A 173696-nucleotide genomic window follows, 5' to 3' on the forward strand; every position below is an offset into this window, starting at 1 on the left:
GGCACTCGCCGCGTCAGATGAGAGACTCAGGGAAGAGGGAATAAGAGATGAAGTCTCGATCATAGCCGCGGGTGGCATCAGAAGCAGCGGAGATATACTGAAAGCAATCGCCCTTGGTGCAGATGCTGTCTATATAGGTACGGCAGCACTTGTTGCAATGGGGTGCACCCTCTGCCAAAAATGTAATACCGGGAAATGTCCGTGGGGTATCGCTACTACAAGACCTGAACTGGTAGTAAGATTGAATCCAGAAGAGGCAAGTCAAAGGCTCGTCAATCTCATCAATGCATGGAATGCAGAAATAAAAGAATTGTTGGGTGCAATGGGGATGGATTCAATTGAGAGTCTTCGTGGTAATCGTGAGCAATTAAGAGGTGTTGGTTTACAGGACCATGAACTTAAGATCCTCGGCATAAGAGCCGCAGGAAATTGATAGGTGATTTTGGTGTTCGGAAAGCACAACACAGAAATCGCTTCTGCAGGTAGTGTGCTGAAAATTGATGAAAATTCAGCTAGCATAGACGCAAATGGAATGCATTACAGACAGTTGAATGCTCTTCTTAAAGAACTTGAACGTGGCGGAATTGAAGAAATAAAAATCTACAACGTGTACGGCCAGAGATACATCGGAACAGGACTAAAAGAATCCACTGAGATTAAGATATACGGCATACCAGGGAACGATCTAGGGGCCTTTATGAACGGACCGCGAATACATGTTTACGGCAATGCACAAGACGGAAGTGGAAACACGATGGATAATGGACTGATCATTATACACGGAGATGCTGGGGATGTAACTGGTTATTCCATGAGGGGAGGAAAAATATTCATAGAGGGCAATGCTGGGTTTCGTACTGGCGTTCATTTGAAACAATATGGTAATAAGAATCCCACGATACTCATAGGTGGATGCGCTGGTGACTTTCTCGGAGAGTATATGGCCGGAGGAAGAATCATACTTCTGAATATAGGTAAGAGCAATTTCAATGATGTGAAACACATGGGCATAGGCATGCACGGTGGTGAAATCTTCATCAGAGGTGTCATTAGGCAATCTGGGAATATGGCGGGATGCGTTACTGAAGCTAGTGAATTTGACCTTCGATTGATCGAAGAGCTAGTTAGCGATTATCTGAAATACTTTGACAAAAGAATATCAGTAGATAAAATAATGAGCGATAGATTTACAAAAATAATTCCTTCTTCTTCAAGACCATTTAGAAGATTATATCATTAATTTTGGGCAAATAAATAAAATCGATGATATCCAATAGTACGTAAAAAGCTATCAGCTTGATTATCTTTCGCCACGAAATTCTATTCAATCAGTTCATGCTAATAGTTCATGCAAAAATCGATGAATCACACTGTCTCGATATCGTACTACCAGTCGGAGGAAAACAACTTTGGGAATAAGGGTTAGGATTAACACAAGAATACACTTATCCTAATGCCTCGAACTTTGCATTCATTGTGCAAAAACCTTCAATTTTCAAGAGTTTCATCATGAATCGTCAATATTGTAATCATAATGCGATAAAAGCACTGATCAAACATTTGTGCCACATTCAATCTACGAGATTATGTCCTTTCACGAAAATTTTGTTATCTAAAGCTGCAAGGACTCTCGGATTTTGGCAAAAATACGACTGATAATTTACTCCTACAGATAGAATCCACAAGTTGAGAAAAGCGGTGCCGGGGACGGGGTTCGAACCCGTGACCTTCGGATATCCCTGGTGGTCATCACGAAGTAAAGACCCTATGAGTCCGACGCTCCACCAGGCTGAGCCACCCCGGCTTTGAGTTCTTTTTCATTCGGTGCCGAAGCATTATCTGCAGATTGGGGGGTAACATCCGCTGTAGTTTGCTCTGATCCACCAGTTACAGATACATGTGTTTCCGCGGCAGCTTCAGATAGAGCAGTCTCTGGAATCGGCGTTCCCATTTCAAGAACCTCAGTCCTACGAATCTCCATCCTCTTTATCGGCACTATGATTTTACAAGCTTTGGAGAGCTCTTTCGCCAAATCTCCCGATATTATGGAGCGAACCAGGTCTGAAATCGTCATTTCTCCTACCAGCTTATTGATGGTATCAGTCATTATCGCCCTAATTGCCGTTTCTTGAGACGATTGGATTCTCTTTTCCGTAACGCTCATTGGCTTAATACGCACCAAATAACCGTCTTTCGTTCTCGCATCAACAACATGATCCGTCTTGGTTCTTCGGCGTCTAGTTAATCGGCGCACATAATCACTCGTTAAGTCCTGGCCAACAAATACAGTTTTTGCATCAAAACCATTGATTTCACTTATTCTAAATTTAAGCTTGACATGCATCTTCGAAAAGTCGCCAGTAAGGTCGTGGACAGTTACCTCTGTGGTTCTGCCCATTAGCAAACTGGGATCCGCCGCAGGAGTTTCACCTATTTGCATCTCATTGAACATTTTTGGAGCGTAAATCTTGTACCACTCCTTTGCTTTCCATCGATCCTTAACTTTTCTGGTCGCCGTTTTCGTTTTTTTCGAGACCATTAACATCCTCCGCCTTGGGCAAGTTCCGAAATGAGTCTTTATATTAATAAGTTTGCCAACAGTTTATCCTCTGGTAATTAAGAGAGACAATAAAACTTCTCTACATTAATATCTTTCAAGTTAGCGAGGTGTGGCGAATTTAATAAGAAACTACTTTTGTATGCATCCTGCATAAATAATATAATGAGGTCAAACCGAAATTTTGACAAATTTCAAATGATAAATATTTAACAAATTCAAATAAAGATTGTTATCGCTTAAGATATGTTCATTTCTTATGATCTTTCACTTTGAGTTTCGATATACGGGAGGTCAACGTATAGTATAAGGGCTGAGAAATATGCCATATTTAAATTAATGAAATTTGAATGCTTTCATCATATATTTCCGAAATTAGCTAAGAAAAATTCTAAAACCGAATAATTGCAATTATATTTTTGCGAATAACCGAATTATATGAGGCAATTTTTTTTAGAACGATCAGCTATTTCTCAGCGATCAACTATGAAGATTTCTATACCATACGGCAGGTGCGGTAAACAGGAATTTGAGATACCTGACAACAATTTCATGGGGATAATTTGTCCAAATGAAGTTGACGTCCACGACGAAAGAAAAACGATTAAAGGCGCAATCGACTCTCCTATCAATCTTCCTTGCCTCGAGAAATTCCTATCTGGTGCCAAGAACGTCGTTTTTATCGTGAACGATGCGACAAGACCGACCCCTACGTCTAAGGTACTTGACGTACTGGATGAGATTATGGATCTTGAGGCGGCGAAGTACCTCATCGCAACAGGGAGCCATCGATCACCAACGCCAGAAGAGTACAATTTCATCTTTGGACGGCATTTCGAAAGACTCGCGCAAAAGATACACTCCCATGATTCAAAGAAGGACGAAATGGTCTACATCGGAAGGTCGAAGAATGGAACAGAAATGTGGTTGAATCGCATTGTTATCGACGCAGACCGTTTAATCGTAATTACCAGCGTGGAACCGCATTATTTTGCTGGTTACACGGGCGGGCGAAAGTCTTTTTTTCCGGGTCTTGCCGCTTATGAAACGATTGAACAGAACCATAAGCTCGCCATGCGCCCAGAAGCTAAGATTCTTGCCCTCGAAGGCAACCCCGTCCACGAAGATATGATGGATGCTTTATCCGCATTAGATCTAAAAAAATTTTTTTCAATTCAGCTTGTCCTTGATAGACACCAAAGAGTCTACCGTGCTGCAGCGGGCGACCTCAACATTGCATTTAGACAAGCAGTCGAATGGGCGAACGAGGTATTTGTAGTGCCTATCAAGACCAAGGCTGATGTTATCGTCAGCGTGGCCCCATATCCAATGGATGTCGATTTATATCAATCCCAAAAAGCCCTTGACAATGCCAAATGGGCGCTCAACAAAGGTGGGATAATAATCCTTGTCTCCCAGTGTCGATCCGGTGTGGGACATGATACTTTTTACAAACAGCTCACTCTTTCCGACGACCCCCATAAGATCCTGGAGAATCTATCGAAGGACTACAAGCTCGGCTATCATAAGGCTGCGAAAATCGCTGAGATGCTTCTAGAATCCCAGTTATTTGCGGTGACGGATCTCGATCCTGATCTGCTGAGAAAAGCTAATATAACGCCTTTCAATAGCGTTCAATCTGCCATCGATGCAGCCCTCAACGTGAATAAAGATGCAAAGTTCCTTGTCCTGATGGATGGCAGTGTGACTGTCCCAAAGGTGAGTTAATATGGCTGAAATAATTGAAGCACAACATCTAAGAAGCAAATTGAAGACCCTTTTGACCTGCACATACTGTGGCTTCTGCAAGAGTGTCTGCCCTGTTTTTGAGGGTGTCGGTTGGGATCCCAGCGTGGCAAGGGGGCGAATGATCCTCTCGTACGGTTTGCTGCAAAAGGAGATACCTGCTGATCCGTCGGTTGTTGAGGCGCTCTTCCAATGCACCACTTGCAAAGACTGCGAGAGAAGGTGCCCGTCTAGCATAGAGGTGGTTGAAGTTGTTGAAAATGCCCGAAAGGATCTCGTAGCTAACGGAATCATTTTGCCGTCTCATAAAAAAGTGATCACCAATATTCTGTCCTACGGCAATCCTTATGGTGAGCGGGATTCGGTAGCTCAACGGATTGGTATAAAACCGAGAAACGCGGAAGTGGGGTATTTCATTGGCTGCACCTCAGCGTACAGAAATAGAAAAAGCGCTGATGCGACAGTTTCCTTATTGCATAAACTAGGTGTAAATTTCACATTGCTCGATGAGGTGTGTTGCGGGAGCGTTATGCAGAGAATAGGATGGAATGAAGATGACCTCATATCACTCATGGAGAGAAACCTGAAGGCAATAGAAGCAAGTGGCGCTGATGAAGTGATTTTCTCGTGTGCTGGTTGCTATCGTATGTTTAAGGAAGAATATCCAAAATTTCTAAAAATCAATTTCAAAGTCAAGCACGTTTCTGAATTCCTGTCTGAAAGAGATTTGAAGTTACTTCCCTTGAGCGCTACAGCCACTTATCACGATCCATGTCATCTTGGAAGACACTGCGGCGTTTTCGATCCGCCGAGAAAAGTCCTATCTATGATACCACAACTCATTTACAAGGAGATGCCAAGGAGTAAGGACACTGCGAGATGCTGCGGTGGTGGAGGCGGAGTGAGATCTGCCTTTCCTGACTTGTCCGCAAAGATAGCAGCACGAAGAGTTGCGGAAGCTAGTTTCGCAGAATACCTCATTACATCATGCCCATTTTGCGTTAATAATCTCAGCATGGGAAAAGAATTGACTCAAGCAACTGTAAAGGTTATAGATCTCGTGGAATTTGTAGATTTGTTGTTAAAAGGTAGAACATGATCGCTCGCATAAGGTCTTATGCATCCCTTTGCGAAGCTCAAGATGAATTATCCCGGCTTGGCTTTGAAAATTGTATAAAAGATGTTGAGGATGTAGATGGCCTAATATTCTGTTTTGTAGAGGACGAGAGAGAGCTACCAAGCTCTAGTGAATTCGAGAAAATCGCAAGAACGCATAGTTGTGTGGTTGGAAAAAGCAGATCTAGAAAATTTTTCAGGTATCTTATGATTGGCTCCCCGAGCGCCTATCGTGAAATGCTTGATCATCACGCTGATAATGAAGTGATTGCACATATCAACATTGCCCTGAAGAATTTCAAATCGTCTAAAGTGGCACCAGTCCCACTTATGAGACATCAGCTATCGTTTGAAAGAACACTTGTAATGGGTATCCTTAATGTGACTCCTGATTCTTTTTTTGATGGCGGAACGTATATCGATAAAGAAAAAGCCGTTAGAAGGGTCTTTGAAATGGTTGATGAAGGCGCTGACATCATAGATATCGGCGGCGAGTCTACACGACCATTCTCAACCCCAGTTCCTGAAAACATCGAACTTCAAAGAGTCATGCCAGTTCTTCAGGAGATCGTTCCGTGCATATCGATCCCAGTTTCGATAGATACGCGGAAACCTCGTGTTGCGGAGAAAGCTATTGAACTCGGTGCGGAAATCATAAACGACGTATCAGGGCTCCGAGATCCCCAAATGCTTGAGGTTATTAGCGAAATGGGGGTGCCTGTCATAGTCATGCATATGCTTGGAGATCCTCAAACAATGCAATTGAATATCCATTATGAAGACGTAATCGGAGAAATTGCATATTTCCTTGCAAAGAGTATGAAAGAGGCAGAAAAGAGAGACGTTGATACTCGAAAAATCATCATCGATCCTGGAATAGGCTTTGGTAAGGAAACAGAGCATAATCTTGAGATCCTTAGGCGGCTCAAAGAACTTCGTTGTCTAGGTCGTCCAATCCTCGTTGGAGCTTCGAGAAAGACATTCATCGGAAAAATCCTCGATTTGCCAAAGGAGGAGCGGCTCGAGGGCTCTCTAGCTTCTGCGGCTATCTCAGTAATGAATGGAGCAGATATCCTGAGAGTGCATGACGTAAAGGAAACTGTGAGAGTCTGCAGACTCGTTGATGCTGTGTTCAAGTCAAGCTGTTCGAAATAGAATTTTGTAGCCTCTTAGGATTCCCTTTCGATTTTTTCTCACGCCATAAGGTAACTAATCACACCAACAATTACTACAACTAAAATAGCAACAACATAAAGGATTATGAGATGCTTTCTTTCTTTTTTTATTTTCCCTTCATACGCCACCTTGCACTCATCGGAGCAGTATTTCATATCATCAGGTATGGGCGAATTACAGTTTTGACAATGGGTATGTGGAGGGAGAGGAATTGACACGGCAATCACCTCGATTTGCAGCGTTTTACTTAAGTCTATCGGAGACATTTAAACGCCTGGTAATTCGATCCGATGCAAAAAACATCTCAACAGCCCTTTCGAGGATGTCTGCACACTTCAAGACGCTATCGATTTCCACAAACTCCCCAGCTTCATGACCCTTGCAACCGCTAGGGCCGAAAACAACAGAAGGTATTCCAGAGAGATTTAAGACCCCGGCTTCAGGCCATGGCGCCATACCGCTCACCTGAGGGGTAATGCCCAAATCTGTGAAGGCTTCGATTAGGGCTTGAACTATTCTTTCATTGCGAGAAATCTCGGTGGCAGGTCTGAAAAATTTTTTCTCAGTATCGATGACGATTCCCTCACTTTCCAATTTTCTTACAATAGCATCAAACTCCATTTCAATCGATTGCTCCGTTTCGTCTGGGAGTGTGCGTCGCTCAACTTTTAGGATGCATTTGGAAGGATATGTTGACCATCCCTCTCCTCCATGTATCTCTGATGCGTGCAGGGATGCAGCACCGAGAAGTGGATGACATTTCCGCATAAGCGTTTCATTGAGTTTAACGATCTCATTGATCAGTCTAGATGCATTGAAAATCGCATCAATTCCTCCGATAAAGTCACTTCCATGTGCTGCCCTTCCCTTTACAATGAACTCCTGCCACAGAAATCCCTTATGCGCGATGATGATTTTGAGATCAACAGGTTCCATAACTATAGCTGCGTCAGCCTTGATATCAGCAACAAGTTTTTCTATTCCCTTTGCTTCAAATTCTTCATCAACCGTCGCCGCAAAAATCAATTCTCCTTTGAAGTGGCGCTTTTTTGACAACCGAGTAAGAACCTCGAGTGCGATAGCTACTCCACTCTTGTCATCGGCAGACCCGCGGCCATAAAGTCTATTGCCCTCAATTGTTGGTTCAAAAGGTGGAATGATCATCGAATCTACGCCAACGGTGTCCATATGAGCAACTATTAGTAACTTGCCTTTATCCTCCTCGCCTTGCAGGACGCCGATGACATTACTCCTCGCATCAATTACCTTCTGCATCTTAACATTAGCACCTATCGAGCTGAGATAATCACCAATGAAAGTTGCAATTTCTTCTTCTCCTTTACCGGATGGTGCTAGACTTGGATTGACGCTTTCTATTGAGACGAGTTTCTTCAACAAGTCGATTAAATTGTCAGAGCCCTCATTCATCATTTCCACATCCCTTGAAAAGATCTGTGGAGAAGTATCGCATTCCGGTATCTGGAATAACAGTAATGACCTTCTTCCCCTTCCCTAAGTCTTTTGCAACTCTAATCGCTGCGACAACGTTTGCACCAGCAGAAATTCCACAGATGATCCCTTCTTCTCTTGCCAATCTCCTCGCCATGAGGATTGCCTCTTCGTCGCTCACAAGTTCAACCCTCGTTATTAGTTCCGTGTCAACGATTTTGGGTATGAAACCATCGCCAATTCCCTCAATTCTGTGCGGTCCCTTCTTTCCCTTTCTAATTACTGAGCACTCCTCAGGCTCAACCGCTACAATCTCCGCATTTATACCTATTTTTTTAAAGTATCTTGCAACACCCATCAAGGTGCCCCCAGAGCCTATACCTGCAACGAAGGCATCAATGTCTTGACCAACTTGTTTGATACACTCAGGACCTGTTGTCATTTCATGGGCGATTACGTTATCCATCGAGGTGAACTGCCCTGGAACCCATACCTTAGGATCTGACTCTCGTATCCGCTCGACGATTTCTACGCATTTATCAACATCGATCTCCGAGCCGGGAGCATAGATAATTTCTGCACCAAGAGCCCTTAGTATTTTCTTCCGCTCATCGCTCATGCCCTTTGGCATAACAATTGTCACAGAATAACCCTTGACAGCACCAGCTAGCGCGAATGCAATCCCTGTGTTCCCGGTGGTTGCCTCTACTATGCGGTATCCTGGTTTAAGCTCTCCTCGTTTCTCTGCCTGCTCGATCATGAAGGCGGCAATTCTATCTTTGACGCTTCCCGAGGGGCTAAAATATTCTAGCTTTGCAAAAATTCCAGCAGACCCTTCTGGTGCAACTTTGTTCAGCTTTACCATGGGCGTATTGCCTCGTAATTCCAATACATTGTTGACAGCTTCCATTTAAATCACGGACCTGCAGATAGATCTCAATTAGCATTTCCATGAAGACATTTTTCTAAATATTTCTATTGATGACATTATTGATGTTAAATGCGAATATCTTCCAATTATGGACAGGGTAAGCATCTTTTCTTGTTTCAATTGAGTACGATTCTCGATATGTTATCGCAAATTTCGTAAAGATTGCCCGAGCACTTTCGCGAAAGAATTAAAGATAACAACATTAATTAACCTCAGCCAATTCCGAACTCAGCATGAAACTCTTGTCTTGCGAAGGGAGGTAGCTTAGGTTGAAAAAAAGGGTTGTAGTGAAATTCGATAAGTGCATTGGCTGCAGATCCTGTGAAGTTGCGTGCGCACGCGAGCATTCTCAGAAATTAAGAACTGAAGAAAGAATTACCGCGGATACTAATAAACCGGTTTCCCGCATCGCAATTAAACCCACTTTTTCTGATCCGACAGAGTGTGAAGAATTAAAACCAATAAAGGGTCAATCAAGGAATGATATTAAGACAGGAAAAGCTTATCCAATACGATGTCGACATTGTGACGATCCAAAATGCGTCGAAGCATGCATGTCGGGGGCTCTTATGAAAAACGATGAAGGCGTTGTTGTACATAATCCAGATAAATGTGTCGGCTGTTGGATGTGCATCATGGCTTGCCCATTTGGCGCGATAAAGCGGGATGTAAAGAACAAGATTATAGTGAAATGCGATTTATGTCCCCATAGAGAAACGCCCGCATGCGTGGAGGCGTGTAAGACTGGTGCTATTATTTTTTTAAGAGAAGAGGAGATTCCTGAATGGGGTGAATAGATGCCTTTGGATTTTCAATTCAAATACGTAATAATCGGAAATAGCGCCGCAGGAATAGGATGCGTCGAGGGCATAAGGAGAATCGACAAGAGGGGGACCATAGCCATTATTTCGGAAGAAAAAATGCACACTTATTCTCGCTGTCTCACATCATATTACATCGCTGGCCATGTCGACGATGAAAAAATATTGTTTAGACCCAGGGATTACTATGAAAGAAAGAATGTCACCCCAATTCTCGGAAAAAAAGCCGTGAAGATCTTTCCGAACGAGAATTATATTGTGCTCAATGATGGAACTAAGATAGGATATTCATCGTTGATGATCGGAACCGGCGCATCGCCTGTAGTTTACGATATCCCAGGAAACAATAAACCAGGGGTTTTTGTGCTGAGAACATACGAAGATGCACGCAAAATATCCGAAGCAGCCTCTGCTGGAAAAAGAGCTGTGATCATGGGTGGCGGACTGGTTGGCCTCAAGGCAGCTGATGCACTTCATGCTCGAGGCATGGAAGTATGGGTAATAGTCACCTCTCCTCAAATAATGTCACAGACAATGGATAAAGAAGGGGCAGAGATCCTGAGAAAACAACTCGAAGAGAACGGAATTAGAATTCTTACAGAAACAAATGTTGAGGAGATTTGTGGCGATAATAAAGTAGAAGCTGTGAGATTATCAACAGGCCAGAAGCTATCCTGTGATATTGTTATCTTCGCAAAGGGTGTACGGCCAAATATCGGTCTTGCCAAGGAAGCTGGCATCCAGACAGATTATGGCATTCTGGTAGACGCTCATATGAGAACAAATGTACAAAATATCTACGCGGCAGGAGATGTTGCAGAAGCCAAGGATTTCATCACGGGCGAGAGATATGTTCATGCTATTTGGCCAAATGCAGTAGAACAAGGCCAAATTGCTGGCCAAAACATGGCAGGAGCCGATGTCGAATACAATGGTGGCATAGCGATGAATTCTGTGGACCTATTCGGTCTCGCTTCAATTGCAGTCGGCCTCACCAGACCTAGGGCAAAGGACGGTGGATACGAGATTATAAGCAGATCGGTTCCGGATAAGAAATTTTACAGAAAATTGGTATTGAAGGACGGAATAATTGTTGGCGCAATTTCAATAGGTGCAGTTGAAGCAGCTGGAATTTTAACAGGTCTGATCAAGAATAGGGCAAATGTCTCGAAATTCAAGGAATTGCTGCTTAGTGAGGATCTCGATTATGCAAAAGTGGTGGGATTAGGTATAGCGAGTGATGCAACCAAGATGGCAACCGCCTGACAAACCAACAACGACTAATACAGGATGTTCGCGCGGAATATTTTATTTATCGTAAGAATATTTTGGCTTCAGCATGTGGAAAATATTCGGCGTTGAAACTCCAATTGTTAGATGCGGGGACATATGGAAAGAAAGACTAATAGAGCTCTCAAAGAGAAAAAAAGATCGTGAAAAATTCGTCAAATTACTAGCCACTGCCGAAATTGACTATTGGTTTGATTCTTCGAGAGAAATTCATGCATTTTACGTAAAGTTTCCTGAAAATACTGATTCCAAAGATCTTCAATTTTTCAAAGATTTCATCGATAAAATCCGCAAAAGTGCAAAGTTCCCAATGGTTGAGATGGATGGAAAACCACAGGAATACAGAATCGTACTGACGTCTAGCGAGGAAGAAGATGTGTACAAAGAAAAGAGAAATTCTATAGCAGAAGACTGTTGAAAGGAAAAAATCTGATTTTGAAAGTTTTGTTCACCAATCTCTTTTCTGTCGATTATTTAAATGAGCATTCAAGAAGTTATATTATCACAGGTACGACAATTCTTTACAAAGAAAATTCATTATCAATCGAAGCCAGCAACTGATGATCAAAATGAGCATACCATATATAAACTCGTATAGTTGCTCCCAACAGTTGTTCGACACTTGTCGTATTAGTTAAATACTGTTAATTCTATATTAGGTATGTTGCGAATTAGAAAAGCTTTCAGTCATAATCTTTGACGCTCTTGGAGATGTTGGAGGGAAACGAAATGAATCAAACGAAGTTTATCGAGAAGGTTATGGAGGAAAAGAGACGCTTTCCTCCACCGCCGGAATTTGCCCTTAATGCATATATTGGGAGCATTGAGCAATACCAGCAAATGTATGATGAATCGATTTCGGATCCAAACGGATTCTGGGAAAAATGGGCAAAGGAACTCGATTGGTTCAAAAGATGGGATGAAGTTTTAAGTTGGGATCCAGAAAATTTGAAAATAGAGTGGTTCAAAGGGGCGAAATTAAACGCTTCATATAATTGCCTTGACCGGCACACAAGAACGTGGCGGAAGAACAAAGCTGCGATTATATGGCAAGGCGAGCAAGAAAATGATGTAAAGGTGTATACCTATCATCAGCTTCTGACAGAAGTATGCAAGTTCGCAAATGTTTTGAAGAAAATGGGAGTCAGGAAGGGCGATAGAGTCGCAATATACCTGCCTATGATTCCTGAGTTACCTATTGCTATGCTTGCCTGTGCGAGAATAGGTGCCATACATAGCGTCATCTTCGGAGGATTTAGTTCAGAATCTCTTAAGGATCGCATCAGAGATAGTCATAGTAAAATTCTGATAACAGCAGATGGCTCGTTCAGAGGTGGAAAACTCATAGCACTTAAGAGCAATGGGGACGTGGCCATATCAAAGGAAGAATACGTTGAGAAAATGATTGTCGTGCGGCGGACTGGGATACCCGTGGAAATGAAGGAGGGACGAGATCTATGGTGGCATGAGTTGATGGAAGAATCTGAGTGTGAATGTCCTGCCGAGCCAATGGACGCAGAAGATCCGCTTTTCATTCTGTATACGAGTGGATCGACTGGGAAACCTAAAGGTGTTTTGCATACGACTGCAGGTTATCTTCTATACGTTCTTTTGACTTTCAAATGGATTTTCGATTATCACGAAGAAGACACGTATTGGTGTACTGCAGACATTGGATGGATAACTGGTCATAGTTACATTGTTTATGGTCCTCTAGCCGCAGGCGCGACCGTGGTTATGTTCGAGGGCATTCCAACATATCCATCTCCAGATAGATATTGGCGGATAATTGAAAAATTCAAAGTAACAATCTTTTACACAGCGCCAACCGCGATTCGCTCATTAATGCGCGAGGGAGATCATTGGCCTCGTTCAAGAGATTTATCAAGCTTGCGACTGTTGGGATCTGTCGGTGAAGCAATTAACCCAGAAGCTTGGATATGGTATTATAACGTGATCGGAGGTGGCCGATGTCCTATTGTAGATACTTGGTGGCAAACTGAAACGGGCGGAGTTTTGATTACACCGTTACCTGGTGCAATTACCCTCAAGCCAGGATGTGCAACAAAACCTTTCTTTGGTATTGAACCAGCCATATTAAGAGAAGACGGATCGGAGGCTGATACGAATGAGGGTGGCTATCTTGTTATAAAGAAACCCTGGCCTGGAATTATGCGTACCGTCTATGGCCAACACGAACGGTTCAGAGAGATCTACTGGTCAAAATTCCCAGGGTTCTATCTAACTGGAGATGGGGCAAGAAAGGATGAAGATGGGGATATTTGGATTATGGGACGGGTGGATGATGTCATAAAAGTATCAGGTCATAGAATAGGCGCAGCAGAGGTTGAAAGCGCGCTAGTAAGCCACAAGGATGTTGCAGAGGCTGCAGTTGTTCCGATCCCACACCCAATAAAGGGCGAAGCGATTTTCGCATTCGTTACATTGAAGACGGGTGTGAAAGAAAGTGAAGAGCTGAAACGAGAACTCGTGGGGCATGTGAGACAACAGGTAGGTCCAATAGCAGCGCCTGAAATAATCCAATTTGCGGGTGCCCTCCCAAAAACTCGTAGTGGAAAGATCATGAGACGCATTTTGAGAAAAATTGCATCGGGTTCGGTGGAAGACTTGGGTGATACGACAACGCTTGCTGATCCTTCGGTTGTTGAAAAGTTAATTGCATCCAGGAGGGAGCTGATAAAATGATTGCATTAATAAGATTATACCCAGGAAATAAGGAAGATGCCCAGGAAATTTGGAAGTACATTGAAGAACGCGTAGGGAATGCTCCGAGAAAGGGTATCAAATCTCTTTTCATATCTATGCAGTCTAAAGCAACATTCGTCTCGCTCTTTGTTCAAGCTGAAGACGTCGAGAGTGTAGGAGATTTGCTGGTAAATGAAATCGGGGGTTGCAAGCACATTGTAGACACAAGAACATTCCCTCTTCTTAAATTCGCTTTCTTGCCAACACCGAAGAAAAAGGTCGAGAAGGCGAAAAGATATAGCATTATGATCAAAACAAAACCATCGGAATATTATAGAGTTTACAAAGAAGTTCTGGATATTCGTCCAAGCCAAGACGCATTTATCGGATTTGTTGGCTTCCTACTTGGGGATTACGATGTTCTTGTTTCTCTTGTTTCGAATTCCCAGAAGAGAGCAGAAGAGTTCGCAAGGGACAGGTTATCGCAAATAAAAGGCGTAGAAGACATCAGGATCTTTCCCATCAAGAAATCGCAACTTTTGATCTCTCTCGATGAATGGAGAATGTTCCAACGGGCTCTCCTGTTCGTGCCTTCATGGATCACAGATGAAATCAAAGATGAATTCGCTTTTGGATCCTACATGACGGATGAGGATATTCACCTTAGTGGTGCAATGAAAGATGAAGCTTGATCAAGTATGGGACATTTAATGAGATCTTCGATGGAGCGTGCTGAGCTGTTATCTACTCGGCAAGAGCATCACAATGCAACCAAATTCCTTAATTAATCTTTCAGCCGGCAGTAGATATCTGTTTTGCTCTTATTAGAGGATACTTCATCGAAATTAGTGATAAAAAAATCAGAGATGGATAAAAAAATTATGGGTGAGAGCTCTAATCCTCTTCTTCGTTCTCTTCATCCCCCTCGCCTTCTTCATAGTCCTCTTCTTCGATTTCCTCATAGCCTAGAAACTCTTCCAGTGCGTCCCTTGCTTCAGCGAGAATACTGAGTGCTCTCTTGCTTCGTCCCTCCTCAATAAGATCCATAGCCTTCTCGATGTTCTCCAGGATCTCATCAAGATCATCACTCATCTCATCAAAATAATCGCCAAGACTTCTCACCGCTATCACCCATCAGCGATTTCAATATTGTAGCAATAGGTATAAATGGTCTTCCTCAAGTGAATTCTGACTTGGATGCATTTGTACGTCAGCGAGCTCTCGATTGGACACGAGGCTCGATGAGCGTCCAGAGCCAATCAGCAAATTCCCTCGGGTTCTTTGTCTGTATCAAGACTTCGCCAGGGCCCCTGATCCGCGTGACCAAGCCCTCACCGCTCAGAACAGTCTCCTTGATGCCGCCAAATTTTTCAACTCTGTAAGAGCATGAATCACTGAATGCAACGATATGGAAATTATCAACAACTAGTTCCTCTTCAGGTCTTAAAACATGCCTGTCGATTGCTCCAAACGTATTAATGAAGAGCTCCCCTGTACCTGTTGCCCTTATCATGAACAATCCTTGACCAAAGAGCCCTTTTGTAAACCCTTCCCATTTGATATCGAGATCGACCGTGGGTGAAGACGCTACGTATGATTCTTTTCGAATGATCCAGCCACTCATACCCTCAAGTCTGATATGTTCTATATCCCCTATAGGTGCAGAAACGAAAGCAACCTCACCAGGACCACCTCTTGCAATAAAATCAGTAACCCAGAACGACTGACCACCTAAGACTTTCAATGCCAGTGATCCTAGGACACCTGATCTAGCTCTTGTTCTCACTTCAATATTGGGTGTCATGTAAGTCATTGCGCCAGATTCACCAACAACGGATTCTCCATCCCTTAATCTCAAAACAACCATAGAATATGAAGGCTTATATTTGATTTCATAATCCATGGTATATCAAGAAGAATAACGGATATAAATAACTCTGGGCAGATTGAGCTGGCTCCAACTACCATAGTAATGTGACAGTTGTCAAGATATTTTCTATGATTCAAACTTGAAAATTCCATGAGTACATCATATCCATTTGACTGCTCAAAAAGCCCTGACATTGAATTGGGCAATCAAATTGGATAACTATACAATTAGATGGGTCCGTCCAGATTTGAACTGGAGTCACCAGCACCCCAAGCTGGGAGGATTCCAAGCTACCCCACGGACCCATCGATAAGATGAAGAATTAACCGAGCGGAATAATCTCATCGATCAATTCTGCGTGAGAAATGATCATTCGCCGGCAGCAGTAACGCTTCACACCGAGATCATCGAGGACCTGTTTTGGGTCTTCGCCAAGCTGTACTCTGCGGATGAATGTCTGATATATACTTCCTATGACCTTTCCACAGGTAAAACATCTTACCGGTATTATCATGTCTGCATCACCTGTAAGATTTTTGTCTCTTCTTCCTCGCACCGCGTCCGAGCGGTTTCTTCGGCAACTTTCTTCGCGGGTCGCTGATCAATAACGAGCGGTCATATTGTTTGAACATCTTTGCTAGATCTTCATCTCCAAAAAACTGAACAAGAGCCTTCGCTATAGCCGTTCGAGACGCTTCCGCCTGCCCCATCACACCTCCACCTTGAACATTTACCTCGATGTCAACTGTTGATGCTTTCTCTCCCACAAGGATTAGGGGTTCCATGATTTTCAGTCTTGCCATTTCGGGTGAATAAATATTGAGCGGTATGCTATTGATTCTGACAATCCCAGAACCCTTTCTGATCACAGCTCTAGCGATCGCAGTTTTTCTCTTACCAGTAGTATTTATAATGTCAACCATCGGGTCACCTCACATTAGAACCAAGATAGCCTGAAACTTCTGATAAAGTTACAAACTTACCAGTGATCTGCTTGACAGCTTCGTCGATTTTCTCCATCGGAACTGATGCGAATTCCTCTGGAATGCCCACGTATACCTTAAGCCGACGATATGCCTCTTTACCACTAGGCTTATTGTAAGGAATCATGCCACGAACAACCCTCTTCAAGATCAAATCTGATCTTCTTGGGTAGTATGGACCGCGAAGATTCTTGCCTCTTTCTCTCTTCTGCTTATATTGTGCAAAAACCATTTCTTTTTTCCCCACAATCACAGCTTTTTCAGCATTAACGACGACAATTTCTTCACCATTCAGTAGTCTCTCTGCTATGTTGCTACAAAGTCTTCCAAGCACATGTCCCTCAGCGTTGATGACTGCCATTTTCTCACCCCATTATGACAACATCGCTACCATCAGGATGTTCGCTGATCAGTTGCTCTATAGTCATGCTCTTTCCACCTGCTTCGCGAATCTTCTTTTCTGCTGATGAAGAGAATCTATAAGCAGCCACTGTCACTTTCTTGGTTATGTTGCCAGCACCGAGTACCTTGCCCGGAACAACGACTACAGATCCTTCCTCGGAGTACCGTTCGAGCTTGCTGAGATTGACTTCTGCCCAGTTTCTTCTTGGCTTCTCAAGCCTCTCGGCAATGTCTCGCCAGATTTCCACATCCCTCTCCCTTGAGTGCTTTTTCAGCGATTCTATGAGGAGAACGAGATTTGGATCGGTTTTCTTAATTTTCTTCATCATTCTGACTCTCCCGACATTGGTAAAAGGCTTTAATGGGGACTCCTTTTATAAAGTTTTGCTCACACGTATTTGGTGGAAATCGTTCCAGGCGATCGGTCACGGCGTTTTGTTCTTTCGAGTACATTCTGTAGGCTTGAATTTTAGTCTGAAAACCAAAGTTTGAACTGACTTTGATTGCAATTAAAAAAGGAGGACCTATCAGCACCGACAGTTCATAAGTTGGATTATCCTTAATATATCACTAATCAAAGTGACGGATAAAATTTATTCTATCTTGATACAATTAAATACGACTTATTTCATAATCTTGCGATACCCGGAGGCGCATAATGATTCGGTTTGGTCCGGCTGGGATTCCTCTTTCTTGCAAAGGTAGAACCTTAAAGGACGGTATTGAAGACGTGCATACACTAGGTCTCAATGCAATGGAAATCCAAATGGTAAGAGTTAACGTCATTGATCGTCCACCAGAAGAAGAAGAAATAGGATCGACGCCAATGAAGCTCGAAAATGATCTAGTAGTCGGCATAATGAGAAAAAAGGGCAAAAAGGAAATTATGATAGTAGATCCTTTCGAAAAGATCAAACCAGATGATGATTTGGTTGTACTTGCATCGGGTCTTGCACAGAATTTCGAAGAACTATCAATTCTGGGCAAAATGGGTAAAGAACTTGACGTTCAACTATCAATGCATACGCCGTATTACATGGACCTCATAAGCAATAATGAGATGACAGAGAAAAGCATCAATAGCATGAAATGGGCCGCTACGATGACGAATGTGTTAGAGGGACAGATGGTCGTAAGCCATATTGGACTTTATGGAGAAATGGGTAAGAAAAAGGCGCGTGAAAATGTCTTGGCGAATCTCTACAAACTGCTTGAATGGTGGAAAGATATGGAAATTAGACCGTCCCTCGGGCTTGAAACTAGCGGGAGACAAGAAGTATTCGGAAGTTTGGAAGAGATTTTGGATATTTGCGATGAACTTAAAGAGATCGTTCCCGTCGTGAATTTTGCACACCTCCATGCACGTGAGAATGGAATACTGAGAGAGCCTCAAGACTTCGCAGAGGTTTTTGATTCGACGAGCGGTTACGTCAATGGGCATCACTATGTTCATTTTGCCGGCGTAGAACATGAAGGAGGAAATGAAAAAAGAGTAACTCCTATCAAAAAGGGCGATTTGAGATTTGAACCGCTCGCAGACTATTTGGCAGAATGTATGCCCAATGTCACCATAATCTCGAGTTCGCCCCTACTCGAGCATGATGCAATGTACATGAAAGTCATCTTTGAAAGGGCTCTCATGAAGAAACTGATGAAATCCAGTAAGGCGAAAAAGACCGAGTGCGAGGAGTAAGATAGCCGTGGAATTAACCGATGTAATTTCATATATCACTAAAGAAGTTCACGAGACGCTCGAGAAGATTGATCCACAAACTGTAGAAGAAGTTATTAATTCGATCATCAACGCGGAGAAGGTATTCATCTATGGAGTAGGGCGATCTGGTCTTGTTGGTCAAGGGTTTGCAGTAAGACTTGTCCAAATGGGACTTGACGTTCATTTCATAGGTGAGATGACGACACCAATCGTTGAAGAGCGGGACGTTGTCATAATCGTATCGAATACGGGCGAAACAATGTCTGCAATTCAAACAGCAAACATCGTGAGAAGAGTCGGCGCAAAGGTTATTGCTGTAACCTCCAACATCCATTCAAAATTGGGTCAGGCAGCAAACCTTATTGTGGAAATTTCGCCAAAAAAGGATGAACAGCGCAAGAAACTCGCACCCCTTGGGACGCTATTTGAAGATGCTGCATTTATATTCTTTGACTGCATAGTGCCTCTTTTGATGTCAAAACTGGATCAGAATGAGACATCACTCCGTCGGCGACACGCGATTTGGGTTTGACTTAATTACTTTTTTTCTTACGCAAGTTCCGTAATATGGATTTTCGTATTCATCCCAATAAATTGCAAAAATTCTATTTTTTATTCGTTTCCCTTCAAGGTAAAATGCCTTGATTTCCATATTCATGGGGTCGATAACAATTGCTGAATGGGCACGATCACCAAAATACGTCCTTTGGGTATAGAGATCCGTACTGGACATGAAACAGCCATGTCCTGGATGCGAGTGGTACCAACCCGTAACAATGTAATTGAACCCTGCATCTTCGAGCGCTTGGAATAATTTTTCGAAAGCCCCTCTGTCAAATCGCACGTTCACAAACGTTGACTCGAGATCAGTCGTAACGATATCCTTTACGAGACTATAGATTCTGCCATTCTCTTTGTATACCCATCCAAGAAGAAGCCCCATCGCCTCCTTTTGTTCACCAGCATATCTTATTGAATGATTCCTCATTTTCTCCTCGGCAATTCTCGAAACGTACAATTCAAATCCATTCCTTTCCTGCGTAGAGTACTCTCTCAAGTCTTCCTCGCTTAACCATTTGTGTGGCTTTATTCGCTCGAGGGGTGGTGCTGCTCTCTCCTCTATCTCGATGCTTTCCGCATTCAAAATACGCGGAGTTTTCAATCAGATTTCACCACTTTGGGTAAAGGCGAATAGACAATCGGTGGTATCCTTATCTTCGAATGATTGAAATACGCCGCAGCTGCGGTGCAACTCTCAGTTCCAAATGGACTTGAAGGATTTGGCGAAATCAAAAGGGCTTCGATACCTTTGATGAATGATAACAGTGTTGAATTGAAGCTCCATTCATCCAGCAATTTTGTGCAGAGATGACCCCCGTCATCTGGCATCATGATATTAGGATGAAAAATCGGCGTCTTCCACCTTACCATAGGTTTCTCAAAAGGATAATTTCTCCCGATCAGAATGTTGAAACGGTGCTCATACCGCGTCTCTATTCCGTCATCTGTAAATACAAGTCCAGGAACCCCTTTAAGTTCAATTTCAATTTCAATAGGAAAAGAGCGGAGATCACCGTCAGGCAGCGCGATAGGGCGTCTCAAATAACGAGCACAAACACTGAGCTCGTTTAGTAATCTTGCCTTCAAGATGTCAGGTGGGAGGGACATTTATCCGCCCTCTGGATCTGGTATCAGTTCAAGTTCATCATTGTTCAGAAGACCTGCTTCGGCCACGGTTTGCTGTCCCCGCAGTAGCCTTTTGCCTCTTCTCAAAACATACGCTCCTGCATCTTTTTCCCAATAGCCAGCGGCTCCCTCTATGATATCGTCAATCGTGTTTTCGCTTTCTAGTTCCATCTCAACAGTTGCACCCGACTCCGCATTTCGCACTTTGACCCTCAACGACATTATATCACAGACAGTTGGAAGTTCTAAAGTCACCATTAAAACTTTTCATCACAGTTAATTATTCGATTCTCACAGATGAGAATATCCAATTTCCACAAGTAAATAACAATAATGCGCTGTCTAAATGTGAACAGGGCAAGAGGGGTCACGGGAAACCTCAAGCATCTCATACCTGTTTCGCAGTCCGTCATAGTAAAAAACGTTTGTGATGCAATCTTTGGTTTTGCCGCTGAGGATCTTGAGCCCTTCTCTCACCTGGATAGCTCCAATAATACTTGTTGTTGTTATTTCTGCAGCCGTCTTTGGAATATAGACGGAAACTTCCGATCCCGTGCAACTATACCTCACATTCAATGCTCTTGAATGCGAAAGGTTCATTGTGCACTGCAAACAAGGAGTGTGTGGAGAGATAACAACCTGGACCTTTCCGAGTGTTCCATCCATTCCTCCGTCTATATATGGTACTCCTTCCCTATATGCATAGGCGTTAAGATGCAATCGAGCTGATATATTGTCAAGGCACCCAAATACTACAGCGAAATTATCTAGAAACTCTAGATTCATATCCTCCAGCTTCATAACAATAGGATCAATTACCACATAAGGATTAAGTTCTCTTGCTCGCTCTGCTATGACAATCGCCTTTGCTCTTTTGACCGTTGCGTCATCATCTCTGAAAAATATGCACCTATTCAAATTTGACCGCACGACGAAATCCATATCGACCACGGTGATTGATTGGACGCCTGATAGAACAAGATTTTTTACGACTTCATTACCAAGAGCGCCAGCTCCTACGACTAAGCAGTTCGATGCTTTCACTCTATCGAGATTTATCCATCCTATTCGTTTTGCTCTGTCAAATCGATCATCATCAGTTCTCCCTGGTTTAATCACTGCCGTCATCGGAGAACCTAATTCTAGCCAAATTAATAAAGAAAATTCTTCCATTTCGAAATATGATAATAAGACGCCCCTGCGTCATCACGAAAAGAAAACGGTTTTCGATGAAAACGCACCTAGACTGGATGATTGCTAAAATAGAACATGCTGTCATGCTGTCGATTTAAGCCATTCTATCTGCCAACAGAGAATAGGATTACAAACTTTCCGCCGTGGCGTGTCGTTAAGGTGCCACTAAGAAATGAGATTTGCAACACTATCAACCCTCAGCGAACGGAATAAGTGCTAGTAGTTGGAAAAATTCATTACACATTAAGCGGTTCGTCGAAAATCGGTGCCCACATGAACAATAATTTCACGGTGACTCCTTGGGAGGTCTCAGGAGAGATCGATTACGACTTACTGCTTGAAAAATTTGGCACAAAGAGAATCGACGAGGAAATGTTGACAAGATTATCAAGATATGGAAACCTACATCCAATGCTTCGTAGAGGCATTGCATATTCCCATCGGGACCTTGACTGGATTCTTGATAGATACGATAATGGGGAGAAATTTATTTTATATACCGGTAGAGGACCTTCTGGAAGTACACATATCGGTCACCTTGTCACGTGGATGTTTACAAAACATCTCCAAGATATTTTCGGCGCAAAGCTCTATTTCCAAATGACTGATGATGAGAAGTTCCTCTTCAATGAGAATCTCACGCTTGATGATACCAAAAAAAACGCATACGAGAACGCCTTAGACGTGATCGCTCTTGGTTTTGATGCCAAACATACTAAAATATTCCTTGATACAGAATTTATTAGGACAATATATCCAATCGCACTCAAGGTTGCGAAAAGAGTGACTTTTTCGACCGTCAAAGCCGTTTTTGGATTCGACAATAGTTGTAATATCGGTTCGATTTTCTACACTAGTATTCAAGCAGCTCCTGCCTTTCTCGAATCGGAATTGCAGGGAAGAAATATCCCTTGCTTGATACCATGTGGTATCGACCAAGATGCTCACTTCAGGGTTGCAAGGGATGTAGCACCGATCCTTGGATACTACAAGCCAGCTCTAATCCACAACAAGATGTTTCCAAGCCTTATGGGCGGGGATAAGATGTCATCTTCGCAACCTGAAACAACAATTTTCACCACCGATAACGCTCAAACTGTGAAAAGAAAGATTGCCAATGCATTTACTGGCGGTGCTGTATCTGCTGCAGAGCAAAGAAAAACAGGTGGAAAGCCAGATATATGTTCAGTTTTCAAATATGAATATTTCCTATTTGAGCCCGACGATAAAAAGCTGGAGGATCTCATACATGAATGCAGGTTGGGAAAGATCCTTTGCGGTGAATGTAAGAAGAAATTAGCGGACAAAATCGTCAAGTTTTTGGAATTACATCAAAAGAAAAGGGAGGAGGCACGGCAGAAACTCGAGGATTTCATGCTAAGGGATTTCGATGGAAATTAAACCGATTGGATATGTAAAGAACGCTGCGGAAGATGATACAGATTTCGATGAACTGATATCAGAAGTCATCATATTACCAGAATATGCAGACGGGCTATATAGGATCGAAGAATGCGATGAGCTGGAAATAATATTTTATTTTCACAAATCCGAATCATACAAGCTGAGAGTTCATCCCCATCATGATCCGACCTTACCTGAAGTGGGTGTTTTTTCATCGAGGAGTCCAAAAAGACCAAATTTCCTTGGACTCACGCGTGTGAAATTAATCGATCGCAAAGGAAATGTCATCGTAGTCAAAGGGCTCGATGCTTTTAACGGCACGCCTGTAATTGACATAAAGCCAGCGGCGAGGAGAGACCAACGTTAAAGTTCGAAAAATTATGAACTCTTTCAGTAAACCAAACTATACTAGTTGGACGAAATAATTGAGTGGAGCAGCATCATGAATAAATGAAACAATGTACTCAATTTTCCGCCACGCAAATGAAATTGTCTACTGGCAGAGTAACTTTCCTTAAAGAGATTGAAAAAGACGCATGCAAAAACGAAAAATAGTACTCTAGTTTTTATCCCATCTGCATGACAATCCGAGACATACTGGAAAGTCTTAGTCCTAATGAGAAACGCGTCTTGACAATTCTCAGGAACACCAATGCTCCATTGACGCCAGAGGAAATCTTAGGTAAGGGTAACTTCAAACAGCTTGTAGAGGTTATGAATGCGGTTTCATGGCTACAATCAAAAAACCTCGTAGTGGTGAATGAGAGTGTTACGAAGATTTACTCGATTAAAGACAAAGAAATTGTAATGAAAAGGCTACCGGAACGAAGAGCTCTGGAGATAATTGTTGCCTCTGGTGGCAGACTTGATACGAACGAACTTCAAAAGGCAATGAGCAGAGATGAACTACCGATTGCCATAGGATGGCTTAGAAGAAAGGGACTTGCTACGATTGAAAAGCAAGACAATAAAACGATAATCTCGCTTACGACACAGGGCTACGAAGTACAAAATTCTAAGATGCGTGACGAGGAAATTCTTGAGATTCTCTCAGAAAGAGATCTAAAGGAAAATGAGATCGACAAGAAACTCGTCCAGGAACTAAAATCGCGACAAGACCTCATCACGGAAAGGCTTGCAATAAGCAGGAATATAGCACTCACGCAGTTGGGCGCTGAAGTTGCACAATTGATCGAAGAGGTCAAGGAAGAAATTGGACAACTCACGCCAGAAATTTTGCAGACGGGCAAATGGAGAAATGTCTATCTTCGAAAATATGACATTAGAGCGTTCGCACCATCAGTCTATCCAGGTAAGAAACATCCGATTACGAGGATGGCAGCAGAAGTTCGAAGGATCTTCGTCCAGATGGGATTTAATGAAATTGATGATGAATATATTCAGGCAGCTTTTTGGAATATGGATGCGTTATTCACACCGCAGGACCATCCTGCGAGGGATCTCCAGGACACTTTCTACCTCAAGAAACCAATGAAGATTCCGCTCGAAGATGAAGAAACGATAAAAAAAGTTAAAGCGATGCACGAAAATGGAGGATGGACTGGTTCAACAGGTTGGCGGTACTCTTGGAGAAAAGAAGAGGCTGAGAAGGCTCTTTTGCGAACCCATACCACAGTGGCAACGATTCGGTATCTAGCCAAACATCCAGATCCTCCAATTAAAGTCTTTTCCATTAGTCGAATTTTCCGCAATGAATCGATTGATGCAACGCATTTGCCAGAGTTCATGCAGATAGAGGGGATCGTCGTTGAGGAAAGTGCGAATTTTGACATGCTCTGTGGTATCCTTAAAGAGTTCTATCGTCGGATGGGATTTGAGAAACTCCGCTTCCGACCTGGATACTTTCCGTACACTGAACCATCGCTCGAAGTTGAGGTGTTTTATAACGGGAAATGGATGGAGCTGGGAGGTGCGGGAATCTTTCGGCCTGAGGTGACCGCACCATTTGGAGTTAAGTGCAATGTGCTTGCATGGGGATTAGGGTTTGAGCGCCTTGCTATGCTTCGTTGGAATCTGTTAGATATCAGGGATCTTTATATCAGCGACATTGACCTATTGAGGGGCAGCCCTTTTTTCTGATCAATTGTAATTTGTCGACGATCTCAGCAGATTTCTCATTCATCCCGAGTATTTTGTATGCCTCCGAAAGTGCCTCCAGAATGTCAGCGGATTGAGCGCTACCTGCAAGACCCATGCTTTTGCTCAGATATCTAATAGCATCTTGTCCATTACCCATTTTTAAGTAAGCCACCCCGAGCTGGTAAAGGGCGCGATCGAGCAATTCGGGATCTTGCTTTTTTGTTTTGAGAGATATCACCTTCATTAGTACTTCTCTTGCCTCATTGAGTTTGCCTAGGCCAATTAATGCGTCGGCGATATCACAGTCAAGTTCTGCGTTCTGATCATTTTCACCAAACCGCTGCCTAGCTTCTCGCAGTAATTCTAGCGCACCGTTTAGATCTCCCTTTGATAATAATATTCGACCTTGTATGATCTTTCCCAGGATTACATCCTGTAGATTGCCTTGCAATGCGAGCATGTTGAGTGCTTTCTCCGCGTATTCAAGATGTCCAGTTTTCCTTGCAACTTCCGCAATAAATAACCAAATCTGCCCCGCATATTTCTTGGAAGGATCCGCAATCCCGTTGAGAATTGATAGAAGGTCCTCGTCTGCGTTTGCAAGCAGATCTTTGCTCCTGCTTGTGATTAGCATTTCCACTTCCCGTTTACGTCCAGCGTTGATCAAATGATATAAGCGTTCTTTATAGTCTCCTTCTTTTAACCAATAGTCTGCTGCAAAACTATGGTAACGTTTAAGGTCAGAAGGATCTACAATTTTCTGAATATACTGTCTAATATTTTGGGGGATCTCGACCAAACCCTTTTCATCCATGGGAAGAATAGGAACGGTGGTATCTGGTAGAGCGCTCCGTCTGAATGGCTTTCTGAATACGCATGCCTGGGCAAGTATTGGTCTGAGTTCGGCGTCTGTGGCGTTCCATAGCTCTTCGCCCTTGCATTTGCGAAGATCAAGCAATGGGCCAATTGCGATACCTTCTTTTTCTGCAAATTCCCTTATCTTTTGTGCGCGCTCCTCTCCACGGGAGGTGAGAAAGTAAACTTTTCGTTTTGTTTTCCCCCTTTTGATGTGTGAAAGTTTTTCGATAACTTCGCCACTTTCTTTTAGTTTCTTGAGCTCGATTGCAGCATGAGCTCTCGAAATCCTTATCGCAAGGGCTATACCGTCTTGACTCACATCAGATGGAACATCATATTCATTTTGATATTTGGAGTACTGAGATAGATGCAGTATGATCCTTTCGGACACCGTGAGATATGGAGTCATCAAGCCAGATTTAGAATACATCTATATAGATGTGCGCTGGTGATTATTATGCATGATAATCAGCAATGAATTCACACCTATATCGACGAATCTGACCTTTCTTGCTTCGATTGAGCATGAAGATCGTCCTCCGTGTCAATATGGCCATAAATGTGAAACGATAGTGTCACAATCGGGTACTCAATCGGTTCCCTCCTCGCAAATTTCAATAGCAGTTAAGGGATGAAGGAATTCTGTCATTGAATGATGATCCCATGAAACTGATTGTCTGTAGCTTGCAGGACAAAGCGAGCATCAATATTAGAAATTCTATTTTTTCAAGCTATAGATGGTCATATGAAGGCGAGTTTGACGATAATGAGGTCTATTCGAATGGAGAAAACCTTTTAGTTAGCATAAATGAACTCCACCTTAATGCCGATAACATTGAAAAGGATATTAGTGAAAAGATGGGTTATGAGGTTGAAGAGATCATTTTTCTTTCCAGACATAAAGCAGCATCGGGGATCCATACTCTAACTGTGCACCCGATCGGAAATTATCTTACAGCAGAATATGGAGGTCTAGATCGGACACTTGTTCCGGCCATGCCTCGAAGAATGACTCAAATGCTCAGAGAAATGAAGCGGTTGGCATCTAATTTAGACTTCGAAGTGAGCTTCGAGGTAACCCATCATGGCCCCTACGCAACAAGACCCACGTGTTTTATTGAAATAGGAAGCGACCAATCTATGTGGGATAATTTAGAGGCTGCGGGAGTAATAGCGAAAAGCGTAATGATAGCAGAAGTTTCTGATGATCCGGTCGCTATCGGTATAGGCGGTGGGCATTATGCACCTCGATTTTCAGAAGTTGCACTCACAAAGAAGATTTCCTTTGGCCATATGATACCAAGCTACGTACTCGAAAAACTTGACGACGAAGGAATCGAAAGAACTCTTAGAATGGCAGCTGAAAATACACCCAATGTAAGATATGCGTACATTCACAGAAAGGCGATGAAACGATCTGACGTCACAAAAATGCTAAGTCTGCTCGCTAAAATCGGTCTAGAAATCGTCGATAGTCAATCGCTCCCCTAACCTCACTCTACTTCAGGCGAAAGCCGCAGATGGGACAAACAATCCAACCCTCTTCAATAGGAGATCCACAGTTAGTGCATTTCAGTTCATCCTTTTTCTTTTTCAAATTTCTATCAACCCCGGCTCCAGAGATCTGGTTGTACCTAGGCCTGATTTCTTGCCGAGCAGGAGACCAAGCCGTCACCGAGCGATGTAGATTCAAATGGTTGAATAGTAGTAATAAAGACCCAGAGAAAATGAGTACCGAGGCAAATGCTGCCAGGAATATTGCTGAGCCATACTTCATTCCCGCAATAATGCCGACTGAGTAGTCCTCTGTTATCCAGAGAACTGTCATCGTAATAAGAATAATACAAACCATCGCAAATAGGAACGACAGCAGGGACCACACACCGATATTAAATTTGATTTCCCTTCTAGCAAGAGCAACTTCTCCAAGTGCCACTAAAAGTAATGCTACGGAAACCGCGATGATTGCAAAAATAATCCAATAACGATCTGAGAAATCTAATAAGTCGTTTACAATGATCGCCTCCGTTGCACCTGGACTTCGATATACCTCAAGCCAAGGGAGAAATGCTGTTGAGATAATCATCAGCGATCCAACGATACAAAAGATCGCTCCGATTATTTGCAGAATAGTTGTCTTTCCCTTCGCAACTCGTATTGGTTGAGGTTTTAGAGTCTGTTTATTCATACAAACATCCCTTCTTTCGAGGCAAATTTCTCAACAAGGAACATAATTGTATCCAATGCTATTTAATCTGATTCTGGCAGTTCTATGCGAATTTCATCCTTACCATGGTAAACTGTTCGGCACGTTCACCACGGCGATTTCAGCCCGTTTGAGCTCAATATCGATTTTAATCCGTTGAAATTAGTAACTGCCGTCGGAAATCCACCTCGATCAGTCTGAAACTATTGTACCTTTGATCTTATTGCCTCTAACTGCGCTTTCCAAATCTCCGAGATCCCGCCCATTCACAATATAAACTGGGATATTTGACTCCATGGCGATTTGAGCCCCTAATTTATCAAATACATCTGATGGTCCAGCTTGATGATCCCCCTTATCTACGAGTTTGATTAGCTCCTCAAATGTAAGTTTTTGATATCTTATTGCATTGCGCACCTTTTTTGGATCGGCAGAATAAGCCGCATCGACGGAAGTAGCGTTCACGATTCTAGCAGAGGAAGACTCTCTCGCTACCATTGCTGCAACAGCATCGGTTGTATGACCTGGTACAGTACCTCCCATTACCACCACAGGATAACTAGACATCAAAACAGATGCTTCTCTTGATGTCGTTGGGATACTCGGTGGTACAATATCTTTAAGAAGGGTTTGCAGAAGCTTAGCATTGAGACGTGTCACTACAATCCCAAGCTCATCTTGTTCCTCTCTGCTCATACCTAGGCTCCTAGCAACCGATATGTAATACCGTGCAATCTTTCCCCCTCCACAAACTATACACAATCTATATTCTTTCGAAAGGGCTCGAATCAAATTCACCAATTTTCTGATGAATTCCGCATCCTCGTCGCCTGGAACCAAAATCGAGCCTCCGATCGAAATCACGACAGATTCCATATGGACACCAACAGATTTAGATAGTGTAATTTCTTTTGGCCTACAAAAAAGAATGGGTTGCTTGAAAAGATGGAATCGACAGCTGCGGTCGATAGACTAACGGATAAGCAAAAATACGATTTTAAGAGGGCACTAGAGGAGCTCAAGCAGCTGCACGGTCGCGGGACCGAACTCATCTCACTTTACATTCCGCCAGAGAAGCAAATTTATGATGTTGCTGCATATCTTAGGAATGAATATTCGCAGTCCTCTAACATTAAATCCCAGAGTACACGTAAAAATGTCCAGGGAGCAATACAATCGATCTTATCACGGTTAAAGGTTTATAAAAAACCGCCTCAGAACGGTCTTGCAATCTTCGTTGGTGAAGTGGCTGTAGGAGGCGATCAAACAAGAATGACGCAGTTTGTGCTTGAGCCGCCGGAGCCTATCACGACATTTCTCTATAGATGCGATTCAGAATTCTATCTAGAGCCGCTCTTAGAAATGTTATCGGAAAAGAAAGCTTATGGATTGATAGTCATTGATCGAAGTGAGGCAACTATTGGGATTTTAAGAGGGAAAAGGGTTCAAGCGATCAAGAATATCCAATCGCTAGTGCCAAGTAAACACCGTATGGGTGGACAGTCAGCGTTAAGATTCGAACGTCTTATTGAAATTGCAGCCCACGAGTTCTTTACAAAAGTTGGCGAGACAGCAAATGAGATTTTTCTCAACATGAAAGACCTTCACGGAATCCTTATTGGAGGACCTGGTCCTACGAAGGATTATTTTTATGAATCTGGATACCTTCATCACGAAATCCAGAAGAAGGTCATTGGCACATTTGACACCGGATATACAGATGAGTATGGCCTGAAAGAGCTGATGGAAAAGGCAAAAGAAAAGCTTGAAGACCTCGATCTAATGAGGGAGAAGAGATTGATGCAACGACTTTTCGAAGAAATTCGAAAAACTGACGGCGGACTAGCGGCATATGGTGAGGAAGAGGTAAGAAGAAACCTCATGATCGGAGCTGTCGACACGCTTCTGGTTTCAGAGGGATTGAGAAAACGTAGAATCACTATTAGTTGTCCCTCATGCGGTTATAGTGAAACGATCACCGCAGATAGTGAGCCACAAAATCTTCAATGTCCTAAGTGCAAAGGACAGGCATTAATTTCGGCGAATGTTGATTTTATCGACGAACTATACGAACTTGCAAGTAACGTGGGAACTAAGGTTGAACTCATTTCTGAGGACTCGGAAGAAGGAGAAATGCTGCTCAAGGCATTTGGTGGCATTGCTGCGATACTCCGATTTAGAACTGGAGGATGAAAACGATGGATCCCCTAGAACCATTCATAAGGGAAATAGAGACCTCGATTCTCCACATATTGAGGGAGACTGGTATTGATGGAGCTTTTACATTAGAGGTTCCTCCAAATGAGATAGCAGATTTCGCGCTTCCATGTTTTCATTTCGCAAGAACGATGAAAAAAGCGCCAACCATAGTAGCTGAGGAAATCCGATCTAAATTACCAGATATGGATTTGATTTCAAAGATCTGGGTGGCAGGGGGATATGTTAATTTTCAATTAAAATATGATACACTTGCTAGACTTACCCTCCAGACTATTATTAGCGAAAGAGATAATTATGGATCCTTTCCAAGAAAGAATTTTAGGATTCTGCTCGAACATACATCAGTGAATCCAACTGGACCGATTCATGTGGGGAGGGCAAGGAATCCATTGATTGGAGATACTTTGGCCAGATGTCTGCGGATGGGAGGATATGACGTCCAAACAGAATACTATGTAAATGATGTTGGTAAACAAGTCATCCTGCTTGTATGGGGCGTTGAAAACATCCCAGAGGAAGATATTAATAAAGGCGATCGTGAAAAGGCTGATCATCGCCTGGTCGCATTTTATCAGAAGGCCAATGAACTCATGGAAAACGATCCAAGAATAAGTGCTGAGATCTCGGAAATGCTGCGCCGATTTGAGATGGGAGACGAAGCGATTGTGAGAAGAGTGCGTGAAATCACCCAACAGATTCTCGATGGAATTAGTCAAAGTTTGAAGGAAGTTAATGTTGAAATTGACAATTTTGTCTGGGAATCACAATTTATTCTCGACGGGAGCGCGAAGCAAATCGTCAAGAAATTGAAAGAAACAAAGTTTGCAAGGGAAGAGGAGGGAGCCTACTATCTTGACCTTGAGGAATACGGAATCGAAGGGCGGGATTCCAAGTTCTTTTTCACAAGAAGTGACGGTACGACTCTTTATACAACCAGAGATCTCGCATATCACCTTGATAAGTTCAAGAGGGCAGACCACGTGATCAATATCCTCGGCGAAGATCAAAAGCTTGGTATGGCACATTTAGAAGCTGCCCTGAGGATTTTGGGGATCAATGAAGCGCCGGAGAACGTATTTTACTCATTTGTATCTCTTCCTGAGGGGCGCATGTCTACGAGAAAGGGGAGAGTAGTCACTCTAGATGATCTGATCGATGAGGCTGAAGAAAGAGCTCTTGAAGAAGTGAAAAAAAGAAGAACAGACCTATCAGAAAGTAAAATGGTTGAAATCGCACGGGAAATCGGGCTAGGTGCAATTCGATATAATATCATAAGAATCCAGGCTGAGAAGCCCATTGTCTTTAAGTGGCATGAAGCTCTCAATTTTGAGGGCAATAGCGCACCATTCGTCCAGTACGCACATGCAAGGGCGTGTAGCATATTGAAAAAAGCAGGTCACTATGATCACGTTATTGATCCGTTATTGCTCTCAGATCAATATGAAATAAGACTAATCAAAGTACTCGCAAGATTTCCTAGCGTCATAAGAGAAGCAGGAGAGAAAAGAAGAATTCACCTTCTGCCAGCGTATGGACACGAACTTGCTTCGGCGTTTAATCAATTTTATACTTATGTTCCTGTTTTGAAAGGGGGAGAAAGAATCAACGCTAGGCTAACACTCGTAGAGAGTACTATGTGGACATTGAGAAATTGCCTAAATGTCATGGGGATCGGATCGCCGGAGGAGATGTAATGTTTAGAATCGAGTCTTTGAAGGAGGAAGATAGAGGTGCCGTGAGAGCGCTCGAACTGTTTTGTTTAAGAGAGACTTTGGAGAATTCACTGACGAAAAAATGGAGTGAACTTTCACAGGAGCTTATCGACCAGCTTGGAGCTTCATCGAAAACTTCCTTCGAACACTATTTGCGACAGGGGTTGAGTTATGTGGCAAAAGAGGATTCGATGATTGTTGGGTTCATCTTTGCTCAGATGATTCCGCACATACTCAGTCTTCCCAGCGTTATATGGATCGAGAATCTTGGAGTTCATCCCGAGTTCAGAAGGAAGGGTATAGCATACAAGTTGTTGAAGACTGTTGCTAGCGAGGGTAAGAAGCTCGGTGCTAAAGCTATTTATAGTACGATCATGCCTGACAACATCAGATCGATCATGCTTCATAAAAAGCTGGGATTCTTCGTCGACAGTAGAAAGATCGCCCTCTTAGACCTCGATCGTTTTGAGTGATCATCAAAGGAGTTTGTACTCTGCTCGTCCATATTTATCTGCGATCAGCGCGGAAATCATTCTTTCCTCGAAGTAAGTCAGTACACCTTTGACCATTTCCACTTGAAATTCTTCGGCAAAAGCCCGCACGAGCGCTCTCTTGACCTCATCAATTGATGGCATTCGCCTGAGTTCTCTGGTGAGGGATGTCATATCCTCTGATGATCTAATCCTCTTTCTCCGAGTCTTCAGAATTCGAAACATCATGTCAAAGTCAGCGTCTATAATCAATGTACCATGCTGTAGGACTACGTCCCATTTTCTTATCTGAAAGCTTCTGGATATTCTTCTTCCTTTAACAACGATATCGTTGATGGGTTTAAATTCAGCCTTTATGCCCATATAACCGAGCGCTTTGACAATTGCCTCACATATCACTTCATATGTTTCCTCAGGCTTTTCTGGGATAGTGTCTGTACTTACCACTGTAGAGTATAGAATTTGATCCTGATTTACAAAAAATGCTCCCCCACCACTCGCCCGTCTAACAATGGCAACGTCATTCTCCTTGGCAACTTCAAGATTGATATCTTCATCGATATTTTCTGAGCAACCCAAAGTTACCGTTGGACGATCCAGACGATACAAGTGAAGTGTGTTAGGCACCATATTCTTGTGTCGAGCTATCATCATTGCCTCGTCGGCAGCGACAGTGAACTCGGGAGATGCTAGATCAGTATCGATCAGGCGCCAAAGCATATAGGTTCGAAAATAATTCGGTACAATAAATAGATTTAGATAAAAAATTAAGGAAAGGAGCTTATTTTTTGTCTTTCGCTCCTTTTTCTGGTTTTGTTTCTGGCTTTGTCTCACCCTTTGTCTTTCTGCTAATCCTCGGCAGACGCTTCCTCATATAAATGAGGACGATTACCACAATGATGACGGCGAATATGCCTCCATAAATCGCTATGGCCTTCCATCCAGCTTCCTTGACGCTGAGCGTCGTAGTGAGACTGTTATCTTTCTTATTAATTTCATCACTTGAGACGACCTCTACATAGATCGTGTAATTTCCCTTGATGTCTGGTTTCCACTGGAATGTGATGATCCCCCAATTCCCAGGCAGCAGAGATCCTCCGACCGTTCCATTTAGCGTACTCGACGTACCGAGTGCAATTTTCTGACCTGTTATTGTAACTTTATAGAAAGTCGCTATGATGTTTGTAGCATTTGCATTCCCTACGTTGGTGACGTTCAGTTTCATCGTACCTAATTCTCCCTCTGTAAAGATGCTCGGTTCAAACACAACCGATGTAACACGTAGGTCGGGTCTCGGAGAAGAAGTTATTACAATCTGTTTTGTCAAATTCGCTGAGTTTCCGGACTTGTCTGTCACAGTCAATTTTACACTGAAGGTCCTTATTGCTGAAAATTGGTGAGTAACGTTCATACCGGTAGCATTAGTTCCGTCACCGAAGTCCCATCTAAATGTAAGATTTTGCAGACTGTCGACGTTATCTCTAGTGGAACTCGCATCGAAGATCAGTGTCTCGTTTTCTGTTGCAGTCATCACAGGGTTGTATTTTGAATTTAAAATGTTGAAGGATATGATTGGTGCACTAGTGTCCTTTACGACAACCGTTAACTGCGTAATAGCGTAATGACCTACAACATCAGTTACGTTGAGTTTTACAATATAACTGCCTGCCATTGGATATGCATGCGAAACATTCTGATTTTCTCCCCTTAGTACTGTAGTTTGATTTCCGTCACCGAAATCCCATTTCCAGGAGCGAATTACCCCTTTTTCAGCATCCTGTGAGGAATTCGTATAGTCATACGAGGCCCCTCCATTGAATTTCAACGCCTCTGACTGATTTGCATAGACCTTGTTGTTCTGCAGCTGCTTACCGTACACATTTATGATTGGTGTGGGGTTAACAGAATCAATGCGCACCTTGAAGTTTGCTGAATCCTGCAAACCTGCGACATCTACCACCGTCAGAGTCACGATGAGCTCATAAATCTTCACCGAATACGCATGTTTAGTTGTCGTCGTGATCACTTCTGTTGTGTTGCCGTCTCCAAAATCCCATTTGTATTTCAAGGGATTCCCGTTAGGATCGTAAGATCCACTTGCACTAAACGTGATTTCTTTATCCTTTGACACAATGTAGTAAAGTAGCGTAGAATTTGCGTCCCTCACATCATATACATGATCGCCTGTAATCAACGATGCAATAGCCTTGGGTGAAACTGATTTTTGGAACGTTGTTGTGACTTGCCCGAATGAACTCAATGCATACATTTCTGGTTCCAACGTTATGTTGATGTAACCATAGACTTTCACATATGATGTACTGGTCGCGTTAGCGGTCAATTCATAATTGGTCGGCAATTTGATATTATAAGTATAGTTAACTGCAGCAGTGTCGTAAGCCACGTAAAACTTCCCAGCATAGGATGCTCCTCCAAGGGGTATTTCGACAACCGAATCATAGCGAGTCTTAAAAACTGCTGAGTACTGGTCCGTGACATTTACGAATCCTAAAAGACCTGCATATTCAACTGATGAAAAACCTTCTGCCTGAGCGATATACTTTGTTTCATTGATTTTTACCAGCCATTCACTCGTAACGTTCTGCGGGCCAAAAGACCAAATTTTTGAAATAAATGCCTGATACTCCGTTTCATCCACATAACCATCAGCATTACCAAGCGCAAAATCGATCTGCATTCTGATATTTCTTAGATAACTTAGAGGGAGACATGCTATGGTTGCATCGTAATCCATTATTACAGTAGTGGTGAGATTAAAATGATTCCAATCTTCCTCGTAATATTCTATTGAGTAACTAATCGTCTGGGCTGATTGAGAAGTCAAGTTCACCATGACTGTTTTAGTAGCAGTAATAACAATCCGAGTTATGTTTGCCTTTGCGTTCGAGGCATCAACGATCAAGAAAAATTCACCAGGATACGCGTCGAATTCAAAGTAATTCGTTCCCAAAATTTTGGGCTTGACGATTCTTTTTTCGAGATCGAGCAAGGGTGAAGCTGATACGAGGATGGCAGTAAGACCCTTTGAAACAGGTATCCCATTCAGATAAACATAGCCTCGCAGCACTGTTGATCTATCCATGTATATTGTCATTGTTTTGTTTGCATCCATCACAACAGTGGTGACGTTTGTAGCATATCCTGCGCAGGAGACAACGAGTTTGAACGTAGATGAATACGTAGAAATTACAAAGGAACCATTTGGTGAAGTCGAATTATAAACTTCTTGTAAATTATTTTCGATGTCAATGACCCTGAGTCTTACACCGAGTACAGGGCTGCTCGTCCCATTTTCTAGAACATCTACACTCAGTGTATAGTTCGCCACAGGCATCTCACTAAGCACGATAAGATTGAGCGCAAGGGAAGCCATTCCCTCAAATCGGATTATCTGGGGATAAACGCTATCAAAATACCCCGACTTAGTCAACCTCAATTCATAATATCCAGGCAACGGAGTGAAAGTAACAAGACCGCTTGAATCACTCGAGTTCGTATAGCGCTCAAGAGTGTGAACTTCTGTCAGCGTTGCTCGGACTCCAGTCACAGGTTTTCCTTCTTCATCTACAACATTAAATGCTATCTGGCTGGATGAACTGGTCGCGACAGCGGCAGGTACTGGCAAGAATGCCAGTGACGAGACCAGAATCGAAATAACCAGCAATCCTGTTATAATCTTTGCTCCATTAATCTTGTTCACCATTTTCCCTCCTCATGACCAAAGCACAAAAACGTGCCCTGAGACTAGGGTATTGGTGCGGAATATATTAGGGCTTTATAAAGGTTGTCTTAATGGATTCAATAACTGGCATTCCGAAAACTAAGCGCTACACTTTGGGAAAACGAAAGATAATTAACGAGCATTCTGTAAGAATTAGATTCTAGAATCTCTAAATCTCAAATATAATCAAGTCACGATTTCTTTTAATTTCCCTTCTTCGATCGCTCGCCTTACCTCAAGCGCAAGCCTTCGACCAGTACTCATATTCTTCCTCCATAATGTGTTACCATAAGGATGACCGAGTGACATGTGAATATTCGTTCCTCCGCCAACACGAGGTGCAACATCATAAATAATGAAGTTAAGATCCTTATCTACACAGGTCTGAAGGCAGAAAGGTCCGATAATACCTGGAGAGAAATATTCCTGAGTTGCTTTCACATATTTCTCAGCGAGCCTAAATGCTTCCTCAAGAAGAGATTCTCGCAATGTCGCGGCATTATGTCCGCAAACCGTGTATTCTGGCAAAATGCCTGCCCTGTCGAGTGAAAGCTGCTGGGCGGCGGGCAGTCTCACATATCCGTCGAGAGAGCTCTCAAAGCGCCAATCGATTCCGAGTAGCTCGATCCTTTCCCCCTCGACTTCAAGAGGAGAATAGAAGAAGTCAAGATTGAACACGGGTCCAATAATATATTCTTCCATTCTCGCTTTGGAAAGATCGTCCGCATCGATAACACCTTGTTCGATTAACTGTCGTGCTTTTTCTCTGTATTCGCTCGGCGAGGAGGCCGTGAAGAATCCTCTCTCAAGTTTCTTTTTTGCATGATGCATTTTTATTATTGTCAGCGAATTTATATCATTGGGCGTCTCGACCTTTCGTGGAAACGGTAATTTAGCTTTTTCCAGAAGCCAGTAATAATCGCGTTCCATCCCCCTTTCTTCTGTACGCAATAAATTCCTGCTACCGACTAAGGGTACTCTAAACTCGCTCTCAATAGCATCAACGCCGCAGTAACTCGTGAGCGAACGATTTGGCACAAATAAAACGCTTTCATCGATCAATTTGTTCTGAATGGACGGATTTAAAATATCCCTAAATTTCTTAAGGGGTAAGATTTCATCAACGACACCACGTCGAATATCACCGACGTCGTTTCGAATAGCCTTCATATATTTCGAGTATGTTAAATCTCTACCCTCCTGGCAAACAACAAAAGTCCTGAATCCTTCCTCAACCGCACCGTCGCATATGTCAAGCGCTGAGTGAGAGCCCAGAGTGCCTATTTTAATCTCGTGTTTCTTATAAGATTCCATGATTTCGAAGATAATTTCCCTGCTGATCATCGATTTCCTCCTTAAGAGGTGAATTGAGATATAGATAGATATTAACTTCATTCAAAAGAGGCAAAATTAAGATGGAAAATCAAGCAACTCCAAACAGTATCATGACCTCCATAAGAAAAAAAGCGCCGACGAAGTCGATTGAGGATGATGTCAACGGAATGCTATGGTTATCTGGATCCAGTGAAAAACGATAGGTGATGACAGCGATGTAGTAAGAAATGACCATGAGCACGATTATTGTTAGGAAGCCAGCAACGAGGGATATCAATATCATCAGCGAAAGGCCAGGCGAACTTAGATTTAGGAGCATGGAAACAAAGTGCGCAGAGATTCCAACAAGCGTGAAAACCCAAAGCGCTAATATACCTATTATAATGAAATTCTCGATTTCAATCTTCCCGGGCAATTTCCGCGATCTAATTATACCAACGTGTAACATCGAGGAGAGCCTCGATGTGAGTATTCCACCGAGCGCATTTGCATCTTCAAGAAAGGGAGGTATCAATACCAAAAGTGCAGGGAATGCAACAAGTTCCTCAAGTTTATGTTCTATTGATATTCCAGCACCTATATCTAAAATGATGCACAGCGTCAAAACCGGTATACTTTCCTTCATTATTCTTTTCTCGATTTCTCCCCTCTTTCTCAAAGCTATCGAAAGCGCTACAGCAGTGATAATGATAAAGATGATACTGAAAACATGAATCAATAGTTCTGGAGCATTGATGACGATGATTGCAGATAAGAATAGCATTGGTAGAGTGACTATATCCCCCGCTGCTGTTATTATAGGGGCAGAAAAATTATCGATGTCCCATCCTCTCTTGAATCCCACATAAGCAACCAGTATATTGACGCACATAAGTACGAGCCCGGCAAGAACTCCACCCAGAATTGAAATGAAAACAAACATAGAAACGGAGATGCTCTGGAAGCCGAGCAGTTCTGTTATTAACTTCGCTAGTATTCCCATCAACAGAGAAATCGCAAGGGTTAGAAATATCGAGGCTTCGAGATTTTGTCTGAGGACGCTTCCCCTTTTCAAAGTCATTTCGAAGGTACCTAGGTGCATTGCTGTTCCAAGCCTACTCCCGAGAGCGCCATATATATTTCCGCGCATCCCAATTGCTGGTGGTATCAAGACCATTAGACCTGGCAAAATGGAAAGAGTGTCGGTCATGAAACCGAGGGTCGCTCCAGCCAAGAGATCTCCTAAAGATGAGATAATGTTTGCAATCATACCATGAGCGAAAACCACCCTATTTCTCGATATGAATGCCCGGATGATGCGTATGCCCCCGAGATTTAATTACGAGGATACGAGATTGAAAATATAAAATATCTATCGCTCTGGAAGTACTAGAGTAGCCATTTTAACTTAAAATACTATTTGATTTTTTGGTATCTTTGATGAAATGAGAAGAGAGGTCTTTTAGTGTCAATGACTTCTACCAGGTTATTTCTAGAAGTCTAGAAAAAATTGAAAGTTTGATATTGCTATAATACAATAATTAGAGAGGATAAGAATGGAAAATTGCAATAAAAACAATAAGGACGTCACAAGTACGTTTTATAGAGGGACGCTCCGCAGGAATTTGAGTAATAATCGAGTCTAATAGGGCAGGGATACAAATTGAAGGAACATTCTCCTGAAAAAATCGAGGGGGTCTCTGGAACCGTTAGAGAGTTGCTCACGAAAATGAAGGACACTTCAGAGGTCATCGTTGATCTTGCCTATGCAGCGTTGATGTTTGATAGCAAGGAAATCGCCGAAGAGGTAAGCAAGCTGGAGGAGGAAATGGATACACTGCGTTATGAAATAAGAATCAGGACGATGCTTGCCGCTAGAACGAAACGAGATGCTATTCAGCTGTCTGGCCTTCTACAGATTGCATCTGCCGCCGCGACAATTTCTCACGCCGCTGCCGATATGGTTAGATTGCTGGATCTAGATATAGAGAAACGCCCCTTCCTTTCTTTTGTTTTGCGGGAAGCTGAGGAAAAAATCAGAATGGTCAATCTCTTAGAACGCTCTGATATGGTCAACAGAACAATAGAGGATTTGGGTGTGGACTACAAGACGGGAATGAGAATCATAGCCATTAAGAGGGGCAAAAGATGGATTTATGATCCAGAAGATAACGTAAGGTTGAAAGCAGGCGATATTCTAATTGTTAGGGGCACAGAAGATGGATATGAGAAATTGAATAAATATGCAAGTGGCGAGATGCCATGGCCCGATGACCTACAATATGAGGGAGGGTAATAACTTGGAAGAGCTCGAAAAGATGTTCTTGGAAGCTAAAGATACCTCAGAACTAATGATAGACCTTGCGTATTCCTCCCTCTTGTACAATAACAAGGAAATAGCCGAAGAGGTCTTCGTCATGGAGGAGATGGTTGATGAGCTCACCAGCCGTCTTCAGGAGGAAGCTATCAAACGGGCGATAGATGACAAGAATGTGCATAAAGCCCTTGCAGTGATTAGACTTGCAACTTCGATCGAAGAGATCTCAGATGCTGCGATGCAGATAGCGGACATCGTTTTGAGAGAATTGCAACTACACCCAGTAGTTCACCTCAGTCTTAAGGAATCAGACGTGATCATAACCACGGCAAAGGTCAGTGAAAAATCAGAACTTGTGAACAAGACTTTAGAAGAAATCAAATTGCCATCAAGAAGTGGGATGTGGCTTGTAGCCATTAAGAGAGGAAAGAAATATATTTACGGCCCTGACAAACACGCCGTAATTCAGCCTGATGATATTCTGATCGCACGAGGGCCTCCAGAAGGCGAAGGGTATTTCAAGTGTCTAGCGGCCGGCGATCAAAACGAGCAATTCAGTTAATAGCGGAAACCTCTGAAGCTTTTTTTGAAAAAAAAATGATTTAGAGCCACCTAGATAGAAATCTTTTTAAAGTAGCCCCGGGCAGATTCGAACTGCCGTCGCAGGATCCAGAGTCCCGCATGATTGACCGCTACACCACGGGGCTATAAACAGTTGCGAAAAAATCTGCTTGAATTTAATTCTTTTGCATCGAATCCGGAATTTTCCGTAATCGTACGCAGCACCTAATACTGAATGGAAATAATTTTCTTAGATCCATAAATAAGAGTTATAATGCGATTTTGCTGTCTCGCGCTCCTTCATAAGTTCCTTTCATAAGTTCAACAGATGTCGTTATTCACTGAATGCCTGAAACGGCGTTTCGAATTCTTTCAAAAACTTCTTCGATTGATCCTTCTCCATCAATATCAATTAAAAGACCCTTTTTTTGATAGTAATCAATCAATGGCATTGTCGCATTCCTATAAGTTTCGAGACGCTCTCTTATAACCTCTTCTGAATCGTCTGATCGTTGAAAGAGCTCGCCACCACATTTATCACATCGACATGTAGTGGAAGGTGGATTTGTTTCTAAATTGTAGACTGCGCCACATTGCTTGCATGTCCGCCTTTTTGTAAGTCTGCTCAGTATTACTTTTTCGCTGATATTGAGATTTATAACTCCCTTTACTACGACGATTTCATCAAGCAATTTTGCCTGTGCCAAATTCCTTGGGAACCCGTCAAAAAGAAGTGTACCATTGGATTTTGATGCTTTGTCCCGTATCAACTCTATAACAACTTCATCAGGCACCAGCTTTCCAGAATCTACAAAAGACTTCGCCTTCAAGCCTAGGGGCGTCCCTTGCTTTATCGCTTCTCGAAGCATATCTCCTGTCGAAATATGTACTAGACCCATTACCCTAGCTAATTGCATCGCTTGCGTTCCCTTTCCAGAACCAGGAGGTCCAAGTAATACGAGTGCAGGTTTCACGATTCCCATGGTATAATTTCATCCCTATAGATTTTTTCCTAACCTCCCAGATAAAGATGTCTAAAAGAAACTTTTTTCCTTAATTTGAGTTGCAGTATGCATAAATATTTTTTATCGGTGCCATCATTTCCCAATTGGTGTCGACTTGGAAACGCAACTACTGGATAAAATAAAAGATATTGTGGGAGATGAGAACTGTTCAACCCGCATAGCTGACCTATACACCTACGGCTTTGATGCATCAATACATCATAAGACCCCAGATCTAGTGGTTCAACCTCGAACAACGGAAGAAGTGTCACAAATACTGAAGCTGGCGAATGATAGCAAAATACCAGTGCTTGCAAGAGGTGGAGGTACCGGGCTGTGCGGGAGTGCGGTTCCTGTATGGGGCGGTATTGTATTAGATATGACTAGGATGAACAAAATTAAAGAGATTAGAGTAGAAGACCTCTATTGTGTTGTAGAACCTGGTGTAGTTTATGACAAATTGAACGAATCTCTAGCGCCATACGGCTTCTTCTTTCCACCGACACCAGGAAGCGGGGAAGCATGCACGATCGGCGGGATGGTAGCCACAAACGCATCAGGAATGCGTGCTATAAAGTATGGCGCAACGCGAGATTATGTGCTTGGCCTTGAAGTAGTTCTAGCTAATGGGGATATAATAAGAACGGGCACGCGGACTATGAAAAATTCATCAGGATATCAGTTGGAGCGGCTGTTCGTCGGCAGTGAGGGGACACTTGGAGTTATAACAGAAGTCATACTCAGGATTGCACCGAAGCCAAGAAAGTCAGCTATGGCCGTTGCAGCGTTTGATTCGCTTGAGAAAGCTGGTAGATGTGTCTCTGCAATCATCGCGAAACCTTTAATTCCATCAGCTATTGAACTCATGGATAAGATTTGTATCAAAGCCGTCAATAAGACCATGAATGTCGGTTTTCCAGATTGTGAGGCGCTTTGTTTAATAGAGGTTGATGGTGATCCGAAAGTTGTTGAGGATGAGGTTAGAATTGTTCATACAATCTGCAAGGAAACAGGCGCTTTGAGCGTGGAATTTTCAACAGATGCTAAGCAGATGGCGAAATGGACTGCTGGAAGAAAGGCAGTCCTTCCCGCACTCAGCAGATATGGTGATGAATACGTTTCTGTCTCATTGGCTGACGATATGGCCGTTCCGATATCAAAAATTCCAGAAACCGTTGTGGCTTTTCAGAAAATAGCAGAACGAAATCATGTGATTATTGGTACATACGGTCACGCGGCCGATGGAAACCTTCACACAAAGATGCTGTTAAATCCGCTATCTGAAGAATCGTGGAAAAATGGGGAAAAGGCAGTGGCAGAGATCTTTGATGCGGTTATTGCTGTCGGGGGAACGGTTACCGGCGAACACGGTGTCGGAATTTCAAAGGCCCCGTATATGCAAAAAGAAAGAAGGGATACGTTGGCATTAATGAAAACCATCAAACAGGCACTCGATCCAAACAATATCCTAAATCCTGGAAAGTTGATGGAGTGGAACGGGAGTATCATAAAATATCTCCGATATCCTGCCAACCCTTAGTAACTGAGAAATTATGTGATCTCTTTCAAGATCATTGAAAAATAGATCGTTAATGTCTTCGAGGCGAATGCACTTGCTTTTGTCCGTGGTAAGAACATGATCACCAGAAAATTCTAGACTTTGAGGCGTCCTCGGCAAGACCAGACCGCGTAAGCGATTGATTTTGCATGAAATTGCATGCTAGCGAGTCTTCAAATTATTGGATTCAGCGATTGGGTCTGATACACTTGCCCCAGATAGAAAGTCTGAGAGCATGCTCAGAAAACGAACTTTCAACAAAGTTCTAGAAAACCAGACCCAAGGAAAACACCAGCAATACTATCGTTATCGCGAAGACAACTACAAAAATAGGCACATTCCACCTTACAATCTTCGAGCCATCAAGAGGCGGAAGCGGAATCATGTTGAAAACTGCCAGGAATAGATTTATCACACTTACCCACCTAAATACAAATGCGGCAATGGATAAAGGGGGCGAAACAAACCACAGCCCGTAGAAAACTGCTCCGAGCGCAAGATTTGTTGAGGGACCTGAAAGACTGATGATGCCATTTTGTCTGCGGGTCATGTTGCCTTGAATGTAAACTGCACCTGGTGCAGCGAACACAAATCCAAAGAATGCAAACGCCAAAGCAAGTATCAATCCGAATGGATAAATCCTAAACTCAGCCCATGCGCCCCTTTTTTGAGCTGTGAATTTGTGAGCTAATTCGTGCAGAAGAAATCCAGTAAGAACGACGAGAAATGAAATTCCGAGAGAATATCCGAAAGCTTCCGTAATAGATACCTTCAGCTGGTAAGCCGTCGAATCCACGAGAACAATGCCAAATGCCAAAGTAAGTACAGCGACGGCAATCAGGATATGGATGATTTCCGTTCTCCCAAATCTTGTTCGCCGATATCCGTATGGCAAATAAATCGAATATTCATCAAACATCTAAATCACGAATCTAAATCCCGAGCTCCAAACATTTATTTCTAGCTTATGCATCGTGGCTTGTAGATATCTCAGTCCGAATTACCTGGAATATTACAAATTAAGACCCATGATAGATTGTCATATCGAACCTAAATCCATTCCTACATCCTTTGATCCTTTATGTTTCGCCAATTACTTTAAATAAAACATTATATAAAAACAGTTGGGAGGCTAACAAGCATTGACGAACAGTGTGAATAAAAAGAAAGCAGCTCGGAAGGCATTCAAACATGGTAAAATTACCTTCAAGTGGTGTAGAAACTGCGCGACACTGATTTTAGGGGAGAAATGCAGTGTGTGCGGAAATACGGGCAGAACGTTCAGCGTCACCATGCCTGGGGATCTAAGACCATGCCTTGATGAGGGCAATTTAATTATCAAAAGACTCTTCGAAAAGCACTTTGATATACCGAATCCCTTTAACGGTCTCCAGATCCTTCTTAACAAGATTCCTGGAATAGACAGAGCTGATGAAATTATTGTCGATGGTTGGCTAATTGGCACGATTAGCTTTGATCCAATTATAGACGACTTTAGACTGGAATTAAAGGTCGATGGCGCCCGCGCACTTGTCGACGTAGCCAAAAGTGGGATCATTGAGATTAGACCACCTGGCGGACACATGAAAGGAAAGACAATCTCCGGGAAATTCGTTGAGCGTGTTCACGGTAAATTCGATGTCAATGATCCTGTTATCGTCGTTGCTGGTGACTATATTTGCGCAGGAATAGCTAGGGCGTCAAGCAATAGGATTTTTGACGCTGAAAAGGGTGTAGGTATCAGAGATGTTGGAAAAGGGCGTGTCGTATTTTCAAAAAAGAAAACCTGTTGGTCAAAATTCATTCAAGCAAACATCGATCACTTCAAGTATCTAGAAAGTAAAGCGGTCAGTGATGTCAAATCGTATCTTCGGAACAATAGTAATATCCCAGTAACTCTTTCATTTAGCGGAGGAAAGGATTCTCTTGCTTGCTACGAGATTATGAGAAGAACATCTATTGATTTCTCACTGCTTTTTGTAAATACTGGTCTGGAATTTCCTGAAACCGTGAAATACGTACGATGCTTTGCAGAAAAGTGCGGTTTGAAATTACTCGTTGCAGATGCGAAAGACGAGTTTTGGAAAAATGTCGATTTTTTCGGTCCACCAGCAAAAGATTTTAGGTGGTGCTGCAAGGTCTGCAAGCTTGCGCCCTTAACATCCCTCATTGAGAGTCATTTTCCAAACGGAACAATCACGATAGAGGGCAACAGGATTTTTGAATCCTTTGCAAGAGCAAGAATTGCTTTTGTTGACGCGAATCCATTTGTCCCAAATCAAATCATCCTAAATCCAATTAGAGAATGGAGGGCGATTGAAGTCTGGGGATATATATGGTGGAGGCATCTTGATTACAATCCGCTTTACGAAAAAGATTATGAAAGGATAGGCTGCTATCTGTGCCCTGCTTGCCTCGCAAGCGAGTGGAAAATAACCAGAGAATTGCATCCTGATCTTACGAGATCATGGGAAAAGTATCTAATGCACTGGGCGTCGAGATTTGGGTTGCCCATGGAATTCGTGAGGTATGGATTCTGGCGATGGAAAATACTACCCAGTAAGATGAAGAAATTTGCAGCAGTTGTGAATCTTCCCGTCTCCCATACCAGATCCGATGGTATTCAAATGAAAATGGCGCCTGGTGCATCCCCGTGTATTAGCGGAGGATATACCATAGAAGGCGTACTCAACATCCCCCGACGGAGGAATTTTTCGAAAATTGCCGAGCTCTTAAAGACGATCGGTTCAGTAAGATACTCAGACGAATACCAGATAGTTATGGTAAGAAATAAAATTGGAAATGCAAAAGTCTTTGGAGGGGGACAAATCGTTTCCACTGCTAGTTGCCCAACAGATGCTAAGAGGTTATTTGAAGCGACGACAAAGGCGCTACTGCGTTCTCAACTCTGCACAGAATGCGGTGTTTGTGTAAGAAGCTGCGGTATGAAGGCAATCACACTTGATGATGGTCCGTTGATTTCTGATGAGAAATGCACTCGGTGCGGAAAATGCTCAGACGTATGTGTTGTTGCGCATTACTACGATAAACTCGTTTCTTGATAATTCGTGATAGTAATTATGATGAATCGCTTTTTATAGCGATGTGGTAAAGCGTGGCAATTCCTCATTTTTAAATACTTAAATCAATTCCATCATCATATGAATACGAATGCCCTCATAGCAGGGTTTCTTGGTTTTGCCACCTCAATGGTCATGATGTTTTGGACTTTAAGAAACTATACCTATCCGAAGGTCGAGAAACCACTATTTGACGATAGAAAAGCTTTTGGCCTATTTACAATAGGACTTGTCATCGGTATCGTGGTATTCAGCGCCCAGAGCTACTTCGACCTAGCATTTGTCTTGGCAGCGCTACTCTTCGCGCTAGGTGAGGAGGCTGTTAAATTGATCATACTCAATCTGCCAAGATTCCGAAATAGAATTGATACATGTTTTTACGGTCTTGCCCTTGGACTGGGTATAGGAAGTACCATAGCATTTGCATCTGCGTACTACGCCATGGCATTCATTGAGACAATAAAGCCCTTCACAATGATCACAATAATTATTCTCACATTTCAATTAGTGTTACTTCATGGTTCAACGGGAGCGACGATTGGCATTGGCGTTGCGAGGGGGTCTCCAGGAAGCATGTTCGCCCAGGCAGCCCTTGTACATATCAGTTACAGTCTTGTTCTCATACCCTTTTATTCTCTTGAACTTGGATATGGCATATTTTTCTTTATACTTGCCTTTCTAGGTCTCCTTCTTTACTATTTATATGTTCATTACCGCCTAATTCCATCATTCGTTTCCGACGCCATCATGAAATTTGAAACTAAAGAATCTCGTAACCCCACCAATAAAGGTCGATTATAGACGAATTATGAGCATTCCAAAAAGAATGATCAGAAGAATTATGGACGGTGGAAGCAACTAGATCTCATCTTCCCTTTCAAAATACCGTGAAGACATGGGTGACAGGCCGCAGAAAATGTCAGACTTTTTTATAATACCCAGGTCTCGGTTCGTAGAGAATCCCTTCTGATAGAAGCTTTTCGATCAGAACCTCAGTTATGTGCACATTCCCGATTAATTTACTAAGGTCATCTATTGTGAATTCACCCTTCTCTCTGCACAGGTCATCGATCATTTTTACTATCGAAGATTCATCCCGAGGCGTCTTCGCCGGAGCGGTCTTGGAAAGTAGATATTCATTTTCACCAAGGGATTTATCAATCGAACTTTTGCGATCCGCAACTAGTTGGTAACTAAGCTTCTGCACCGCCACGACGAGTTCCCTCTCAGATTCGGTTTTAAAATATATGTTGAGTTTCTTGGGATTGATTCTCTTCCCACAAGACGGGCACGTACACTTTTCAGAAAGTAACTTAATACCAATCGGCTTATGGCAATGGGGGCATACAACAACGCAAAACATCAATACTCAACAAATACTAGTGCCGCTATGCAAGCACCATAGTGATCCATTGGTACAGATAGTTCTTCAATCTTGTAGCGTATAGACTTAAACTCTACGCCCCTCAGCTTCGCCATTTCGTGCATTTTCCATTCGAGTACTTCTCTAAGCGCCTTCTTTGTCCCATGCATATGCCCTTCTGCTACGTATCCTCCTTTTCCATCCTTTCGAAAGCCATACGCAATGCCCGCGGAAATCATTTCCCCTTCTCCGCCTCTCATTTGCGCGAGAACGCAGTGCGTAATTGCACCCATTGGCAAAGCCCTCTGTGGGACCTGCTTCGCCCCAATCGGGAGAATGGAAGAGACAGACACGATGTTCAATTCGCCTATCTTCGCCTTTAAAAGTGCTTCATCGAACGCATTGAGATCTGAAACTTTGCTCACTGCCGAGCCTGAAGTTACAAAGAATTTCTTAGGAATTATCTGCATTAGGCGTCGTATTGATATCGGTAGAATTTAAGCATTTCTATTGTGTTTTCTTATTTCACTAATTGGCAGAACTCGCAATTCCCTTTCCAGCAACTTCAAATCTCGAGGATTGAGCGTCTGAGGACTGATAGGTATCAGTAGAATAGAATTTGTGACAGCTACGTTTTCATTTAAAAGTTGCACAAATTTTAGAACTTTGATAAAATTGCTCTGGCTCACCATGTATTCAATGCCGGAAACCAGCACGACTCCGCTCTTCACGCTATCAAAAAAATTCTTGATCTCGCTGTAGATCAACGGGATATTTGTTGGTTCTCGAGCATACTTGATATCTCTCTCATATGATAGCCATAGCACCGGTGACTTGCCTATGTCGTACTTGAGGCGCAACTTTTCTGGATATTCCCGAACGACGCACATTCCAGGTCTTCCATGTCTTATCTGATCGACGAAAATCTCAAATGCATAAGAAGAATCATCAGATTCAATCAAATACGAATAACCTTCCTCAAGATCGTACTTTATCGGCTCGTCAGCAATTTTTCTCTCTTGTCGATCTATGAGTTCGTTTGCGGGTTTTAAAACATGCACACAGCAGTTGCTTCCGGAAGAAATGCATTCTTTCTCTTCCGCATTGTAACGAGTTTTTAGCAACCCACTAACAATTCCGGCAAGATATCCTCGAGTGAAGTCGCATCGGCGACCATGGGTAGCTTCAATCGATTCTTCGAATGTGATCGTGATCTCTTCATCGGTAATCTCTTCCATGATCATCCTGCTTAACCCGGTTTCTGACCATAACTGAGGGAGTATGTCTGAGAAATCTTCGTAGTCTTTGGCCTCGATACCTAACTCTCTAACAAGGTTCATCCCCGCTCTAAACCCAAATCGCTCAAGCGTCCCCGATGCCGCATCACCTTCGATCAGTTCAAGTTCTTCTCTCAGATCCAAGAGGGCTGAACCTGGTAACACATAAAAGGGTTTCAATCGCACACCTCCAGCATAGCCCTGCCGAGTTTGGAAAAAGCATTTTGTACTCCTTCGCCTGTTTTGGCACTCGTCCTTACAAACTTATGGCCTATTATGCTTTCTATTTCGCGCAGCAATGATTCTTTTACTTTGCATTCGAGATCACTTTTGTTTGCTATTGGCAATATTGGAACGTCACCAACCACCTCGATAAAATCATTTCGCCATCCGACGAGATTTTTCACGGTTTCCTCCCGCGTGAGATCGCACACGAGAAGTGCACCGTTGGCACCCTTATAGTACGCATGATGCAGTGCCTGGTGAGTCTTTTGGCCAAGGATGTCCCATATCATTAATGTCAGCTCAGCTTCATCGAAATCGATGACTTTCTTCGTCACCTTTGTACCGAAGCTCGTGAGATACTCATCTCCGAAAAAGTCATAAACAAAGCGTCTTACCAGACTTGTCTTTCCGACGCCTCCGTCACCAAGCAAGCAGATCTTCCTAATGAATTTCCTTTTTGCTTTTTCCATAATAATTAGACTATCATAACTATGGGCTTCTATTTAACCATAATTGTTCGAGCAGTATCCAGATGATCAGACCATGATGAGAAATCGGATTTGTCGATCCAACTCAATTATCCGTAGAGAAGCGATTCATCGCCGATCCGCCGAGATTGTTTCATACCTTCAAGCGCGGCTTTCATCTGCTGTTCAATCTGCTCAGCTTCTTTATACAATGGATCTGGGTCAAGTCTCAATTCAGGAAGCATCTTTGCAACGATCTCCAAAAGCCTTGCAGCGCCTCGTGCGTCCGGGTAATCCAATCGTGCTGGACCAAGCAAGCAGACTACGTCAATATTTAAACGTTCGCCTTCATACAGGAGGACGCCGGATAATCCCGAAACCATTCCCTCTTTCATTTCCTTGATTCCATATTTGTCCAACATCTGTCGCGTTCGCGGGGTGCTAGCAACTCCATAGATGGGAAGTTCTCCTGTTGCATCGCCTACGTTGATGCCTTCGAGTGTAAGAATGATCTCTATTTCCTTTTCTTTGCACCACTGCAAGATGAGATCAGCAACCGGTTTCATTAAATCAGGTCTTGGAATGAATTCTGACATGATAACGACGAGCTGCTCGCATCGAATTCCGTTACTGCATGTTCTTTCCCCAGCATATATTCTAACTGGGGAAGATGGTATTCCGTCGTGAATGATCGTATACGGTGGAAAATCCTTTGAAACCATTGTCGCAACGCGCTCAAGCTTCATCGTCCTAGAAATGAAATTGGCGGCAATACTGCCGACAAGCCCTACGCTTGGGAATCCCACCACGGCTACCGCGTTTGGATACTTTTCGTTCTTATATTCATTAATAAAGGGATCGGTATGCATACTGAGCATCTCTATTTTTTATAAGATTTCGTTCATACTTAATTTTTCTTCTTTTTGACAAGAGAGAAAAAGAAGTGATCTGTTTTCCATTGCTGTCAACGTCGGATGTAAATGCGACGAGTCGACGTAAAAATGCTTCTGATTAATGGAGATTTAGTGATTAGTTCGAAAATTGAGAACTTCTGAAATGAATAATGCTTGCCAATACGGTAGAGTTGTTATAGTTCCACAGAAAGTACCATTTATGATAAACATATGAAGCGAATGAGGATCTCCATTTTCACGAAAAATCTAAACAGGTCTTGTTACACTTACATGTTCGTGCTTGAAAAGAAAGTATCGATAAGTTACACATCTGGAAGGATACCCATTGTAATTGAAGAGAGACCTTACGCTAGAACCTCCGCATTGGCGGTTTTCATTACCGTGGGATCAAGAGATGAGCCCACTGGTAGCCAAGGAATAGCGCATCTGCTTGAGCACACCATTTTCAAAGGGACGGAGAACATGAGCTCTCGACAGACATCTGAACTCATTGAAGCTGCGGGGGGTGAGTTCAATGGCTACACGGGTAAGGAAATGACGTGCTATTATACCATAACCCTGTCAGAGACTGTGGACGTAGCTCAAAGAATCCTGGCAGATGCACTTCTAAATGCACGTCTCGAAAGGGAGTCTATCGAAATAGAGAAGGGAGTGGTTTCCGATGAAATAAGATTGATTAAAGATGAGCCTGATGATTACATTCACCATCTTCTGTCACGCGCCATGTGGAATGGACACCCCATGGCTTCATCAGAAGCTGGCGAAATCGAATCGGTTGAAAATATCACTGAGAGTCAGCTCAAGGAATTTTACAAATCATATTACCAACCAGCTAATTTCGTGATCGCGGCTTGTGGGGATGTGAAAAAAGAGAATGTCGTGCGGTGGGCCGAAGAATCTTTCGACGATCTTATTAGTGGTAAGTCTACGAGAAACCGCATTCCACCAACACCGAGATCGCATGTGGAGATCCTCCCACGCGACGGAGAGCAGGTCTATGTTGGCATAGGCTTTCCAGGGTATCGTGCTAGCCACCCCGATAGATTTGCACAGACACTGATGAGCGCTATTTTAGGCGGTGGAACAAGCTCAAGGTTTTATCAAGAGATTAGAGAGGAAAAAGGTCTTGTCTATTCCATTTATACATCATCCCAACCTTATAGTGATTGCGGAATTTTCGGAATCTTCTTTTCAGCTAAATCCTCAAAAGCTGAGTTAGTATGCAAAGCGATTGCTGATGAGTTGAGAAAAATCAAAGATTGTGGATTAAAGAAGGGGGAGCTGGTAAGGGCAAAACGCTACATTAAAGGATTGCTGGTAAGGAAGATAGAACCTACTGAGTCGAGACTGTTTCATCTCGGAGAGTTTTATGTTATGACAGAAAAATTACCCACCGAAGCAGAAATTATTTCTCAACTTGAAAAAGTGACCGAAGAAGATGTTAAGAAGACCATAGAGAAGATTATTGTTCGAGATAAGATGAGTGTTGCAATATATGGCACTACTGAAAAGCAAGATTCAACGATTGAGTCCATCGAATGCCTGGAGTTCTAGATCTTGAAAAATCCGTAATCAGTAATGAGTAATCGAAGATCAATAATTCGCATCGCACCTCGTTTTGTAAATAAGATCCAATACTGCTTCGACAGCCTTGGGTATTGAAGCTTCTACCTCTGGAGTGAGGTTTTCACCAACAGTCTTCGTATTCACAACTTCGATCGCTACAAAGAAAATTTTCTTTGGCATTCTCTCGGGTTCTATCATTCTTCCCAGTCTTATTGCCGTTGCGATATTCACATCATGAGGGTTTGCACCGCGCACGGTGGTAGAGAAATTTTGCTCGTCGAAGACGAAAACTGAGCCAGGATTGCTAATTCCAGTTATAATTCCATCAACGACTATTACGTAATCGAAATCCAACATCAATTCAATAAGATCGAGTCCGCTAGTGCTAGCATCGCGGATTTCCACATTATCAAATCTATGTGACCGAATTTCATCTGCTATACGTAATCCAATGGAATCGTCTGAGATTATGGGGCTCCCGAGACCGAGCACGAGAATTCTTTGTCTTCCTTTTTCTGTTGTCATCTGATTCATCTGGGAGGCTTTCCTATAATTTCTAATTTATGGAGGATGAAAGACAGAATTGTTTCTGGAGGTCATAATTATACGGATTTTTTTTACATCCCATTATTCTTGAGATGTGCTCTGATGCGATCCTAGGCCAGCAAAACTACGTCAACAATACGAAAAGATGTCTTATTCGATAGAGGAACATTGAATTGAAACGAGAGTTCGTCGTAGTGATTCCCCTAACTATTTTCTTGATAAAGTCAATGAGTGTATGTATGTATATTGAGCCGAAAGTGTCCTTAGTCATTAACGGTAAACAGATAAGTTCAAAGGTTATGGAGGCGTTGATAGCAGTTTTACAAGAGGGGAGCCAGAAGCGAGCTGCGAATAAACTCTATATTTCAGTGCCCGTTCTGCACCGCTATATAAAAAAAATCGAGGATGCCGCTGGTTTTCCCGTGTTCGAAGCAGATCGATCAGGTACCAGATTGACGAATGGGGGTAAACAAATCGTCGAGGAATATATTGCACTTAAGTCCCGAATGAGAAAGCCCCACAGTATCACGGTGGGTGGTACGATTATTACAGAAGAGCTTCTTTTATCCGCCACAACTCGCTATGATAAAGATATCAGATTCGATATCGTCATTTCAGATGACGAAAGCAATGTTGAAAATTTCAAAGCTGGGCTGATCAATTTGGTTATCCTTGACGATCCCTTTTACATTTACGAATTAGATGGCATTGAGTGGGATGAAATAGGCGAGGACAGACTTGTACATGTTGACAGAGGTCCAAGATACCTGAGATTTCGGTTCGGTCCCCAAAGAATTGGTTTCAAACACTTAGAAACTACTGGAGCCAAATATGAAGTTGTCGGCGAAACAGGACACCTTCAAACACTCGTGCACTCACCATTTAGTTTCTTTGCAAATGAGAGTTTGCTTGAAAGAAGGGGATTCAGTATAAAAAGCGCAACTTCGGCCGATCTTCTTTCACATAAGATCGTTGCGATGTATAGGTGTAAAGATGAGGGTGTTGCAAACATTGTTACCATGCTTAAATCAAAAAAAATGTCTCTGCCTAGATTTACCAAAAAAGGTAATAAAATCGCACTTTAGCCCTTTCATTTTAAATATCAATAGTCAATTTTCAATAAGGTGAGAAAATGGTTACGGTAAAAGAACCAAACCCCTCATTTGCTGAGAGTATCATTAAAGCCGGAGGGACAACGCTTAATCTTTGTTACCAATGTGGAACATGCACGGCGAGCTGTCCGTCGGGAAGACAAACAGCATTTAGGACAAGAAAGCTCATTCGAAAGGCACAGTTGGGCCTAAAAGAAGATATTCTACCATCTGACGATTTGTGGATGTGTACCACATGCTATACCTGTGTTGAACGCTGTCCCCGTCAAGTAGATATAACGGACATCATCATGATTCTGAGAAATTTTGCTGTTAAGGAAGGATATATGGCAGACACGCATAGACGAACTGCATCATCAATGATGAACACTGGCCACACAATCCCCCTTACCGACGATTATAAAGAAATGAGGAAGCGATTAGGGCTTTCAGAAATGCCCCCAACTGTTATAGGAAATCCAGATGCTTTGGAAGCTTGGAAAAAAATCATGCAGATAACAGGTTTTGACAAACTCATCGGAGGGAAATAAATGGGAGAAAAATATGCACTCTTTCTTGGTTGCATCGCGCCACTTAGGTATCCTGGCATCGAGAAGACAACAAGAGAAGTCTTTAAGGCGCTTGACGTAGACTTAGTTGATCTGGAAGGGGCTGGCTGCTGCCCAGCGCCAGGAGTCATCAGGTCATTTGATCAGGCAACTTGGCTCGCATTGGCAGCAAGAAATCTCGCCTTGGCTGAGCAGAAAGGACTTGATATCATTACAATTTGTAACGGATGCTTCGGCTCGCTTTTCGATGCCGCACACTTCCTGCACGAAAATAAGGAAAAAATAAAAGAAGTCAATAAAATACTCAAGCAAGTTGGCCTCGAATACAGTGGTGAGAAAATAAAGGTACGCCACTTTGCTGACGTCCTTCATAAAGATATTGGCATTGAGAAAATCAAATCAAAAGTGATTAATCCCCTGAACTTTAAAGTTGCAGTGCATTACGGTTGCCACTTTGCAAAGCCCAGCAAAATCAAACAACTTGATGATCCTGAAAGACCAAGCTTGCTTGATGAGCTTGTTGAAGCAGTGGGCCCAAAGAGTATATACTATCGTGACAAGATGATGTGCTGCGGAGCTGGCGGGGGTCTCAGGACAAGAGCAAATGAGATCGCCATGAAAATGACTGTTGAGAAGCTGGCAAATGTGAAAAAGGCTGGAGGACAGTTCATAGTTGATGTCTGTCCGTTTTGTCACCTGCAATTCGACAGAACTCAGAAGGACTTTCCAGATTACAACATTCCAGTGGTGCATCTTTCACAGCTATATGGCGTAGCCTTTGGACTTCCAAAAGAATCGATGGGTTTCGAATCACATGTTGTGCCGGTGAATCTCTGAGGTGCGCATTTGTACAAGGCGCATCTCGTTACAATCACTGATATTGGCTCTGTACCTGAGGGGCTAAGGGGATTTGTCAGTTTTCAGGCTGCATACGAAGGACATCGAGTCCATGAGCACGAGAAGATAGCTCTCCTTGTCGTTGAAGGTACCGCTTCATACATAGTAATCTTCCTCGAAAAAGTGAAAAGAATAGAAGAAATTGAAGTCAGGCTTATGAAACAACAGACGGAGATGACTCAAGATACCAGAGCGGCAATCGAGAATGCACTAAATTCATGAAAAATTCTTCCACTCTATTTAAGAAAACAGATTAACAACCTCCTGATAAAATTTGTCATATTTTAACATTCAAACTACAAAGCTTTATTTTAGATATCATTGTAGCAGCATAACTTGCTAAAGAGAAAGGCCTGATAATATTTGACGAGGTTACTCAAATTCCCTTAGAATTTAAGTTAATCATCGCAACCTCATTCAAACAAAAACAAAATCATTAATCTTGATAAGTAAATCTCTTGAAATGCGATGAATACGCTTGGAAGTCTGGGGGAAAGAGAAATAGTAAGACATATATTAGAGATAATCAACACAATACCTCCTAAGGGCCCAGGCGATGATGCTTCTGCGATTGATCTGGGTGAATTTTACCTCGTCTTGAGTACTGATATGGTCTCTCGAAAAACACACGCACCAAAAGGTATGACCTTCTGGCAATTGGGATGGTTCTTAGCTGCCATTAATTATAGTGATATTGCAGCTATGGGGGCGAAACCGATTGGATTGCTCACATCTCTTGGTTTTCCGCGAGAGACTGAACTTGTAGACATGTTGGAAGTTATTAAAGGTGCTAAAGCGTGTTCAGAATATGTTGGCGGCGAGATTCTTGGAGGAGATACTAAAGAGACCTCAGATATTACGCTTGCCGGAACTGCTGTTGGCATAGTAGGAAAAAAAGAAATCTTGCTGAGAAAAGGTGCCAAAGTCGGTGATATACTAGCAGTCACAGGTACTTTAGGCCTCCCTGCTGCTGGTCTGCATGCAATTAAAAATAACCTAACGTGCGAAAAATGTAAGAAAGCACTTTTCGAACCCATGCCCAGGGTAAGAGAAGGGTTAACTCTCTCTTCATCAGGATTCGTGACATCATGTATCGATATTTCAGATGGTCTTGCAATTTCACTCAGGCATTTATCGGAAGCAAGCGGCGTATCGTTTGAGGTGGTATGGAACAAAATTCCAGTCGATCCAGCAGTGAAGCGCATAGCGAGATTGGCAAAACTTGACGAGAAGGAGTTGGTGCTTTACGTTGGGGGCGACTATCAATTACTTTTCACGGTGACTCCTAAGGGATGGTATCATTTGAAAAAACGGCTCGGCTCGGCTATTTCGCAAATTGGAGCGGTTGTCGATCGTGAGAAAAATACATTAGTTATCAATGGTAAGAGATTTGAAATCGAGGATCGAGGATATGAACATTTCAAGTGATTCTTTGAAGGAGGCAAGATTTTGGAGGACAATGGGCGGCAAAATCCAATGCGAATTGTGTCCACATTCGTGTTTAATTGCGCCGAATAAGCGAGGCATCTGTGGCGTTCGAAGAAATGTCGATGGGAAGCTCGTATCTCTCATTTACGGCAGAGCCTCTTCCATCCATGTTGACCCTATTGAAAAAAAGCCTTTCTTCCATTTCAAACCTGGTGATAGGGTACTTTCCCTTGGATCTGTTGGATGCACTTTTAGATGTCTTCATTGTCAAAACTTCACGATATCCCAGGCAGAAGTCGATAAATTTCCGCTTGAATACATAAATCCGCAAGATGTCACCACAATGTGTCAAAACACGGAAGCTAAAGGAATTTCGTGGACTTACAACGAGCCCATTATTTGGCATGAATTCGCGTGCGATGCCTCGAAGATTGCAAAAGAAAACGGATACTATTCTCTGTATGTCACGAATGGATATATCCAGGAAGAACCTCTCAGAGAGATTTCTAAGTATATCGATGGAATGAATATCGACATAAAAGGATTTACCGAAGAATTCTATAGAAAAATCTGCAAGGCACGTCTAGAACCAGTGCTCGAAGCAACGCAAATCGCAGTTGGACTGGGGATGCATGTCGAGCTTACATATCTCATCATTCCAAACAGGAATGACACAGAAGAAGAGATTCGAAGATTCGTTATATGGGTTCGTGATTCACTAGGTGAAAGCATACCCGTACACTTCACGAGATTCCATCCAGATTACATGATGACGGATGTACCATCAACTCCATTAAAAACCTTAGAGATGGCTCTGAAAATCGGCAAGGAGGAGGGGTTGAGATTCGTGTATGTTGGCAATGTCCCGCATCATGAAGGCGAAAATACATACTGCCCCAAGTGTGGCAATCTTGCAATAGAACGTGTTGGGTTCGAGGTCGTGCACATTGATGTCAAAGAGGGAAAGTGCCGGAAATGCGGCGAGTCGCTCAATATCATTATGTAAAGCTAAATCCTCGAAATTGTTGCCTGTTTGATAGTCTCAAAACTTATTATTTTGAAATGAAATGCACAAGAACGTGGATATCCAAACAGTTTATGCCAAACTAATTACTATTTTTGAGGTTGATGGATGGTGGCCTGCTGAGTCCCCTTTTGAGATAATGATAGGCGCAATTCTCACTCAGCAAACCATGTGGGAGAACGTGGAAAAGACGATAAAAGAATTGAAAAATAGGGGACTGCTTTCGGTCGATTCGCTTGTTAATATTGACCAAAAAGAGCTCGAAAACATCATAAGACCAGTTGGATTCTATAGGCTAAAGGCCAAACGAATAAAGGCGCTTGCTTTACACCTTCGCAACTATTATGATTCAAATCCGATGGGTGTCCTTCAGAAGGCACTTCCGGAGGCGAGGGGAGAATTGATGAGCATTGACGGTATAGGGAAAGAGACGGCCGATGCGATTTTGCTGTTTGCTGGTCGTAAACCTACTTTTGTTGCCGCCAAGTATTGTGCAAGGGTATTCATGAGGTTAGGACTTGTCGAAAAAGATGACTATGATTACGTGAAACAGTTCGTAGAGGAAAGAATGCCTAAAAACCCGAGAGTCTATGCAGAACTCTACTCACTGCTCGTACAACTTTCTAAGACGTATTGCAGGAAAAATCCATCTTGCAATAGTTGCCCTCTTTCTGATGAGTGTGCCTTTAGCTTGTCAGGAGGAATATCGGGTTACCTATCACAGAAGAAACGACTAGAGAGACCGTTATAGGTATCAAGAAAGGTATCTTTGGCGTAACCCAGATTTTCTCAACTCCCATTCTTCTGAATACCTCAACATCAAATTCCGATGAATCGCTTGCTTTTGGAAAGAGCGATAGTCTTCTCTTATTTTCCTCGATGAATTCAAGTGGCCATACAAATTTGAATCGAACATTTTCAACTTTCTCTTTATAACCGAAAAACATTACCGGAAACTTTCTGTCCCCTTTGGCTAGATTATATATGAAGAGACCTATTGGCACAGAAATTGTAAGGAGCGCAGCGTTGAAGAGTATGAGAAGAGAGAACGGAAAGATAATCTCATTTATCTGGTTGGGAATTTCAATTATTGGCAACGTGTGAACGGTTGGATACATTGGAAACATTATTGACAATGCAAGAAGAGCTTTGGCATCGGCACCGCCCTTGATGATGTCCAGCTGATAAAAAAGAATGATTATTCCGAACATAAGAACAACTGTCATTAGATGCCACATGAAGGAATCATACCAGAATTCAATTAGAAGGTAAATCACAATCAAAAAGCTTAGGATATACAGAAAAAGCGGAACGACATTGATGCCATCTTCGAAAATCCCCCTTCTTTCCCAAAAAAGGTCATAGAAAATAACTGCAAGAGGTATCAGATATATTGAATAGAGTATGTCCAAGCCTGATATAAGTATTTCACAAAAGAGAGCTATAAGAGCTGTACTTCCGAGAAAAATCCAGTAAGAATCAGAAACTGTACGCGTCTTCCAATCTGAAATCGATGCGATTGCCAAGATGAAAAAAGAAACAGTGATCCTGATAAGGTCCAAGGCTTCCATTTAACGGCTAGATTTGAATCATTGAATTAAACCTTTCCTCAGATCGGATTCGAATTTAAAGATACCAAACAAATAACCTTGGAGAACAGAGGAACAAAATTTTATAGTAGGATGCAATGAAGCCATTTACGCCCGGGGAAGAACATGATGATTGCAGATGGCATCTTCAAACTCATTGGCAGACTGTTGCCATTCTTTGCAATTGCAATTTTCCTCTTCCAAGGCGTTGCTCAGGTCTCTGCCTCGCAAATGGTAAACGTCTTTCCAATAGACCCATTTGAACAGCAAATAGACGCGGGCGAAACGGCTCATTTCAGATGGGTCATATTTAACAATGCCTCATCATCATATCTCGTAAAAGTTACGATCGAACCAGAATTTGGTAAAGATTGGACTGCTCACTTCAATAATGACATACTGACTCTGGACGCCAATGAACACGGTACAGTGATTCTAAATATTACAACATCGAAAACAATGGCATCAAGGGATGTCGAGTTCCGGATCATTTTCAATGCTACAGAGATGAGTTCACCATTGAATTCATACAAGATCGTTGAAAATATCCATCTCCGGGTTATTTCGCTATTTGGGACAAGAGCTGGAGAGAATAAGATTTTTGGCGTCTGGGATAATTTCTTGCCACCCCCACTTGATACGAATTATGGTGCATTTGCAGTGACATTAATCGGCTGGATTGCCATAGCTCTTTTTATAGCGTTTGTAATAGATCCCATTGTGCATCAATTTACAAAGAAAACAAAAACTGAACTGGACGATCGTATTTTGAAGATTATTCACGGACCGTTATTCGCAATAATAGTTCTCTATGGGATGGTCAATTCACTTGAGATTCTGAATATACCGATCGAGATCGTGGCGACAATCGAATTGGTTTACACAATTTCAATGGTGATCGTCATAGCTTGGATTGCTTACAAGATATATCACAATATACTTATTTACTACGCCCAAAGTTTTGCGAAAAAAACTGAGATCGAGATTGATGATGTGCTAGTCCCAGTATTTGAGAAAATTGGAATGATTATAATACCATTGGTGGCATTCACTGTCATCCTTCACATACTTGGATTTGATGTGACGCTAATTGTAGCAGGAATGGGGGTTCTGGGTCTAGTCATAGGTCTTGCTGCCCAGTCGACGCTTTCCAATCTATTTGCCGGTATCCAACTTCTTGCCGATCGCCCATTTAAGGTAGGCGACCTACTGATGATGGAAGATGGCGAAGTCTGTGAAGTTCGAAAAATCGGTTTAAGGAGCGTTACACTTTATGATATTTTCAAGCACTCAAATATTGTAATTCCAAACAATGAAATCGCAAATAAGAAGATCATTAACATCATGAGGCCAGATCGCAGATACAAGAAAAGCGTCACCGTAGGAGTTGCGTATGGTTCTGATATTAATAAGGTCGAGTCGCTGATGATGCAGGCCGCACTTGAACATCAAAATGTATTGAAGGATGAAGAGCATGCCCCGATTGTTAGGTTCGAAAATTTCGGCGACTCGGCGCTTGTATTTACGATCTACTTTTGGGTCGACGACGTTCGCAATCAATGGAAGGCCACATCGGATATAAGGAAAAGGATCGATCAATTGTTCCGAGAGGCTGGCATAGAAATTCCGTTCCCGCAGAGAACTATATGGATTCGTCATTCTGACGGTGATGATCAAATGAGCCGAAGACCCAATTCCGAAGCGAAGGAATAAGCTTCTTCGAATTCGGAGTATTTGAGAGGTCTGTTAATATCGGAATGCTCGAACGCTCTGTGCAAAGGTCTGTACTGATCCATAACATTGACAACAGCCTTAGGGATATTGTCCGCAATCCATCTCAGTACAGGTTTTGTGCAGCACTCTACATGATTTGGAAGCACAAGATGCCTGACGATAATTTCACATTGCCTGGCAGCAATGATATGATTTCGTGTGATCACTTCGATGTAATTGTTAATACAGGATAAGCGTTTGGCGCATGAATTATTACCATATTTGAAATCTGTCAGATATATATCAATTAGTCCGTCCAGCAATGCTATCGATCTTTGTGTCAAATACATATTTGAATTCCACACTTGTGGTGCATTTATCGACGTATGACGGAGAACGTCGATAATATAATGCAGATTGGGCGTTGGATCTCCTCCCACCCAGTTCACATTCAATGCACGCATAAGACTCATATCTCTGGGCGAAGACGCCACAACCGTACCGCCTCGCCCCCCGAACCTCTGGGAGATCTTTTCTGCCATTACAGGTGGCGGAATGCATAATCCCAACTGGGGATTGGTGCTAATATCATGATTTTGACAATACGCACATCTAAAATTGCACCCGCTAAAGAATACAGTGTAAGATGGAACAAGTGGCGGTTCTTCGCCGTAATGAAGAAATTCGCTGGCGATTTTTGCATCCAGCACACCACAGATCCCTTTGTTTCCCTCAAGCCTATTTACGTGGCATCGGCGCTCGCAGATCTCGCAACTACTCATCATTCTCCGTGAAAGCTCCAATTTCAGATCGAGCAGAGATCTGTTGTTCCTACTTGTGCCAGTTTCACCCGACAATCTCATGGAGCTTGAATGTGATATGAAAGATCGAAACTCTTCCATTGCTCGCCTATGAATGTCCCATAGCTCCTCATCACTTTGCGAAGAAGAAAAATCCACGGGTATTTGTTTGGCCAATAGGAAATATGCCTTTTCTTTGCCCGCCAGAATCGAATAGTATCTATCTAGTCCGTTAGACATCAAATCATACTCTGCGAATCTTTCGTTTAAGTGTTTCTCTTCAAATTGTATCCCAACTATACTATGAAACAAAAATACACTAAGATCATCCAAAATTAGAAACGAGCGCTAGAGCGATGGGACTAAGTTCTGATCCATAAGCCATTATTCTTCGATAAATATCAGATTTCCTAGATTTGTGAAATAGATAAATGATTAAGAATTCCCCCGGCCCACCAATCAGATAAGGTTAAATTAGAAATCATACATCTTTAATACTGCATATTGGCTTTTAATCTTGCAGATGTATTAAACAAGGATGTTTGGGGGTATTGTCTTGGGAGTGATGGAGGTAATTAGAAGCAGAAGGAGCATTAGAAAATATAAGAAAAAAGAGATTCCAGAGAACACTCTTAAAGAGATTTTGGAAGCTGCAAGACTTGCACCCTCCGGTGCTAACAGGCAATTCTGGAAATTCATAGTGGTGAGAGACGAGGAGAAAAAAAGAGGACTAGTACCGCTCTGTCGCGACCAGAAATTCATTGAAGAATGTTCAGCTTTTATCGCGGCTGTGGATGATCCGACCCAGAAATGGTATAGAGTTGACGTTGCCATAGCACTTGATCACTTGTCCTTGGCAGCTGCAGAAAAAGGTCTTGGAACCTGCTGGATAGGAGCGTTTGATCAAGAGAAGGTTGCCGAGTATCTCGGGGTTCCGAAAGGTCTTGTGGTAACAGTTTGCATGACGTTAGGATATCCAGCAGAATCGCCAGAAGCCAGACCAAGGAAGCCGCTTGAAGATCTTGTATACTGGGAAAAATACGGGGAGAAAAAATGAAAATCGTGAATGCCCAAAAAATGGGAAAAACAATATCCGAAGGGGATCGAGGCGTGGTCGTCATCTCCGATGTCGTGAATGAGCAAAATATCGTAATTGGGTTAAGAGAGATCGATCCAAAATCGAGAGTACCAAAGCGGCCGCATGCTCACGCTCTAAGGCAGGTCATGTTTGTCGTCGAAGGGCATGGGGTTGTTAGCAACGGGCGAGAATCTCGCCAATTTAAGCCTGGCGATTTTCTGATATTCGAAGCGAATGAAGAACACTATTTTGAAAGCGATGATAGATTAGTTAAGATGGTAGAAGTGCGATTTCTGTAGATGTTATCAACAATAGATCATCGGCCTGTTCAATGACATGCCATTCAACACTCCTGCAAATACAACTGCGACATCTTAGCTTTGTATCTTAGGTTAATTGTCAACTGTCAATATATTGGACCCGTATTGACCCTCAGAGGCTATCATCCCACAAATGACAAGTCATGGTTAATTCAACAGCGCTAATACTCTCTCTTATTGTTTGAATTATTCTCGACTATTGATAGAGTTTTTCGATTTTTTTAGGGAGAAAAGATATTACATTGATAATATGTTTAACAATAGTGAATAATATGCAAGCTAGATTTGATAGTATAATTAATAGGTTCCTTAAACCAGAATTTATAATGGGTGCTTTGCGTATCGCTCTCGGATGGATTTTGTTCTGGGCCTTTCTGGACAAATTATTTGGATTTGGGTTTAGCACCGCCCCAGAAAATTCATGGTTGAATGGCGTTTCACCGACTACAGGATTCCTTAAATTTGGAGTTTCGGGAATCTTTGCCGAAGTCTTCAATGAATTGGCTGGAAACATTCTCGTAGACATCTTATTCATGGCTGCATTATTATTAGTTGGAGGATCGCTTATACTTGGCATTGGAACGAAGATTGCTGGTTATACGGGTGCGATTCTAATGTTTATCCTTTATCTTACCAATGTCCCTCCACTGCACAATCCGGTGATCGATGAGCACATAATATATTTGATTTGTCTAGTTGGAATAGCCAATTTCAAGTCTGGTCATGTGCTAGGTCTCGGCAAATGGTGGTCCGAAACCAGAATCGTAAAGCGATTCCCCATACTTGAATGAGAAACGAAGATGGCGGTATCAAATCGCCATCCCCTCTGTTTCCACAGGCACCATGAACACAAACTTTTCTTATGAAAAATCATGATGTCTAGTCGTTACGCGTAGCGGGAAGGCTAATCAATGTAAGTAAATGATAGTTTTTTTATTATGCAAGCGAAGAATTCACCACTGCGATTTTGTGCCCCGATCTTTTTAAAAAAAAGAGTCCCGTTAGAAGCGCAGGTGTTTCCGAGCCGTTTATGCGCGAATTTTCACATCCTCAATTTTGGATCATCACCCGATACATGGTTTTATACCTTCCGCCATATGGTTCATACATCTGATTTTCATGCAGAATTTTTTAGAACTGTGGAAGAATTCTACAATGATCATGTGAGCCCCCACATTGAATAAAGTATTATTAAAACAACAGTTATCCGAATGTGCTCAGAAAGAAGCTTTGAGCATGAAATCAATGCTCTCCTTGATGAGAGTAGGAGCGGTAGGCGATTTACATGGTGCTAGATTTCTTGAATTTCTTTCAGAGAGGGACGAATATCGAAATCTCGATCTTCTACTTCTTGCAGGCGATCTCACCGAAAAGAACAACCTTGATGAATTTGATCTCGCCATCAAAAAGTTGAGAAGATTGACAAGTGCCAAAATGATTGCGGTTTTTGGAAATGAAGAATACGACGAATCCCATGTGGAGTACAAGAAAAGAAGCGAGATCATATTCCTCGAAGATGAGAAAATAATACTGAATATTCAGAATAAGATCGTCAAGATTATCGGTACCACAGGTTCACTTGATCGTCCCACATGGTGGCAGAGAACTCATATGCCTGAAATATGGAGAAGATATCAAGAACGTGTCGCTAAGATCTATGAACTGTTGGAACGAGATGATTCTGATTTTCTGATTCTTCTAATGCATTATGGACCGACGTACAAAACCCTTGTTGGCGAAAAACCAGATAAATATCAAGAAATGGCCTCGATAAAATATGAACAGGTCATTCTAGATAAACGCCCGGATGTGGTTTTTCATGCTCATGCCCACAGGGGAACCAGATACGCTGAATTGGTTCGTTTGCAGAAGAGACTTGATCAGCTTAAAGGAGACAGTAAACCAATCCCGGTCTTCAATGTGTCACTGCCACTTAATAAAGCGATTACTATTGTGGAATTAGGAGGCTAGACCACTGATGTACTGCGATAAAATACCGTCACACTCCATTGACATCCTGCGGGAAATCGTGCTAGATATGCTTAAGCAGATACCCGCTGGGATGGTAACGACCTATGGTGATATTGCATCAGCCTTAGGAGACATTCGTGCCTCGAGAGCCATCGGCAAAGTTGTTTCCGAAAATCCGTTCCCAGTAATCGTGCCGTGTCACCGAGTGGTATATTCTAATGGAGAAATAGGATGGTATGGTGGGTACGGCAAAGGAACGGAGGAGAAGAAGGAACTGCTTATGAAGGAAGGTGTCCAAATTGAAAACAATAAAGTAAAGGATTTCGAGCGCATTCGATTTCGCGCCTTCACAGCGCCACCGATTTTGAAATTGCTTTTGGAAAAACAGCTAAAGATGAAATCGTTAGTTATTGAAAATGATGTTTTTGAATCGGCCAGGTATGTCGCTGGGATTGATGTTTCATACGAGGGAAATAAAGGTTATGCAGCAATCGCTGTATTAGACATGGATGCAGGGGAATTCGTCGAAGAGCGGGTGGTTGTGAAGGATGCTCGATTCCCATATATACCTTCTTACTTAGGTTTCAGAGAGATCCCTGTTATCGCGGATCTGATTACATTTAAACCGCACACAATATACCTAATTGATGGTCACGGCGTTCTCCATCCCCGCGGCTTCGGTATCGCTTCTCACATTGGTGTGGAATTTGATGTGCCAACAATTGGCATTGCGAAGGAGCTTTTAGTTGGCACTATCCAGGATAAGAATTCGGAAATCTCTGCGGTAATACTCGATAATAAAATAAGAGGATATAGGGTGCAAATTGAGAAATGGGGCACAAGGATCATTTCTGCTGGTCATAAGATTTCACTAGAATCAGCTCTTGATATATACATAAAATGTCTGAGACAACATTCAACAGATCCTTTAAGAAAAGCACACCGCATTGCGAATAATGCAAGAAAGAGTTCCGAGCATCAAAGAAGGGATGCACTTTGAAAATTACCGTCTTCGGTGCGGGTGCCATTGGCAGTTTCTTTGGAGGCTTGCTTTCGGAAGTCCATGATGTTGTCCTTATCGGAAGAACGGCACACGTTGATGCGATTCTACAGAATGGTTTGAAAATCTCAGGGCTAGTAGACAAATTTGTTTATCCCGATGCTCAGACAACCGTCTCGGGATTAGCAGAACAAGACATGGTAATTGTAACCGTTAAGGCTTATGATACAGAAAAGGCAGCGAATGAAATCGAATCAATAGTTGGCGAAAGAACTAATGTGCTTTCCATTCAAAATGGCCTTGAGAATATTTTCATTCTTCGTGCAAAATACGGAAATAAAGTGTATGCATGCGTGACCTCGATTGGGGTTACATTCCTGGAACCTGGTCACATTCGTTTTGCAGGCGCTGGTGACGCAATAGTCGGAAGCATTGACGGATCTATACATCTTGCGCGAGAGATTGCCGATATTTTCACACGTTGTGGGATTACAAGCCGTGTCACCGACAACATCCTAGGAGAAATATGGCTAAAGGCTATTGTAAATACCACGATCAATCCGATCACCGCGATCATGAGCAGATCAAATAGTTGCATATTAGCAGATCAAGATCTAACCGAATTAGCGAAGATGGTTTGCCAAGAGGCGTTGTCGGTTGCGGCAGCAGAGAATATTGCTCTGCCTACAGATGATCCTTTTGCGCAGGCATTAAACGTCGCTCGAGCAACCGGGGAAAATATCTCTAGCATGTTACAAGACATTAGAAAAGGTAAGAAGACTGAAATCGATGAGATTACAGGGAAGATTGTTTCAAAAGCTAGAGAACATGGTTTTTCCGTACCAGCTAATGAGACTTTGTGGAGATTGATTAGGGCCTTGACAAAAAAAGGACTTTAATCGATCGAAATATATCCAGAGTATGCGGGCTAGAAAGATTAATATCGCCGCACCATGATTTTCCTGCGTGATCACATATGGTCGATGTCAGAGAGCTTGCTGAGAGGGCAATGGCATATAAAGAGAAGGGGCTCAGTGAAAGAGAGATCGCCGATGAATTGCACCTTTCAATTGACACAGTTAAATATCTACTCGAGGAGGGCAGTGCAGGGCTACTTCCACCATCTGACGTTAAAATCGGATGGAGGAGTATTGGCGTTTTCGGAAATCGTATCAGTATGATGAGCGAGATCCTCGCTGATATAATTATAGAAGAACTTGATAAAAGAGAAGTTTCAGCGGACGTTGTGCTTGGCATCGCAATTAATGGAGTGTCTTTTGCAACGATTATATCCGATATGCTCGGTATGGAATTGGCAGTTTATAAGCCACCAGCTGAAAGAGGAAAAAAAGGTGGAGCTTTCAGTTCAAACTTTGCGTCCGTCGAGGGAAAGAACGTTATAATCGTCGACGACGTTATTTCAACAGGGGCAACTTTGCAAGAAGCCATCAAAGACATTCGAGAAACTGGTGGCAAGCCGATACTTGCAGTTGTCATTGTTAACAAGAGCAGCCTGAATGAAATAGACGGTGTTCCACTCAGGGGAATTATCAGGGCCCGTTCAATGGGTGGTACGATTTTGGGGGGCGGTCCACTACACTCATTTCCGTATGGCTAAATTTGAACCTAAGACCGCGCGGAGAATGTAATAAAAGCCAATTAGGAACTGCTATATTATTTTAGATATTGACTCAGGAATGTAATTCATACGCCGAGCGTCGAGATGAAATTATAAATACACTTTCGTCTTCAGATATCCCTTCGATTCATCGAAAAACTTTTTCCGCTACGCCTCAATCTGACTGTCTGTTAACATCCTTGGGATATCGCCAGCATTGTATAAATTCTGGCTCAAAAAGATTTACTCGCAAATGGAGAGCTTAACCTGCTGAAAGAGCCATCAATTCTCAGCATCACACATAGTAAATCTAAATTATGCATAATCCATGAAGCTATAAAGATAATCATATCATCGAAAAATTTTGGGGATTAATAGGCACTAGTATACTAACAAAATATTGCGATCGTGGTTGTGGGTCGTATTGCTAAGATCCTTGAGACTTTGAAATTCAAATTCAATTCATTTTTGTGAGAAATTGCATGTTTTCATAGCTATTCTCAAGAATTCGGAAGAATTAAATAATTTCTTTCTATTCTTAGAATTCAGCGTTACGAAAAACGAAACTGTGGAAGGGATACCATGTTGGATCATTTGGATGAGAAAATTATTGAAATTCTCAAGAAGGACTCAAGAAGACCTTTTGTTGATATTGCGAATCAACTAAAGGTTTCAGAGGGTACCGTACGCAGCAGGGTCAGACGGTTAGTTGATGATGGCATTATAAGAAGCTTTACAATAAAGACCAGCAACAAGAATGTGAAAGCAATCATAGAGATAAAAATCAACGTGAATGTCAACACATCAGTTGTTGCCAGCGAAATATCAAAATTTGAAGGAGTTTCAGAGGTCTTTGAAGTGACAGGAGATGAAGATATTGTTGCAATCGTTGATGTGAATTCTTCACCCCAGCTCAACGACATCATCGAAAAGATTAGACGATTCGAGAACGTTCAATCAACAAGAACGAGGCTGATCTTGAAAGATTATTTTGGAGGATCTTAGATGTTCTATGGTTGTGCAACCGCTATCATCACACCATTTAGGCAGGATGGAAGTATAGATGAAGAAGGGTTGCGCGAGCTTATAAATTTCCAAGAGGAACAAGGTATAGATGCTATAGTGCCGTGTGGTACAACTGGGGAATCGGCGACACTTTCTCATGAAGAGCACATTAGGGTTATAGAAATTGTTGTGGATCAGGCCAGAAAAGCTAAGGTAATTGCGGGGGCTGGAAGCAACTCTACTCAAGAAGCGATTTTTCTTAGCAAGGCAGCAAAGGATTTAGGAGCAGATGCAATACTTTCCATATCGCCTTATTACAACAAACCCACTCAGAGAGGAATTTATGAACATTATGAGAAAATTGCAAGATCAGTTGATATCCCCATTATCATCTACAATGTACCCAGCAGAACTAGTTCTAATATCGAAGTGGCTACTGTAGCTAAACTTGCTGAAATTTCGAACATAGTTGGAATAAAAGAAGCGAGTGGAAACATAGTTCAGGTGATGAGTATAATCGCACAAACCCCAAAGAGTTTCACTGTCTTCTCAGGAGACGATATCCTCACATTTTCAATGATGACACTGGGTGCAAAAGGCGTCATTTCGGTTGCATCAAATGTTGCTCCTTTAATGGTTAAAAAGATGGTCGATTGTCTACTTTCTGGCAAATGGGAAGATGCTCGCCACTTGCATTACAAATTAATGCCCTTATTCAGGACATTATTCATCGAAACAAATCCTATCCCAGTCAAAACTGCCTTAAGACTTATGGGAAAGCCAGCTGGGGTATTTAGATTGCCTCTGTGCGACATGAGTGGAGCCAATCTCGAAATTTTGAAAAACACACTACGTGAGCTGGGCATAAGTATTGGAGATCAGTGAGACTTAAGAGATTGTGTGGTGAAAACATTGATTCGAGTCGTCGTAGCTGGTGCGACTGGAAAAATGGGTACCCTCATTTGTGATCTTATCTCACAACAACAAGACATGGAGCTTTATGGAGCGATTGTTTCGTCATTTGGAAAAAACGTTGGGAAGAAAATCCAAAGTGACGTAATCGCTGTTGGCGATGACAAATTAGATGTAGCCCTACAAGGCGCTGATGTATACGTAGATTTCACAACTTCAGATGCGGCTAAAAGGAATTTGATGAAGGTACCACCAGCTGGCGTGAATATGGTGATAGGGACAACTGGTATTCCCCCAGAGTTTATTGCAAAGCTTTCAACTTCTATACGGAGGCATCAAGTCTCAGCAGTGATTTCTCCGAATTTTTCGATTGGCGTTAACGTATTTTGGAATACTTGCGAAGTAATGGCTAGAACTTTGAAGGATTATGATGTAGAGATCATTGAATTTCATCATAATCAGAAGAAAGATGCACCTTCTGGAACGGCCAAAAAAGCGGCCGAAATTATTAGCAATATTACAGGCATAAGCAAACTCGTAACAGGTAGGGAAGGAATCACTGGACCAAGGGGTAAAGAAATTGGCCTTCATGCGCTCAGGGGTGGCGATGTTATTGGTGAACACACTGTTATATTCGCTGGAAAAAGAGAAAGACTAGAACTTACTCATCGGGCACATTCAAGAGAGGCTTTTGCTGAGGGCGTGATTCATGCTATCCGATGGGTATGGCAAAGAAATGACGGTAAAATCCATTCAATGAGTGAGGTGTTAGAGCTTTGATGAAAGTTATGAAGTTTGGAGGAACGAGTGTTGGCTCTAAAGATGCTATTGAGCGTGTATTGAACATTATCGCGCATGAAAATGCCAAGAAGGCAATCGTTGTCTCGGCGCAATCAGGGGTGACCAATGCATTATTTGCATGGATGAAAGACGATGATCAGAGTCCGGAGTCGCTCCTCGCATTTCTAGAATCGAAATACATCGATCAAGTAGCACCAAAAATGAGTGACGCTGGATCCAGTACCTACTCAACACAGATAAAGGAATCGCTTTCGAAATTGGGACCATATCTGGAACATTATAAGACTACAAAGGATCCGGCTACAGGGGATACCATTGCAAGCTGGGGCGAGCGGTTATCGGTCATCATGATTTCATCTCTACTAAAGGCACGCGGAATCGATGCGATACCGCTGACTGCTGAAGAGGCTGGTATAGTGGCCTTGGGCGTCCACGGAAATGGTTTTGCAGATCTGAATTCAACTGCAGCGAATTTCAAGAAGACAATACTTCCATTGATGAATTCTGGTAAAGTTCCAGTCATTACGGGCTATTACGGACGTGGAAAGAACGGAAAACCAGTTACATTCGGTCGTGGTGGCTCAGATTACTCAGCAGCCGTAGTTGCATATGGGATTGGAGCAGACTACTTGGAAATCTGGACCGATGTCGATGGATTCATGACAGCAGATCCACGAATTGTTCCTTCGGCAAGGACGATAAGGGAAATGGATTATGGAGAAGCTGGCGAACTTGCATATTTTGGTGCAAAAGTGCTTCATCCGAGAACAATTGAACCAGTTCGCCGGAAGAAAATCAAATTGATTGTAAAAAATACCTTCAATCCCGAAGCTAGCGGGACGCTCATTCATAATCTCCGTTCCCCAGCAACGAGTCTTCTGAGGAGTGTTGCGATCAAATCAGATCTCTCGATCGTTAAGATCTATTCATCAGAAATCGCCTATCAGGCTGGAATTGTATCAGATCTTCTCAATGCCATCGGCGAAGATGGCATTACAACCTATGCAATTTCAACATCCCTTTCAACCCTTGCAATAGTGATTCCGACATCAGATGTTCCGCAAGCTCTGAAGAAAATCAATGACCTTGGTGAGTCGAGAATGGAAAAACTGATGGTAAAGAACAATATGTCTCTGATTTGCGCAGTAGGTGATAACATGATCGATACAATGGGTGTGGCAGCTAAAATATTCCAAGTCGTTGAAGAAGCACAGGCAAATGTCGAGCTGATCTCTGAAGGTGCCTCGGACATAGCCTTGAATTTTGTTGTTCCGAGTGAGAGAGCTCATGAGGTAGTCAAACTTCTTCACGATCGATACATAGGTGGTTGAATTGAGAGAATTCGAGTGCATTAATGGTGAAATGTTAATTGGTGGTATCCCGGTAACAAAGTTGGCCGAAAGGTATGGAACCCCCGTTTATGTTACTGATGAGCTCGCGCTTAGGGAGAATTTTAGGCGGATCAACAAGGTCTTCTCTCGCTATATTCGAACGCGCATTCACTATGCTTGCAAAGCTAATACAAATTTAGCAATTCTTAGGATATTAAGGCAGGAAGGAAGCTATATTGATGCCGTTTCAATAGGCGAAGTTGAAACGTGCCTGAGGGCTGGTTTCTCCCCAGATAGAATCATGTATACTGGGGTGAGTGTTTCGACTAAAGAGCTAGAGGCTGTCGCTTCAAAGGGAGTATTGATCAACATTGATTCATTTTCAGAAATGCGCAGGCTTGCGAAAATCAAGAAGGAAATTCCAATATCGATACGAGTCAACCCTGATGTTGGCGCAGGTCATCACGATCACGTTGTCACAGGAAGTAGGAAATCTAAATTTGGAATTCCCAAGGAGGAAATAGTCAGGGCATATACTGAGGCCGTAGATCTTGATCTTATCCCGGTAGGTTTGCATGCACATATTGGTGCAGGCGTTCAAGATGTCGAGCCGTTCGTGAAGGTGACGGAAGTTCTGACATCCATTGCAAGAGAACTTGAAGATAAGCTGAAAATAAATCTCGAATTTATTGATATCGGTGGCGGAATCGGTATACCCTATAAGCCCGAGGAAAAACCGATGGATTTGGAACTTCTGGCTAAGGAAGTTGTTTCGAAGATCGAAGAGGGTTGCTCGGTCAAAACTCTAGCTGTTGAGCCAGGCCGATACATCGTGGCTGACACTACAGTCTTGTTAACCAGGATTGTCGATATTAAAGAAACTTCTGAAAAGAAATTTGCATGTGTAGATGCTGGCTTCAATGTGCTCATACGACCCGCATTCTACGGCTCTTACCACCACGTAGTTGTGGCAAACAAACTCAATGCCCCAGGAGAGGTGATTTATGACGTCGTTGGCCCCATCTGTGAGTCTGGAGACTTCCTTGCAAAAGAAAGACTTCTCCCACGATTAGAAGAGGGGGATCTCCTCGTGGTCTATGACGCAGGTGCATATGGATTTGCCATGAGCTCCCAGTATAATTCTCGGCCTAGATGCCGTGAAATTCTAGTCTGCAATGGAGTTGCAAATGTCATACGCGAGGCTGAGACTCTAGACGATTTACTGAGACTTCAGAAGATACCGTCGAGGCTGATGGTTTGAAATTCTGGAAATATCACGGCATCGGAAACGATTTTATCCTCATTTATGATCAAACGGGAAGATTGACACCCACCGCTTCAGGAGCGGCAAGAATGTGCGATAGACATTATGGAATAGGCGGAGATGGAATCCTAATTCTTTCGCCAACGAGCGATGCAGATGCAAGAATGAGGATTTTTAATGCTGATGGCAGTGAGGCTGAAATGTGTGGAAATGGGATAAGGTGCGCCGCAAAACACCTCTATGATCATTCAATAATAAAAAGCAAAAAAATGCGTATATCAACGCTGGCTGGAATAAAGCATGTCGAATGCCTTGTCAATGAAGGTGCTGTTTCGGAAGTTATCGTCGACATGGGCCAGGCTGTTTTGGACTGCAAGAAAATCCCAGTAAAATTCGACGGGGAGTTTATCGACAGAATAATTGAAATCGATGGGAGAAAAGTCAAAGGCACCGCGGTCTCTATAGGAAATCCACACTTCGTCACTTTTGATGATTTTACGACAGAAGAAAAGAAGACAATTGGTCCGTTATTAGAAAAGCATTCAATGTTCCCAAAAAGAACTAATGTTGAGTTTGCCACAGTGGAAAGAGATGAGATCAAAGTGGAAGTTTTTGAGAGGGGAGCTGGATGGACTTTAGGCTGCGGAACTGGTGCATGCGCTACTACTGTAGCAGCTGCAATTACGGGACGTGTAGAATTTGATAAAGAAATCAAAGTCAAACTACCCGGCGGCTCTCTTGTTATCGTAGTTCCGAAGACGCTCACTTCAATTCTAATGCGTGGTCCCGCGGTTTGTGTGTATGAAGGTAATTTCAACTGGAGTGATTTCGATGACGCATGAAATTGCAGAAAGATTGAAGAAAATTCCCCCATATCTATTCGCAGAGATTGAAGCAAAAACAAGCGCCCTGAGAGCAAAGGGCATTGATATCATTGACTTCGGAATCGGCGACCCTGATATTCCGACGCCAAGCGAAATCGTTGAAACGCTTATTAAGGAAGTAAAAGATCCCGCGAACCATCAATACCCTACGAGTGCTGGCGAGGCAGAAACGAGGAGAGCGGTTGCCGATTGGTATTTCAAGCGCTTCGGCGTGGATCTTGATCCCGAAAAGGAAGTCGTTATAACAATGGGAAGCAAAGAGGGATTAGTCAATATTTGCAGAGCATTCATAAACCCAGGCGATAAAGTTCTTGTGCCAAGTCCTTCGTACCCTGTATATGCTCAGGGAGGCACTCTACTATCTGATGGAGTTCCTTTGAGGTTTCCGTTACTAATTGATAATAATTTTCTTGTCGACTTAGATAAACTTCCAGAAGATGCGAAAATGCTCTTTGTTAATTACCCAAACAACCCCACCGGTGCTGTTGCAACCGACGCATTCTTAAAACAACTGGCTAAATGGGGCCGTGAGACGGGGACGATCGTCTGCTATGATAATGCGTATTCGGAGATCACCTTTGATGGTTACGTTGCGCCCAGCATATTGAAATATGGGAGAGAATTCATCGAATTCGGTTCTTTGTCAAAGACTTTCAACATGACTGGATATAGGATTGGATATGCCGTAGGCAACGAAAGCCTGATTTCAGGCTTAAAAAAGGTCAAATCCCAGGTCGATTCTGGTGTTCCAAAATTCATTCAGAAAGCCGCTATATGTGCACTAAATCAATATGTCGATTCTAAGAAGCCGTTGAGCGTCGAAAGAAATTGCCAGATATATCTCAAAAGGCGAGATGTGTTTGTCAGAGGAATGAAAAGCCTTGGCTTCGATGTTAAGCCGCCAAAAGGAACCTTCTATCTATGGATTCCGGTCGAAGAGAACTCGATGGACTTTTCCAAGAGACTGCTAGCTACCGGGGTTGTTGTTACGCCGGGAGTTGGATTCGGAGAATATGGTGAAGGTTATGTCCGAATAGCTCTAACCCAACCTGTGGAGAGGATTGAAGAGGCTATTGAAAGAATGCGGGAGATCTTATGAGCTTCTCCTCACAGCTAATTTGAGGGCTTCAACCGCAGGAAGCGGCTTGCCCATCATGTAAGTCTCTAGTGCTCCTCCGCCAGTACTTACATATGTAAGGCGGTCAGAAATCTTCAACGACTCTGCAACACTGACTGTATGGCCACCTCCAATAACTGTATATGCATGCGAGCTGGCCATTGCCTTGAGTAATTCTCTTGTACCGAGCGTGAATTCCCTTTTCTCAATCATCCCAGCAGGCCCTGACATGAAAACTGTCTTCGCATTCTGAATAATCTTAATGAATTTCTCGATTGATGCTCTGCCTATATCCAGGATTGGATATTCCGAAGGAAGATCGCCTACGAGAATCTCTCGCCGTTTACCATCAACCTCGATTGCGACATCGTGAGGAAGTATTATGTATTCGCCTTTCTCCTCCAGAAGTTTCTTTGCCGAGACCAGACTGTCCTCGCTCAACTCGCTTTCGAGGATTTCCTCATTACATGCCCCGAGATTAACTCCTCTTGCCTTGAGAAATGCATGTCCAGATAATCCAACAAGAATGACACGAGTGGCAATTTTCTTAGAGATCAAACGGCTTACTACCGCAACAATGTCGGCTAATTTCGAGCCGCCGAGAACGAATACAGACGGCTTTGTTGGATTTTCAAAAAGCTTCTTTAACATGTTCAGTTCTTTTTCCATTAACCGACCAGCAGCCGATGGTACCACAAGAGGAAAGCCCACCAACGAACAGTGAGCCCTATGAGCTGCGGCAAATGCATCATTGACATATAAATCTACATGCGGGGCAAGCACGCTAACGAGTTCAGACTTTGCGTGCTCTTCCGGTGATTTCTTATCCTGTTCATAGGGCAATTCGCGTACGTTCTTCAGGAGAATAGCTTCACCTGGATTGAGAGATCTTATTGCCTCGACCGCTTGTTGCCCTACGAGATCATCTACGTACCGTACTTCCTTTCCTAGAAAATTGCTCAAAATAGAGGCGTGCTCGTTCAGTGGTATGAAATCCCAGTCACCTGGTCTTCCTTGATGGGCAAGAATGATAACTTTGGCCTGCTTATCGAGCAATTCTTTCAGTGTTGGGATTACTTGCCGTATTCGATTGGCATCCTCAATTTCTAGCGTGTCCTTCTTCAATGGGCAGTTTATATCTACCCTCAAGAGAACGGTCTTTTTTCTTACATCGAAATCGTCCAGAGTATTGAATTCCCTCATAACAACACCTCAAAGGATGTATGAAAGGAAGTCGATCAATCGATTTGAATATCCCCATTCATTATCGTACCAGCATAGCACCTTGACTAAATTACCTTTTTCCTTTGAAACCATGGTACTTTGCGCATCGATGATGGAGGATCGTGGGTCGCCCACTATATCAACTGACACTATTGGATCTTCCGAATAACCAAGCAAACCCCTCATAGAACCTTCCGCTGCTTTTTTGAGAACTTCGTTTACTTCAGTCTTTTCAACATTCTCCATAAGCCAAACAGTTAAATCAGAAATTGATCCGTTTGGAACAGGAACTCGGAGGGCTAAACCATCGAGCCTACCTTCGAGTTCTGGAAGAACTTCAGATACCGCTCTTGCCGCACCAGTCGTTGTTGGAATAATAGACATAGGGGCAGACCTGGCCCTCCTCAGATCAGTATGAGGGAAGTCCAGTAGTCTTTGATCAGTGGTATATGCATGAACCGTTGTCATGAGACCGCAAATTATGCCAAAATTGTCATTGAGGACTTTTGCAGGCAACGCTACGCTGTTCGTCGTACACGAAGCCATTGAGATAATATTGTGCTTCACCTTATCATATTTCTCCAGATTCACACCCAAAACTACAGTGATGTCAGGATTGACAGCCGGTGCTGTTATTAGAACTTTCTTCGCTCCAGCCTCGAGATGATGCTTACTTGCTCTTCTATCAACAAAAAATCCAGTTGCTTCAATAACGACGTCGACCTCTTCTTTTTGCCAAGGCAGACGAGAAGGGTCCTTTTCAGATAGAAATTTAACCGTTCTATCGTTGACTTTCAAAAGGCTTCCTTCCAATTCTATTTTTGCATGAAGTTTTCCGTGCACACTATCATATTTCAACAGATGAGAAAGTATTCGAGGAGCTGCAAGATCATTGATTGCCACAATTTCAAAATCATCCACATAGTTTGGTCTTTCAATAGCGCACCTGAAAAAGGAGCGGCCAATCCTGCCAAATCCGTTTATAGCTACTCTTAGGGGCATAGTATTAATTAATACTACTGAACATGCAAAAAGTATTCTATTGAGAAAGGTTGCTCATTTACCGATGCCAAGAGATCTATCTGTTTTCTTTATCGACTTGAGTGGATCCCTTTCAAGCTTCATCATTGCCCTAATGCAATCGATATTCTCTGGTATCACATCACTTTCCTGGTGAACGGCCTGATAGTAGTAAAGCGTACTATTCACGACCTTTATTCCATCTTCCCAAACAATAATCTCCATGAAATCTCCCCGAGGCCTGTTGAGATCTCGAGCGAGTTCCATGATCTGCGCAGAGGACTTAATGCCGTGTTTGCCGCTCACAAATTTTATTCTAGGAACTTTATCCCAAACTGACAAAATATCCTCGTCCTTTGCCTTCTTCTTCAGATCAACGGCTAAACAGTGAATATGCATTTGAGTCGTAGGGGTCACCACTGCCATTGTTTCGATGTTCAACCAAGGCATAATCGTCTGAACATCTGGACCGTGATGCGTCGGAAGCTTAAGACTTGGTTCAATCGCGTTAAGTGCGGCACCCTTCCGATCTGCGGGATCTGCACCCCTCCTGATCAAGGCAGCAAAAACTCGTTCTATTCCAAATACTTTATCGATTGGATAAAGAGTCCTTATCAGACCTGTGGTATTGCAACTCACCACACGCACAAACCTTGCACCCCAAGCTTCATGATAATTAGCAAATGAATTGAATGATATTCCCGCAACACCGTGTTTCTCACCGCCCTGGAATATTGCTTTCACGCCTGCTTTTTCGTAAATTGGTTTGTAAAGAGCGCCAACATCTCCAGGTGTTGCGTCCACCATGATATCAACCCTTGAAAGAAGGTCCTCAAGCGTCCCTTCAACCTTAATACCATCCTTTTCGAATGCTTCGATGTGTTCATGTTTCGCCGCATACAGAGAAATGCCTTCCTTAATTGCCAGCCGCGCTTCATAACTTGGTTTCGTTTTGGTAACACCAACAACTTCCATGTCGTCCTGTTTCGCAATTGCAAATGCTATTCTCTTCCCGATCGTACCATAGCCGTTGATACCAACTCTAACCTTCATCTTTCTCGTCCTCGCGTATTGGTGCATCCTCAGGATGCTAACAGGCTATTGAGTGTTTTCTTCCGAATCTAAGTAGCGATATATGAACCTGAGCGGCAAAAAATCAAAGATCCCAATACTTTCTCTGCACGTTGACCACATTATCTACAAACCTTTTGCCAACAATCTCTAAATCTGTCATTTGTTCGTGCCTAAGGGGGATTTTCTTTACCTGGAATTGTGCAACTAATGCAGAAAGAACATCGGCGGTTGCTTCAAGATCGTAGCCACCTTCAAGCATGAACGCTATTCTAGAATCGGGGGAAATTTGAATTAATCGCCGGCATAATTCTACATACCCATAGGATGACAATTTCATCGAGGCAAGGGGGTCTTTATGATGCGCGTCGATTCCCAAACTCACCAGAAGAGCTTCCGGCTGAAATTGTAACATCAACGGCTGAACTATCTTTTCGAAGGCATAGAAATAGGTTCCGTCGCCCGATCCACTTCCCAAGGGAATATTGATGTTGAAGCCTTCTCCTTCTCCGACACCAACATCCTCAGCGGCGCCACTGCATGGGTATATTCCATATTGATGCAACGATATGAAAAGCACACTCCTATCTGCATAGAAAACGTTCTCTGTGCCATTGCCGTGGTGAACGTCGAGGTCAACAATCGCCAGCCGGTTCAAAGAAAGTCTTTTTGCAGCGATCGCCACATTGTTAAAATAGCAAAAGCCGCCACAAAAGTTCTTTCCAGCATGATGTCCTGGCGGTCTCAATAGTGCTAAAACAGGTTTTCTATGAAAGAAAGCATAATTAGCAGCTGCGATCGCTCCCCCCGCAGCAAGAAGTGCAATCTCAAAAGTTTCATTTCTGATGTATGTATCAGGATCGAGAAAACCCTCGTCAGCGTTCCTTATGGTTTCCACGTGATCCTTCGTATGAACGAGCAGTAAATCACTTTCGGTCGCGGCTTCAGGTTTTAATACGTCCTTCCATAAATCTAAATCGATCATTTTTCTAACAACAGTCATCAATCTCTCTGGACGCTCGGGATGGCCTCTATATTGCATGTGATCAAGGTACCTCTCGTGAAAAACTATCGTCATCAAAGCATACACTGCGCACGATTCAAATAAAAGCATTCCCACCAAAAGGATCTCAGCATGGAAACAGATAACTTATTAGATTGTCAACGCCACAAAGGTTAGCGGATTCAGCTGTTTGCATTTAACTTCTCTGTCATATCTAGCAAATATTAAATAGTGATCTCGAGATAAAGGACGAACGTGCTAGATATGACCACGCGCTCTAGTTTCCGGACTATTTCTTGTATTAGCGCAGTGGTGATCATAATTAGTTAGAGGCATCCTGTGTGGGATGTCCTCACCCATTGTCGAATTATGGAGGGTAGCTTTTGAAGGGTTCAAAAGCAGTTGTAGAATTACTCGAGCGACATGGCGTCGATGTGATCTTTGGTTTGCCAGGAGGAACGACAATCCCCCTTTACGACGACCTACTGGATTCCAAAATACGTCATGTGCTCGTTCGCCATGAACAATGTGCTGCACATATGGCTGATGGATATGCACGAGCAACCGGCAGACCGGGCGTGTGTACCTCAACATCTGGTCCAGGGGTGACAAATCTTGTGACTGGCGTTGCAACTGCCTACATCGATTCCTCTCCCATGCTCGTGATAACTGGACAAGTAGCTACCCACCTAATAGGTAATGATGCCTTCCAAGAAGCTGATTCTTTCAGCCTTATGATGCCCATAACGAAGCATAACTTCAGAGTTTTGGACCCCAAGGATATCCCAGAAGCAGTCAAGAGGGGATTTAAGATTGCAACAACGGGACGGTTCGGTCCTGTACATATTGACCTTCCTGTGGATATCATGCGAACAGATCTTCCAGATGAACTGCTTGAAAAGGAATTTTCAGTAGTAAGACCGGCTGAAGACTTATCTGAACTTTCCTGCGCGATCAAGATGATCTTAGAGGCGGAGAGACCTCTACTACTCGTTGGGGGCGGAGTGATTTGGTCAAATGCGAGCATGGAGGTTCTTCAATTGGCTGAAGCCCTGATGGCTCCAGTTGTAACTACGATCATGGGAAAGGGTGCTGTTCCGGAGGATCATCCATTATGTCTCGGCGTCATTGGCATGCATGGCCGAGAAGTTGCGAGACGGGCTTTTATGGAATGTGATGTGCTCCTTGCAGTTGGTACTCGATTTTCCGACAGAAGCGCCGGCAATCAGAGCGTCTTATCTGGAAATGTCAAGATAATCCATATCGATATCGACGCGGGCGAGGTCAGTAAAAGTCCTAGAACCCAGGTAAGATTGATTGGAGATGCCAAGAAAATACTGCGGCTGATCCTTTCGGGCATAAATGGATCGAGAAAAGACACAGCGTGGTCTCAGAGGATGAGGACAATGCGAGAGGAATGCGACTGTTGCATTGATATAGGAGGCAATCCAATCAAGCCTCAGAAGGTCATTCATGAGCTCAACACAATAATGCCAGATAATGCAATTGTGACGACTGAAGTGGGACAGAACCAGATGTGGGCAGCTCATTTTCTCAAGGTTCGTCATCCCAGGCAATTCATAACTTCTGGAGGTTTCGGAACAATGGGATTTGGATTTCCTGCAGCCCTTGGTGCAAAAATTGCATTTCCTGAGAAACCAGTTATTGATATTGCTGGTGATGGGAGTTTGCAGATGGTATTTCAAGAATTCGCAACCGCAGTGTCAGAGAATCTTCCCGTACTCGTATGCCTTATGAATAACGGTTGGCTAGGAATGGTGAAACAATGGCAGAAGTTATTCTGGCAAAAAAGATATTCCGGAACTGAATTAAAGAATAACCCCGATTTTATCAAACTTGCACAGGCTTTTGGGGCCGATGGCGTAATTGTCGAAAGACCTTCAGAGTTAAGAGAGGCTCTGGAAAAGGGATTAAAGTCAGATGTCCCGTTCATTGTGGATGTTCGTGTAGATCCTGAAGAAGATGTGTTGCCGATGATTCCACCAGGAGGTGGAAAAGAATTAGTATGGGGGCGATGTAAGTGGAAGTCTTGAGAATCACCGGAAAAAACACACAAAGCATTTTTCCCAGGGTAATTTCGGAACTCGTAAGGCGGAAGGTTGAACTACATAGAGTATTTTTCCATGGAGATGACGCTCATGTTGAAATGATTATTGAGGTCAGGAATTCGTCCTTGAATGGTAAGCTTTTACATGCTTTGCGTGCCATACAGGATGTAACCTCCGCTGACTACGTTGAAAATGGTCTCGGATGTCCTTGGGAACTTGATCCAAGAAATGAACTTGCTACGACGTTCACAAATTCAATGAGCAGTAATCGTCAAAAGAGTCATGTTTGAAACGAATCTTGTTTATATATCCCCATGCTTTATGGTGCAAAGCAAACATCAGGTGAAAAATATGGCAAAGATTTATCATGATAAAGATGCGGATCTGAATATTCTGACGGGAAAGAGAATTGCCGTTCTTGGTTATGGAAGTCAAGGAAGAGCCCAGGCCCTCTGCCTTAAAGACAGTGGCCTCAACGTTGTCGTTGGGCTAAGAAAGAATGGAAACTCCTGGGAACTTGCAAGGAAAGATGGCATGACTGTCATGGAAATGCCTGATGCCGTCAAGAATGCTGACATCGTAATGATGCTGCTTCCAGACGAAGTTCAAGGAGAAATCTACGAGAAATATGTCCTCCCAAATTTGAAGCCTGGATGTGCTCTAGACTTTGCCCATGGCTTTACTATTGTCTATAAACAGGTCATCCCCCCAAAGAATGTTGATGTTATCATGGTAGCCCCAAAGTCGCCAGGAAAACGTGAGCGTGAGCTCTACCTCGAAGGGTTTGGCGTACCCGCACTCATTGCCGTTGAACAGAACTATACAGGCCACGCGAAGGAAATCGTGCTAGCCTTAGCGAAAGGGATCGGCTCAACAAGGGCAGGCGTGATTGAAACAACCTTCCATGAAGAAACGACATCCGATCTCTTCGGAGAACAAGCCGTACTATGCGGTGGCGTCACTGGTCTGATCATCGCAGGCTTTGAAACGCTTGTGAAGAGAGGATATCAGCCGGAGCTCGCCTACTTTGAATGTCTCCATGAACTCAAGCTCATCGTAGATCTCATTCAGGCAGGGGGGCTTATACACATGTGGAAAAACGTCAGTAACACCGCTGAATTCGGTGGACTTACTCAGAGAGATTACATAATCACAGACGAAACGAGAAAGGCGATGGATAGAATGCTTGATAAAATTCTTTCTGGCGAATTCTCCAAAGAATGGATTGCCGATTGGAAGAACGGATTGAAAAAGATGAAAGAGCTTGAGAAACAGGAATCTGAAAGGCTAATAGAAGTCGTGGGCAAAGAAATACGATCCCTATTTGAAGTAAAGAAACCTGCTCAATAAGCATTCTCTCCCTTCTTTACTTTTTTGATCTCCGATCACAGCAAAGATTTTCTTCAAAAAAGTTGTTCTAAATGACACACACAGATTGCAGTTTGCTGCGATCTCCATTCAAGAGGAGGTTTGGTGAGTCTTGACAAAAAAAATCAAAATGATTACCCCAAATGATGAATATCTCATTGAACTCAATGACACAAAGACTGCAATGGAGATCTGGGATGCACTTCCCTTTGAAGCTTACACAAATGTGTGGGGCGCTGAGATTTACTTTGAAATTCCAATAGCTGCAGAATTAGAAAGAGGCAAAACGTTAATGGAAGTTGGCGAGGTTGCATTCTGGCCCGATGGTAATGCGCTTTGCCTATTCTATGGACCAACACCGGTGAGCCGCAGCAATAAGCCTGAAGCTATATCCAAGGTCACTCCAGTCGGCAGAATCCTCGGTGATCCGGGAAGACTAAAGAATGTCGGTGATAGGATGAGAGTAATCCTCGAGCGCGCATGAGTCAAAGTGTGTGATCTCAGTGTCTGCCTATGCACCTTTCAGTTCTTTCGCTTCAAAACATGCTGTCGGAACAATACTTGCTCCAACAACGGTAGGATCATTAGCCATTTCCCGTCACATTTGCGAGTACTTCAAAAATATTTCCGAGAAGCAGCGCATACTTTACGATCTTTCTAACAATTTTGCCCATTTCAATGATGGAGTTACGAGAGCCCGGAGTACCCTCATTGTCAAACGATATCGAGCCATAAGCACCAGGTATCGTTACGTCGTCGACTATTGTAACTCCATCGCTTGCAATCATTTTGCCTAAGATACCAGTCAAAAAAATTCGTCTCTTAACGACTTCATCGGCTTCTGCTGCATGATAGATAATTTCATGAACCATAAGACCTGATGCCTGGGGTCCATAATGCAGTCTAAATGGCCATTGGAAGGTTTTTCACTGAGAGCATATTTACTACCTCGATATCGGATTTTCTCCCCAAAAACTCAAGATCGTTCTCTTTAACAATCTCAAACCTACAAATGCCATCGAATCCTTCATAGTATGATTCCCTACGATTGCCGTTGTGTGCGATAGCACAAGCAATCTCTTTAGCACGCACTTCATCCCAGTTAACCTTCCTTCCAAAAGAATTTAAAAGCAAATTCTTTCGCACCTCGTCAAATATATAGCATTTGTATTCACAACTTTGCATTCAACGCGTTCAGACAAGATACTTGACTTCTTCGATTTTCTCTTCTATTGAAACTTCGAGTCGAGGAAGCTTAGCGTCTTATCTTACTTTAGATTTAATTGCTATCCTCACTAAGTTTTCGTATCAACCAGCATTTCCAAAACGAGCAACTTTAATCGCGTCCTCACACATTGGCCCAGTTGAATCACTCCTCGAAGTGGTTGATGATGCATATCCCCATTTTACTGCGATTCTCGCTCTCAAACATATGCCAGCAATCCTATCCACGCATGGAGAGTTGAGATTATCATCGACAATTCTGAACCTGCTAGATACAATTAATTAATATTTCACGTGACAGAAATTCCCTCTGTCTGCCACCAGCTAGTCAACCGCAAATTCCAATAAATCCTATACTCAAATCACCAACAACTCCCTTCGGGCCGTTGTCAGTATCTCACAGCCATCCTTTGTGACCCTGACGTTATCTTCGATTCTTATTCCACCCTTGCCAGATACATATATGCCCGGTTCTATCGTAAAAACCATATTCTCTTCTAGGACAAGATCGTTATCTTGGGATATCCTACCGCCGTCATGAACTGCGAGACCTATTGAATGACCCAATGAATGTACAAATTTGCCCTTATAACAAGTGGAATCAATGATCTTTCTTGCACGTGCATCAACATCCCTCGCCATGATTCCTGCTCGCATCATATCAATTGCAGATTGCTGCGCCTCGAGCACGATTTCGTACATTTCTTCGAATTCGAACAAAGGTCTCCCGAAGAAGTAAGTCCGTGTGATGTCTGAGCAATAACGCTTATATTTGGCTCCAAAATCGAACAAAGTACAGTGACCGATTGAAAGTTTGTTGTCGGAAGACAAATGATGAGGCTCTGCTGAATTCGAGCCAAATGAAATGATCGGATCGAAAGAGGGCGAAGTAGCACCCATTTTTTGCATCCTGTAGGAAATTTCCGCGGCTGCTTCGTATTCTGTTATGCCTTCGGTCAGAAAATTCGGTATTTCATCTGCCACCGCAGAAACAATCCTACAGGCTTTTCTTATTTTCTCTATCTCATCCAACTCCTTTACAAGACGGGTCTTTTCTATGGCGGATGAAACATCCACCTTCTCTGCCTCATCCAATAGTTTATTGATCTCTTTATAGTTCTTGACGGTGAGTGAGGAAAAGTTCAACCCAATTCGATTGATTCCTCTGAGCGATTCTTCAATCATCTTGTTTCGTTCCGCAGTCTTTTCGAATATCTTGAAATTTTGAAAAGCAGAGCGGGCACTCGCTTCTTCAAGTTTTGACGAAATCAATTCAGTGCTTCCATCAGGCCAGAGTATTAAACAGGAGCCCTCGAAAATGCCTGAGTCGAGACCAGTTACGTAAAAGAATGTAGAATCAATGTTTGGTTCAACATCATTCAGAATGAGAATTGCATCAATTTCCTCTGAAACGTTTGAAAAAATGCGCTTTACTTTCGAATTCATCGAATCACTCGTCTTGAAACTTCCTATGAAATTTATAACAGTTCCTATGCAGATTAAAATTATAGAAGGCAGGGGATGACTCTGATCGGATCAGATACCTATCCAGATATTTGTAATGATGCGCCTCAGAGCGGAAATTGCCGAAAGGGCTGCTAAATAACTTGTAGATGGATTGTTAGGAAATGGGACATTCTCTGTTGTCGAAGTGATTTCGCCAAATGATCCCTTGACTATAAGTGTATGCCTGTTCCTTTCGGACCTCGGATCACAGATGATCCTTACCTTCGTCTTATCAAATCCTACACCCAACAGACTGACGGTTGCCGCAACGTTCATGTTTTTTGGAAAGTTCGCAGCGGCTTCCCGGGCGGTTCCCTCAAAAACAATCATGGGTTCCTTAATTGCATCAAAGTCTATGCGTTTTTTCTTAAAGTATTCCACCGATTTGAGGCTATTTGGTCCTTTCGTGGTGACTAGTATCACCTCATCGATCTTGCCAGTTGATGCAGATCGGAGTCCGTCCGTGCCTGTTATCGCGCCAGACGGTACGTAAATTCGAGAATTCTTTTCTCTAGCTAGTTGAAAGCATTTGTCTCTGAACTTTTCGTCCGCGAATGCGCCAACACTTAACACCATCACATCAACGCCACGCTCAAGGAAAAACGGGACATAATGCTTTGCTGCTTCTTGGCTTGCGGCTTCAACAACGATGTTAACCTCCTTGGCAATTGAATCTAAATCCATTTCGGTATTTCCCACAGATCTAACTTTGCGAAGTTTCTTAACCAAATCGGCAGTACAGCCCCTGTTCTTGTCTGTAATATAAATTAGATCTACTTCGGGCATATTGTCGAGTGCCTTGGCAAGGGTACTTCCTATTGACCCGCATCCTATTATAAGAAGACGCATGCGGATTTTGAAATACCCGACTTTCTTTTAATTTTATTGTTGCTATTATTAAACGACTTTAGAAAATGACGATTTTGTGCACATATTCGTAGCAGTATCGCTAAATATGCACCGTACAAAAATGGTCATGGATCAAATACATTCTTCCCATGAATGGACCGGTATTAGATACTTTTTTTCAAATCGAAAACTCCACTGTGATGACTATACGCATATGATATCATCATAACTTGTACTCCTTTGCTCTTTCTGCCATGTCTGAAAGTTTTTTCTGAACTAAATCATTAATTGACCCTTTCTCGAATGTACCATCAACAAGCTTCCTTCCCGCAGCAACTCCTGTGAGCACTTCGATGCCTTCATCGACGGTCTTAACTGGATAAATGTGAAACTTTCCACTTCTCACCGCCTCTACGACCTCTTCTCTTAGCATAAGATTTTGTACATTGCTATGCGGTATGAGAACACCCTGCTTCCCTGTAAGTCCTTTATACTTGCAGATTTCATAGAAACCTTCAATTTTCTCATTGATCCCGCCTATCGCTTGGACCTCTCCCTTCTGGTTTATGGAACCCGTGACCGCAATGTACTGCTTGACAGGTTTTTCTGAAAGAGCCGAAAGGATAGCATAAAGTTCCGTGCTTGAAGCGCTGTCTCCGTCTACGCCAGAATAACTCTGCTCAAAAACAATTCTAGCGTTGAGGCTGAGTGGTTTCTCCCGTGCATAGCGGTCGTTGAGAAAACCGGTGAGAATCATGACTCCTTTCGTATGTAACGGGCCGCCCATTTGCGATTCACGTTCTATGTCGATGATTCCCTCACGTCCAATCCCAATGCTCGCGGTAATTTTGCTAGGCTTACCAAAAACATAATCGCCGATGCCCATTACCGCTAGACCGTTGACTTGTCCAACCTTTTCTCCATCAGTGTCTATCATTAGAAGATTTCTTTTTACAGCTTCGTTGATTTTTTCCTGAATCATGTTCGATCTGAAGACCTTTTCATCCAATGCCATACTAATATGTTCTTTTGTGATTACAGACGATCCGTCGCGTCTTGCGTAGTAATTCGCTTCTCTAACAACATCTGAAATCTCCGAAAATCTCGTTGATAACTTCTCCTGATGATCTGCAAGCCTCGAACCATATTCTATGATATAGGCAAGCGCGCCTCGATCCAGATGGAGAAGATGTTCTTTCTCACATAGAGTGCGAATGAATGATGCGTATTTCCTAATGTTTTCTTCATTCCTATCCATCGTCACATCAAAGTCAGCTTTTACTTTGAAAAGTTCTCTAAAATCCTTATCTAGCGCATATAGGATGTTATAGATATCTGGTTTTCCTATAAGGATGACCTTTACCTTGAAGGGGATCGGACTTGGACGAAGTGTTTTCGTAACTACATAACCCAACTTTGCGGCGGGGTCTTCAATTTCTATCATTTCATTGGCTATCGCTTGTTTCAAGCTCTCCCAGACAATAGGATCTCTTAGAAGTTCTTCGACTGGTAGAACAAGAAAGCCACCATTTGCCTTATGAGCTGATCCGCTACGAATCATTGTGAAATTAGTTACAAGTGCTCCGAATCGAGCCTCCTTTTCGGTAAAACCAAAGAGTCGCCCGTAGGTAGGATTTAGTTCGATCACTACAGGCGCGCCTTTCAATGCTGAATTATCGACAAAGAGATTTACAGCAAAATTTTTTAGCGGATCATCAGATGGTTGCAGCATAAATGGAATCTGCGGTTCTTTCGGTTGTCCTTCAAGGATGATGGGCAGATTTTCAATAATGTAGTCTCTTACCTCTAGTAAGTACTCAACCACATCCCTGGCGCCGCTAAATTCCTCTCGGAGAATGTCCAAAAATGGTTCCAGGGCAAAACTCGCGACTCTTTTGTTGAAATCTTTTACCATCTCCTCTGCTTTCTGTTCAAGGTTTCGTAGCGATCGCAAAATTCCAAAGATTTGGCTCTGAACCGCGCTTCTTTTTTCCTGAATTTGCTTCTGAAGTACAGAAGGGAGTCTCAGAAATTCCTCATCTGTAATTGCTTTGCCATTAATGACAGGCACGAGAACAAGACCGATCTGTGATTGTTGGAGAATGAATCCGCTTTCTTCGGCAGTTTTGTTCAGCTGCTTGCTCAATGTATTCCTCTCATCTTCCAACGATCTTAGCATTCCAGTCCGTGCTTTAATGTAGTCATCACTTTCAAATGCAAATTTAAGAGCAGCTATTACCGATGAGACGAACTTCTCCATTTCCCTTTTAAAGACGATACCCTTACCAGCTGGAAGTTCAATAGCCTTAGGTCTAGTCGGATCTTTAAAATTGTTCACATAACACCAGTCGCTCGGAACTGGTTTTGATTTGGCAAGCTCCTCAACAAATTCTACTACAGCTGTCCTTCTCCCAGTACCTGGAATACCTGCAACGTATATGTTAAATCCTCTTTCCGCAACATTGAGTCCAAACTGAAGTGCCTTGATTGCCCGTTCCTGACCAAGAATTCCCGAGAGAGCGGGCAAATCGGCTGAAGTCTTACATTCAAGAACATTCTCAGAACATACATTTCGACACTGAGATGCTGATAATTCTACAACCATGGTACCAACAACCTGCTTGCTCTGCATTTATCAATTGGTGCTTCTAATAAAAAAGCGTAACTCCCTTAATTCATGGTGCCCAACGCCGCACCAAACATTAATCGTTCCAATTAACGAATTACGACCAATTGATTCGATATTCGCATCAATTAGATTCATTTTTTATCAAGATCGCAAAGATTATCAGGAATTGTCAAATTCCTATCGCTAAAATATAGGGTAAAATTTAATATGAACATCACTCTAGCGAGGAGAAATGAGTCCAAAAACTAAAATTCCACGGTGTATGAGCACCCAACATCCCGACAACGTTAACGTGCCTTTCTTCGCCGAGAGCTCTGAACTCGGAGGAGAAGATGAGATCCAAGAAGCATATTATGTTTTTTCTCACTTAGGTTGCGATGAACAGATGTGGGATTGTGAAGGAAAGGAAGTTGACAATTTTGTTGTAAAAAAACTCCTTACAAAATATGATCTTTTCTTCAGGAATTGTAGAATAGGTAGGGATGTGTTCATAACTCCGAGAGTTCCTAATCCAAGTGTTGAAAGAGATGAAGCAAAGATTCTCCTTGAGACACTAGAAAGTATTCCACGATCATTTGACACCGCCAAACTGTTTTACAATGATGATATCTCTCCAATCTTTGAAGTCATACTGCCAATGACGTCCTCAGCTCAGTGTCTAGATAGAGTATACATATACTACAGAGATTTTGTTGTTGGAAAACAAGCAAAGCAATTTAAAAAAGGAGACATCACGATCGCAGAGTGGATTGGCCGTTTTGAGCCGGAAACGATTAATGTTATACCACTTTTCGAAGAACTTGACCATATGTTGAATGCTCACAGAATTACCAAAGAATACCTCGAAGACAAAGAAATAGAGCAACAAAGAGTTTTTCTGGCAAGGTCAGATCCTGCCATGAATTACGGCTTCATCACTGCCGTGCTTATCAACAAGATAGCACTCTTTAGGTTGCGAAAATTCGAAGAAGAAAGCGGGATCGAAATCTATCCAATTATTGGGATTGGCTCGGTACCTTTCAGGGGAGGATTTAGACCAGAAACTGTAGAAAGAGTTATTGATGAATATCCATCGGTTTACACTTTTACCATACAATCCTCATTCAAGTACGACAACCCGCCTGATAAGGTAAGAAATGCAATTGAAAAGATTAGAGACAGAAAGCCCGAGAAAGCAAAAGAGGTTGATGAAAAGAGGTGTCTAGAAATTGTTGAAAAATACTCGAGGGAATATAGAAATCAAGTTGCTCAGCTGGCAATGCTGATCAACGAAATGGCAAAATTCGTACCGAGCAGAAGAAAAAGAAAACTACACATCGGGCTCTTTGGTTATTCTCGAAACATTCAAGGAGTGAGATTGCCAAGGGCTATAACTTTCACGGCGGCGCTTTATTCGCTTGGACTACCTCCGGAAATACTTGGACTCAATGCTCTCAGTGATAGAGATCTTGAATTCATCAGGGAGACATTCGTTCATTTTGATGACTACATGAAAGATGCGCTAGCTTACCTAGATCCCGAATCTTTGAGTCTTGTGCATGCGAATTTAAGGGATGCTCTTGCCAATCTCGATTTGGACGTCTCACCCGATGAAACACATCTGGATTTAACCAGGGAAATGGTTGATATTCTAAGACATAGGTCAGGCAGAGACATGACTGAAATACTCATTCGCGCGGCATATCGTAGAGGTTTCTTAGGCTAAGCGTGTGCCCTCGAAATGCCTTATCGAAAATGGGCATCAGTTCACATATGAAAAAACTGGTACATTCGCAATTGAAGTGAAAATTCATGATTTGTTAGATTGCCCGCATGAACGCAGTGAATGTCGACGAAAGTTATTCTCTATGTATTATTTCTGCATCACGGCTTTTCATTTATCTCAAAGTTTCCACATTAGAATTGGTATAGCATCTGTATTGCAGGGGTGCTACAATCATGCATGCTTTTTTCATACCATATTTTTTATACAAAGTGCGAGTCAATTTCAATCGAGCAATCAATGGTATATGCGCACGCTTACCAAGAATCACCATCAATAACATCGAATCCCTTTTCAGCATCGCGCTTTCTTAGAACATCTGGCACGATCAGTTCAATGAGAACAACCTCCACGAACTCCCATACATGAACCCCCTTCCTTAGGCAACCGACCATTGTGTGATCGCCGCGACCAAGAGCACCATGTACATGAGCGAGAGGAATTCCTTGCTCATCGGGAAATACTGTTCCAACTGCCAATATTTCATGTACTCCCGAGAAAACAGATACCATCGGCTCGATTGGTCTTGCTATTCCGTCCTTTGGGCCTACAACTAGGCTGCCTTTTTTGGTTCCGCCCAAAACAATAAAAAAGGCTGATTTTACGCCATTTTCTCTGGCGAACCTTTCGATGCAACCGTGAATGATTTCATCGTCCTCAAGACGAATGACAAATATTCGCCCCTCTTTTGCCTCAACCCATTTCATAATATCATCTCCGAATGACGAAGGATTGAATTAAGTTGTCACGAATCTGTAAGAAGTTGAGATATTTTTGCGTCACGCTCTATGATCTTCAAATAGGCCAATCATGATATACACTCTTGACAGATTTTCTCAGTTATAGCTCAGAAAATATTTATTCCGTGGATGTAGATCGACGATATCTTAAGCTTATGTCAAACATTATATGCTTAATGCTCAAAGACCAGGAGAAACATTCAATCAAAAAATTGAAAAAATGAGAGAAAGAGAATGGTTTTCGTTTAATCTCCAAATTCCTCTTCACCAGCGCCGCTACCCTCTTTGCCCTTACCGCCTGCACCTGTCTTAGTCTCGCCCTTCGCGGCGATGACGTCATCGATCCTTAATATCATGATTGCCGCATCCGTTGCGGAATTGATCGCTTGCCTTCCTACCCTCAGGGGCTCGATGACGTTTTCCTTGAGCATGTCCGTGACCTTGCCGGTGAATACATTTACACCAGCGTGCTTCTCACCACTCTTGTGGGCCTTACGTAGCTCGATCAGTATGTCTATTGGATCGAGACCAGCATTCTCTGATAAAGCAGTCGGGATGACTTCCATAGCCGCCGCAAAGGCATCAATTGCAATTTGCTCACGACCGCTGACGGTAGCTGCATATTCTCTGAGCCGCATAGCCAGCTCGACGGCTGTCGAGCCACCGCCCGTAATCATCTTGCCGTCCTCTATTGCCACGGCGACGACATTAAGTGCATCATCAAGTGATCTCTCCATCTCATCTACAACGTGCTCTGTACCGCCTCGGACGAGAATGGATACTGCCTTCGGATTCTTGCAACCCTTTACAAATGTCATCTCATCTTCCTGGATTTTCCTGACTTCCACGAGATCCGCGGTCCCCAGATCGGATGGTTCAAGCTCAGTAAACTTGTTGACAATGTTTGCACCAGTGGCTTTTGCTAGCTTCTCCATGTCGGATTCCTTTACCCTGCGAACGGCAAATATCTTTTCCTTTGCCAGGAAGTGCTGTGCAAGATCATCGATTCCTTTCTGGCAGAATAGCACGTTTGCGCCAGCTTTCTTGACGCATTCCACCATTTTCTTAAGCATGTTTTCCTCTTCTGCGAGGAACGCTTGCATCTGCGACGGATCTGTAATTTGAATCTTTGCCTCAACTTCTGTTTTCTTGATTTCCATCGCGCCGCTGACTAGTGCAATCTTCGCCTTTTCAATTTTCTTTGGCATCGCTGGGTGCACAGGTTCCTTATCAATGATTATTCCTTTTATTATCTCAGTGTCTTCCATTGCGCCGCCTTGCTTCTTGACGATTTGGATGTTGTCTTTGAGGTCAACTACCCATCGCCCGTCTCTTTCTTCTGCAATTGTTGTAACAGCCTCGACTGCGAGATTCGCCAGGTGTTCCCTAGATGCTGAAACAGCCTTACTGATCATGGCCGTCATGGCGATCTTCTTCAATGTTTCCTTGTCGTCGTGCCTTACTGGGATTGCTAGAGATTCAAGAATTTCGACCGCTTTCTGCGAAGCCATTCTGTAGCCCTGTGCAATGATCGTCGGGTGAACATCAGCATCGATTAAGTCCTGCGCCTTTTTGAGTAGTTCTCCCGCAAGAACTGCTGCTGTGGTGGTTCCATCTCCGCATTCTTCGTCTTGCGCTTTCGAAACTTCAACAAGCATCTTGGCCGCAGGGTGCTGGACATCCATTTCTTTCAAAATCGTGACTCCGTCGTTTGTTATGACGACGTCGCCCATGCTATCAACCAGCATTTTGTCCATGCCCCTCGGACCCAAAGAGCTTCTGACTGCATCGGCAACGGCTCTAGCTGCCATTATGTTGTTGTATTGGGCATCTCGCCCACGTTCTCGTTTGGTACCTTCTTTAAGTATTAATATTGGTGTTCCTGCCATACCCATATACCCACCTCCGCAGGAATCCAATCCAACAGCGTTTGATGCGTACCCCTAATGTGTTTGTTCTTCTATATTAATATATCGATCAAAAACCTATTGAACTTATTTAGTTTTGACGTCTGTACATAAGTCTCCATTCGCTATACGCATCATCAAATGAATGACTCGAAATAACCAAATCCAAAAAAATCAAGTGTTCTTTAATTCTCCTTTCGACTAGATCATCTGGAATTTCTCGGCCGGCCGTAATGTAATATTTCATCTCATTTCTCAGAATATCAAGAGGTAACATGGGCATGTCGACAATCACCTTCCTCACCTCGATGCCTTCAGATCTAAGTGATGCTTCCAAATCTCCAGATGAATCCACGCAAACGGCACTGTCTGTAATCTCAGATTTGAGCTTTCTAGCGTCCGTTTGAGATTCACGCCTTGAGATGTCAATTTCTTCATAGATCAATTCTTTCCATTGATTAACATCAATTCTACCTGCTCGTGATCGAAGAGCTAACAACATATACTCAATCGCGATTTGCCGCTCACAGTCAATTGATGAAATATCTCTGTAGCATCTAATTTTCTTACTGGGTGCAATCAATGAGATTCCCCTGATTAACGGTTCCCATGAGGTAATCAGCCTTTTGTCTTCTGGAAGCCGAATAACTCCGGAATCTTCCATGTCTCGAACAATTTCGTAAAAATCAAAACCTTGTCTTAAGGCTACGATGGCATCCTCCCATGCCTTTGGAAGTGGTAAGAAAATTGAATTCCACTTCAATTTCTCGAGCACCTCAAGCACTTTTCTCTTCGACCAACTTGTCTGTACGGATGATATCAGGGTGATTCCCTTATGCTTTAATTCTTTCGAGGCATCTCCCGTATTGTTTTCCATGTTACGTTTATCCCTCTTGCGAATGCATCTATTATCATATGTTCGCAAATCAATACAAATTCTTTTCGCGTCAATTCAAATTCTTAACTGAACATGTCAAAGATCCATTGTATGTTTCCGATACGAAAACCTTAAGCCAACAGATTTAAAAATGACTGGATACTCATATTTCGATATGCAATGCATATCTTATCAAAAGCCCTAGGATGAAAGAGACCAGTGCAACCCCCAGACTCACAATCAACATATGTAGAAATCTTTTGCTGAATTTCATATCCTTGGCAATGCTGAGGTGATAGTTAAAAAGAAAGATGAGGATTACGGCATTAAAAACAACGATCGGCAAAGCGGTGACCGACGGAATGCCTATTAATAGAGGCCAAATGAGTATAACCAGGGTTATCATATATGCAACGACCGTATACGATGCAGCTCCCAGAGGCGTCTGTTGATTTTCCTCCCAAAACGCCGCGAGGTACTCGGAGCTTGCCAGACTTAATGATCCCACCGAGCCTGAGATAAGTGCAATAAAGCCCACAAGTCTGCTTTCATGAAAGATAAGTGAAAGACCTATTATCTCGCCAGTGATCTCCACCACGCCGTCATTTATCCCTCTGATAATCGCACCTGTGTACCTGAGCCTTCTTTCATCTATCAAATTAATCAGATCTTCTTCATGCGACACTTCGTCTTCAAGTAGACTGTTGATTCCTTGATACTTTGATTGCCGTATTTCATAGGAACGTTGAGCCTGCTTTTCATGGCGCTCCATGAGTTTCATTGAGAAAGTGATGCCGAAAATCCATGACAGTACAGTATAAATCAAGAGTTTCATCCTGCGCGGTTTCACTTCCTTTTCCGAAATATCTTTCCAGTATTCGTAGTGAGCTAACTCATCAGCGGCTATCGACTTGAGAATATCTCTATTCCTTTGTCCTTTCGCTGATTTGGCTAATCGCTTGTAAAATTCGTGAAGAGTGATTTCGGTCTTTTGGAACTCAAGAACTTCATCCTGGATATCAGATTTATCCATCTATTAATGGATTTGCAATTAGTGGTATATTTTCTTTGGCATCTGAGCCTTTTCGTGCACTTCCTATGCACTTATTCTTGAAAAAAATCGAAGGAAATGATTTTCCGCGATGAATGATTAATTTTTTGCAAAAGAAATGTCGAATGGCATGTATCGCTTTCATCAGTCCAAACAAATTAATTCGAGGCGGAGTTCATTTTGGTGTTATCCTCTGTTGACCTAGGTATTCGATCTCGCTTGATCAAATTGCCAGCGACTATACAATTCATCTTTACAAGCATAGTATTGCATTTGAAACTCTGCCATTGAAAAACCAATATCCCTTCATATCGATCCGATAAACAACCGTTGGTTCTATAATGAGATGCCCGCTCACCTCTGAATTATTGTTCAGAACATAAAATCCTGGCCTAGGTGATTTGCTGGCATACATTTTCGAAAGAAATTTTGAGTGTGACGGTTTCTTGATTCTGGTAACTTTGACCACTATTTCAAGCCACTTTTCAAGTCCCTGTTTCGATTTTAAAGACGAGAGTTCATCAAAAATGAATTCCTTATCTTCTTTCGTCAAGCGCGTATTTGTATTTGGATGAGAATGAAATCCGCCGATGATAGCAAGTCCTACAGCACTTACTGTGCTGTGTAGGCGATTTCTTGCTGCAAGATTTCCATATGTTACGGACGTCCTCCCACGCTGAGCGGTCTGTATGGGATAGGCTATGTCGATCGCCAGACACGATCTAAATCTGCTCGAAATGGATCGCCTTTCTTCATGACCAAGGAGTAGGCCCATCGATTCTGTACCAGGAATCTCAACAACGGACATCAATAGAGACGAAAAGGCGCTGGGCTCGAAGATCACAGGTGGATTACGATTGTGGACCAAGGTACCACCCCTTAGAGCATCTCACTTATCCAACCTACTTGTGAGAGATATTAAAAGTTGTGAATATCCAAAATATAGCGTTTCTTTTGCCAATAAGTAATCCAATTCAATTTCTCGAATAAGAGGATGTAACTTGCGGATCGATTCAGGGAGGAATTTTGGGGTCTCCCAAACGATTCCTTTCAACCACTGAATCAATTATGTATCATCCTTAATAAATAATATAATTGATCTGCTGATAATGTGTGTCTGATATGATGTACGAGAAGCTAGATCACACCGCGGATGTGATGATTAAGGCGCGTGGCTCAAACATTGAAGAATGTTTTGCAAACGCCGCATATGGCATGTTTGATCAAATCGTCGAAGCCAATAAAATAGATCCAAAAATCGAGTACAACATAAGAGTCGAAGCCGAGAATACAGAAGCACTGCTTTACAATTTTCTTTCAGAACTTCTTTATATTTTTGACACGAAGAAGCTTGTGTTCTCAAAGTTCAGTGTGAAATTTGTAGGCAATGCACTTATCTGTACCGCCTGGGGCGAACAATTTAATCCGCATAAACATAAGCCCAAGAAGGAGATCAAAGCCGTAACCTATCATATGATGACTATTAACAAAGACGAACCTTCCGTAACCGTTCTTTTTGATATATGAAATTGAATATAAGTCACTTCGTTTAAGCCTTTGAACGCTAGGTAATTTCGGGGCGACAATTAAGTAGTGTTGGAGTGCAGCGCGCACGAATAAATTATGTGAATGAATATCCGATTCTTTACTCTTTTTCGGTAAAATTAATACAGGCCCGCAAAAAGGTTATTGAGATCGAGCTCATTGCGTTTGGTGAATGCCGGACGAATTTTGTGCGTTCCTGGTCTTTGTTCTCAATAGTAGATAACCATAGTATGTGACTGCGGAAGGGGGTCTCCTCTGGGAGATACTCTAACTGCAATTATTGCATTCACGCGAAAATATAGATTAATTAGGCTATTTCATTCATACCTCCAAACCGCATTATCTTGGTTGGAATCCGCTCTGCGAAGGAATTTTCGACCGTGGCTAACTGGCCTCCGACCTTTCCTATTTACGGCTCGAATAATTATTTCATACACAAAACTTCATCATTTTCTTCTAGCACGATTCATGTCAATAGAAAAATGGCATAACTCATTGATTTGAGCCATTATTGGACGCTTTCGATATTATTATTTGGAAAAGTAACATAGATTAGCACTTCGCTGATTGATGCAAAACAAAAAAACAATGCTGATTATGGAACCAGTTTGCTTTGGGGAAAATATTGAATGCGCCATTGATTGCAGAAAAACTACGAGCATCGATGCAGAAGTTCAATCTATTAAATCTAAACGCTAAGGTATCATTATTGACAATTTCATAAATTCATTGACCTGGCATAGAACTAAATAGGTTTAGCAAACTTCCGCGACTTACCGCCTTGTTTATTAAAACGCCTAAACAATAAAGTGATGAAATCGGCATTCGAGTATTCGCTGCTACTCTATCCGCAATAGATTAAAGGCCCTTATGCATTGTCATAATTTGCCGAAAAGAACATAGGGCAAACATATTTGAAACAGATTGCGGCCTAGCCATCTGATTCAGAATAAAAATTGTATCGAGGGGTGTCCAATGAATAATGTAGAACTGGTTCTGGAAAAAGGATCAACATATATCATCAAAGAAAAGACACCCAAATTAGCGTACCGCATTTTTTCCAATGCGATTGGAGACGGGGCTTCTGGAATCATCATAACCCGCATTTATCCTATAAAACTTAAGAAGCAATTTGAAATAGGTTCTTCAACGATATATTGGCTGACCAATGTAATAGCAGATATGGCACTTAGACCCAAAGATCTAGAAGAGTTGAGTTTTAAACTGGAGAGGTTCATTTCTACGCATGAAAACCCGATTGTAATTATTGATTGTCTCGAATACCTAATCACGAATAACGATTTTACAACAGTCTTGAAATTTGTGCAATCAATAAGAGATCAGATTACGATAAGAAACGCAATTCTACTGATTTCTATTAACCCTCTAACATTGGATTCACATAATCTTAAATTGCTCGAAGAAGAAGCGGATTATATCATTTAGGCAATATGAGAACAGCATGTTTAGTTCCTTGGTTATCTCATGACACGAAATTCTTTTCAAGGAATGCGTTCGAGAAGTTAGGCTCTCATGAGTAGTTCTTGTTTCTTTAATATAACTGAAACTTCGACTCGACTTTACTCGATTCCAAGAATGATTCTATGAAGAACGTCGATCGTCATTCCAAGAATTCTGCCAGCGTCCTTTAGATGGTGATAAATCTCCCTTTTTTTGATTATGCCTATTGGATCGTCAGTTTCAAAGATAGTACTCATTGATTCAATGTAAATCGTTTCAATTTTTCTTTCACTATTCCGCATCTTATGGATCATGAATTCAGGTAATTTCTCATTTCGCTTCATCAAGGATATCGCTTCTGCCAGAGTAGATGTTCCTTCATATAGACATTCAACCATCGTTACGATTGGCCCATCTGGGTTTATCCCAAACGCCTTCATTTCAAGTGCCGTAGAAAGCGAATAATTGAGGATATAATCCATCTGGCGGGAAATCGTGTAAATATCCTGCCTATCAAATGGTGTCACGAAACTTTCCATCAGCTTGCCTTCCATATCGTATCTCATTTCATCCGCTTTCTCTTCAATTTGCTGAAGTAGTCTCGGGGCATCTATCTCGCCAAACTTAACCCACTCCAAAAGCACACGCACCCCCTCTAAAGTGATCTTCGCTTGATCACTGAGCATTTTGTAAAAATCATACCGTGGAGGAAACAAGACATCTACGATTTTCCCCCTTGCGCCGTCGCTATCTCTTCTCGAACTATTCTTTGCGTTCTTACGAAACATCATTGTCACCTAAGTAGAGATCCATCTCAATTCAAATGAATGAGTTATCACTTCCGCCTAAATGACGGTCAACATTAAGGATAATAAACCCGATATTAACATTGTGATGGGGAATGTTAATAACCATGAAACGAAAATTTCCTTCCCAAGAGTCCAATCTACCATTTTTGCATTCTCTGCGGTGCCGATTCCGATGATGCTCGCAGAAACCACGTGAGTGGTCGATACTGGTGCTCCTGCAATCGTTGAAAATAAAACTGCTGCAGTTGACACCGATTGCGAATTAAGGCTGTGTAGAGGTCCTATGCGGTAGATTTTTACTGCAAGCGTCCTTACAATACGCCACCCACCAAACATCGTTCCTACGGCCATCGCTAATGCGCATGCTAATCTTATACCGAGATGAACGTCTGATTGTACTAGAAATCCACTTGATGCGAAAACGATCATAATTATACTAATCTGTTTTTGTGTGTCGTTAGCGCCATGACTGAAAGAAAGAAGACTTGCGGTTATCCATTGGACTTTTCGAACAGATTTGTTCGCGGAACGCGTCGATTTCCGCAATACCATTGTTGTTGTCTTCATGAGCAGATAGCCACCTGCGAGGCCAACAACTATCGAAGTGGCAAGCAATACGAAAACTTTTAGAATACCATCTAGAGAAGGCGATGGAGCCAAAACCGAATCAATACCCCAATTCAGAGCTTCGATTCCCCCTACAGGAATGGTTGCACCGATCAATCCGCCGATGAACGCGTGGGTAGATGATGACGGTAGTCCATACTTCCAAGTTATGATATTCCAAACAACCGCGCTTAATGTCGCACTAAATAGACATATCACGAGAAGTTGAGGATGTGAAATAAAAGTTAGAGATTGAATAGTATACACCACAGCACTACCCCCAACGAGTGCACCGACGAGATTTGAAACAGATGCAAGTAATACAGCTTGTATAGGCGTTGCTGTTTTTGATCCAATCAATGTAGCAATTGTTGAGCTGGCATCATGAAACCCATTTGTTGCACAAAAAAACAGAGCCAAGATTACTACAATGAAAATGAAGACGACATTGACGGCGGATTCCACATGAAAGTGATAAGTTACTAGTTATCTTTAGGATATCGGGATATTGAAGCATTCATCGTTTTCGAATCTAACCATCTGCGCAAGGAATATCTGCAACTTTCGCTTAATTTAATCATTTGATTCTAATGATAAAGAGCAGTTTTCTTCGAAATTTCGAATTCCTCAACTATATTTATGGCGAAAGCAATTGCAAATTCAGATGAAGCGCGATGTTGTAGGTGTAGGAGCTCTTAACGTGGATTTCATTTATGAAGTCAATAGGTTAGTAGTTGCAGAGAAAAGTTATGTCCCAGGTTCAGAAATCTTTGAAGATAAGAGACGATTCCGTCGTGTGAAAGAAGAGCTTGATCAAACTGGTAAGCTTGTAAGAAGAAGCGCGGGCGGTTCGGCTGCAAATACCGTTTATGCACTTGCCAAAATGGGGTTCAAAACTGGAATTCTTGGTATAACTGGAATCGATGAATTAGGAGATTTCATACTTTATTCCATGAATGACGTTGATTACTCGCATGTGAAACGACTTGATGATACTGGCGTATGCTTATCTCTTGTCTCAAGAGGGGAGCGATCCTTGATCGTTTTTCCCAATGCAAATGACATGTTTTCTATTTCGATAGAAGATATTGGATATCTGAATGAGTCCCGAATCGTTCACATGAGTTCTTTTGTGGGAGACCGTGGATTGAATGAACAGAAGAAAATTGCAAAAGAACTGGATGCCGGCGTTATGCTTTCATTCGATCCGGGCGAAATCTACGCAAGAAAAGGTTTGAGAGCCATCAAAACAATTCTGAGACGATGTGACATTCTTTTCATCAATGAGAGGGAACTGCAATTGCTAACATCTAATGATGTTGTGGAAGGATCGAAAATGCTTTTGGAGACAGGTCCTGAAATTGTTGCGTGTAAAATGGGAGAAAAGGGTTCGATCATTGTGACTGATACTGATGAAATCACCATCTCTCCAACCAATACAGTGGTTGTTGATAAAACTGGCGCAGGCGATGTCTACGATGCGGGTTTTTTGGCAGGAATCCTTATGGACTGGCCAATTGAAAAATGTGGTAATTTTGCATCTTTCGTCGCGGGAAGAAGCATCGCTTATTATGGAAGGGACGGGTATCCAGATAAAGATACGATAAAGATATTCGATGGCGTGATGTAAATGGTATTGAAAATCGGTTGGTTTTCAACGGGAAGAGATGCGGCAGCACGCAATCTTTTAAAAACTATTGTGAAGAAGAAGGATGAGGGTTTTTTTGACATAGAAATTGCCTTTGTGTTTTCAAATTGGGAAGAGGATGAGGATCCAACCCATCCAACATTTGAAGATCGCCGCAGATTTTGCAAACTGGTTCGGGGATTTGATATCCCGCTCGTTTGTTTGTCTTGGAAGAAATTTCGACCAGACCTCCGTCTAGAAAACAGAGAAAAATGGAGAAGTGCATATGGTGAAAAAATGAGAGAATTAATTTCTCCATTTCCTTTCGATCTCGGCGTTCTCGCAGGCTACATGCTTTGGATGGATAATGAATCCTGCAAAATCTTCAACCTCATCAATTTACACCCGGCATTGCCAGGTGGGCCAAAGGGAACGTGGCAACAAGTTATCTGGCAACTCATGGAATCTCGGGCAGACCGACAAGGTGCGATGATTCACTTGTGTACCCAGGAATGGGACGAGGGGCCTCCACTCACGTTCTGCTCATTTTCTCTGCGAACTGCAGAGTATGAGGTTCTATGGGAGCAGTTCGAAAGGAAGTTAGAATCGGTAACTCTAGCGGAAATAATGAGGACTGAAGGAGAAAATGAACCTCTCTTTGCAAGAATACGCAAAGATGGCGAGATTCGAGAGATACCATTGCTTGCATATACTTTGAAGTATTTCGCTGATGGCAAACTTAGAATCAAAGATCGAATGATTTATGAAAAAGAAAGACCTCTTGCTGGGGCGTATGATTTAACTGCGTTGGTGGATCACGCGGTTAAAACAAGAGAATTTGAGGTGTGATCCTTGGAATTCGACCTGCTCGACGAACTAATACCTGGTGAAAACAGGCAATTCGTTACGGATGGAGAGGGGCCTATTACCAAAAATGACAACGCTTTCGAACTTTGCGCGGCTTTTATTGAAAATGGGGAGAAATTTTTCAGTGTAATCAGCAGATACGATGACGTGCTTAGTGATGTTTTTCATAGGCAGGGATACAAAGCGGGAGATACACTCCGCCTTATTCTTCCTTTTCTCAAAGCGTATGGAGTGACAAATCAGAAAATGATCGAATTTTCAAGATCCGACATATTGCTAGTACCTGGCGCAAAGCGTACGATGCGATTTGTTAGGGAGCTTATGCAGTCTTTCATTGTGAGTACAAGCTATGAACACTATGTGAATGCGGTGTGCGAGGCGATTGGATTCCCGTTTGAAAATACTTATTGCACTCGAGTTAATTTGGATTCCTGCAAGATTGACTCATGGGAAGAGAACATCTTGAGAAACTATGCTAAAGAAATCGCTTCAATGGATGTCATAGAAATTCCACCAAATGCGAAAAGACTAGAGGACTTCAACAAGAAGGATGAAGAGACAATAAAAAGGCTCGACGAGATCTTTTGGGAGGAAATGACGGATCTCGCTTCATACGAGCTTATCCTCGAAGTCAATCCAATTGGTGGAGAAGAAAAGGCCGCGGCAATTCTAGATGTATGCAGAAGGACAGGTATTGGCATCGAAGATACCATGTATGTCGGTGACAGCATAACCGATGTAGAAGCGTTTAAGATGGTAAGAGAGGCCGGTGGTGTCACGGTTTCATTCAACGGAAATTCCTATGCGGTTAGAAATGCAGAAATTGCCGTCCTATCGCACGACACCGTCGTGACCTCGGTACTTGCGGAAACTTTCTACAAAGGGGGAAAAGAATCCGTCTTAGAACTCGTTGAGAATTGGAATCTTGAGTACATCAGAAAAATGGGATATGTGCATGAATATCTGGTGAAAGAACTGATCAAGGTATTTCCGGAAAAACTTCCGCTCGTTGTTAAAGTGACTCCCGAAAATATGTCCGAGATCGCAGCACTTAGCTCGAAGTTCAGGAAAACAGTGAGAGGGGAAGCAATAGGCGCACTTGGATGATGCAACACATCCTGTACTCGCGAAAGCGAGATAAATGATCTGGCTAGCCCGGAAAGATTTATTCTTAATCTTTGCGGATATTGATCTCGGCAATATATGATTATGCTCTGTAATCAGAACCCGGTAAGAAAAGTGCTCCGGTCGGGATTTGAACCCGAGTCTTCGGCTTTCTTTCGGAATTTATCCGTCGAAAGGCCGAGATGATTGTCCGGACTACACTACCGGAGCGAGAGGCAAGCGTTCATGTGGAATTTTATACTTAAATCTTAGCAAAGTGCCCTATGGTTTCATAGAAGACAGCTGAATAGGTTATTTGTTGAAACCTAATTTGGATAATGTAGGTGGAATCGCATCGGTTTTAAAGGAATGCTCGATCGAAGCTATTTTTAAAGCTTCTAAGTCTGATGTTGCCATAGCATTAAATAATCGATTATGATATGACACAAGAAGCTAAAAGGTTCAAGTGGAGGATTCAATTGAATCACCACAATTACCACCTCGAGGAGGATGAAGAACTGGATGAACAGGGCGAGGACGTATTACGATCCCCTCTCCCAAATAGAAGAGAAGGGGAAATGTTTGGCATAGCTGATCAGCTCCTCGGGGGATCGAGGATTAGAGTTTTGTGTGCAGATGGAAAGGCCAGAATGGGTCGGATACCAGGAAAAATCAAAAAACGCATGTGGATAAGAAAAGGAGACCTGGTTATCGTCAAACCTTGGGATTTTCAGGATGATAAAGCTGACATCCTTTATCGTTACACTAAGACTCAGGCCAATTACTTAAGCAGAAAGAAAATTCTTCCAAAGAATCTTGATATTTTCTAATCAATTGGAGTTTAACCTATGAACAGTAAGGAATCTCTGGCTTATATCGAGAGAGAGCTCGAGAAACTGCGCCAGAAGAATAAGGGTATAGAGGATCGGAAGGTACTCGATCAAGTCTTTGATAAAGATACACTCCTTGCAATTTATAAATTGATGAGTGATGGGGTCTTTGAAACTGTCGAGTTTCCCATCTCAACTGGCAAAGAAGGAAATGTATTTCTTTGTAAAAGGGAAGACGAGAGCTATGTAGCGCTCAAAATATACAGGGTAGCTACAGCTACCTTCAAGAGAATTTCTAGTTATATTGAAGGTGACCCTCGATTCAAGGGATTATATGGCAATCACAGGAAGATCATTTTTGCATGGGCAGCCAAGGAGTTCAGAAATCTCCAGAGATTCTATGAGGCTGGTGTGAGGGTGCCACATCCAATCAGATTTTACAAGAATTTGCTTGTGATGGAATATATAGGTACAGAAGAAGCGCCAGCGCCACTCATGAAGGATGTTACCCTGGACGATCCTCAGGAAATTTACGAGACCTTAGTAAAATACATGAGATTATCTTTTCAGAAGGCTGAGTTGGTCCACGGAGATCTCAGCGAGTATAATGTGCTCATTCATGATAACAGTCCAGTGATCATAGATTGCGGCCAGGCGGTGTTAATTGACCATCCAAATGCTAGAGAATATTTAAAAAGAGACATTACGAATATTAATGAGTATTTCAAATCTAAAAAAGTTAAAACTCTCGATTCAGATGAGATCTTTAAGGTCGTTATGGGTGAGGGACTTGAAGATTCTTAGAATACCAGCAGAACGCGTCGGAGTCCTCATTGGCAGAAACGGCGAAACGAAAAGACTCATCGAAAATAGGACAAAAGTAAAGCTTCAGATAAATTCAGACGGCGAGGTTGTTCTCGATGATCACGAAGTGGAAGATCCTATCATGTCCCTGGTCGTCGTAGATATAGTGAAAGCAATAGGGAGAGGATTCTCTCCGGAAAGAGCATTACGACTCCTCGAAGAGGATGAATATCTGGAAACAATTGACATCAGAGAATTTGTTGGCAAAAAGAAAAACCATGTCACGAGGATGAGGGCGAGACTCATCGGTACAAAGGGGAAAACCAGGAAAATCATAGAAGACCTCACTGGCGCTTCCATTTCTATTTACGGAAACACCGTATCTATAATTGCAAATTCTATCCAAATGCCGATTGCAAAAACGGCAGTTGAAATGATCCTGAGGGGAAGTGAGCATGCCACTGTTTACCGCTATCTTGAGAGATCCAGACCCTATCTCCGGATTGCTGAAATGGGATTTGATTGATGCACTTGCCCCTAATTCTATACGCCAACGTATTTCGCTTCAAAAACGAGGGACAGGTTGCATTATTACCGTAACAGTATTAAAATCGATTAAATGATTCAGGGTCACATGCACGATTTACTATCAAAGGCGCAGCTCGCACTCAAGAGAGATTTATGCGACCACTGTCTCGGTAGGTTATTTGCTCAAGTCAGACGCGGATTAACAAATAAACAACGTGGAGAATCCCTAAGAATGGCTGTGGCCTTACACAGTGCGCTAATTGGTAAAAATATTCCATCTCATGATCACTGCTGGGTTTGTGGCGACCTTTTCTGGGAATTAGATCGATTCGCGGAGGCTGCGATCAAGAAGCTTTCATCGTTGGAGTTTGAGACTTTTCTCATTGGAACGAAAATCGACCCAGAGATCGTAGAGAGAGAAGAGCGGTTATGGGGGGAGGTTGGAGGAGAATCTGCTGAAGCTATCAAAAGTGAGCTAAATAGAGAAATAGGCAAGCTGGTAGAGATGAAAACGGGAAAACAGGTCGATTTTGATTCACCAGACGTTATTGCAATTATCGATACTCGGTTCGCCTCTGTTGAGCTTGAGATATCACCACTGTTCATCTTCGGGACGTACAGAAAGTATTCAAGAGATATACCTCAAACCCGTTGGATTTGTTCTGTTTGCAGAGGTAAAGGATGTGTACGTTGTCAATTTAAAGGTAAATTATATCAAACAAGTGTTCAGGAACTTATTGGCGATCCGATCATGAGAGCTGCGGGTGGAGTAGATCATTATTTTCACGGGATGGGGCGTGAAGATATCGATGCTAGAATGCTTGGGAATGGAAGACCGTTTATCATAGAGATTAGAAAGCCTAAGAAGAGGAAACTCGACTTGCCAAGCTTGGAGAAAATTATCAATGAATCTGCAAATGGTCTGATTGAAGTCCTTAACTTGCGCATGTCATCTCGATCTGAGGTAAGAAAAATTAAGGATGCGACACCCGATAAAGTTTATAGAGTCGAAGTAAAAATCGATGGCAAAATTAATAAGGAGAAGATTAATGAGGTAGTTCAATCACTCAAAGAAATTCCTATCACTCAACGAACACCGGTCAGGGTCGCTCATAGAAGAGCCGACAAAGTGAGAAAGAAGAAAATCATTGATGTCCACATCGCTGATATGAATGACGAAAACATAATCCTCATCATAAAGGCTGAGGCAGGAACATACATCAAAGAATTTATACACGGCGATGGTGGAAGAACGAAACCGAATTTCGCAGAAGCTTTGGGAGTACCCTGTGAGGTGAAATCGCTGGATGTGATAGAAATCGCTTACGACACTGGAGAGGAATGATATGGTCAAAGCGTCGAAAGGGCCAAGATGTAAGTCGAGGAACATACTCAAAAAGAGTCCAAGGGAGAGAGGTCTATCGCCGATTACCCGTGAATTTCAGAAATTTGAAGAAGGAGACAAAGTGAGTATTCTAATCGACTCCAGTGTTCATCGGGGCGCTCCTGATATCAGATTTCATGGAAAAACAGGCACCATTATTGGAGCCCGAGGTCGAGCTTATGTTCTCAGCGTAAAGGATGGAGATAAGTACAAGACAGTAATCGCAAGACCTGAACATCTGCGAAGAGCATCATAGGCGGTGGTGCCGTGACCGAAGAGCACTTCATCACTTTAGCAGAGGTAGAAGAAATACTGATGGAAGAGAGCAAATCACGAGATCTTACGTCTGAACAGAAACTCGCTCTGGACCATGCTACTCGATTGAGAAAACTCTCTGCTGATAAAGCAAAGGCGCTTCGGGAAGAATTAGGGCAATTGGATTTTGTCTCTTCAACTATTGCATGCAAACTTGCTGATATTCTTCCCACTCACCCAGATGATATTCGCATTCTGTTCACTAAAGAGAGACTCATCCTCGAAAAGAAGCACATCGAACAGGTACTCAATATCGTGCAGAAGTATCTGTAGGCCCGTGGGGTGATGATCTTGGAAGATTATGCTAGGATAATCGATTATTTACCCCAAGGGCTTCCTTCAGAAAAATCCTTCAAGAGAGAGCCAATCGCGTATGCTGTGGGTGAGACGGAATTTAAGCTATTCGAGCTCATTCCCAAAACTGGAGTCCAGATAATTATAGGACAAAGAGTTTACATAGGCAAGGAGGCTAGCAAGAGAGCTGAAATACTTCATGTCAAAAGAAGAGTAGGTTATAGCGAGCTGACCACAGCTGCGCAGAAGGAGCTACCATTCGTGATAGAGGAAATTGTGAAGAGTCAAGAATCGAGATTCGTTCAGTTCTTTAATGATGCCCAGGCGATAACAACGAGATTCCATATGTTGGAACTCTTGCCAGGTCTTGGAAAGAAGACGATGTGGGCAGTGCTTGAAGAGCGTAAGAAGGGTAAATTCAAAAGTTTCGAGGATATTGCGCAGAGGGTTCCTTCGATTAAGCATCCTGAAAAACTAATAGCTCGTCGCATTGAAACAGAACTTTCTGATCCTACTCAGAAATATCATATCTTCGTTGCTAAATGATGTGGCCATGAGAATTTCTGAGATTCTGGAGATTACAAAGAAATACGGGGTCACCCCGCGAAAAAGAAAGGGGCAGAATTTTCTTGTAGATGAGCGTGTCGCAAATAGGGAAGTTGAGTACGCACAAATATCGAAAGATGATGAAGTTCTCGAAATAGGACCAGGTCTGGGAATCTTAACATCAAGACTTGTAGAGAGGGCAAGTAAGGTAATAGCAATTGAGTATGATAAGGGACTAGCGAGGTTCATTCGAGATAGATTTGGAGAAAAAGTAGAACTCATTGAAGGAGATGCACTTCAAATCGAGTTCCCCGCATTTGACAAAATCGTTTCTAACATTCCATACAATATTTCAACCCCCCTACTTTTCAAAATCCTTGGATACAAATTTGATCGTGCAGTGCTCATGATTCAGAAGGAATTTGCTGAAAGAATGGTCGCAATGCCTGGTGATGAAGGATACTCAAGGCTTTCCGTGGGCACCTATTATCGTGCACACTGCGAATTATTGGAATTCGTTCCTCGATCTAGATTCTGGCCGGCTCCAGACGTAGACTCCATGATTATCAGCCTCACACCCAGGGATCCTCCCTTTAAAGTCAAAGATGAAATGTTATATTTTAGTCTAGTTGATTTGCTATTTAAATACAGACGAAAGAAAATAGGAACGGTCATGAGAATGAAGGGAATTATTGCCAATAATATTGAGAGATTACCCTTCTCGAATCAACGGATCGAAACTCTCACCCCGGAAGAAATCGGAATTCTTTCTGATATGATTTTCGATATCATTTACTCAGAAAAGGAAAACGATCCAAAATCGCCTTGACAAGCCTGTCAGGACCTTCCAAGAAGACATCCACGGCTGGAATTCTAAATCTAGCCTCTAGCTCTCTGCAAATCGACGGAACCATATTTGTGGGAAGTCCCTCATGATTTATGCCCAAGGCGATAACAGGGGCGTTAGAAAATGCCTCGTAGAGAACTATTTCCCTATCCAGATCTGGCATGGGAAGTTTTAGTTCTGGATCATAAGTTCTATATTTGCGCCCAGGTGCATGCTGCAATATAATTGCATCTGGCTTGGTAGCTGAGATTATGGCCCGAGTCCCACAAACATACGCCGGATGGCTTAGTGCTCCCTGCCCCTCAACGATAATAATATCTGGCTTTTCATTCAACCATGCTTGGTAAATTGCATTCTCAAGCTCTCCTACCATATAATCACCTTGAATGGCATCAAGAGGCACACCGTATTTGGCACCCTGTAGTAATCCGGTCTGCCCTGTTGCCACAAACTCTGATTTAACACCTAATCTGTTCAGTCCTTCAACAATCTCGATCGCAGTAGTTCTTTTTCCTATTGCCGCATCGGTACCCAGAACTGGTATTCTCACCGCATTGATTTTACTAGCTAGATTTCTATATTTATGCAGTTGCGTAAGTGGGGGTTCTTTCCTCATATCTATAATCGATGCTCCGCTACTCTTTGCGATCTGCGAAAATTCCTCATCATTAGCCAAAAATTCATGAAGACCTGAAATTACGCTAATGCCATGTTGTAGTGCCTCCTTAATAATTGGTTTAAATTCTTGTGGAAGCATACCACCCACGGTGGCAACACCAACGATAAGATACTGGGGCCTTAGCGGGCAATATTCTAGCACCTCTGCGATCGATGAAAACACAGGAATATTGCGATGTATGCCATCGACAACTTCCCCAGCATCTCTGCCGGCGTTCGTGCTGTCAATTACTCCTATAATGCGAAATTTCTTCGAGTATCGAACAAGCCCCCTTGCCGTTTTTCCAGCTGTGGAAGAGAGCTTCCCTTCGCAGAGTATTACTGCGCTCTCCATGATATGACAAATACATTCAAATCCCAAATAGATTCCCGGTGCACGCTTAGTTTCAATTCATCTCTCAGCTTAAACTCATAAATATTAGAGAATATGCAAATCTATGTCTTCTCGAGATCCTTTGTGCTCGCTTAATTGAAAAGAGGTTATTAACAGAACTTGCGGGCAAAAAAGAAGTATAACAAAGTCATTTATCCAGCGGGGTGTCATTTAATTGATCTATGAAGAGATTGCCCAGGCTCTTGTCGACGGAGAAGGCGAAAGAGTGATCGCTCTCGTCGAAAGGGCTCTAGATTCTGAGGGGAAGCCTCCAGAAGAGATCATTCAGCAAGGACTTGCGAAAGGCATGGAGAGGCTCGGAGAATTGTACGAATTAGGAGAAAGGTTCCTTGTCGATTTGATCGTCGCATCTGATGCCTTCAAGAAATCAATAGAAATCATAAAACCTCGACTAGCGAAAATGGCTTCGTATGAAAAGTTCTCAAATACTGTGGTCATTGGGACTGTAGAAGGAGATATCCACGAGATTGGAAAGAAGCTCGTTGGTGTGATGCTCGAGGTTGAAGGTTTCCAGGTTATAGATTTAGGTCCTGATGTCTCCCCTGAACGATTTTCAATCGAAGTGAAAAGAAACTGTGCGAAAATCCTCGGAATGTCTTCACTGATCACAACGACGATGATCAATGCAGAAAGAACAATAAAAAAGCTAGAGGAAGACAATATTCGGAACAGGATTAAGATAATGATTGGGGGCGCTCCAGTTGATGAGGAATTCGTGAAGAGAATCGGTGGCGATGCATACGGAAAAGATGCGTTCGAAGCTGCGACAGTTGCGAAAACAATCATCATCTCAGAAGATCGGTCGCTTTCATAATTATCGACATTATACTCCTGTCGCGACTTCTGATCCGCTTCGAAATCATATGCTCCGAAAGAGCGAGATCTAGTTCTATGAAAAATGACGCACTTGAAGTTTGTACCCCTGCGTGAGCATAATACCGGCAAATCTAATTAACCCTATGTACATGATATGATCTGGTGATGATGAATGAATGATGAGAAAAAAGGAAAGGCCGAAGAAACGGCTGAAAAGACTGGGCAGGTAATAGGGAAAGGCGTCAGGAAGGGTGTAGAGGTTACAAAAGAACTCGGAAAGGGTTTAAAGAAAGGATTCAAGAAAGACGACGAAAAGTAAACAAATTCAACAGCTCTAACTCAAATTCTGTATATAGTGCTTCTATGATAAATTCAGTATATCCAATATGCTCTCTCCTAATAGATCGATCCGCTTTCGATCATATATCCCATCTATGATTTGATTAAAAATGGTTGCAGAATTTCGCAGGAAATTGAGAACTGTCTATGAAATGCATCAGTTGCGGTAGAGAATCATCTCTCATCTCCAAAAACCTACGACTCTGCAAAGAATGTATAGTTCGTAATGAAGAATTGCCATTGGAAGTTCCGGCCAGATCAATAATGAGGACACGATTCAGTCTTCCGTCCCGTCCGCCAAGCGATGGAAAGCCATGTGGGCGTTGTATTAACTCGTGTAGAATGAAAGAAGGAGAGCGAGGATACTGTGGTATATGGGAAAACCGTAACGGGCATATTCACTGCATAACTGGTGACGATGCTATCGCAGATGTTTATTGTGATCCATTACCGACAAACTGTGTGGCATCGTGGACGTGTCCAGGTTGCACTAAGATCGGTTTTCCAAGGTACTCCTTCGTCAACGGTCCAGAATACGGATACAAGAATCTTGCTGTTTTCTATGGGGCCTGTAGCTTTGACTGCCTTTTCTGTCAAAATTGGCAATACAGATTCATGACTCACTCAAAATCCCCAGTTATGAGTGTGGCTCAATTGGCCTCGACGATCGATAATGAAACCTCTTGTATTTGCTATTTCGGTGGGGATCCGACCCCTTTTATTGATCACTCCATTAGGCTTTCTAAAAAGATTTTGTCTGATCTGGATCGCATTTTGCGTCTCTGTTGGGAGACGAATGGATCGATGGCTAGGAAATATGCCAAGGACATAGGAAAATTGGCTCTTGACTCTGGAGGATGTGTTAAGATCGATTTGAAAGCGTGGAATGAGAGATTACACAAGATCCTCTGCGGCGCCTCAAATGATTGGGCAATAAAAAACATCGAGTTACTTGCAGATATTGGCCTATCAAGAAAGGAAGTTCCGCTTCTCATTGTTTCTACATTGTTGATACCAGGTTACATAGATGAATTTGAGATTGCAGCAATTGCATCGTTTCTTGCAGACTTGGATCCAGATATTCCTTACTCCCTCCTTGCGTTTCAACCCCAGTATATGATGTTAGATCTTCCTTCAACTTCAATGGAACAGGCAAAGAAATGTATGAAGGCTGCCAGGGACGCCGGTTTGAAAAATGTAAACCTTGGGAATCCATGGCTCCTGATTTGAGATTTATGGGGAGGGGCTTTTGCACAATTCACCCAATACAATAGCATTTTGGCTCGCTGTTTGGAACAATATTCTATTGAGGCATATTCTTTTTCAAAGTAGAATGTTATACTAAGTCTCCCGATGCGGTTTGCAGCCGTAAGCCGCATCTAGCTCTCGGATCTTTAGCCGCATAATTCTAAATGCAACTGTTGCGAGAATGAAGCACAATAGAAGGCCGATGAAGTATGCTTCCATTCCGCTCGAAAATAGCAGCCCCATTATTGCAAAGAAATTGAACGATCCATGCAATATGATGCCAACAACCAAATACTTCAACCAACCGGAATGCTGTCCAATCTGTCTGAATAATTTCCATTTACAGATTCCATAACCAGACACGGCGGTAGAGCTCGCATGAAGAATTGTTGATGTTAGAGTTCTCATTATAGCAGTGACGAGAAATACGTTAAATCCAGTTTGCAGTGCATCGCTGAAGTAGACGATATTCTCCGTAGCTGCAAAACCCAGTCCGATGGCAGCACCATACACCAGTCCGTCTTCAAATTCAATAATTCGCTTGTATGACAAAAACACGCCACCAGCTTTAACGGACTCTTCAACAACTGGAGCTAACAGAACCGCAATTATGAACAGCGATATCTCAGGGCTTGGCTGAAACAAGCTCCAAAGAAATTTATTGAGGAGGGTCTCATTTTCAAATATCAGGAAGACCAATGAGCTTTCAATGATAAAAGCAGCACCAAACGCTCCCGTTGCTCCAAAGAACAATACCAGAAATACCAGAGCAAGCGGTTCTCTCCTGCAGATCTCGGCATTTCTCACCCACAGCACGTAGAAAATTGATGGAAGCAAAGCTGAGAATATTACGAGAATTATTCCAAATAATCCTAGGTCCATGATTTCGCATTACAATTATTGGCTCAATCCTCTAATAAGAATTGCCCCTTTGAATCCGGACGCATATTTGTTCATAATGAAGGTTTCGAGAAATTTAGACGCTAGTTTTCCCGTAAAAACTACGGGATATTTTAGAACATTGCTTTCCTTGCCATCAAGGGCATCGGTAGAAGAGATTTTTAAAAGATAGTGAGCATTCGTTTTTAAACTCGTCATTAAGCCAATAAAGAAAAAAAGTAGCTGACTTCACTAACGTGAAATGAATCGATTAACAAGCATAAGAGATCTTCCGGCGATTGGCTCTTTGAATGATTTTGAAAACTTCCATCACGAGCAACAAAGTGAGTGCTAACAGTAATAACATAATCCACTCATCTAAGCTTACTGGCTTTATTCTCAATACCTCCTGCATGATTGGTATTTGCATTGCGATGATATGAATTGCCTGCGCACCAACTACTCCAATAAAGAGTAGCCGATTCCTGCTAATAGGCACCTTAAAAGCCGATTCAAACTCTGATCGGCAATTGAATACATGAACATTCTCCAATAGCACCATAAACAAGAAAGTAAGATTCGAAGCTTCAAAATATGACCTTCCTTCAATTTCAAGCAGGTAATAGAATAAACTGAATGCCATCACTCCCATTGTGAGTGACGATACTCCAACCTGCCTAATCATTGTCTTGTCGAATATACCCTCAGACGGTTTTCTTGGAGGTTTGCTCATTACACCTGGATCACCAGCTTCCATTGCAAGAAAAACGTGCTGAATACCATTCGTAACGACGTTCAACCACAAGATCTGGATCGCCACAAGAGGCAACGCCAAATGAACTCCATCAGCTTGAAGACCTATGAAAACCGCAAGCAAAAATAGAATTATTTCGGCAGCACCAGTCGAAACTAGAAGGTATGTCACTTTTCTGATGTTTTCATACGCATACCTACCTTCTTCAACGCCGGCGACAATCGACGCAAAGTTATCATCCGTGATGATAATCGAGGATGCATCCTTCGCCACGTCCGTCCCTGAACCCATAGCAACTCCAATATTTGCCTTTCTAAGTGCAGGTGCATCATTTACTCCATCACCAGTCACAGCAACAAAATGACCGATTTTGATAAGAGCTTCTACGATCTGCAGTTTTTGGATAGGGGTCACTCTGGCAAATACTCTCTTCTTACCCACGATTTCCAAAAACTCCTTACTGCTGGGAAGGTCGTATTTAGTCAATTGAACGCCTGTAATCACTTCGTCCTGTTGTGCGGCTATTCCGAGCTCCTTGGCGATTGCAAGAGCCGTCGAGGGATGATCTCCAGTAATCATAACTACTTCAATACCAGCTCTCTTGCAAACCTCAACCGCTTTTTTCACCTCAGACCTAGGCGGATCGATGAGCCCTGCCACCCCAAGAAAGATCAACGGCGGAATATTTTCTTCAGACAAAGTTGTATTACTGGAGGATGGCTCCACATCTCCAACCGCAACGGCAAGAACTCTGTATCCGCGTCCCGCAAGATCTTCGGCAATGCGCTCAATGTGCTTATGATCGATTTCAGAAACACCCTCCTTTGTCTTCATGTACCTGCAAAATTGCAGGACCTTTTCAACGGCTCCTTTTAAGTAGACGCGTGGCTTTCCATCGACAATATAGAGTTTTGCGGCAAAGCGCTTCTCAGATTCAAAAGGAATCTCACTAATCAACTGATATTTCTTCCTCAATTCTTCTGGGTTTATGTTAATCTTATAAGCAAAAGCGAGAAACGCAAGGTCTACGGCGTCACCTGAAGATATCCAGTCTTCCCCTGATTTCACTAGTGAAGCATCGTTACACAAGGCGCCAGCAATCGCCAACTCTCTTAAATGCTCCACATCATTAGTCATTGGCGTATCTTTATTGGACGGTACAATTTCGCCATCACCTGAGTATCCTTCTCCTTTCACACCAAATTCTGATCCCGTTGATAAGTAAATGTGTCTTACCGTCTGTCTATTCACGGTCAGCGTTCCAGTCTTATCACTCGCAATGCATGTGCAACTGCCAAGCGACTCTACTGCAGCGAGCCTCCTCACCAGAACGTTTCTATTTGACATTCTTGCTATGCGTACGACGAGGGCGACTGTTACCGCAACCGGAAGTCCCTCTGGAATAGCAGATACTGCAAGTGCCACAGCAAAGAAAAAAACTTCATCGAGCGGCATTCCCTTGATAAACGCAATCGATGCAAGCAGAAACGACGCCAATAAAATAATATAGGTTATTTGCTTTGAAAATCGCTCAAGACGCTGCATTAATGGCGGTTTTTCAGATTCAGTAAAGCTGACAACCTCGGCAATTTTGCCGATCTCTGTGCGTAGTCCTGTTTCGACAACGATGCCGGCAGCGATTCCGCTGCTAACGGTTGTGCCGGCATATGCCATGTTCTTCCTATCACTGACAACCGTATCTTCAGGAAGAGTTTCAGTGATTTTACTCACTGGAAGAGACTCTCCCGTGAGAAGCGATTCATCTACGGCAAAATTTGTTGCAGTTAATAGGCGCACGTCCGCGGGAACCTTATTACCCGCCTCTAATAAGATCACATCACCGGGGACCAGATTATCAGCGGAGATGATCAGTTCCTTGCCGCCCCTTCTTACCCTAGCGCTTGTTTTGAGCAATTGGTGCAATCGTTCGGCGCTTTTTTCGGCTTTCATTTCCTGGATCGTGCCTATGACTGCATTTATCATCACAACAATAAAAATGAATAAGGCATCGAGAAACTCGTCAAGAACAAGCGAAACTATCGCCGCTGCAATTAGAACATAGATTAAAGGGCTGAGAAATTGACGAGTGAAGATTTCAATGACTGAAGGAGGTTTTCTCGTTGGCAATTCATTCGGTCCAAATAACTCTAGACGCTTCTGACACTCTTCTGGAGTAAGCCCATTCAAATCGGTTTTCAATCTTTCAATAACATCTTTGCTCGACAAGGAGTGCCACGCAACTTGTTCTTGTCCCTCATCAGTGAAAACATAACCTTGTTTCCACTCGTGCCTACGATCTCTTGTTCGACGATTTGCTTTTTCTTTCTGAGTCATCTCCCATTCACATGTGGTTAATAAGATTACGAAAGCGTGTGACAAATTCCGGAATAGTTGGAATCACTTTCAATTAATGCCAAAACGCGTATTTTACCCTTTGCAAAATGGCATAGGAGGTGATTCATGAAAGACGCGAATTTTATTATTAGCTTGTGTTCTTAGTCATCAGGAGATAGAAATGAAAGCTGCAAAGACTATCAAAAACATGAAGATTGAAGAGATAATGACGCGTAATGTGATCGCAGTTGAAGAAGAGACATCGATTAAAGAATTGAAACAATTGTTTGACAAGTATGATTACAACAGTTTCCCCGTTGTGCACGATGGATATCTTGTTGGCATCGTGACTAAGCTTGATCTTTTAAAAACCTTTTCACCTGGCTTTAGTTCATCGAAAACGAATTTTCTCAAATTGTTTGCTGAGAAGGTCGGCGAAATCATGAGACGCGGTGTAATCACACTTCATCCGCGTGATGATCTTAGGAAAGCGATAGATTTCATGGTTGAATTCAAGCTTAGAAGTCTACCAGTGGTCGACGATGATGGAAAATTAGTGGGAATCGTGTCACGAAAAGATCTCATGAACCATCTTGCCGTTGTGCAAGAATAATGAAGCAAGATGTTTCAGGTAAATTCTCAGCCGTTCTGAAACAAGTCATTGCTATGAGTTCCACTTTATTATTGAGGGACAGTTGACATGGCTTATTTCAGTATCAGGCTAAAGCGATCAGAAGTAGTACCATATACTTTTGTATTCCTCGATGTTTTCTCCTCTAGAAGCAAGTCTGTCGAGAAAATCCGCTATAGGAACATCCTTGTAGACATAGGTCGGCGCCAAAGCTATGTTCTTTTCCCAAGGATGAAATTCATAGACTCTTTCTCCCTCGGGCGTAATCATTATTAGATCGTGATCCTGCCAAGCCCTGAGATGATTTTTTCCCAAAGCTGGAATATTGAAGACGGGTTCATCAGTTCTACAAAGACCAGGAATGAGGCGTGCTTCTTCTTTTGCCTCCTGAAGAATGCGCGCTATCGGAACCCTAAACCAACTCGTTTCCTCTTTCCCCTTTGTATTGAAAGTGTAATAAGGATCTACTCCAATCCGTTTCAGCAGTATCCTTAGCGATACCGTCTCGAATCGCCGGCAGTTTTCAAATGTGAACACTTGTTGATTGTATACCATTATACCCTTCTTCCTCAACGCCTGCACGGCTTTAGTTGCCTCTGGGGTAACTTCGTATGGATGTTCAAAATGTGTCACTATACAAAGCTCAAGCTCTGGGGGTTTGTGAATGCTTTCAAGAAGATCGATGTAAGAATCTGCAAAACGCATCGGCAACACTACAGGCAGCCTCGTACCAATTCTTATTCTCTGGATGTGAGGCATGCATGAGAATCGTTCAAGGAATTCACGCTGAGTTTCGTCAGAAAGCAATGCGGGATCTCCACCAGTTATGAGGACTTCCACAATCATCGGATGTTCTTCAAACCATTTCAAAGCGTCTTCTACCTGCTTTCTCGTTGCCAGTGCAAGAGGATTCAGGACACCGTCGATTTCCCAATTTCGTTGACAATACACGCACACCTGAGCACAAGCATTATAAGGTTTGAAAATTGCGATCATTGGATACCGCCTTGTTATTAGAGAAATCGGCGATGTTTGTCTTTCTCTCATGAAATCAAAAACAACTTTTCGCTTATCTTTGAAAGCAATCATCGATTCTACATAATTAAGTGATGGGATTACCTGTGCACGAACTGCATGGTCATTTTTGCGACTCGCATCTTTGTCCATCAATGAGAGATAATACGGGGTAATGCCAAATGGAATACCGTTCTCAACGGCCAACCGAACTGCCAATCTCTCCGATGGAGTTAGATCGATTATCTTAGAGAGCGTTTCCTCATCTCTGACCAGATTCCTCAAATGCCACCGATAGTCATTCCAATCTCCATCATCTCCTCCTAGCACGTCCAATATCCTTCTTTTATTTGACTCCCTCCTTTGTATAACTTCCTTATTCAGACCATGAGGATAAGAGTCGATCTTGGCGTAACATCTATTTGCCAACCCATCGAGATAATCTGATCTGATCCTTGCCGCCTCAAGTTCTTCATATTCTAGAAATGGTGGCGCTTCTTCTTTGTATATACATGATTTTCCTATTGAACCTTTTACGATGTGCAGAACGTCGAGAAACAGGGCGCGAAACGCAGGTGGAACCATTTCGTACTTTTTTACCAGATTATATAGAATTTTCAGAGTGCTACAACCAGCTACTTCCTCATTTCTTTTTGACATGAAATTCTTAAGAACCCGCACACAACTTATTGCAGTTACGCGTTCTAATGATTCTGCGATGATCTTTCCATCGTGAAAACATCGCTCTCGTTGCTCAAGAAGACACATGATTCTTTCTCGAGCTTCCTCGAGATTTCTACTGCTTTTCAATTGAAAGTAAAATTCTGGATCTATATCAAAAAGTTCAGATATTCGCAAATGATGTCTAATGTGGAAATAGGGTCGCCTTTCTGCACTCATGACATTAGCGTTTGACATATCTCCATCTGCTTCAGTCACCTGATCTAATGCATGTTCCACCATTTTGATCACCGATACGATGGTGATAGAACGCGCAGGGAAAAATGATTCATAAGTTGCAGGAAATGCAAGATGTGTTTTCGGTTTCCGGTTCAAATACTCTGCGCTGCCTCTCTAATTAGTATTTCTTGGGTTCATACTATTTATAATTTTCTAACGTGGCTCTTATGCTTCGCACCTTTCACATTCGAAGAAGGTCAAAATTCCAGTTGTACAAAATTGAAATGGTTGCTACAAACTTCTCGCGGGGTATTTCTATCTGCCATCCACTTCCTAACCACATCATTGATAATGAATTGTTAGCTGGATCAAGTACATGAGTATGAGAAATTGTAGTTGAAGCAGAAGATTAGGAACTTCAAATTCAAAAGGATAATAATTTTTACATAGCTTGCTATATGTAATTGATTATATGCAAATCGGAATTGTCGGCAAGCCCAATGTGGGTAAGTCGACTTTCTTCTCTGCCGCAACCCTGGCTACCGTAGAAATAGCGGATTACCCATTCACCACCATAAAGCCAAATAGAGGAGTGGCTTACATTCGCACTAGATGCCCTCATTCAGAATTTGGGGTAAAATGTAATCCCCGTAATTCTGCATGTGAAAGCGGGACGAGACTTGTACCAGTGGAGCTTCTCGATGTGGCTGGACTAGTTCCAGATGCATGGCAGGGTAGGGGATTAGGTAATAAGTTCCTTGATGATCTCAGGCAGGCTTCTGTCTTGATTCATGTAGTTGATGCGAGTGGTGGAACTGATGAGGAGGGGAATAAAATACCAACAGGATCCCGTGATCCCCTCCTGGATATCAAATTCCTTGAGCGAGAAATCGCATACTGGATCAAAGGTATAATCGAGAAAGGCTTTTCTAGACTGGCAAGGCAATCATATCTCGAAGGAGCGAAGATCGAGAAAGCGCTACATGAGCGGCTTACTGGTCTCGGTGTTTCGGAGCAGGACGTGATTTTCGCCGTAAAGGATGCAGGACTTCCTGATAACCCAATGCAGTGGCAAGACGGAGAGCTCTTGAGACTCGCAGAAGCAATAAGACGACGGAGTAAGCCAATGATCATCGCCTTGAATAAAGCCGATATTGCCGATGAAGGTACACTAAGGCGCCTCATGAGTCTTGAAGAGTACATGAGCATACCAGTGTGCGCTGAATCCGAGTTAGGACTAAAACGTGCAGCGAAGGCTGGACTGGTGCATTATGTTCCTGGTGATAGAGAATTTGCTATCATGGATCCACAAAAACTTACAAGCAATCAGAAAAGAGCACTCGAATACTTCGCAAAAGTGATGAAGAAGTGCGGTGAGGGGACTGGTGTTCAACTGTGTTTGGAAAAGGCGGTGTTTGAATTACTCAATATGATTGTAGTTTACCCTGTAGAAGATGATAACAAATTGACTGATCATGATGGCAATGTACTCCCAGACGCGTACCTTGTAAGGAGAGGGAGTACCGCAAGAGATCTTGCTTACAAGGTACACACGGACCTTGGAGAGAACTTTGTAAAGGCCATCAATGCGAGAAGCCATCGAGTTGTCGGTCAGGATTATATATTACAAGATGGTGATGTTATTACTATTGTTGCACGAAAGTGATTTCCGTGGAAAGCTGGGATGTTAGGCTTCTGACAGCGTCATATCGAAGAAATGCTGATGATACAATCACAATAGAAATGTATGGAAAGACGAAAGAAGGTGAGTCGATCGCAATCAGGTACAGCGGCTTCCTTCCATACTTCCATGTATTAAGTTCAAAAGAGTCAGTCGTTGAAATCCTCAAGGATGATCAGAATATTGTGTACATCCAAGAAATTGAGCTCTTCCATAAGAGCGCTACACACAAAGCTGCGAAAATCGTCCTAAAATTTCCGTGGATAGTTCCAGAATACAGGTCCCGAATGAAACGCCATGGACTTGAGGTGTTTGCCGCCGACATTCCCTTTCACCACCGGTTTATTTACGATTTTGACATCCCTTCATGCCTTCGTATTTATGGTAAGAGGTGCGCTACGGAAGGATACACTACAGACATTGTTGTGGACATGGAGAAAATCAATAATCGACCACATTTTGAGGAAATACCCCCTTTCAATCCTGAACTCAAAATACTCGCTTTCGATGTTGAAAACAGTGTAAAAGATAACCACATCTACACCATTTGTTACGCCATAAAAGATTGTGGCAAAATCAGGAATGGTAAGCCTTTGATTGGCGGGGAAAAAGAGATTATAGAAGCATTTTCACGGGTCATACAAGAAGAGGATCCTGATGTGATAACGGGATACAACATTGATGGCTATGATATCCCGATACTTATTGAGAGAGGCAAAGTGCTCGGGATTACAGAACTGCGTTGGGGAAGGGATCTGAGCAATCCGCGACAAATCATGAATCACTTCTGGCGACTTACAGGAAGACTTATAGCAGATGCATGGTGGGCCGCAAAAATACAATTGAGACCAAAGCAGGAAACACTGAACCATGTAGCAAAGCTTCTTCTTGGAGAAGAGAAGATCGATGTTGATCCGACAAAAATAGACGAAGAATGGGTAATCGATAGGGAAAAAGTCCTGAGGTACTGCCTGAAAGATGCAGAACTTTCGCTACGCGTGCTTGAGAGCGTCGATATACTGAGGAAAAATATGGATCTTGCAGCAGTTTCGAGACTTCCTATTGATGATGTTCTCAATTCAGGGGCATCGCAACTCATTGATTCCATTCTGATCAGAGCTGCGGACAGAGAAATACCACCTATAGCAGTTCCACTTACAGGAAGCTCTGAAGAGGAGGACACCATTGAAGGAGGTTACGTTCATACCATTGAGCCTGGAATATATCACTGGGTCTGCATACTTGATTTCAAATCAATGTATCCATCTCTGATCATTTCAAAAAATATATGTTTCACAACGCTCAATGAGAAGGGCGAAATTGTTAGCCCAACGGGCGTTCGTTTTTTGAGCAAGAAACAGAAGGAAGGTTTGCTTCCTCGGATTTTGACAAAGTTGATGAAGGATAGAGACGAGATTAAGAAGAAAATGAAAGAAGCTGGAAGTCCCGATGAATACAGATATTATGATGGATTGCAAGGAGCGATTAAGGTTCTCATGAACGCATTTTACGGTGTCTTCGCCTCGTCATTCTATCGATTCACCGACAGAAAGATTGGCGGATCAATTACGGCTTTCGCCCGCGAAACTATAAAAGGGATTATTGCGGAGCTTGAGAACGAAGGATACAAAGTTATCTATTCAGATACGGACTCGATCTTTATTCAATCACCATATGAGAATTTAGAAGATACAAAGAGATTTGGCTATGAGATAGCCACAAGATTTTCTGGTGAAGGCAGATCACTTGAATTCGAGAAAATCGTTGAACCTTTATTTACTCACGGCAAAAAAAAGAGATACGTAGGTAGAGTAATATGGCCATCCCAGGAAATTCTCATCCGAGGGTACGAAGTGAGAAGAACGGATTCTTTTGATCTTCAAAGCGAGGTGCTCATGCAGGTATTTGAAAAAATACTAGATGGCAAAACAGAGGATGCCGTTAGAGTTGCAAGGCAAGCAGTAGCCGACACGCTCGCAGGGAGAGTGGCGGTCGAAAAACTCGTCATTTCGAGATCATGTAAGGCGTTTAATCAGTACAAAGATCCAGATAGTCAGGCAACTGTTCAAACAGCCCGAAAACTCATGGCAATGGGTTATGAATTTGTGCCAGGAATGAAAGTCTCATGGATCGTCACTGATTCCCGAAGGACCCCTCAGACAGTTGAGCCCTTTATCAGCGGGAAGAGATTTAATGCGACTCCTGACTGGAGATATTACGCCGAGAGACTTGCACAAACAGTTGCACGTGCAACAGAAGTGTTTGGATGGGATGAGCAGAGTTTGATGCTTGGTTCTCAACAGTTCACACTATTTGATCATTCTTTTGGCGAAGAAAAAAGCAGAAAGAATGCCATGCAATCTGCAAGAAAAACTCAGAAGAAGCTCAGTCTTGAGGATTTTATGTGAAATGGCGCAATTTTGACAGAATGTGAACATAAGGCACCAAACAATATTGATCCACGAAATCAGAATACCGCTTGATAAACAAAATTTATATACTGCAATTTCTTCTGCGACCACAAGTCGCGCGATCTGGTTCGCGCTGGAGATGTGCCCTTGGGGCGAATCCATAAACGCCGTTGAACTCGGCAGGTGATTGAATGGTCAAGAACCCAGAAGATTTCAAAAAAGAATCTAGCGAGGAAGAAGCAAGTGAGGAGAAATTCGTTTCTGGAAAGAACATTTACCATTACATCGCTGAAGCGTGGAATGACCCTGGCAATTCGTTTGTCAAAGAGCTTCAGTATGAAAGATTAATCCAGTGGCGGAGAGAAGAGAATTTCTGCAGGATTGATTATCCCACCCGATTAGATAGAGCAAGAAAACTTGGATATAAGGCTAAACAAGGGTTTGTTCTGGTTAGAGGCAGAGTAAGAAAAGGAACCCTTCAGAAGAGAAAAATAAGAAAAGGAAGAAGGGCCAAGCGAAGAGGAATTGTAAAGATTACAGCTGGTAAGAGCTTGCAGAGAATAGCAGAGGAGAGGGCAGCGAAAAAATATCCTAATTTAGAAGTTCTAAACTCATACTGGGTTGGAAGTGATGGCAAGCATGAATGGTTCGAGATTATCATGGTCGATCCTCATCACCCCGTAATAATGAATGATCCGAAGATCAACTGGATATGCGATCCTGTGCACAAGGGCCGGGCAAATCGCGGTTTAACTTCTGCTGGGAAGAAGGGGAGGGGGCTCCGCAACAAAGGTCGAGGGGCCGAGAAGGTAAGACCGTCGATCGGTGCTCACGACAGAAAGGGCAAGTAACCTCAGGTAACTATATCTGAGAGCTTTCGACTCACTTCCTCATCATCAAGTCCAACTAACGGAAAGAAGGCAGGAACGGAAATCTTCACAGATTTTATCTTCTCCATGTCCTGGGATCTGTAGCCAAATACGACAGCTAGCGCCTTAAACTCCTGGATCAAACATTCAATGTCTTTCGGAGGCACTGCCTTCAAATTGGGATCCCAAGACCTGAGCTTGTCGATGAGTTCGTTAGAATTACTGACGACGATTGCACGGCAGCCTCTTTTCATCATAAGCCATGTTGCTAGGATATCATGTTCATTTTCGACTATTGACAGCACCCTTCCCTGAGAGCCCAATGGAAGACCACCGGGACCTTGTATTTTATCGACAAAAAAATACGCCCTTGGTCCCCTAATCTCTATGAATATTTCGATGTCGGGATGCGATAAATCCACTCGGATGCCCTTTTCTGCATTTGCTGCCAGTATGGTTGCACCGAGCTCCTTCGCAACTTCCATGCTCGTAAAATTATGCGATCCTGTTCTTCTCACGCGAAGGGCAAATTTTGCGCCTAAAAAAAGCCTACGAGCAAAATATTCAGTGACAAAAACTTTCATCGCATTGATGTCGCTATTGCACACACTTACCGTGCTTATGGATGCCACTCCAAATGTGTGTTTCAAGCACTCGATTGCGCGTGATGCATCGTCTGTTTCTAGAAAGATCCTCCCTCTTTCTCCGCTGATAAGACATTCAATTCCTTGTTTCGAAAAGTAATCAAGAATATTATTGATGAGAATTCTCTCAAAAAGTCTTCGGACAGAGTCACTCTTGAGTCCGATCTCGGCATAACGAAGAAGAAGTAGCGCCATTCAAAATAGCGAATTATGATCGATTATAAAATACATGTACCCCCACGCACGTTCCTCAAGAAAAACATCCTTTTTTCGAGATGCAAAAAAAGAAGGCATAGCGAGAGAATAATTCTTAAGGCCGCAATGCAGTTTCCTTTAAAATTTATATCTACCGGCGATATCAAATGGACATATCAGTACTCATTGGCTTGTTGATTTTTTCGCTTATTGCTGGCCTAATTGGATCATTGTTAGGGCTCGGGGGTGGAATCATTATCATTCCCGCCCTCACACTAATATTTGGCTATGAAATGCAAGTTGCGATTGGAGCAAGCTTAGTCGGTGTGATTGCAACATCGACGGGAGCTGCTACACACTACGTGCACGAAAAGATGGTCAATATAAGACTTGGAATGGTGCTTGAAACAGCAACGACCACAGGCTCCATTATCGGTGCGCTTATCGCAGTATATACTGATCAAAGTTTGTTAGCTATCGGATTCGGAATTTTTCTGATTTACGGCGCTGTTTACATGGTACGCAGACCGGAACGCCTATCTGCCAAAGTGATGAAGTCTCAAAAAAAATTGCTCAGGATAAAAGGCAATTATCTAGATAAGAAATTGAATCAAGAGATTAGCTACGAAGTCGAAAATCTCGACCGCGGTCTCGCTGCGAGTACGGGTGCTGGAATAATGTCAGGACTTCTCGGAGTTGGTGGTGGCTTGGTGAAAGTTCCGGTTATGAACTCGTGGATGAATGTCCCTATGAAGGTCGCCACAGCCACGAGTAATTTCATGATCGGCGTTACGGCACTTTCTGGTGCGATTATATACTTTGGATATGGTTATTTATCACCAGTTTTGACCGGAATTGTCGCCGTTGGGGTGTTTTTTGGTGCAACGATAGGTTCTCGAATCACACATCTTTTGACCGGGGCTGGTATAAGGAAATTCTTTGCGATCGTTATGATGTTTATCGCGATTCTTATGTTCCTTAGGGGGACCGGCGTATTGGTGATAGGGTGAGACTTTGGACGAAAGAGATCGATTGAATACGGCCGTTAGGTACATTCTCATGGGCGGAATTATAACGAGCACATCTCTACTCATCGTGGGCCTTCTTGCTCTTTCTATATCGCCAGCTTCATGGTCCAATGTCATTATTCCAATTGATCAGATTCCATCAGAGATTGCTCAAGGTAACCCAGTCGCCGTAATTACACTTGGCATTTTAATCTTGATAGCGACTCCATTGATGAGAATCCTAACCGCATTGTTTGTTTTTGTCCTAGAAAGAGATCTAAAATATGCTGGTATTTCCTCCTTCATTTTGATCATCGTCGCGATCGCTGTGATTATAGGTGTCACTTGAATATACACCAAGAAACGTGCTAGAATATTTTCCTTCTTGGCAGAGGAGATGCCCTCAGGAAGCATATAATTGGCATGCGCTCATAATTAATGATGAAAGGTTGAATTGAGAGACAAGAAAACACTTGTGTCAAGAGGCCGTGCAAGAAAGGAAAAGGATGATTCCTCTGGTCGAGGCAGGGCTCCTTAATATTGATGCAAAATCTGGAGAGCCTTGGATCGATCATCCCGGATCGTTGAATTGCGCAGATTTGCACCGAGCCACTATTCATAGAACAATGTTAAATAGAGACTAAAATTATCCCCGTCAATTGATAACTTGATCGGTCGCAAGTCTCTTTTGATAGTAATATCTCGCTTCGCTTCAGCCGGGCTGGCATTTATCGGCCTGTACTTTATGACAAGGTATTACACTGCCGATGTCTATGGTAGTATTGCTTGGACACTTTCATTCATTAATACTTTTAATTCTATAACGGATCTTGGTTTCAACGCTGCACATATCAAACGCATCTCGGAAGGCAAGAACATAAATGAGTGCCTCAGCACCTTCCTTGTCGTAAAAAGCGTGTTGATCAGTATAATGATACTCGTCATTCTCCTGGCAATGATTATTTGGTCCTTTATTTCAGAGACAAGATTTTCTAATACACAATTTGAGCTCATTCTCCTATTTCTGCTATATGTGGTTTTCTACGATCTGGCATCGATAGCAACGGCTACTTTCGACGCACGCGTCGAGACTGCAAAGACCCAATTATCTGTGATTGCAGACCCCCTTGTTAGAATACCGCTCATAGCGATCATATCGATAAACAAACTCGATGTTAATTACCTCGCGTATGCATACGTGCTTGGTGGACTAGCCGTTGCGGTGATCAGTCTTTTTATACTTTCACGTGGGAAATACACGTTTCAGCAACCAGGACTCTTTTGGTCATATCTAAAATTCGCATTCCCAATAGCAATGATATCCATATTTAGTGCAATATCTGTCAACGCCGATAAGCTATTGATTGGTATGTTTTGGACAAATTCAGAGGTGGGATTTTATTCGGCTAGCCAGTCCACTCTGAACTTATTCAGCGTTATAGGCACAGCCGTTTCTACAATAACGTTCCCGACATTTTCGAGCCTGCATCGAAAGGGAAATCTGTGGGAAGTAAGGGAAAAGACGAGGATGGCAGAGAGGTATATTTCAATGATAGCAACCCCCATAGTTGTCGTCGTATGCATGTTTCCAACGGAAATCGCCCTTATCCTTTTTGCCGAGAAGTTTGTAAGCGCCAGCGGTCCGCTGAGATTCCTTTCCATCTCAATGTATCTAGGACTCTTAAATGGGGTTTACGCAAGTCAGATAAATGCTGTTGATCGGCCAGATATTACCGCAAAACTCGTACTTGCGTCCTTAATAACGAATATCACGCTTCTTCTCATTCTTGTCCCCTCGCAGATTGGCGACATAAGAATGTTAGGTCTTGGTGCGACGGGTGCCGCAGTAGCGAACGCATGTGCAACTGGTGGGGTGCTTGTCGGTACTAGATTTGTCGTAAAGAAATTGACTGGTACGCGCTCGAACCTTCGGATTTTACTGCACATTACTGGAGGTGCAATACTAGGCGCTGTACTTTATGGTATAAGCTTCTTGTGGAAATTACAGCGATGGTACGATCTTGTAGGATACGGTCTCGTCGCCTTTTGCATTTTCTCCTTCATCCTCTTTGGACTGGGTGAATTAAGGCGAGAGGATATCAAATATTTCCGAGATCTCATCAACCCAAAAGAGATGAAAGACTACATCAAATCAGAATTTCGTAAGCGATGATTTGTCCTGATAGCAGTAGAATTCACAACAAAGAATTGTACAAATCGATTAATCGCTTCTTCATGATGTTCCAGCTATACTCTCTTTCAACAGCCAAACGACCGTTTTTACCCAGCTCTTGCCGCAGTTGAATATCCCTTAGCGCTTCTATCGCTTCCAAGAAATTTTCTTCCGACCACTCAATCACTAGACCACAACGATTCTCTTCGACAATTTCACCCGCAAATGTACCTTTTGATGCAATTACTGGGATGCCAAATGCCATTGCCTCGAATAATCTATTAGGAGTACCGATTTTGTTGTTTGCGTTTGAGGGATCTGCGAGGCATAGAGCAATGCTAGACTTTTTCAAATGCTGCAACAGCTCGTCGCGTTTTAGAAATCCCAGAAATTGGATTTTTTTTGATGCTTCAGAAAATTTTCTTAATTGATCAGCTAATCGACCAGATCCTGCAATTTTGAAAATAAAACCCTCTAATTTCATTACCACTTCGGCTACTTCCAAAAGGTATCTCGAAGGCTCTAGACTTCCACCATAGAAAATTACAATGTCATCAGGATATTTCACGCCGTCATTTGATCGAAGGCCTAAGGATCCATCTCCTTGATCAATCTCAACGCAGTTCATGATAACCGTTGGTTTCGAGCGCAAATTTGAATCGATCAATTCGCCAATTCTGTCATTGGCAACTATCAGTGCATCAATCCTCCTGACAAGAATTTTCTCAAGTGAATTAAGTGCGCGAGATATGATAACTGGAACATCCTCTGACACCATACTTGCGTAGTGTTCATGGGCGTCATAGACAAGCAAGGTTCTCTTGATTTTTGATATAAAAATTCCTTGAATCAAGGTGTCCAAATCATGAGCGTGAACTACATCATGCTCCGTGGCTAGCGCTCTAAGAATCATCTTGATCATGAAAAAGGGTACATTGACCAAGAAAGAAACTTTGTCTCTGATATCCAATGTTGTAATCCTAACGATTTCAATTTTCTCACGAAATTCTTTCGACAATCTTGTATGTGCTCTATCCCAACAAAGAATCTCTACATGAAATCCTTCATCAGCGAGGGCATATGCTTCCTTTTCCACTCTTGGATCTGGCCTGTATTCATTTGATAGCAGCATCAGAACCCTTCGTCGCTTGGCTGCTCTAACGTTGGATATCCGTATCAACAGTTCTCCCTTCAGTCATCGAAAGCTTTGCTTTTTCAATCATTTCAACAGTTCGCACGCCAATGAGACCGCTGTTCATCGTTTCGGTTAAGGGATCGCCTATCGACTTGATAAAATGAAGAAGTTCCGTTTGAATAGTATTGTTTCTTTCAATTCCAAGTTTATACAAATACCCGCTTTCATAAACAGTCACTTCTTGAGCGACTGCATCAATAACGCAGCATCTTCTTTCCCCAACAATCTCTATCTGTCTTGTCTTCCTAGGTGCGAGCCAACTAAGAATTGCTGTTGCTAATTCGCCTGTCGGCAATTCAGAAATGATGTATGCTGTTTCTTCCAGTTGCTTGCGCCTAAATGGTCGTGCCGTACAACTTATTCTAGCTGGCCATATATCGGTTAAAAAATTGATGATATCGAAATAATGAGGCGCTAGGTCCACAATCACATCCCTATCAGGATAAGGTGGCTCTAAATTGACCCAATATAGATTCATCAAGAAAAGTCGCCCAAAGAATCTCTCTCGAATTAATCTTCTCACTTCAGCAAGGGCATTATTGAAGCGATAGATATGACCAACAGAGAGGGTAAGATTCTTTTTCCGGGCAATTTCCACCAATTCCTTTCCCTCATCTGATCTTAGGGTCATCGGTTTTTCAACAAGCACGTGCTTTCCAGCATTCAGCGCATCCCTGCATACTTGGTAGTGAAGGCTGTTGGGCACGCATACATTCACCGCTATGATCGATTCGTCCTCAAGCAATTCGTGATAATCTGGGGTTAAAATTTCAATCCCATACCTTTCTTTGCAATACTCGAGATTCTTCTCATCAATATCCGCAACCCCTCGCACCTTAACTCCTGGTATTCCTCCATATTCATCGACAATCTTTCGCCCCCAATACCCAACGCCAATCACTCCGATATCAAATCTTCTCATCTCACGGTTCCCCCATAAAAGTCAGCGATTTTCTCACATATGTAATCGACTTCGTGTGAAGTTAGAGCAGGATACATCGGCAGAGAAAGGACTTCCCTTGAAATTCTCTCGCTCATTGAAAAACTCCCCTCTTGGTAATTATAAGTGCTACGATAGATGGGCTGGAGATGTATCGGTATTGGATAATGAATGCCACACTCAATGCCATTGGCTTCCAGATATTGTGCTAATTCGTTTCTTTTTTGACAACGAATGACAAACAAATGAAAGACTGGACGAATATCAGCTGAGCCCATGGGAGGAAGCTTTATTTCTTCAATGTTCCCCAGCTTGGAAACATAGCGTTTCGCTATCGATCTCCTTCGTTCGTTCCATTCTTCAATATGTTTCAATTGGACGAGGCCTATTGCGGCATTAACTGTGTTAAGTCTTGCAGTGAAGCCAAAGACATCATGAAGATATCGCGATGCTCGCCCACAATCCCTCAGTTTCCTCAATTTCGATGCGAGCACGCTGTCATTCGTTGTGACCATTCCTCCATCTCCCGCAACAGTTAGATTCTTCGTAGGATAGAAAGAAAAGCATCCTGCCTCGCCGAATGAGCCAATTCTCCTTCCTTTGTAAATAGCGCCATGAGCTTGCGCAGCATCTTCGACAATGACAAGACCTTTTCTTCTCGCGATATCTTTGATGTCATCCATAGGACATGGATATCCGTAAAGGTGTACTGGAAGAATTCCGCAGGTCTTCTCAGAGATTCTTCCAATTACCTGAGCCGGATCAATGCAGTACGTCCCTTCGTCCACATCTGCAAACACCGGAATCCCTTCAGAATAGACTATCGAATTTGCCGTAGCAATAAATGAAAGAGGAGTTGTAATTATCTCCTTTCCTCGGACATTGAGCCCCATCAGTGCAAGGACGAGAGCAGCGGTGCCCGAAGAAACAGCAACGGCACAATCTGTTCCAATATACTTAGCGAATTGCTCTTCGAACTTGTACACGCTTTCACCGAGTACGAGCCTCTCATTCCTCAGTGCGTTAGAGGCAGCATCTATCATTTCATCTGTGATGAGCGGTTTGCTGAGTGGAATTCTATTCATGCTATTTTCACCTTTTAAGCGAGTTTTCAAATTTCCTAACGACCTTGGCGGGATTGCCCACGACGAGCGTATTTGGCGGCACATCTCGCGTGACCACTGACCCAGCGCCAATCATTGCATTCTCGCCGATGGTCACACCGCAGATCACAACCGCCCCTGCACCTATGGAAGCGCCACGCTTCACTAGAGTGGGGACCACCGTCCAATCTCCGACAGCTCTTGGATAAATGTCATTAGTGAAGACAACATGGGGACCAACAAAGACCTCATCCTCTATCGTCACACCGGATGGAATAAAAGAATAGGCTTCAATCTTACATCTGTTGCCAATCTTCACGCCTCGCTGAATTTCTACAAACGCTGCGATCTTGCAATCACGTCCGATACTGCAACCATAGAGGTTGACGAAGTTTCTGATGATCGTTCCTTCGCCAATCGTGCAATCCTCAATTGAATAGTATCTGGCTAAAAGTTTCATTTTCAACAAGCAACGCTTTCAGGGCATTAATACCTTATGCATGCGTAATTTTCTCATATTTGATTTCCAGCGGAGAGGATCCATAATAGAAGTTACAAGGACCTATCGAAATAGTGATAAGCTTCGGAATACTTATCCAGTGCAAGATGCTTATTAGTGTTGTTCTCAACATAATGAACGAGGAGAGAAATATTTCCGATCTTCTTGATAGCCTCGTAGTTCAGGAGATGCCTATTGAAATCATCGTCGTCGACGCAGGTAGCAAAGATAGAACAAGAGAGATCGTGAAGGCTTACGCTCAGAGATACCAATTTGTCAAAATGTATGTAAAACCCGGCACTCGAGGCGAAAGCACAAACTACGGAATTTCGAAAGCAACAGGGAATATTATAGCGTTCACTGGCGGTGACTGCATCGTTAACCCATTCTGGGCGAAGGAACTCCGAAAGACTATTGCAGAAGGAGCGGATATCGTTGCCGGTAGAACAATCAATTTAGGGCCTGAAGCATGGGAGGATTTGGAACGCGTTGAGTTGTATCACAAGGGATTCGATGTTTCGTATCCTAGTTGCAACATGGCATTCCGCAGGGAAGTTCTTGAAAAGGTCGGAGGATTTGATCCTTGGTTCATAACAGCAGAGGACATAGATCTAAATTACAGAGCGGTCGAAGCAGGCTTTTCAATAAAATATAATCCAAATGCCATAGTTTATCATAGAACGAAAGGAACGATTTACAAATTCTTTAAACAAGCGTTTTGGAATGGCGTCGGCAGAAAACAGCTGACGCTAAAGCATGGTAAGCTCTGGAGCTCTTATGATCCCATCAAGATGTTTAAACAAAAGGTGAACACCTGGTCTTTGTTAAGACTTACTTGTGCCCTCTTGGGATATGTGGGCTTTAAGTTATTTGGCGACAGGGGACCCTATGTGAAGCGACAAAATAACTAGCAAAAACTCAAATTGGTTTTCTTGAGAAAATTGTGAGAGGGGGAACGTATTTTTTAACAACTATGACAATCAACATTGGGGATCATGCTGAGAATCTCAATTATCATTCCAACAATGAATGAGGAGCAATCAATTGGAAAAGTGATCGACAGTATTCATGCTACAATGATTAAAACCCATATGGAATATGAGATACTGGTAGTAGATACTAATTCGAAGGATAGAACACGTGAGATTGCAAAAGAAAAGGGCGCCGTTATCATCGACGAGCCACGGCGAGGCTATGGTCGAGCTTATAAAACTGGATTTGAGATGTCTAAGGGTGATATTATTGTCACCTTAGACGCTGATTGCACATACCCAGCTGAGGCAATTCCCGAACTAGTAAGGATTTTAGAAAGTACAAGCATTGATTTTCTCACGACAAACCGTTTTGCCAATATGGAAAAGGGAGCAATGAGCATCAAACATCGGTTCGGAAACTGGATACTCACAAATACTCTAAACATCCTATTCGGTATGAAAATCAAAGACTCGCAAAGTGGAATGTGGGTTTTTAGAAAGGAGTGCCTAAAAAATTTTGTTTTGAGAAGTGACGGGATGCCCTTTTCTGAAGAGATCAAAATCGAAGCTTTCAATAAGGTAAAGACAATCGAATATCCTATACATTATAAGAGGCGGGTAGGAAAAGTCAAACTTTCATCATGGCGGGATGGATGGGAAAATCTCTTGTTCCTCTTTAAGAAGAAATTTTCACGGGTGTGAGTTCATTTTAGTGCTGTGTGTTCACTTTGCCCTCTAGATAATCACACACAAATCGAAGACTTCTATAAAGCACATCCCGTGCTTCCTTATTAAATAGGCAAGCTGCAGGATGATATGTTGGAAGAATCAGAATCTTCCTTCCCAAAACATCCGTCTCATACAATCTATTCGCTTCCTCAATTAGCCTGACTTCTCTTCCGAGCAGATCGAGGCAGGCCGTCCTCCCCAGCGCCACTACGAGTTCTTTGCCTTCGAGCTCTTCGGCTAGGTAGACAAAACAAGCTTCCATTTCGTCACTTTTCGGTCGGCGATTTGCTGGTGGTCTGCATTTCACGACATTTGTAATGAATACTTTTTGCCTCGATAAGCCTGCCTTAGCCATCAATGTATCAAGCATCCTACCGGCTCTCCCAACAAACGGCCTTCCCAACATGTCTTCAGTCTTGCCAGGTGCCTCTCCCAGCAGGCAAACCCTAGATTCAGGATTACCATCAGGTGGGACGATTTGACGGCGATTACGAGCAAGATGGCATCGCGTGCATCCCATATCGAGTTTCATATCATCAGCCTAACAGATCCATTGATTTTAGAAGAGGGATCAGTTCAATGTTTATTGATTTCAAGAAATCTTTCGCTCCTTCTTCTCTGTCTACGATAGCGATCACGTAATCGACGATCGCACCAGCATTCCTCAGTATCGTAGCCGCTTCTGATGCAGAGACTCCAGAAGTCACAACGTCTTCAATGATTATTATCCGCTCACCCTTTTCAACAATCCCTTCAATCATCTTTCCCGTTCCGTGATCCTTTCTTTCTTTCCTTACCATTACGTATGGAATGCCAGTTTTCAAGGATACTGCAACAGCGAGCGGAATTGATCCGACTACCACACCTGCAATCTTGTCAAATCTTATCCCGTTTTTGCTGATAAGATTCACAATTTTATCAGCAATGATGGAGAGAATTGAAGGATCCGTTATCGCCCTTTTGATGTCAATGTAATAGGTGCTCTTCTTGCCTGATGCTAGTGTAAATTCCCCTAACAAAAGTGCTCCACATTTCATTAATGCGCGCTTAATTTCTTCCATTATATCACCACGGGACATTTTTCTTACCAATTTTGTAGCCTATAATATTCACTATCTTGTGGAGTATTGGCACAATTATGATCAGGGTAATGAGCGTCAAAACATGCTCATCGGCAACGAAGTTGCTGATAAACCAATCGGGATAAAAAATCAAAATGACTACGATTGATCCCACCAGAAAATCGTATTGATCAAGACCTGGTGCTTTTGCACCTCTTGGAATGCCTAATCTGCGCTTTATGAATGAGCCACCCATATCGCCAAGTAATGAACCGACGGAAAGTGATGATACCACACCTATTCCGGTTTGCACAGACTTGAAGCCCCAGAGATTATGAGGGTCGAATTGAAAGGCTATCAACAGCATAATAATCCCAAAAGAAATGCCGGCACAAACCCCCCCAATGAAGCCCAACCAGGTTTTTCCATCTCCTAAGATCCTCCTTCCTCCGATACACTTCCCGAAATCAATCGGGGGACCGCCACCGAAAAGCACAGCTGCAGGGTTTGGAATGAGGGCAGGTAGCATCAGCCAGATCCCACTGAAGGCTATTTTGAGGAGATCCATAGGCGGTTATTCAGCCGTCCATGTATGAATTTTTCGCATTCTCTTGCTCCACTTTCAATGTATTTGCCCCCTTTTTTCGCTCTTCATAGAACTGAAGAATATCCTCTACAACATCTTTAGTAGGGAAAACTTCGACCCTGTCAGAGAATTGCTTTGCTCTGCGGTCTAGAATGACAGCTGCACCTACGTCTCTTTCTGTTCTTATTAACCGACCTATTGCCTGGAGCATTCTCCTATAAGCAGGAGCCCTTACCGTGTACTCCCAACCTCGACCAAACTTCATTTCGTAGTAATGAAGTAACGATCTTTGCCTTGCAGTAGGTTTTGGATACGGTATGCCGATGATGAGAGCAAGCTCTAACTCGCGATCTGGAAAATCAAGACCCTCACTAATTCTTCCACCAGCGACAGCGAAAAGGATCGAGCCGTGAGCTGCGTCCTCCTTAAATCGGGTCACAGTTTCCATCAGTTCTGTCTGGCTCATATCGCGCGATTCGATGTGAACCTTTCTTTTTATCCTTTGAAGAATTCCATTTGAAAGAAAGCGCTGCATTAGGCTGAATGATGGGAAAAAAACTACCGTATTGCGTTTTACCGCATTACAGATGTTAACTAAATAATCCCCCATCTTATCTATAATCTCCGGATCTCTTGTAACATCATCATATTTTGTTGTAACATCATCGATGAAGAATATCTTCCTATTTTTCTTTGGAAAGGGTGAGGGGATTGATTTCAAGGTTGTATCCACAGGAAGACCTATCGAATCTCTATATTCGACAAGTGGGGAAAGGGTTCCTGACATATGAACAGAAGCCGCGCAATCAAGAAGGGGAGCAGTGGCTAATGAAGGATCTAGGCAATATCCCTCAAATGAGGGGGCCTCACCTCCCACGATGAGCTTAATGTAATACTGTTCATCAATATTCATCCAGAAATTCAAAAATGCTCCGAAGTTATATATATAAGATCTTGGCAGCCGACCAACTTCTTTTTTTCTCTCCCTGATGAGCTCGCCATAAATCATCATCTGGCGACTTGCCAATTCTAACATTCTTGAATTCAAAGTAAAGGCATGCATGAGATGCTCTTCCAAGAATCTCATGGGCACAAGTCCGTCTTCATCAAGCAGGTATTCATCGACTGCCATTTGTAATGCGTGATCCACTTCCGACACAACATCAAGCACACTCAGCCCGTCCAAGATATCGATATTGCCAAACTCATCCGCTTCTCTTTGTACGAGCTGGAGTCCCCTTTCCGTCAAGTGGATGCTTTTAACATCTCTCCCATAGTCCGGCAGATTGTGTGCCTCATCCACGATTACAACTAATTCGGAAATCGGTTGAGATATCCAATCGAGGAGAGTTTCGCGTATGTACCCAACGAAAAAATAGGCGTATGGAGCTGTCACTACTGTTGCCTTGACGATCAACTCTTTTATTAGTTCATATGGACAAATTCCTCTTCTATCGCAATAGTCTACAAATTCCTCAACGCTTGGTATTTCGGACATAGCGTAATTTTCGATCTCATCAAACGGTGTTTCTATCGTGGCTTCGTAAAACTTACAACCTCCCTCGAGTTCTTCCACAGTCCTTCTTTTCTTTTCGGAGCAAAGCTTGGAAAGTTCCTCAGGCGTGCCTGATCTGAGATCTGGATCACGCCTCACCAAAGGACACGTACTCTGTCTTCCTTGAATACCTATACCAAATACGCGATGTCGTTTGTTAATTTCTCTTAACTCCTTGAGTACCTGCTGCTGCTGTGCATTTGTCCTAGTAAGATAAAGCACCTTGTTGCTCTTTTCAAGAGATGCTTCGAGACATCCAACGAGCGCACAAATAGTCTTACCCGTTCCCGTTCCAGATTCTATGACAATATGACCTCTATTCCTTACAGCATTTCTAATGCCTTCGACCATCTCCAGCTGACCTTTTCGAGGTACGTACGGGAACAGATCCATCTGCTTGAATAAGTTTGCATTCAATCAATATTCTTTCGGTGAGCTAATTGAAATTGAAAAACATCACAGTCAATCAGTAGGGTTTGTCAAATAAAAATATTCAATTCAGTTTCTATGCCAGACATCGTCAGGAATTTCGTCGTAGACAGAGTCGGCACCGGCATCGGAATGCTTACTCGAGCCGTTCATCTCAAGTAATTCTAAAATTCTCTCCTTTCTGAAAAGCCAGTAATGAATTCGCCACTCCCTACCATCATATAGCGTTGTTTCCTCGCGCTCTGTGGTTAATATCCCTGTATCTTCCAACATGTAGAAGGCGTCACGATCCTCAGGCTCAAGGATGTTGTCAATGATCCTCTCACTGTATCCAAAGAAGTTCATTATATGACTGGCCATTGCCCTTGCCTGCTCATCTGGCATTCCATTTCTATCAATACTGTTTCTAATGGCCTTCGCCAAATCATCAACGGTAAATGTTGATGACCTACCGTTATTGCCATTATTCTTGGACATGACAGCTCACTCCGCGCATCTGAAGATCATCAGAATTTCTTATTGTTAAGAAGTTACGAGTTGAAATTTGGAGGGACGGTATTTAAAGGTTTTGGGATTCTTCTTAATTGAAAACCAACTATCTTATCTAATTTAAGGTAATATTAGCTAATTTCATCAAATACCAATAATCTTTTGTATATTGCGTTTTGTACAAATAATCATGATCGCGGAGTTTAGTATTGTGCCTATTGGCAAAGGTGAGAGCTTAAGCAGATATGTAGCTGAGTGCATTAAAATCGTAAAAGAAAGCGGCATAAGGTATCAATTAACACCAATGTGTACAATTCTTGAGGGAGATTACGATGAAGTGATGGATGTCATCAAGAAGTGTCACATCAGGATCATGGGCATGTGTAATAGGGTTCTCACGACAATCAAGATCGATGACAGAAGAGGAAAAGAAGACGCAATGACTCAAAAAGTTAGAAGCGTTGAAGAAAAGATTGCATGACCTTGCAATTATTCACAATCTAACATTAAAGAATGCAATTTTCCGCTTTGGATTTTATTTGAAGATATGTTGGCTCGTGATTGATTCATGGCTATACCTTTATGTTTATCGCACGAGCAATGCGCTCGGCGACGTGTGTGTCTCCATATCGTGTCATTTTCGATGTTCCTGGCCTCGCATTACGAATCGCCGAGATTATGTTGTCCTTGTTAGCATCTACTAGAACGTTCCACTTTTCCTTAACGGTTTCAATCCACTCAGTCTCATTCCTAATTGTGATACATGGTACACCAAAATAATGAGCTTCTTTCTGGACACCCCCAGAATCTGTTACTATTACCTTAGCATGTTTCTCGAGTGAGGCGAAGGTAATGAAATCAAGCGGTTGAAGAATTCTGAATGTTGCTGATGTCTGTAATAGATGATCAAGTCCGAATAATTTAGCATACTTCGCCGTTCTCGGATGAAGAGGGAGAACCACTGTGTCTCCGCATTCTCTCAGAGCAAGAAGTATAGCTTCAAGTCTCGTCTTTACATCTGCGTTTTCTTGACGATGTATCGTCGCAAGCACATATTCCCTATCGCATATGCCGAATTTCTCAAGATATTCTTTTGATAATTTATCTTCAACTTCCATGAGACACTGAATCATGATATCCCCGACTAGATGGACATTCCTTTCAATGCCCTCGCGAGCGAGATTTTCAATCGCAATGCTGCTCGGACACAAGAAAATGCTGGAAATGTGATCGGTAAGTACTCTGTTGATTTCCTCTGGGACCTTCATATTGTAACACCTCAATCCAGCTTCGACATGGGCGATGGGTAAGTTTAGTTTCGCCGCAGCAAGCGCACCCGCCAAAGTTGAATTCGTATCACCATAAACGATCACTAGATCTGGCTTTTCTTTCATCAATACCTGCTCTATCGAAATGAGCATGCGGCCTGTCTGCTCGCCATGACTTCCGGAGCCTATACCCAAATTATAATCCGGCTCCGGAATCTGGAGCTTTTCAAAAAATACCTTGCTCATCTCATAATCATAATGCTGGCCTGTATGGATTAAAACGTGCTCGTGCCATTTGCTGAGCTCCCTGTGAAGGGGAGCAACTTTGATAAACTGTGGGCGTGCGCCGATGATGGATGTAAGCTTCATCGAATAGAGGAAAGAGTGATGAGGTAATACAGTTTTTTATCCCTGACCTCCTATGCGCGCCGCTAAATGATCATGTACTCTTTGGGTTTCATTTTGCTTAGCGCGACGAACCGCACTTCAAGAAATTCACCAAGCTTCCTTATCTCATTGAGAGCATCGCTTGGAACTGGCTCGTCGACCATGATCAACATTATAGCTCGGCCCCCCTTGCTCTCTCGTCCCACACCCATTCTGGCAATATTTATCCCTCGGTTTCCGAGAATCGTGCCTACCTTACCAATGACACCGGGCACGTCACTATGAGTGGTCATAATTAAATCGCCCTCGAGGGGCATATCTAGATCGAAAACGTCAATACCTAGAAGTCTTGATTCCCCGTTAGGGGAAGCCGTTCCGCGGACTTCTCTCTTTACTCCATCGGAGTGGATCTTAACATTAATCATATTCGTGTGACTCGTTGATTCTTCTACCTTCGATTCAATGATTTGTATGCCCTTTTCCCTAGCTATTACCTGGGCATTAATGATGTTTGTATTTTCACCGGTGATATTAGATAGAACCCCGATGAGTACAGAAATCGTAAGCATTTTTGTGTCAGCCGCTGAAAGCTCACCTGCGTATGAGACTTCGATTCGCCTTATGGGGCCATCCACTAACTGGAATGCAAATGCACCGAGTTTCTCAGCAGTTGAAATAAACGGAATGATTTTCTGATCGATGCGACCAATTGGTGCGTTAACAGCATTTGTGATCTTATGCTCGGTGAGAAATAATTTCACGTGTTCTGCCATCTCCAGAGAGACTCTTTCTAATGCTTCCCTCGTTGACGCGCCTAGATGGGGTGTCGTAACGATATTCGAAAGCTCCAGCAACTTAGATCCAGTAGGCGGTTCTCTTTCGAATACATCGAGAGCTGCGCCCGCTATTCTTTTGTTTTTCAATGCTTCGTAAAGTGCTTCCTCATCGACAATTCCGCCTCTTGCACAATTTACGAGAAAAGCCGTAGGTTTCATCAAATTAAGCTGATCCCTGCCAATAAGGTGATATGTCGAAGAAGTGAGCGGCGCGTGAATCGTTACTATATCCGCTTCCTCTAACGCTCTTTCAAGCGGCATTAATCTCACGCCCACTTTCACGGCAGCTTCGGGAGATATAAAAGGATCGTAACCTACCAGCCTCATTTGGAATGCTTTCGCGCGCTTCGCCACTTCTGCCCCAACTCTGCCAATTCCGATAATTGCCAGTGTCTTCCCACTCAATTCAATACCGGTAAACTTGCTTCGTTCCCACTTTCCACTCTTCAGCGATGCATCAGCCCATACGATATTTCTTACAAGTGCTAGAATCATGGCCATTGTATGCTCAGCAGCCGAAATGATGTTTGCAGCTGGAGTATTCATGACGAGTATGCCTTTCTTGGTGGCATATTCCACATCGACGTTGTCCACTCCAACACCAGCACGACCGATGACCTTCAATTTCTTGCCGGCATCTATTATATCTCTCGTGATTTTTGTGCCACTTCTGATGATGACTCCATCATACTCACAGATGATTTTTAGCAGCTCTTCTTGACTGATATTCGGCCTTATATCAACCTCTACACCAGAGTCCCTGCGTAGCGTTTCAAGCCCCTCTTTTGATAGTTCATCGGTTACGAGTATTTTCATGCGGATTCCTCCAAAATCTCGTCAATTGTCCTCAATAAATCAGATATCTCCTCTTGAGTAAGATCGCCCATATGCCCAATTCTAAAAGTGTAGTCTCTTATGCGACCATAACCGGGGGATATTTCATAACCTCTGTCACGGAGAGTCTTGTGAAACATCCCAAAATCCATATCACCTTTACAGACTACAGTTATTGTATTGGATCTATAGCCTTCTTCCGCAAAAAGAGAAAATCTTTTGGATGCCCACTCTCGCACGAGTTCAGCCATCTTACCATGCCTTTCATACCTATTTGCCGTTCCTTCTTTTAGGATCCTATCTAACTGGAAGTCAAGCGCATACATAAGGGAAATTGGCGGTGTGGTTACGGGCAAATTCTTATCAGCAAACTTCTTCATCTCGAGCAAATCAAAGTAATATCCCCTCCCTTCTACACTTCTTGCTTTTTCAAATAATCTTTCACTGGCGCAGATCACCGCTAGTCCAGGGGGGAGAGCTAGTGCCTTTTGCGTACCAAAGACGACAGCATCGACATCAATCGATGCAAGTTTCAAATCAATTCCAAATGCCGCAGTTACCGCATCCAAAAAAATGAGTGGGTCATGTTTTTTCCTAATCGCTTCAATGATATCTTTAATAGGATTAAGAACGCCTGTTGAACTTTCATTAACAACAATGGTTACCGCCTCAACATCTTCGTCAAGCATGTCCTCCACATGGTTTCCTTTAATCGCCTGACCCCAAGGCACATCGATCTTCTGGACGATTTTGCCATTCAATGCACCAATCGACTGCCATCGCTCACCGAATGCACCATTAGAGAGACCTGCCATTTTCCTACTAACGCCACATCTCACACACGCCTCAAGAAGTCCAGTAGATGAGCATGGAGCCAAAAGCACGTTCATTTCAGTTGAAAGTGCCTTTTTGATTTTTTCTACTATGGATGCTTGAAGTTGCTCGTACTCCTTGCCTCTGTGTACTATCATTGGCTTTGTCATCGCTTCGAGGACTTCCTTCCGAACCTCGACAGGACCTACTGTAAACAATTTCCTATACACGGATACCCCCCAGAAAATCCCACAAGATATTTGGATATCATGCGGATCTTATGGAGGGCATCCGCGATGCTCCTCCACTTCCGCATCCCGATCCAGAACCTACGGACCAATCACACAAATTCTTTCGAAAATTCGAACCAGTCATGCTTGGAGCCACTTCTCTATTCCTTCTGATCTGAGAGTCTATCTCAATTGAGCCAAGCATGACATTGAATGACATTCTATCGCCTGTATCAAATATAGCATGATATAAAACTTACTATTTCACCCAACAACATGAGCGACTATTGGATATGGCAGTAGTATTCATATTCTTAGAAAAAAAGAATGCTCCCGCATGCAATGATATGGCTAGGTAAACCTGGGGATATCACAGAGTTTCAAGAGAATTGAGAACGCAGTGGGAATGGAGTAATTCCTTTGTGCATCATCAATTATTGATCTAATGCCAAGGTTTCTTGCGAGAATATTATAATCTTGCTACAAATTCGGCATCTAGATGAAAGTCAACAAAGTGTGCGTTGTCGGTCTCGGCTATGTAGGACTTCCACTTGCATGCTTACTTGCAAAAAAAGGGTTTGAGACCTTCGGTCTTGAAAAAGACGAACGTAAGGTGAACCTCATCAACCAAGGAGAATTACCCTTTAAAGGTAGAGAACCTGGACTAAGGGAATTGCTTTTGGAAGTGGTCACAAACGGACGATTGGTCGCAGGCAACAATCCGGAAGTCTTGACGCATGCAGATGCGGTATTTATCTGTGTAGACACTCCAATCAACGATAATCGGATGCCTGATACTTCATCTCTTGAAAGCGCTATCGCTGATGTAGCAAGACGTCTCAGAAGAGATGTCCTGGTGTGCGTCGAATCGACGCTTCCTCCAAAAACCATGAACAAGAAGATAATCCCTATTCTCGAAGCACTGAGTGATTTTCGCCTCGGAAAGGATTTTTATGTTGTGTATTCGCCGGAAAGAATTATGCCAGGGAATGCAATTGAGAGTCTCTTGAAAAATCCCCGGATAATTGGAAGTAACGACACCGATTCTTCATCCATTGCAGTAGAATTGTATTCATCAATTGTTGAGGCGCCAATATATACTACAGATTTTCTTACGGCGGAAATAGTTAAAACTGTTGAAAATGCGTATCGTGATGTTCAGATCGCTTTTGCAAATGAAATCGCTCTCGCATGTGAGGAGCTCGGTGCTGACGTATATGAGGTCAGAAGACTTGTGAACACGTCGCCGCACAGGAGCATGCACCTCCCTGGATCTGGTGTTGGAGGTCATTGCTTGACAAAAGATCCGTGGTTATTAATCAGTTCCCTGGAAGAAAATTCCCCAAGATTGATCCCGACTGCGAGATCCATTAATAATTCGATGCCTAAGCATTTAGCAGCATTGGCGATTGAGGCATTGTCGGAAGCTGGAGTTGAATTTGACAAGGCAAAAATAACGATTTTCGGACTTGCTTTTCGAGGCGATATTGGCGATGCTAGGAATTCGCCGGCTTTTGACGTTATCGATGCTCTCGCAAATGCAGGGGAATTAATAGTTCACGACCCTTATGCTGATCCTATAGACAGAATTACGTTTACTAGGAACGTCGACGATGCGTTGATTGGATCGGACTGCGCCATATTTGTCGCGGACCATACAGAGTATGCCAGATTCGATTTGGAAAGGATGTCAGCGCTTATGAAAACTCGAATCATTGTCGATGGTCGGAATCTTTTCGATGCGAGGGAATGCAGGCGGAAGGGATTCATCTATAAAGGCATAGGAAAGGGGAAGTGATCAACACAGGGTTTCAACTATCGTGATCGCTTCATCGATGTCCTCTCTAGTTATACCGAAATGAGTAACAAATCGAACAATGGAGCCGCCGAAATCTGTGATTAGCAACCCTTTGGCTCTCGCTTTTGCAACAAATTCCTTTGAACTCATTCCCGTAGGAGAAACATCAAGCAGGACAATGTTCGTTTGGACCCTTTTTAGATCAATATGGAATCTACCAATTGATTCTAGACCTTTCGCTAGCCTCCGCGCATTGTCGTGGTCTTCCTTGAGTCTGTCGACCATTTTGGTTAATGCAATTATCCCAGGCGCCGCAATGATACCTGCCTGCCGCATGCCTCCGCCAAGCATCTTTCTTACTTTTCGTGCCTTGGCAATAAATTCGCTATTGCCAAGAAGCAAAGAACCTATTGGCGCAGACAGACCCTTCGAAAGGCAAAAACTGATGCTATCAACATGTCGTGCATATTCCTTTACATCCACACTGAGCGCAACAGCTGCATTAAAGATTCGCGCACCATCGATGTGCACTTTCAATGCATGCTCATGTGCAACCTTTGCAACCGATTCGACTTCGGATGGATGCCATACGGTACCTCCTGCTCTGTTATGGGAATTTTCTATTTCGACGAGTTTTGTTGGTGGAAAATGTAAATTATCTCCCCTGAGTGCCTGAAGAACATCCTCTGCCGTAAAAACACCGTATCGCCCCGTGATCAAGCGCGGTATAACACCGGCGATTGCAGAAATTCCTCCGACTTCGTAATAATATATATGCGATTCAGATTCGGCTATCATCTCGTCTCCGCGCTGGCAGTGAGACATTACGGCAATGAGGTTGCTTTGTGTCCCACTAGGCGTGAGAAGAGCAGATTCCATACCGAATCTGTCCGCTGCGAGCTCCTCTAATTTGTTCACAGTAGGATCCTCGCCTGCCACATCATCGCCCAACTCCGCTTCAAGGATACTCATTAGCATTTCTTTAGTTGGCAGTGTTACTGTATCGCTTCGGAGATCGATCACTTTCATAGCAAAGAACTCCAAGTAAAATTTTAGATAATAAACCTGCTGACCACATATGTAGACTGGTCGACAGATCGATACATTACAGATTAATTTCGACTTTTCGATTCTCAATGATAGATCGAATTGCAGCCTCGCAAACCTTCAAATCCATAACAGCATCCATCGCCGAGACCGTAGCTTGACCTGATAATTCAACCGCACCGATGAAATCCTCAATTTCCCTTCTTAACGGTTCTTCTTTTTTCAACGCAATCCGACGGATATCGAACTCAAGTGGCACCTGGAACATATTGCCTGGATCTATTTCACCAATCTGAGCAGAAGATACTTCAAGCGTTTGATCGATATAATCAAGCTGAACGTATCCACCGCTACATGTCATTGAGACCTTTCTCACCTTCATTGGTGTGAGCCAGTTGGTTTCAACATGGCCCGTCACACCTGATTCAAGCTCAAGAAGCAATGAAGCATGATCCTCAAACTTGTCGTTTGCAAATTTCCCGCCCATTCCGAATACGCTGCGAATTTCTGATGATGTGATATATCTGATCACGTCGATATCATGTATGCCCAGGTCCATAACAACTCCAACATCTTTTATCCTCTTTGGGAACGATGAAACTCTTCTCGACGATATTGATATCAACTTGCCGAATTTTCCCTCTTTAAGCGCTTCCTTGGCTGCTTTTACGACAGGATTGAACCTTTCTACAAATCCGCCAGCAAGTACTACACCTTCCTTTTCAGCCTCTCTACCCAATTGGGCGGCTTTTTTTGAATCACCAGTGAATGGCTTTTCCAGCAACACAGATGTGCCGTTTCTTATTGCAATAGATGCCAATGAAAAATGATCTGCCGTTGGCGCGCATATACTGACCGCATCAACATCTCGTAAGAGAGATTCAACATCGGAATACGCCCTCGTCCGAAAACGCTGGGCGACTGTTTGTGCGTGTTGGAGATCAACATCATATATGCCGACAAGCGTTGAAAGCTCGGAATAAATTCTGGCGTGATTTTGGCCCATATATCCAACGCCGACTACACCTGTCCGTATCATGCAAAGCTCATGGCTACATCAGATATTAATTATCGCGGACATGCGATTCCGCAACTCATTACATATATCTAAGTTCAAAAAAAGCATATATTACGCGTTAGAGTTTACTGCATAGAACCAGGTGATCAGATGAGGAGAAGAGTTCTTGATGTTCTTGCATGTCCGATCTGCAAACACTCTCCATTGGAACTCACAGTACATAAGGAGGATGAAAAGGAGATTCTCGAAGGATATCTTCGATGTCCCAGATGCCAGATTAATTACCCAATTGAAGACGGGATTCCAAACATGATTCCGCCTCAGAATCAGGTGTGAATTAGAGCGGAATCACAGCTTTTCGAGCGCTTCCTTAACTCTCTTCATTCCTTCAATTATCGCATTTCTACTTGTCGCATACGAGATTCTGATATGCCCTTCACCAGAAGGTCCAAATGCCGAGCCAGGTGTCACAGCCACATGAGCTTCTTCGAGAAGAAATGCAGCGAGATCTTCCGAAGACATTTGATGTTCGTAAGACGGAAATACGTAGAAAGCTCCTCTTGGCTTCACGAAAGCTAGCGAGGGGATCTCGCTCATCAATTTACATATCAAATCCCTTCTTGCCCTGAATTCCTCGACCATTTTCCTCACGGAGTCTTGCGGACCTTTAAGAGCCTCAAGAGCAGCCTTCTGAACAAATGAAGTCACACATGTCAGCGAGTGCGTCTGGATTTTGTTTATTTCCTTGACAATCGGATCGGGGGCAATTAGCCAACCAATGCGCCATCCTGTCATTGCGTAAGTTTTTGAGAATCCGTTTATCGTTATGGTTCGCTCGAACATACCATCAAGTGAAGCAATTGAATGGTGTCTCCCTTCAAAAATGATTTTTTCGTATATCTCATCCGCCATCACAATAAGATCGTGATCTAACGCCAAATCAGCAATCCCTTTCAGATCCTCAAGAGACTGCACGACTCCACAAGGGTTTGAAGGAGAGTTTACAAGAATCATTCTTGTCTTTTTTGTAATAAGCTCTGCCAACGCATCTGGCGACATGCGAAATCCTTCTTCTGGGATTAACCTCAAGAACCTGGGAATTCCACCTGCAAGTCGCACGCAGGCTTCAAAGGTCCCCCATGATGGATCTGGCAAAATGACCTCATCGCCATCATCGAGTACCGCCATCATGCTCATGAAAATTGCCTGTTTTGATGGCGTAATGAGAATGTGTTTGTCTTCGCACGGAATTCCATTTTCGTTTCTGCTCTTTTCTGCAACGGCTTTTCTCAATTCTGGGATGCCCGCTGATGGTGTATAATGAGTGAAGTGTTCTTTGAGAGCCTTGATACATGCTTCTGTGATATTGTCCGGCGTGGAAAAATCAGGTTCTCCCATTGAAAATGATATTATGTCAACACCTTCTTGCTTGAGTTTGCTCACAATATTAGATATTTTCACAGTACCAGATTCACTTACTCTTCGTACTCGTTGTGAAATCATTAGAAGTGGCAATAGAATTGGCCTTTTATTTTTTTCCCTCCGATTTGAAATCATGGACGTGCCTGACTACGATTTATAACCCACGGACTGCGTTATCCGTCAATGAAAGATAGGAAACGATAAATAAGAGCGCGCAACTAAAGTGAATTGGTGAGTAGAATGCCAATTGAATTGGATCTGGCCAGACTCAGATGCGGTACAGAGCTGTTGAAAAGAGGGTTTGCTAAGATGCAAAAAGGTGGCGTCGTGATGGACGTGACAAATGCCGAGCAGGCGTGTATTGCGGAGGATGCTGGTGCAGTTGCTGTTATGGCTCTTGAAAGGGTTCCCGCTGACATCAGGGCTGAAGGGGGAGTCGCGCGGATGGCCGATCCTCAAAAGATTTTAGAGATCATGGACGCAGTCACGATTCCGGTTATGGCAAAGTGTAGAATTGGACATTTTGTGGAGGCGCAGATCCTCGAAGCACTTGGAGTGGATATGATCGACGAATCTGAGGTACTCACGCCTGCCGATCCATTTTATCATGTAGACAAAAAAAAGTTCAGCGTTCCATTTGTATGTGGTGCGAGAGACCTCGGTGAGGCTTTGCGGCGAGTTGATGAGGGTGCCGCGATGATACGCACAAAAGGAGAGGCTGGGACTGGAAATGTGATTGAAGCGGTCAGGCACCAGCGCATGATCATGGGAAAGATTAGGGAGCTGAAAGGAAAAGAAGACGAAGAACTCATGACAGTTGCAAGAGAAATACAAGCACCTTTCTACCTTGTAAAGGAAGTGGCGGAGCTGCAACGATTGCCGGTAGTGAATTTTGCTGCTGGTGGTATAGCAACGCCTGCGGATGCTGCACTCATGATGCAGTTGGGATCCGACGGCGTTTTTGTCGGTTCTGGGATTTTCAAGTCGGAGAACCCAGAAGAGAGGGCAAGGGCGATTGTAGAGGCGGTTGCACACTTCGATGATCCTTCTACGTTAGCTGAGATTTCCAAAGGACTAGGTGAGGCGATGAAGGGCATCGAGATATCTATGATAAGGCCGGAACAAAGACTACAAGAAAGGGGATGGTAGGCTCCAGATTAGCATTTTTTCAGGTGACTATTGCGTGCAGTAGATTTTTCTGCTTGGCAATCTTGATCTCCCGAGCAATACGTCTCCCCGTACTCATTTCAGGTTCGATAAGATCAGAGTAGGGTGAGCCGGAGATGAACGGGTTTGTTCCCGCAACAATCCTCGATGAAACCTCGAAAACCTTGAATTCAAGCCGATCCGTGACGATGGTTTCCAAGCAAAACGGCCCTATCATGCCGCCGAACAACTCTACTGAGCGTCTGATGACACGTTCGCCCATATCAAAAACTTTTGGCAGAAGACTTTCTCTTATCACAACGGGCACATTTCCTGTGACGACAAAAGTCGGTATGAGACCGAGCTTTTTCAATTCTTCCTGAGCGCCTAGTTTGTACATCTCATCGATATTGCTCTCATCGCGCCTATCCATCGACAACAACTCAAGACTACCATCGGCTACGCGATAACCATCCTTTTTTATCGGCGAATAGAAATAATGAATATAATAACGAGTTCCCAAAACATACTCCTGGATCGTATAAGGCTGGCTTTCGTCTATTCCAGACTTGAAATCTGGGTAATCTTTTGCAATGAAAAATCCCCTTCCACCCTTTGCGCCATGGTACTTGACAAGAACAGGCCTGTCGATTTCCTTTGCATCGTTGATCTTTCTTGGCATCTCGATGCCTGCTGATATCAGCCATTCCCTCTGCTTTTCCCTATCAGATTCCCAACTCAGTACGGCTCTATTACCAAATGTTGGGACTGGAAGTTTCTCGAACTTCTCAGTTCCCATATATTCTACAAATGAGCCATGTGGAACAAGGATAACATTTCTATTGATGAGCTCATTAACCTTTTCCAAAATTTCATCGTAACTTCCAAACCTTAGAAACTCGTCGGGTTTGGCAAGAGGAAAGGCATCATAGAATCTCGTGTTTTGATTTACAGCGAGTCCAAGAGTTCTAAAACCTTCACGCTTCGCGCCGTAAAAGATCTGCAATGAAGAATGAGAGCATAGAGTTGCTATCGTAATCTTTTCTGTATCGTAATCATCGACAATCTCGTGAATCTTGTTTATCGACGCCATTACTGTTTAATTCCACTTCGATGCTTAAATCTTTCCATGCTTGCATTTGAAGCGTCTTTTATCAGAAATTCATTAGAAATGTAAGATCGATGTCGATGGCGTTTTTCCTCAATAATTCAAAATTGACCAAAGAGATTGATGCCGAACCCGTAAAATAACGCGTACAAAACGAGAGCCCTGGTGATGCCTCCGGCAAAATTCGCGACTACAAAGTATCTCAGCTGAAGAACTTCACCTTGCCTATTAAAAACCGAAAACACGTAAACGGGAACCGTATCTACCATCCCGGGTATACTCAATAGCAAATAAAGGCCAATGTAGCCCAATTTCTCGACCAAAATCTCCGATTTATCTACAAACCACCTAAACCAACCCCACTTGCTCGACCAGTTTCTTATGCGCCACTCGATATTAGTTCCTATCAAGAAAACGAGGACACTCCCAACAGCCTTTCCAGCTCCCAAGACCAACGCCTTTATTATGAAATCAGTGTTCGGATTGATTATCAGCCCGATCTCAACAGGAATGGGCAATGCTATCGTCGCTAGGACGGCATACAGGAAAAAAACAAGACAATAAGTGAGCGGATCAGCTGAGTGCTGATTAAGGAAATTCATCAACTCTGCCCAGAAATCCATCGGAGGCTGATTCTATTCTCACGCTAAAAACCTTCTTGATTTCAAAATATACCCCCGTTGAAATAGAAAATTAGAGGCGATTGAGCCATCATTTAGGCATATTTAGCAACATTTTTAACCACGCATGCCAATTACACAACACAGGGACGACGATGGCACGAAAGGATACTACAATGGAGGAGGACTGGTTTGCACAGCTGGATGCTGAGCTCGATAGGAAAACTGAAGCAATCACAAAAGACATCATGGAGCTCAATAATCAGAAAAGGATAATCAACAGGACTCTCATTGAGGACTTTTGGAAGATTTGGATGAGGTTTGGCAAGATCAATGTTCATTTTACAATGGAGCCGTCTTACAGCGCTTTTGCTCAGTTTGATGAGTTTCCTGAGCAGTGGCGGTTTAGAGAAGATTTCAATTTCGCAGGCGTCAATACAATTCAACTTGTTGACAGAACACAAGACCAAGGTAGGATGGGGGATTCATTAAAGATCTGGTATTACAACCAGGATTCTACACCATTCATCAGGATGGTTTTCGAGTACTGCGAGGGCGAGCACTATTACAAATATTCTGGATGGAAGAGGATTTTTGGACAATTTGTGATTTATGATTCGCCACTTGCAAAGTTTGATTTTGATAAGTTCCATGAGAAACTCGCTGATGTTGTGAAGGTATGGTACGAATCACATTTGCGGAGAAATAGAGACATCCTCATCAAGCACTTGAAGGACAATTACGAGCGTGGAGAGACTTTCACAGAGTAACCATACTGTCGCCTTCGTTATTCATGTGGAATCATGTTCTTGCCCAGAAATTCCAATAATCATTGTGTCCTTTTATTTTATTATTACTGAATCTTTATTGGATTACCAATAACACCTTACTACAAAATCTACTTTCGGAACACCATACAATAGTACAATTAAGGACAATTCAAATAAAGTAATGATTTGATAAAATAGAGAATTGGAGGCTCACAATGCCGATGGAAGATCTCAAACCACATATTAAGGAAATATCACAATTAATAGGCGGAAAGGTAAGTGAAGATGAAATTTCAAAAGAGCTTGATACATATCTCAAAGTTTATAGGGTGCCCCTTGAAACAGCAAAGAAAAGCATAGTTAGAAAGTACGGCGGCAATCCTAGCCTTGTTTCTAGGGGACAGAAAAAGGAAATAAGCGAACTCACAACTAATGAGCAAAGTGTTGACCTTCTTGTTAAGGTCGTGTCCGTTAATAAGAGAGAAGTGGAAGTTGATGGCACGATAAAACCTGTCTTATATGGAGTGTTCGCGGACGAAAGCGGCGCGGTCCCTTTTACCGCCTGGGAAGCTGATCGATTTGATTTCAAGAAGGGCGATGTGATTTTTATTCGCAACGCTTATACCAGAGAGTGGAATGGACAGCCACAGGTCAATCTAGGGAATAGGGCGGTAGTTGAGAAGAAAGACTCCGCGACGGTTGAAATCTCGGAAGTGGAGGTGCCGTCGTTCGCGGAGAGCGTTCAAGCAAAGGTCTCACAGCTAAAGGACGGAATGAACAACGTAGCTATAACCGGCAGAATATTAGAGCTTGAGATGAAGGTTGTTTCGACGCCGGATGGGGCAAAACCAGTTACTTCAGGCATAATTGCCGATGAAACTGGGAAGGTTCAGTTCTCCGCGTGGCATGATTTTGGTTTAAGAGAAGATATGGTTATCACAATCAAGGGTGCATATGTAAAAGGCTGGAGGGGAATCCCACAAATCAATTTCGGACAAAGAGCTGATGTGACAGAATACAAAGGGAGTTTTCCTGCAGCAGACGTGCTAGCGAGACCCGCCAAAAGGACGATTGAAGATCTTGAAAAGATTGGGGGCGGTATCGACGTACTAGTGAGCGGGGTTGTCGTGGATATAAGGGAAGGATCGGGTTTGATTTTGCGGTGTCCAAAATGCAAGAGAGTGGTACAAAAGAATCTCTGCAGACTCCACGGTTCGGTAAATCCAGAGCCAGATTTGAGAATAAAGGCGGTTGTTGATGATGGGGAGGGGGTGCTCACTGTGATTATGAACAGGACGATTACAGAATCAATTACGGGGATATCGCTCAATAATGCAATGAGAAGAGCAAAGGAGATGATGAATCCGCTTGTCATAAAAGAAGATATTGAGAATTTATTAATAGCGCATCCTGTCGAGGTCTCGGGCAATGTGACAAGAGACGAATTTGGTCTCTTGATGATAGCGTCAGATGCAAGACTCGCAGAGTTCGATATACGAAGTGAAGCAACCGAAATGCTCACAAAATTGGAGGGGATGTATTGATATCACGTGAAATTGCTTGGCGCGTTTTCTCTGGAGAATACAACACGTCGAATTGTGAACTGAAAGGAGAGGGAGAACGATCTCCGTCATACGTCATCACACCACTCGGTGCCATGATCAACAGGCTATTCGTTGTCGGTGTTCTTACTGACATAGAAAATCTCGGCACTGAAGGAGAACCTTTTTGGAGAGCTAGAGTAACCGACCCAACTGGAACATTTTTCATTTCGGCAGGACAATATCAACCGGATGCGAGCCTTGCACTGGCAAAAATTAAACCGCCCAGTTTCGTAGCCGTGGTGGGGAAGAGTAGAACATATTCCCCAGAAGAAGGCACAGTCTACGTTTCCGTACGACCGGAGAAAATAGTGGAGGTTGACGAGAAAATACGTGATTACTGGATACTGGAAACTTGTAAATCGACTCTTCGTCGACTCACAGCTGCGGAGGAAGCTAGACGTATGGAGACTCCCACTGTAGAAGCACTCATCAAGCTAGGCTATTCCAAGGCTTTAGCGCAAGGCGTCTTGAAAAGCATCGAGCATTACGATTCGGTAGAATTTGAGAGGTATAGGGATATGATTGCAGATGCATTAAGATACTTGCTACCAGAGTACGAGCCAGAAGTTCAGGAGACGCCATCCGAAATGGAAATAGGGGTTGAAGAACCTGACGAGAATATAGATAAAGAAGAAAGGGTGCTTGCTATCATTGATCGCTTGGATAAGAAGGGCAAGGGAGCTCCGTGGGACGAGATCATTGAAGAAGCTGGAAAAGAGGGAATCAGGAAGGATGAACTAGAAGAAATCACAAATTCACTTCTTGATAAGGGATTAATCTACGAACCCATCCTTGGCAAAATGAAAAGAATCTGAAAAAAAGAAAAAAGTGGGATACGGTGGCTTTAGCTGAACTCGTTTCTCGAGATCGCCACAAGTATAAGGCCAATTAATCCCAAAATCGATCCCAAAAGCCAAGGACCGATCGTCAGAAGGGCAAGCACGCCGCCGACAACTGCAAATCCCCATTTCTTCCTCCTAATTGCAAATATCCCACCTATCACCGCGATGAGACCTATGATGAACCAGATAACTCCGCATGCAGTGAGGATGCCCTCCAACCCAGCTACAATGTCGGGACCATACATGTCTTCGATCATTTCCATGATCTCGCCAGAAAGAACTGCTAAAGACAATCCTACTATGACCCCCATTAAGCCTGAGATGATGATCAAAACTCCTCCAACAACCGGCTTTGCTGTAATTGGCTTGACACCAGAAGGCGGCTTCTCTTTAGCCGTCGGCACTGTCTTTGCTGCCTCAGGCTTTATCCTGTAGCCACAGTAGGGACAAACGTTGGCATCCATCGGAACTCCATGCCGACAACTGGGACAGGTTGCATCAATGATCTCATTATATGGACGTTCCTCCATATAGGTACCTCCGTCACCCTTGTATGGGCAAGAAGATATTCTCTTTTCTCTATTTATAATGGCATGCTGAGATGGAACAAAATTGCGAAATCTCTGCGGAATTATACCTCAATACACCTCAAAAAATGTCATATGGTTGTCAGAGCTGACATATGATTCAATTCAGCAACTTCTTTCACTTTGTTACAGTAACCGCAGCATATCCAACCACTTCCATCATCGGGTGCACATCGCCTGATGTTCCATATTTCAACAACTCCGCATTACTGCCCCCGACTGCTTCGATCATCACCATAACCGGTCCATACCCACACATCGATACGTCTCTCTTGATTACTTCTTCATAGACCCCCTTTGCATTAAGAGCAAGTATCTGATTGATCACAGCCATATCCTTTGTCTTGGCGATATGCACCGGAACATAATGAGAAAAGTCTGTCGAAGCAATTATGACGACATCTTTTTCCTTTGTCGCTTCGCGCAAATATCTGGCTATCTCGACGGCTGTCTCATAGTCTTGCAGAGCCATGCAGATAGGAAGTATCTTTATATCATCGGCAAAAAACTGCATGAACGGTAGTTGAACTTCTATAGAATGCTCATATTGATGGGCGACTGGATCAACCACGATGTTTCGTTCAAGTCTTCTCAGAAGGTCACGATCTAATCGACAAACTCCTAGTGGAGTTTCGAAATCCTCGCTCGAGAGCGCTATTGGGCTCCCTACCGCGTGGTGATTCGGGCCGATTATGATAAACGTTTCTGGAAATCCATCCCTTGCAATTGAAGCATATGCATGCGCAGCAATCGGTCCTGAGAACATATAACCTGCATGAGGGACAACAGCTCCGACAATCCTTCTTTGTCCGGGTCTCGCAACTTGTGGAATCTCGCCTGGACCAAGTGGAGATAAATAGCACTTTCTAATTTCTTCTCTTAGCTCTCTTTCCTTACCGGGATAAAATCTACCGGCGACCGCGGGATATCTCACATTAAAAAAATATGTGAGATGTTATTTCAAAGTTTTGAGGTGATGGCTTTTCACCCACTAATGCGATGCATAGAAACAGCGATTCAAAGAGATGCTTCGAAATCGTCAATGGTCATCTTATAATCTGAATCCCGTTCGATGATCTTTTTTTCTTTGAGCGTTTCTCTTGTGAGCAGCCAGTATACACAAGCTAATGCCCTTCGTCCCTTGTTGTTTGTAGGAATGACGAGATCAACGTTCTTAGTCTCGTTGTTAGCATCGCAAAGTGCAACGATAGGTATCCCGATGCCAAGTGCCTCAGCTAGTGCCTGTTGGTCTGCTGCTGGATCAGTTACAAATAGAACCTGTGGTTCCACATACTGGGGGAGTGCAGGGTTCGTGAAACTGCCAGGTACGAACCGGCCTGGAATTGCCCTAGCGCCGATAGCCTTTGCGAAAAGACTCGAAGGCTTTTGTCCGTACTGGCGAGCTGAGACCACAACTACCGAATCCGCGGGAAAACGGGAAATGAATTTTGCTGCGACCCTTATACGCTTGTCTGTCTGCTTAACATCAAGGACGTAAAGACCATCAGACCTTACCTTGAAGATAAACTGCTTCATATCGGCACTCTTTTGCTGCGTTCCGATGTGAACTCCGGATGTAAGATAGATATCCTCTGGCACAAGAAGCTCATCACTTTTCTCCTCTGGCATTGCAAACCCTCATGTATCTCTCTTAACAGTGATAGGAATAACTCCTTTCTCGAATTCCAGCATAGCGATCTGAATGGGATCGATAACATCCTCGGGAACATTGATAAGAACGGGCGCACCCAGCGAAATCTGCAGAGCTCTTGCTCCTATGATGCGCGCCTTCTCAAATCGTGTGTATTTCATGAGGTCACCATGCCGGGATTTTCCCGATATTGATGGGGGGCTTATAAAGCTTTTGTAATCGATGCCAAAATTATACACTCTTCTGGCTTCATCGATTGAAGGGTTAAAATCGGCGGCGGCTGACATAATGTCAATTCCTCCCTAGCTTTATCTTCATAAATGGGACTAAACCGCCCTTCTCCAAAATATCGATCACGAATCCCGGTAAAGGTTTAAAACAAATAATCATACCATCAGATAAGCGATGAATACGTGCCTCCCTAATATCGATTTCTATTCTATCTCCTTTTTCAAGGCAAGATTGAGCCTCAGGACAAACGATCACAGGAAGACCGATGTTAATCGCGTTTCTAAAGAAGATTCGAGCAAAGCTGGCAGCGACCACGGCACCCACCCCCTTCTCCTTGAGAACAGCTGGAGCTTGCTCTCTGCTCGAGCCACAGCCAAAATTCCGACCTGCGACAATGATATCACCGCGTTCTACCCAAACAGAGAATGCGGGATCTATATCTTCGAAAACATGTAAAGAAAGAGATTTGAGATCGTACTCGTCGAGGTATCTCCCCGGAATGATCAAATCGGTATCGACGTTATCCCCAAACTTCCAGATTCTTCCAGTTAATAACACGTTCACACCCCACGCGGATCCGTAATTTCTCCTTTCAGAGCACTTGCTGCAACCGTCTCAGGACTGGCTAAATAGATCTCCGCATCCGGGCTACCCATTCGACCCTTGAAATTGCGATTTGTCGTGGAAATGCATCGTTCGCCAGATGCGAGCAATCCTTGATGGGCTCCGAGGCATGGACCACAACCAGGATTAAGAATAATAGCGCCACTCCTCGCAAGCGAAGTGAGTATTCCACGTTCTGCGGCTTCAATATATGTTTCGCGAGATGCGGGAATCACGATAAATCGAACACTCTTGCATATTCTCCTTCCGTTCAAAATCTTAACCGCCGCCTCCAGATCTTCAAGACGTCCATTTGTGCAGGAACCAAGAACAGCTTGATCGATAGGTGTCCCGGCAATTTCCTCCACGGGTACAACATTATCAACAGAATGGGGCGTCGCCACCTGAGGTGAAAGGTTTGAGATATCAAATTCCTCAACTCTTGCGGGAGCGTCGGGATCGGAGCGAATGATCTCATAAGGGCTTTTGATTCTCTCCTTCAACCACTCCTCCGTCGTTTTGTCAGGAAATATAACACCTATCTTAGCTCCCATTTCCATACTCATGTTCGATAAGACCATTCTCGAGGCGATTGACATTCTATCTACACATTCGCCAGCGAATTCAACGGCCATGTAATTCGCACCCTCGGCACCAAGAGTCCCTATAATGTGTAATATGACGTCCTTAGCAGATACGCAATTCTTCAATTGGCCACGGATGATGATGCGAAGAGTTTCCGGCACCCTGAACCAAAGTTCTCCAGTTGCCCACGCAGCAGCCATTTCAGTTGCTCCGATGCCTGTTGCGAATGCACCAAACGCGCCATATGTCGTTGTGTGCGAATCTGTGCCCACAATGACTATTCCAGGCAACACATGGCCCTTTTCGGGAAGTACTTGATGACAGATACCTTCACCAGCATCGTAAAAGTACCTGATACCGGTTTTCTTTACGAAATTACGTATAAATTTGTGATTTTCAGCCGTCTTGATGCTATTGGCCGGCACCCGATGATCAAAGAGGATGACAATTCGGTTTGGATCCCAAACACGAGATGCGCCGATTTCCTCAAACGCTTTTATGACAAGAGCTGCGTTTTCATGAGACATTGCAAGGTCAATTTTTGCATCGACTATCTCGCCTGGTTCAACCGAACGACCGCATGCCCTTGAAAGAATTTTTTGAGCGAAAGTCAATGCAACCATGTGAGATGAGATCAACGCCCGCATATATTGGCATTACTCGTAAAGATTACAAAACGATGAAATAACAGTATCAAGTCAATTGCTCTCCTCCATATCAGAATTATGATGGGATGTCTTAGTTACGAAACCATTCTCATTGTCGTGCCCGCTTTCATATATAGTGCCTATTACATTTTGAATTTAAGATCGCTAAGGGTACGCTAGCGTAAGAAGATTCTTATGAATGTCATTAGGACCAACGCCTTAATTCAATATGTAATGGACTATCTATCTCAAAGATAAGATATCAAAATATACCATGAAAATTAAATGCTGTAAGCTTGGTATTACAGCATTGACTAGAAAAATGGAACAATTGACATTTATTGAACATTTCCCATAGGATATGTGAAAAACATGATGTGAAAAATCACCTTGATGATATGAGTCGTAGATCATGACTAAGAATTGGAAGGACTCGCCCTCCATGCGTTATTCAATGAGAGATTTGGAAAGATTGTTCATCAGGTCCTCAAACCTTTGACCATCTGATCGTTTCCATGAGTATTCCAGCATGACCTCTATTGAATCCAAGGTCAAAAACATGTTTCATCATGACAATTCCTGATTTTCCAGCAACTCAGCACTTACTCTTTATCTTCATCTCAAATATATCCGCATGAAGACCCCCTTTAGATAAGAGATCGAGGAGAAAAGACTTTTCTTCGTCGCTCGAGAATACGATCTCCCCAATCTTTTCGCTGCATGACAGAGTCATCCTCTTGCGTATCTCAATAATACCTGATTCCTGACCCTCTTGTTGGATTACTCTCAAAGTAAGGTGCATAATATCACATTCCTTTGCAGTGATATTAAGAGAATGAGAAACTACTCGATAATCCTAGCGCAATCGCAGGGTTATCCCTATTCAAAAATTCAAGAATTCCTACAAGGAAATTTCGTATTTAACTGTGAAATACTGGTCGCGAGCTTTGATGGCCGCAGAGTTCCTGGACATACTACCGATCTTTGCATTGGATTTCTGTTCCAGACAAAAATCAATACAACAGTAATAACATCCCAAAAAGTGGGTAGCTATAATTGACATAGTTTCCTGCACAATAAGCTTTCACCAAATGATCAAGAAGGAGAAATACTGATACTCGACGAATTCCGGTAAAGCTTCTCATGAAAAACAACATATATCTACGCATTGTAGCAAATTTGGTCAATAGAGCTCTTTTTAGTTGATACGAACGGAATCAAGCACAATCATATCAGTGTGCCATTTCATACTGAGGTGCAACGTATTCGAAAGATCAAGGATGATCTTCGCGTAACTAGCCAGTCAAAGTAATTGAAGCATAAAAGTAATCTCCAGGATCCTAGAAATGAAATTTGTGCAAGGGGTGCATCAAAATTTTCTTAGTCATTACGATAATTTCTATAATCGCAGATAGTATAGTCAATGACGCCGGTGAAGGATTTGTAGCGCGCGTCGATAATTTCAATGTGCTATCTTCCTAAAACCATTTTACGATGTATTTTGTTCCGACGCATAGAAACAGCACCTCTGTCGCACAATCCGGACCGGTCATTTTTTAAATTCTTGACGATTTCAATAGGGTCTTACACTAGACTTTATTTGAGCTCACGGCACTGCATTCATCTTATTGAAAACTGCCAAATATTTCCACTATACACAATTATGTCTGTGAAATACTATTTTATCTCGTTCAAGAAAACGACAGTCACGATTGATTCATTTCAGTAAAAATCCGAGTCATGACCTCCAACCACATTGTAGAGAGGGGAGCTCACAACATTCCACTACCAGTTCTATTGAGTACGGCCAATAAGCCTCTGCTCATCCATTTCGCAGCTCCGCGATTTTCATAGTGCGACATCCCAACATAGTTCGACGCTTTATTAACACGATATTCCAATCTTGATGATTTATCGTTTAAACGGGATTTTGGTGATGGGAGTCGCGGATTAGGTCGACCGTTTCGCACATCTTCATTTCCACAGGCAGATACACCGCAAGGCTTACTTTCATTGGCTTGAAAGGTAAAAAGAGCAATATGATGCCAACAAATTGATGTCATTCTGAAATTATTATGATTAAGCAAAAGCGCATCAAAGATACGAACGATTTATGAGAGTTCATTGTAGATGTTAAAATTTGCGACCAAGAGACATTTGTGTTGCCAATCAATATGGATGGATTCTATTGGTTGATGAATAATGGATCTCACGTTAAATGTCATGTGAACAAAGATTCAAGCATCCATTCTATGCATTTTTTGGCTGGGATTAGTGCAACATTAGCTCTTAGAGGGGTTTTCTTATGATAATCCAGTGCTTCTTGTATCAAAAATCGATCAGCCATCTTGATAGCTGATGAAGTCCGAGAATCTTACCGTTTCATTCATCGATGTTGACCGTATAGGCGATGGAACGAGATGCTAGAAGTCTTTGACTTGGAAGCGTATTCCATTCGAGATTCACAAAAACACAACCAACTTGCCAAAAAAAATCATGACAATATTGAAGATCGCGTTGTGCCCGTTTGTATAGATTATGAGGTTGACCTAGGCTGCTACATTCCTATTAACCGTTTTACTTATTTCTTAATTATTCATACTGATCCTTAAGATAGAGATACCAATGGCGTTAGGATTTAAACCAAAATATCATACCACGACGTCAATATTCTTCTTTCACAGGACATTTGATTTGATGTCGAAAACAAATTGATGATACAATACTCATCGGAACTCAACATCAGAGTATTGGAAATTTTAGTCGTGGTAACAAGTACTAAACATTTGATGAATTTCAAACATGACGACTCTAATGGTGCTTTCACGATGGTGTGAGCCGATAATTCGTACGAGCATCCGGCGAGGATACTGACACTAGATTCTCTAGACACGGGGAGGAAATCGATCAAACCGATATCTTTGAAACCATCGTACTCGTATATTTTCACCATGAACAAATCAAAAATAAACGAGGGGGACATTAGCGGCTTCATTTCTATCCATTTTCCAATTGTTTCGACTTTGCGCATGAAAATTCTTTTACTCCGAACGAACATTGTGTTTCTGTAAGGTTACAACCACTCGTATGAGAATTTCATATAGCGCAGGTGGCAAGTTTATGAAAGCTGCGATTCTCTTTGACCTGGACGAGCTACAGTTTATCGAGCCAGACTTTGAAACCCTTACTGATGATCGATACACTTTAAAGTTGTTGGAAATTGAAGCGCGTACGGCAAGACTTTTGATAAACGAGAATGAGTGGCCAATTGCAGTCGCCTTTGAAACTGCCCAAGGATGGATTGCGGGGAACTTCATCTATAGGAGAATTAATGCAGAATTACTGGACAAACTCGAGAATATGGATATTGAGATATATCAAGAGAGACAAGCAGAATGGGAAACAGCGGTCAGAGAATATTACTCCTTGAAATTAATGAGGAACGTTGTTCCTGCCCTCGATGATTTCTCTCAAGAACGCGCAGATAATCTTCTACGAGTGATTGATGATTTGTGGCATAACGTTGTTGATAGAAATTGTTTCGATGCGGCATGCGGTACCGGAATAGGATCTTATGTTGTAAGAATGTATGGAATGTCAGTAATATCCTTCGACAAGGATCCATCTCTATTAGTTTGCGGTATGCGCACAGGACGGTTATTACCAGAGTGCACGATGTGTATCGATGCGAGTGAGGCTTCAAAATTTGTAAAAAAAGCTCCATTCGGCTTGCTATTGATGGCAGGAGAAATCACCCAATTCAACGCATTACAATGGAGGAGAATTGTAAGTGAGGTGCTTGAACTCGCAAACGATACAATCATAACAACCGGTACGAAAACTGAGGCGACGATGATTCGTCAATGGTCCTTAGAGAAAGGCAGAAGTGTTGAGATGATCGAAGACGAATCAAGCAATTTTTACGATCGATGGATCTGCCACGTGAAAGAATAATCACATGATCTCTTCTCATGTGAAAACATATATTCATACAAACTAAAATCCCCATAAGGGAAAAACATGGAAGCAATTGTGAGAGTTGCGGCTGCCCAGATATCCCCAGTTTTCATGGAAAAGGAGGCGACAGTCGACAGAGTCTGCCGTGCGATAGAAGAGGCGTCTAAGAAAGGTGCAAAGCTCATCGTTTTCTCCGAAACCTTCATTCCGGGATATCCTTATTGGCGAGGAATACTGCCAATATCAAAATGGTCAGAATGGATGGTCAGATACCAAAAGAATTCTGTAAGGATTCCAGGACCTGAGGTTGATCTTTTGTGTGAAGTATCACGTGATGAGGGGATCGTAACTGTCGTTGGTTGTAGTGAGAAAAGCGACATAGCAGGAAGCGAGACGCTATACAACACACTGCTATTCATCAACAACGATGGTTCCATTCTTGGCAGACACCGAAAGCTTATGCCTACACATGCTGAAAGAATGATATGGGGAATGGGAGATGCGAATGATGTCAGAGTCTTCAACACATCCATCGGAAAAATCGGAGGCATGATCTGCTACGAACACCACATGACCCTTCAGAAGAGCGCTATGGCACTGCTTGGAGAAGAAATCCATTGCGCAGTATGGCCCGGGTGGTGGGTGATGGATAGACATCCCGGCGAAAAGAGACGATGGAGAAATGGAGATTCGATTTTTTCATGCGACATCATGCATGCAATTAGAGAATACGCATTCGAAAATCAGGTGTTTGTAATAAGCGTCGGTCAATACATTCCAGATAAGGAAATGCCCGAGGAGTGCAGAGATTTTAATGTTGCCGCTGGTGGAAGCTTCGTTGCGAATCCCGCAGGTGTAGTATTGGCAGGTCCTGTCATGAATAAAGAAGAGATCATCTACGTAGATTTGAACGCAGAAGATCGCTTGCTGACTAAGGCATATTTTGATGCAGTTGGTCACTATTCACGCCCTGACATCTTTAGACTCGAAATAAAAACAAAGTGATACTAGATCGTCAAATGTTGGAACATTCTGACCTTATTTGAATACGAAAAATTCCGCATGAGATCTGCTGAAATCGATGGTCTTGCATGAGAATACCGCTTTATCCATACTTCACATAATCTGCACATAAACAAATCGGATTATTATAGTCCAAGCTCAGTGGATATACGTTTCATACCATCAAGCGCGATCTGTAAAAATTCATCAATACTCATTCCGAATTGCGTGCACAGTGATATCCTATCTCTGCTCACGTTCTTGGCAAAGTCCCTCGATTTAAATTTCTTGATGAGCGTTTCCAATCTTACCTCTTCCAGTTTCTTCGAGGGCATCACAAGTGCGGATGCGACTATGAGACCAGACGCGGCGTCAGAGGCAATTAGTGCCTTTTTTTCAATTGTGTCTACAGAAACATTCGTATGTTCGTAATTATGAGCCATGATCACTTCGATGGCGCTCTCCGGCACGATTTCTCGAAGCAATTCCTTCGCCTTAATTGTGTGATTAGAAGGATTCCCGCAAATTTCAAAGTCAATATCATGCAGGAGCCCGATTATCTCCCATTCCGCTTCATTTTGATGAAGTTTTGAAGCAGTCTCCTTCATGATCGCCCCTACACTAATCATGTGCTTTAGGTTATTCTCCCTAGAAATATATCGTTTTAGTATTTCAATTGCCTCCGCTCTTGATATCATACGATGAAAGAATCGGCGAGCCGATATTAAAATGATGTTCAACAGAACTTATCGACATCAGATCCTGCAGTTGTACGTTACCCTTCTGCAGAACATTGGAATAATTGGCGCAAAATTCATTCGATTAATAGAACTCTTTAACAGCTTGCCTACAGTATAAATTATCTAATTGTACGATACACGACGCAATCAATAAACCACAACAACCAAGATCAATTTACTCAATCAAGTAATTGGCTATGATAAATCCAATGTAAAGACCAAATAACAAAATGCCATACTGCCGGCTGATACTATTACGCCTCATCAATATTATAACTAGCAGGGTCGTGAAAAGGATCAAAGGCGTAATTCCGGCAATAATTAAAGTTGCGGTAATTTCGAGCCCCTGTAGCATCCCGCCCATGCCTGCAACGACTAAAGTATTGAAAACCACCGATCCCAGGCTGTTTCCCAACGCTATGTCCGTTCCTTTTCTAAACGCTGCCAAAATGCTCACAGCAATTTCAGGTAATGTCGTTCCTAAAGTCATTACTGTAAGACCAATAAAGAACTCACTTAACCCTAGTTCTATCGCAATACGTAATCCCGAATCAAGAGCGACTTGTGCACCGATAAGGAGAATCAATAATCCAATCACGAGCGATAAAAAACTCGTGGATATTCGAGGGCAGGGAGCGCAAATCTCCTCATACTCCATCGCGACCGCATCGTTTGGTTTCTTTGTTTTCATTAGGATTATCATAGACACCGCTATGATTCCAAAAACCAAGACCATCATCGATCCATCGACGAGAGAAATTTCGCCATCAAGGGAGAGCATGAATAAGAAAACTACTGCAATTATAGCAAAAACTGATTCTCGCTTAATCATATCAAATCGCATAGTAATCGGTGTTATTAATGCGCATAGAGCTAGTATGACGGTGACATTGGCCACATTAGCGCCTACGACGTTTCCGAGCGAAACTGTCGAGCTGCCCTGAATTCCAGCAAGAAGTGCAAGGAAGAATTCGGGAGCAGATGTGCCAAATGCGACGATTGTCGATCCTATAATGAATGGACGCACCTTCAGCGCTGCAGCAAGTTTTGACGCATTGTCAATAAAATACCTACCGCCAAAATAGACTGCTGTAAATCCTGTTATGAGCAGTAAAACATCCGTGAGAACGCTCATTCACCCGACAGTTAATCGTTTTCGAACATATATTTCTTATTTATTGAAAACCAACACACGTGAAAGAGGCTCAAAAATGTTAAGAAAAGAGTACTCAGTGTAACTTAATAGTCTTCTTTCAAACTTCAAAAGGGTTCGTTTTGCAGGTGAACATAAACCTTTCGAATAAGCTGTATGGATGTTTCCAGTCAAACATCAACGAGCTTTATACCTTCATTTTCAAATCTCATTCGGAGATTTTTCAAGAATGTTGATATGATTTCGTCCCTTCTGTTTATTTCCCTCACCCATATCTTTACCGCAAGCTTTATTCGTGATCCTTGGATTTCCGCCAAGTTTACCTGTGGATTGAAAAGATTCATGTCGATTTTACCTTCAAATAATATTTTGAAACGCGGGCGCTCCAAGATTTTTGCGATCCTCGTTCTTTCCTCTTCGGTAACGCGTGGTAGAATGAACTGATCTTTGTCGGCTTCTTCCAAAATGATCTTGGCAATCTTTTCAATATCCTCGTCCCTTGAAACCCAAATGGGGATTGTCAATGCGACAAATCCACCTTTCGTGTAGTTGATGAGTTTATTTCCTATCAAAAAGGAGTTGGGAATATACAGAATTCGACCATCAAGATCCCTCATCACGGTGTTAATTAAGTTGATATCCTTTACACGACAGAGACCGGTCGCCGGCATTCCTCCTACCTCCACCCAGTCCTCAACTTCAAGCGGCTTTGTAAATGATATCAATATTCCAGCAAACGCATTTTGAATGACTTGCTGAGATGCAAGCGCAATAGCGATACCGATTACACCCAAAGAAACTAGCAGAGCCGAGATATCGAGTTTGAGTACTTCCCAGAATCCGAGATACAACCCAACTGCAATCAGGGAATATTGAACAATCTTCGCTATCATCTTCGAGCGTTTTTTTGTTATTCTCACATCTAGAAATCTTCTCAGCAGTGCATAAGTAGATTTGGCAACGACTACCATTAGTAAAAGAACTATTATAAACATCACCAGGTCAAGAATGGTAATGCTTCCGATGATTGGATCTTCGAGAATCATATCAACATACCTCTTACAAGCGCCTCTTCGACAAGCATACTCCGCACTGTACAGCAATCCTTGAAATAGCCTGCAATCACATTATGCAAGCACTGCATTTTAAATTTAGTCTCTGTATTTATTCAAGCTCAGCTCAGCTAAATCCTGCGCAATATGCTGAAACTGTCATTATATTCAATGGAACTCTACAAGCACACCCTAAAAAATATCAGAGCGAAGCCGCAGATGAAAATGTTAATTCCAGTCTTAGATATCGACTTATAAAGAATATTATTGTTTATGCTATATTGATAAATATTACTCGATAAGTCACTAATTCCTGGCGAAAAACCTACTGGGTTAAGGATTGCCTAAAACATAAAACTCATTGGAAACCTCTTGTCTCCATGCAAACACTATCGCTATTAATCGTTATTAGTAACATCTATCGCTGATCCGGACCTTCCCGCTCTGGTTATTCACTGTTGAGTTCAATGCAAACCTTAATTATCTCATTGCGCGAACCATTTACATTCTTGAATCACTTGGGACACATATCCTCGTTGTCGAAATATTGTGCATCGAATCGATACCTTTGTTTTCCTAATTCTCTCATATTATTAACAACACATTTCTTTCGTCCCCGGGATACTAATACATCTTATCTATAGGCAAATCGCATCGCTTACACTTAAGAAGGTTGAGGATTAGGACAATAATGTACATCTGGATAAGCAAAGCCTAGCTTCTCTCTCTTCTCCTGTGCCTCAATCCATTTTTCTAAACCAACTTCTTGGAGGTACTTTTCGTTTTGAATTAGAATTGGGTAAAGTTCGGTAATGCTTCAACGAGCTTGCATAGGTACTTTATCAGTGAATGTAACGATTAATAAAGCTCAAGCAGGCTTACAATGGTTATTCGAAAAGTTAGGAAACAGGAACGTAGAAATTTGCCAAAATCCTGGTCGCGATCTTCGCAAGAATTCATTCTATGCCATTCTTCCATATCCAATTATATATAATGCGATTCACAAGGCGGTTATCGAATGACAGTAAGACTACTAATACGAAATAACCACAATTGCATGAAGACTATTTTAAGAAGTTCAATCGCCTCTCATAGTGAAATATAAGTGAAGATCATATCGCCAGATTACTTTGGCTTAATATACTCAAATACAGTTTTGGCCACTTTGCTCTTTCAGTATCCTGCAGCCATGTCTCAAGCGTTTTATGGATCTCGGGGTGTCGCCGAAATAGATAAAGTGGCGCTAATCCTACTGCTCGCCATACATATCTTCCCGTGTCTGCTGTGAGTATGGTCAATATTTCCAGGGCTTCTTGCCAATTCTTGCTACCTGAGGAAGATGCAAAAGCCATTGCCACATTCCAGCGCGTTCCTTCGTCTGTTCTATGAGCCCATTCGTGTAAATACTTCAGAGTAATGTCTGGATAGCAACGAAGTAAACCGTCACCGATTGCAAAGAGTCCCGAATTTTTCTAGTATAAGTGCTTTTATCGGAAAGAAGAGGTTCTAGAAGTTGAATTAATAGTCCTGCGCATTCTTTCTCTCTCAAATTTCCACCATTCCGTACTGCGATTATGACACGTCTTCTGAGCTTTGGTAAGGGTGCGAGTTCAGATTTCGCATCAGCGATGAGACTTGTTCGAAGTGTCTTTTCAAGAGTTCACCCCACATTTCATGTGCATACTCGCGAACAAGCCAATGCCCATAATCGGCAAGACTTGTTAGAACTTCCTCTGCTCTACCTTTATCATTATCCCATAACCTAAGCAGGATTGCCGTAGCATATCTTCGAGCGTATGGGTTTTCATCACATGAAAGCCCGGTCACCCAAAGCCATAATCTATCTTCTGCATCGCCCAATACCTCCAAGAGCAATTGCGAGGTAGCCGATGACAGTCCTCTAGACTCAAGCTCGGGCATCAACATACTAAATCTGGCAATATTGTCTTGAGAGGTAACTTCTCGTAATTCATTTACGAGCTCAGGCGAATCGCAAGGTTTCACAAAATATCACTAATCTAGAGCATTTAGTAAATTTTCCACCCAATTTTATGGGATCATTCCAAGAAAAATTGGGACAAGAAAGAAGAAAGTTTGTATGAAGGAAAAGCAAAATGAGTGTTGTTCGATTTGGCAATAATTACGCTTTCCAAAAAGCGGGCCCGTGGGGATTTGAACCCCAGTCTTTGGCTCCGAAGGCCAAAAGGATAATCCAGACTACCCTACGGGCCCAAAAGGATATGATCTATTTTCTTGATAAGCGTTTGTTTTCGCTAAGTCAAAGATTTATGGGTATGAGTAAGAACTATGTGTTTTTGCGGGCCTCCGAAAATCATTACCACTCATGATAGTTCCGTGATCAAACCGAATGGAACAAAAAAGTTCATGATTTTGCGTTGAGAACCATTCTAAAAATTCTCTCAAGATCGCTTCTATCCACCCTTCTAGGATTAGCAGCGAGGCATCCATTTCTCGACGCGTCATCTATGAGCGCCCTGATTTCTTCATCGCTTATCTCCAAATTATCGAGACGATGCGGTATTCCGATTTCTGAAGAGAGGCTTCGCACAGAGTGCACAACGCCCATTGCAATCTGAACTGGGGGAGGATCACCGTGATTGTTTGAATAGAGATCTATCATCTTGGCGAGTGCTACCAGCTTTTCTGCAACTGCCTCGCAATTAAACTCGAGACAATAAGGCAATAAAACTGAATTTGCCACGCCATGAGGTATGTTGAATCTGCCGCCAAGCGGTTCGGCCATAGCGTGAACCATACCAAGTCCGGATATGGAAAAGGCCATTCCAGCAAGAGTGCTCGCAGCAATCATACAACTCCTTGCCTCAATATTTTTCCCGTCATAAACTGCGTTCTTCAAGTTCTTCATGATAAGTTTTATTGCCTCGACAGCAAGGGCATCAGACATTACGTGCGCATTCTTTGAGATATAAGCCTCAAGAGCATGCGTTAGCGCGTCCATTCCCGTATAAGCCGTGATCGATTTGGGCAATGAAATTGTAAGCTCTGGGTCAACAAGAGCAACTTTTGGATAAAGAGCATCACCGCGAATAGTTTCTTTTACCTTCGCTCGCGCATCAGTAATTACAGCAGACCGAGTGACTTCGCTTCCAGTGCCGGCAGTTGTGGGTATAGCTATCAATGGGAGCGGTGCCGTGCCAGCGACTTCCCTGTGATACAACTCATGAATGTCGCAGTTTTCCTTAAGAATCGCAAGTGTAGCCTTTGCAGTATCAATGACGCTGCCACCACCAACAGCAACAATGGCTTCATGCTTATGTTTATTAAGCATCTCCAGCGCTTCAAATACGTTCTCTTCTCTAGGATTCTGCATCACACCGTCGTAGATATCGTACACGATTCCTGTGTCATCAAGTACCGAGATAATCCTTGCCACGCAACTCGCCTTTCTCACCCCATTGTCCGTGATCACAAGCGCGGTATTCACGCGGTTCTTCGATAGGATTTCCCCAATGCTTCGAGCACATCCTCTTCCAAAGATCACTTTTGTTGGAACATAGAAATTGAATGAGTTCATGTTAATCGTCCGGGTGCGGGTAATGAAGATACAGAAATCGATGATAAATGTTTGCTTCAGAAATGAACTAAATTAATTCGTTTTGTCTAATAAACGACCATTTTTTCGAGAAGAATTCAATCATTTGACGAAGGAAAAATGAAAACGATGTTCCTATGTTGCTTATTATACCACAATGCCACTGAGTACGCTTCATTAAAAACCTTTAAACTAGCCACGGGAATTAACTTACGATGAACAAGGTCATAATGGGACATGGAGCGGGTGGCGAATTGATGCAGGAACTCATTAACAACCATATCGTGCCGCATTTTCCAGATTTTTCTGCGGAAATACCGCTCAGATCTTTTGATGATTCTGCTATTATTAATGACATCGTATTCACGACAGACGCTCACACCGTCAAGCCAATATTCTTTCCAGGCGGGGATATTGGCGCGCTCGCATTTTGCGGCACGATTAATGATATTTCAGTCATGGGAGCGAGACCGTTGGCGGTTTCGTGCGCAGCAGTGCTAGAAGAAGGACTAGACATAGATGTCTTAGAGAAAATAATGGAAAGTATGGGAAAATATTCTGAGATGACGAAAATTCCGATCGTTACAGGGGACACAAAAGTTGTTGAAAAGGGTGCGGTAGACGAAATTATTCTTACCACCTCAGCAATTGGTCTGGAAAGCAGATACCTTACGCATAATTATGAAGTTGCGTCTAGTTCCAGAAAGGTCAAGAGAAAATGGCTATCAGACGACAATATTGCTGAGGGAGATATTATAATCGTATCAGGAACTATGGGGGACCATGGTATTGCGATCCTTTCATCCCGGGAGGGTTATGGCTTTGAAACTGATATCAAAAGCGACGTCGCGCCATTAATTGATCTCGTCGATAGCATTCTCAATGTCGGAGGGGCCGTAGCAATGAAAGATCCCACACGAGGAGGGTTGGCTAATACATTGAATGAATGGGCCGATAAATCGAATATAGGCATCGAAATTGATGAGCATAAAATACCCATATCAGAGCCAGTTCGAAATGCCTGTGAACTTCTCGGCCTTGATCCGCTGACTATTGGAAATGAAGGGAAACTCGTCGTGGCAGCTGTTCCAGAGATGGCCAACGATATTCTTGATATTATCAGGGAATCACCGTTTGGAAAAGATGCAGAGATCATTGGTCGTGCAACCTCGAAATACAAGAAAGTAGTCATGAAAACGTTAGTTGGAGGGAAAAGAATTCTTGAAAGACCTGTTGGTGATCCCGTTCCGAGGATATGCTAACTGTTCAAGGTATCAATGACACCACTCTATAGCATAGTGACTTTTTTTTAAAATTACCGCTACCTAGTCGTTTATGACTCAAAGTAATAAAATGGTACGATGCATATTTCTGCGAGTGTCAATATCGTGAATCTACCGATTTTGACTTTTTTGGGATCTGGTGAGGACTTCGTTTAATTTCCAGCAGGTCGAAGAGCTACAAAAATGAAAAAGTCATGATACAAATTACAGATATGATTCAAGATCCTATTATCGCTAATAGATGGCGTCATTTTAGAGTGTTGGAAAAATCGCTCATAAATTTAAAGAGGAATATCGCATGATTTTGATCTCTGGCTTTTAGCTGTATGGAACGCCTGTGCACTTGTGTTGCTCTTGAGTTGAAAATAGTTGAAAGAAATATGATTATGATATCCGGGGCATGCAGCCTGATCGAAATTCCCTAGATAGTCCATCCATAAGTCGATGATTGATCCTAGTCACGTATGTTTTGGCGGATAGCACCAGATACCAAATTTATATATATCGAAGTATTCGATACAATCATAGAACCGGCAACTGCAGGATCGATATGTAGTGCCTGCAGCAAGCCAAACTTAGGAGGGGTTATAAAGTGAAAAAGATGACCAAAATTCTTTGTGTGGCAGTGGCACTCATAATGGTGCTGGGGGTCTTTGCCGTCTTTATTCCGACGACAATAGCTGCCCCTTCCGATGAAGCAGTAATTGCTGATGTGGAAAAGATCGACATTGGTCCGCAGATACGAGCTGAACTGCCTGATGTTGAGGCTGTAGCTGTCGCCGCTTCCCTTGCAGGTGCGTCGCCCATGATGCATGTGTTTGAGACCTATCATAACATTAGTGAGGTTGAGTGGTACTTCGCAGGATCATACAGTGGCGGATTTAAGCAATTTCAGCTGAGGGGTATCGGAAACCATTGCGAGGTTTGGGTGGCACTTGATTTGACATTCCCATCGGGTGATCCAAGGAATGCATACACATCGAGAATTACGATAACCGATGACCATGTGAACTGGATCATTAGCCAATTTGATAATAATATATACCCGATTGAAACCGAGTATTTTTCCGAGCCTCCACCACTAGATGGATCTAACGCGTTACTTAGAGAGTGGGGCTATCCCTGCTTTAATGAAACAGAAGACGCTGGCAGAGTTATGATCATGATTTTCAACATAAGAGATTCAAACTACTACAATCCCTCGTATCCCTACTATATAGCGGGATTTTACAGCCCAACCCTGTGTGCATATTATGACAGAAATATAATCAACATTGATTGCTGGGATTGGGATAACAGAACTGGACCGAATTCTTCAAGACCTTGGGTTTACGAAAGCACGGTAGCGCATGAATACCAGCATTTGCTGCACGATTATCTTGATCCAGATGAGGACACATGGCTGAACGAAGGTTGTTCGATGTACTCAGAAACACTTTGTGGATACGGCATTCCTTACGACTACTTTGCAAGATACCTCTACACGCCTGATAACTCTTTAACGGAGTGGGGAGATCAAGGGGATATCAACATCCTTGCAGATTACGGAGCAGCGGCATTATTTATGATTTATTTGAATGACCACTTTGGAGGATCCGACCTTATCTCGGAGCTTGTAAGAAGCGAGCTGAACGGAGCTGCTTCCGTCAATGAAGCACTGCTCGCAAGGAATTATACAGATTGGGATTTCGATAAGGTTTACAGAGCGTTCTCCTTGGCAAACCTTATACGTTCAGATGCAATTGGTGACGGTCTCTATACTTATGAAACCATCGATGTAAGCATGTTACCGACGTTGACAACTCTTGTCTATGTTCCATATCATGGTATCGTCCAACAGTCAAGCTATTTCGGTACTACTTGGACATACGATGGTTATGACACTGGAGTAACTGACTTAGGCTCCTACGGGACAGACTACATAGTTGTGCCGACTTGGTTAAGAGATGAGACTACGCTGATGAGCTTGTTCTTTGACGGCGATGATGTAGCGTTAATTGGCTGGGAAATGACTTACGGATGGGATGGTTGCTGCTGGTATTCCGGTGCTTCCGATTTGAGAGATGTCAGCCTTGTGGGTACTGCAGATCTCATTGGAATGGAGGAGGCAACCCTTACATTTGATACATATTATGAGATCGAAGAAGGATGGGACTTCGGCTTCGTGCAGGTCTCAACTGATGGCGGTAAGACTTGGGTTTCGCTGGAAAACGAATACACAACAGATGAAGCTGATCCAGATGCACATCCGGCGATCGTTGAAAATCTTCCAGGTCTGACTGGATATTCCGAAATCATCGTTACAATGTCTTTCGATCTTTCCGAATATGTAGGTCAGGAAATCATGTATCGGTTCAGATACATGACAGACTGGTCTTATACAGAATGGGGATGGCTGATCGACAATGTCTACATTAATGATGAACTTGTCGATGACGGTGGCGATACAATTTCTACGCTGAAACCTGTATATCCAGACAGTAACTTCATGATTACAATATATGCGCCCCAACAATACTCCAATGGCAACTGGATTGGTCTACCGTTGCTGATGGATATCAATATTGATCATGCCGACGAAACGGTCATCAGAAGCGTTGCGAGTCTACTGTCGGTCTATGACTACTTCTACATCATCGTTACTGCAACACAGGGTCCGGTTGACTACAACTTTGGCATAGCTTTGAATGCACAGATGGTTGCTTGAATAATGCAACCAAAACTCCTTTTTTTTCATTTTTTGCTTTATTTGTTTAAACTTAAGTAAACTTTTGAATACCTGAGTTGGTCAGGTCCCATCGACAAAAATTATATGCAACCGTATGCTTCGGTGCTTACTTCAACTCAACAACGATGCAAACCAAAAATCACGAGGGTCATCATCACTAATATTTATCTATCGTTCTTTCATTATGCTGTTGGGCTCATGGTCTAGTGGTCATGAGTTGGCCTGACATTTGGGCCGACTGGCATACAACGCCCTTACACGGCGTAGATCCCCGGTTCGAATCCGGGTGAGCCCACTTCATTCCTATCTTATTAAAAAACTTGCGCCAATGCTGGATGATCGTATTATATTTGTGACCTCTCTTAAGAATCTTCCATAATGCAATATTTGTCAGAACTTCAAAGATCTGACAAATTTCCTTAACAATCACGGCGAGTCAAAACGGTCACCAGAAACTACCACCTTCAATGAGTTTGGTCAATTTCAGATGAATTTTTCGCATTTTATACGTCTGTTGCGATTTGCAGCAATTATTAACTTTCCAAAATTTTCCGTCCAATACATACCGAACCGCGATCGTCGAGACATCTACAACATTCCACTTCACAGTAATTTTTCGTCATTTCCCTCAAATGATCCTTAAAAGGTCATGTTGAAAAAAAAGTCATGGTACTAGTTACTTGGCTGGAAAACCAAGCGCATTGTGCTGATGAAAGGATAGAAAGTATATTGAATTCCATAATCATTCCCCAAATTCCCGGTGTGTCCATGGTTACCTTTCGGCCATT

General features: G+C 42.8%; 169 protein-coding genes, 6 tRNA genes and 1 pseudogene (1 of these 176 only partly in view). 89 read left to right on the plus strand and 87 right to left on the minus strand.

The window, feature by feature from the left end:
• On the plus strand, nucleotides 1-433 hold the end of the coding sequence (locus QW087_01685; GenBank protein MEM2943438.1) for a glutamate synthase-related protein. Its footprint begins 1079 nt before the window's first position; the window shows 433 of its 1512 coding nt (coding positions 1080-1512); its start codon lies beyond the left edge, outside the window; its stop codon occupies nucleotides 431-433.
• Between the two features lie 12 nt (nucleotides 434-445).
• Nucleotides 446-1240 carry a hypothetical protein gene (locus QW087_01690; protein MEM2943439.1) on the plus strand — a complete coding sequence of 265 codons (795 nt, stop codon included), beginning with the start codon at nucleotides 446-448 and terminating at the stop codon, nucleotides 1238-1240.
• A gap of 459 nt (nucleotides 1241-1699) precedes the next feature.
• On the opposite strand, the gene QW087_01695 is transcribed toward QW087_01690, so the two are convergent.
• Together QW087_01695 and QW087_01700 are read right to left on the minus strand one after the other, a co-directional pair.
• Nucleotides 1700-1804, minus strand: a tRNA-Met gene (locus QW087_01695).
• 114 nt (nucleotides 1805-1918) lie between these two features.
• A pseudogene (locus QW087_01700) lies at nucleotides 1919-2545 on the minus strand (30S ribosomal protein S3ae).
• A gap of 498 nt (nucleotides 2546-3043) precedes the next feature.
• Between QW087_01700 and larA the strand changes: the two are divergent.
• From larA to folP, 3 genes are read left to right on the plus strand one after another with little or no spacing between them, the layout of a single operon-like run.
• The gene (larA, locus tag QW087_01705; protein ID MEM2943440.1) at nucleotides 3044-4285 is read left to right on the plus strand and encodes a nickel-dependent lactate racemase; all 1242 of its coding nucleotides are present in this window, start codon (nucleotides 3044-3046) and stop codon (nucleotides 4283-4285) included.
• A gap of 1 nt (nucleotide 4286) precedes the next feature.
• Nucleotides 4287-5402 (plus strand): (Fe-S)-binding protein, encoded by a 1116-nt coding sequence (locus QW087_01710; protein ID MEM2943441.1) that lies wholly within the window; start codon nucleotides 4287-4289, stop codon nucleotides 5400-5402.
• Nucleotides 5399-6574 carry a dihydropteroate synthase gene (gene folP, locus QW087_01715; protein MEM2943442.1) on the plus strand — a complete coding sequence of 392 codons (1176 nt, stop codon included), beginning with the start codon at nucleotides 5399-5401 and terminating at the stop codon, nucleotides 6572-6574. Before QW087_01710 ends, folP begins: the two co-directional genes overlap by 4 nt.
• Before the next feature lie 38 nt (nucleotides 6575-6612).
• Here folP and QW087_01720 read toward each other — a convergent pair whose 3' ends face one another.
• From QW087_01720 to cysK, 3 genes are read right to left on the minus strand one after another with little or no spacing between them, the layout of a single operon-like run.
• Nucleotides 6613-6861, minus strand: a complete 249-nt coding sequence (locus tag QW087_01720) for a DUF2116 family Zn-ribbon domain-containing protein (protein ID MEM2943443.1) — start codon at nucleotides 6859-6861, stop codon at nucleotides 6613-6615.
• Nucleotides 6839-8023, minus strand: a complete 1185-nt coding sequence (locus tag QW087_01725; GenBank protein MEM2943444.1) for a M20/M25/M40 family metallo-hydrolase — start codon at nucleotides 8021-8023, stop codon at nucleotides 6839-6841. Before QW087_01725 ends, QW087_01720 begins: the two co-directional genes overlap by 23 nt.
• On the minus strand, nucleotides 8016-8954 hold the full coding sequence (gene cysK / locus QW087_01730) for a cysteine synthase A (GenBank protein ID MEM2943445.1): 939 nt from the start codon (nucleotides 8952-8954) through the stop codon (nucleotides 8016-8018). Before cysK ends, QW087_01725 begins: the two co-directional genes overlap by 8 nt.
• A gap of 290 nt (nucleotides 8955-9244) precedes the next feature.
• On the opposite strand from cysK, the gene QW087_01735 reads away from it, so the two are divergent.
• From QW087_01735 to QW087_01755, 5 genes are all read left to right on the plus strand, one after another.
• Entirely contained in the window at nucleotides 9245-9772 is a 528-nt protein-coding gene (locus tag QW087_01735; protein ID MEM2943446.1) for a 4Fe-4S dicluster domain-containing protein, read from the plus strand.
• Nucleotides 9773-11062 (plus strand): FAD-dependent oxidoreductase, encoded by a 1290-nt coding sequence (locus QW087_01740; protein MEM2943447.1) that lies wholly within the window; start codon nucleotides 9773-9775, stop codon nucleotides 11060-11062.
• Between the two features lie 73 nt (nucleotides 11063-11135).
• Nucleotides 11136-11504 (plus strand): hypothetical protein, encoded by a 369-nt coding sequence (locus QW087_01745; GenBank protein MEM2943448.1) that lies wholly within the window; start codon nucleotides 11136-11138, stop codon nucleotides 11502-11504.
• Between the two features lie 311 nt (nucleotides 11505-11815).
• Nucleotides 11816-13792, plus strand: a complete 1977-nt coding sequence (acs, locus tag QW087_01750) for an acetate--CoA ligase (protein MEM2943449.1) — start codon at nucleotides 11816-11818, stop codon at nucleotides 13790-13792.
• Nucleotides 13789-14484 carry a hypothetical protein gene (locus tag QW087_01755; GenBank protein MEM2943450.1) on the plus strand — a complete coding sequence of 232 codons (696 nt, stop codon included), beginning with the start codon at nucleotides 13789-13791 and terminating at the stop codon, nucleotides 14482-14484. The genes acs and QW087_01755 overlap by 4 nt, the downstream gene beginning before the upstream one ends.
• 202 nt (nucleotides 14485-14686) lie before the next feature.
• On the opposite strand, the gene QW087_01760 is transcribed toward QW087_01755, so the two are convergent.
• From QW087_01760 to QW087_01790, 7 genes are all read right to left on the minus strand, one after another.
• A complete protein-coding gene (locus tag QW087_01760) occupies nucleotides 14687-14914 on the minus strand; it encodes a hypothetical protein (GenBank protein ID MEM2943451.1) in 228 nt (75 codons plus the stop codon).
• Between the two features lie 88 nt (nucleotides 14915-15002).
• Nucleotides 15003-15695: a TIGR00266 family protein gene (locus QW087_01765; protein ID MEM2943452.1), complete on the minus strand. Its 693-nt coding sequence runs from the start codon at nucleotides 15693-15695 to the stop codon at nucleotides 15003-15005.
• Between the two features lie 199 nt (nucleotides 15696-15894).
• A tRNA-Pro gene (locus QW087_01770) sits at nucleotides 15895-15967 on the minus strand.
• A 17-nt stretch (nucleotides 15968-15984) separates the two neighbouring features.
• Nucleotides 15985-16176 (minus strand): DNA-directed RNA polymerase subunit N, encoded by a 192-nt coding sequence (locus QW087_01775; protein ID MEM2943453.1) that lies wholly within the window; start codon nucleotides 16174-16176, stop codon nucleotides 15985-15987.
• Nucleotides 16177-16183: 7 nt separating this feature from the next.
• Nucleotides 16184-16585: a 30S ribosomal protein S9 gene (locus tag QW087_01780; protein ID MEM2943454.1), complete on the minus strand. Its 402-nt coding sequence runs from the start codon at nucleotides 16583-16585 to the stop codon at nucleotides 16184-16186.
• Between the two features lie 4 nt (nucleotides 16586-16589).
• Nucleotides 16590-17006, minus strand: a complete 417-nt coding sequence (locus QW087_01785) for a 50S ribosomal protein L13 (protein MEM2943455.1) — start codon at nucleotides 17004-17006, stop codon at nucleotides 16590-16592.
• A 4-nt stretch (nucleotides 17007-17010) separates the two neighbouring features.
• Complete coding sequence (locus QW087_01790; protein ID MEM2943456.1) at nucleotides 17011-17376, minus strand: 50S ribosomal protein L18e; 366 nt, start codon at nucleotides 17374-17376, stop codon at nucleotides 17011-17013.
• Nucleotides 17377-17705: 329 nt separating this feature from the next.
• Between QW087_01790 and QW087_01795 the strand changes: the two genes are divergently transcribed.
• Both QW087_01795 and hxlB read left to right on the plus strand, forming a co-directional pair.
• Nucleotides 17706-18740 carry a TIM barrel protein gene (locus QW087_01795; protein MEM2943457.1) on the plus strand — a complete coding sequence of 345 codons (1035 nt, stop codon included), beginning with the start codon at nucleotides 17706-17708 and terminating at the stop codon, nucleotides 18738-18740.
• Between the two features lie 7 nt (nucleotides 18741-18747).
• Entirely contained in the window at nucleotides 18748-19293 is a 546-nt protein-coding gene (hxlB, locus tag QW087_01800) for a 6-phospho-3-hexuloisomerase (protein ID MEM2943458.1), read from the plus strand.
• Here the strand turns inward: hxlB and QW087_01805 are convergent.
• The 4 genes from QW087_01805 to QW087_01820 form a co-directional block, all read right to left on the minus strand.
• Complete coding sequence (locus QW087_01805) at nucleotides 19261-19923, minus strand: hypothetical protein (protein ID MEM2943459.1); 663 nt, start codon at nucleotides 19921-19923, stop codon at nucleotides 19261-19263. The two genes, hxlB and QW087_01805, sit on opposite strands and share 33 nt — an antisense overlap.
• Entirely contained in the window at nucleotides 19920-20429 is a 510-nt protein-coding gene (locus QW087_01810) for a ubiquitin-conjugating enzyme E2 (protein MEM2943460.1), read from the minus strand. The genes QW087_01805 and QW087_01810 overlap by 4 nt, the downstream gene beginning before the upstream one ends.
• On the minus strand, nucleotides 20430-20702 hold the full coding sequence (locus QW087_01815; protein ID MEM2943461.1) for a hypothetical protein: 273 nt from the start codon (nucleotides 20700-20702) through the stop codon (nucleotides 20430-20432).
• 87 nt (nucleotides 20703-20789) lie between these two features.
• Nucleotides 20790-21575: a ThiF family adenylyltransferase gene (locus QW087_01820; GenBank protein MEM2943462.1), complete on the minus strand. Its 786-nt coding sequence runs from the start codon at nucleotides 21573-21575 to the stop codon at nucleotides 20790-20792.
• Nucleotides 21576-21914: 339 nt separating this feature from the next.
• Here QW087_01820 and QW087_01825 point away from each other — a divergent pair, with 339 nt between their 5' ends.
• The 3 genes from QW087_01825 to QW087_01835 all read left to right on the plus strand — a co-directional run bounded on the left by QW087_01825 (nucleotide 21915) and on the right by QW087_01835 (nucleotide 25145).
• Complete coding sequence (locus tag QW087_01825; GenBank protein MEM2943463.1) at nucleotides 21915-23042, plus strand: tryptophan--tRNA ligase; 1128 nt, start codon at nucleotides 21915-21917, stop codon at nucleotides 23040-23042.
• The gene (gene tsaA / locus QW087_01830; GenBank protein MEM2943464.1) at nucleotides 23032-23412 is read left to right on the plus strand and encodes a tRNA (N6-threonylcarbamoyladenosine(37)-N6)-methyltransferase TrmO; all 381 of its coding nucleotides are present in this window, start codon (nucleotides 23032-23034) and stop codon (nucleotides 23410-23412) included. The genes QW087_01825 and tsaA overlap by 11 nt, the downstream gene beginning before the upstream one ends.
• A 212-nt stretch (nucleotides 23413-23624) precedes the next feature.
• Complete coding sequence (locus tag QW087_01835) at nucleotides 23625-25145, plus strand: phenylalanine--tRNA ligase subunit alpha (protein MEM2943465.1); 1521 nt, start codon at nucleotides 23625-23627, stop codon at nucleotides 25143-25145.
• Here the strand turns inward: QW087_01835 and QW087_01840 are convergent.
• A complete protein-coding gene (locus tag QW087_01840) occupies nucleotides 25105-26412 on the minus strand; it encodes a tetratricopeptide repeat protein (GenBank protein MEM2943466.1) in 1308 nt (435 codons plus the stop codon). The genes QW087_01835 and QW087_01840 overlap by 41 nt on opposite strands.
• A gap of 254 nt (nucleotides 26413-26666) precedes the next feature.
• On the opposite strand from QW087_01840, the gene QW087_01845 reads away from it, so the two are divergent.
• Nucleotides 26667-27494 carry a D-aminoacyl-tRNA deacylase gene (locus QW087_01845; GenBank protein ID MEM2943467.1) on the plus strand — a complete coding sequence of 276 codons (828 nt, stop codon included), beginning with the start codon at nucleotides 26667-26669 and terminating at the stop codon, nucleotides 27492-27494.
• Between the two features lie 7 nt (nucleotides 27495-27501).
• Here the strand turns inward: QW087_01845 and QW087_01850 are convergent, their stop codons facing one another.
• Complete coding sequence (locus QW087_01850) at nucleotides 27502-28191, minus strand: zinc-ribbon domain-containing protein (protein ID MEM2943468.1); 690 nt, start codon at nucleotides 28189-28191, stop codon at nucleotides 27502-27504.
• A gap of 210 nt (nucleotides 28192-28401) precedes the next feature.
• Nucleotides 28402-29085 carry a UMP kinase gene (gene pyrH / locus QW087_01855; GenBank protein ID MEM2943469.1) on the minus strand — a complete coding sequence of 228 codons (684 nt, stop codon included), beginning with the start codon at nucleotides 29083-29085 and terminating at the stop codon, nucleotides 28402-28404.
• A gap of 57 nt (nucleotides 29086-29142) precedes the next feature.
• Between pyrH and prf1 the strand changes: the two genes are divergently transcribed.
• Genes prf1 through QW087_01870 form a run of 3 tightly spaced genes read left to right on the plus strand, consistent with a single transcriptional unit; the run spans nucleotide 29143 to nucleotide 32614 of the window.
• Nucleotides 29143-30402 (plus strand): peptide chain release factor aRF-1, encoded by a 1260-nt coding sequence (prf1, locus tag QW087_01860; GenBank protein ID MEM2943470.1) that lies wholly within the window; start codon nucleotides 29143-29145, stop codon nucleotides 30400-30402.
• A gap of 5 nt (nucleotides 30403-30407) precedes the next feature.
• On the plus strand, nucleotides 30408-32123 hold the full coding sequence (gene argS / locus QW087_01865) for an arginine--tRNA ligase (protein MEM2943471.1): 1716 nt from the start codon (nucleotides 30408-30410) through the stop codon (nucleotides 32121-32123).
• Entirely contained in the window at nucleotides 32123-32614 is a 492-nt protein-coding gene (locus QW087_01870) for a GNAT family N-acetyltransferase (protein MEM2943472.1), read from the plus strand. The genes argS and QW087_01870 overlap by 1 nt, the downstream gene beginning before the upstream one ends.
• A 3-nt stretch (nucleotides 32615-32617) precedes the next feature.
• On the opposite strand, the gene QW087_01875 is transcribed toward QW087_01870, so the two are convergent.
• The 4 genes from QW087_01875 to QW087_01890 form a co-directional block, all read right to left on the minus strand.
• A complete protein-coding gene (locus QW087_01875; GenBank protein ID MEM2943473.1) occupies nucleotides 32618-33352 on the minus strand; it encodes a biotin/lipoate A/B protein ligase family protein in 735 nt (244 codons plus the stop codon).
• A 61-nt stretch (nucleotides 33353-33413) separates the two neighbouring features.
• Nucleotides 33414-36356, minus strand: coding sequence for a PKD domain-containing protein (locus tag QW087_01880; protein MEM2943474.1), 2943 nt, complete (start codon nucleotides 36354-36356; stop codon nucleotides 33414-33416).
• A gap of 204 nt (nucleotides 36357-36560) precedes the next feature.
• A complete protein-coding gene (locus QW087_01885; GenBank protein ID MEM2943475.1) occupies nucleotides 36561-37718 on the minus strand; it encodes a formate--phosphoribosylaminoimidazolecarboxamide ligase family protein in 1158 nt (385 codons plus the stop codon).
• 79 nt (nucleotides 37719-37797) lie between these two features.
• Complete coding sequence (locus QW087_01890; GenBank protein ID MEM2943476.1) at nucleotides 37798-38922, minus strand: magnesium transporter; 1125 nt, start codon at nucleotides 38920-38922, stop codon at nucleotides 37798-37800.
• A gap of 429 nt (nucleotides 38923-39351) precedes the next feature.
• Here QW087_01890 and QW087_01895 point away from each other — a divergent pair, with 429 nt between their 5' ends.
• Both QW087_01895 and QW087_01900 read left to right on the plus strand, forming a co-directional pair.
• Entirely contained in the window at nucleotides 39352-39984 is a 633-nt protein-coding gene (locus QW087_01895) for a TrkA C-terminal domain-containing protein (protein MEM2943477.1), read from the plus strand.
• A 4-nt stretch (nucleotides 39985-39988) separates the two neighbouring features.
• The gene (locus QW087_01900) at nucleotides 39989-40567 is read left to right on the plus strand and encodes a TrkA C-terminal domain-containing protein (GenBank protein ID MEM2943478.1); all 579 of its coding nucleotides are present in this window, start codon (nucleotides 39989-39991) and stop codon (nucleotides 40565-40567) included.
• Nucleotides 40568-40639: 72 nt separating this feature from the next.
• Here the strand turns inward: QW087_01900 and QW087_01905 are convergent.
• A tRNA-Gln gene (locus QW087_01905) sits at nucleotides 40640-40712 on the minus strand.
• A 192-nt stretch (nucleotides 40713-40904) separates the two neighbouring features.
• Nucleotides 40905-41540 (minus strand): adenylate kinase, encoded by a 636-nt coding sequence (locus QW087_01910; protein MEM2943479.1) that lies wholly within the window; start codon nucleotides 41538-41540, stop codon nucleotides 40905-40907.
• Between the two features lie 145 nt (nucleotides 41541-41685).
• On the opposite strand from QW087_01910, the gene QW087_01915 reads away from it, so the two are divergent.
• Entirely contained in the window at nucleotides 41686-43110 is a 1425-nt protein-coding gene (locus QW087_01915; GenBank protein MEM2943480.1) for an FAD-binding oxidoreductase, read from the plus strand.
• A gap of 283 nt (nucleotides 43111-43393) precedes the next feature.
• Here QW087_01915 and QW087_01920 read toward each other — a convergent pair whose 3' ends face one another.
• The gene (locus QW087_01920; protein MEM2943481.1) at nucleotides 43394-44047 is read right to left on the minus strand and encodes a Zn-dependent protease; all 654 of its coding nucleotides are present in this window, start codon (nucleotides 44045-44047) and stop codon (nucleotides 43394-43396) included.
• A 223-nt stretch (nucleotides 44048-44270) separates the two neighbouring features.
• On the opposite strand from QW087_01920, the gene QW087_01925 reads away from it, so the two are divergent.
• Together QW087_01925 and QW087_01930 are read left to right on the plus strand one after the other, a co-directional pair.
• On the plus strand, nucleotides 44271-46190 hold the full coding sequence (locus QW087_01925; protein ID MEM2943482.1) for a phosphoadenosine phosphosulfate reductase family protein: 1920 nt from the start codon (nucleotides 44271-44273) through the stop codon (nucleotides 46188-46190).
• Nucleotides 46191-46289: 99 nt separating this feature from the next.
• Nucleotides 46290-47009: a hypothetical protein gene (locus tag QW087_01930; GenBank protein ID MEM2943483.1), complete on the plus strand. Its 720-nt coding sequence runs from the start codon at nucleotides 46290-46292 to the stop codon at nucleotides 47007-47009.
• A 118-nt stretch (nucleotides 47010-47127) separates the two neighbouring features.
• Here QW087_01930 and QW087_01935 read toward each other — a convergent pair whose 3' ends face one another.
• From QW087_01935 to QW087_01955, 5 genes are all read right to left on the minus strand, one after another.
• Nucleotides 47128-47571, minus strand: coding sequence for a hypothetical protein (locus tag QW087_01935; GenBank protein ID MEM2943484.1), 444 nt, complete (start codon nucleotides 47569-47571; stop codon nucleotides 47128-47130).
• Complete coding sequence (locus QW087_01940; protein ID MEM2943485.1) at nucleotides 47571-48041, minus strand: pyruvoyl-dependent arginine decarboxylase; 471 nt, start codon at nucleotides 48039-48041, stop codon at nucleotides 47571-47573. Before QW087_01940 ends, QW087_01935 begins: the two co-directional genes overlap by 1 nt.
• 27 nt (nucleotides 48042-48068) lie before the next feature.
• Nucleotides 48069-49028 carry a DUF835 domain-containing protein gene (locus QW087_01945; protein ID MEM2943486.1) on the minus strand — a complete coding sequence of 320 codons (960 nt, stop codon included), beginning with the start codon at nucleotides 49026-49028 and terminating at the stop codon, nucleotides 48069-48071.
• Nucleotides 49025-49543: a Rab family GTPase gene (locus tag QW087_01950; GenBank protein MEM2943487.1), complete on the minus strand. Its 519-nt coding sequence runs from the start codon at nucleotides 49541-49543 to the stop codon at nucleotides 49025-49027. The genes QW087_01945 and QW087_01950 overlap by 4 nt, the downstream gene beginning before the upstream one ends.
• 107 nt (nucleotides 49544-49650) lie before the next feature.
• Complete coding sequence (locus QW087_01955) at nucleotides 49651-50418, minus strand: PAC2 family protein (protein ID MEM2943488.1); 768 nt, start codon at nucleotides 50416-50418, stop codon at nucleotides 49651-49653.
• Nucleotides 50419-50730: 312 nt separating this feature from the next.
• Here QW087_01955 and QW087_01960 point away from each other — a divergent pair, with 312 nt between their 5' ends.
• Nucleotides 50731-52008, plus strand: a complete 1278-nt coding sequence (locus QW087_01960; GenBank protein ID MEM2943489.1) for a pitrilysin family protein — start codon at nucleotides 50731-50733, stop codon at nucleotides 52006-52008.
• 39 nt (nucleotides 52009-52047) lie between these two features.
• Here the strand turns inward: QW087_01960 and QW087_01965 are convergent, their stop codons facing one another.
• A complete protein-coding gene (locus QW087_01965; protein MEM2943490.1) occupies nucleotides 52048-52554 on the minus strand; it encodes a hydrogenase maturation protease in 507 nt (168 codons plus the stop codon).
• 269 nt (nucleotides 52555-52823) lie between these two features.
• On the opposite strand from QW087_01965, the gene QW087_01970 reads away from it, so the two are divergent.
• From QW087_01970 to QW087_02000, 7 genes are all read left to right on the plus strand, one after another.
• Complete coding sequence (locus tag QW087_01970) at nucleotides 52824-53651, plus strand: LysR family transcriptional regulator (GenBank protein MEM2943491.1); 828 nt, start codon at nucleotides 52824-52826, stop codon at nucleotides 53649-53651.
• Between the two features lie 47 nt (nucleotides 53652-53698).
• Nucleotides 53699-54208, plus strand: a complete 510-nt coding sequence (gene hdrC, locus QW087_01975; protein ID MEM2943492.1) for a CoB--CoM heterodisulfide reductase subunit C — start codon at nucleotides 53699-53701, stop codon at nucleotides 54206-54208.
• The gene (gene hdrB / locus QW087_01980) at nucleotides 54209-55063 is read left to right on the plus strand and encodes a CoB--CoM heterodisulfide reductase subunit B (protein MEM2943493.1); all 855 of its coding nucleotides are present in this window, start codon (nucleotides 54209-54211) and stop codon (nucleotides 55061-55063) included.
• A gap of 9 nt (nucleotides 55064-55072) precedes the next feature.
• Nucleotides 55073-55345: a DUF749 family protein gene (locus QW087_01985; GenBank protein ID MEM2943494.1), complete on the plus strand. Its 273-nt coding sequence runs from the start codon at nucleotides 55073-55075 to the stop codon at nucleotides 55343-55345.
• A gap of 246 nt (nucleotides 55346-55591) precedes the next feature.
• Nucleotides 55592-56551, plus strand: a complete 960-nt coding sequence (gene thiL / locus QW087_01990) for a thiamine-phosphate kinase (protein MEM2943495.1) — start codon at nucleotides 55592-55594, stop codon at nucleotides 56549-56551.
• Nucleotides 56535-57557 carry an AmmeMemoRadiSam system radical SAM enzyme gene (gene amrS, locus QW087_01995; GenBank protein MEM2943496.1) on the plus strand — a complete coding sequence of 341 codons (1023 nt, stop codon included), beginning with the start codon at nucleotides 56535-56537 and terminating at the stop codon, nucleotides 57555-57557. The genes thiL and amrS overlap by 17 nt, the downstream gene beginning before the upstream one ends.
• A gap of 73 nt (nucleotides 57558-57630) precedes the next feature.
• Nucleotides 57631-58326: a hypothetical protein gene (locus tag QW087_02000; protein MEM2943497.1), complete on the plus strand. Its 696-nt coding sequence runs from the start codon at nucleotides 57631-57633 to the stop codon at nucleotides 58324-58326.
• Here QW087_02000 and QW087_02005 read toward each other — a convergent pair.
• On the minus strand, nucleotides 58262-59146 hold the full coding sequence (locus QW087_02005) for an A24 family peptidase C-terminal domain-containing protein (GenBank protein ID MEM2943498.1): 885 nt from the start codon (nucleotides 59144-59146) through the stop codon (nucleotides 58262-58264). The genes QW087_02000 and QW087_02005 overlap by 65 nt on opposite strands.
• Nucleotides 59147-59290: 144 nt before the next feature.
• On the opposite strand from QW087_02005, the gene QW087_02010 reads away from it, so the two are divergent.
• Nucleotides 59291-60877 (plus strand): mechanosensitive ion channel family protein, encoded by a 1587-nt coding sequence (locus QW087_02010; protein MEM2943499.1) that lies wholly within the window; start codon nucleotides 59291-59293, stop codon nucleotides 60875-60877.
• Here QW087_02010 and QW087_02015 read toward each other — a convergent pair.
• A complete protein-coding gene (locus QW087_02015) occupies nucleotides 60838-61917 on the minus strand; it encodes a radical SAM protein (protein MEM2943500.1) in 1080 nt (359 codons plus the stop codon). The genes QW087_02010 and QW087_02015 overlap by 40 nt on opposite strands.
• A gap of 325 nt (nucleotides 61918-62242) precedes the next feature.
• Here QW087_02015 and QW087_02020 point away from each other — a divergent pair, with 325 nt between their 5' ends.
• The 14 genes from QW087_02020 (at nucleotide 62243) to QW087_02085 (ending at nucleotide 74960) form a co-directional block, all read left to right on the plus strand.
• Complete coding sequence (locus QW087_02020; protein ID MEM2943501.1) at nucleotides 62243-62734, plus strand: nitroreductase family protein; 492 nt, start codon at nucleotides 62243-62245, stop codon at nucleotides 62732-62734.
• Nucleotides 62731-63054, plus strand: a complete 324-nt coding sequence (locus QW087_02025; protein ID MEM2943502.1) for a cupin domain-containing protein — start codon at nucleotides 62731-62733, stop codon at nucleotides 63052-63054. Before QW087_02020 ends, QW087_02025 begins: the two co-directional genes overlap by 4 nt.
• Nucleotides 63055-63401: 347 nt before the next feature.
• Nucleotides 63402-63866 carry a hypothetical protein gene (locus QW087_02030; GenBank protein ID MEM2943503.1) on the plus strand — a complete coding sequence of 155 codons (465 nt, stop codon included), beginning with the start codon at nucleotides 63402-63404 and terminating at the stop codon, nucleotides 63864-63866.
• Between the two features lie 466 nt (nucleotides 63867-64332).
• A complete protein-coding gene (locus QW087_02035) occupies nucleotides 64333-65046 on the plus strand; it encodes a metallophosphoesterase family protein (protein ID MEM2943504.1) in 714 nt (237 codons plus the stop codon).
• A gap of 7 nt (nucleotides 65047-65053) precedes the next feature.
• The gene (locus QW087_02040) at nucleotides 65054-66046 is read left to right on the plus strand and encodes an endonuclease V (protein ID MEM2943505.1); all 993 of its coding nucleotides are present in this window, start codon (nucleotides 65054-65056) and stop codon (nucleotides 66044-66046) included.
• Nucleotides 66043-66945, plus strand: a complete 903-nt coding sequence (locus QW087_02045; protein MEM2943506.1) for a 2-dehydropantoate 2-reductase — start codon at nucleotides 66043-66045, stop codon at nucleotides 66943-66945. The genes QW087_02040 and QW087_02045 overlap by 4 nt, the downstream gene beginning before the upstream one ends.
• A gap of 77 nt (nucleotides 66946-67022) precedes the next feature.
• Nucleotides 67023-67664 (plus strand): orotate phosphoribosyltransferase-like protein, encoded by a 642-nt coding sequence (locus QW087_02050; protein ID MEM2943507.1) that lies wholly within the window; start codon nucleotides 67023-67025, stop codon nucleotides 67662-67664.
• Between the two features lie 582 nt (nucleotides 67665-68246).
• Nucleotides 68247-68669 (plus strand): Lrp/AsnC family transcriptional regulator, encoded by a 423-nt coding sequence (locus tag QW087_02055; GenBank protein ID MEM2943508.1) that lies wholly within the window; start codon nucleotides 68247-68249, stop codon nucleotides 68667-68669.
• Nucleotides 68670-69554: a 4-hydroxy-tetrahydrodipicolinate synthase gene (dapA, locus tag QW087_02060; GenBank protein MEM2943509.1), complete on the plus strand. Its 885-nt coding sequence runs from the start codon at nucleotides 68670-68672 to the stop codon at nucleotides 69552-69554. It abuts the gene before it with no gap.
• Nucleotides 69555-69572: 18 nt separating this feature from the next.
• On the plus strand, nucleotides 69573-70361 hold the full coding sequence (gene dapB, locus QW087_02065) for a 4-hydroxy-tetrahydrodipicolinate reductase (GenBank protein ID MEM2943510.1): 789 nt from the start codon (nucleotides 69573-69575) through the stop codon (nucleotides 70359-70361).
• The gene (locus tag QW087_02070; GenBank protein ID MEM2943511.1) at nucleotides 70361-71713 is read left to right on the plus strand and encodes an aspartate kinase; all 1353 of its coding nucleotides are present in this window, start codon (nucleotides 70361-70363) and stop codon (nucleotides 71711-71713) included. Before dapB ends, QW087_02070 begins: the two co-directional genes overlap by 1 nt.
• A complete protein-coding gene (lysA, locus tag QW087_02075; protein MEM2943512.1) occupies nucleotides 71706-72974 on the plus strand; it encodes a diaminopimelate decarboxylase in 1269 nt (422 codons plus the stop codon). Before QW087_02070 ends, lysA begins: the two co-directional genes overlap by 8 nt.
• The gene (gene dapF, locus QW087_02080) at nucleotides 72971-73819 is read left to right on the plus strand and encodes a diaminopimelate epimerase (GenBank protein MEM2943513.1); all 849 of its coding nucleotides are present in this window, start codon (nucleotides 72971-72973) and stop codon (nucleotides 73817-73819) included. The genes lysA and dapF overlap by 4 nt, the downstream gene beginning before the upstream one ends.
• Nucleotides 73809-74960 (plus strand): aminotransferase class I/II-fold pyridoxal phosphate-dependent enzyme, encoded by a 1152-nt coding sequence (locus QW087_02085; protein MEM2943514.1) that lies wholly within the window; start codon nucleotides 73809-73811, stop codon nucleotides 74958-74960. The genes dapF and QW087_02085 overlap by 11 nt, the downstream gene beginning before the upstream one ends.
• Here the strand turns inward: QW087_02085 and pgk are convergent.
• The 4 genes from pgk to QW087_02105 all read right to left on the minus strand — a co-directional run bounded on the left by pgk (nucleotide 74955) and on the right by QW087_02105 (nucleotide 79371).
• Nucleotides 74955-76181 carry a phosphoglycerate kinase gene (gene pgk / locus QW087_02090; GenBank protein ID MEM2943515.1) on the minus strand — a complete coding sequence of 409 codons (1227 nt, stop codon included), beginning with the start codon at nucleotides 76179-76181 and terminating at the stop codon, nucleotides 74955-74957. The two genes, QW087_02085 and pgk, sit on opposite strands and share 6 nt — an antisense overlap.
• 9 nt (nucleotides 76182-76190) lie before the next feature.
• Nucleotides 76191-77204, minus strand: coding sequence for a type I glyceraldehyde-3-phosphate dehydrogenase (gap, locus tag QW087_02095; GenBank protein MEM2943516.1), 1014 nt, complete (start codon nucleotides 77202-77204; stop codon nucleotides 76191-76193).
• A 54-nt stretch (nucleotides 77205-77258) separates the two neighbouring features.
• Nucleotides 77259-78275 (minus strand): type II glyceraldehyde-3-phosphate dehydrogenase, encoded by a 1017-nt coding sequence (locus QW087_02100; GenBank protein MEM2943517.1) that lies wholly within the window; start codon nucleotides 78273-78275, stop codon nucleotides 77259-77261.
• Between the two features lie 103 nt (nucleotides 78276-78378).
• Nucleotides 78379-79371: a histone deacetylase gene (locus QW087_02105; protein MEM2943518.1), complete on the minus strand. Its 993-nt coding sequence runs from the start codon at nucleotides 79369-79371 to the stop codon at nucleotides 78379-78381.
• A 308-nt stretch (nucleotides 79372-79679) separates the two neighbouring features.
• Between QW087_02105 and ilvB the strand changes: the two genes are divergently transcribed.
• From ilvB to QW087_02125, 4 genes are all read left to right on the plus strand, one after another.
• Nucleotides 79680-81350: a biosynthetic-type acetolactate synthase large subunit gene (gene ilvB, locus QW087_02110; protein MEM2943519.1), complete on the plus strand. Its 1671-nt coding sequence runs from the start codon at nucleotides 79680-79682 to the stop codon at nucleotides 81348-81350.
• Nucleotides 81338-81655, plus strand: a complete 318-nt coding sequence (locus QW087_02115) for a hypothetical protein (GenBank protein ID MEM2943520.1) — start codon at nucleotides 81338-81340, stop codon at nucleotides 81653-81655. Before ilvB ends, QW087_02115 begins: the two co-directional genes overlap by 13 nt.
• 31 nt (nucleotides 81656-81686) lie before the next feature.
• The gene (gene ilvC / locus QW087_02120) at nucleotides 81687-82715 is read left to right on the plus strand and encodes a ketol-acid reductoisomerase (GenBank protein ID MEM2943521.1); all 1029 of its coding nucleotides are present in this window, start codon (nucleotides 81687-81689) and stop codon (nucleotides 82713-82715) included.
• A gap of 148 nt (nucleotides 82716-82863) precedes the next feature.
• Nucleotides 82864-83217, plus strand: coding sequence for a cyclophilin-like fold protein (locus tag QW087_02125; GenBank protein MEM2943522.1), 354 nt, complete (start codon nucleotides 82864-82866; stop codon nucleotides 83215-83217).
• Nucleotides 83218-83317: 100 nt separating this feature from the next.
• Here QW087_02125 and QW087_02130 read toward each other — a convergent pair whose 3' ends face one another.
• The 5 genes from QW087_02130 to QW087_02150 form a co-directional block, all read right to left on the minus strand.
• Complete coding sequence (locus QW087_02130; protein ID MEM2943523.1) at nucleotides 83318-83635, minus strand: metallopeptidase TldD-related protein; 318 nt, start codon at nucleotides 83633-83635, stop codon at nucleotides 83318-83320.
• Between the two features lies 1 nt (nucleotide 83636).
• A complete protein-coding gene (locus QW087_02135; GenBank protein MEM2943524.1) occupies nucleotides 83637-83918 on the minus strand; it encodes a hypothetical protein in 282 nt (93 codons plus the stop codon).
• A gap of 396 nt (nucleotides 83919-84314) precedes the next feature.
• Nucleotides 84315-85403 carry a Xaa-Pro peptidase family protein gene (locus QW087_02140; protein ID MEM2943525.1) on the minus strand — a complete coding sequence of 363 codons (1089 nt, stop codon included), beginning with the start codon at nucleotides 85401-85403 and terminating at the stop codon, nucleotides 84315-84317.
• A 90-nt stretch (nucleotides 85404-85493) separates the two neighbouring features.
• Complete coding sequence (locus QW087_02145) at nucleotides 85494-86312, minus strand: aspartate dehydrogenase (GenBank protein ID MEM2943526.1); 819 nt, start codon at nucleotides 86310-86312, stop codon at nucleotides 85494-85496.
• Nucleotides 86313-86535: 223 nt separating this feature from the next.
• Nucleotides 86536-88917: an AAA family ATPase gene (locus QW087_02150; protein MEM2943527.1), complete on the minus strand. Its 2382-nt coding sequence runs from the start codon at nucleotides 88915-88917 to the stop codon at nucleotides 86536-86538.
• 256 nt (nucleotides 88918-89173) lie between these two features.
• On the opposite strand from QW087_02150, the gene ppcA reads away from it, so the two are divergent.
• Nucleotides 89174-90646 (plus strand): phosphoenolpyruvate carboxylase, encoded by a 1473-nt coding sequence (ppcA, locus tag QW087_02155; GenBank protein ID MEM2943528.1) that lies wholly within the window; start codon nucleotides 89174-89176, stop codon nucleotides 90644-90646.
• Between the two features lie 314 nt (nucleotides 90647-90960).
• Here ppcA and QW087_02160 read toward each other — a convergent pair whose 3' ends face one another.
• The 5 genes from QW087_02160 to QW087_02180 all read right to left on the minus strand — a co-directional run bounded on the left by QW087_02160 (nucleotide 90961) and on the right by QW087_02180 (nucleotide 96146).
• Nucleotides 90961-91410 carry a DNA-binding protein gene (locus QW087_02160; protein ID MEM2943529.1) on the minus strand — a complete coding sequence of 150 codons (450 nt, stop codon included), beginning with the start codon at nucleotides 91408-91410 and terminating at the stop codon, nucleotides 90961-90963.
• Nucleotides 91411-91688: 278 nt separating this feature from the next.
• Complete coding sequence (gene thsB, locus QW087_02165; protein ID MEM2943530.1) at nucleotides 91689-93332, minus strand: thermosome subunit beta; 1644 nt, start codon at nucleotides 93330-93332, stop codon at nucleotides 91689-91691.
• Between the two features lie 109 nt (nucleotides 93333-93441).
• A complete protein-coding gene (locus QW087_02170) occupies nucleotides 93442-94227 on the minus strand; it encodes a hypothetical protein (protein ID MEM2943531.1) in 786 nt (261 codons plus the stop codon).
• A gap of 163 nt (nucleotides 94228-94390) precedes the next feature.
• Entirely contained in the window at nucleotides 94391-95260 is an 870-nt protein-coding gene (locus QW087_02175) for a VIT1/CCC1 family protein (protein ID MEM2943532.1), read from the minus strand.
• Between the two features lie 271 nt (nucleotides 95261-95531).
• Nucleotides 95532-96146, minus strand: a complete 615-nt coding sequence (locus tag QW087_02180) for a hypothetical protein (GenBank protein MEM2943533.1) — start codon at nucleotides 96144-96146, stop codon at nucleotides 95532-95534.
• A 254-nt stretch (nucleotides 96147-96400) separates the two neighbouring features.
• On the opposite strand from QW087_02180, the gene QW087_02185 reads away from it, so the two are divergent.
• The gene (locus QW087_02185; GenBank protein ID MEM2943534.1) at nucleotides 96401-96805 is read left to right on the plus strand and encodes an archease; all 405 of its coding nucleotides are present in this window, start codon (nucleotides 96401-96403) and stop codon (nucleotides 96803-96805) included.
• Between the two features lie 993 nt (nucleotides 96806-97798).
• Nucleotides 97799-98269, plus strand: a complete 471-nt coding sequence (locus QW087_02190) for a DUF835 domain-containing protein (protein ID MEM2943535.1) — start codon at nucleotides 97799-97801, stop codon at nucleotides 98267-98269.
• A 134-nt stretch (nucleotides 98270-98403) separates the two neighbouring features.
• On the opposite strand, the gene QW087_02195 is transcribed toward QW087_02190, so the two are convergent.
• Together QW087_02195 and QW087_02200 are read right to left on the minus strand one after the other, a co-directional pair.
• The gene (locus tag QW087_02195; protein ID MEM2943536.1) at nucleotides 98404-99072 is read right to left on the minus strand and encodes a DUF47 family protein; all 669 of its coding nucleotides are present in this window, start codon (nucleotides 99070-99072) and stop codon (nucleotides 98404-98406) included.
• A gap of 57 nt (nucleotides 99073-99129) precedes the next feature.
• Complete coding sequence (locus tag QW087_02200; GenBank protein ID MEM2943537.1) at nucleotides 99130-100164, minus strand: inorganic phosphate transporter; 1035 nt, start codon at nucleotides 100162-100164, stop codon at nucleotides 99130-99132.
• 199 nt (nucleotides 100165-100363) lie between these two features.
• Between QW087_02200 and QW087_02205 the strand changes: the two genes are divergently transcribed.
• Genes QW087_02205 through QW087_02215 form a run of 3 tightly spaced genes read left to right on the plus strand, consistent with a single transcriptional unit; the run spans nucleotide 100364 to nucleotide 103300 of the window.
• Entirely contained in the window at nucleotides 100364-101329 is a 966-nt protein-coding gene (locus QW087_02205; protein ID MEM2943538.1) for a PfkB family carbohydrate kinase, read from the plus strand.
• Nucleotides 101330-102175: a formyltransferase family protein gene (locus tag QW087_02210; protein MEM2943539.1), complete on the plus strand. Its 846-nt coding sequence runs from the start codon at nucleotides 101330-101332 to the stop codon at nucleotides 102173-102175. It begins immediately after the preceding gene.
• A gap of 3 nt (nucleotides 102176-102178) precedes the next feature.
• On the plus strand, nucleotides 102179-103300 hold the full coding sequence (locus QW087_02215) for an HAD hydrolase family protein (GenBank protein ID MEM2943540.1): 1122 nt from the start codon (nucleotides 102179-102181) through the stop codon (nucleotides 103298-103300).
• A 133-nt stretch (nucleotides 103301-103433) separates the two neighbouring features.
• On the opposite strand, the gene QW087_02220 is transcribed toward QW087_02215, so the two are convergent.
• Nucleotides 103434-103528: transfer RNA gene (locus tag QW087_02220), tRNA-Glu, on the minus strand.
• Between the two features lie 248 nt (nucleotides 103529-103776).
• Here QW087_02220 and eif1A point away from each other — a divergent pair.
• The 8 genes from eif1A to rsmA all read left to right on the plus strand — a co-directional run bounded on the left by eif1A (nucleotide 103777) and on the right by rsmA (nucleotide 108827).
• On the plus strand, nucleotides 103777-104127 hold the full coding sequence (gene eif1A / locus QW087_02225; protein ID MEM2943541.1) for a translation initiation factor eIF-1A: 351 nt from the start codon (nucleotides 103777-103779) through the stop codon (nucleotides 104125-104127).
• 18 nt (nucleotides 104128-104145) lie between these two features.
• A complete protein-coding gene (locus tag QW087_02230) occupies nucleotides 104146-104931 on the plus strand; it encodes a serine protein kinase RIO (protein ID MEM2943542.1) in 786 nt (261 codons plus the stop codon).
• Entirely contained in the window at nucleotides 104918-105457 is a 540-nt protein-coding gene (locus QW087_02235) for a KH domain-containing protein (protein ID MEM2943543.1), read from the plus strand. Before QW087_02230 ends, QW087_02235 begins: the two co-directional genes overlap by 14 nt.
• A 93-nt stretch (nucleotides 105458-105550) precedes the next feature.
• Entirely contained in the window at nucleotides 105551-106804 is a 1254-nt protein-coding gene (locus QW087_02240) for a tRNA pseudouridine(54/55) synthase Pus10 (protein MEM2943544.1), read from the plus strand.
• 1 nt (nucleotide 106805) lies between these two features.
• Nucleotides 106806-107099, plus strand: coding sequence for a 50S ribosomal protein L21e (locus QW087_02245; GenBank protein MEM2943545.1), 294 nt, complete (start codon nucleotides 106806-106808; stop codon nucleotides 107097-107099).
• Between the two features lie 11 nt (nucleotides 107100-107110).
• Nucleotides 107111-107431: an RNA polymerase Rpb4 family protein gene (locus tag QW087_02250; protein MEM2943546.1), complete on the plus strand. Its 321-nt coding sequence runs from the start codon at nucleotides 107111-107113 to the stop codon at nucleotides 107429-107431.
• 12 nt (nucleotides 107432-107443) lie between these two features.
• Nucleotides 107444-107998, plus strand: a complete 555-nt coding sequence (locus tag QW087_02255) for a DUF655 domain-containing protein (protein MEM2943547.1) — start codon at nucleotides 107444-107446, stop codon at nucleotides 107996-107998.
• Between the two features lie 7 nt (nucleotides 107999-108005).
• Nucleotides 108006-108827 carry a 16S rRNA (adenine(1518)-N(6)/adenine(1519)-N(6))-dimethyltransferase RsmA gene (gene rsmA / locus QW087_02260; protein MEM2943548.1) on the plus strand — a complete coding sequence of 274 codons (822 nt, stop codon included), beginning with the start codon at nucleotides 108006-108008 and terminating at the stop codon, nucleotides 108825-108827.
• Here the strand turns inward: rsmA and QW087_02265 are convergent.
• Entirely contained in the window at nucleotides 108787-109857 is a 1071-nt protein-coding gene (locus QW087_02265) for a DUF1611 domain-containing protein (protein MEM2943549.1), read from the minus strand. The genes rsmA and QW087_02265 overlap by 41 nt on opposite strands.
• A gap of 214 nt (nucleotides 109858-110071) precedes the next feature.
• On the opposite strand from QW087_02265, the gene QW087_02270 reads away from it, so the two are divergent.
• From QW087_02270 to QW087_02280, 3 genes are all read left to right on the plus strand, one after another.
• Nucleotides 110072-110731: a corrinoid protein gene (locus QW087_02270; protein MEM2943550.1), complete on the plus strand. Its 660-nt coding sequence runs from the start codon at nucleotides 110072-110074 to the stop codon at nucleotides 110729-110731.
• Nucleotides 110732-110905: 174 nt separating this feature from the next.
• The gene (locus QW087_02275) at nucleotides 110906-111052 is read left to right on the plus strand and encodes a hypothetical protein (GenBank protein MEM2943551.1); all 147 of its coding nucleotides are present in this window, start codon (nucleotides 110906-110908) and stop codon (nucleotides 111050-111052) included.
• A gap of 362 nt (nucleotides 111053-111414) precedes the next feature.
• Nucleotides 111415-112302 carry a radical SAM protein gene (locus QW087_02280; protein ID MEM2943552.1) on the plus strand — a complete coding sequence of 296 codons (888 nt, stop codon included), beginning with the start codon at nucleotides 111415-111417 and terminating at the stop codon, nucleotides 112300-112302.
• Between the two features lie 111 nt (nucleotides 112303-112413).
• Here QW087_02280 and QW087_02285 read toward each other — a convergent pair whose 3' ends face one another.
• Nucleotides 112414-113202, minus strand: a complete 789-nt coding sequence (locus QW087_02285; protein MEM2943553.1) for a PrsW family intramembrane metalloprotease — start codon at nucleotides 113200-113202, stop codon at nucleotides 112414-112416.
• A 268-nt stretch (nucleotides 113203-113470) separates the two neighbouring features.
• A complete protein-coding gene (locus QW087_02290) occupies nucleotides 113471-116287 on the minus strand; it encodes an HAD-IC family P-type ATPase (protein ID MEM2943554.1) in 2817 nt (938 codons plus the stop codon).
• A gap of 181 nt (nucleotides 116288-116468) precedes the next feature.
• On the opposite strand from QW087_02290, the gene QW087_02295 reads away from it, so the two are divergent.
• Nucleotides 116469-116900 (plus strand): CBS domain-containing protein, encoded by a 432-nt coding sequence (locus tag QW087_02295; GenBank protein ID MEM2943555.1) that lies wholly within the window; start codon nucleotides 116469-116471, stop codon nucleotides 116898-116900.
• 117 nt (nucleotides 116901-117017) lie between these two features.
• Here QW087_02295 and QW087_02300 read toward each other — a convergent pair whose 3' ends face one another.
• Nucleotides 117018-118895, minus strand: a complete 1878-nt coding sequence (locus QW087_02300; GenBank protein MEM2943556.1) for a KamA family radical SAM protein — start codon at nucleotides 118893-118895, stop codon at nucleotides 117018-117020.
• A 409-nt stretch (nucleotides 118896-119304) separates the two neighbouring features.
• Here QW087_02300 and QW087_02305 point away from each other — a divergent pair, with 409 nt between their 5' ends.
• From QW087_02305 to QW087_02315, 3 genes are all read left to right on the plus strand, one after another.
• Nucleotides 119305-120498 (plus strand): redox-regulated ATPase YchF, encoded by a 1194-nt coding sequence (locus QW087_02305; protein MEM2943557.1) that lies wholly within the window; start codon nucleotides 119305-119307, stop codon nucleotides 120496-120498.
• Between the two features lie 5 nt (nucleotides 120499-120503).
• On the plus strand, nucleotides 120504-122921 hold the full coding sequence (locus tag QW087_02310) for a DNA polymerase domain-containing protein (GenBank protein ID MEM2943558.1): 2418 nt from the start codon (nucleotides 120504-120506) through the stop codon (nucleotides 122919-122921).
• A 194-nt stretch (nucleotides 122922-123115) separates the two neighbouring features.
• Nucleotides 123116-123775 (plus strand): 50S ribosomal protein L15e, encoded by a 660-nt coding sequence (locus QW087_02315; GenBank protein ID MEM2943559.1) that lies wholly within the window; start codon nucleotides 123116-123118, stop codon nucleotides 123773-123775.
• Between the two features lie 2 nt (nucleotides 123776-123777).
• Here the strand turns inward: QW087_02315 and QW087_02320 are convergent, their stop codons facing one another.
• On the minus strand, nucleotides 123778-124632 hold the full coding sequence (locus tag QW087_02320) for a THUMP domain-containing protein (protein ID MEM2943560.1): 855 nt from the start codon (nucleotides 124630-124632) through the stop codon (nucleotides 123778-123780).
• 167 nt (nucleotides 124633-124799) lie between these two features.
• Here QW087_02320 and QW087_02325 point away from each other — a divergent pair, with 167 nt between their 5' ends.
• The 3 genes from QW087_02325 (at nucleotide 124800) to QW087_02335 (ending at nucleotide 127812) form a co-directional block, all read left to right on the plus strand.
• Nucleotides 124800-125642: a sulfite exporter TauE/SafE family protein gene (locus QW087_02325; GenBank protein MEM2943561.1), complete on the plus strand. Its 843-nt coding sequence runs from the start codon at nucleotides 124800-124802 to the stop codon at nucleotides 125640-125642.
• Between the two features lie 4 nt (nucleotides 125643-125646).
• Nucleotides 125647-125988 carry a DUF1634 domain-containing protein gene (locus QW087_02330; GenBank protein ID MEM2943562.1) on the plus strand — a complete coding sequence of 114 codons (342 nt, stop codon included), beginning with the start codon at nucleotides 125647-125649 and terminating at the stop codon, nucleotides 125986-125988.
• Between the two features lie 318 nt (nucleotides 125989-126306).
• The gene (locus QW087_02335) at nucleotides 126307-127812 is read left to right on the plus strand and encodes a flippase (protein ID MEM2943563.1); all 1506 of its coding nucleotides are present in this window, start codon (nucleotides 126307-126309) and stop codon (nucleotides 127810-127812) included.
• A 22-nt stretch (nucleotides 127813-127834) separates the two neighbouring features.
• On the opposite strand, the gene QW087_02340 is transcribed toward QW087_02335, so the two are convergent.
• The 4 genes from QW087_02340 to QW087_02355 are packed head-to-tail and all read right to left on the minus strand — an operon-like array spanning nucleotide 127835 to nucleotide 131510.
• On the minus strand, nucleotides 127835-128992 hold the full coding sequence (locus QW087_02340) for a glycosyltransferase (protein MEM2943564.1): 1158 nt from the start codon (nucleotides 128990-128992) through the stop codon (nucleotides 127835-127837).
• Nucleotides 128970-129929: a Gfo/Idh/MocA family oxidoreductase gene (locus tag QW087_02345; GenBank protein MEM2943565.1), complete on the minus strand. Its 960-nt coding sequence runs from the start codon at nucleotides 129927-129929 to the stop codon at nucleotides 128970-128972. The genes QW087_02340 and QW087_02345 overlap by 23 nt, the downstream gene beginning before the upstream one ends.
• A complete protein-coding gene (locus QW087_02350; GenBank protein MEM2943566.1) occupies nucleotides 129926-131032 on the minus strand; it encodes a DegT/DnrJ/EryC1/StrS family aminotransferase in 1107 nt (368 codons plus the stop codon). The genes QW087_02345 and QW087_02350 overlap by 4 nt, the downstream gene beginning before the upstream one ends.
• A gap of 7 nt (nucleotides 131033-131039) precedes the next feature.
• The gene (locus QW087_02355; GenBank protein MEM2943567.1) at nucleotides 131040-131510 is read right to left on the minus strand and encodes an acyltransferase; all 471 of its coding nucleotides are present in this window, start codon (nucleotides 131508-131510) and stop codon (nucleotides 131040-131042) included.
• A 146-nt stretch (nucleotides 131511-131656) separates the two neighbouring features.
• Between QW087_02355 and QW087_02360 the strand changes: the two genes are divergently transcribed.
• Nucleotides 131657-132460 (plus strand): glycosyltransferase, encoded by an 804-nt coding sequence (locus QW087_02360; GenBank protein ID MEM2943568.1) that lies wholly within the window; start codon nucleotides 131657-131659, stop codon nucleotides 132458-132460.
• A gap of 84 nt (nucleotides 132461-132544) precedes the next feature.
• Nucleotides 132545-133225, plus strand: a complete 681-nt coding sequence (locus QW087_02365; protein MEM2943569.1) for a glycosyltransferase family 2 protein — start codon at nucleotides 132545-132547, stop codon at nucleotides 133223-133225.
• A gap of 7 nt (nucleotides 133226-133232) precedes the next feature.
• Here the strand turns inward: QW087_02365 and QW087_02370 are convergent, their stop codons facing one another.
• From QW087_02370 to QW087_02390, 5 genes are all read right to left on the minus strand, one after another.
• Complete coding sequence (locus QW087_02370; protein MEM2943570.1) at nucleotides 133233-133784, minus strand: uracil-DNA glycosylase; 552 nt, start codon at nucleotides 133782-133784, stop codon at nucleotides 133233-133235.
• A 4-nt stretch (nucleotides 133785-133788) separates the two neighbouring features.
• The gene (pyrE, locus tag QW087_02375) at nucleotides 133789-134313 is read right to left on the minus strand and encodes an orotate phosphoribosyltransferase (GenBank protein MEM2943571.1); all 525 of its coding nucleotides are present in this window, start codon (nucleotides 134311-134313) and stop codon (nucleotides 133789-133791) included.
• 4 nt (nucleotides 134314-134317) lie between these two features.
• A complete protein-coding gene (locus tag QW087_02380; protein MEM2943572.1) occupies nucleotides 134318-134881 on the minus strand; it encodes a CDP-2,3-bis-(O-geranylgeranyl)-sn-glycerol synthase in 564 nt (187 codons plus the stop codon).
• Nucleotides 134882-134891: 10 nt separating this feature from the next.
• Nucleotides 134892-136847 carry an ATP-dependent DNA helicase gene (locus tag QW087_02385; protein MEM2943573.1) on the minus strand — a complete coding sequence of 652 codons (1956 nt, stop codon included), beginning with the start codon at nucleotides 136845-136847 and terminating at the stop codon, nucleotides 134892-134894.
• Between the two features lie 105 nt (nucleotides 136848-136952).
• On the minus strand, nucleotides 136953-137360 hold the full coding sequence (locus tag QW087_02390; protein ID MEM2943574.1) for a DUF6015 family protein: 408 nt from the start codon (nucleotides 137358-137360) through the stop codon (nucleotides 136953-136955).
• Between the two features lie 202 nt (nucleotides 137361-137562).
• On the opposite strand from QW087_02390, the gene QW087_02395 reads away from it, so the two are divergent.
• Complete coding sequence (locus QW087_02395; GenBank protein MEM2943575.1) at nucleotides 137563-137853, plus strand: MTH1187 family thiamine-binding protein; 291 nt, start codon at nucleotides 137563-137565, stop codon at nucleotides 137851-137853.
• A 91-nt stretch (nucleotides 137854-137944) separates the two neighbouring features.
• On the opposite strand, the gene wecB is transcribed toward QW087_02395, so the two are convergent.
• The 4 genes from wecB to QW087_02415 form a co-directional block, all read right to left on the minus strand.
• Nucleotides 137945-139009 carry a UDP-N-acetylglucosamine 2-epimerase (non-hydrolyzing) gene (wecB, locus tag QW087_02400; protein ID MEM2943576.1) on the minus strand — a complete coding sequence of 355 codons (1065 nt, stop codon included), beginning with the start codon at nucleotides 139007-139009 and terminating at the stop codon, nucleotides 137945-137947.
• Nucleotides 139010-139071: 62 nt separating this feature from the next.
• The gene (gene serA / locus QW087_02405; protein MEM2943577.1) at nucleotides 139072-140679 is read right to left on the minus strand and encodes a phosphoglycerate dehydrogenase; all 1608 of its coding nucleotides are present in this window, start codon (nucleotides 140677-140679) and stop codon (nucleotides 139072-139074) included.
• The gene (locus QW087_02410; GenBank protein MEM2943578.1) at nucleotides 140676-141740 is read right to left on the minus strand and encodes an alanine--glyoxylate aminotransferase family protein; all 1065 of its coding nucleotides are present in this window, start codon (nucleotides 141738-141740) and stop codon (nucleotides 140676-140678) included. Before QW087_02410 ends, serA begins: the two co-directional genes overlap by 4 nt.
• A 37-nt stretch (nucleotides 141741-141777) precedes the next feature.
• Nucleotides 141778-141960, minus strand: coding sequence for a hypothetical protein (locus QW087_02415; GenBank protein ID MEM2943579.1), 183 nt, complete (start codon nucleotides 141958-141960; stop codon nucleotides 141778-141780).
• A 279-nt stretch (nucleotides 141961-142239) separates the two neighbouring features.
• Between QW087_02415 and QW087_02420 the strand changes: the two genes are divergently transcribed.
• A complete protein-coding gene (locus tag QW087_02420; protein ID MEM2943580.1) occupies nucleotides 142240-143538 on the plus strand; it encodes a nucleotide sugar dehydrogenase in 1299 nt (432 codons plus the stop codon).
• Here QW087_02420 and ltaE read toward each other — a convergent pair whose 3' ends face one another.
• Nucleotides 143539-144567 carry a low-specificity L-threonine aldolase gene (ltaE, locus tag QW087_02425; protein ID MEM2943581.1) on the minus strand — a complete coding sequence of 343 codons (1029 nt, stop codon included), beginning with the start codon at nucleotides 144565-144567 and terminating at the stop codon, nucleotides 143539-143541.
• Nucleotides 144568-144643: 76 nt separating this feature from the next.
• Nucleotides 144644-145624: a Gfo/Idh/MocA family oxidoreductase gene (locus QW087_02430; GenBank protein MEM2943582.1), complete on the minus strand. Its 981-nt coding sequence runs from the start codon at nucleotides 145622-145624 to the stop codon at nucleotides 144644-144646.
• Nucleotides 145625-145753: 129 nt separating this feature from the next.
• On the opposite strand from QW087_02430, the gene QW087_02435 reads away from it, so the two are divergent.
• A complete protein-coding gene (locus QW087_02435) occupies nucleotides 145754-145939 on the plus strand; it encodes a methytransferase partner Trm112 (GenBank protein MEM2943583.1) in 186 nt (61 codons plus the stop codon).
• A gap of 12 nt (nucleotides 145940-145951) precedes the next feature.
• On the opposite strand, the gene QW087_02440 is transcribed toward QW087_02435, so the two are convergent.
• A complete protein-coding gene (locus QW087_02440) occupies nucleotides 145952-147106 on the minus strand; it encodes a pyridoxal phosphate-dependent aminotransferase (protein MEM2943584.1) in 1155 nt (384 codons plus the stop codon).
• Nucleotides 147107-147265: 159 nt separating this feature from the next.
• Here QW087_02440 and pdxS point away from each other — a divergent pair, with 159 nt between their 5' ends.
• On the plus strand, nucleotides 147266-148174 hold the full coding sequence (gene pdxS / locus QW087_02445; GenBank protein MEM2943585.1) for a pyridoxal 5'-phosphate synthase lyase subunit PdxS: 909 nt from the start codon (nucleotides 147266-147268) through the stop codon (nucleotides 148172-148174).
• Nucleotides 148175-148193: 19 nt separating this feature from the next.
• Here pdxS and QW087_02450 read toward each other — a convergent pair whose 3' ends face one another.
• Both QW087_02450 and QW087_02455 read right to left on the minus strand, forming a co-directional pair.
• On the minus strand, nucleotides 148194-149264 hold the full coding sequence (locus QW087_02450; GenBank protein ID MEM2943586.1) for a formate--phosphoribosylaminoimidazolecarboxamide ligase: 1071 nt from the start codon (nucleotides 149262-149264) through the stop codon (nucleotides 148194-148196).
• Nucleotides 149265-149380: 116 nt separating this feature from the next.
• The gene (locus QW087_02455) at nucleotides 149381-149902 is read right to left on the minus strand and encodes a hypothetical protein (protein ID MEM2943587.1); all 522 of its coding nucleotides are present in this window, start codon (nucleotides 149900-149902) and stop codon (nucleotides 149381-149383) included.
• A 152-nt stretch (nucleotides 149903-150054) separates the two neighbouring features.
• On the opposite strand from QW087_02455, the gene QW087_02460 reads away from it, so the two are divergent.
• The 3 genes from QW087_02460 to QW087_02470 all read left to right on the plus strand — a co-directional run bounded on the left by QW087_02460 (nucleotide 150055) and on the right by QW087_02470 (nucleotide 153088).
• The gene (locus QW087_02460) at nucleotides 150055-150669 is read left to right on the plus strand and encodes a hypothetical protein (protein ID MEM2943588.1); all 615 of its coding nucleotides are present in this window, start codon (nucleotides 150055-150057) and stop codon (nucleotides 150667-150669) included.
• 215 nt (nucleotides 150670-150884) lie between these two features.
• The gene (locus QW087_02465) at nucleotides 150885-152213 is read left to right on the plus strand and encodes a hypothetical protein (GenBank protein MEM2943589.1); all 1329 of its coding nucleotides are present in this window, start codon (nucleotides 150885-150887) and stop codon (nucleotides 152211-152213) included.
• Entirely contained in the window at nucleotides 152210-153088 is an 879-nt protein-coding gene (locus QW087_02470; GenBank protein MEM2943590.1) for a glycerol dehydrogenase, read from the plus strand. The genes QW087_02465 and QW087_02470 overlap by 4 nt, the downstream gene beginning before the upstream one ends.
• 29 nt (nucleotides 153089-153117) lie before the next feature.
• Here QW087_02470 and QW087_02475 read toward each other — a convergent pair whose 3' ends face one another.
• The 7 genes from QW087_02475 to QW087_02505 form a co-directional block, all read right to left on the minus strand.
• Complete coding sequence (locus QW087_02475; protein MEM2943591.1) at nucleotides 153118-153645, minus strand: zinc ribbon domain-containing protein; 528 nt, start codon at nucleotides 153643-153645, stop codon at nucleotides 153118-153120.
• A 175-nt stretch (nucleotides 153646-153820) separates the two neighbouring features.
• Nucleotides 153821-154636, minus strand: coding sequence for an MEMO1 family protein (locus QW087_02480; GenBank protein ID MEM2943592.1), 816 nt, complete (start codon nucleotides 154634-154636; stop codon nucleotides 153821-153823).
• Between the two features lie 83 nt (nucleotides 154637-154719).
• Entirely contained in the window at nucleotides 154720-155331 is a 612-nt protein-coding gene (gene rpsB / locus QW087_02485; GenBank protein MEM2943593.1) for a 30S ribosomal protein S2, read from the minus strand.
• 9 nt (nucleotides 155332-155340) lie between these two features.
• Complete coding sequence (locus QW087_02490) at nucleotides 155341-155640, minus strand: DNA-directed RNA polymerase subunit K (GenBank protein MEM2943594.1); 300 nt, start codon at nucleotides 155638-155640, stop codon at nucleotides 155341-155343.
• Nucleotides 155641-155644: 4 nt separating this feature from the next.
• A complete protein-coding gene (locus QW087_02495; protein ID MEM2943595.1) occupies nucleotides 155645-156142 on the minus strand; it encodes a 3-isopropylmalate dehydratase small subunit in 498 nt (165 codons plus the stop codon).
• Nucleotides 156143-156144: 2 nt separating this feature from the next.
• Nucleotides 156145-157395 carry a 3-isopropylmalate dehydratase large subunit gene (locus tag QW087_02500; GenBank protein ID MEM2943596.1) on the minus strand — a complete coding sequence of 417 codons (1251 nt, stop codon included), beginning with the start codon at nucleotides 157393-157395 and terminating at the stop codon, nucleotides 156145-156147.
• 619 nt (nucleotides 157396-158014) lie between these two features.
• Nucleotides 158015-158221 carry a hypothetical protein gene (locus tag QW087_02505; GenBank protein ID MEM2943597.1) on the minus strand — a complete coding sequence of 69 codons (207 nt, stop codon included), beginning with the start codon at nucleotides 158219-158221 and terminating at the stop codon, nucleotides 158015-158017.
• Nucleotides 158222-160539: 2318 nt separating this feature from the next.
• Here QW087_02505 and QW087_02510 point away from each other — a divergent pair.
• Complete coding sequence (locus QW087_02510) at nucleotides 160540-161373, plus strand: hypothetical protein (GenBank protein ID MEM2943598.1); 834 nt, start codon at nucleotides 160540-160542, stop codon at nucleotides 161371-161373.
• Nucleotides 161374-161439: 66 nt separating this feature from the next.
• A complete protein-coding gene (locus QW087_02515; protein MEM2943599.1) occupies nucleotides 161440-162381 on the plus strand; it encodes a carbon-nitrogen hydrolase family protein in 942 nt (313 codons plus the stop codon).
• A 143-nt stretch (nucleotides 162382-162524) separates the two neighbouring features.
• Here QW087_02515 and QW087_02520 read toward each other — a convergent pair whose 3' ends face one another.
• The 6 genes from QW087_02520 to QW087_02545 all read right to left on the minus strand — a co-directional run bounded on the left by QW087_02520 (nucleotide 162525) and on the right by QW087_02545 (nucleotide 168879).
• Nucleotides 162525-163076, minus strand: a complete 552-nt coding sequence (locus QW087_02520; protein ID MEM2943600.1) for a hypothetical protein — start codon at nucleotides 163074-163076, stop codon at nucleotides 162525-162527.
• A gap of 217 nt (nucleotides 163077-163293) precedes the next feature.
• Entirely contained in the window at nucleotides 163294-164253 is a 960-nt protein-coding gene (locus QW087_02525; protein MEM2943601.1) for a calcium/sodium antiporter, read from the minus strand.
• 188 nt (nucleotides 164254-164441) lie between these two features.
• Nucleotides 164442-165317 (minus strand): mechanosensitive ion channel, encoded by an 876-nt coding sequence (locus QW087_02530; GenBank protein MEM2943602.1) that lies wholly within the window; start codon nucleotides 165315-165317, stop codon nucleotides 164442-164444.
• A gap of 1578 nt (nucleotides 165318-166895) precedes the next feature.
• Nucleotides 166896-167327 carry a hypothetical protein gene (locus QW087_02535; GenBank protein MEM2943603.1) on the minus strand — a complete coding sequence of 144 codons (432 nt, stop codon included), beginning with the start codon at nucleotides 167325-167327 and terminating at the stop codon, nucleotides 166896-166898.
• Nucleotides 167328-167480: 153 nt separating this feature from the next.
• A tRNA-Arg gene (locus tag QW087_02540) sits at nucleotides 167481-167555 on the minus strand.
• Nucleotides 167556-167706: 151 nt separating this feature from the next.
• Nucleotides 167707-168879: an iron-containing alcohol dehydrogenase gene (locus QW087_02545; protein ID MEM2943604.1), complete on the minus strand. Its 1173-nt coding sequence runs from the start codon at nucleotides 168877-168879 to the stop codon at nucleotides 167707-167709.
• A 233-nt stretch (nucleotides 168880-169112) separates the two neighbouring features.
• On the opposite strand from QW087_02545, the gene hypE reads away from it, so the two are divergent.
• The 3 genes from hypE to QW087_02560 all read left to right on the plus strand — a co-directional run bounded on the left by hypE (nucleotide 169113) and on the right by QW087_02560 (nucleotide 173203).
• Nucleotides 169113-170159 carry a hydrogenase expression/formation protein HypE gene (gene hypE, locus QW087_02550; GenBank protein ID MEM2943605.1) on the plus strand — a complete coding sequence of 349 codons (1047 nt, stop codon included), beginning with the start codon at nucleotides 169113-169115 and terminating at the stop codon, nucleotides 170157-170159.
• A 622-nt stretch (nucleotides 170160-170781) separates the two neighbouring features.
• Nucleotides 170782-172887 (plus strand): immune inhibitor A, encoded by a 2106-nt coding sequence (locus QW087_02555; protein MEM2943606.1) that lies wholly within the window; start codon nucleotides 170782-170784, stop codon nucleotides 172885-172887.
• A gap of 213 nt (nucleotides 172888-173100) precedes the next feature.
• Nucleotides 173101-173203: transfer RNA gene (locus tag QW087_02560), tRNA-Val, on the plus strand.
• The last annotated feature ends 493 nt before the right edge of the window (nucleotides 173204-173696 follow it).

The organism is Methanomassiliicoccales archaeon, assembly GCA_038850735.1.
GTDB lineage: Archaea > Thermoplasmatota > Thermoplasmata > Methanomassiliicoccales > JACIVX01 > JACIVX01.

Bases quoted from the DNA above. Each gene is read 5' to 3' on its own strand.
- QW087_01765 (MEM2943452.1), bottom strand. From the start codon at position 15,695: ATGGATTATGAAATCAAATATAAGCCTTCATATTCTATGGTTGTTTTG.
- thsB (MEM2943530.1), bottom strand. From the start codon at position 93,332: ATGGCAGGAACACCAATATTAATACTTAAAGAAGGTACCAAACGAGAA.
- QW087_01880 (MEM2943474.1), bottom strand. From the start codon at position 36,356: ATGGTGAACAAGATTAATGGAGCAAAGATTATAACAGGATTGCTGGTT.
- QW087_02005 (MEM2943498.1), bottom strand. From the start codon at position 59,146: ATGGAAGCCTTGGACCTTATCAGGATCACTGTTTCTTTTTTCATCTTG.
- ltaE (MEM2943581.1), bottom strand. From the start codon at position 144,567: ATGAAAGTGATCGATCTCCGAAGCGATACAGTAACACTGCCAACTAAA.
- QW087_01740 (MEM2943447.1), top strand. From the start codon at position 9,773: ATGCCTTTGGATTTTCAATTCAAATACGTAATAATCGGAAATAGCGCC.
- acs (MEM2943449.1), top strand. From the start codon at position 11,816: ATGAATCAAACGAAGTTTATCGAGAAGGTTATGGAGGAAAAGAGACGC.
- QW087_01840 (MEM2943466.1), bottom strand. From the start codon at position 26,412: ATGACTCCATATCTCACGGTGTCCGAAAGGATCATACTGCATCTATCT.
- QW087_02280 (MEM2943552.1), top strand. From the start codon at position 111,415: ATGAAAGAAGGAGAGCGAGGATACTGTGGTATATGGGAAAACCGTAAC.
- QW087_02320 (MEM2943560.1), bottom strand. From the start codon at position 124,632: ATGGCGCTACTTCTTCTTCGTTATGCCGAGATCGGACTCAAGAGTGAC.
- QW087_02265 (MEM2943549.1), bottom strand. From the start codon at position 109,857: ATGGAGAGCGCAGTAATACTCTGCGAAGGGAAGCTCTCTTCCACAGCT.
- QW087_02100 (MEM2943517.1), bottom strand. From the start codon at position 78,275: ATGAAGGTTAGAGTTGGTATCAACGGCTATGGTACGATCGGGAAGAGA.
- QW087_01720 (MEM2943443.1), bottom strand. From the start codon at position 6,861: ATGTCTCCGATAGACTTAAGTAAAACGCTGCAAATCGAGGTGATTGCC.
- QW087_02175 (MEM2943532.1), bottom strand. From the start codon at position 95,260: ATGGATAAATCTGATATCCAGGATGAAGTTCTTGAGTTCCAAAAGACC.
- QW087_02275 (MEM2943551.1), top strand. From the start codon at position 110,906: ATGAATGATGAGAAAAAAGGAAAGGCCGAAGAAACGGCTGAAAAGACT.
- QW087_02285 (MEM2943553.1), bottom strand. From the start codon at position 113,202: ATGGACCTAGGATTATTTGGAATAATTCTCGTAATATTCTCAGCTTTG.
- QW087_02170 (MEM2943531.1), bottom strand. From the start codon at position 94,227: ATGGAAAACAATACGGGAGATGCCTCGAAAGAATTAAAGCATAAGGGA.
- QW087_02230 (MEM2943542.1), top strand. From the start codon at position 104,146: ATGAACAGTAAGGAATCTCTGGCTTATATCGAGAGAGAGCTCGAGAAA.
- QW087_02050 (MEM2943507.1), top strand. From the start codon at position 67,023: ATGGTCGATGTCAGAGAGCTTGCTGAGAGGGCAATGGCATATAAAGAG.
- QW087_01755 (MEM2943450.1), top strand. From the start codon at position 13,789: ATGATTGCATTAATAAGATTATACCCAGGAAATAAGGAAGATGCCCAG.
- QW087_02085 (MEM2943514.1), top strand. From the start codon at position 73,809: ATGACGCATGAAATTGCAGAAAGATTGAAGAAAATTCCCCCATATCTA.
- QW087_02140 (MEM2943525.1), bottom strand. From the start codon at position 85,403: ATGAATTCGAAAGTAAAGCGCATTTTTTCAAACGTTTCAGAGGAAATT.
- QW087_02360 (MEM2943568.1), top strand. From the start codon at position 131,657: ATGCTTATTAGTGTTGTTCTCAACATAATGAACGAGGAGAGAAATATT.
- QW087_02420 (MEM2943580.1), top strand. From the start codon at position 142,240: ATGAAAGTCAACAAAGTGTGCGTTGTCGGTCTCGGCTATGTAGGACTT.
- QW087_01790 (MEM2943456.1), bottom strand. From the start codon at position 17,376: ATGATGAAGAAAATTAAGAAAACCGATCCAAATCTCGTTCTCCTCATA.
- QW087_01940 (MEM2943485.1), bottom strand. From the start codon at position 48,041: ATGCAGATAATTCCTAAGAAATTCTTTGTAACTTCAGGCTCGGCAGTG.
- QW087_02210 (MEM2943539.1), top strand. From the start codon at position 101,330: ATGGTATTGAAAATCGGTTGGTTTTCAACGGGAAGAGATGCGGCAGCA.
- larA (MEM2943440.1), top strand. From the start codon at position 3,044: ATGAAGATTTCTATACCATACGGCAGGTGCGGTAAACAGGAATTTGAG.
- QW087_02545 (MEM2943604.1), bottom strand. From the start codon at position 168,879: ATGAACTCATTCAATTTCTATGTTCCAACAAAAGTGATCTTTGGAAGA.
- QW087_02370 (MEM2943570.1), bottom strand. From the start codon at position 133,784: ATGAAACTCGATATGGGATGCACGCGATGCCATCTTGCTCGTAATCGC.
- cysK (MEM2943445.1), bottom strand. From the start codon at position 8,954: ATGGAAGCTGTCAACAATGTATTGGAATTACGAGGCAATACGCCCATG.
- argS (MEM2943471.1), top strand. From the start codon at position 30,408: ATGGATCCCCTAGAACCATTCATAAGGGAAATAGAGACCTCGATTCTC.
- QW087_02525 (MEM2943601.1), bottom strand. From the start codon at position 164,253: ATGAGCGTTCTCACGGATGTTTTACTGCTCATAACAGGATTTACAGCA.
- QW087_01935 (MEM2943484.1), bottom strand. From the start codon at position 47,571: ATGTTTTGCGTTGTTGTATGCCCCCATTGCCATAAGCCGATTGGTATT.
- hdrC (MEM2943492.1), top strand. From the start codon at position 53,699: ATGGTTACGGTAAAAGAACCAAACCCCTCATTTGCTGAGAGTATCATT.
- QW087_02430 (MEM2943582.1), bottom strand. From the start codon at position 145,624: ATGATACGGACAGGTGTAGTCGGCGTTGGATATATGGGCCAAAATCAC.
- QW087_02505 (MEM2943597.1), bottom strand. From the start codon at position 158,221: ATGCACCTTACTTTGAGAGTAATCCAACAAGAGGGTCAGGAATCAGGT.
- QW087_02305 (MEM2943557.1), top strand. From the start codon at position 119,305: ATGCAAATCGGAATTGTCGGCAAGCCCAATGTGGGTAAGTCGACTTTC.
- QW087_01710 (MEM2943441.1), top strand. From the start codon at position 4,287: ATGGCTGAAATAATTGAAGCACAACATCTAAGAAGCAAATTGAAGACC.
- pyrH (MEM2943469.1), bottom strand. From the start codon at position 29,085: ATGGAATCTGTCGTGATTTCGATCGGAGGCTCGATTTTGGTTCCAGGC.
- QW087_02465 (MEM2943589.1), top strand. From the start codon at position 150,885: ATGCCGATGGAAGATCTCAAACCACATATTAAGGAAATATCACAATTA.
- QW087_02035 (MEM2943504.1), top strand. From the start codon at position 64,333: ATGAGAGTAGGAGCGGTAGGCGATTTACATGGTGCTAGATTTCTTGAA.
- QW087_02500 (MEM2943596.1), bottom strand. From the start codon at position 157,395: ATGGTTGCATTGACTTTCGCTCAAAAAATTCTTTCAAGGGCATGCGGT.
- folP (MEM2943442.1), top strand. From the start codon at position 5,399: ATGATCGCTCGCATAAGGTCTTATGCATCCCTTTGCGAAGCTCAAGAT.
- QW087_01875 (MEM2943473.1), bottom strand. From the start codon at position 33,352: ATGCTTTGGCGCCTGATCGATACTGATCTAGCATCTCCCGAGTTCACT.
- QW087_02415 (MEM2943579.1), bottom strand. From the start codon at position 141,960: ATGTCATTCAATGTCATGCTTGGCTCAATTGAGATAGACTCTCAGATC.
- QW087_02385 (MEM2943573.1), bottom strand. From the start codon at position 136,847: ATGGATCTGTTCCCGTACGTACCTCGAAAAGGTCAGCTGGAGATGGTC.
- QW087_02520 (MEM2943600.1), bottom strand. From the start codon at position 163,076: ATGATATCAAGAGCGGAGGCAATTGAAATACTAAAACGATATATTTCT.
- pyrE (MEM2943571.1), bottom strand. From the start codon at position 134,313: ATGGAAGAAATTAAGCGCGCATTAATGAAATGTGGAGCACTTTTGTTA.
- ilvC (MEM2943521.1), top strand. From the start codon at position 81,687: ATGGTGCAAAGCAAACATCAGGTGAAAAATATGGCAAAGATTTATCAT.
- QW087_02515 (MEM2943599.1), top strand. From the start codon at position 161,440: ATGGAAGCAATTGTGAGAGTTGCGGCTGCCCAGATATCCCCAGTTTTC.
- QW087_02125 (MEM2943522.1), top strand. From the start codon at position 82,864: ATGATTACCCCAAATGATGAATATCTCATTGAACTCAATGACACAAAG.
- QW087_02135 (MEM2943524.1), bottom strand. From the start codon at position 83,918: ATGCAAAGTTGTGAATACAAATGCTATATATTTGACGAGGTGCGAAAG.
- amrS (MEM2943496.1), top strand. From the start codon at position 56,535: ATGAACATTTCAAGTGATTCTTTGAAGGAGGCAAGATTTTGGAGGACA.
- pdxS (MEM2943585.1), top strand. From the start codon at position 147,266: ATGCCAATTGAATTGGATCTGGCCAGACTCAGATGCGGTACAGAGCTG.
- QW087_02355 (MEM2943567.1), bottom strand. From the start codon at position 131,510: ATGAAACTTTTAGCCAGATACTATTCAATTGAGGATTGCACGATTGGC.
- QW087_02295 (MEM2943555.1), top strand. From the start codon at position 116,469: ATGAAAGCTGCAAAGACTATCAAAAACATGAAGATTGAAGAGATAATG.
- QW087_02440 (MEM2943584.1), bottom strand. From the start codon at position 147,106: ATGATTTCACAACGAGTACGAAGAGTAAGTGAATCTGGTACTGTGAAA.
- QW087_02325 (MEM2943561.1), top strand. From the start codon at position 124,800: ATGGACATATCAGTACTCATTGGCTTGTTGATTTTTTCGCTTATTGCT.
- QW087_02020 (MEM2943501.1), top strand. From the start codon at position 62,243: ATGGAGGTAATTAGAAGCAGAAGGAGCATTAGAAAATATAAGAAAAAA.
- QW087_02070 (MEM2943511.1), top strand. From the start codon at position 70,361: ATGAAAGTTATGAAGTTTGGAGGAACGAGTGTTGGCTCTAAAGATGCT.
- QW087_02040 (MEM2943505.1), top strand. From the start codon at position 65,054: ATGTACTGCGATAAAATACCGTCACACTCCATTGACATCCTGCGGGAA.
- serA (MEM2943577.1), bottom strand. From the start codon at position 140,679: ATGAAAATACTCGTAACCGATGAACTATCAAAAGAGGGGCTTGAAACG.
- QW087_02300 (MEM2943556.1), bottom strand. From the start codon at position 118,895: ATGGTGGAACATGCATTAGATCAGGTGACTGAAGCAGATGGAGATATG.
- QW087_02185 (MEM2943534.1), top strand. From the start codon at position 96,401: ATGATGTACGAGAAGCTAGATCACACCGCGGATGTGATGATTAAGGCG.
- QW087_02150 (MEM2943527.1), bottom strand. From the start codon at position 88,917: ATGGTTGTAGAATTATCAGCATCTCAGTGTCGAAATGTATGTTCTGAG.
- QW087_02365 (MEM2943569.1), top strand. From the start codon at position 132,545: ATGCTGAGAATCTCAATTATCATTCCAACAATGAATGAGGAGCAATCA.
- QW087_01955 (MEM2943488.1), bottom strand. From the start codon at position 50,418: ATGCTCAGTATGCATACCGATCCCTTTATTAATGAATATAAGAACGAA.
- QW087_02450 (MEM2943586.1), bottom strand. From the start codon at position 149,264: ATGGCGTCGATAAACAAGATTCACGAGATTGTCGATGATTACGATACA.
- pgk (MEM2943515.1), bottom strand. From the start codon at position 76,181: ATGAGGGAATTCAATACTCTGGACGATTTCGATGTAAGAAAAAAGACC.
- QW087_02395 (MEM2943575.1), top strand. From the start codon at position 137,563: ATGATCGCGGAGTTTAGTATTGTGCCTATTGGCAAAGGTGAGAGCTTA.
- QW087_01870 (MEM2943472.1), top strand. From the start codon at position 32,123: ATGTTTAGAATCGAGTCTTTGAAGGAGGAAGATAGAGGTGCCGTGAGA.
- QW087_02205 (MEM2943538.1), top strand. From the start codon at position 100,364: ATGAAGCGCGATGTTGTAGGTGTAGGAGCTCTTAACGTGGATTTCATT.
- QW087_01835 (MEM2943465.1), top strand. From the start codon at position 23,625: ATGACAATCCGAGACATACTGGAAAGTCTTAGTCCTAATGAGAAACGC.
- QW087_02390 (MEM2943574.1), bottom strand. From the start codon at position 137,360: ATGTCCAAGAATAATGGCAATAACGGTAGGTCATCAACATTTACCGTT.
- QW087_02435 (MEM2943583.1), top strand. From the start codon at position 145,754: ATGAGGAGAAGAGTTCTTGATGTTCTTGCATGTCCGATCTGCAAACAC.
- dapA (MEM2943509.1), top strand. From the start codon at position 68,670: ATGTTCTATGGTTGTGCAACCGCTATCATCACACCATTTAGGCAGGAT.
- QW087_02240 (MEM2943544.1), top strand. From the start codon at position 105,551: ATGATTCAGGGTCACATGCACGATTTACTATCAAAGGCGCAGCTCGCA.
- QW087_01810 (MEM2943460.1), bottom strand. From the start codon at position 20,429: ATGTCCCTCCCACCTGACATCTTGAAGGCAAGATTACTAAACGAGCTC.
- QW087_01820 (MEM2943462.1), bottom strand. From the start codon at position 21,575: ATGACGGCAGTGATTAAACCAGGGAGAACTGATGATGATCGATTTGAC.
- QW087_01930 (MEM2943483.1), top strand. From the start codon at position 46,290: ATGAATACGAATGCCCTCATAGCAGGGTTTCTTGGTTTTGCCACCTCA.
- QW087_02510 (MEM2943598.1), top strand. From the start codon at position 160,540: ATGAAAGCTGCGATTCTCTTTGACCTGGACGAGCTACAGTTTATCGAG.
- QW087_01850 (MEM2943468.1), bottom strand. From the start codon at position 28,191: ATGAATAAACAGACTCTAAAACCTCAACCAATACGAGTTGCGAAGGGA.
- QW087_02255 (MEM2943547.1), top strand. From the start codon at position 107,444: ATGATCTTGGAAGATTATGCTAGGATAATCGATTATTTACCCCAAGGG.
- QW087_01950 (MEM2943487.1), bottom strand. From the start codon at position 49,543: ATGGAAAAAGCAAAAAGGAAATTCATTAGGAAGATCTGCTTGCTTGGT.
- QW087_01775 (MEM2943453.1), bottom strand. From the start codon at position 16,176: ATGATAATACCGGTAAGATGTTTTACCTGTGGAAAGGTCATAGGAAGT.
- QW087_02010 (MEM2943499.1), top strand. From the start codon at position 59,291: ATGATGATTGCAGATGGCATCTTCAAACTCATTGGCAGACTGTTGCCA.
- QW087_01780 (MEM2943454.1), bottom strand. From the start codon at position 16,585: ATGGTTGACATTATAAATACTACTGGTAAGAGAAAAACTGCGATCGCT.
- QW087_01885 (MEM2943475.1), bottom strand. From the start codon at position 37,718: ATGATCAGCAGGGAAATTATCTTCGAAATCATGGAATCTTATAAGAAA.
- QW087_02380 (MEM2943572.1), bottom strand. From the start codon at position 134,881: ATGGATCTCCTCAAAATAGCCTTCAGTGGGATCTGGCTGATGCTACCT.
- QW087_02160 (MEM2943529.1), bottom strand. From the start codon at position 91,410: ATGAAATGGGTTGAGGCAAAAGAGGGGCGAATATTTGTCATTCGTCTT.
- QW087_02315 (MEM2943559.1), top strand. From the start codon at position 123,116: ATGGTCAAGAACCCAGAAGATTTCAAAAAAGAATCTAGCGAGGAAGAA.
- QW087_01965 (MEM2943490.1), bottom strand. From the start codon at position 52,554: ATGAATCAGATGACAACAGAAAAAGGAAGACAAAGAATTCTCGTGCTC.
- QW087_02475 (MEM2943591.1), bottom strand. From the start codon at position 153,645: ATGGAGGAACGTCCATATAATGAGATCATTGATGCAACCTGTCCCAGT.
- QW087_01725 (MEM2943444.1), bottom strand. From the start codon at position 8,023: ATGAATGAGGGCTCTGACAATTTAATCGACTTGTTGAAGAAACTCGTC.
- QW087_02460 (MEM2943588.1), top strand. From the start codon at position 150,055: ATGGCACGAAAGGATACTACAATGGAGGAGGACTGGTTTGCACAGCTG.
- QW087_02455 (MEM2943587.1), bottom strand. From the start codon at position 149,902: ATGGATTTCTGGGCAGAGTTGATGAATTTCCTTAATCAGCACTCAGCT.
- rsmA (MEM2943548.1), top strand. From the start codon at position 108,006: ATGAGAATTTCTGAGATTCTGGAGATTACAAAGAAATACGGGGTCACC.
- QW087_01825 (MEM2943463.1), top strand. From the start codon at position 21,915: ATGAACAATAATTTCACGGTGACTCCTTGGGAGGTCTCAGGAGAGATC.
- QW087_02350 (MEM2943566.1), bottom strand. From the start codon at position 131,032: ATGAATAGAATTCCACTCAGCAAACCGCTCATCACAGATGAAATGATA.
- wecB (MEM2943576.1), bottom strand. From the start codon at position 139,009: ATGAAGCTTACATCCATCATCGGCGCACGCCCACAGTTTATCAAAGTT.
- QW087_02145 (MEM2943526.1), bottom strand. From the start codon at position 86,312: ATGCGTCTTCTTATAATAGGATGCGGGTCAATAGGAAGTACCCTTGCC.
- QW087_02195 (MEM2943536.1), bottom strand. From the start codon at position 99,072: ATGTTTCGTAAGAACGCAAAGAATAGTTCGAGAAGAGATAGCGACGGC.
- hypE (MEM2943605.1), top strand. From the start codon at position 169,113: ATGAACAAGGTCATAATGGGACATGGAGCGGGTGGCGAATTGATGCAG.
- QW087_02490 (MEM2943594.1), bottom strand. From the start codon at position 155,640: ATGTCAGCCGCCGCCGATTTTAACCCTTCAATCGATGAAGCCAGAAGA.
- hdrB (MEM2943493.1), top strand. From the start codon at position 54,209: ATGGGAGAAAAATATGCACTCTTTCTTGGTTGCATCGCGCCACTTAGG.
- QW087_02030 (MEM2943503.1), top strand. From the start codon at position 63,402: ATGGGTGCTTTGCGTATCGCTCTCGGATGGATTTTGTTCTGGGCCTTT.
- QW087_01785 (MEM2943455.1), bottom strand. From the start codon at position 17,006: ATGGCAGTCATCAACGCTGAGGGACATGTGCTTGGAAGACTTTGTAGC.
- QW087_02055 (MEM2943508.1), top strand. From the start codon at position 68,247: ATGTTGGATCATTTGGATGAGAAAATTATTGAAATTCTCAAGAAGGAC.
- QW087_02290 (MEM2943554.1), bottom strand. From the start codon at position 116,287: ATGACTCAGAAAGAAAAAGCAAATCGTCGAACAAGAGATCGTAGGCAC.
- QW087_02530 (MEM2943602.1), bottom strand. From the start codon at position 165,317: ATGATTCTCGAAGATCCAATCATCGGAAGCATTACCATTCTTGACCTG.
- ppcA (MEM2943528.1), top strand. From the start codon at position 89,174: ATGAGTCCAAAAACTAAAATTCCACGGTGTATGAGCACCCAACATCCC.
- QW087_02345 (MEM2943565.1), bottom strand. From the start codon at position 129,929: ATGAGAAGATTTGATATCGGAGTGATTGGCGTTGGGTATTGGGGGCGA.
- rpsB (MEM2943593.1), bottom strand. From the start codon at position 155,331: ATGCCAGAGGAGAAAAGTGATGAGCTTCTTGTGCCAGAGGATATCTAT.
- QW087_01920 (MEM2943481.1), bottom strand. From the start codon at position 44,047: ATGTTTGATGAATATTCGATTTATTTGCCATACGGATATCGGCGAACA.
- QW087_02245 (MEM2943545.1), top strand. From the start codon at position 106,806: ATGGTCAAAGCGTCGAAAGGGCCAAGATGTAAGTCGAGGAACATACTC.
- gap (MEM2943516.1), bottom strand. From the start codon at position 77,204: ATGCCCCTAAGAGTAGCTATAAACGGATTTGGCAGGATTGGCCGCTCC.
- QW087_02190 (MEM2943535.1), top strand. From the start codon at position 97,799: ATGAATAATGTAGAACTGGTTCTGGAAAAAGGATCAACATATATCATC.
- QW087_01745 (MEM2943448.1), top strand. From the start codon at position 11,136: ATGTGGAAAATATTCGGCGTTGAAACTCCAATTGTTAGATGCGGGGAC.
- QW087_02555 (MEM2943606.1), top strand. From the start codon at position 170,782: ATGACCAAAATTCTTTGTGTGGCAGTGGCACTCATAATGGTGCTGGGG.
- QW087_02105 (MEM2943518.1), bottom strand. From the start codon at position 79,371: ATGACGATAGTTTTTCACGAGAGGTACCTTGATCACATGCAATATAGA.
- tsaA (MEM2943464.1), top strand. From the start codon at position 23,032: ATGGAAATTAAACCGATTGGATATGTAAAGAACGCTGCGGAAGATGAT.
- QW087_02025 (MEM2943502.1), top strand. From the start codon at position 62,731: ATGAAAATCGTGAATGCCCAAAAAATGGGAAAAACAATATCCGAAGGG.
- thiL (MEM2943495.1), top strand. From the start codon at position 55,592: ATGAATACGCTTGGAAGTCTGGGGGAAAGAGAAATAGTAAGACATATA.
- QW087_01845 (MEM2943467.1), top strand. From the start codon at position 26,667: ATGAAACTGATTGTCTGTAGCTTGCAGGACAAAGCGAGCATCAATATT.
- QW087_02015 (MEM2943500.1), bottom strand. From the start codon at position 61,917: ATGTCTAACGGACTAGATAGATACTATTCGATTCTGGCGGGCAAAGAA.
- QW087_01795 (MEM2943457.1), top strand. From the start codon at position 17,706: ATGATTCGGTTTGGTCCGGCTGGGATTCCTCTTTCTTGCAAAGGTAGA.